Genomic DNA, 230686 nt, shown 5'->3' with positions numbered 1-230686 from the left:
GCTTACCGACGGGCGCTCCGGCCGCATCTTCACAGCTGGCTCTTTTCGACCGATTTCAGGGCCAGTTCCATAACCTCAAATCGGGGCGAAGCCGCGACCAGGCCGCCCAACCGACACCCACCAGAATGCGCACGCCCCAGTAGGCAGCCTAGACAGCCAATCCCGCGACTGCCCTTCCCCGCAGCGTAAAAGCAGTCGCGACCACAGTCGTTAGCGGCATCAAATAAGCCCCGTTGCTGGCGGCGGCTTTCTCAATCGCTCGGGGCGGACTCTCCATGCACCTCGAAAAACCACAAGGACCGAGCGCCCGCTTCCACCACGATGGAGCGCTCTTCGCCGTCTCCGACGATGTCATCGCAAACAGTCTCCCAACTCAGCAAGTCACCAGACCCTCGAAGCGTATAAATAATGCCTTCGCTGGTCAGAAACGAGAGGAAGAGCAATTCCGGCTCGCTGGTCCAAGCGAGCGCTACGTCCAGCCCGATCGAATCATCTACGAGGTGTAGTTGAGTTTCCACGACACCGCTATCCGCGTATCCATCCTTCAACGCCATCACCTTTAGCGACGTCACGCCAGTGATTTCAATCGGCTCGATATATACATTGCTGGAGGCAGTGGGTTCGCTGCCATCCAATGTATAATAAATCGCCGCGCCATCGGTTGGATTTGAAAGGGCGACTCTTTTATTCTTCAAATAAACGTTCCGACCTAGCGATGCAACGGGGAGCTCGACTTGGGCGAGTTCATAGTCGCTCGTCGTAGTTTCGCTATCGGGAAAGCGCGTGCCGGTAGCGATCGCTCGTATGGTGGCCGTCTCGCCGGATACGATCGGATCCTTATACGGCGCCTTGTGAACGTAGCCGCGGCTCGAATCATAGCTTAGATCGAGCGGCAGGTCCTCCGCACCGGTAGGCAGTCGCACCGCGCTGTGGGATCCATCCGCCGCGATCGCAACGGCTGCCCCCTACTCGCTCGGGACGAAAGACTGACCAAAAAAGTCCAGCCCCCAAATCCTAAGGTTCGGCTCAGCGGTCGCTGGCAAGACTAGGATGGATACAAAAGCGATGCAGCTCGTCAGATCCGAAAACAGGGTGCGAGAACGGAGAAAACGATACACAAGAAGAGTGCAAACGCAGCACGCAGGCACGACAATGAAAATCGGGTTGTCCCGTAGCATCGAATTCTTAAATTCGTGATGCGAAAACGCTCCTCATCGCGCTGACCAAACAATTGGCCGCGAGCGAGCTGAGCGGGCATTTAAAATTGCGCGAGTCGGCTGCATCATTTCTCATCGGATCAAATGGTCCCCCTCCTCCACCTCCCGCCCGTCCGGCCCCTCGCGACGGTTATCCCCTGTCTTCTTATCCTGCTGCAAGGGTGCTCTCCCCCTTCGGAAAACGAACCCCTCGCCCTGCCCCCGGTAGCGGCCCACGCCAAGGCGGTGGACGATCTGGACCTCCTTTCCCAACAACGGATCGGAGCCCCAATCAAAGGACGTCCGTGGATCGCCCACGTCACCCCGGTGGACCTCGACCAGGATGATCGCATGGACGCCGTCTTCTGCGAAGCCCAGGAGAACCGGATCTATTGGCTTCGACAAGTTTCCGACGGGACGTTCCAGGAACTCGTCTTGGCCGAGAAAATGCAAGCGCCCGTGCACGTGGAGGCGGTCGATATCGATGGCGACGACGACCTCGATCTGCTCGTATCAAACATGGGCCAGGTCTTCCCAAACAACGACCGGATCGGGTCGATCGTTATCCTGGAAAACGACGGGAAACAATCCTTCACGCCGCACTGGGTTCTGCGAAACGTCGCTCGCGTCAACGATGTTAGAGCAGCCGACCTCAATCGGGATGGCGAACTCGACCTAGCTGTAGGACAATTTGGATACGACCAAGGAGAAATCCGTTGGATGGAGCGAACCGGGCCCTGGGAATTCAAGAGCCACAATCTCCTGGACCTATCGGGCACCATAAACGTGTCTGTAGCAGACTTCAATGGTGACAGTTTTCCCGACATCGTAGCGCTGGTTTCCCAGGAATGGGAACAGGTTTGGTACTTTGAAAACGATGGTATGGGGAACTTTTCCAAGAAAGCGATCTGGAGCTCCACCAACGAGGACTTCTCCTCCAGCGGAATGACGGTCGGGGATCTCAACCGTGACGGACTGCCGGACGTTCTGTTTTCCAACGGAGACGGATTCGGCCCAGTCGGCATCCCTGGCCCCCGCCCCTGGCACGGCGTGCAGTGGCTGGAAAACAAGGGAAACGGATACTTTCGCTTTCATCGCATCGGGGACCTTGGCGGCGCTTACTCACCCATCGAAGCCGATCTGGATGGAGACGGCAATATGGACGTCGTCGCCGTGGCGGCGTTCAACGACTGGTCGAAGTCGGACTCCCAGTCGTTGGTTTGGTTTCGCAACGATGGCCGCTTGAACTTCACTCCCCACGTGCTTGCCTACTCGCCCATCCAGCTGTTAACCATCGCTGCCGGAGATTTCGACGGCACGGGTCGCACTTCCCTAATCACCGGAGGCTTTCACGCGTATCCACCTTTCAACGACCGAATGAGCAGAATTCTGCTCTGGAAGCAGGAGGAGCAGCAGCGATGAACAGAGCAACGAAGTGGATCATCGCCAGCGCTATCCTAGCCGCCTTGGCGATCGGCGGCATCATCGCCTACCTGCCCCACGCCCGTGAAGCTCGACTTCACGAAGAAGCCATAGCAGCCCTGCCGACACGACCAACCGATATCGTTTATCCAGAATTTATCGAGCGCATCGAAACAGCGGAAAATCAGGTCCGGTCTGGCAAAAACTGGCGAGAGGGGCTCGGTGCGCTCGCCGCCATGTACCACGCGAACGGATACACCCAAGAAGCCGCTACCCTCTACGGAGCGCTCGTGGATTCGGACCCACAAAACGGCCGCTGGACCAATCGGCTGGCATCCATCTACGCCCTCTACGGACAACTCGATCAGGCCATGCTTCTGTGGCAGCGTACCGCGCGGATCGCCCCCGACTACCTGCCAGCCCAGCTGAACCTGGCAGACGCGATGATAAAGACCAACCGCGCCGCCGAGGCCGTGCCGCTCTACGAGGCCGCGCTGAAATCCGACCCCCAAAACCCCTACGCCATCGCCGGTCTGGCCCAGGCTGACATCGCCGCTGGAAATTGGGAGCAGGCAAAAACGCGGCTGGAAGATGCCGGGCTAGCGAGCGATGTGGGCATTGGAGAAAACATACTCGTCTCCGTGTACGAGCGCCTCGGCGAGACCGAGAACGCCCGGGCCATCCGCAGCCGGGCGAAAAGCACCGACTCATACATCGAAATTCCGGACCCCTGGCTCGACGAAGTGAGCGAGGATTGCTACGACCCGTTTCGACTCACCCTCGACGCAGGCGCGGCGCGACGCAAAGGGGAGCAGCAACGAGCCCTTCGCCTACTTGAAAAAGCCATCCAAGTCGACTCCGCCTACGCCCACGCCCACTTCCAACTGGGCCTCCTACGGATCGAACTTCGCGACCTACCGGCAGCCAAAGAATCCCTCCGGAGATCGGTCGAGCTCGACCCTCGATACGGCGACGGCTGGGCGACGCTGATCGAGCTCAGCCAGTCGCAGCGTGAAGCCGAGCGCCTGCTTGAAGAAGGCCTGCGCAAGTGTCCGGACTCTCCCACCTTGCACTCCCTAAACGGAAAGCGGCTCAAGGCCATGGGCCGATTGGACGAAGCGCTCGAAGCGTTTAAAACTGTCGCCGCTTTGCGTCCGGCGGAGATCCTGGGCCTCATCGAATGCTCGCTGATATATTTTCAACAGGGCAAAAACGAGCTCGCCGTGCAAACACTGCAGGAAGCGCTCGAAATCGTTCCCGAAGATCCCATGGTACTATCCACGCTCGCCATCCACTGGATCAATGCCGGAGACGAGTCGAAAGCCCACGACTTCGCCCTACGCTGCCGAGATCAGCCTCGACTGCCCAAGCCCCACCTCATGCAAGTGAAGCGTTCCTATCAAGACGCTTTCGGACAGTCTCCTTGGTGAGGAGCGACAAGCAAGGACGCACATCTCGAAGGGCATCGACTATTCGTATCCTATCCTTGGATACTATAAAATCGCGACATCCCGCTCACGAGAGCTAGCAACCGTTCCGACACGTCCCCGCTTCGTCCCTACCTCGCCCCCTTTGCGAAAGCCGCTGCGCGCGGAATACAGGCTTCGCGTCTCACCAAACGTAAAACGCTCTAGTGTTGCGCCCCAAGGTCCGACCGCCTACGGTCCTTCTTCGAATCCAAACTGCTCAAAGCCTAGCCTAATCCTGTGCATCTGTGGGCTGTGACTTCGTATGTTCGCAGTCGTTCGGCTGGGCGATTGGCTCAATCCTAACCGCCACCTTCGATGACTCAAACGAACTCCATCCGGAGTGCATCGCGCCGGGCCGCATTTTCGCTGCTTGTCGCGACCGCCTTCTCTTTCGCCTTCTCGCTTCAAGCAGCCCCCTCCTTCACTCGCACCCTTTCCGTAGACGACCCCAGCATTCCAGACTTCGCTTTCGCCCAACTCCTCGCATGGCCTTACGACGAAGCCCTCGCTCCGGCGGACATCACCGTCCCCAATGGTGCGTTCATGGTCGCCTGGCTGGAAAACGAGGGAAATCCCCAATTTCAACTCGGCCCCGCGACAGCGGCCTTCGAAGACGATGGGACGTTGCTTTGGTCCGCGTATATCCACCCCGAGGATTTGGAAGACACCAGCCAATCGCTCATTCTTCCCGAAGCCTTGGACAATGAGCGAATCGTGGCCGGCGTCATTTACGAGGACGATAAAATTCGTTTGGCTAACTATAACGGATCCGACCTGAGCCCTTATTACTCGTTCGAAATCGATGAGGCGAACGCTCGCGACTACCAGCTTCAAGGATACGTAGCTTTCGACAGCACCTGGGGCACACAATGGGAGGAGGACGATTCCCTCGCCTTGCTGCTCGTCGATAGCTCCGGAGATCCCGTCATCGACAAGCGCTATTCAAGCTCCGTTTTGATCGACGAGACGAGCGTGGAAAACAAGACGCAAAGCTTCACCGTCATTCATGATCCGGTATCCGGAAACCACTACCTCCAAGCGGAGGTGATTGAAGGTTCCATCGTCGCTGCGACCTCCAACACCCACCTAATCGCGAAACTCGACGCGGACGGGAATCCTCTTTGGGCAAAATCCTTCCAGCGCGCCGTAGGCGAAACCTCCGCCGCCGCCTCGGCCCAAGACCTCTACCTTTCACCAGACGGAGATCTCTTCGTCTCGTTTACCTACACCGACCTCAGCACCTTCTCAAACGCCACCGTTCTTGCGAAAATCAGTTCATCAGGTGAACTGCTCTGGTCGAAGAAAGTCGCCGGCACGAGCCTCGCCCTCTACAATCTCCTCAGCCCGACTGCCACCATCGATAGGATCTGGGCCTCCGGATCCTTGATCGACCTCGAAGCGGAAGCCCTCGTTCCCTTCGTAACCGCCATCGATATCGAGACCGGCGAGTTCACAAACTCCATCAATATCGCAGGAAGCACCAGCCTCACCGTACTAGGCGTCACTTCGCAAAAGGTCTATCTTTCCACGACAAGCGGCGAAACGGAGTCCGACCAAACGATCAGCATCGTCAAAGCGAGCCACGACCTCGCGATCGAAAGCGCTTCGTACACCCGCGACTCCACCCCCGCGGCATTCAGGGTCACCCCCGCCAGCGACGAGCACTTCCTGGGCATGGAGTTTTTCCCAGACACCAACGAGCTGCTAGCGGTCAGCCTGGACGAGAACCTGCAAGCGGTCGAAGACGACTGTATCGATTTTTCAAGCACAACCGCAAGCTCCGCTCCCGTCACCCTCGAAGTGACGGACTACTCGCTGACGCTGGACACGGTCGATCTCGCCGCCTCGGAAGGCAACACCACTCTAACTCCCACCACGATCCCTGTGGCGAGTCTGCCACTCTCCTTAGCAGACTGCGCGGGCGAGCCCATTGGCGGTGGAGGCGGCAATGATGGAGGCGGCGACGGAGGAGGAGGCGATGGCGGTGGAAACGGCGATGGCGGTGGAAACGGCGATGGCGGACCGACGGGCGAACTGGTCGAACGCGTGGAAACGAGCACGGTCCTGACCCTCGAATCCGGATTGACCATCGAGTTCCCGACCTCGACAGGAGCTACGTACCAGCTAATGTATTCACCCGATCTCGTAACACCCTTCATAGAGGTCGAAACGCTGACGGGCGACGGCGATGACGCGTCGTTCACCATCGCAGACCTTCCTGAAACGATGGGTTTCTACAAAATCGCCGAAACCCCAGCGCCCTAGTCGCCTCGCTAACCGACAGCCGTTATGATCCGCTCATTCCTACTAGCAATCCTGCTCGCATCCACGGTTTTCCTTACGTCCTGCGGCGGAGAAAAGCCATTCTCCCCCGAGGGTTTAGGTCCGCTCGAAGACGTCATCCAAACCGGCGATGACGGAGCCTGGTCCGTCACTCGAACGGATGGAATTCACTGGCTCGAAAACCGACAGGATTCGGGATCCATCCAGTACTACTTTTCCAACTACGTCGAAGATCAGGCCGGCAAGCGAACCGTCATGGCGCTGGTGAATCCCGCCGAAGCCGACTCGAACGCTAGAGCCGGCATTCTCTACGGATATCAAGATTCGCCCAAAAGCTACTACGCCATCGTAGTCGGTCCCGACAGTGTACTGGAAATCTACCGACGCGATCAGGACGGCTTCGGGCTGACGCAATCCAGCTCCTTCGAACCGGCCGAGAGCGGATTCCAAAAGATCACCGTAAGCGAAAACGATTCAACCATCCGCGTATCAGTGAATGGTCGCGACCTCGCAAGCATGCAGTCAGACCAGCTCGGCCGCGGCGCACTCGGCATCGTCGCCATGGGAACCGGTCGCTTCGGTTTCACCAACTACCGTGAAACCGGTACGAACAACCTGTCGAGCGTTTCACCGAAGAAAGTCGACTCTGTCGAAGAAACAAGAACCTCCGTATCCACTCCTCAATCACCTGCAATGCGATTCAAGGATCAGCCTGTTCTCGACGTCAGCAGGAACCGGGTGCCAGCCTACTTCGTCTTCGTACCCGATGGTTGGAAACAGGAGGGCAAGTTCGAACAGTTTCAAGCGTATCACAACGTTCCCTACTTTGGCTCCATAGATGTCAAGGCTCCCGACGGCCGGGCCTTTTCCTACCTCCCTCTTCTGGAGTTTATCTACACCGACTTCGCCCAGCTCCCGTTCATGCAGCCATACGAGGGCCGTCCCGCCTTTCGCCAGCCCACTTCGCTCGGCGAGATCATGCTCTCGATCGTGCAGGCAAATCCGCAAAGTCCGATCTCAAACGTTCAGATCGTCTCAGAAGAGCCGGCCCCCGAACTCATCGAAATGGCGCGACGCAACGCGCGCCCGATCCTTCAGCAAATCGAGATCGACAATCGTCAGGCCGGGCAGTTTGGGGAACGCCAAACCTACCAAATCGACGCCCGCAAACTTGTCCTTCGTTATGAAGAAAACGGCAAGCAAATCGAGTCCACTAACTTCGCCACAATTACTAACTACGCGTTCGTACAGCCAAACGGCGCCACCCGTATCGCCAAATGGAACATTCTCAACGCGATCGCCCTCGCCGGGCCGGTCGGTAGCGACTACCTCAACGACCCTCAGCTTGCAGCTGTCGCCCGCTCCGTGCGGATGAACCCCGATTGGGCCTACGCCATCGACCAATGGAACCAAGGCGTGCGTCAGCTTGCTATCCAAGAGGGAATGGCCAAAGCGGCCGCCGCGCGGCAGGGCTGGCAAAACACTGCCGCCACTCAGGGCGAAGACGTCTTGGATATAAGCTTCAATGGATGGAAGTCCCGCAACGCTTCGAGCGATCGGATGCAGAGCCTGGAGGTCAACAGTATCCACGAACGCACTACCTATTCCACACCTTCTGGAAGTACCGTGAATCTGCCTTCGTATTACCAGAACGCCTACACCGACGGCCAAGGAAACTACGTTCTACACAACGACGCCCTCTACGATATCAACACCGACCCCAACTTCAACTCGCGCGATTGGTCCCGCATCGAGGAGGTCCAGTAGCCTTCCACTCTACACCCCAACCGTCGCTATACGAAATTCGCATCAACCCTCTCAGACTCCAGGCGCTCCGCCATCTGCCGCACGAAGGCCCGAGGCAAGTGCATCAGACGTGCCCATTATCTCGATGCCTGCTCGCGTATCGATCTAAACTTGCGTTGCGACCCGCTTCGCCTTGGTCTGGTCATCGCTAGGCGACGATTCCCTAACCTCCGAATTTTGGCCCGCCGGGCGCAGCGGCACAACACAACAGGCACCGCAACACAGCGATCCGCGTAAAGCGAGTGCGCTGAGTTTAGCGCGAAACCCCACCTCGTCTTTGCGAGAGCGGCCATGTCCGAATAAATTGCCCGCTCACAACCGGTTTGCCATCCCTCGCAAAAAGCGACTATTCTACGCCCAGTTTTTTCCATTCATGCTCAAAGCAAGCGCCAGCTCCATCCAAGACCACAAGTTGACCACCTCCAGCGGTGAGCAGTACGAGTTTTCCGAGATCGCTACTCCCAGCCCACCCTTGATTCAGGAAGCGAAATTCTCTGATTCGGAGCGAAACGCTCTGCACGGCCTCCTCAACGTCCATCAGGACTTCGTCTACTCGTTCGATGAGGACCTGCGACTCACCTTCGTCAACCAGGCATTGCTATCGCTTTGGGGTCTGACGAAAGAGGACGCCGTCGGAAAAAACTTCGCTGAGCTGGGCTATCCGCAATCCCTCGTGGAACTGCACGAGGCCCAGCTAAAGCTGGCGTTTCTGGGGAAAACGATTCGCGGAGAAAACGAATACAACAACCCTGATGGCAAGTATGGGTACTATGAATACATTTTCGCTCCCATAAGAAAGCAGGACGGTTCGGTCAATTCGGTGGTCGGAGTGACGCGAGACATCACCCATCGCAAATTGCTGGAGGAAGAACGAGAGCGTTTGCTCTACGCGATCGCCCACGACATGAGGTCCCCCTTAGGCGTCATTGCCGCAGGCAGCGATCTGCTCGAACTGGATAACAGCAAAGACGTGCTCCAGCTCATCAAGGGAAATGCCAGAAGAGCCATCCGACTATTGGAGGACCTGCTCGACTCAGCCCGAATTCGGGCCGGAGAATCAGTGCTGCTGCGACAGCAATCCATCGACTTAAGAACGCTTTGCATGGAAACGATCGAAGAGTTCAAGATCTTGCACGGCGACCGATTCGCCATAGATGTCCCGGATACCGAATCCCCCTGCCTTGCCCACGTCGACCCCCACGCGATTCAGAGAGTCCTAGCCAACCTGGTCTCCAACGCGGTCAAATACGGCGTTCAAGGCGCTCCGATCACGATCGCACTACGAAAGGGAGACGAGCAACGCTATGAGCTCTCTGTGCGAAACGTATGCGACAAGCCCATCCCCGAAAAGCAATTGAAGGAATTCTTCGAACTCTTTCGGCGCGGCGCCATTGAAGGCAAAGCCCATGCCTCCCGGGGCTGGGGCATTGGACTTCCGACCTCCGCCCGGCTCGTAAAAGAGCACGGAGGAGAGCTTGAAGCACGTAGCGACGAAAACGCCGGCACGACTTTCACCGCCATCATCCCCGCGAAAACCGAACGTTCTCCATAGCCTCCCGCTCGCCTTCACCTTCTGCATCGGCAGTCGTTGAACGAGTGCCTAAGAGCTGCTGATGGACAACCCCAGGAAACGGCTTCCCGAAGTCGGAAAAGGAGAAAGGAGCGAGTGCCCCAACGCCCGATTCTCCATCATTTTTAGATACAAAAAGCGCGACGTAGAGACGAGGCGCACCAGGACGCCTTCGCTCTGGTCTATCTAGTTTCGCCCAGGGGCGAAGAGATCCTTGTTGGTAGATTTCATGTAAGCCTCATCACGGGAAATAAGACCACCTTGCAGACACTTCATGATGCTCGTATCCATGGTGACCATACCACGACTCTGACTACTCTCGATCAGTCCCCGCACGTTGCTGATCTTGCCGGTGCGGATGCAATTTGGCAGAGCTTCATGTTTGAGAAGAATCTCATGCACCGCCACTCGCCCCTTGGGCTCTCGCTTGCAGAGCAACTGTGAAACGACCGCTGAGAGGCAACTCGCCAACATGGTCCGAACCTGGTTCTGCTCCGCGGCAGGAAACGCGTCGATGATGCGATCGATGGTCTTCGGGGCGTTGTTGGTATGCAAGGTGCCGAAAACCAGCATGCCCATCGAGGCGCAGCTGAGGGCGAGCTTGATGGTCTCCAGCTCACGCATCTCACCCACCAGCACCACGTCCGGGTCGGCCCGCATCGCACCTTTGAGAGCGTTGGCGAAGGATTGGCTGTGCTCGCCCACTTCGCGGTGGACGATGACGCTGCGTTTGCACGGATGCACGAATTCGATCGGGTCCTCGATGGTGATAATATGCTTGTCCTGCGTCTCGTTGATGTAGTCGATCATCGCAGCCAGCGTAGTCGATTTTCCACTACCTGTCGGTCCCGTCACGAGAACGAGACCCTCATTTAGATTGCAGATATCCTTCAGTTGAGCGGGAAGCTTCAGATCGTCGAAGGAGAGAATCTTGGCCGGGATCTGACGAAACACCGCCCCAGGTCCCCAGTAGTTGTTGAGAAAACTTCCCCGAAATCGGGCGACGCCTGGAATCTCATGCGCGAGATCCAGATCGCCTGTATCCATAAACTTCTGCCATTGTTCCTCGTGGCAGATTTCGCGCAGCAAGGCTTGCATTTCGCTTTCGCTGATTGGCGAGGCGCAAAGGTCGCGAATCGATCCCGAAGCGCGGATTTTGGCAGGCTGGCCAACCGTCAAGTGGAGGTCGGAGCCATCGTTGCTGAGCATTTCCTTTAGGAGGGCGTCGATTTGGGCCATGAGAGAATTGGGTTATGCGGGGATTTGGGCCTTGAGCATTTCGCTAACAAGATTCGCCCGAGCCACGGAGCCGGAGATGGCCCCGCTCTGCCAGAGCTTCATGATGGACTTGTCCATGAGGATCATGCCTTGGCTGGCTCCGGTTTCGATCACGTTGGACAGCCCCTCGATCTTGCTTTCGCGAATCAGGTTTTTCACCGCCACGTTGCTGATCAGGAGCTCCGCAGCCAAATGAGTGCCGCCGTTCCTGCCCGGAAGCAGTCGCTGGCAGATGATGCCGCGCAGCGACTCGGAAACCATCGCTCGGATCTGCTGTTGCTGAGCGGCCGGGAAAACGTCAAGGAGGCGGTTCAAGGTGGTCGAGGCATCGCTGGTGTGCATGGTGCCGATGACGAGGTGACCGGTCTCCGAAGCGCTGATCGCCATCTCGATGGTCTGCAGGTCGCGCATCTCGCCAATGACGATGATGTCCGGATCCTGACGCAGGGCCCCCTTCAAGGCGCTGTGAAAGGTCTGGGTGTGGCTGCCGACCTCGCGTTGGGTGATCTGGCATTGGCGGGAGCGATGAACGAACTCGATCGGCTGCTCCACGCTGATGATATGGTCGGTTCGGTGCTCGTTCATGTAGTCCACGAGCGCCGCCAATGTGGTCGATTTTCCCGATCCGGCAGGTCCTGTCAGCAGCACTAGCCCATTGTGGTAGTCCAGCAGCTTCTCGATTTGGCCGGTCGCCTCGAACCCCAGCTCGGCAAGGCTTCGTATCCGTTCCGTGACGACACGATAGGTGCCCGCGACGCCATCCTTGTGCTGCATGACATTGATTCGGAAGCGAGCCCCCGGTCCAAGCTCAAGAGCGTAGTCGAGGTCCCTGCTTTCCTCGAAGGCTTGCCGTTTGCGGGGCGACAGAAAGGATTTGTTCAACAGGTCAGCTTTCGCCGCAGACAAAGGAGCGGAGCCGAGGTAGGCGATTTGCCGATCCTTGCGCCCAAAGGGCCGAGAACCTGCCGAAAGGTGCAGGTCGCTGATCCCCTGCCTCTGACAAGCGAGCAACGCCTGAGCGAGCAGGTTTCTTGCCGCGGGCTCGGAGTCGATCGTCGCGGCGTCGAATGACGGCATCGCAGCGGCGTGCGGTCGATCGAAGGCGGGGGTGGCGTCAGAGAGGGCTGATGGCGAAGACCCCACGGAGCGAACATCAGCCGGCGGATTCCGAACCGTCTGTCGGGCGGGTTCGGACTTTGGCTGCATGGCAGGACGCTTCGTCTCCAGCGGAGTAGATGGGCGCGCCACGGGAGCCGGCTTAGCGACGGTCTCGTTCTCGAAACGCGGCGTAGTCGCCACCGCCCGGCTGGCATCCGAACTCGGCTGTGTTTGAGTGGCAGTCTGCACGGCGGCCGCTCGCTCTTCTTCCGTGGCAAATGGGTTGCAAGGCGGCTTCACACCGGCTCGGTCCTGTTGCAGCGCCTGCTCCAACAGACTTTTCAGCAACTCCTTGTCCGGGCAGAGATCGTAGTCCTGAAGGATTTCGCTGAACTCTCGGGCATCGATGTCCTTGGGAAGTCTCGACCTCAGGATCTGACAGTGTTTCGGGTTCAGGATGCTAGACTCCACCAGTAGGTGGGTCAGCCATTGCACGTCGTTGGTCATAATGGATTAGTGAAATGCTGGTGGTGAGGTCAGTCGTCGCTCGCTCGAAGAGTCATAGCGCGGCCCCATCTCTGTCGGCGCGAACGCCTGTCAGCGCATGGAAAGAATCCCATCCACCCTCGATTTTACCGATTGATTACGCCGACTGAGCTCCCTCCTCTAGGGCAGCGAAAGCGTTTCGCGAGGTATCGCGTATCGCACTTTTAGCTCCAAACGGGTCCAAAGATGTCGATTCAATCAAGCGACTCCTATGAAAAGCACACATACCCTTCTCAGTTCTCTTCTGCTTCTTGTATTCACCCTGAGCGGTGGATGCGCTCGTCATGATAAAATAGATACAGTCGATCGATCCACAAAAATACTGGCGTTTGGCGATAGTCTTACCTCAGGCGTTGGGGCTGAATCGGAGTACAGTTATCCATCCATCCTTTCTGAGCTGCTGAATTGCGAGATCGAGAACTATGGAATCAGCGGCGAAGATACCACAGCAGGTCTTGCGAGGCTGCCGAAGGCCCTTGAAGAAACGCGCCCTGACCTCGTTTTGCTCTGCTACGGAGGGAATGATATGCTGCGCAAACAGCCCACGGAACAGACAAAATCCAATCTAGAGAAGATGATCACGCTCATAAAGGCCCAAGGCGCGGACATCGTTCTGATCGGTGTCCCCAAGCCGGGATTAACCCTTAGCGTGCCAGATCTCTACCAGGACCTCGCCGACCAATACAGTCTGCCTCTGGAGAAGGATTCGATCCGACGTATCATTCAGACGCCGTCGCTAAAAAGCGACAAGGTTCATCCTAACGCTGCTGGCTACAAGGTCATGGCGGAAAGCATCCATCAGCTCATTATCGAATCATCGTCTCGAGACTGATCTCAAAGTCGAAAACGCTAACAGACTTGCCAATCTCATGGCATTTCCCAACCTCTGCTGCAGGGGGAAATGGATACAGACTCGAAAGCTAAACTGACTGCTTCGTCGCCTATTCTGTTGGTAAAGGATGTAGTCGCTGCCGCTAACCACTATCGAGACGCGATGGGGTTTCACTATGATCGCTTTTGGGGAGAGCCGCCGAACTTTGTTATTCTGAAACGTGATGGGCTGTTTGTCATGTTGCGTCAGGCTGACGACCCGAAACATGTCGTTCCTCATTGGACGGTTGCCGATAAGCTTTGGAACATCTACTTCTGGGTGTCGGATGTTGAGATGCTCTACTCGGAGTTCTTAGCGAGAGGAGCGAAGATCGACTACGGGCTATGCGATCAGCCTTACGGTTGCCGCGAGTTCGGAACTCAGGACTTGGACGGCTACGACATCGCGTTCGGACAGCATATCGACCAGACTCGTTGAAACGAAAAGCCGACGGAGCTCAGACTGTTAGACGTTAGAGCTCCCAAGCCCTTGCGTCAGCGCAAATCCCCAGATAGGAGAACTGCATCAAATGAAGCGGCTCCCCATTTTCCAGAACGCAAGGGCCAGTTTGCCTCGAAAGCATGAAACAGGATTCTACCACCAGCAAGCGCCTGCGGGTTCGAGACGGCACCGAACTCCACTGCGAATGGATACGAGGCAGCTCAACGGCGTGGCTCGTTTGCGTCCATGGGATCGGAGAGCACATTGGTCGAGAAGCTCACTTGTCGCGACTCTTCGCTGATCGTTTCAACATATTTCGATACGACCTCCGCGGCCACGGGAAAAGCGATGGGCTGCGCGGCTACATCGATTCGTTCGACACCTACTTTCGCGACCTGGAAGACATCGTCGCCCAACTCTCCAGCACGCATCCAAATTTTAGATACACGCTTTTCGGACACTCTATGGGCGCTCTTATCGCCGCTGGGTTCGCGCAATCCTGCCCTGAACAAGCCCCCGCACCCGAGCGCCTTTTTCTTGCCTCTCCCCCGATCGGACTCGGAGGACGCGGCGGAGCGATGGTCAACTCCCTTCCTCGCGGCCTCGTCAACGCGCTCTGTAAAACGCCTTTCTCCATCCCCATCGGATCGACGCTCAACCGTCACAATCTTTCGCACGACAAAGCGATCGCCCGGAATCTCGAAACGGACTCCCTAAGCCTCAAGCGTCTCCATACCAAACTCCTCTTCGGCCTCGTGCAGGCCTCAAGAGAGGTGTTCAGTCGCCCGATCGCCGCCCCCTGCCCTATCTTCGGGGCCATTGGCGGCGATGACCGAATCGTCTCCTGTTCCGAAGCCCTAGAGTACTTCGACACCCATGAACCGGGGGCTGACTTTCGGGTTTTCGAGGGAGCCTACCATGAATTGCACAACGAGACCGACGAATACCGACAGCCTTATTTCGATTTTCTGAAAACGGTCCTCACGGGTTGAAAACTCAGCCCCCAGAATTGATCTACAACAAACCCCGGGCCTACAGCCAGCCGGCCAACTCGAAGGCCCGCTTGCAGCGATCATAAGCGTCGTCGCGAATCGGCTCGCCATGACCCACGACCACTTTATCGAACGGCCACTCCATCACCTTTCGGACGGATGCCCGAAACGCTTGCTCATCCTTGATCGCAAGTTTCAACCGTCGCGAAGTGCCTGGAGCGCGCTCGGGGCCCAGACCGATGCGGAGCAAGGCCGACGACCAAAGCGAATCGACCTTGGGAAAATTCATAAGCAAATCGCAAACGATCAAGGTACGGCTCGACAGATGGAAGAACACGTGCTCGTTGAAACTGCTGGCGCCCTCGAGCCGCACGACCTCCACCTCCTGTAACCACTCATTGGGTACAGGCATCAAAGGCTTTCGATTGAGGTCATCGATTTCCGGAAACCCTTCCGACACCAGAAACGCTGCGCTCGGAAACGCTGTCTGACCTTGCCTCGAATAAGTGTCGTGGTCGACCATCGGGTCCGTGATCCAACGAACCTCTCCGCGCGATCGGATCTCCCCCATCTGACTTTGAGAAAACGGAGCGGTCGAATGAAGCAACAACTCGCCGGAAGACAGTCGAATCACCGTAACGTTTCTCCCGACATTCACGCCCAGAGCCTTCAACTCGAACGGCATCACCCAAATGTCTTCAGCTAGCTTCTCCATAACTTGATCCTACAGCGCTTTAGAAATCGCACAAACATCGACGCGCAGACGGGATCGACAAACCCCATAAACAGGCCTTGAGAAGCATCACGGATACCGCTCGTCCTTCTCTCTCGCCGGTCTTTCGTCCTTCGAGTCATCAACGTCACCCACGTCCGATACGTTGTCCTGAATCAACACATGGATAAGCAAACCTCCAAGGCAGAGAAAACTCACCAGCAGCCCGATAATCAGCAGAGCCAGATCACTCATGACGCCCCCTCGCTAGTAGCAATGCCCCGGCCGAGCAGATCGAAGGTACCCAGATTCCAACGAAGATCCCCTGCTCCCGATGTCCAGAAAACCAAAGGTAGTTGGCAAGGAGGAAGGAGATGAATGCGGCGGCGAAGAACATGACTTTGACGCGCCTTGTGGAACTCATTTTACGTTTCATGATATCAAAAAAACAAATTACTCGAAAATTCGCGAACATGAACTGAAAGCGTGGTGCGTTCCTCCAGCGTTCATTGCCCTCTCTGTACAGGCTTACGATTCGCCTCGCTGTTCTATTGAAGGAATATCTTCGATAGGGCAGATCGCGGATCGATCCATCGAACCGCCGCTCAACGCGAAAGGTGGGATGCAAGATGCCTTTTGACCGGATGAACGTTACGATTTCGCGTCACCGCGGAATAGCGCTTTCGCTCCCGCGGCGACTAAATACCGTCGGCGCGTGCTTTGGAAAAACCTATTCATTCTCATCAAATTTGCGATCATTGCCCTTGCCGCATCCACCTATGCGGAGCCCGCGTGGCGCATTCGACAGGACATAACGGAGCCGCTCAACTCCAACGCAGGCTGGGCAGCGAAAGCGAACGAGCCCCTCTCGGTCGTTTGCGATCTACCGTTTCGCTTACGCCTCGAATGGGAGACACCCGAACACGAGCAAGCTGGCATGCCAGGCCTGATTCTACAGTATCGAAGAAATGGAGACGAGGATTGGATCGAGATAGGCGCCTACGATTTCCCCTACCCTAAAGGCGAGGAACCACGCTCGCCAAGGGTTAGCGTGGTAGCCACTTCCGCCTATTCCCATGGCCAGCCGACGCGTGACCTGCTCGATGGCTCTCGGCGTCCTTTCGCTGGCGGAAGCGGCGTCAACCTCGCTGCCGCAGCCCCGGTCTGGTCCAGAAAAAAGGGTCACATGGAATTCGAGTGGCCTTTAGTGATTCGCCGCTGGATAGACGGCGCGGAAACCAACGAAGCGGGCGATCGTTTCGACTTTCGTCTCGCGTTCGCCACAGGCGAACCCGTGGAAGGGGCGCCTATCGCCAGCGTCGAACTCGCTGTGCCAGCCGGTCACGTAGGCGGCACCTTCGTGGAGACGCCCGGACGCATCGGTCCCTGGCAAGCGCGCAACGGCGACCTCTATTTCATCATGGAACCCGCGGAAAGCAGCAACCTGTTCATGATGATCAAATCGAGCGATGGCGGGAAGAGCTGGAGCGAGGTCGACGGGGAGAATCGTCCGGCGACGGATGACCTGGAATCCGTGGACGGCCGCATGACAAACGGCGCCATACAAATCGTTCACCAAGTCACCAAGGCAGCGTATCGCCATGTTTTTCGCACCTCGGATCACCCGACTCATCCCGACACCTGGGAACTGACTGACGAGCCCATCGCTCGAGAGCGGTCCATCGCCCAAGCCGCTTCACTGGTGGTTCGTCCCGATGGCAGCAAGGTCGCTTTCTACGTCGGCGAAACGCTTCGCTACAGCGTTTGCCCGGCAAACGGCACCTGGGGTCCGAGCCAAATCATCGATCCAGAAGCCGCCCCTTTCCTTGCTGGCCCACAAGCAACGCTCGGCGCCGATTCGACGATCCACTTGGCCTATTTCGGGGGCGATGGCACGATTTGGTACCGAAAACTAAATGGCGAAAACGAACTCAGCTTCGCTCAGCGAATCGCCAGTGGCGTTGGCACGGAGCGAGACGCCTTTGGCTCGGTCCTTCCCCTGGTGTATTTGCCCAGCAATGACACTGTGGTCGTCGCCTACCAGCTAGCCGATCTGAAACTTCGAGAGCGGCGCATCGACTCGCGTGGCGAAATCAGCCCTGCGGTACTGATCACGGATCGCGCCGTAGTGCGAGAGGCAGCTGATTCCCAGCAGCCAGGCGCCGATCTCATTCGATTTGGAGAAAACGTTTGCCTGCTGTTCATCGATGACGCATCCGGCGAGATTTTTAGCGCGACGGACCGCGATGGCTGGGGGGAAGCGACACTGAGGGTTCCCAACGTCTCTGGAAATTGGATACGGTCGTCGGCAAGTCGAACGAACGAAGGCGATTTCATCGTTCGCTACATCTACGATGCAGGCTCAGGAGGCGGGGCTGGCATGAACCGCTACGGAGAGTTTCTCATCGAATCGACGCCAACCAAAAACGAATACTAGACATGGCAAGACACGACGCGCATCGCCTCATCGCACTGCTCTTCTCGGTCTCACTGGCGGTTTGCGAACCAAGCCAAGCGGAAGAATGCGAAAAGCCGCTTTTCCAATTCGGGGCGATCGCGGACTGTCAGTATCGGAATGGAACCTCCGAAAGAAGAAAGTACGATCTTTCTCCGCAGAAGCTCGCTTCGTGCATCGAGGATTTCAACCAGCAGTCCCTCGCTCACGTCGTTCACCTGGGCGACTTTATCGACACCGGCTGGGAAAGCTACGATGTCGTGCTTCCGATCACCGAGCGATCGATTGCCCCGTTCTACCACGTTCTCGGCAACCATGACTTCTCGGTCGAAGAAAGGTTCAAACCCCAAGTCCCTGCTAGACTCGGCCTAAGGGATCGCTACTACGATTTCGCCATCGGGAAATGGCGCTTCCTCATTTTGGATACAAACGATCTCAGTCTGTACGCTTATCCGAAAGGAAGCCCTGAGCACGAGGCCTCGCTTGCCTACTATGAGGGCCTCAAAGGAAGTCCCCCTTCCTACAATGGCGGCATCGGCAAGCGGCAGCTCGACTGGATCGAAGCGAAGCTTAAGGCGGCTCAAGGAGCGGGGGAACAGGTCATCCTCCACAGTCACCACCCCGTGTATCCAATCGAAAGGCACGCCGCTTGGAACGCGAAGGAAATCGTAACGCTGCTCGAACGCTACTCCTGCGTCGTCGCATACATAAACGGCCACAGGCACGACGGCGCGTATGGCTTCAAAAGTGGCATTCACTTCATCACGCTGAAGGGCATGGTGGACACCGAAGAAACCGCCTACGCGACGGTGTCGGTATTCGAAAACCACATCGAAGTGAAGGGAGTAGGACGGCAGGACGACTACGTGCTGGAGATCCCCGCTCGATAGCTCGTCCCGCCTTCGGAAACCGCGAAACGAACGCTCGCCCTACTCTGGTAGGATGCGATAGATGCCGCGGCCTTCCAGAGAAACGTATAGGTAGCCGTCAGGTCCCTGGCGAACATCCCGCAAACGTCCTTGTCCGTCCAAAAGCTTCTCACGTTTTACCACCTCGCCGTCTTCGATCTCCAGCCGTTCCAGATAGGCGAACCTCAACGCTCCCACCAGCAAGCTGCCTTTCCACTGCGGATACCTGTCGGAGGTCACAAAGGCCATGCCGCTCGGGGCGATCGAGGGTACCCAAAAGAAAAAGGGCGCCTCCATGCCGGGCATCGACGTCTTATCGGTGATCGACGTGCCGCTGTAGTTGATTCCATAGGTCACCACCGGCCATCCGTAGTTCGCACCCTTCTTGACGATATTTATCTCATCGCCGCCGCGAGGGCCGTGCTCGTGTATCCAAACTTCGCCCGTCTCCGGATGGATCGCCATTCCTTGCGGATTGCGATGGCCATAACTAAAGATCGCCTTCTTCGCCCCATCTTCGTCGACGAACGGATTGTCCTCCGGAATCGTACCATCATCGTGAATACGGTAGATTTTACCCCCGTCTCGAGTGATATCCTGAGGATTGACGTCGCGATCTCCACGATCCCCGATCGAAAAGTACAGCATGCCCTCCTCGTCAAAGGCCATGCGCGATCCGAAGTGATGCCCCCGCTCGGAATTGGGCGTCGCCTTGTAAACCGTTTCCTGCTCCACGAGGCGACCGTCTTCCAACTTCGCTCGCATGATCGCGGTGTTGCTGCCGGGCTGGGCGCCTTCGGGCGATGAGTAGGAGAAATAGATCCAACCCGTTTCCTCATAGTTCGGATGAAGGATCACGTCCAACAACCCGCCTTGCCCGCCGGCCCTTATTTCCGGCAGACCCGCGACCTTTGACCCCTTGCCCTCCTTCACATGGAACAGCTCGCCGGATCGTTCCGTCACAAGCAAGCTCCCGTCAGGCAGAAACGCCATTCCCCATCCGACGACAACGTCTGACGTGACGAGCTCCATTTCGACATCGGAGCCCTCAGGGACGGAAAGAGGGACTTCGGTTTCGATCTGCTCGGCGCAACCTGTGATGCAAATAAAAGCGGCTGAAAACGTTGATAGAAAATACTTCATGTCGTTCGAATACATAAGCGGGTTGAAGGCGTGCGAACGCAGCGGCAGAGCTACGCCCAGAGGGGGAACGTACCAAGATCGAAAGCTAAGGCAAAAAAAGTGATTGTCTTCGATCTCGTTTCACTTCGCCGGGCGCGCTTCCCGCTTGGTCGAGCGAAAGCAACGTTGCGAAATGCCGCTCCGCTCGATGTTTCGATCCGTCCTCGCTAGCGGGTAGTCAAACAGAGCACCCGCAGGTCTTCTTGCAGAAGCATGGAGGCGAAGCGGTCCCTACTTTCCAAACACATGCCCAGCGCCTCCCAAAATCACCGCACTGCCCCATGGCCCTTCACCGGCATCGCTCTGTCTTGGGCCCTCGCCGGCGGGATCCACCTGCTAACCTTCGCATGGATTCTGCCCATTAGCTGGGAGGGCATTCTCTACGGAGCGACGCTGGCGCTTTTGCTGACTCGGCCCAACTCCCTTTCACGCTTCTTAGCCTTTCTCGCATCGACAGCGCTCGTTCTCGCCCTTAACTACGATAAAGCGTCGAACCATCTTGTATTGGAGTTTTGGATAGCGGTTTCGGTTCTCGTCGCTCTTCTGATGTCCTGCATCCACCCTGCACGTCGAGCATCCTGCCAGCTGTCCGCATTCGAACGCATCGCCCCTCTGGTCCGAGGCCAATACCTGCTCGCCTTCAGCTTCGCCGCGTTTTCGAAGCTGAACACGGATTTCCTCGATCCGGAATGGAGCTGCGCCGCTTTATTCGCGGAGCAAGCCGCGCGTTTCCTTCGGCTGGATTCGAAGAGTTTCGGGCTGTTTGCTCTGGATCGGCCCAGCCTGCAGTACGCTGTCATCTACCTGACCCTTGCATGCGAGTTCGCCATCCCACTCCTGCTCTTGCTTCGAACGACGCGTCGCGACGGCATCTACCTCGCCCTGGGCTTCCACTTCGCTCTCGGATTCGTGCCAATACTCGGCATCGGCAGCTACTCCGCCCTATCGTTCACCCTGCTGCTGTTCTTTTTCCCAAAAGAAGCGCTCACTCGCCTCGATGCGAACCTCCGCAAAATCTTCCGCTTCATTGCCAGAAGCTCGGCGAGCGCCCGGCTGCTGCCATTCGCCTTCGTCCTACTACTCGCCTCCCTCGTGTACGCGCAGCATCGATCCTTCCACCCGGCGGCCTCTCCAGTGGCCTTGCTGGCATGGCTTCTCGTGTTCCTGCCCCTACTCGGCATCGCAATCGTATCCTTGCATAAAGCGCCACTGCCAAAAGCCAAATCTCTGAAAGGCTCGATTGGCGACTTGATCCCGCGCCCCAAACGTCTGCTCGCGCTGCACTTGCCTATCTTCGCGCTCGGAATCCTTCCCTACCTCGGCCTGCAAACGCAAGGCTCGTTCACCATGTTCAGCAACCTCCGAGTCCTCGGCGATCGTCCGAATCATCTCGTCGCGAGCTCGGCTATGCACATCTCTCCCCCGATTCTCATAGACGTGCTTTCCTCCAACCATCCCGATCTCTCCTCGTATCCAAATTCCGATAGACGAATCACGAGCCACGAGCTTCGAAGGAAGGTCGCTTCGACTGAAAAGGACTTCTATGTCCTGTGCGAGTTCGATGGTCGGATCGAACTGATCGGCCGCTTCGAGGGCGAGCTCACGCCACACCCGTTTCTTGAGCCGCTTCCGATCTTCCCCAATCGATGGATACGGTTTCGCGACGTATCCACATCGGACTCTTGCCCCTGCGTTTGGTAGGATTCTTTCGGAAGATCCACGAGACTGCATCGGCTCGGCGTCGAATGGCTGGCCGGGGCCTCAATCATCATGCCGGACATCCTCTGGACCAGCCGGGATCGACAGCGTCAAACAATGGATCGCCCCGGAGCGCTGCGCCATGAAATCGCAGTCCACCCAGTGCAGCTTGGCGTTGGGCAGCGCTTCGCGGTAGGCTGCCTCCACGGATTGCTCCAGCTGGACGAACAGCTCCACAGGCTCGTGCGACTTGGGTTTGTACCGCGGTAAAATCACCGCTTCCGCGCCGTTTCGATTTTTAATCAGAAGGGAGTTGGTGTAGCTGCGGTAGCCGATGGACGAGGGCACGTAGTCGGATCGCAACTGCTCGACCGACTCGCCTAGCACAGCCTTCGCAAGCAGCGTTCGTCCTTCGTGGCTTTCCGTCTCTACATCGGGTCCAACCAGGGCTCTGATGTGGGCGTCGATTCGCCGCTGGTTTTCCGCATCCTTCAACCCAGTCCGCGCGTCCTTGAGGTAGGATTCGAAGTCAATCCCTAGCCGCTCGCAGACCGACTCCACGATTCGCACGGTCAGCCACTGGCTGAAAACCTCATCTGAAACGGCGAGCAATGGTGGACTCGGAACGAGAATAACGCGTTTCTCCGGGAACCTGCTTCTTAGATACTGGATATTCGTATTGAAATTGTGAGCACACGTTCGAGCAATATATTCGAGGTAGGGAGTCGCGTCTTTCGTGGCGACTGGAGGCTCGGATATCAGAATCGTGTCAGAGGAGGTGAACTTCATCGTCATGTCGAGATGCTTGGCGGCTGCTCCGGGCGGAGCTTCCAGCACATGCAGGGACTTAGCCCTGAAATATTTCTCGAATACGCTCAGCATGCGCAGACGCTGCCCTCCGTTGCGCAAAAAGGTGTCCTCGCTGATGAAGATGTTTCCCAATCCATCGGTCAGAAAATCACCGCCTTGCAAATGAAGAGCGGGCTTACTCAACTCGCACTCCATCTCCAAGGTCTGCCGAAGGAAGCGAGCAATATGCACGGGTGCGAGATCATCCTTCCTACTGGAGTTGCGAAAGTTCTGAAATCGGCCGAAGGGACGGGTTCGCTCACGTCGTTCCAAGGAGCTTGGGAGGTTGGCGAACGCCTCCATCTCCGGCTCCAAAAGCCTGCTGACGGGATCGATCGAGACCAGGTATCCATCATCCGTATACGCAAAGATTGGAGCGTAGTCCCTGATCCAACTGGAGCGCGTATAGGTGGGCATGAAGAGCAAGCCGCCCGGGCCTAGGTCTTCTCCCAACCGTTCCCGCAACCGTTCTCTGAATCTGCCCAGCGATCCTTCTTCTACCGGATCGTAGCCAACGAGAAGCGGGACATAAGGAGTCACAGCCGTAGCCAGGTCCAAGTAAAGCTGCAAAATCTCCTCTACCTCCAGCGTTTCGCGAATGGATACGTTGACCGCTACGGCGCGGGCGGTTTCCCACTCCGTCGCGATTCGCCCTACAGGCACCGCTGGGGTTGGCTCGCTAACCGGCGAAAAGAAGCCCGGGCCGAGGTGGTTCAGCAGCCGAAGCTCTCCGTCCAGACGCGGTTCCTGCCTGATCTGCTGGCTCAAGCCGACAGAGCAGAAACCGAGAAGGAGAAGCGCGAGGGCTCCTGTTCCAAGAACCGCTTTCAAGAACCGCTCTGCAGAAAGACGTGCGACCCCCATCTCGTTTTTCTCCTCAACTGTCCTTTGACTCCGCTACCATCGGGATGGGCAGCGCGATGTCACGCAGGGTCCCGCCCCGGCGTCCAATCGCCTCCGCTTCGATCCAATGCAGTTCGGCGCCGGGCAGTTCGCGTTTCAAGAGCTGCTCGACGGTCAGCTCGACCTGTCGAATTCCTTCTTCCGACTCGCCCGCCAAAGCCCGGTATCGGGGCAGAACGATATTCGGTTGCGAATTGACGCCCTGAAAACGCAGATAGTTTCCGTAGCCCCGAAAGTTCACCGAACGCATCGATTCCCGAAAGAGCAGCGTCTCCAGCGACTCGCCAAACAAGGCCTGATTTGCCAAATCCAAGTCCCCTTCCACCGCTAGATCGACCGGCTTTCCCAGTCGCTCCGTGAGCTTGTTCGCGATCATGCGCTCAACCAGCTTCCGGTTCTCGTCGCCCGGAGCCAGCGCCTGATACACGGCGTAGTTCACTCCGACAAGCTGGCAGATCTCCTGCACGACCCTTGCGCGCACCCGACTCACGCTCTCCGCGGCATCCGCTTCCTGGATAGCGAGAGTGGGCAAGTCCACAACGCGGCTTCGAGGCAGGCTTCGCCGCAAGGTATTGAGATTCGCCTGCCTGATTTCCGTGAAGCTTTCCACCAATCGATTCGCGGCTGGACTCGCGTTCGCGACGCTCGGTGGAGGAAGCGGAAGCATGAACACGCTCGATCCCAAGGGTCGAAAATGCGTCGCCAAATCGATGGTCTTCACGTGAGACAGGCTCTCGAGGATGGTCACGCGCTCGACTCCGAAATATTCCCTGACCCGTTCACGCACGAACCGCGGCGAGCCTCCATTGGCGGTCACCACATTCTCCGAAACAAAGGCCCCACCATCGCCATCCACCATAAAATCTCCGCCCCGCAGGAAGAGAGGCGGCCGAGAAACCTCAGCCTGCTGCTGCAAATAGCTTCGAATCAATCTGCCAATCTGGAGGGGAACCTTCTCGTTCTTCCGCTCCTGCTTGTGGTATCCAAGAAATCGATTCAAACTCTCCTGCGTTTCCGCAAAGGCCTCTTCGTCTTCGTCCTCCTGGTCTACCGTTCGATAGATGGGGTCGATAGCGACCAGCTGGCTCTCGTGATCGAGAGCGAAGATCGGCCCGAAATCTCGGACGAAAAAAGATCGGCTGCCCGTTTCCAGATACCGGACGGAGAAAGGCGTCTCGACTGAGCCAATATCGTTTTCCAAGGTACGAAAAAGCTTAGGCAGCAAATAGGCTTCCTCCTCGTCGTATCCAATCCATACCGACACGTTCCGAGTGAGGGTTCCGATCAGTTCCCTGTAGAACAGGGCCAGCCCAGGATCAGCTGTCGTTTCCCTTATCGATACGTTCAGCAGCACGGCCGCTGCAGGATGCGCTTCATCGAGGGTCCGCTTGATTGGGATCGGCTTGGTGGGAAACGTCTGAGCGTTGAAAAACCCTGGCGGAAGCGTCGGAGCCTCATCGCTCGCGAACGCGGATTCTAAACGGTCCGCCAAAGCGGGCTCCGTTTGCCCGAAGAGACCGGGAGCGAAACCGACGGCGACAAACGCTACGGGTCGAACGACTTTCTTAATAGCGGACAAAGCTGCAGACCCCATTCGTTTTCCCTCCTATCGAGCATTTGATGATGATAGCTCTAATGCGATCGCGAATCGAATTGGCAACCACTAAAGGCGAGGCCGGGCAAATCGCTCACCAGCGCTCGAGAGACGAGTTGCAAGGGCACTTTCTCGATCAATCGCTCCTGGCGCGAAGCCTCGCCGCTTCCGATCTCGCCAAAGGCCTGCGACTCGCCCACTCTCGTGCCGACGATTGGAAGCGTCTCCGCCAAACGAACTGCCAACCTTAATCCAACGAACCCGTCTCTCCATGCCTACCCAGCCTTGTCCCGACTGCAGCCAACCCTTGTCCGACAAGGCCGAAGCGTGCCCGCATTGCGGATATCCATGCCGATCCAACAGTTCGAAGCCTACCAGCGGCTGGCGGGCCGCGATGAAAGCGAAGACTCCGATCAACGTGTTCGCCCTCGCTATGATGGCCTGCGCCTCCATCTTCGGCGCCAGCGCCACGCAGCTTGGCGGTGATTCGTTGATCGCGTTCACCTACGCTTTGCACATTTTCCTAGCGATATCCGGCATGTTCTTCGTCTGCCTTCTATTCTGTCGCTCCAGCATATACCATCCGGACGAGCTCGCCAAAGCCAAGCGGGCCGGCTTGGACTTGCCACCGGATAGACCTGGGCTGGCAGCCGCATTGATCGCTGTCATGATTTGTGGATACACGCTTTATCAAGCGTTCAACTAGTTTCCAACCACTAGCGCTTCGCTTCGTGCACCCGATCCAGCTAAACGCGTTTCCTAGCAGAACAGTCGAAATCGACGGAGATCCATGGCTGTACTTCGGAGGCACCGCCTACCTCGGACTGCAGGCGAACGCCAACTATCAGGAAATCCTGATTCGAAACATCCGTCGTTTCGGCGCCTCTTACGGAGCGTCCCGACTTTCCAACGTCAGGTTCCCGCTATTCGATGAGGCCGAATCCGTCCTGTCTCAATGGACTGGATACGAATCCGCGCTCACGCTGTCGTCCGGCTATCTCGCCTGCCAGCTGCTTTGCCAAACGCTGGAGGGATCGGGACACCCGCTATTCGCCCTTCCCAATTCCCATGTCGCCCTCCGAACGCTAAACACTCGCTCCGATTTCAATGGTATTCACCATCTCGCGACAACTCTAGAATCCTCGATCCGGTCCGGGTCAACGCCCGTACTTCTTGTCGACAGCATCGATTTCCACGGAGAGCTCTATCCGGACTTCAAGATGCTAGATGAATTGCCCATGGAGGATCTGATTCTTGTTGTGGACGACTCGCACGGACTCGGCGTGGTCGGCCCCGGCGGGCGCGGCTCTCTGCAGGCCCTTAAGCATCTCCATCCGCGCGAGCTTATCGCATGCGCTTCTCTCAACAAGGGACTCGCTCTACAAGCAGGCGTGATTCTCGGCCAGGAACATCGCACCTCTCAACTCCGCCAAACCCCCTTCTTCGCCGGAGCGTCCCCTTGCTCACCTGCCACTTTGGGGACCTTCCTCGAAGCGCTCGATCTCTACGAGACGCAAGCGGCCGTTCTTCAGCAACGCCTCGCATCATTCTCCGCAAAGGTAGATTTGAACCGATATTTCGAATACAATCCGGGCCACGCCGCTTTCTCCATCCGGCACGCGAGGGACATCGAGACGCTATCCCGCCATCGCATCCTAGCCACCCAGTTCGACTACCCCGCCCAGAAAAGGGCCAATCTCAGCCGAATCGTCATCAGCGCCGCTCACGGCGAAGAGGACATCGAAGCCCTCGCCCACTCCCTGGAAGACCCGTCCGACTAAGCTGGAAACTCGAGAGGCCGCGGACGAAGCCTTTGCATTTCTCAGGCCAACCGAAGGGAATTTACAAAGATTTTCCCAAATAAGTTTCTTGATGAAAGATTGGCTGTACCCAAAATCTCGACACATAAGCGCTACTGTGCGCTTCTTAGAAAAGAAATCGTATGAATAAGTCCATTGCGACCGCGTGTGCGGTTGCTGCAAGCTCGATCTGGTCGCCAGCGAGCGCTGAATATTCAGCTGAGGTCACTCTCGGCTACGAAAATCTCGACTCGAATTTTTCGGGTGAGGATCTTTACCTTGGAGGCGTCACGGTTTACACACGAACCCTCGACTACCTCGGTAAGACGCCTTACGACGAAGCTCCCTTCTTCAACCAAGTGGGGCACGTGGACCTGGTGTATGGCCTCGCCACGGGATTCGGCGATGATTTAGATTCCTATGGTCTCGCCTACACGCACCAGAACGCTGAAAGCCCGCACGGCTTCACCGCGGCCTACTTCACGACCGACGCGATCGACTCGTTCGACAGCTATCTGGTGGGCTACAACTACTTCCTCAAACAGGGATTCTCGGTGGGAGCGGAAGTTTCCATGGCCGACATCGCCGACGACAGAGCCTGGTCCTACGGACTGAACTCCAAGCGCATGTTCAGCCTGCAGAATGATCGCTGGCTCGTTCTCGACGGCGGCTTCGGCTGGTCCAACGATGGCGACGACGGCGACTGGACGCTCAACGCGCTGGCCACCTACTACCACACCGCTCGCACCGGTCTCGGTATCGGAACAACCACTACGGACAGGTTCGCCGACTACGACACGGTCCTGAGCGCCACCCACTACGTGAGGCCAAACCTAGCCCTGAACGTTTCGTACAACCACAGCTTCATCAAGAACGCCAACGACTCGGACGGAATCAGTCTCGGCGGCAAGTTTAGGTTCTAATCGTCCACAGCAGCTTTCTCACTTCAGCGGCAGAGTCTATCGCGACTCTGTCGCTTTTTCGTTTTCGCGGGCGCTTTCCGCGGGACGAGGCGATCCTCCGACCTTGAGAAGCTCAATCGATATCCAGACTTAGGATACGCCAACGCAGATCCCGAAACACCAATCGCGCGGAGAACTCAGAGGTGAAACCTTCCGCGGTCTCGATCCTGCCCTCCACCTCAATGTTCGGCCCGCGAAACGCGTTTTCCTTGATCTCATACCCATAGATATCGTTCGCGATCGAGATGTAGTTGGCGAAAACGTCCACTCGATCTTCAAAGAAGCCGCCAATCTCCTTTTCCGCTTTGCGTGGACTGGATTCATACATGTCCAACAGGCGCGCTCCCCTCTCGGCGTCTCCTTCCTTGCCCGCCATCATAAAGCGGTCGAGAGTATTGATCGCTCCGCTCAACTCCTGCGACACGGTCTCCTGATAGACCTCGAGATCGACCAGCGCCGCTTCCTCCTGAGCTGCCAAACGGAAACCGTTGGCGACAAGCAAGACGAAGAGCAGCGGTGCGTAGCTTGAAAACGGACGCTTCATGACAGGCAACAGGACGGGAGAGCTATACACAGGGATTCCCAAGCGCTGGTCAAACCGGAATAATGGCAGCCCCCATTTTTCATCCCGACGCGGAGGGGTATTCCCTAGCGAATGAACCTCCCACCTTCTAAAAGACTCGGCGATAGCCCTCGCAGCCGGAACGCTTCGACGCGAATCTCTCGATTCAAGCACTGCCGCGCGACCGAACAAACCAAGTTTGAGCAAGCTCCTCCACCTAGCGCGAATCCTGCGTGCCTGGCCTCAAGCGACCGAACCCTCGACACCCTAACGCCACTGATCATGCCTCTCGACGCACCGCCCGAACCCGCTTCCTCCTATCAGATCGCGCGCCTTCCCGCCTCATTCGCTCGAGACGTGGTCCTCACTGCGTTGGCCGCCGATGCGTATTGCCTGGGTCCGCACTGGATCTACGACCTGGACCGTATGGAGGAGCTCTATCCAAACGGCTTGCAAGGTCTCGACTCCCCCCGCTCGGAGTACCACCCCGGCAAGCAGCAAGGAGACTTCACCCACTACGGGGACCAGACGCTGGTCCTTCTCGAATCGGTCTCGGGCGAAGAAACCTGGAACAAGGACGCCTGGATGAGAGACTGGCTGACCTTTTGGCGAAGCGAACCGCAAAGCTACCTCGACAGCGCCACGCGGGATGTGCTCGACGCATGGGAGGAAACGGGTGAAGCAACCCCCTCCGAGAGTCACGATCTGGCAGGCGCCTCCCGCATCGCTCCGATCCTTTCGCTGCTATCGCAAGCGCCTCTGCCGACTGTCATCCAAGCTGCTCGAGAACAGACCGCAGCCACTCATTGCGACCCGACAGTGGTCGACGCAGCAGAGTTTTTCACACGCGCCACATGGAGGATCCGCAATGGGCAGGGCTTTTCGCAGGCGTTTGCCGCTGCAGCGACTTCGACCGACTACGACTCGGATATCGCGGACCTCTACGAGCAGGCAACGGCAGCGAACTACGCGACGCCCGAGCAGGCCGCGCTGGGCTTCGGGCAAAGCTGCGACGTGTCCAAAGCCCTCCCCTTGACCATCTGGCTCGCCCTCGCCTTCGAGCGCGATGCGGAGAAAATGATGAAAGAAAACGCCCTGGTCGGCGGCGACAGTTCCGCCCGCGGCATGCTGCTCGCCCTGCTCATCGCAGCCAACGGCGACTACCCCGACCTGCCCTCGCAGTGGACCAGCGGCATCAACCAAGTTCCCAAAATCGCCGCCTGCCTCGACCAGATCGCCACCGAGTAGCGAAAGCTGACGAAAAGTGAAATCGCCTTCGATCGTGGGCTGCGCCCTGGCACTGCGAGACGCTCTTCGTTTCAGCGACTGACGAATCGCGAGACGCGGATCGACCAGCTATGCTACGGGATACCCCCCAGAAGAGTGCGGATCGATTGCCTTCGAGAAGCGTCCGTTCCTAATCTACGCCTTCAGCTTAACTAATACCCAAGCCGGCAGTTCAATCGATTCCCATCGTCGGACCGTATGCCCTAGGAACACTCAAAGCCAACAGCCAATGAAATACTTCAACAGACTCCTAACCTTACTTTGTATTCTCGCTTCAACTACATTTGCCTATGCGGCCAAAGAGGTTACCGTGAACGCCGACGACACCATGCGCTTCGACGTTTCGCAAATCGAAGCGAGCGCCGGCGAGCCGCTGACCATCGTGCTGCACAACGTCGGCAAGCTGCCTAAAGCGGCCATGGGTCACAATCTGGTGATTCTCAAGCCCGGTACCGACGTGGCAGCGTTCGGCAATGCAGCGGTGGGGGCTGCGGGAAACGAATACATCCCCCAGGAAGCACCCCACGCATCCAGCGTGCTCGCCCACACCAAGCTTCTAGGTCCGGGCGAAACCGATACCGTGACCTACACTTTCGACAGCCCTGGCGAATACCCATTCATCTGCTCCTTTCCCGGTCATTGGGCCCTCATGAAAGGAACCATCGTCGTCAAATAGACGCCCGAGCAACTGCTTTCTGAACAATGAACGCGGCGAGTCGATAGCTTTGAATGAATCCTAGCCACTCGCCGCTTTTCATCGTTTCCTATGCAGTCGACTTCGGCCTGTGCGTGCTAATCTGGCTGGTGCAACTTGTGGTTTATCCATCTTTTCGATACATCGAAAAAACGAACTTCGCAGCTTGGCACGCGAGGTACACCAACGCCCAAGGCTTCATCGCCGGGCCGCTCATGGTCGCCCAACTCGCCCTCGCCCTGATCTCGCTCGGCCTGACGAAAAGCGTCCACTCGACCAGCTATGTCGCTCTGGTGGCGGCGACTTGGGTGGTCACCTTCTCTCGATTCGTTCCCCTGCATCGCGCGCTACAGCGAAGCGGAAAGCGCAGCGAAACCATCGAAAGTCTCCTGCGCCTAAACTGGCTTCGAGTCGGTCTTTGGAGCGTCATCGCCTTGCGCCTGCTCTTCGCGCTCTAGCCTTCCATGCCTTCGATGCATCCCGCCCTTCGCGAACGAAACCACCGCCCCTGGCCCGTACCCAACGGCCCCTGGATGCTCGAGCAGAGATGGCGCAACCTGCTCTTTCTACACTGGGAAGTATCCATCAGCTCGATACGCGAACGCATACCCAAAAGCCTCGAGATCGACACCTTCGACGGTTCCGCCTGGATCGCGATCGTTCCTTTCGAAATGACCGGCGTCGGGCCACGCGGCATGCCAAAGCCCAAAGGCATCAGCGACTTCCCCGAGATCAACGTGCGCACTTACGTGCGCCACGGCGGCAAGCCCGGCGTTTGGTTCTTCTCGCTCGACGTGCCTCATCGTCTGCCGGTCTGGCTCGCCCGCGCCTTCTTTCATCTGCCCTACTTTCGAGCCACCATGCAGGTTTCCTCCACCAGTTCGGGCCAAACCCGCTACCAGTCGACGCGCCCGGACCGCGTCTTCGACGGAGGCTACGGTCCGAGCTCCCCCTTCGAGGCCCGAGCGGACAGCTTCGAACGCTGGGCGACCGAGCGCTACTGCTTCTATGCGGCCAGCCGAAACGGAAATCTGTTTCGAGCCGAAGTCCAACATCCGCCGTGGCCCCTGCATATCGGGGAATTTGAGATCGAACGCAACACCATGCTGGCGCCCTTCGAAATCGGAGGGCAGCACCCTAGCGTCCTCTTCGCGCAGGACCTTCCTGTGGTGGCCTGGCTGCCGCGACGCTGCGACTGATCCACATGGAGACCTCACAGACACCCCGTTTGAAAACCAAATTCCTCCTCTCGCGCCATCAAGGCGCGTTTCATTGCCGGCGAGACCGACAAGCGCGTTGCAATCCGCTCCTTTCAAGCCATGCTTCCGAGCTCAGTTGTAAATCCTCCCCACATTCCCTCGCCACCCTCCACCCACCCTTTCCAGTCCAACGCTCGCTAGCGCGCCTTCGCGCCGACGCTCCGGTCTTTCCGACTCGCGCTGCGAGAAACGAGCAAGCCCCATCGGCCCTTTTGCCGCCCAGACGATCCGGACCGATCGAACCACCCACCTTTACTTCATACCAACCATCAGAAAGGAACCCAAGCCCATGAGCACAGAAAGCAAATGCCCCTTCCACCATTCCGCCGGCGGCGGCACCACCAACCACGACTGGTGGCCCAACCAGCTCAAGATCGAACTCCTCCGCCAGCACTCGTCTCTCTCCGATCCCATGGGCGAGACGTTCAGCTACAAGGAAGCCTTCGAAAGCCTCGACCTCGAAGCGGTCAAAAAGGACCTGCACGCCTTGATGACCGACTCCCAAGACTGGTGGCCCGCCGACTTCGGACACTACGGACCGCTCTTCATTCGCATGGCCTGGCACAGCGCCGGCACCTACCGGACGGGTGACGGACGTGGCGGCGGCGGGCGAGGTCAGCAGCGATTTGCCCCGCTCAACAGCTGGCCGGACAACGTCAGCCTGGACAAGGCCCGACGCCTCCTTTGGCCCATCAAACAGAAGTACGGACGCAAGATCTCCTGGGCGGACCTGATGATCCTCACCGGAAACGTGGCTCTGGAATCCATGGGCTTCAAAACCTTCGGCTTCGCCGGCGGTCGCCAGGACACCTGGGAGCCGGACAAGGACGTCTACTGGGGCCGCGAAACGACCTGGCTCGGCGGCGACGAACGCTATGCCCACGGCTCGGAAGGCGTGGACAAGGAACACAGCGCCCTCGTTTCCGACGACGATGCCGACGGCGACATCCATAGCCGAAATCTCGAGAACCCGCTCGCCGCAGTGCAGATGGGCCTCATCTACGTCAATCCGGAAGGACCGGACGGAAACCCGGACCCGCTGAAAGCCGCTCACGACATCCGCGAAACCTTCGCCCGCATGGCCATGAACGACGAGGAAACGGTGGCCCTGATCGCCGGCGGACATACCTTCGGTAAAACCCACGGAGCCGGTCCCGCCGACGCGGTCGGTCCGGACGTGGAAGCCGCCCCCATCCACCAGCAGGGCCTCGGCTGGCAGAGCAGCCACGGCTCAGGAAAAGGCGCCGACACCATCACCAGCGGACTGGAGGTCACTTGGACCACCACCCCGACAAAATGGAGCAACGGCTTCTTCAAAAACCTTTTCGAATACGAATGGGAGCTCACGAAAAGTCCCGCCGGGGCCCATCAATGGACTCCGAAAAACGGCGCCGGAGCGGGCACCGTGCCACACGCCCACGATCCGTCGCAAAAGATCGCGCCTGCGATGCTCACTACCGACCTCTCCCTGCGCTACGATCCTGAATACGAAAAGATATCCCGCCGCTTCTACGAAAATCCGGACGAGTTCGCGGACGCCTTCGCCAGAGCCTGGTTCAAGCTGACCCATCGCGACATGGGCCCGCGCGCCCGCTACCTGGGTCCGGAAGTTCCCAAAGAGGAGCTGCTCTGGCAGGATCCCATCCCAGCCGTCGATCACGAGCTGATCGACGACGACGATGTCGCGGCCCTGAAAAAGAAGATCCTCGCCTCGGGACTCACCGTATCCGAACTCGTATCCACCGCTTGGGCCTCCGCCTCCACCTACCGGGGATCCGACATGCGCGGCGGGGCCAATGGAGCCCGCATCCGACTGGCTCCGCAAAAGGACTGGCAGGTCAATCAACCGGAAACGTTGGCCAGGGTCCTGCGAACCCTCGAGGGCATTCAAAAGGAATTCGAAAAAACCGTTTCGCTGGCCGATCTCATCGTGCTGGGAGGCTGCGCAGGGATCGAACAAGCCGCCAAGGCCGCCGGCAGCGAAATCACCGCGCCCTTCGCCCCTGGCCGCATGGACGCCTCCCAAGAGCAAACCGACGTCGAAGCCTTCGACGTTCTCGAACCAGTGGCCGATGGATTCCGCAACTACTTGAAGACGCGGTTTTCCGTATCAGCGGAGGAACTACTCGTCGACAAGGCTCAACTACTCGGTCTCACCGCCCCGGAACTGACTGTACTGATTGGCGGTATGCGCGCCATGGATACGAACTGGGACGGATCCAAGCATGGCGTTTTCACCGACAAGCCAGGCGCCCTCAGCAACGACTTCTTCCGAAATCTGCTGGACATGAGCATCGCTTGGCTCCCGCAAGATCGAGAGGAGCAGGTCTTCGACGGACGCGATCGCAAGACAGGAGAAGTCAAATGGACCGCCACCCGAGTCGACCTGGTCTTCGGTTCCAACTCCGAACTCCGGGCCCTGGCGGAAGTCTACGGCAGCAGCGACGCGCAAGAGAAGTTTCTCCACGACTTCGTGGCCGCCTGGAGCAAGGTGATGAACGCGGACCGCTTCGACCTGAAGTAGCCCGCGGCCGCCGCCTAGCGATCGCACGACGCAATGCCTCGGAGCTCCCAGCCCCGAGGCATTTTCATGCCCGCCCCCCACCAAAGAAGGGCGTCCCGACACAACGACCCAGGATGAGTTTTTCTTATACCATGCATCTTTTCCCCTAAAGCCCCGTGAGTAACGTCCGTAGTAAATGCCCTGTCGAACCCAACCAGCTAAGGGATACACCTGCATTTCCCTCGGCCGGCCACCGACAACGCCTAATCGCCAACACGGACGTTGGCCCCTTTTTCACGGACGGAAATGCCAATCACAATCAACACCAATTCGGCAGCGACCAGCGCTGCGATCAACCTCTCGCGGTCCAACCAGCTTCTCAACCAAAGCCTCAATCGGCTCTCCAGCGGTTCGAAGATCGTCAACCCCTCCGACGACGCGGGCGGCCTGGCCGTCTCCATGAAAATGAAGGCCGCGACACACCGCCAAGCCCAGGCCCGAACCAACGTCGGAAACGCCATCTCGTATTTGCAAACCCAGGACGGGGCTTTGGAAAGCGCCAGCAAGATCCTCAATCGCATGAGCGAGCTCAAAACGCTCTACGGGGACCAGACCAAGAACGCCACCGACCTAGCCAACTACGACCGAGAGTTCAGCGAGCTGCAAACTCAGCTGAGCAGCCTGGCGGACGAGACGTTCAACGGGATCTCCCTCTTCAGCTCCAGCTCCATGAGCATCGGAGTCGGCGGCGAGAATCTGGAAAACAAGGTGTCCTTGGGCGGAGCGGAGCTGTTCGGCACGACGACGACCACCTCCACCAGCGCCACCACGCTGCTGAGCGACAACTTTTCTGATCTGAGCAACTGGACCGACGCCAGCACAGGCAACCACACCGCATCGGCCTCTGGCGGCCAGCTCACTCTGATCGGCGACGCCGGACCGGACGATGCCCTGGTGGAAAGCAATCAAACCTTCAGCGGTGCCTTCGAAGTCACCTTCAATTCCCAATCTCCCAACAACAGCGAAATCGAACTGGAAATGGGTGGCGTTTCCGTTTTCGAATACGATTTCTCCGATACCAACGCGCACTCGTTTAGAGTCGTTTTCGACGGAAACGGCGGGACTGAAACCTATGTAGATGGCTCATCCACCGCCTTCGCCACCACCAGCGGCGTTCCCACATCCGGAAAGATTGGACTGCTCAACGACTACTTCACGACCACCTACGTCTCGAACTTCAACGCGACCAGCGAAACCACTACCACCACCTCGACCTCGAACACCTCCTCGGTGCGGGACGCCAGCGGTCTTGCCAACGTCTCCATCGACGAGATCAAAGGGGCCATCCAGGACGTCGCCACGCTTCGAGCCGACAACGGGGCCCAGCAATCGCGCCTGCAGTTCGCCGACGAAATGCTAACCATAAACATGAGCAACCTGGAGGCTGCCAACAGTCGCATCACCGACGTCGATGTCGCCCAGGAGTCGACCGCTCTCGCCCGTGCCAACATTCTGGTTCAAGCCGGAGCTTCGATGCTCAGCCAAGCGAATCAGTCCTCGCAAATCGCCCTCCGACTTCTCGGCTAGGGCAGGATCCAGGCGGCGGCGAAGGCTCCACGATGAGCGAGTTCTCGACTCTCGCTCCCCAGCTGGCTGAAATCCTGCTGCTCCCAGCCCATGCTCACGCCGTCCCTCTGCCTTTATCCGCTTCGATTGAAACGCCCTTGGGCCATCGCCAGTCGCCTTGGGCCAAACGGAAACGGCATCTCTCAGAAAGGGGTCTGGCTGCTGAAGCTGACGGACGAGACCGGAGTCATAGGATTCGGCGAAGCGTCCCCAGTGAGCACCTACGGCGAATCCCTGCTGAGCGTATTGGCATTTCTGCGACAGATCGACTGGAGCCGCCTTTCGTTTCGCTCCATCGGGCAAAGCCTCGACTACCTGCATTCCCATTCGGGCAATTTCGCCGCTCGCTCCATGGTCGACCTGGCGCTGCACGACGGAGCCGACAAAGCGGTAGGGTCCGCTGCCCAGCCCATGCTTCAGCGAGGAGCTTCGCCCTCAATCACGACCCTGCAACCTAGCTCGTTTAGTATCGGCATTTCGGATCCGCGCGAGCTGATCTGCGCAGCGGAGGACGCCTCGCGATTTCCTATCATAAAACTCAAAGCCGGCAAAACGGATCTCGCGGAGGCCTTGAGAGCCTTTCGCTCCGTAAGTCCGGAAGCCCTCGTCCGCATCGACGGAAACGAAGCGTGGGCCGACAAGGAGCGAGCCCTCAGGCAAATCGAAACCGCCCTTTCGTTTGGTCCCATCGAATTCATCGAGCAACCGATGCCGCGCGATACGCCGCCGGAAGATCTGGTTTGGCTTAAGGAACGCAGCCCGCTGCCATTGGTCGCCGATGAATCCTTCCAAGGCGTTGAGGATCTGGCTCGATGCGCCAGCGGCTTTCACGGCATCAACCTGAAACTGGTCAAAACAGGAGGGCTGGCCCCGGCTCGCGAGCTGCTCGAAGAAGCCCGCAAACACGAATTGAAGATCCTGCTCGGCTGCATGATCGAAAGCAGCCTCGGCATCGCGGCGGCCCTTCACCTCGCGCCGGATGTCGATTGGCTCGATCTGGACGGAGCTCTCTTGACTTCAAACGACCCATTCACCGGCGTATCGGAAAAACGAGGACAGCTTTCGTTCTCAAATTCCGACAACCCACGAGGGCTGGGCGCCACTCCCTTGATCGACTACTGGAACTCACCCGCAACGGTTGAACGCCCGATGGATCGACGCGGCACCATCCCCTTCCTCTCCGAAATCTACGGCTATTCGTTGAATAAGATTCCCCTCGAAGTGTTTCTGCCGTCCAGCGGACAGTGCGACGTCCTTATCTTCGCCTCCATCCACGGAGAGGAATCAGAGACTACCGCCTTGCTCTCCAAAGCCCTTCGCAGCCTGGAGTCGCCACCTCAGCGCTGCGCCGTAGCGCTCTGCGCCAACCCGGACGGCACCTTGCTCGGCACACGTGGAAACGCCCGCGGCGTGGAGCTGAACAGGAACTTTCCAAGCTCCAACTGGAGACCCGGCGCCGTTTCCGCGAAATGGGCACCCGACGGGGGACGCGTCTCCTTTTCCACCGGCAGCGAACCTGCCTCCGAGCCGGAAACCAAAGCCTTGATCCAGCTGGTCGAAACGCTTGATCCGAAATGCGTGATCGCTTTGCACGCGCCTCTGGCTTGCATCGACGATCCCGAATACAGTCCGTTGGGCTATCGGCTCGCCAAGACCGCGAAACTGCCCCTTGTGGGAGATATTGGATACGAAACGCCCGGATCCTTCGGCAGCTGGGCCAAGGAGAACGGCTACCACGTCATCACCTACGAGCTCCCACCCGTTTCCGTCTCCGCCACCCATGACAGCCACTTGAAAAGCCTCATCGAAGTGCTGCAGTACGGACTCGAGGAACCGGATAGCATCTCGGCGGCGGGCTGACCCGCAGTCCTCCTTCAGCTGGCGATTCGAGAGCCGCATCCAACTTTCGAATACTTTTCGCGGAGAAACGCGCTTGCGGGGCGAGCGAATCCGTCCCAGGGTCGGCATTCGTTTTCTACCCCCGATACTCCATGAAACGAAGAGACTTCCTAGCTGCCGCCACCGCCAGCGGCGCCCTCACCGCCTTGGGCAAGACCGCCCTCGCTCAGCAGAAACCGCCCGCTTCGCAGACTCAGGACGACTACGCCTACTTCTCCTCCCTGCTGCAAAAGATCTCCGGCCCGGTCCTGGAGCTCTTCGCCAGCGAGCGCTTCCACAGCGACTTCCCGATCGAGGTCAATACCAACACCGACGGCCGCGACAACCGCATCGTGCATCTGGAATGCTTCGGCCGGACCATCGCCGGCGCCGCCCCATGGCTCGCCAACACAGCGCCTGGACCGGACCTAGCGGCCCGAGACGCGCTGCGCGAAATGGCCCTGCTCGCCTACGAACACTCGGTTGATCCGCAGAGCTCCGACTACTTCAACTGGGAGCTGGATCACGGCCAGCTCCTGGTGGACTCCGCCTACTACACCCAAGCCATGCTGCGCGCTCCATTCCTCTGGGAACAGCAAAGCAGGAAGACCCAGCAACGCATCGTCGCAGCGATAAAATCCCTGCGGCGCGTCAGTCCGCCCTACACCAACTGGCTGCTCTTCGCCGCTATGAACGAGGCTTTTCTCATGCAGGTCGGCGAGCAGTACGACCCGATCCGCCTGGAGCTCACGCTTCGCAAGTTTCAGGAGTGGTACGTGGGAGACGGCTGGTTCGCCGACGGCCAGCATTTCGCTTTCGACTACTACAACTCCTATGTCATCCACCCCATGCTTCTCGACATCCTCGAGGTCATGACCGCCCACGACACCTACTACTGGCACGGCGACATTCAGGACGTGTACGATCTTCAGCTGAAGCGCAGCCAACGCTTCGCCGAACACCTGGAGCGCCTCATTTCCCCGAGCGGCACCTACCCGCCGATCGGACGTTCCCTCACCTACCGCACCACCGCCTTCCAGCTGCTGGCCCAGCTGGCCCTGAAGAAGCAGCTGCCGGAAACGCTGCCTAGCGGCCGCGTGCGCTCCGCCCTCCGGGCCGTGCACGAAGCCATCTTCTCCCACCCCAGCAACTTCACCGAAGACGGCTACCTGCGCATCGGTTTCGCCGGAGGCGACCTCGCTCTCGGCGACTGGTACTCGAACTCCGGCAGCATGTACATCACCACCGCCAGCTTTCTGCCGCTCGGTCTGCCGGCGGACGACGCCTACTGGACCGAGCCAAGTCAGGATTGGACGCAGAAATTGGCCTTCTCCGGACGCCCCTTCCGCAAGGACTATTCGGTGGAGTACTAGAACCGTCACGCTCGGCGCAAACAGCAGCCATCCCCGCAGTCGCGTTTCCCGTTTACCCGGTCAAGGGAGAGGTCAGCCCCAAAAGGCGACGCCACCCTTGCAGGCTGCAAGGGACCGGGCTGCAATCTGCAGGATACCCTACCGCCGCACAGGGGGCGCAGTGTTGGCGCGCGCTCTGCACTCCCCGGGGCATGATTGCTACCACTGAAACACTACGCGCCCCATTGTTCACGAAGCGCATCCGCGGTGAGGACGTGCCCACGCTCGGATTCGGCACCTACGAGCTGGAAGACGAAACCTGCTCGACCTCGGTGAAGACCGCCTTGGAAACCGGCTACCGGCACATCGATACCGCCCGCGTCTACGGAAACGAGCAAGAGGTTGGCTGGGGTATCCGGCGTTCCTCCGTCGACCGAGATCAAATCTTCCTCACCAGCAAAGTCTGGTGGGAGGACCTCGAACCGGAGCTGCTGGTCAGCGAGATCGAAAAAAGTCTGGTCGAGCTTCAGGTCGACTACCTCGACCTGGCCTTGATCCACTGGCCGAACAAGCAAATCCCTCTGCCGCAATGCCTGGATACCCTGCACAACCTACAGGAGGCGGAAAAGATCCGGCACTTCGGCGTGAGCAACTTTCCGCCGAGCCTGTTCGAGGAGGCCGTGAAACGTTCGGAGGTCTTCTGCAACCAAGTGGAATACCATCCACTGCTCGACCAGGAAGACCTGCTGCAGCTGGCTCGAGAGAACGATACCGCGCTCACCGCCTACTCGCCACTGGCTCAAGGCAACGTGATGGACGAACCCGAGCTTGAGCAAATCGCGGATAAGCACGGCAAGTCGCCTGGCCAAGTGGCCCTGCGCTGGCTGATCGAACAGGACAACGTTCTCGCCATCCCACGCTCGTCCTCACCTGAGCACATCGAAGGCAACTTCGACATCTTCGACTTCGAGCTCGATGAAGCGGATCAGCGCCGCATCGCCAACCTGCCCAAGGATCGACGACAGGTCGATCCGGACTTCGCTCCGGATTGGGAGGAGAAGGGAGATTCGTCATGAGCAAGCAGAATGTATCAGATTTCATCATACAGCGACTGATCGACTGGAAGGTCGAGCGGGTGTATGGATACTCCGGAGACGGAATCAACGGAGCCATGGCAGCCTTGCGACGCAAGCGCGAGTTCATGGAGTTCATTCAAACCCGACACGAGGAATCCGCCGCCTTCATGGCCTGCGCCCATTCCAAGTTCACAGGAAATCCGGGAGTCTGCATCGCCACCGGGGGCCCCGGCGCCATCCATTTGCTGAACGGGCTCTACGACGCCAAACTGGACCATCAGCCGGTGGTGGCGATCGTCGGACAAAAGCCGCGCCACGCCATGGGCAGCAACTCCCTGCAGGAAGTCAACCTATCCGGACTCTTCGCCGACGTCAGCGAATACGTGGAGACGATCAACGTGCCGGAACAGGCGCCGGTGGTTATGGACCGCGCCCTGCGCATCGCTCAGGACCGCCGAGGCGTGTGCACTGTGATCTTGCCGAGCGACGTGCAAACCCTCGATATGCCGAGCGAGATCGAACCCGCGCACGACGTGGCCCGATCGGCCACCGGCTACGCTCGGCCCAAGGTGATTCCGCAAAAGTCGGACCTGGCCATCGCCGCGGAGATCCTCAACTCCGGCAAGCGCGTCGCCATTCTCGCCGGCGCGGGCTGCTTGGAAGCGAGCAAAGAGCTCGAGCAGGTCGCGGAAAAACTGCAAGCCGGCGTCGCCAAAGCCCTGCTGGGCAAGGCGGTTCTGCCGGACGATCGCCCTTTCGTGACCGGTTGTATCGGCCTATTGGGTACGGAACCTAGCGCCAAGATGATGAAGGAGTGCGACACCTTGCTCATGGTCGGCACCTCGTTTCCTTACACGGAGTTTCTGCCAGATAACGGGCAGGCGCGCGGGGTGCAGATCGACATCCAAGGAAAGTCGCAATCCGTCTTCTACCCGATGGAGAAGAACCTCACCGGCGATGCGAAAAGCACGCTCGCCGAGCTGCTGCCCCTGCTGGAAACAAAGAAACGCGACGAGTGGCGAGAAGGCATCGAAGCCAACGTGGCTGATTGGTGGAAGAAACTGGAGGAGCGGGCCCACCAGAAAGCCAATCCGATCAATCCGCAGCGCGTTTTCTGGGAGCTCTCCTCCCGTCTGCCCGACAAGGCGATTCTCTGCGCTGACTCCGGCACCGCCGCCAACTGGTTCGCTCGCGATATCAAGATTCGCGAGGGGATGAAGGCGTCCCTATCAGGCAAGCTGGCATCCATGTGCCCCGCCGTTCCCTACGCTATCGCAGCGAAGATGGCATACCCGGACCGCGTGCCCTTCGCCCTGATCGGAGACGGAGCCATGCAAATGCTCGGTATCACAAATCTCATTACGATTTCCAAGTACTGGCAAAGCTGGGACGATCCTCGGCTGGTCATCCTGGTCTTGAACAATCAGGACCTCGCCCAAGTGACATGGGAGATGCGAGCCATGGAGGGCGACCCGAAATTCGAAGCTTCGCAAAAGATCCCCGATATGGACTACGCGAAGTTCGCCCGCGACCTTGGTCTCGCGGGCCGTCGTACCGACAACCCGGACCAAATAGGCGAGATCTGGGACGAGGCGCTGCAGGCGGATCGTCCGTTCGTTATCGACGCCCTCACCGATCCCGAGGTTCCCACCATTCCTCCGCACATCACCTTCGAGCAGACCAAGAACTACCTCTCCGCAACACTCAAAGGCGACGCTGGCAGACTGGGGTTTCTCCGCCAATCCATTCGAGATTTCCTAGCCCGCTAGCTCAGCCGCGGAAACCGCTCGAAGTAAGAATCAACGAAAACGGGGTCGTCTTGTTCGCCAAGGCGACCCTACGCGCGCCGCCCCTCAATGCCGCCACTTTCAGCTCCATCGAGGCGCGCCGCTCCCTGCAATCCCGAGCCTAAACAGCTGCATTTTGCAACCTCCAGCAAACCCGCTAAAACGCTGCCCCATAGAGAGCTTTCCATCCTAAGCCTCTTGCCAATCGTCACTTGCATCCAAGGTGGAAACCGAGGCCATTAGCATGGCGCATGCCCTGCATTAGAGCTTTCATGAAAGAGCAGACCAACATGGAACAATCAGAAGCAACGGATCAAAGGAACAGATCTTCGCGCGGGTACCTCGCGGTGGCGGGCTGCACGCTCATCTACGTGGGCGCCATGTACGTGCTGATGAGCGCGTTCTCCGCGTTCGTCGCAGCCAGCCATGAAAATCAAATGAATCCTCAGGCCGAAGGCTTCGCGTCCTTTGGATGGCTAGCGGACGTCTTCGAGTTCTCGCCTCGCGGTCTAGTAGCGATCGGATTGCTCACCCAGGTAGTCCTTGGCTGGATACTGGGCATTTTCACCATCGTCGCTGGATTCAAAGCCTTGAAAGGCAAAAGCCTGTCCTTCGTGCGCAAGGTGTCGATCGCGAACCTGTTCTACTTCCCCATCGGCAGCACGATCGGCGTCATGGCTTTGCTGGGTCTGAAACGCCCCAGCGTAAAGGCACAGTTCAGAAGCTAGCTGCTAAGCCATTCATTCTCCCTTACCCATCAGTCCGTGGTGATGCGTGGCCCGCGCACGCCTCCCGTTTTACGCCTTCAAAACCCGACGCCATGAATCGCCTGAACCGATTGCGCAAACCCAACATCATTAGCCCACTTGCCTGCGTTCTACTCGCCCTCGGCGCGACCGCTTTGGCTCACGCTCAAGGAATTAGGCTCGAAGGCTATCCGTATCCATTTCCCGAGCGCGTATTCGTGTTCGAAAGCCAACGCCAGCAGCTGGAAATGGTCTACATGGACCAGGAACCAGACGCGAGGGAACGGGGAGAGAGCGTGCTGCTCCTGCACGGAAAGAACTTCTCCGGATCCTACTTCGAAGAGACCGCCAAGGCCCTCGTCGAGCAGGGCTATCGCGTGGTGATGCCCGATCAGGTCGGCTTCGGAAAATCCAGCAAACCGCAGAACTACGCTTACAGTTTTCACCAGCTCGCTCTCAACACCAAGCGATTGCTGGAGGAGCTGAAAATCGAGTCCGTTCACGTACTCGGCCACTCCATGGGTGGAATGATCGCCAGGCGCTTCGCACTGATGTATCCGGAGTCCACTGACACGCTCACCTTGCTAAACCCAATCGGTCTAGAGGACTGGAAAGCCGATGGCGTCCCCTACCGTCCTATCGACGAGTGGTACGAGAGAGAGCTAGGTAAGACCAAGGAAAAGATAAAGGAGTATCAGCTTTCTTCATACTACGACGGAAAATGGAAAGATGCCTACGACCCATGGGTTGAACAGCTTGCGGCATACCTCGACAGTCCGAACTACCCTCGCATGGCTTGGAATCAGGCCCTTACCTACGACATGATTTACGCCCAGCCTGTCGTCTACGAGTTTCCCAAGATCGAGGTTCCAACTCTGCTCATCATCGGGCAACGAGACCGCACCGCCCTCGGCAAGGACATGGTGGACCCGAAGACCAAGGCTCGACTCGGCAACTATCCCGAACTCGGGCAGGCGACCCACGAGGCCATCCGCAACTCGGAACTAGTGGAGCTCGAGGGCATCGGTCACCTGCCGCACATCGAGGCCTTCGAGCGCTTCGTTTCCCCCTACCTGAGCTTTCTCAAGTCCAATAGCTGATCGCAGCCAAGCGCGGCTCGTCGTGCGAAGCGGTCGCGACGGGACGGAAAATCCCGTTTTCAGAGGAATGATAAAATCGACAATCGTCGCGGAGTGATGTCGATTGAGCGGCTTCCATCATGCTGCACGCTCTCGACATCTTCGGCACCATCGTCTTCGCCCTCACCGGAGTCTTCGCCGCGGGGCGAAACAACCTCGATCTCTTCGGAGCGCTCGTCCTCGCCTTCGTCACTGCGGTGGGCGGCGGCACCCTGCGCGATCTCATCCTCGGCGTGCCCGTTTTCTGGCTTCCGAACCCGCTCTACCTGTACCTGATACTCGGCACCTGGGCAGGCGCTCTGATCGCCGCTCGCATCACACGCCACATCCCGCGCGGCACCATCCTATGGTCCGACGCCCTGGGATTGTCCGCCTTCACGGTGATGGGGACGGCCAAGGCCTTGGAAAACGGCCAGACTGCCGCGGTGGCCATCCTCATGGGCACGCTCACCAGCGTGGCGGGCGGATTGATCCGCGACCTTCTCGCTGGACGCCAACCGATGGTGCTCAACCAGCAACGCCTCTACGCCACCGCCTCCATCGCAGGCTGCGCGGTGTTCGTGACCCTGCAGCCCTGGAGCCAGCAATGGGCCACTCTCGCCGCCATGGCAGCCACCTTCACGCTTCGCGCCGGAGCCTTGCTCTGGGACTGGAAGCTACCGATCTATCCCACGAACGCGGAGCACGGGGACTAGCCAGTCCTCCGCCAGCCGCCGCTACCGAGCTTGCAGCCATTTCCTAGCCATGCGCAGCATGGATTCCTCGCGGGTGTAGGCGGAGATCCCTTCAACCTCCACCCAGGCCAGCTCCAGCGACTCCGCGCTGACCTGAAACGCTTCCGAGCCTGTCGATCGGACCACGAAGCGAAGGTCGTAGTGGTAGTGCGACGGCACTCCTTTTCGCTCCGGGATGAGGTGGATGTCGAGATCGAAGACACGCCCGTTCTCGAGCTGCAAGTCCGGCAATCCGGACTCCTCCCGAGCCTCGCTCAACGCCACCTGGGTCACATCCGCTTCGCCATCCGCATGACCGCCCAGCTGGAACCACTGCCCAAGTTTGCGGTGATGCGTAAGCAAAACATGGGTACCGGCCCCGTTGACAAGCCAGGCCGACCCCGTGACATGCCCCTCAAGGCAGCTGCGCTCGAAACAGTCCTCCCGCCGCCGGACGAATTCCAGAAACCGCTCGCAAGTCGCGCTCTCCTCGCTCCATCGCGAACGGTATTCCTCCAGCAGTCGAATCAAAGGCTCTCTTTTCACAACAGGGCCATAGCTCAGAGCACCCTTTCGCCCAAGCGTTTTCTCGCCCCAGGGATCCGATCGCGGCGGCCGCTCGATCGAACCGGACGCCCGCCCCACTGATCGCTCTCCGGGGTCAGGGATTCAGGACTCCTTCTCGGTATCCACGATCTGGCGACTTTTTCCCACGCTTCCGGCCTGATAGTTCACCTGCGAAGGACGTCCCAGGTGAATGCCTTCCTGGTCGAAGCGCCGCTTCACTTCGCGCTGCACCTCCCAAGTCATGCGCATCGCAGTCGGCAGGTCCCTGGCCCACAACGGCACGCGATAGTTGACCATGCTGCCATTGAAATCGAGCAGCTGCACGTCAACCAGCGGGACCCCTTCCGCCACTTCCTCGTCCGTACGGAGATCGAGCAAGTCCTTGTGGGCGCGCGACACCTCGACGATGATTTTCTCCGCTCGCTCCAGATCCGACTCGAAGTCGATGCTGATGAACATGAACTTCTGAGCCTTCTCGTCGCGAATGGACCAGTTGATGATCGCTTCGGTATCGATCACCGAATTCGGGTAGATCAAGCGCTTGTTCTCCAGGGCTCGAATCACCGTGTGCCGCAAGGTGATGTCCTCGATGGTACCGATCTCCCCGCCGATCTTGATGATGTCGTCCACTCGAAAGGGCTTGAAGAGCACGATGAAAATGCCGCTCACGATGTTGGAAAACGCTTTTTGCGAGGCGAAGCCGATGATCGCCGCCAAGATGCTGGCGCCCGCGAAGAAGCCCACCGCGAGCGACCGAACCGCAGGGATGCTGTACACCACCGCCACCGTGGCCAAAACGAAAATGGTGGCCGTCACCGCGTTGCGCAGGAAGGCGATGCCGGTGCGCCGTTCGCTGTTCATGGCCTTCCTCAAGTTGCGCTCGAACAAACGACGCGCCACCAGGTTCAGAACCGCCGCAGCAACCACCACAACCAAGATGTTGATGAGGATGTTGTACGGGATCCTCTCGAGCCACTGCTCCCAATTCATCGCTTCTCCGCCAGCCGGTTTCGCGCCAAGCGTCGACGCCAGTGCCTGTCCTGGGCCATGCCCCTCGTTTCCCTCCGCCACCGCATGACTATTCCAAGTATTTGCCAGTCCAGTTTCCCACTGCCGGAAGCTCTTCCAGCAGCTCCTTAAGATCGAGGCGGAGGAAGAACACGGCGTTGTTGAGGGTGGAAAAGACCGCCACCGACTGCGTCGCGGAAACGTCAGAGGCCACCTTCTGCGAACCCGCTGTGGCCCCGACTCCTCTGGTGACGATTGCAACCCGCGTCCCGTTGTACTCGGGAAGCTCCTTCATCAGGCGCTCGCTGAAGCGCTTCATGCCTTGAGTATCCAGGAGGAGGTTCGCCTCCACGATGGCCAGAACACGCGTCCGGGCGTTCACCCAGCCACGGCGGACCGACGCGGCTTTGTTCTCAAAAATGTCCTCACCCGAGGCGTCTCCCGTTATCTCCTCGAAAATAAGGTTAAGCTTCTCGGAATAGCTCGCTGTGGCGCTCATGTCTTGGATACGACAAAACCGTCGTTTACTTGATCACCCTCGCCCACAGTCCGCCGATCGTCAACCGACAGCGCAACGTCGGCGGCCCGAAGAGGAACGCTCGAATCGGGCCCATCGAAAAAACCGAACTTTCCGCTAGACCTGACTACGGCCTCATAGCGCACAGTGGCCGGATCGACGTCGGACACGAAAGCGTCGAAACACTGAACCGAAAACAGCTATGAGCAAACCAATGAGTAAAGACGACTTCGTCGAAATCCTGCAGAACTGCGGCATCACCGAGCAGCAGATGGAATCGCTTCATCGACAGATGGAGCAACGGTTTCCTGACTCCCATCTGGGATTCTTGAAGTTCCTCCGAATCGAGGACAAAGAGATCGAGCGCATACGCCGACTCTAGAAACCGCCACCTCGGGATTGCTCCGGGCGCCCTCCGGAGCAATCCTATTCAACTCCATCCTCCTCCAGCCATGTACACCATTCGCGAACTCGCCCTGCGCCACCGCCTGTCTCGTAGCGCCTTGCTCTACTACGACGAGATCGATCTCCTTCCCCCAAGCGCCCGCACAGCGGCAAACTATCGTCTATACGACCAATCAGCAGCCGAACGACTGGAGCGCATCTGCGACTACCGTCAGGCCGGGCTCTCGCTTGAACGAATCAAGGAACTGCTCAGCGATCCGCCCAGCCGCGTCACGCGGGCCCTAAACGCCCGACTCACCGAAATCAATCGCGAGATCAAAGACCTGCGCCAGCAACAGGCGAAAATCGTATCCATGCTCAAAAGCTCGTCGCGCTTTCGAGCGACGCGCTACATGGACAAGGAACGTTGGGTCGAGCTGATGGGCGCGTCCGGTCTTAGCGAAGACGATATGCGTCGCTGGCACCAAACCTTCGAAGCGGCCTCTCCCGAAGCGCACCAGGACTTTCTCGAGTCCATCGGCATCCCAGCCGACGAGATCGTCTCCATCAGAAACGCCTCCCGAGAGACCGGATTCGAGAAGCGACAGGAGCCTTGCTGAGCCGAGCTCACCGCTCGCCCTTGCGAGCCAAGGCTTGGAAAACGACGAGGGCCGCTTCGTCCACCCCGTCGCTATAGCGTTCCCAGCTCGGCTCGATCACCAGGTCCGGCTGCACGAATTCGGTATCGTCGAGCTGAAGTCGGAACAGCCGCTTCGAGTAGCAGACCCCCAGCTTGGAGTTCGGCAAATAGATCTGCCCCATGTCCTGATAGCCCACCGGACGCGCCCCCGAGGGTTCGCCCACTATCCGAGCGTTGAGAATCTGCCGAAACTGCACCGCGTTCACCATGGAGGCGGAAAAGGTCTGACGATCGGTAAGAACGTAAACGCCTGACAGCCAATCGATGGTGTCGATGTAGTTGAGGTATTGAGCAATCTTCAATCCCGCGAAAAGGTCGCCACCGTAGTTGCCTCTCAAGTCGATCACCACATTCTGGATACCGCCATCGGAGACATGCATGTACAAGCGGCGCGAAAACGATTCCATCTCCTCCATCGATCGATATCGATGGAATCGCAGGTAAACCGTGCGCCCATCTTCCATGGTCTTGAACCAAAGATCCCGATCCTTCGTACCTTCTGGGGGCGTCAGATCCGGAGAGGCGAGCCGATAGGCCACGTACTCGCTTTCTTCATTCGCATCCGCCTGAAGGACGATCGTTCGAAGCGCGCCGCCTTCGAGCTCAAACACGAAGCGAGCCCGCGTCGCCTGCTCGCAAATGCCGAGTCCCTGCAGCAGCTCGCTGCTTGTCAAATAACTCGCCACGCGACTCCGTCGAGACTGGGCGTTATCGGCGAATGGCACGATATCCGCGAACAGCTCAGCCGCTTCGGCGATATCCGTTTCCTCGATACGCAATAGCTTCGCCCCCAGTAGCGACTCGTAGCGTTTGTCCACCCGAGTTATTCGAAACTCGCCCTCGAACTCGTATAGATCAAACGGATACCGATCGAGCGAAATCTCCCACAATGGGAGGGCGGTATGGCTGTCGCCGATGTCGCTCGTCAGTCGCATCAGTTCCACGATGACCTCGAAGCGACTGAGCTCCGGGAGCCGCTCGCGAATCGCTTCGACGCGCTGAACGAAGGCTTCCTCGCTCAGCCTGTGGTAGAGGTCGATGTGATTCGATTCGAGCTGGCCGCGATAAACGTCGAGATCTTCGCTCCAGCTGGCGACAAATCGATCCGTCGACGCCCAGCAGGGAAACGCGACGGAAACCGCGAGAGCGATCCCCAGAAGGGAGACTACGTTGACCATTGGCACCGCGCTATCGCGACAGGACTCGTTTCGATTGCAAGCCTTCCGTCATGAGAAGAGCCTAGCTCAAATAGCGGACCTGAAATTCCTTCGCCCCTTCCTCGCTCACCAGCTCGTACTTGCCTTCGTTGGCGATAGTGAACTTGCGCTCGGAAGCGGCCTGACGGAGCTTGATCTCCAGCTGCGTGGCGGTCTCCTCCTCGCATTCCACGTTGAAGAACAGCTTCAGGTTGGAAAGGTTGTCATCATCGAACTGCACGATGAAGGGATTGTGCTCCACGAACAGCAGGTCGTCGTAGGCGTAGGTGACCTCCAGGCCGGTGTTGTCGATGATTTCTCTGGCGATTCCCAAGGGACGTAAACTCATTGTATTAGATCGATTTATGTAGGTTAAAAAAGCGGCTTTCGCTCCTCGCTCGCCCCACAAATTTGAGAAGTGAAAGTCGACAGAGAGCAGCATGGGCCATGCCCACGCCCCCCGATCCCAACGCTTCGATCCGTTTTGATCACCCTTGCGCCTCAATTTCTGCCAGATGCCTGCCAGAAATTGACAGCTCGTTACCCTTGCGGGAATCGGCGCCACAGCTACCGTCTTCTATCGTGTCACCTCTAAAACCCTTCTTTGCAATCGCTGCCATCGCCCTCACAGCCCCCCTCCTTCTCGAGGCCCAAACCATTCGCGACGACCAAGCTGCCGTCGAGTGGACAGACGCCTATCCGGTCGGGAACGGACGCCTCGGGGCCATGCCGTTCAGCCAGTTCCCCACCGAGAAGATCCTGCTCAACGAGGAGACCATCTGGCACCGCGGTCCGGACCTGCGCATGCCGAAGGATAGCTTCAAGCACCTGGAGACCATTCGCGAGCTGGAGGCCGCCGGCAAGTACGCCGAAGCGGACCGGGTCTTCGAAACCAAACTGCAAAAACCCGCCGATCCCTATAGCTATCAATACCTCGGCTGGCTGCAGCTCGACTACCTGACCGACGCCTCCCTCGAATCCACAAACCGCCAGCTCGAGCTTCAGACCGGCATCGCTTCCACGACCCACACGCTCAGCGACGGAAACCAAGTCACCCAACGCGTCTACGCCTCCGCCCCGCTCGACCTGCTCGTGGTCGAGATCACAGCGACCTCCCCGATCGGACTCCGCCTCAGTATCGAAGACGGACGGGTCGAGGACGGCGACCTTGTCCTAGACGGCATCAGCGACGGCGAGCACCCGGATCGCACCCGCTACCAGGGACGCTTCCGCTTCGCGGAGTCGGCAAACGCCGAAAACGACACCCTGCTCGCTCCCGCCCGTCGATCCCACACCCTTCTCCTTTCCGCCGCCACAAACTTCGACCTTCACCGAAGCGGCACGATGCTCTCCGATGGCTGGCAATCCGCCAACATCCAAAAACTCGATACAGCGGAAAACAGCCTGGCCACGCTTCGTCAAACCGCCATCGCCGACCACAGAACCTACTTCGATCGCGTCACTATCGACCTCGGGGAAACCGCTCCCGAAATCGCGAGTCTCACCACGCCCGAACGCCTCAAACGTATCCAAGACGGAAATACCGACGATCCCGACTTGATCGAAACCTACTTCCAGTTCGGACGCTACCTGCTCATCGCATCCTCTCGTCCCGGCACCTTCCCGGCTAACCTGCAAGGCATCTGGAATCCCCACGAATGGGCCCCTTGGAGTTCCGATTTCCATCTGAACATCAACATCCAGATGAACTACTGGCACGCGGAGACCACCAATCTCTCCGAACTGCACCAGCCGTTCTTCGACCTCATCCGCTACTACCAGCCCAAAGGACGCGAAATGGCGAAACGCCTCGGCATGAAAGGCTGGGGCATGGGCCACGCCTCCGACATCTGGGCCAACGCTCACATGATGTCCAGCCGCAGCTACTGGGGCGGCTCCTTCTTCGGCGGACAATGGATGACGCTTCACATCCTCGAGCAGTTTCGCTTCACCCAGGACACCGACTTTCTCGCCGAGCACTGGGACCTGCTCACCGCCTCCGTGGAGTTCGTCGATTCCTGGCTGATCCCCGGCCCCGAGGACGGACAGCTCATGGCCCGCCCCGCCTGCTCGCCCGAAAACTCCTTTCTCTACACCGACGAAAACGGCGAGGCCCAATCCGCCGCCTTTTCCGCTGGCAACAGCTTCGACCAATACATGGTTCTGCAAGTGTTCAGCGACTACCTCGAAGCCGCCGAAGCTCTCGGCAAACAGGACGATGCCTTCGCTCAAGAAATCGCGTCGAAACTACCAAAGGTCTATCGTCCTCGCATCGCAAACGACGGACGTCTCATGGAATGGCGCCTGCCCTTCGAGGAAAAAGAGCCAGCCCATCGCCACATATCCCACGTGCTCGGAGCCTACCCAGGCAATCAGATAAATTTGGATACAGATCCCGAAATGCGCAGCGCCGTCGAAAAGGTAATCGAGGAACGCATCGCCAAAGGCGGAGCCGCCACCGGCTGGAGTCGAGCCTGGACCATCGGCATGTACGCTCGCCTCTCGGAAGCGGAAACCGCCTACCATCACCTCATCGAAATCCTCCGACAATCCACTGTCGGCAATCTCTTCGACATGCACCCGCCCTTCCAGATCGATGGCAACTTCGGCGCCACCGCCGCCATTGCGGAAATGCTGCTGCACAGCCACAACGACGAGATCAGGCTCCTACCCGCTCTGCCAGAAGCTTGGGCGACCGGTTCCGTATCCGGACTTCGGGCACGGGGAGATTTCACCATCACCATGAACTGGAAGGATGGGGAGCTCGCGTCAGCGGAAATCGTCTTCGGAGACAACAGCCCCCCAAGCATCGTCGTTCGCTACGCTGGCCAAACCATCGAACTGCGCGGCCAACCCGGCAGTATTCAAACAATCGATTCAGCGAACTTCTAAAACAGCTCCCAGGTAGGGCGTGACCGCCGGGCACGCCGCATCAGCTTTGGAGCAGCCCCTCCAGGTAGGGCGTGACCGCCGGGCACGCCGCATCTACGGCCTCGCCGCAGGATAGCGCAGGCGCGACCCGGCGCGCTCAATCGACTAAAATCGCGACATTTCCCTTCTTGCGACCTCTCTCGACGTACTCGTGAGCCTCTACCATTTCTTCCAGCCGATAGCTTCGATCGATTACCGGCAACAGAAGCCCCCTCGAAAGAAATCCAAGCAGATACTCTAAATCATCCTTTTTCTCCGTCGCCACACCGCCGCTCACTTTTCGACCGCTGGTCATGGTTTTCCAAAGGATTCGAAAAAGGTCTGGCACGCCAGCTACCGCGAAAAGACACACCCCGCCGCGGCGGGTCAACCGAATGCCATTCGCCAAACCAAGCATGCCCACCGTGTCGAATACGACGTCGAATTCCCGCTCGAGCTGCGACATATCCTGTACTCGATAATCCAATACAGCATCGGCGCCAAGCGACGCTACCAACCCCTGATTCGCCGAGCTGCAGACACCCGTCACCCTCGCTCCCATCTGTTTCGCCAGCTGCACCGACGCGGCCCCGACCGCCCCAGAAGCTCCATAGATCAGGATCGACTGACTCGGCTGCAATTTCGCTTTATCTCTGAGAAACGACAACGCCGTCATTGCCCCAAACGGAAACACGGCCGCTTCCTCGAAGCTCACCGATTTCGGCTTTTTAGCCACCGCCATCTCCACTGGCACGCTGACATACTCCGCGTAGCAGCCCATGCGCATTTCAGTCGACCCGAACACTTCGTCTCCGACCTCGAATGCGCGCGCGCCTTGCCCTAACGCCTCCACGACTCCCGAAAAATTCAACCCAAGAATGGGCTGCCGCGGGCCTCGAAATCCCAGCATCAATCGCATCATCATCCCGAATCCCGACGGCACATTCAAACCACGGATACGGCAGTCGCCCGATGTCGCGGAAGTCGCTTTCAGTTTCACCAAAACCTCGCCCGCTTTCGGCTGAGGTTTCTCCATTTCCGCCACCTTCAGCGCTTCTGCCGCAGGTCCGTACTTGTCGCATCTCACCACCCTCATGAGTGCGGACGCTAGGGTCGCGTGTTCACAAAAACAAGACCATATAGGCTACATATTTTCAATGAACAAAGCCCACGGGCCAGCCGAATCAAAGCTAGATTTCCCGAACCGACCGCAATTCAAACTTGCCGATCGATGCGCAATTCCAAACTTTCGCGGCATGGATTGGAACAACATCGAACGTATGGATCCGGACCTTCTGGTTGGGGTAGTGAACACCGCCCTTCGCAACGAATACGGCTCGCTGGAAGAGCTCTGCAAAAGCCACTCCATCGACAAGGAAAGCCTCTGCCAACGACTTGCGGAAAACGACTACGAGTACATGGAATCGGTCGGCCAGTTCCGCTGAACCCGCTCGCAGCGCCCCCCCGAAACTCAGGCTCGCCGCTAGCCGCCCCCGCCCCATAAACCAAGCGACCAGGCTTTCCGCATTGACAGTGAACTCTATGTTAACAGTGTTCACATCGCAATGGCCGCTTATCATCATGGAAACCTGAAGGAAACGCTGATCGCCACAGGGCTGGAGATCCTACGTGATGGCGGCTTGGCTGCGCTGACCTTGCGGGCGGTGGCCCGAAAAGCTGGCGTCAGTCCAGCCGCTCCGTATCGACATTTCAACGACACCTTCGACTTGATCTGCTCCATCGCGGAACAGGGCTTCCACACCTTGAACCGGGAGTTGGACCGAGCGCTGCGCGAGCTCGGCGAAACGCCTCCACTTCTAGGCCTCGGCCAAGGCTACCTGCGCTTCGCTACGACTCACCCAGACCACCTTCGTCTCATGTTCTCCGGACACATTCCTGCGGACAAGCGCGGCCCGTCGCTGCAGAGCGCTGGCGACGCCGCATTCGAGAGACTCGTCGACAGCATCGAGCGAGCGAAGCTGGGCAAGCTGATCGATCCTAAAAAGCCCACCCGCCCCCTGGCCCTGGCGGCGTGGTCCTTTGTGCACGGTTTTTCTACCCTGCTCATCGAGGGGCTTATAAAGGAAGAGGACTTGGATTCGATCGATCCCGAGGAGCTCTTCGCCACCTGCTACATGGCTTTTACAAACTAGGAAACCAACTCGACATGGACTACCAAACTCTGAAGCTCCTGCACATTCTAGGGGCTTGTCTCTTTATCGGAAACAATCTCGTCACGCCGTTCTGGCGAGCCTTCGCGGAACGCACGCGCCATCCGGCCATCGTGGCCTGGTCACAGAAGCTGATCACGCGGACCGATGTGGTCTTCACTGGCGGTGGCATCACCCTTCTCCTAGCAACGGGACACGCCATGGCAGCCCAACTTCCCGGCCTTTGGCAGGAAAACTGGTTTCTCTGGGCCTACATTCTTTTCGCTCTTTCCGGCGTCATCTGGCTTGTAGCGCTTCTACCACTACAGATGAAACAAGCGCGACTAGCGAAGGCGTTTCATGACGAAGCCACCATTCCCGACGAGTTTTGGCGGCTTGCCCGTCGCTGGTCCATCGCTGGTGCCGCAGCGAGCATCCTTCCCTTGGCAAGCCTTGCCCTCATGGTGCTGAAGTGAAACAGAGTCTCTAACGAAGGTCCCACGCATCTACGATCTCGTAGCGAGAACCGATCGGACTGGGTCGACTTTCGAAAAGCGAGAACGTTTTGACCGCAAACACTGGAGAGTCGGCGGATTCTACCCGTTTCTTTAGATCTCGTAACGATGCTCTGGATACAGACGAGCAACGGCCCAGCGTCACATGGGGGACGAAGTCGCGCATTTCGCAATCGATTCCAGCCTTCAGGACCGCGTCGTCGATGCGCTGTCTAAGCTGAAAGAGCAATGGATGAGCCGAGCCAACGCCGATCCAAAGGACCTTGGGATCGCCTTTGCCGGGAAAAGTGCCGAACCCGCCAATTGGCAGGGTGAAACGGGAAACGGACACCGAGCTCAGCTCCGCCCGCAAGCGCTTTTCCGCTTCCTCGTCGATGTCCCCGAGAAAACGCATGGTCAGGTGCTGATTCTCGGGGCGCACCCAACGGATCCCCTTCAGCCCATCATCTCTGAGCTGCGTCAGGAACGCCTTCACGGACTCAGGCAAATCGATCGCTACAAACATGCGCCTCATGTCTCTAGCATTCACATTTTTCGCAATTTGTCAGGAGTCGAAAATGGCATCTCCAGCACTCCCCCAAAAAAGAAGCGGCGCCTGGCTCGTCTCCAAGCATCAGGCGCCGCTGCCCCAATCAACGCGAAAACGAGCATTTCGCCGTATTCGCGGATCAACTACCTAAAAATCACTCGAACGCATCGACCGTCAGCTCGAGGAAGACCTGCCCTTCGGAGCCGGCTGGCACATCGACCTCTACTTGGGCGTCGCCTTCGAGGTTCGCGCTTCCCATGCTTGACCAGATCACTTCCGATTCGGCCCCGACGAGGGACGAACGCGCCCTCACCTCAAACTGCAGGGCGGGATCCGCTGTGCGGCTGAAGGTCCAAACCAGTTTGTCGCCCACCAGCTCAACGTCGGACGCGGTATCGACATCCGGCGCCATGGGATCCGTTCCCAGCGCGTACTCCACGAGATTCGGGCGTCCATCCTGGTCCGGATCGTCACCGTTGCCCGCCACGCCCTCCGCCGGATTTTCTCCGAAGTTTTCCGTACGCCAATCGTCGATCGGCGAGCTGCCTTGGGAGTCGGAAACGTAGACGTAGAAGGCAACCTCGTCTGACAGATTCGGTTCATAAAAGTCGTAGATCTGAATGCGCACCTCGAAAACGTTACCCGCTTGAGACGCGATCGGCTGCCAAGAGACTTGCCCCGTTTCGCTATCGACAGTCAACCCTTCCGGGCCTTGCTCCACTTCGTAGGAGAGCTCGAGGTCCCCCACGGGAGCCAGGTTCGTCAAGGTCAGGGAAAGCGATTCGCTCACATCCACGACCCGGTTTCCGACCGCTTCCAGCTCGGGAGACGGCACATCGCCAGTCCGAGCCGCGACCGCGACTTCGCTGCCCCAAAGCGACTCGCCGTTCTGCGAAATCGCGGTGAACGCGTTTACCCATCGCTGATTTTCGTTGTCCCACATCTCGCTGACCACGCCCTTGAAGAGCGTGCCGTTCATGCTGATGCGGATGTTTTTGTCATCCACCATTTCCCAGCTTCCATCGGCGCCTGCGAGGGATCCGCTTTCCTGCAGACCGACGACCTCGGAAGTCTTCATGGTTCCAGTGATGTCCTTTCCGTGGTTGAGCACCTTGTAGGCTCCCGAAATCTCCGCCGCGGTGTAGCTGCCTTGCGTTTCGCCCGCGAAGCGGTGCGGAGCCATCACCGGCCATCCGTCCTCGTTGAAAAACATCTGATGGACGCGGATCTCATGCAGCTCGCCGCGTCCCTCGAAGCGGGAGTGGAAAATGTTAAACCACTTGCCGGTGGCCGGATCCTTGATCACCGAGTTGTGTCCCGGCGAGCGGTAGCCTGTCACCGTCTGAGCAGGTTCGCCTTCTACGGGCGTGAACCGCCAGTTTCCAGCAAGCTTAAGACCGTAATCCGCGAACGGGCCCGTCACTTGCGACATGTCATTGCCAGCCGGGTCGTAGAAAGGGCCATCGGGATTGTCCGAGCGGAAGGCGCGCATGTTGTAGCCATCGTTCGCTCCCAATCCGCCGTAGGATAGAAAGAGGTAGTATTTTTCGGTCTCCGCATTGTAGTCGATGAACGGGCCCTCGATCTGGTCGTGCCCTCCGCCGAGCAGGTAGGTCCCCCAGCCTTGATTCGGCTTCTGAAAGCCCGTCTGGTCGTCCATCTCCATGGTGAAGATGCCGCCGGAATAAGAGCCGTAGACCATCCAGAGATTGTCCTCCGTGTCGCGATAGAGCGTGGGATCGATGGTATTGGGGTCGACGCTCGGATCGAAACCGCTCACCCCAGTCCCGCCCCTTAAAATCTCGCCCAAGTCCTCGTAGGGACCTTCGATTTCGTCCGAAACCGCCAGACCCATGTAGCTACGGTAGCCCTGATGGTTCGTCCAGACATTGTAGTAATAGTAGTATTTCCCATCCTCGAGTTGATAGACGTCCGCAGCCCAAAGGCTGGTGGCGTTCGTCCACTGGATCAGTTCAGACAACTCGCTCTGAAACGTGTCGAAATGCCGAGGATTTCCCTGATTCACGCTGGAAGCCACTTGAGTCCAGTTCATCAGGTCGGTGGACCACGCGGACGCTCCGTGCGAGCCGAAGACGTAGAAGCGGTCGCCCACCTTGATCACCGACGGATCGTGCACGGAAGCGGTTTGAGTGAAGCTCGGCGTTTGGGCGCTGGACAAGGCGCCGACTGAGATTGCGGTGAAAAGAGCGAAGATCGCTGGTAGACGAAGCGTCATCATTTCTCGATGTTAGTAGTTTGGGTATCTCTGGGGTGTTCGGGGCTGAAACCGTGAACGGACTCTCGAAGCGCTCCTTCGATACGAGCGGGAGGCAACTAAAGGCCGCGTTTCGACAGCTTCAGCTAAGCTCCCATGCGCCGTCCACAGGCGGAAGCCGCCAATCAAGCCCTTGCTTTCAGTGACCTTCCGAGCAAGCGACGGTTCCTGACGCAAGCCCGCCTCGCAGCTCTCTATCGCAAGTCTCTGAGCGATCGAGATTTCCCGCCTGAACCTGTTCAATCAGCTGTCCTTCCGATCCGCACAGCTCATTTTATGATCAAAAAGCCATTCGAAGGCACGCGCCCCGTTTTAAGCCTAACTCCCCGCTTGCATACACCAAGTCAACCTGCAGCATCTACTTAGCTCGATCGTTCTCTCTGTTCCAAGCGCCAGCACCACGCCGACCTTGGAACCTCACAACGCGAGCGTCCCCCCGAGCCGAGGCCGCAGCTAGGCCGGCCGAAGCCCTCCTCAACCCTCCTCCAGACCATCAAAATGAAGAAACGCCTCAAGAGAGTCGCCCCCATGCAACTGGCCAAAATCCTCGCCATCATCTACGCCATCCTCCCTCTGGTGATGGCCCCCTTTTTCCTTCTGTTTTCGTTCATCGCCAGCAGCGCCGCTCCCGCGGGACAGAGCGCCGCCCCTTTGCCGATGCTGCTCGGCATGGGAGTCGGATTCTTCATCTTTGCGCCAATGCTCTATGGCGTGATCGGTTTCGTCTGCGGCCTAATCGGAGCCTTTCTGTACAACCTGGTTGCCAGCTGGGTGGGTGGCATCGAAGTTGAGGTCGAATAGATATCCAAAAAACAACGACAGCTTAGGTCTGCAACAACGGCCTTTTCTGATATCGGAGACAAACGGATCGCGCTATCGACGCCAAAACCAGACACGATTCCCACATGATGCAGCGAGCGAAGGAGAAGATACTCGTATTCACAGGAGCAGGCGTCAGCGCCGAAAGCGGTTTGAAAACCTTTCGCGACTCCGGCGGACTCTGGGAAAGCATGCGTATCGAGGAAGTCGCTACGCCGGAAGCATGGGAAAGAGACCCAGCCAAGGTGCTGGATTTCTACAACATGCGAAGGAAAGCAGCGGCGCAGGCGAAACCCAATCCGGCTCACCTCGCGATCGCCCAGCTGGAAACCGCCTTTGACGTGGCGATCGTTACGCAGAACGTCGACGACCTTCACGAGAGGGCTGGCTCATCTCGAGTCATTCGCCTTCACGGAAATCTGAGCGAAGCCAAAAGCGAACTCGATCCTTCCTATCGAATCCCTTACCCCCTCGAAGGACTAAGCCTCGACGACCGCTGTCCGCGAGGCGGCCGACTCCGCCCTCATATCGTCTGGTTCGGAGAAGCCGTGGAAAACTACGAGCTCGCTCTGGAGGAAGTCTCCACCGCGGGCCGCATGCTGGTGGTCGGCACCTCCCTGAGCGTCTACCCGGCAGCGGGGCTCGTGAGCTACGCACGCCCGGACGCGGAAAAGGTTCTGGTCGCCATGGATATCGACGCCTGCCCGGAAGGCTTCGAATTCTTCAAGGGGAGAGCTGGCGAGATCCTGCCGAAGCTCGCTCAGAAATGGCTGTCTGAGAAGAATCGCTAAGACCTCTGAACTGAGGAAACCACCCGCCAACGGACGCGAGTGATTCACCTCACCTGCCCTACGTATTCGCTCGCGAGATACGGAGACTTGCGGGAAAAGCGTTCACTTCCCCGCCTCGGCAGCTCAATTCATAGGCTGCATCGACTCAAGTCATCGCCGACAAAGTCGTGACAAAGACGACCCACTTAACGCCATGAGCGCCCACTTGCTCATCATCGATCACGAGCTCGAACATCTCGAACGCTACCGAAACGCCCTTTCCTCCAAGAACTCCACTTGGACCATGGCTTTCTGCAGCTCGGAAGAGGACGCTCTGGAAAGCTGCGAGACGAGCGCACCCGATATCATCGTCGCGTCACTTGGCTTCCAAGGCGGAAACGGTCTGCAGCTCCTATCCCGTCTCGTCGATCGAGCTCCCATGGCGCATGCCTTCATCGCCGCAAGCGAATCCGAAAAGGAACAGCTGACCTCGGCGCTCGAAGGCGGGTGCCGCTACCTTCCCAGACCATGTCCGCAGGATCGCCTCCACTTCGAATTCCAGAAATGCTTAGCGATCGACTCGTGGCTGGAAAACCCAGTGGTGAAAGAGGTGGTCAGCAGTCGAACCGCCTTCGAGACGCTTCCGCCTCTCTACCTCAAGGTGGTGGCCGCTCTCAACGCTCCTCACGCCGACACGTCGTCAATCGCGGATTCGATCAGCAGCAATCTCGCCCTTTCCTCCAAAATCCTCGAAACGGTCAACTCCTCTCACTTCGGCTTCGACCAGAAAGTTTCGGACATCCCGCACGCCATATCTATCCTGGGATTCGAAACCGTGAAGACCATCGTGCTGGCCGCTCAGGTCTTCGACCGGCAAGCTCATTCCCCTCGCCACAAGGCGCTGCTCAACGAGCTCTGGCACCATAGCATAGAAGTGGCCACCGCCGCCCGGCGTATCAGTCTTTTCGAGACAGACAATCCTGCCTCCGCGGAGGAAGCCTACACTGCCGGGCTCCTGCACGACATTGGCAAGCTTGTTCTGCTGGATTTGGATACCGAAGCGTTCGACGAAGCGCAGCGACTGGCTCGGGAGGAATCGATCCCGCCTTGGCAGGCCGAAGCGCGAGCCATCGGATGCGACCACGCAGAGGTAGGCGCCTACCTGCTCGCCCGTTGGGGACTGTCGGAATCGCTGTGCGAAACCGCCGCCTTGCACCACCGTCCAGCCAATAGCTGCAGAGAGAGCTTCTCGTCTCTGGCAGCAGTCCACGCGGCCAACGCGATCGTTCGCAAACGGCGCAACCCGCATCATGTCGACGCCGCGCCCAACCAGGGATTCCTTGAGGAAATCGGAAAAGTCGGCCGCTGGGAAGCGTGGCAAGCGGTCGCCATCGGGGAGCCACCGCCGCGCCCCAAGGCGAAACTCGTTCGTCAGCCACCTGATCAAGCCGTGGAACCTAAGCCAGCAGCCACCCACCTCACTCCGCCCGCTCCCGATCCGGTGACCCATGCAGCTCACGCGGCGCTCTCGGAAGCCGTGGCACGGGCCGCCCTGAGGAAAGTGGAAGAGGAACGGTTGGAATCAGCCCAAAGCTATGGGAAGAACATCCTGTTCGCCTTCGCAGCAGGGGTTTTGGTAAGTCTGATTTGTATCTATTTTATAAATACATTTTCCAAAACCGACCAGCGGGACGCTTCTCAAGCTCTGGCCGGCTCTGAATCTTCGGACCCCGAAGAAACGGCTGGCCTGGCCAAATCCGTTTCCCGCGGCAAGCTTGTGGAAGAGATTCTCGAAATGGGACAATCGCTGGACGCCGAAGCGATCGAGGAACCGCCCCCGCCGGTGGAACCTCCACCCCCGCCACCGCCGCCATTCCCGGAGATCAGGCTGGGGGCGATCTTCTTCCGCGCCAACGATCCCAAAGCTCAGGTGAACAATCGCATCGTCGGCATCGGAGACCGTTTGGATGAGGCTCGAATCGTCGGCATCGAGCGCACCAGCATCAGCGTGGAGCACTACGGGCGCGTTCGCGTGATCGATCTCGACTAAGCCGCCCGTTCACGCTCGCGGGTCCGGCTCCGCATTTCCCCGCCCCCGATGGAGCGCCGCTCAGAGCTCCACCGTCACCGAGGACGAAGCAGCGACAGCCTTGGCTCGGGCCGCTTCCACGGAGTCGGCGCGAGCGAGGCAAACCCCCATGCGGCGCTTTCCCGAAACGCCCGGCTTTCCAAAGAGGCGAAGCTGAGTGTCCGGCTCTCGAAGGGCTTCTTCCAGGTTTCCATAGCTTGGTTTGCCCGACTTCCCTTCCACTAGGATTACGGAGGAGGCGCTGGGACCGAGCTGGCGTATCGCCGGAACCGGCAAACCGAGAATCGCCCGGACGTGCAATGCGAACTGGGACAGATCCTGGGAAATCATCGTCACCATGCCAGTGTCATGAGGCCGTGGAGACACTTCGCTGAAGTAGACCTGATCTCCCTTGACGAACAGCTCGACTCCGAAAATCCCATATCCACCGAGGGCTTCGGTCACCGCGCCGGCGATGTTCCTGGCGTTTTCCAAGGCCTTCGGGCTCATGGGCTGCGGCTGCCAGGATTCGCGGTAGTCGCCATCTTTTTGCACGTGCCCGATAGGATCGCAGAAATGAGCGCCCCCGCAGTGACGCAGGGTCAGCAGGGTGATTTCATAGTCGAAGTCGACGAAGCCCTCCACGATCACCTTTCCCTTGCCCGCGCGCCCTCCTTCCTGGGCGTAGGTCCATGCCGCTTGCATTTCCTCCTGGGTCCGCAAAACGCTCTGCCCTTTTCCCGAAGAGCTCATGATCGGCTTGACCACGCAGGGGAAGCCGATCTCCGCAACGGCAGCCGCAAACTGGTCGAAGCTGGCGGCAAATCGATAGGGCGAGGTCTTCAGCCCCAGCTCCTCCGCCGCCAAGCGACGGATCCCTTCGCGATTCATGGTGAGCTGAGTGGCCAGGGCGGTAGGCGCCACCTGAGTCACCCCTTTGGCTTCCATTTCCACCAACACCTCCGTGGCGATGGCCTCGACTTCGGGAATCACCCAATCCGGACGCTCCTCCTCGATCACCTGTCTCAAGGCTTCGGCATCGAGCATGGAAAACACCCGGGACCGGGTCGCCACCTGCATGGCAGGGGCGTTTTCGTAGGCGTCCGCCGCGATCACTTCCACGCCATAGCGTTGCAGCTCGAGAGCGATTTCCTTGCCGAGCTCTCCCGAGCCGCAGAGCAGAGCCTTCTTGGCGGTTGATGAAAATGGGGTGCCGATGCTTACCATTTCGGCAGTCAAATCGCTCGTGCCCGCAATTCAACCTAAACCAACGCCCTAGCGAACGATGGGCGCCTAACGGGAGAAGAGGCCTCGCAGCTCGCGGCGGATCGCGAGACACTCTTTGTGGGCCTGCTTCTCGAATCTCTTCAGATCGAAGTTCAGGTAGACGCGGTTCTTGAGAACCTGCCATTCGGAGGTCTCCTCCAGCGGCGTGGCATCATCCTCCGGCGTATCCCCGTTGAAGCCCACCTCGTTGCGCCGGCAGAGGTCACGGGCCAGCGAGACCACCGCCACGAGATCGGAGTCCACTGGAGCTTCCTCCGGTTTCTCCATCCAGCGGAACACGTTCACATACTGCCTGGGCAAGTCCTGCTTCTCCGCGAAGTAAGCCGCCATTTCGTAAGTGCTGACCTCCAAAAAATGGCGTTCCGCCTTGGCCAGGGTCAGGCCTTCGCGGATGGCGTGCTCGTGGATCGCGGGGAAGGCGAACGGGTGCAGACGCATCAACAGCAGCTTGCCCAGATCGTGGATCATGCCGGCGGTGTAGGCGGAAACCGAAAAGGAAGCCATTTCCAGGTGCTCGCAGACGAAACGGGCCATGTGAGCCGTTCCCAGCTGGAAGAGTCGAAAGTTGGGCCAGTTGAACAGTGGCGGGACACGGATCAGGCGCTCCTCCACCGTCACCAGATTTCCGCCAAGAGCCGCCAAGCGGTTTTCCCCCAGCCAGCCGATGGCCATGCGCGGCTCCTCCAAGATGCCCGGATCGCCATCATCTTCGGAACGCTTCATGCGGTTCGCCGAAGCCAGGATCTCCGCGGTCAGCCCAGGATCCTTGCGCACCAGATCGAGCAAAGGGCTGAGGGAGGTGGGATGCCCGTTGGCCGCCATCTGATACGCCGCCGCGATGGAGTCTACGATCGGACAGCTGGTTAGCTTGTCGAGCTCGCGCTTGAGCTGATCCCAGCCGACCATCGGACAGCGTCCTTCCCGGTGGGCCGTTGCCCAACGCTCTCGCGCCTCGCCTTCCTTTTCGCTGTTGATTTCCTCTTCGGTGAGAAACGCCTCCGGAATGCTATCGGGGTTGAGATTCAACTCCGTCAATCTCGCCCCCAACGAGAGCAGGTCCAAAGCCTTTTCAAAATCCCCCCAATCCCCTGCGAGGGCCTTTGTATCCAAAATCTTGAGCGCCCGCAGCAAGCCGCGGGCTCCCAGCAGCGACGCCCGCCCGCCCAGCTTGTGCAGCACTTCGCTCGCTTCCTTGCTCTTCTCGCGCTTCGCCAAGTCCGCCAGCATCTCCTTGACCTTGCCGAGCAGCGAGACCAACTCCTCCTTTTTGGCGCGAACTCGATCGATCCCCACATTGTGCTTGGCGCAAATCTCCTTGTCCGAAACGAAAAGCTGGTCGATCCACGGATCCGCCACGGCCTTTCCGATCTCCGGCAGCAACGCCTCCTCCCGATAGGGCTTCAGCAGAAAATTCTGTACGCGAAGACTCAATACCTGCTTCACGCTCTCCTTGTCCGCGTGAGCGGTGTAGACGATCACCGGCAAGGCCCGGAAAAAGGGGTCGTTCTTCAAGCGCTGAATGAGCGTCAAACCATCATCCCCTTTCAAACGCAGCTCGCAAATCACCGCGTCGACCTTCACCACCTGACGAATGAACTCCCACGCTTCATGGGCCGAACTCGCAGCCGCGAAACGATGATCGCCACGCAGCAGGAAGCCTTTCATCGCGCGCTGGGCGACCTCGTCGGAGTCGACTAGAAGAACGTTAGCCATAAAAAGTCAGCCGGGGAGCGTCCGGACGAAACAAACGGCGGGAGAAGCTTGCTTCGGACCTACGCCGCAGCTGAGCGGAGGGGGAAGGGGGATACGTCGAATTACGGAAATAAACGGTATTTAAGTACGATATTAGCCTTCAGTTCAACCACCAATGCTAGGCGATTGCTCGACCGGATGGGGAGAACGAAACCGTACCTGGCTCGAGTTGAAAGTCAACGTATCCAGTCCGCGAGCGTATGCGAGGTCGACCGGCCTCCTTCTTTCGTAGCGAAAGAGCCACTACATTCGTCCGAGAGCGGTGGACCGAGACGACGCTCGGCCGACGACTCACAGCTGCCCGCAGAAGTCGGCGAGGATCTCGCGCGTGCGCTGAGCGATCTCGTAGGCTTCTCTATCCGCCATTTCGGAAAGCTCGGGATCAGGCGGTTCGGAGAAGCGAAAGGACTCGTCCGGCAAGGCGCGCCGGTTTCCCGTCAGCACATCCCACTCGGCGCTCCAGACGGCAGCGACTTCGAGCGAGCGCTCCAGCAGCGTCTCCTGGGTCCCGCTATGGAAAACGCGAACCACGACGGGACAGCTAGCGGCCAGCTCCTTGCGTCGGGTGAAAACGGTGGCGGAGATTTCCCGCTTCGAGTCATGCTCCTGGCCCTCCGCCTTTTCGAGAGCGCGTCGGAAGTCCCGCTGCCCGGCTTCGCTTTCGCTGCGGTGCAGCGAAAGGTCGCCAATCTCCACCTGCGCGAAGTGAGCGACCTGAGCGGCCTCCGCTTGGGCCGCGGGCAGGAAGCGCACGAACAGGCGCGCGGGGCGATCCATCAGCTTCTCCAGCAGCAGCGTATCCAGTTTTTCAGGATTGATGCCGTGTCCCTGCGCCAGCGAGGGGTCGATCCCCACCAGCAGAGTCCCCGCTTCGCGAGCGATGTCCTGCCTCTCGAGAAGATCCTCGCGCTGGCCAGCGTAGCGCAGGGCCACACCGAAATGATCGTAGGCTTCTCGGGCCGCGTAGCGGTCGTTTAGATCCAGGAGGGATTCCGCATGCGAGACGCGAGCCTCCACCAGGTGTCGACGAGCGCTCTCGATGTCATCCAGATGAAAATCAACGACGATTTCGGAGCGCGCCGCGAACGGCGTCAGCGAAGCGCGGTTCGCCAGATCGCGCAGGACCTGATAGGCCTCGTAGACGCGTTCCCAGCGAAAGGGGTCCGACTCCACCGCGCGAGCCGATCGGATCTTCTGCAGCCAAAGCTCTCTCGCTTGCGGGTAAGCTTGGAGAAACACCTCTCCCGCCTTTCGATTGTTCGGATTTCGCGATAGCCGATCGGCGGAGACTCGGGCCGCTTCCGTGTAGTCTCCTTGCCGAAAGGCCGCCGTGCCGGTGGCGCATCCGGATAGGATCCAACTCAAGCCCGCTATGGCAGCGACGAAAAGGACTGCCCGCGCAAACGAACCCTGCGCTCGGGGAAAGGAGGGGCGAGGAGAGGTGAGCGTTTTCATCTTTCAACTAATACGACGGGAAACTGGTCCCCTTGAGACGGCTCGACTGGGCCAGCTATTCACTCTTTTCGCGGCGCGTCGGAGCGAAAGGCGAGGCTTGGGCCAGAAAGCGATCCGGGCGACTTGCGAGCGGACCGGTTTGCGATTACCTTTCGCGGAGGGAAACGCCGGACTCTCGGAGCGTTTTCCGATCACCTACCCTAAACGCGAACCGCCGAGAGCAGGGAGGAAAATGTTATGCTACGCAGCGTCAAAGACTTGATTGGTTACACTCTGATCGCGACGGACGGCAAGGTCGGCAAGGTGAAGGACATCTTGTTCGGCGACCGAAGCTGGGCCATTCGCCAGCTCGTCATCGATGTCCACCGCGGATTCAACATAAACATGCGCTACCTCAGCGAGCCGACGCAGGAGGACGAGGCGGGCGATTGCGTGCTGATGAGGCCCGAACAGTTCGAAGCCCCTGGAATCGGGGCGGATCGACGCAGCCTCCCCACCGGACTCACCCAAGAGGAGGTGCGAAACTGCCCCAAGGCCTTCGAGCGCCCTTCGGTGGAGGAGGAGTACGAAACCGAGTTTCAGCATTACTTTCGCCACGGCATCTACGACGAACGGCCAAAAGTGATCCCCCAAACCGACCAGGTCGTGGGCTACCGACCACCGCCTTCCGCATACGAGCACAGCGTGGAGGAGCTGCGGGAGCACGTGCGCCACATCAAGGACATCGCCACGCATCACCTGCATTCAGCGAGCAAGGTCATGAATTATTCGATACGAAACCAAAACGGAGCCATCGGCGTCGTGGACGACATCATCGTCGACCTGCAGGATTGGGAAATCGTTCACCTCGTGCTGCACAACGGCAACCAGCTGCTTCCCAAGCGCTACCTGATCCCTATCGACAAGATCAAGCGCATCGATTGGAGCAAAGCGGCATTCCTCACCGACATGGGGCGCAAAGAGCTCTCTCAGCTACGTCGCTACGTGCCCAACGCCCGCAGCGTCAGCACCGCCACCGACTAGCCGATCGGGTCCGACCGACCGCGGGCCTCGCCGCCAAAACCGTTTTCGCTCTTTCGACCCGCGCTGAAACGCGCCCATAGATAATCGGAAATCCCCGGGGCTTCGCCCCGGGGATTTTTCCTGCGCCTGCCGCGGCGCGGCGAGCGGGCTTCCAAAGGCAAAGTCTCGCTGGCTACGCCAACCCGCGACTGCCACGACGAGCGGGCCTCATCGACTGAGCAGCAGCTCGAGCAGCTCCTGGGGATGCGTGCGGTGGGCGTTGTGGTCCCAATCGGGCAGGGCCACCGCCTTCCACTCATATTCCTTCGCTCGGCGAAAGAAGGGATAGAACGCGTCCTCCTGCTCGCTCATCCCCGGATCGATGTAGTAGAGGTAAGTCGTGGGCACATCGAATCGGGCTTCGTTTCGCAGCGTCAGGGCTTCGGAGAAACATTTGAGGGAGTGCGGCACATCGTGCGGGATCGGCGCTCCCTCCGATACCCACGGGGGGATGGAAAACCCGTTTTCCTCGATCCCCGGTCCCGCGTTTTCCTCGCCGTCTCGACCGAAGGCGGAATTCACGCTCTCACCATGCTCGGGCACGATCGCATCGAGGTAGATCAGGCGATTCAGACGCTCCGGCACCCGGTCCGCCACCCCGGTGATCACCATGCCACCGTAGCTATGGCCGACTAGCGACACGTCCTGCAGCTGCTCCCATTCGATCAGGGCGATCACATCCTCGATGTGCAAACTCAGATCGATCTCCGGACTCGCCAGATGGGCCCGCTGTCCGTGACCGGTCAAATGCGCTCGGTACACCCTATGTCCCTCCGCCTCGAGCAAACGCTCCATCCCCTGCCAGTCCCAGCCTCCGCCCCAAGCGCCGTGCACCAAGACAAAGGTTTCAGGCGATTCCGAAGCGGCTTTTTTGAGATCGCCTCCCCATGACAAGGGAGACAAAGACACTACCATAGAAAGGAGGATCAAAGGGACGGGGTAAGGGTTCATGACCGCTAGCTCTAACGCTCGCCACCGCGCTTGGCTAGCCGATTCTAGACGCCGCGTCCGCGCCTTTCGATCCATCCGCGATTCGCGCTCCGCAGCGCCCCTCTTCGCGGAGCGAGGAGCCTTTTTTTCCTCACCTTTTTGTTGCGCTTTTTCGCATCTTAACAAAAACAACGAATCCATGTCTCGCTACCCCTTCTCCCCTCCTCGCACGCGCTTGCCCGCCCTCGCTCTGCTTACCCTGCTCACCCTGCCGGCTGCCCTCTCGCTCGGCCACGGCGCGTTGGCGGAGGACTGGCTGCTGGTCTGGAGCGACGAGTTCGAGACCGAAGGTCTGCCGAACGCCCAATGGTGGGATTGGGAAGAGGGATACATCCGCAACGACGAGGCCCAGTACTACACCCGCAAGCGCTCCGAGAACGCTCGAATCGAAAACGGCCATCTGATCATCGAAGCCCGAAAAGGCGACCTGCCCGGACACGACTACAGCTCCGCCTCCCTCACCTCGCGACGCTCCGCCAGCTGGACCTACGGTCGGGTGGAGGTCCGCGCAAAAGTCCCCGCCGGCACCGGCACCTGGCCCGCGATCTGGATGCTGGGCGACAATATCGGCGAGGTGGGATGGCCCGCCTGCGGCGAAATCGACATCATGGAGTACGTCGGCTATCTGCCGGGCGTCATCCACGGCACCGTGCACACCACCGCTTACAATCACGCAATCAACACCAGCCGCGGGGACACCGTCGAACGCGATGATCTGGAAAGCGCCATGCGCGTCTACGCGGTGGAGTGGGACGAAAGCAAAATCGATTTCTTCGTGGACGATCAAAAATACTTCACCTTCTACAACGACGAGCGCAGCGATGACGCCACCTGGCCTTTCCACCGGCCGCAGCACCTCAAGCTGAACCTCGCGATCGGCGGAACCTGGGGCGGACAACAGGGCATCGACGAGAGCATTTTCCCCTGCCAGTTTCTGGTGGACTACGTTAGAGTGTACCAACGAGCGCAGCCCGGTCCCTACTCCATCCTGCTGCAATCGACTGGTCCAGGCCTGACCAGCATCAGCCCCCAGAAGGATAGCTATCAAGCTGGCGAACGTGTCACCCTGTCGGCGGATCCTGACGTAGGCATGCGTTTCTTCAAATGGAAGAACCTTCAGGTCGAGCGCGGACTGCGGGCCACCATCGAGGTGAATCGCGATCTCGACCTCACCGCCCAGTTCGTCGATCCAAGCGCTCTGAACCTCAACACCGACTTCTCGAATGGCCTGGAAAACTGGTACAGTTGGGTGAGCGAAGCCGCCGCAGCCAACGTTTCCGTCGAAGACGGGGCAGCGCGGATCCACATCACGCAAGCGGGCCCTAACATCTGGGAAGCGCAGTTCGGACAAGGCGGAATCTCTCTCCAATCAGGCGATCGGTATCAGCTTTCCTTTGACGCCTGGAGCGAAGTCGACGGTCACGAAATGAAAGCCACCCTGACCATGAACGCCGAACCGTTTCAGGCCTATGCAGAGCGTAGTATAAATCTGACGACGGAGCCGCAGACCTATCTGCTGGAACACGTTCACTCGCTTGCTACCGACGCGAACAGCCGCATCGAGTTCGACCTCTCCTCGGGCAACGGAAGCGTGCGCCTCGACAACGTGCGTCTGGTCAACCTCGATCTGAACCCTCTCGGTCCCTACGAGTCATGGAAACAAGAACATGGCATTCGGCCCGCTGACGACGCGGCGGACAGTGATCAGGATGGCCGACCGACAATCGTGGAGTACTTCCTTGCAAGCGATCCCCATTCCAAGGATCCGAAAGTCCCGCTCGCCCGTATCGCTGGCCATGGCTCCGCTCTGCGCATCGCCCCAGTCCTCTCGCCGCGCTCGGAAGAGGAATTGAGCGACGTGACTGTATCCGTTTATCAATCACAGAGCTTAGAGGCGTGGACCCCCTCCAGCTCGGACCAGCTCACCGACGAACAGTCGTCGCCCCGCTTCGCTCGGCTGCTCTTCGAAGCGGTTCCGCCGATTCAGGACTAGCCGCGATCCGGGCCCAGCTCCGTCACGATCTGATCGCAGAGCTTTTTCAAACAGCTTACATGGGCCGCCACGAGGGCCGGATACCCGTCCGCCTGCAAGGAGCTCTCGATCGAAAAACGACGCCAGTCCCCCAACTCGCCGCCGATCGGGTCCACTTTCCAGCTACCTTCAAAGGCGACGCTTCCCTCTTGCGTGCCGTGAAAACGCTCCACCTGCAATCGCACCACGCCAGCGTCGCGCGCCAGACCGCCCTTCGCATCGAGCAGCTTGCCGAGCACCCGTCGCATGCCCGCTTCGAGCGGCTCGCCCCACAGGTGGTAACGCCCCGCATGCATTCGCAGGCCATCCAACTGAAGGACGATTCCCGAGCGATCCAAGTAAGCCGGCATCTCGATGCTCCCCACTTCGAGAGAGCCTTCCCACAGGGCCTTTCCGTCGTAGAGCAGCACATAGCTGGACGTCTCCAGCTGGGGTTTCGCCGACCGGCACCCCAGACTCGCTCCAGCGAAAACCGCGAGGGCGACACAGCCTCCGAAGTAGAGCTTCACGCGATGGGCTAAACGTTTTCTCATGGCTGCGGCGCTCGGGGTTCTGGATCCTCTTCCGCCGGACTGGAAAAGATCAGCTCGCTCGGCCGATTCTCCAGCTTGATCAAAAGCCGTCGAAGATCGTTTGTAGACGTATTCAGATTCTGGATCAATCGATCCAGCTTCTGGTGAAATGGCGACTGAGGGCCAAGCCCTTCCATAGCTGCTTGCACCGCTTCAAGGCTCGCGTCGAGCTGCCCCGGCAAGTCCCGAACGGACTCCGCGTCGAGCAGCGTCTCAAGCTTCGATAGCATTTCCTTGGCGTGCTGCATCATCTCGCTGGCGTGCAAGGCGGCGCCACCGATGTTTTCCGACAGGTCTTCCAAAGGCAGGGACTCGATCGTGGTCAAAATGTCGGTCACCTTTCGCTGGATCTGCTTCAACCCGACCGACCGAGTCGGAAAAACCGTATGACCGCCCTGACGACGAATCGATTGCGGCTCTTCGTTCGGATAAAAGTCCATTTCCACAAAGAGACTGCCGGTTAGCAAATTTCCGTGCTGAAGACTCGCTTTCAGACCGCGTTCCGCCTGCTGCTCTATCAAAGCGCTCACTCGCTCGACCGATTCAGGCGAATCGCTTAGCTCGATGTACCCTGGGTAGATGCGAGCAAGGGCAGGCACGGGAATCTGCTCGTCGGAGAACAAGTCCTCGCTGTCCAGATACCCGAAGGACACGTCGACGACATGACCGATCGGGATTCCTCGATACTCCACGGGAGCGCCGTTATTCAACCCGCGCACCGAATCGTTGAAAAGAAAGAGGTATTCTACGTAGTGCTTGTACGGATACCGATTTATCTCTTCGTAGGAACGATAGAGTCGAAAGCGTTGATTCTCTCTCGGCTGCTCTCCGGGCTCGAGCCCCTCAGGCAGGTCGAAGGCGACGCCTCCGCTTAAAATGGACTCCAAGGAATCCGCGCTCACAGAAAACCCGTTGGTGTTCGCATCGATGCTGATGGCGCTGGCCTTCCAGAAGCGGGTCGCAGTCGTCACATGGGCGTCGTAGGGCCAGGCGATGAAGATATCATAGAGGAACACGTCGTCCTGCGGACTGAAGCGAGCGGAATCCACCTGCCCCGCACGAGTGCCTCGAAACAAGATCGGGTCCCCCACCTTCACCGAACCGATAGCGTCGCTCTCCAACTGCACCCGCAGACCGCGGGCCGTGGAAGGAGTGGCAGGGATCTCCTCCAGCCCCACGAACGCTCGCTCGCTCTCCGACGACGATCCAGGCTCCAGTTCGATATATGCGCCGGAAAGCAGGGTACCGACTCCAGACACGCCTCCCAAGCCGATGCGTGGCCTCACCACCCAGAAAGAGGAATCCTTTCGCAGCAAATGCGCCGCTTCCCGCTGCACGCTTGCCTCCACCACTACCGACTGCGAATCCTCGCTCAAACGAACGTTCTCCACCAGGCCGACTTCCACGTTGCGAGCCCGTATCTCCGTTCGCCCCGCTTCGATTCCCCGGGCCGTTTCGAAACGGATTTCGATCTTAGCGTCCGCTCTTAGAAGCGCCTGCGCGATCATCCACGCGCCGATCGCCAGAGCTACCGCAGGAATGATCCAGATGGAGGAAACACGCCGCTGCTTGCTCACTCTCGCGACTTCAGACATGCCTAGGCCGCTCCTTTCCTCGCTGCTCGATCGCATCCCAAAGCAACCGCGGATCAAAGCTGCGCGCCGCTAACATGGTCGAAAGCACCACTCCTGCGAACGCCAAACCAGCCGGTCCAGCTTTCACGGATACAAAACCTCCTAGCTGTACCAGTGAAACCAATACAGCCACTACGAACACGTCGATCATGGACCAGCGGCCCACTAGCTCGGTCAACTCGTAGAGTCTCGAGTGCTGCGGCCGGCACCCTTTCGCCCCCATGGGAGAAACGAGCCAGCAGAGCCAGAGGAGGGAAAAGATCTTGGCCATCGGCACCAGCACACTGGCGAAAAAAATGATGCCCGCAACCAAATAGGAGCCATGGCCCCACAGCTCGATCACCCCACTGATGATCGTACTGTCCATGACGCGGCCCAACCGCTCGGTGCGCATGATCGGCAAGACGTTGGCCGGTACGTAAAGGATCATCGCGGTCACGAGCCAAGCGAGGGTACGCTGAGCGCTGTCAGCCTTGCGGCTGCCCAAACCCGCCCCGCACACCGCGCACCGCGACGAGCCCTCGAGGTCCGTCACCGAACCGCATCGCTGGCATCCGCCCCGCCCCAGCGAACGCGCCGAAACGCTCCTCATCGCCTCGACCTCGCCCTTCATCGCTCCGCTCCCTCCAGTTCAGCGACCGCTCCCTTGGCATCGAAACTGGCATAAGCGCCAGCTAAGCATAGCGAGAATCCGATGAACGCCCAAAAGGACAAGCCGTAGCCGACCTGGGCCAAGGAGAGAATCTTGATCAGACTCACCAAAATGCCCACCACGAAAACATCCGCCATGCTCCAAGGCTGCAGCCACTTCACCGAACGAACGATCCACGTCCATCTCGCGCTCTGAGCCCCGAGCAGGAACGCCGTCGCCAGGGCCAGGAGCCCCACCGCTTGCCCCGCCGGAGCGCCGATGCAGAAAAATGCCACAATGCCAGCCAGCAGAGGGCGCTCCAAAGCTAGCGATATCGGAAAACCGATCAAAGTGGAGCTCTGGTCGCCGCCCGCGCTACGCAGTTCCATAAAAAGCCCGCTCAACGCCATGGCCAAAGAAATGCAGGCCGCCAATGCCAACGCCCCCACCCGCTGCCAATCGCCCCGGCAACGCTTGGCCAGCTCGGCCCCGCAGCGCGGGCAACTCGCTCTCTCGCCCTGCTGCAAAGCCGGCACCCGCGCCAGCAAGTCGCAATGAGGGCAAGCGGTGTCGCGTTCTGGCAATAGCGAAGACATGGATAGGAAGGAAAGGACAAGCAACACCATGCCGTCAATCAAGCGCGGGTCAAGGCCCGCGAAAGCCTTGCAGGAAACCGCCGCAAGCGGGCCATTCATAACGAATAGTGACGTATCCCCTTTACCCCTACGCCGCCGCATGGTTCAATCCGCCAGACCTTGAATAAACGCGCCCTTTGAACTACGTTTCGTAAACCACCCCACCCCGCGCCACCATGAGCTACCCCTCGATCCACCGCAGAGAATTCATTCGCAAAACCGGTCTCGGCATCGCCGCCGGGATCGGGCTGTCCACCTCCCGCACCCTCAACGCCAACGCAATGACGCCAGCCCCGCAGAAGCTCCCCAAATGGAAAGGCTTCAATTTCCTGGATTTCTTCAACCCCAATCCGGCCAACGCTCGGCCCGCCACTCCCGAGGAGTTCTTCAAATGGATGGGCGATTGGGGCTTCGATTTCGTGCGCGTCCCCATGGCCTACCCATCCTACCTCGATATCGACTACTCGCAGGACATCACCCCCGAACAGGTCTACCGCATCGATGAAGCGAAGGTGGCAAAGGTAGACGCGCTGGTCGAGTCGGCCCACAAGTACGGACTGCACGTCAGCCTCAACCTGCATCGAGCGCCCGGATACTGCATCAACGCAGGTTTCCACGAGCCCTACAACCTCTGGACCGACCAGGAGGCCCTCGACGCCTTCTGCTTCCATTGGGAAACGTGGGCCAAACGCTACCAAGGCGTATCCAGCGAACGGATAAGCTTCGATCTGGTCAACGAACCCAGCATGCGCGAAGACATGAACGACCAACACGGGGAGAGAAAACCACTCCAGCCCGAGGTCTACCATCGCGTCGCCAAAGCCGCCTGCGACGCCATCCGCGGCGTCAAGCCCGACGCCCTCATCGTCGCCGACGGAAACAATGGAGGACATGAGGCCGTGCCGGCTCTCGCCGATCTCGGCATCGCCCAAAGCTGCCGAGGATACGTGCCCTTCAACATTTCGCACCACAAGGCCCCCTGGGTGTACAAGGATCCCAGCGCCCTCCCCACTCCCCAATGGCCAGACGGACCCGGCGCCAACCGAGCTTTCCTCGAGGAATTCTACCAGCCATGGTTCGATCTGCAGGACATGGGCGTAGGCGTACACTGCGGGGAATGCGGCTGCTACAACCAAACCCCGCACGACGTCTTCCTCGCCTGGTTCGGCGATGTGCTCAGCGTGCTCTCCGAGCGCGGCATCGGCTTCGCCCTGTGGGAAATGCGGGGCGACTTCGGCATCCTCAACTCCGGCCGCGACGACGTCGACTACGAGGACTGGCACGGCTACCAGCTCGACCGCAAACTGCTCACCCTTCTCCAAAAGGCCTGACGATAATCTAGATCGTGTTTTCGAACGCGCCCGGAGGTCGCGCTCCACCATTGCGCTGCAAGCCGATGGTGGAGCGGGACCTCCGGGCGCGCGCTTTCACCGTTTCCCCCCTTCAATGAAAATCGTAACTCGCCGAGGCCGGCATTTCTCCCGCCAGCAGCGGTTCGATTCGATCCGCCTTCACGCACACCACGCCTTTCATATTCTGCAACACGCCGGATATTCTAAGAAACTTCTCCTGCGTAATGGTTAAACGACTACGCTCGAAAAGCGTGGGCACCACGATAGCGTTGCTGATTCCCGTTTCATCTTCCAGCGAGATGAACACAAACCCCTTCGCCGTACCCGGTCGCTGGCGACAAATCACCTGCCCCGCCACCGTCACACGCGCGTTCGGAGGGGTGCTCGCCAGATCGCAAGCTCTCCAAACCTGCGGCAAGCTCGATCGCAGCGAAGCCATCGGATGCCCTCCGACTGTCACCCCGACGCCTTGATAATCCGCCTGCAGCCGCTCCAGATGCGTCATCATCTCCAGCGGGCTGAGCTCCTCTTCCGGCTCGTCCACGAACGCGAACAAATCGTCTTCGTCTAACAGCGTCTCCACCTCCCACAGCGCCTTGCGCCGATCGCCGCAAAAGCAGTTCAGAGCCCCGATCGAGGCCAGCTGCCGCAGCTCCTCCTTGTTCAGGCGGGTGCGAAACCGGAAATCCTTGAGCGAGGAAAACGCACGTCGCTCGCGCTCCAAAACCAAAGCCTTGCCTCGCGTCGACGAAAGCCCCTTCACCATCACCAGACCAAGCCGGATCTCCTCCCCATCGGCAGCCTCCGCCGTGCCGGCAGACACGCTCCCCCCCCATTTCGCCACGCATTTCCAGTCCGATTTCATCACGCACACAGGGCGCACGCGAACGCCGTGTCGCTTGGCATCCTGAATCAAAGTCGCCGGCGCATAGAAGCCCATGGGCTGGTTATTGAGCAGTCCGGCGTAAAATTCCGCCCCGTAGTGACACTTCAGATACGTGCTCGCATAAGCGAGCAAACCGAAGGAGATAGCATGGCTTTCCGGGAATCCATAGTGGGCGAAACTCGAAACCGCCTGCACCACCTGCTCCACCTTGTCCTCGCTCACGCCGCGATTTCGCATGGCGTTCACCAGCTTCCCCAGCACCTTGTTCATTCGCCTTTCATTGGTGCTAAAGGTGCTCACCGCTCGACGAAGCTCTTCTGCCTGAGCTCCTGAAAAACCAGCCATCACCATGGCCACCTTCAAGATCTGCTCCTGGAACAAGGGCACGCCTAGCGTACGTTTCAGCGTATCCACCAAACGGGGATCGATATAGGAGACCTTGCTCGAATCCTCGCGACGCTCCAGATAGGGATGCACCATCTTGCCCTGAATCGGGCCCGGGCGAATAATACCCACCTCTACCACCACATCGTAAAAGGTCTTCGGCTTCATGCGCGGCAGGGTCGCGATCTGAGCTCGGCTCTCGATCTGGAAGACCCCGATGGTGTCCGCGCGCTGCATCATCTCGAAGGTCGCCCTGTCGTCCTTGGGTATCGAAGCCAAGTCGATCGGCACGCCTTTCGCATTGAGCGACTCCATGGTATCCTGCATCACCGCCATCATACCAAGCCCCAACAAGTCCACCTTCACGATGCCCAGATCCTCGCAGTCGTTCTTGTCCCATTGGCAAACGGATCGTCCCGGCATGGAAGCTGGCTCCAGCGGCACCACCGTATCCAGCGATCCCTGACAAATAACCATGCCTCCGGAGTGCTGCCCCAAATGCCGAGGCATGCCCAATATCTGCTGGCAAAGCTTCGACAACGCCCGCGCTCGAGGATGCTGTTTCGAAATGCCGGACTTCTCCAATTGTTCCTCCAGCCCCACTCCATGCTCGTAGTTGTGGCTGCCGAACAGCGACGAAAATCGCCCCAGCGCCTCCTCCGGAAACCCGAGAACCTTGCCCACCTCCCGAGCCACGCTCTTGCGTCGGTAGGTGATCACGTTCGCCGTCATAGCCGCTCCATGGCGTCCGTAGCGACGGTACACTTCCTGAATCACCTGCTCGCGCCGATCCCCGCTGGGCAAGTCGATGTCGATATCCGGCCAGCTCTTTCGTTCCTCGTTCAGAAACCGCTCAAACAACAGCCCCGCCTCCACCGGGTCCACCGGCGTGATCTCCAAGCAAAAGCACACCACGCTATTGGCGGCGCTGCCACGCCCTTGGGCCAAGATGGAATGATCCCGGCAGAAGTTCACCAGATCCCACACGATCAAGAAGTATCCAGAAAATCCTAACTTAGCGATCACCGCCAGTTCGTACTCCATCTGCCGCCGGGCCTTCTGGCTCGGTTCCCCTCCGTAGCGCTTGCGGGCCCCCTTCCAAACGACTTCCCTCAGGTAGCTGTTCATGGAATGCCCCGCCGGCACGTCATAGGAAGGGAATTCGTATCCAAGATTCTCCAACGAAAACTCCACCTGCTCGGCCACCCGCAACGTATTGTCCACCGCCTCCGGCATATCGCGAAACAGATACCGCATTTCCTCAGGCGCTTTCACGAAGCGTTGGCCATTTCGACTCAGCAACGAGCCCGCCTCGTCCAGCGTCACCTTCTCACGCAAGCAGGTAAAGACATCCATCAAGGCCCGCCCCATAGGCCGAGCGTAGCTCACCCCATTCGTGGCCACCCATGACAAGCGCCTTGCCTCCGCCAAATCCCGCATGGCCCGCACCCAGCGCTGCTCGCCACGTTCGTGCCTGCGCTGCAACTCCACATAAACATTCTCGTCGCCAAAGCCCTTGATCAGCGCATCCAAGCGACTCTCCACCTGCTCTCGATCCCCTCGCTGCCAAGCCTCATAAAGCGGCCCTTCCTCATCTCCCGTCAACGCCAGCAAACCGCCGACTCGTCCCTCCAGCTCGCTCCACTTCACCCTACCCTCGCCTTTCGCCCCTCGCAAATGCGTATCCGTCAGCAAACGACAAAGATTCCGGTACCCGGCCCGAGTCTTCACGACAACCGGCAAGGCCGAACCATCCTCCATCGGCAGCTCGCAGCCTACGATGGCCTTCACCCCACGCTCGCTAGCTTCCGCATGAAAACGGGCCGAGCCATACACGCCGCCGCGATCGCACACCGCCATGCCCAGCACCCCTCGATCCGAGCACGCCTCCGCCAACTCATCCGGCTGCGACGCCCCGCGCAGAAACGAAAACGCCGACCGGCCATGCAACTCTACATATCCACTCAAACCCATCTATTCTCCATCTCAATCCAATCCTATTGCCATCAAGCCATCAGTGCCCATCTGAGCAATCTGTGGGCGAAAAAGCATACGCAGACCTTCATCCCATTCGTGGTTCCAAAAGCCATCTAGTACGCGCCTTCCACCTTCCATCCCTCCTCGTCCTTGCAAATTCGATACACACCACCCTTGTTGAGCTCCACATCCCATTCCACGCGATTCCAGTTCCCTGTCTCCTCCCACCAATGCCCCGAGTGCAGCCAAGGGCCACGCACCGCCTTCACGAAGCCCGAAACGCCTTCCGCCTGAACCCAAACAGGGAAACGCCCTTGCAGCTCCACCGCCGCGGCGCGTGCCGGACGAAAACGTCGCAACGGCATTCCGTAACAGCTTTTCAATGACAATTCCTCCCGCAGCGGCGGCACCGACGATGGCAAAGCTCCCAGTTCGAATCCGTCCGGCCGCCCATCCGCATCCAGGGAAGGCCGCCCCACGCGATCCGCACCGATGATGCCCGCCACTCGCGACAAGGTTTGCGTGAAGCGATGCGGGTTCTTCAAACTGCTCTCGAAAAGTCCAAGCTGCCGCTCCTTGAAGTCCGCCACCTCCAGCCGCAGCTCCATACGCGCCACCGGCGACTCCGCCTCAAGCTCCTCCAACCGTGCCGACAGCAAGCGAAAGAGCGCCTCCGCATCGCTCGTCTGCTCCGGCACCTTCTGGACCACCGATAGCGGTTCCCCGTAAGCCAGCCCGAGCTCCATCCGCATCGCGACCGCCACCTTGTGAGCCACCCGCATGCGCGCCGACAGAGCATCGAGAAAACGGCGGGCGAGAAACAGCAACGGCTCCACGGAATCCACATCGTATTCAAATTCCCACGACTCGATAAAATCATCAGGCACCTCCGCCACCGACACCACGCGCTGCTCACGCCCCGTCAAACGGTCCCACAGCAAAACGCCTTCCACCCCCAGCCGAGCTCCCACCGCCGAACGCTTCAGCTTTGCGAAGGCCCCCACCGTGCGAATCCCCCATTTTTCCAACACCGCTCGCAAGCCATCGTCCATGGCCACCTTCGACAAAGGCAGCGCATCCATAAACCGGCCTAAGGCAGCGTCCGCTGTCCCAGCGCGCTCCGAAGGCGGAGCATCGACCCCCACCACCAACACCTTTCCCTCCACTTCACACGACGCCAGCGACGCCACCACGCAGCTTTCCGCCACGCCGACTCCCAACGTCACTCCCATCACGGCCAGCTCTTGGGCAATCTCCGAACAACGCCCCAGCGCTTCGCTAAGCCTAACCCCGCGCAGATCCACCAACACATTGCCTGGCCCGTCGATTTCCACACGCGGCGAGACCGTACAAGCCAGCGTAAACAGCAAGCCCTCCAACCAGCGTTCCGCTCGCTCAGAACGATAACGCGCCACCAGCCCCTCGCAACGAGCCAAAGCCTGAGGTATCGACATTCCGCTTACAACTCCCTCTCGGCGAGCTGGCTCCGTCACTTCCAGCACCACCGGCTTCTTGACCGTCGGGTCGACCACAGCGACAGGCAAGACCGATCCATCATCAATGCAGGGTTCGGACGCCGCCTCGAATCTCCCTCCCACCGACAAGACCGCCTGCAACGCCAAACGAGGAATCTGTAGAACCGCATACATTTATCAAAATCCAAAATTCGAATACACTTCCTTGCCACTCGCTATCACAGCGTGCCATCCCTAGCCCACACGCTGCACCAGCCGAGGAAAAGCTTCCCGTTCCCGCGTACGCTTTCTTAGCACGTCGATCTCCAGCGATCGGCCCAAATCGTCGATCGACGCATCCAGTTTATCGATACACATTTGACCAAGCAGCGACACTCGAACCTGAGCGCTGGGAATCATCGGCTCTGGCGTAAAAACGCACACGAAGGAGCTCGAACGCTCCGCCAGACGCTGCAAACGATACCAATCCGCCGACTTCACCGAACGGCGCAGCTCGCGCTGCTCCATGTCGCGCAAATCCACCAGCACCATGCCGAGGTTTTCGTCACGCAGCAAGGCGTCCGCCACCTTCATGGCCTCGCTCGCGGACCGGCAACGGGCCCATAGCAAATGCTCCAGCAAAGGCTTCGGCGTAGTCTGCGGGTCGAAAGAATCCGTGCCGTCCACCAACGCCGCAAAGCGCTGAGCTCGACGCATCGCCGCTAGCAGATGCAGCAACAGCGCCTGACCGCCTCCACTCGCCCGAGCTTCGGCGATCTCCGTAAGCAGCCCCGAGCGCAGCCCTCCCTCGAGAGCCTCGTCCAAACCGTCGACACCCGTCCTGAGAGCTTCCGATTCCGCGGGTCGCGCGCGCTCGACTCCGAGCTCGCCAAACATCTCCTCCAGACGGGTCGACGCGCTGCCTGTTCGAGCCGTCGCCACGCCCCCATTGCAGAGCGCCCGAGAGCCCCCGTCAACGCCCCCGCGCCCCGCAAAACGTAAAGCCTTCGCAGGCGCCTCAGCCCCAAGAATTTGCCCCTCGAAAAAAATTGTCTCGTCTGCCTCGCCCCTCACCCGCCCACCCTAGCGCAAGCCCTTGGACATCCGCCGTCCGAGGGCCGGGACATTCGGTTCCTACAGACTAGCAGGCCTGGCGAATTTCTCCGAACTCGTTTCGCCAGCCCAGGACCCGACCTCGGTAGGTTCGCTTCCGAATGGTAAGGCTATTTTCCGATCCGTATCGGCGACGCCACATCACTGCACTGCTTCAGAATTCCCTTGTCTCGCGTTCGCAAGCTTAGCCCCATCTCGCGAGCCGCTGCCACATGAGTCGCATCATAAAACGTCAGACCACTGGCTATCGACTCTCTCAAGATTTCACTCGCCCCGACCTCGTCAACCAACTCCACCATCGAAAGACCCTCTGCCAAAAAGTCACTCGCCCTCTCCTCCGAAATGCGTCCCGCCCTCTGGTAAGTCCGCAGCACATTGCCAAACTCACTCACAATCAGCGGGTGCGCCAGCCAGCGCGGAAACCGTCGACGCAGGGCCTCCGCGTCAGTTTGCAGACTCTCTGTACCGACAAACAAATCTGCCAACGCGCAGGAATCGACAGCTACAGCTTCACTATCAGCGCCCAAAGCAAAGTCCTATCTTTTCAGGTGCGAAAACATTACGCCCGCCCCTCTCGCCGAGCAGCATCAATTTCATTGGCCGTAAGCGGCTCGATGCCCTCCCGCAATGCTCTGATCCGGCTCAACTGCTCCTCCACATCGGCACTCGCAGATTCCTGGCGCATGGCCTCCTCTAGCAACACCAGAGCCTCTTGGTTCAAGCTTCTGCGATTGCGCCGAGCGGAGCGAACCAGCTTCTCCTTCAACCCCTCCGGAACCCGTCGTATCGTCAAACTCCCCATGATGCTGTTTAGCATGCAGAACGGTGCCAAAACGCAATCACTTTATCCCGTTAGCAAGAATGCGCCATCTCAGCCAACATCAGAGCCTGAGACCGCGCTTGTCCTACTCCGAGAGATAAGATTCCCAGCAAACCTACCCATCACTGACTTTTTGCTTAAAATAAAAACGATAATTCCTTAGGAAATAATACTAATCCCTCTGCACCTTGTTCCCACCTCAATTCTACGCCCACACCGCCGAAGGTCCAACCGGTGCACCGCTACCCAAAAACAGCTGGCAGCCGCTATCGGTCCATCTGCAAAACGTTGCGAAACTGGCAGCCGGTTTCGCGGCACCATTCGGAGCCCGTTACGAGGCCTACATCTGCGGCCTTCTGCATGACCTAGGTAAGTACCAGCCTGATTTCCAAACATACCTGGAACACGGGACACCCCGGACGCCTCATGCGATTCACGGAGCGGCGCTACTTCAGCAGTTTCCGACTCTATCGAACGTCATCGCGAGCCACCACGCGGGACTGCACGACTTCTCAGATGAGTTCGAAGCGAAACTAATCGAGGTCCGCGAAGCTGGCATATTGCCGAAACTCCAAGAGGCCTACTTGAACGACGGCTTACCCAAACCGCCTAAGCCCCAAGCGACCTTGAGAGACAAAATCGGCTCACCATCACTCGATCTCCATCTTCGCCTCCTCCTCTCAGCACTAGCTGATGCTGACTTTTTGGATACAGATCAGCACTTCCGCGAAACGAAGGACAACTCGCGACCAGAGCCCAAACACGACGGCATTGATCGTCTACTCGAAAAGCTAAATCAGCAGATTGTCTCGTTTGCGGAAGCGCCAGACCCCTCCTCGCTCAACCAACTTCGCACCCGCATCGCCAAACGCTGCCTCGCAGCAGGGGAAGAAAACTCACCCGGAATCTTCTCCCTCACCGTGCCAACGGGCGGAGGAAAGACGATCGCCTCCGCAGCATTCGCCTTGGCGCACGCTGCCAGGCACGGTTTCAAACGAGTGATCTATGTCATCCCTTTCACCTCGATCATCGAACAAAACGCTCGCGTATTCGCCAAGCTATTCGGATCGCACAATGTGCTCGAGCACCACAGTTTAGCCGACTGGCAGAAAGACGACGACCAAGACGAACCTACTAGTTCAGTAGCGACTCGAGCCAGGCTCGCCGCGGAAAATTGGGACGCTCCTTTCATCGTCACGACGAACGTGCAGTTTTTCGAAAGCCTCCACGGATATCGACCTTCCGCACTACGCAAGCTGCATCGGCTGATGAATTCCGTGGTGCTCTTCGACGAGTGCCAAACCTTTCCCCCGGAGCTCCTCGACCCCTCGCTCAAGACGCTGAACGCTCTAACAGACTACGGAAAAACATCCCTCGTTTTCTGCACTGCTACTCAACCCGCATTTCAGCGGAGAAAATTTTTCGACGCCGGACTTCCGGAAATAACCGAAATCATCCCCGATGATAAAAGCTGGCGCCTGCACGAGCGTTCTGAATTCAAACGCACACGCATCCGATTCTCGGATCAGGAAATAGGAATGCCAGATTTCGCCCGTCGCGTCTCACAGACGAATCGCGCCCTTGCCATCGTCAACACTCGTCGTTCCGCACGAGAGCTCTTCGAAGCGATTAAAGCCGAATCCGCAGATAGTGGTTTGTATCACCTTTCCACATACATGTGCCCCGCTCATCGACAGGATGTTTTAGATGTCATTCGCATTCGATTGAGCGACAACGACACTGCCTGCCTCGTTGTATCTACCCAGCTGATCGAGGCTGGCGTGGACCTCGATTTCCCCAAAGTTTTCCGAGCGCTTGGACCGCTCGACGCCATCCTTCAGGCTGCGGGACGCTGCAACCGCGAAGGCAAGCTCACCGACAGTTTTGGCAATCCCAAGCTTGGCGAGGTGGAAGTCGTCAACCTGGCCGGAGCTACCTTGCCGCCGGGCGTCTACCGACAGGCCACAGCCCTTGCTAAGAAATACCTGCCTCAGGGCGGCGGAGGTGAAATCACCCCCAAAGCCATCCGCTCCTACTTTCGCGACCTCTATCACGATACCGATCGCGACACAAAGAACATCGTGGGCATGAGCGCCAGCCGTCTGCACCGAACGATTGGACAAAGCTACAAGTGGATAGACGAAGACGAGCCAACCGAGTCCGTGCTGACCGACTACAATGAGGAAGCCAAAGCTTGGATCGGCGAACTCGAATCCCGCGAATACGAGCCGCTCACGCGCTACGAACGACGTTCAATTGCGCCGCTCTGCATCAACCTTCGCGCCTCAGAAGCCGCCAAAGGCATCGATAAAGGCAAGCTCCGCAAACTCTCCAACGGGCTCCATATCACCCAAAGCTACCACCCCCGATTCGGCTACAACCCCGACGGTGTCCTGCTCGATGAGCATTCGATTTTGTAGAAAGAAAGGCCGCCCGAAAAAAATTCGGGCGGCGATTAATCAGCGAAATGCTGGACCAACTTAAGTTTCAATCCGCACAAAACCAATAACTTAGGCTCTATGAAAGCGCTTCCTGCTCGCCTTAATGCAATCTTCCACACCGACACACTCAATCAAAAAGAATTGCCAAAAATCAATTTTTCCCGTCTTAAGTTGGTCCATGCTTTCAAACCACCTAATTGTGATGGTGTCCTACCATGAAGACTTCGGTTACTTCGCAAATTGTTCTCTTCATCCGGGAGCAGTCGGAACTGGCAACACCCCGGACTCCGCGTGCGAAAATCTGATGCAATCCATTTCTACGGTCATGGGTGACATACCAGCTCAAGTAGACCCTGAATACGAGCCCGTTTCCCTACACCAATCCACCCTTCGCTTTTCTCCTTTCGAAAAAATCTGATCTCTCCGTACCCATGCCAGCAACCATCCCAATCTCCCTCAAAGTCTGGGGCGACTACGCCTGCTTCACCAGCCCTGAAACGCGGGTCGAGCGCGTTTCCTATCCAGTCATGACCCCTTCCGCAGCTCGCGGCACCCTCGAGGCTGTCTTCTGGAAACCTCAAATCATGTACGAGATCGAGCGTATCCAGGTACTAAATCCCATCCGCTTCACCTCGATTCGCAGAAACGAGATACAGGGCACTGTGACCGTCAAAGGGAAAAGCGGGGTGAACGCCTGGATGAAGGACCCGAGCGGATACCAGCCCTACCTTGTCGATTCCGCAGGGCGCGACGACGTGCAAGGCGAAAACCGGACCCAGCGAAATAGCGTCATCCTCAAGGACGTGGCCTATATCATCGAGGCTAGCTTGATTGTGAAAAAGCCAACGCCAAACGACACACCCGCAAAATACCGTGAGATGTTTACCCGACGCGCGGACCGCGGCCAATGCGTGCGGCAACCTTGCCTGGGTATCCGCGAATTCGCTGCCTACTTCGCGATTCCCGATGGATCGGAAGCCCCCATCAGAGAAAGCCGCGACCTTGGTATCATGCTCTACGACCTCGATTTCCCTGCTAGCAAAACACCCGGACTCCACGCTCCCGAATACGCACTCTTCGCTCCGGCCAAACTCGAGAACGGAATCCTCAACGTCTCTGACATGAGACAAAACCTCTATCGCCGCGCCTAGCCATGATATTTCCCGCACTCTATCGCTTCGCTCAGGCCAAAGGCCTGCTCGAGGAACTCGATTTCACCGAACAAACCCTCCGAGCCGTCATCGATCTCAAACCCGATGGCTCCTACATCGGCACCTTCCCGGTCGGAACGAAAAACGACCCGATCAAAAAGCCTGTTTCGAAAATCCCTGCTCGCAATTCTGCGGCGATCGCCTGTCTCGGAGCCGATACCGCAAACCGCGTCGTTCCTAACCTTGACCCAGAGGCCAACAAGTTCGCAATCGCGACCCAAAACTTGTTTCTCGAACAACTGAAAAGCCTGGCGGCAGACAAGCCCCATTCGGGTATCCAGGCCGTAGTCAATTTCCTAGCACAGCTCGCCAAAGATACGGACATACAGCAGGCGATCAAAGACGCATTTGAAAGCGAGAAGCTCAAGCCATCCGACTGGATTACGTTTCGCGTGGAAGGATTTCCTGGGTACCTTATCGAATGGGACGAGCTAAAGGACTGGTGGAAAGAAAAGTCGAAACACGCTGAAGAAGAACGTCACGCATCAAAAAAAGACGAGTTCGTCCCGTGCATGGTGACAGGCAAGCTCTGTTCACCGCTTCTTACCCACGGCACAAGAATAAAAGTCGCTCCCGGCGGACTCGCTGGTGGAGTGGCTTTGGTCTCAAGCGACAAGCCAGCTTTCGGTTCTTATGGGTTTTCCAAAGCGCTGGTGAGCCCAATGTCCGAAGAGGCCGTGGAAGGATATGTCCGAGCCATCAACTACCTCGGCGACAAGAAAAACAAGGATCGCCACTACCGCACCTCCGATACGATTTACCTCTTCTGGTGCGATCAAGCAGAGGTAGAACTCAATCCTGCAAAAGCCATCGAAGAGGGCGATTCCTCAAAAGCAGAATCCGACGAGGAATGGTTCATCTCAGCGGCTGAAGCTCAGCCTAAGATTGAGAACCTCTCAGACTCGGCGAAGACCGCAGTCGGAGTATTCAACAGCCCAAATTCAGGCATGGAGAAAAAGGGAGCCGAGCTAGCCGCAGCCCGCTTCTATTGCCTTGCCCTCAGTGGCAGCTCCGCCCGCGGCGTCATCCGAAACTGGATCGACCAGCCTCTACAAGAGGCCGTCAGGAATACACGTCATTGGTTCGAAGACATAGAGATTCAGCTCGACCGAAACCTCTACGATCCGCGCGACAAAAAGAAGGACGTCAAAAAGAGACCGATCGTCGCCGCGGTCGGAGACCGCAAATCGAATTGGCCGCTCTGGCAACTGGTCTCGACTCTAGAGGGTAAAGGCGAGAGTTCACCCGAACTCGCTCGATACCGGACACAGCTCTTCACCTGCGCCTTGCGAGGACGGGGCCACCCGGTCCCCATCGAGCTACTTATGACAGCGTGTCGCCGCATTTCAACTACAGGCGACTGCACCCCAGCTAGAGCCGCTCTCATCAAATTACTCCTTACCCGAAACCATTACCAAAAATCCAAAATAAAACCCACTATGCCAGAAATAAACAACAGACTACAAAAAAGCCCGGCATTCCTTTCCGGCCGCCTCCTCAGGGTACTCGATGGCATCCAACGAAAGGCGCTCGGAGAACGGAATGCGTCAGTCATCGACAAGTACTATAGTTCAGCTTCCGCAACCCCGTCAGCAGTCCTCGGAGGACTTGTGGCAAAGGCGCAACCTCACCTCTCGAAAATACGAAAAGACCAAGGCGGACTTGCCCACTGGTTCGAATCCCAACTCGCAGAAATCGTAGATGGGATCGTCGAAAACGAAGGGCTCAAAGCGACGCATTCGCCAGACGAACAAGGCGAGTTTGCTCTCGGTTTTTACTACCAGCGTGTCCTCGCTATGAAACAAAAGCCTGAGGTCGACGTAACCGATCTACAAGAAGACTAACAGAATCCACAACCCTCTAATCCTCACAAATCCATGAGCCAAACCATCACCAATCGCTTCGATTTTATCTACCTATTCGACGTCCAAGACGGTAACCCCAATGGCGATCCCGACGCAGGCAATCTTCCCCGGGTCGACCCCGAAACCTACCGCGGGCTGGTCACCGATGGAGCCATCAAACGTAAGATCCGAGACTACGTCACCATCGCCAAAGCAAAGAACGAATCGTCATCAGAACCTGGATACGAAATCTATTTTCAAACAAAAGGCGGGCCAGAGAAACGTGTACTCAACACCATCCACGAAAAAGCGTATTCGGAAATCGGAGCGAAATCCTCCGACAAGAAATACGAGGACCAGGTCAAAGCCCGCAAATGGATGTGCGACAATTTCTGGGATGTTCGCACCTTCGGAGCCGTCATGAGCATGAAAGAGAACAACTGCGGCCAGGTACGTGGTCCCGTCCAGCTAACGTTCGCTCGGTCTCTCGACAGGATCTTCCAGCAGGAAGTCACCATCACCCGCAAGTCCGTCACAACTCAAAAGGATGCGGAAGAGCAGATCAAAAAGGATGGCAACATCACCGGCACCATCGGACGTAAGTCAATCGTACCCTACGGCCTCTACATGGCGCATGGTTTCGTTTCCGCCCATGAGGCTCAAAGCACCGGTTTCGGCGAAGATGATCTAGAACTGCTATGGCAAGCGCTGCTCGGCATGTTTGACCACGATCGCTCGGCGTCTCGTGGCATGATGACACCTCGCAAGCTCATCGTCTTCAAGCATCAGTCGAAGCTCGGCAACGCCCCCGCACACAAGCTTTTCGATCTGTTGAAAATCGAACTCAGCGACGCTTGCCAAGCCAACGGCGGGATTCCTCGCAGCTACAACGATTACAAAGTCGAGTTCTCCACGGACGAGGTCCCGCAAAATGTCGAGGTTCTAAAGGAACTACTGGAAGCTCTCTAAACGTATGACAACCGTCCCGCTCTCCGCGATCAACCATTTCCTCTACTGCCCGCGGAGGGCGGCTCTGATTCATGTAGAGCGAGTCTTCTCCGAGAACGAGCACACGCTCACCGGCACTGCAGCTCACGAGCACGTCGATTTTCCGGGTTTCGAAACGCGACGAGGCACCAGATTGCTGCGTGCCTTGCCGCTGTTCAGTGACAACTATCAACTCAGCGGAAAAGCGGATCTCGTGGAGGAATCGACAAATGACGACGGAACAAAATCGTATCGCCCCGTCGAATACAAGAAAGGCCCCAAACGGCGCTGGTCCAACAACGAAGCCCAGCTTTGCGCCCAGGCAATCTGCCTTGAAGAAATGTTTGCCTGCGAGATATCCGAAGGCGCGATATTTTACGCTCAGTCTCAAACCCGCGAGAACGTCTCCTTTACCAGCGAGCTTAGGCGACTCGTCCTTGAATCAATCGCTTCGATTCGAGAACAACTAGAGCGGTCTCTAATCCCTCTTCCCGTTCTCAAGCCTCAGTGTGACGGTTGCTCTCTCCACGAGTATTGCTTTCCCGAAACAGATCGTAGCCTACACCACATAAAGAAGCTTCACAGAGCGCTGTTCGATCCAGAGCTTCACCAATAGCGTCCCCATCCTTCTACCAAGCTGAACACCGTGGCTCAAGTCATCAAAAACACCCTCTACCTCATGACACAAGGTCTCTACCTCCACCGAGACCACCTAAGCCTTCGGATCAAAGAGAATAAAGAAACACGCCTTTCAGTCCCCATCCACAACCTCGAATCCGTATGCATATTCGGACACAGCTCCGTTTCCCCTTCTGCCATGCGCCTATGCTGGCAGAACAATGTATCCATATCCTTCTTATCTGAAAACGGCCACTTCGAGGCCCGTGTTGAAGGCATCCCCAACAGTTCGGTCGTCCTGAAACGTCATCAGTTTAAAAAAAGCTCCAGCCCGGAGCACGCCCTCGCTATCGCTCAAAATGTAGTTGCCGGTAAGATACAGAATACTCGCTGGCTACTCCGCCGCAGCGCTCGGGAGCAAACAAATACTGAATCACGCTCGCTCGGCGATGCCGCCGACGCCATGGCCCACCTGCTGAGGGAAACGCAATGCGCAGAATCGCTAGACGCGCTACGCGGCACCGAAGGCCGTGCCGCCGCCATCGCGTTCGACGTTTGGCCACTTCATCTCAAACCAAACGTTCGAGAGAGATTCCACATGAAAGGGCGCAACCGTCGCCCACCGCGCGATCCCGTCAATGCGCTGCTATCCTATGCCTACGCTCTGCTCCGACACGACTGCATTGCAGCTCTTAGCGCCGTTGGCCTTGATCCTTTCCTCGGCTTCCTACATGCCGACCGACCGGCGCGCGAATCCCTCGCCCTCGATCTCATGGAAGAGTTCCGCCCGTGGGCTGAACGCATGATCATCACGATTCTCAATCGCGGTGAAATAAGCAAAAGCGACTTAGTCGAACGAGAAGGCGGCTCTTGGGAGATTTCTTCAAAAGGCCGCAAACAAGTGGTGCAAAGCTGGCAAACCCGCAAGAAACAGGAAACCAAGCATACTTTGCTCAAACAAAAGGTCCGATTCGCTCAACTGCCTCTGATTCAAGCCCGACTCATGGCCAAAACGATCCGCGAAGAAGTCCACACTTACACCCCCTACCTCTACACGTAAACATGCTCGTAATCGTCACCTACGATGTCAGCACCGTTGATCCCAAGCCCGGCGCAAGACGACTCCGACGCGTCGCCAAAATCTGCGAATCCTACGGAATCCGCGTCCAGAAATCCGTATTCGAGTGCCAAGTCGGAAACAAGGAACTCGCGGAAATGAAGATAAAACTCGCCGACGTGATAGACAAAAACAAAGATTCCCTCCGCTTCTACTTGATAGATCAAGCCATGAAAGCCCGTATCGAACATATCGGTACAAACCTTCCGATAGATGTCTCGGAAGACACGCTCATGATATGAAGCTCTCGCGAACCGTAAGCGTCGCTTCAAATCGCACTCTTTCGCAGAAATCCTAATCTACTGATAAGCATAGGATTAATAGTTCTGCTTCGTTCTTTGACAGCTTCATAATTGCGTTCGTCCGACACTTCGCGAAACTGCATCCCTAACCGCCTCGCTGGTAGCGACCTACCCGCGAAGCGTCCTGTCCGGCCTCCCGCCGGACAGCGGATTGAAACGATAGCCCACCCAACAACCCTGAATCAGGGGACTACGTCCTGTCCGGCCTCCCGCCGGACAGCGGATTGAAACTCGCGAATCCGCCGATCGGAGCTACACGAGAGCCGTCCTGTCCGGCCTCCCGCCGGACAGCGGATTGAAACTCGCTCGCCGAAAACGATGCCCGCACCGGCGCCAGTCCTGTCCGGCCTCCCGCCGGACAGCGGATTGAAACTTATCTGCTCCCTTCGTATTGGAGTCGACGACGAGTCCTGTCCGGCCTCCCGCCGGACAGCGGATTGAAACAGGAGCATAACCAACCTTGCACCCGCTGGAATCGATGTCCTGTCCGGCCTCCCGCCGGACAGCGGATTGAAACACGTGTGGGAAAGCATCGACCACCGCGGCTCGGCCGTCCTGTCCGGCCTCCCGCCGGACAGCGGATTGAAACATGCGTTTTGTCGTCCTGTTTATCACCGAACCAGTCCTGTCCGGCCTCCCGCCGGACAGCGGATTGAAACCTTTGGCGCCCTTGACAGGTCTCACAATTCGGTGGTCCTGTCCGGCCTCCCGCCGGACAGCGGATTGAAACTCCACCGCAGCCCCCACCGCTCCCGCGACCAGCCTGTCCTGTCCGGCCTCCCGCCGGACAGCGGATTGAAACAACGGGATCATCGCCCTCTACAACAAGATCCCTGTCCTGTCCGGCCTCCCGCCGGACAGCGGATTGAAACCGTGGTCCTTCACGGTGGCCTTTTCGAGGGAGAGTCCTGTCCGGCCTCCCGCCGGACAGCGGATTGAAACAACGAATGCCAGGTCGCCGCCCGAGCTCTCCCACGCGTCCTGTCCGGCCTCCCGCCGGACAGCGGATTGAAACAACAAAAACGGATCCACCATCCTCGCCACCCGTGTCCTGTCCGGCCTCCCGCCGGACAGCGGATTGAAACTCTCAAGCGGTCGCCTATCTCGATATCGAGATGCGTCCTGTCCGGCCTCCCGCCGGACAGCGGATTGAAACTTTTCCCACGCGGGCGATTTCCTCCCACGTAACGGTCCTGTCCGGCCTCCCGCCGGACAGCGGATTGAAACAACAACGGCGGCCACAACTCCAAGCACCGGAGCGAGTCCTGTCCGGCCTCCCGCCGGACAGCGGATTGAAACTTCGATGGCGAGATGTATGGCCTCGGTGGTGTGGGTCCTGTCCGGCCTCCCGCCGGACAGCGGATTGAAACCATTGTCTCGCATCGCAATAGTCGATGTAGCCTTGTCCTGTCCGGCCTCCCGCCGGACAGCGGATTGAAACGATGAGGTTGTTGTCGAGCTGGCCGGCGGCATTGAGTCCTGTCCGGCCTCCCGCCGGACAGCGGATTGAAACGACTCCACATGCGGGCGTGTAGACTGCGGCGTTGCAGTCCTGTCCGGCCTCCCGCCGGACAGCGGATTGAAACCGGAAACTCGAAGGCGGTCGTGCGTTTGTCGACGGTCCTGTCCGGCCTCCCGCCGGACAGCGGATTGAAACTGCTATCATTTCGGCGAAGCCTTCTAGCACCTTGGTCCTGTCCGGCCTCCCGCCGGACAGCGGATTGAAACCAACTCTAGCTGCTCGATTTCCTTAATGTCTTGGGGTCCTGTCCGGCCTCCCGCCGGACAGCGGATTGAAACCAGCGCAGGCAGCGGCGGATGAGCTCGGCCACAGTGTCCTGTCCGGCCTCCCGCCGGACAGCGGATTGAAACATACGCTATGGGAAGCATTTCGCAGGATAAAACGTCCTGTCCGGCCTCCCGCCGGACAGCGGATTGAAACCTAGGAGGAGTTGTTAGCCACTTGGAGGGAACTAGTCCTGTCCGGCCTCCCGCCGGACAGCGGATTGAAACACGATTGCCGGGGCGAATTCTCCTAGCTCGCTCGTCCTGTCCGGCCTCCCGCCGGACAGCGGATTGAAACCGACAATCACAGCGCCACCATCGAGAACACGGGGTCCTGTCCGGCCTCCCGCCGGACAGCGGATTGAAACATGAGGTCATGGACGACCGGAACAAGCGCTTCAGGTCCTGTCCGGCCTCCCGCCGGACAGCGGATTGAAACTATGGATAGGGCTCCACCCTGAACGTCGAAACCAGTCCTGTCCGGCCTCCCGCCGGACAGCGGATTGAAACAAAGTGGAGGTTCCGCTTTCAAGCGGCGGCACCGTGTCCTGTCCGGCCTCCCGCCGGACAGCGGATTGAAACTTTTCGTCGTAGGCATTTCCATTCACCTCACACCGTCCTGTCCGGCCTCCCGCCGGACAGCGGATTGAAACCGGAAAACGCCGATTGTATTCTCCCACTCCTACCGTCCTGTCCGGCCTCCCGCCGGACAGCGGATTGAAACTCCTGCGTGTCTCCGGTCGAGCCCGAGGCCTCCACGTCCTGTCCGGCCTCCCGCCGGACAGCGGATTGAAACAAGGGCATGTTCGCCGGTCAGGGCAAGGGAAACTGTCCTGTCCGGCCTCCCGCCGGACAGCGGATTGAAACTTCTAAACGCTCGAATCACCGCCGTGTATACGCGTCCTGTCCGGCCTCCCGCCGGACAACGGATTGAAACAACAAAAACGGATCCACCATCCTCGCCACCCGTGTCCTGTCCGGCCGCCCGCCGGACAGCGGATTGTAACGCTAAGCTGCAAGTTTCGCCATGATGAAATGTCTCGCTCTCCCGCCAATAAGCCGCTTTCCCTTCACAGAAGGCCCTTTCTCCGCCATGCTCCCAAGCATGCCCCTAATACGCTCCCCTCGCCGCGCTTCATCCGCCGTCGCCCTGTTCGCCCTGCTCGTCTGCGCCCTCTCCCAGGCAGCCGATTCGGCTTCATTCCAGTGGCAGCCCATCACGCTTCGCTTCGAAGGCCCGCAAACCTCTGAGACCGCCGAGCCAAACCCCTTCACCAGCACCCGGCTCCTCGCCACCTTCACTCACCAACGTACCGGACGAGACCTCACCGTACGAGGATTCTACGCCGCCGACGGAAACGCCGCCCACACCTCCGCTGAAATGGGAAACGTCTGGCTGCTTCACTTCACTCCCGACCTACCAGGCCGCTGGACCTACAACGCTTCTCTCCGAACAGGGCCGCTTATCGCCATCAGCGACGACCCCGAAGAAGGATCGCCCCTTGCCCTCGACTCCCCCAGCGGGGCGTTCGACGTCCTGCCCGCCTCCGAAAATCCCCATCACCTCAGCGACTTCACTCGCTATGGACGACTCACGGTCGAGCGCGAAACCGGCTATTTTCAGCACCGGGGCAACCACCGCTACTTCCTCAAAGGCGGAGCCGACAGCCCGGAGAACTTCCTCGCCTACGTCGACTTCGACGGTACCTACCGCCACAGCGACGAGCATCGCGAGGGCGAGTCCCAACCGACCGCCTCCCTTCACCGCTACCAGCCACACCTGCAGGACTGGCAAGCGGGCGATCCCACCTGGAAAGACGGAAACGGCAAGGGCATCATCGGCGCCCTCAACTACCTGGCCTCCACCGGCATGAACGCCGTCTATATGCTGACCATGAACATCGGGGGCGACGGGAAGGACGTCTGGCCCTACCTCGACCATCAGACCTTCGACCGTTTCGACTGCTCGAAACTCGCCCAATGGGAAATCGTCTTCCGCCACGCCCAGTCGAAAGGCATCCTGCTCCATCTCGTCACCCAAGAAACCGAAAACGAACGCTTGCTCGACGATGGCGAAACGGGAACGTATCGAAAACTCTATTACAAGGAACTCGTATCCCGTTTCGCTCACCACAACGCCGTGGTCTGGAATCTAGGCGAAGAAAACGGGCCTGCCGACTTCTCCCCGCATGGGCAGACCTCCGCCCAGCAGCTGGCCATGGCCAGCTACCTCAAAGCGGCCGATCCCTATAGAAACCCCGTCGTCATCCACACCCACGCCCACCACTCGGTCAAGGACGAGCTTCTCCCGCCTCTCCTCGGATTCCAGCCGCTCGATGGGCTCTCCTTTCAAGTCGACGATCCGCTGCAAGTCCATTCCGAAACCATAAAGTGGATACAGCGCTCACGCGAAGCCGGACACCGCTGGCTCATCTCCATGGACGAAATCGGCCCCTGGCAGGTCGGCGTGCCTGCCGACGTCGACGATCCGGGGCATGACACCCTTCGCCGCCACGTTCTCTGGGGCAGCCTCATGGCTGGAGCAGCCGGCGTGGAGTGGTACTTCGGAGCCCACCAGAAAGGCAACGACCTCGACACCGAGGACTGGCGCTCCCGAGCAGAAATGTGGCGACAAACCGACCACGCGCTCGAGTTCTTTCGCGAGCATGTTCCCTTCTGGAACATGGAGCCAGCCGACCACCTGACCCCCGATCCCCACGACTACTGCTTGGCCCTTGTCGGGGAAACCTACCTCGTCTATACGCCCACCGGCGACAACGCGACCATCGAACTTGGCGACGATGCCAACGCCTACCGTATCGACTGGTACGACCCGGAAAACGGAGGCTCCTTGACGCAAGGCTCGCTGACGGAGGTCTCCGGCCCAGGTCTGCGCTCGCTGGGCGAAAAGCCGCATCGAAAGGGCGCGGGCGATTGGGTCATCCTCCTGCGAAAGCAGCCTTGAAACGACGCCATTTCAGCGCCGATTTCAGGCACAGGGAGGACCTCCGACAGCCCAAAGCGCAAGCGTCCAAGATGTTTCCAGTCTGTAGTTAGCTGAGCGCGAACCACCGCCCGCGGCTCGCTCGGCCGCCTACATCTTCATCTTCTGCATCTTGTAGCCTTTGGGAGCCTTGAACTCCGATCCAGCGATGGCCCTTTCTTCGATGTCGGACAACAGCGTCTCGGAAACCAGCTCGCCCGCTTGGTCGTAGACCTTCGCCATCACCGGAAACCCTTCCAGACTCTGGAGCTTGCCGAGCCAACCGGACTTCAGCTTTCCGTCCACAAACCCCGCCATCGGCCCCTGAGAGAGCGCTCCCATCAAGTCGTCGAACAGCGAGGACATACCCGTGAAGGCCTGCGAAATATCCTCCGCCCCGCCAAGCTTCGACCAAGGGACCACCCAAAGCTCCTGCGACGAGCCGTCCGTGGAGCTCACCTCGACCTTCTCGGCCTCGTACCCTGCCACTGTATCCGTTTCTCCCGTACGATTAACCGTCGTCTCGATCTCAGGTTCGTCCATGGCAGGCATTTTGCCCTTCATCATGCGCTCCATCATCTTGCGCTGAGCCGGAGGCACGTTCGCCAGCTGCCGCTCCATCTCCTCCATGGCTTGGGAAAGCTTCGCGGAGAGCTCCTCGATCGATTCCTTGTCCATCTTCAAGTAGGACTTCTCCGCGTGGTTGACCATGATCAACGTATTGCTCGAACCGTCGAAAATCACTTCGCTGTCCTCGTCCAGGCCAGACATCTTGACCTTCGCCCCGTCGACGAGAATCGTGGCGCTCTCCGCCTCGCCGCCTCCTTCGGAATCCGAATGCGTCAGATTGTAAACATGGCCCGCGAACGCGTTCGAAACCAAAAACACCGACGCCAGCAACACGCTGCGCCCCAACTTCTGTAGGCAAGAGTGGATAGACATGGCAACAGCCTGCAACCCCAGCCCAACCCTTGCACGGCTAAAGCTAAGAAGTACGTAAGCTCCGCGCCTTTCAGCAGCCTCGCGGCGCCTCGCAAACGTCCCCGAAGCCTTGCGCCGATCCCCCTCGACTCAGATTTTGCTAGACGCCGGCCCCCTTTTCCCCCAGCTCTACTGGCTTTTCAATCCGCGAGCGCCTTCTGATCGGCGATCGCCGCGCGGCAAAAGCGGAACCTCTTTCCGCCGTCGCGACACAATCGGCCCAACAGGGCCAGACTGTCATCAGATCGGAGCCGACGCGGATCGCGTTTGGCCATGGCCGTCTCACTCAACTATTACATGCCATTCGCAACGCTCGGGCTACGCCCGGAAATCGCTGACGCTGTCGCCGCCAAAGGCTACACCACACCCTCCCCAATCCAGGCCAAAGCCATCCCTGCCATCCTCGCCGGACACGACGTGCTCGGCGGCGCCCAGACCGGCACCGGCAAGACCGCCGCCTTCAGCCTCCCGCTGCTGCACCGACTCTCCCAGGACAGCTTCAAGCACAAACGCCCACGGGCCCTGGTGCTCGCTCCCACTCGCGAGCTGGCCGCTCAGGTGCACCAGAGCATCCTCGACTACGGCAACCAGCTCAACCTGCGCTCGGGCTGCTTCTTCGGCGGGGTGAACATCAACCCGCAGATAACCGCCCTGCGCCGTGGCATCGACATCCTCGTGGCCACGCCCGGCCGCCTGCTCGACCTTTGCCAGCGCGGCGAAGCCCAGCTCGGCGCCGTCGAAACCTTGGTCCTCGACGAAGCCGACCGCATGCTCGACATGGGCTTCATCCACGATATCCGCAAGATCCTCAAGCTCCTGCCAACCGAGCGGCAAAACCTCTTCTTCTCCGCCACCTACGCCGCGGAAGTGAAGAAGCTGGCCGATTCCATCCTGCGCAATCCGGTCGAAGTGGAAGTCGCCCCGCGCAACTCCACCGCCGATCAGGTCCACCAGGAGGCCTACTCCGTGGGACAGAAAAACAAGCGCTCCGCCCTCGCCGCCCTCATCAAAGACGGCGACTGGCAGCAGACCCTGGTCTTCACCCGCACCAAGCACGGGGCCAACCGCTTGGCCAAACAGCTCGAATCCGACGGCATCACCGCCGCCGCCATCCACGGAAACAAGAGCCAATCAGCTCGCGAGCGGGCTCTGGAAGACTTCAAGACCAACTACATTCGCGTGCTGGTCGCCACCGACATCGCCGCCCGTGGCATCGACATCGTCAACCTGCCGCACGTGGTCAACTACGAGCTGCCCAACGTTCCCGAAGACTACGTGCACCGCATCGGCCGCACCGGTCGGGCCGGCAAGCAGGGCACCGCCATTTCCCTCGTCTCCAGCGAGGAGGAAGCCTACCTCGTGGACATCGAGAGACTGCTCAAGCGAGAAATCTCCCTGCGCGAGCTCAGCCCCAAAGGCGTCATTGGAAAGCAAGTGCACCGCATCGCCAATCCGCCCAAGCCCAAGAAGACCCAGCAAAGCAACCACCCGCGCCCCAAGCCCAACCGCGGGCAGCCGGCCGGCCAAGGCGGCGAGCAAGCAGGCGGCGGCGCCAACAAACGACGTCGCAGCAGACGTCCACGCGGCAGCAAACCGGCCTCCAGCGGACCGCGCAGCGAGCCTCACGGCAAGCCGCAAAACGCCACCTCCAGCGCAAGCCAGGCCGCCCCCGCCCGTCCCACGCGACGCAATCGCCGCCCAAGAGCCCACAGCCTCTAAGCCGCGAAATCGCGATCTCAGAACGCGATTCCCACAGTAGCGGCCGCCGTCATGGCGGCCACTCTCCCGCTGCCGCGCACCCGCGTTCCTCACGTGCCCGCGGAACGCGCCTCTCTCCTCCCGCTTCCCTAAAAACGCGCAAACCAGCGTTGCCCATGGCTAGCCGTTTGCCTAAGCGGAGTGAATCAAAGCAAAAACTTCCCACACCCCCTCAGTCCCTACCGCCATGTCGGATACCATAGAAAGAGCCGGACGAACGCTGGAGCGCATCAAAAGCCAAAGCCCTCTAGTGCATTGCCTTACCAATAGCGTGGTCAAGAACGTCACCGCCAACGCGCTGCTCGCCCTGGGAGCCGCGCCCGCCATGGTCGAGGATCCCGTGGAGGCCAGCGAGTTCGCCTCCATCGCCAGCGCCTTGCTGATCAATGTCGGCACGCTGGACACGTTTCAAGCGAGCAGCATGCAGGAAGCGGTGGTCGCGGCCAACAAAGCCGGCACGCCCTGGGCCCTTGATCCCGTGGCGGTCGGTCCCCTGTCCGTGCGCACCCAGTTCGCCCAAGGACTGCTCAGCCAGAAGCCAACCCTCATACGAGGAAACGCCTCCGAAATCATCGCCCTGAGCGGTCGAAAATCCCAAGGACGCGGCACCGATAGCGGCGACAGCTCCGAAGCCGCCATCGAAGCGGCGGTCAGCCTGATCTCCAAAACCGGCGGGGCTGTCCTGGCGACAGGTCCAGTCGACTGCGCGGTCGATAAAAACCAGCGCATCGCCTGTTCGAACGGGCACCCGTTGCTCACCCGCGTCACCGGCATAGGCTGCGCCCAAGGCGCCATCGCCGCGGCCTGCCTAGCCTGCGCCGATTCTCCTTTCGATGCCGCCATCGCCGCCGCCCTCATCGTAGCCATCGCAGGCGAAATCGCCGCCGAACGCGCCGAGCGCCCCGGCTCTTTTCAGATCGCTTTCCTCGACGCCCTCGACGAACTCACCCCGGAGGTCATCGCCAAGCGGGCGAAGCTCTCATGAATCGGCAGCTGCTCCGCCTCTACCTCGTCACCGATTTTCCAGATCGCTACCCAAATGGTCTGCTGGCTGGCGTGGAGGCCGCCCTCGATGGAGGCGCGACCATGGTCCAGTACCGAGCCGAAACCGGCAGCGGCCGAGAGCTCTATGAAACCGCTCTCGCTCTGCGAAACCTCCTGAGCGAACGCGGCGTCCCGCTGATCATCAACAACCGTCTCGACCTCGCTCTGGCGGTCGACGCGGATGGCTTGCACCTTGGACAGCTCGATCTGCCCGCCTTCGTCGCCCGACGCCTGCTTGGCCTGGAAAAGATCCTCGGACTATCCATCACCGCTCGCGAACAGCTGGCGGAGGTCGATGCGAACGCGATCGACTACCTCGGCGTAGGACCGGTGTTTCCGACTGTCTCAAAAGACGATGCCGCCCCAGCGCTCGGACTGGAAGGGCTTCGCGAAATCGCCAAAATCATCGACCTGCCCATTGTCGCTATCGGCGGTATCCACGAGGACAATACCTCTCAGATCATGCAAGCCGGAGCTGACGGCATCGCGGTGGTATCGGTGTTTTCCAGAAACAACGATCCCGCCGCAGTGGCCCGGCGACTGCGGCAGCGACTGGACTAGGCCGCGCCCGTTCGAGTCAACGCTTCGACCGACCTGAGAAAGCCACTGTAGGTCGCCGCGCCGAGGCGACCCCTCTCACCTCGCCTACTCCGTCGGTATCACCGGCAGCACGATGTGGCTCGGTCGCTCCGCATCGAGGTAGATGATTTGTTCAGCAGAAATCATCTCCGTGGTCTCGCCGAAGGGGGCTCCCGTGTTAGGATTGCGATTCAAACGCGGGAAATTGCTGCTGGTGATATCTACCCGCAAACGCTCTCCCGGCTGCACCACGTAACTCGTCGCCCAGACGTCGATCTCGTAATGAAGGATCGCTCCGGGCTCGACCAATTTCGGGGTCTCGAAGCCTTCGCGATAGCGGGCTCGGATAACGCCATCAGCTAGATTGAAACTAAATCCATCCGGTCGCACCACCACTAGCTTCGCCATGAAGTCCGTATCCGGAGCGGAACTACTAGCGTAGAGATTAACCGTCAGCGGACCGGTGATTTCCATCCTCTCTTCGAATGCCTTGGTAGTAAAGCGCACGATGTCCTGCCGCCCATCCAAAGGACGCTGATCGCGCGGACCGCGCACCTGAGCCCGCATGATGTTTCCGCCCAGGGTTGGCACCGGATCTAATGGATCGTAAGCATAGCGCCTCGGCATCGCTTCCGCCTCTGGCGGCTGAGCGTCCATGGTGCCATCCTCATGAAAATAGTACGGAGTGTAGACCGCGCGAGCGAGCGGCCACTCGTATTCGTCACGCCATACGTTTTCGCCCATCACGAAAATCTTCACCGGAGCGACCTCCTCCAACTCTTCCCCCTTCAGCCATGCGTCGAACCAGTCGAGGTGCAGCGAATCCCAGTCAAGCAAAGCGTTCGGCCCGAAGTCGACGTCTCCCGTCGTCGTTTTCTGATTCCAGGCATGCGGCCACGGACCGATCACCAGCCGCTGATTTTCGCGGGCCCGTTCGGACTTCGCCTCCTTTGTCATGGTCACATAACTACCAATCGTGCTCCGCAGAAACGCGTCGTACCAACCGCCGATATTGAGAGCCGGCACCGACATTTCGCTGGCACGTTCCTCCAAGTTGAGCGGTCGCCAGTAGCTGTCGTAGCTCGGATGATCGAGCCAGTCCTGAAAATGCCGGATGTTAAACCCTAGCGATCGATCGAGCGTCTTTAGCGGCAGGTGATCGACTGACGTTTCCCAAGAAATTGGATACGTCATGTTGGTGCGACTGCCCGCGAGCCCGATTCCCCAACTGGCGCGGCTGAGCAGCGAAAACGCCCCGCCGGGATACGCCACGTCCCGATAGTAGTTTCCCGGGCTAACCGAGGGGGCGATCGCCACCAAGGCGGGATTGTCGTTCAAGGCCGCCAGCCATTGCACGGACGCTAAGTAGCTGCTGCCGAACATGCCGACCTTTCCATCGGACCAGTCCTGTTTCGCGATCCAGCTGATAGCGTCGTCGCCATCGTTGATCTCCTGGAAATAAGGGTACCAATGCCCCTCGGAATCGTAACGGCCGCGACAGACTTGGTACACGAAAGCGTAGCCGTTCGCAGTGGCCAAGCGGGCGTAGCGCTGGCGAACGGGCTGGCTTCCGTTGCCATACATGTCGCGCACGAACAATGCGGGAAACGGGCCGCCCGAACCGTCCGGCAGATACACGTCGGTAGCCAACGCCACCCCGTCACGCATTTTCACCGGAAGGTGGTAGAGGATCTGGACCTCCTCTGGAAACTGCGGCTCCTGCTCGCTTTGAGCGGCGATGCCTTGACAGAGCAGCGTGAGCGCGAGCGAAAGCAAAGCGCGAGCAGGAATTCGAAAGACGTTCGAACGATCGATAGACAGGACCATTCGGACGAAAAGCAAATCCCATGCCTCCGATCGCTCGACTCGAGCGGTAGCGCGATGGCGCAATCTTGCGACGCTTCCGACGCATCCACCTCCCCACCAACGACCTCTGAAAGTCAGGGCAAATACCCTTCGAATAACATCGTATCTGGCCGGACACTCAGGCACTGTCCCTCGCCCTGACGGAAACCGAGAGAAGGCGCGGACCGCATCTCATTCGAACGCCCGCTTCTCCATCGAACCCAAACCAACCGCCAGCTATCCAACTCGCTTATGCAAAACCTAACCGAATTCGGTCGTAACGCCATCAACGAAATCGCCCAACGCTACGGACTCTCCAACGACGCCGTCACTCACATGCTCATCGCCGTCAGCAACGGCGGCGGAACCATGGCTCAATTCAACTGCCCCGAGCTCGGAGGCGGTGGCCAGTGGATGCAAGGCGGCATGACCATGGTGGGCGACATGTTTAACAACGGTCTTCGAAACACCGTCGACAACCTTTGCGGCGAACTCTCGAACCTGCTCTACAACCAAGGCTCCTCGGTTTTCGCCCCGGTAAAACGCCAAGCTCAATCAAGTCATCACAGCAGCCAGCAGCAAAGCCAAGGCAACAGCCCTTTCGGACAGAACAGCCTCTACATCTCCGGATCCAACTTCGGCAACTGGTGGCCAGATGAACTGAACCTCGGAGCCCCCTCCTCCACCGGAGGACAGAACAACATCCGCTACGCGGTCTTTCCTCAGAGCAATCGCCTGGCGATCGAAGTAAACGGGCAAGTCACCGTCTACGATACGCTCGACCATCAGATCGGCGGCGTCTCCCAGCAGCAAAGCGGAGACGCGTCCATGTCGTTCAGCAGCCAATACGGAACCGTATTCATCTCTCAACTACCTGTCGTCTACGGAAAAGGATCCTCCACACCAGCTCGGCAGCCCGCGCCGGAGCAGCCGGAAGCCACTCCCCAGCCCAACGCTTCAGGCAGCCCCCAGTCGCCAGCGCCAGCGCCCAAAACCGAATCATCGCTGGAAGAGGACATCTTCGAAAAGATCGAACGCCTGGCCAGCCTACATGAAAAGGGCGCCCTGACCGACGAGGAGTTCTCCAGCAAGAAATCCGAACTGCTGCAGCGTCTCTAAAAGCGCCCCTTGGCGCGGATGAATCGCTGCCGGACGCCGTTCAGCTCAAGAAGCGAAACCAAAAGAAGAGCAGCGAAAAGCCCGCCAAATACGCGAAGCCCAGCCAGCTGAGACCTTGCTGCCAAGCACGCGGCCGGCTTTCCTGCGGCAGATGACGCGACGAAACCAAGCGAAGGTTTAGGTAAGCGAACACCGGCGCCGTCAAAAAAGCGGCGGTAGTGATCAGGTCGATCAAAGTGGTGAGATTCTGCGAAGAATAGGCGATGATCAGCCAGCCGCCCACACAGCCGAGAATCATCATGGCGAGGTGCCACGTCCGCTCACTGCCTTGTAGTGACGGTTTGGCGACACGCGCCGCGGCCGCCAAAGATCGAGGATAGGCGTCCACCACCGTGATGGTGGTGGATAGCAGTGTGGTGAAAGCCGCAGCCGAGATGATCGGAGCCGTCCACGCTCCGAGCTTGCTGGTGTAGAGAGAAACGAACTGCTGGGTGAAACCGACGCTGGAGACCGCGTACTCCTGCCCGCTTCCATACATCACCCACGCTCCAAGAGCGACGAACATCAGCGCCAGCAGGGTGGTCATGACGTAGCCGATGTGAAAGTCGATCCTCGCCTCGCGAGCGTCCGTGCGTTCGCTGTTCTCCTTTTCGCAGGCTTGTATCCACAGCGATTGCCAAACCGACAGTTCGATAGGAGCCGGCATCCAGCCCATCAAGGCGATGAGAAACGGCAGCGAGGCCGCGGACCACAACTCAGGCGGGACAAAGCCTGCCACAGGCTCCGCCCCTGTTCCTATCGATCTGAAAAAGGCCGCCACGGTGGCGAAGAAAAGCACCACCATCATGACTTTGATGATGCGGCTCAGCCACTTGTATTGCCCCAAACTGACCAGAGCGATGATCAAAACCAGCAAGGCGCCGCTCATCTGGGTGGGCCCCAGTCCCTCCAGGCCCGGAATCTCAGGCATCACTATCGCCGTCACGAAACAGGTCCCAGCGATGCTGATCACCGCGGTGAAGGCGTTGAGCGCGATAAAAGCGTAGAGAAACGCGGGGCCCAGGCGCCGGTAGCCGTGCAGGAGCGATTCACCTGTCGCTACCGTGTAGCGATGCCCGGCTTCAAAAAATGGATACTTCAGCACGTTCACCGCCAGCACCAGCCACAGCAGCTCCATGCCATAGGTCGCCCCGGCTCGGGTGGATTGCACGATGTGGGAAACGCCAATGGCGGCGCCTGCCATCAATATGCCAGGACCGATCTTTCGAAGAAGGCCGAGCCGAGCTGCAGGGCGGGAGGAATCGGACGGTTGGGCGAGGAACTCGGAGGACATGGGGCCCTAGGCTTGTTCGCTCGGGCTCTCTTGTCGATTTATTCTTACGTAGGGCGTTAGGCGCCCTAATCCTGGCCCGTCCGGCTCAGGCTGCTCCGCCGCGGCAAATTGAGATTTACAGGGGCGCTCGCTGCCATTTGCCTTTCCGCCGTGACCCAAGTTCTCCTTTCAGTCCCGCCAGCCGCCTCTTCGTCCTTTCTTGATTTAGCGAAAAAGCAGGCCCATCGCTTTTTCGCCTGCCACGATCCGGTCGGCAAAAAGCTTGGCTCGGGAGCGGGTTCCGCCCACCTCATCCACGCGGCCTGGCAGGCCGAGGGAAACGGCAAGCCCTTCGCCGATTGGGCCGCGGAGGAAAAGCGCGTTCTCCTCCACGCCGGAGGCCAAAGCCGGCGCCTGCCTGCCTACGCGGCGGCGGGCAAGGCCCTCATCCCGGTTCCCATCTTCCGCTGGATGAAAGGACAGCGGCTCGATCAAACCCTGCTCGACCTGCAACTGCCCCTTCTGGAAAAGCTGCTCGATCGGGCCCCGAGCAAACTGCGCTGGCTCATCGCTAGCGGAGACGTGCTGATCTGGAACGAAGACGAAATCGGCCCGCTGCCAGAAGTGGACGTCTTGTGCGTGGGCCTTTGGAACACGCCCGAACGCGCCTCGAAGCACGGCGTCTTCTTCTCCAAGCGCGAGACCCCCGACCAGCTCGACTACATCCTGCAAAAGCCTAGCGTGCAGGAGATCCAAGCCCGGACCGAGGGCAGCCTGTTCCTACTCGACATCGGAATCTGGCTCTTCAGCGACCGAGCTATCGAGCTGCTGATGAAGCGCTCGGGCTACTGGAAAAACGGGCAGCCCTGCGCGCCGTCACAATGCGATGGATACGACCTCTACGGAGACTTCGCTCTCAACCTCGGAAGCAATCCGACCACCCGAGACGAGGAAATCAGCTCCCTGAGCTGCGGACTGGTCGACTTGCCGAACGGCGAGTTCTACCACTTCGGCACCAACGACGATATCATCGCCTCGTCGCTCGCCCTGCAGAACAGGGTCAACGACCAGCGACGCATTCGATCGCCTCTCGTAAAGCCGCATCCCTCGATCTTTATCCAAAATGCGAATACAGATGTTTCCCTGAGCTCCGAAAACCGCTGCGTGTGGATCGAAAACGCATTCATCGGCTCCGGCTGGAGACTGAACGCGAACCACATCCTCACCGGCATTCCGGAAAACCAGTGGCAGTTGGAGCTGCCGCGGGGGGCATGCCTGGACTTCGCGGCGATAGGCGACTCGGACGCCTTCGTTGTCCGCTTCTATGGATACAGCGACGTCTTCAAAGGGCGGGTGGACGATCGAGCGACACAATTCTGCGAAGAGCCATTCGCTGACTGGCTTGGGCGCCGCGGCCTCTCCCTCCGGGACCTCGGCATCGCTCCCGAAACCGACCTGCAGTCCGCCGCCCTGTTCCCTAGCCTGAAGCGCCAAGAGATCTCATCGGACCTGCTCACTTGGCTGATCTCACGATCGCCACAAGACGACCCCTCCCTGCGCCAGAGCTACCTCGCCGCCCCACGACTTTCCGCGGAGGAGATCGGAGCGAAGGCCAATCTCAAGCGCTCCTTCCAGCAACGCGAATCGTTGCTGATCGATTCCTTGCCGCTTCTGGCCAAGCATGCCCAGCGCAGCGTCTTCCACCAGATCGATCTAGCCCATGCCGCGGAGCGGTTCGCGTCCAGCCCGCACGAGCTGCCCACGGAGACGCCGGATCCAGAGCGCTCCTTGCTGCCCTTCGTGCACGACCAGATGTTTCGAGCCACCGTTTCTCGACTGAGAAAAGAGAACGTTCAAGCCTACGAAACGGCCGCCTTCGAAGCCCTCAGCCAAGCCATCATAAGCCCGTTTCACGGAAACGCCCAGACGCCGCGCAACACCTCCATGGTGGACCAAGTCATCTGGGGACGCTCCCCAGCTCGCCTCGACCTCGCAGGCGGCTGGAGCGACACTCCGCCCTACTGCTTCCTCTCCGGCGGAAACGTGGTCAATGTGGCGGTCGATCTCAACGGCCAGCCTCCTATTCAGGTCTTCGCTCGCGTTTGCCAAAGTCCGCATATCGTAATCCATTCCATCGACCTCGGCGTATCCATTGCCCTGAACACCTATCAGGATATCGCCGCCTACGCGCAATTGGAGTCGGGGTTCGCCATTCCGCGGGCCGCCCTCGCTCTGGCAGGATTCCACCCGGACTTTCTCTCCAAGCCGCAATTCGTTTCGCTTGAAGAACAGTTGAACGCCTTCGGAGGCGGCATCGAAATCTCGTTGCTCTGCGCCGTGCCCAAAGGCTCCGGACTCGGCACCAGCAGCATTCTCGCCGCCACCTTGCTGGGCGTGCTTTCCGACCTCTGCGGCCTGGGCTGGTCCCTCACCGACATCGGTCGCAGAGCGCTCGCCCTGGAACAGATGCTGACTTCGGGAGGTGGCTGGCAAGACCAGTTTGGCGGCATCCACCGGGGGCTGAAGCTGCTCCAGACCAGGCCCGGACTCGAGCAGACTCCAGAAGTCCGCTGGCTTCCAGAGCATACCCTCAGCGATCCGCAAAACGCCGGTTGCTGCTTGCTCTACTACACCGGCGTGACCCGGGTGGCCCGCAACATCCTCGCCGACATCGTACGCGGCATGTTTCTCAACAAGAGCGACGTGCTCGGCATTTTGGATACAATCAGCCAACATGCCGTCCATACCGCTCGGGTCGCTCAAAGAGGTTCCTACCAGCAGCTGGCCGATTGCGTGCGGCAATCATGGATACTCAACCAGGCCCTCGACGCTGGAACGAATCCCTCGGCGATTCAGTCCGTGCTGGAGTCCATCTCCGACTGGGTCGCCGGCATGAAACTACTCGGCGCGGGCGGCGGCGGCTACCTACTTATCATGGCCAAGGACCCGCACGCCGCAGCCCTCATACGCCAGCGGCTGGAAAACGATCGTCCAAACGCTGGAGCCCGCTTCGTCGACCTGTCGATCTCTCAAACCGGTCTTCGCATCACCCGCAGCTAAGACCGGACAGAGCGCTTGCGAAACGCCCCTGGAGCCGAGCCGATCACGCGCTTAAAGGCGCGACTGAACGCAGCTTCGCTTTCGTATCCAAAATCCTCCGCCAACTGGGCGATGGTCTCCTTGCCCGTGCTCAATCGCTCCAACGCCATTTGCATGCGCCAATCCCTCAAGTAGCGCATGGGAGGTTCGCCGATCAGCTCCTGAAAACGCGCTGCAAACGCGGAGCGCGACATGCCTGCTTCGCTCGCCAGCTCGCCTAAGCTCCACATAGCGTTGGGGCGCCGGTGGATCGCTTGCAAGGCCTTGCCGACCTGGCCATCCTTCAGGGCCGCAAGCCAGCCCGCGCTGCTCGCACCCTCCGTCTCCAGCCAGTGACGCAGAATCTGAATCACCAAGATGTCGGACAATCGGGTGACCAAGGTTTCTCCGCCAACCCCCCAAGCATCCATTTCCGCGATCAGCAGCGAAATCGAACTGCAGATCGGACCGCCCTGCTCCATCGCCGCCTTCCATCGTATGCAGTTTGGCAATACATCCACGATTCGCTTCGCCACGGGATGTCCCAGTTGCACCGCGCCGCAGATCATACGCGTCGCTTCGCCTCCACCGCCCAAGCTGAGCCATTCGTATCGATCGGTGATCAGCTGACGCTCGGTTTCGAACAGCGGAACCGCTTGGTCCTCTGGCTCGCCCCGCAAGGTGTGTCCTGTCCCATGCGGCACCAGAACGACGTCTCCCTCAGCCAATCGCACCATCTCTCCGTCCACCTCGAGAGAGCAGTTGCCCTTGGTCAGAACGTGAAACATCAAGTGCTCCGGCATCGCGGGCAGCTCCACGCCCCACGGAGCGGATAAGTCGGAGCGGCAGTAGAAGGCTCCCGACATGCGCAAGGCATGCAGCGCCTCGCCGATAGGATCGAACGCGAGGGGCGGAATGCGGCTGGTTGCGACCTCAGTCATGGCACGAAATCGAGCTTGGTGGACGAACGGGCATAAAACGAGGCAAAAGCGCCATAGAGCGCTCCGCCTCGTTCAGCTATTCTGTAGCCGAAACCCGAGAGCTTCCTCTCGAAAACGAAACCATCAAAGAAAATCGAAACAATGAACGTATCACCAACACTCGTCATTGGCGGATCGGGAAAAACCGGCCGCCGCATTGTAGAAGGCCTCAAAGCGCGTGGAATTCCCGTGCGGATCGGCTCGCGCTCCGCAGCAATCCCCTTCGACTGGGATCGCCCGGAGACCTGGGAAAACGCCATGCAGGGCTGCGAACGAATCTACGTCGCCTACAGTCCCGACCTCGCGGTTCCGCAAGCCAAGCCAGCCATCGAGCGCCTATGCCAGATCGCTCGCCACCAGAACGTGAAGAAGATCGTGCTGCTCTCCGGACGCGGCGAGCCCGAAGCCCAGGCCTGCGAGCAAATCGTCATGGGCGCCGGCATGGACTGGACCGTGCTTCGCTGCAGCTGGTTCAATCAGAACTTCAATGAAAGCTTTCTGCTCGACTACGTCCGCTTGGGCACGCTCGCCTTGCCGGTGGGCGACTTGAAAGAGCCGTTTGTGGACGCCGACGACATCGCGGAGGCCGCCGTCGCCGCCCTCACCGAAAGCGCTCACAGCAACCGCCTCTACGAGCTCACCGGACCGGAGCTCCTCACCTTCGCCGATCTAGCGAAGATTCTGTCAGAAGAAACCGGATACAAAATCAAGTTCAAAAACGTTTCCCACGAATCATTTCTCGAATCCCTCTCGAAATCCGGCGTACCGGAACCTTTGATACAACTGCTCGACTATCTATTCGCTCATATTCTAGACGGCCGAAACGCTCACCTGTCCGACGGCGTGCAGCAAGCCCTCGGGCGCCCTCCGAAGTCATTTAGAGACTTCGCCAAAGAAGCCGCTGCCACAGGCGTCTGGAGTCCTATCGACATCGCAACCTGAACCCCATTCGCGAAATGCAGACCTTCGAAACGATTACGCTCGCTCTGACCGTATGCTTGACCGGCATCTGCGCCGGCATCCTATTCATCTTCTCGAACACCGTCATGGGCAGTCTTCGCTCGCTCTCCGGGCATCAAGGAGCCCTAACGATGCAGCGCATAAACGAGAAGATCCTCAACCCGACATTCCTCTTCGTCTTCGTCTGTCCGGTAGGCCTTCATCTCCTAAGCGTTGGATTATCGATCATCGGAGAAGCTTCCTCGCCCGCTCCGTTCGTTCGCATGGTCGCTGCCGCTCTCTACATCTTCGGCGTGTTCGGCATCACCGCGGCCTGCAACGTACCGCTGAACGACGAGCTCGCAGCGGCTGGTTCGGACCGCTCCGCTCTCGCGTCGACCTGGCAGCGCTATCTGCGCCGCTGGGTTCCATGGAACCACTTGCGAACGGGCGCCTGCATCCTTTCCACAGTCGCCTCATCCCTGGCTGCTTCCCTTGCGTGACCCAAGAAACCGAATACGCAATGGAGCCGGGCAGACTGCTCTATCAGGCGTGGTCTGCCCGGCGTTCCCTGAATTTCTCCAGCAGGTAGCTGCCAGCCATGGCCGCCACCCAAATCACCGTACAAGCCACGGCGAAGTCGATACAGAAGCCGAGGGCGTGGAAAATCGCCATGAGGCTAAGGTTCGCGCTCAGAGCGATGCTCATGGTCAACGGGGTGAGTTTCTTCGTTTTCATAGCTGTAGTCCTAGGTGTTTCGTTGCGTTGGGGACCGAGACTCGCCCAAGGCGCGCTCTTTCTCAGCCGTTTTTCGGCGAACGGTCGATCGGCCTGCCCATACGGCAGCTGAGAGGAATAATTGGCTTAACAGGGCAAGAGAGAACTGCTGCTCTTTCACACCTATGCCATCTCCCGCCAACCGCCTCGCCCAGTTCACCGAATCCGTGATCCGCGGCATGACCCGCCTAGCCAATCGGCACGACGCCATCAACCTAGCCCAAGGGTTTCCCGATTTCGATCCGCCCGAGGAACTGCTCGCGGCCTTGGAAACGGCGACCCGCGGCCCGCACCACCAATACGCGGTCACCTGGGGAGCTCCCCGCTTCCGTCAAGCCCTGGCGAAGAAGATCTCTCGCGACACCGGGCTTGCCGTCGATCCCGACCAGCACCTCGTCGTCACCTGCGGAAGCACCGAAGCCATGATGGTCGCCATGATGACCGCCTGCAATCCGGGCGACAAGGTCATCGTCTTCTCGCCGTTTTACGAAAACTACGCAGCGGATGCCATTCTTTCCGGAGCGGAGCCCATCTACGTGCCGCTGCACGCTCCAGATTTTGGATACGACAGGGAGGAGCTGCGCAAAGCCTTCGAGCTAAAGCCCAAGGCCATCATCGTGTGCAACCCTTCCAACCCGACTGGAAAAGTCTTCACCCGCGAGGAACTCGCGGAAATCCTCGCCCTTGCGGAACAGGCCGACGCCTGGGTCATCACCGACGAACCATACGAGCACATCGTCTACGCCCCGCATACGCACACCTATGCGGCGGCCCTTCCAGGAGCGTTTCGACGGGTGATCACCTGCAACTCGCTCTCCAAGACCTACTCCATCACCGGCTGGCGACTTGGCTACGTGCTCGCTTCCGCCGAAGTCATCGCCCAAGCCCGAAAGGTGCACGACTTTCTCACTGTGGGCGCCGCCGCCCCGCTGCAGGAAGCCGCCGTGGCCGGACTCGAGCTTCCCGAGTCCTACTATGCCGAGCTCCAGGCCCTCTACACGCGCAAGCGCGATGTATTCATAGACTACCTACGCCGTACCGGCCTACCGTTCACCGAACCTCAAGGCGCGTACTACGTCATGCTCGACATCTCTTCGCTTGGCTTCGCAACCGATACCGAAGCCGCGGAGTGGTTGGTCAGGAAGATCGGGGTGGCCGGCGTGCCGGGCTCCAGTTTCTTCCGAGAGCCCGAGCGCCGCTTCATCCGCTTCCATTTCGCGAAGAAGGAGGAAACGCTGCGCGCCGCAGGCGAGCGACTCCTCCGACTAGCCGACAAGGACTGGCTCGCCCGTGCCAAGTAGTCGGTAGGCGAGCTCCGCACGCCCTCGGCGGCGCGTATCCTGCACCTCACCCCACAACAAGGGATCTCGTCGATCTTCACTGCGCCGCGCAGTGAGGCACCATGCATCGCGCAATATTCTCGAACGAGGCGGATGCGGACGGCGGGCCTTTCCTGGCAAACACCGAACTCCAACCGAAACAAAACATGAGCACAACCACCATCGTAACACGCAAATCGGACGCCTCCTGGAAGGGCGACTTCAAGAACGGCTACGGCGAGCTCTCAACCGAAAGCGGAACCCTGCAAAAGTCCCGGTTTTCACTGAAGAACCGTATGGGAGAAGAGGGTCCCGGCCAAACCAACCCGGAGGAACTGCTCGCCGCCGCCGCCGCCTCCTGTTTCAGCATGGCCTTGAGCAAGCAGTTGACCGAAGCCGAAACCGTGCCCAGCCAGCTCGTGGTCACCGCCTCGCTCGACACGGAGATCGACGACGGCATTTCCATGTCCAAACTGACCATCGACGCGGAGGGCATCGTGCCTGCCAGCGACGAAAAGGCGTTCTCCGAGGCGGTGGAGGAAACCGCTCACACCTGCCCGGTCATGAAAACGTTGGCACCGGCCTTCAAGGAGGTCATCGTCAACGCCAAGCTGCGCCAGTAGCCAAACCATCCCAACGCTTTCACGAAGCCTCGTCCCCTGCGGGCGAGGCTTTCCTTTAGGCTTTACCTTACACGTGTTAGCGTTTCTCATTTCGTCCATGACGCCTCGACCCCGCTCTTGCTTCCTCGCCTGCCCCCTTTTCGCCGCGGCCCTGCTGGTCGGCCTCGCCACGGCCGCGCCCTGGCAGCCTGATCTGGGAGACGGCACCTACCGGAACCCCGTCATCTACGCCGACTATTCCGATCCGGACGTGGTCAAGGTCGGCGAGGACTTCTACATGACGGCCTCCTCCTTCAACTGCGTGCCGGGCTTGCCGATCCTCCATTCCAAGGACCTGGTGAACTGGGAGCTGGTCAACTACGCCATCCCGCGCTTCCCCGACGCCTACTTCGACGTTCCTCAGCACGGAAATGGCGTCTGGGCCCCGTCGTTTCGCTACCACGAGGGCGTTTTCCACATCTACTGGGGAGATCCCGATCGCGGCATCTTCCGCGTCTCCGCCACCGACCCGCGCGGCGAATGGAGCGCTCCGATTCTGGTCAAAGACGCCCGCGGAAACATCGACGCCTGCCCGCTCTGGGACGACGACGGGCGGGTCTATCTGGTGCACGCCTTCGCGAATTCTCGAGCCGGCCTAGGGGACGTGCTGCAGGTGCAGGAGATGACTCCCGAAGGCGATGAGGTCATTCGAAATCGCAAGATCGTCTTCAACGGCCACGGCATCCATCCGACCCTCGAAGGACCGAAGTTCTACAAGCGAAACGGCTACTACTACATCTTCGCTCCGGGAGGCGGCGTCGCCACGGGTTGGCAGGTGGTGCTCAGATCCAAAAACGTGTTTGGTCCCTACGAGGACCGCATCGCGCTCTCCACCGGCGAAACCGAGATCAACGGTCCCCATCAGGGCGGCTACGTGGAACTGGACAACGGCGAGGGCTGGTTCGTCCACTTCCAGGAGGTGCAGCCGTACGGACGCATCGTTCATCTCCAACCGGTTCACTGGGTGGACGACTGGCCGGTCATGGGCGAGGATCCAGATGGCGACGGAAACGGACAGCCCATCGCCCGCCACGCAAAACCATCCACGCCAACCGCCTCAGCTCCGACCCAACCTCAAGTGGGCGACGAGTTCGATGAGCAAGAGCTGTCCCTCGCTTGGCAATGGCACGCCAACTGGCGACGCCACTGGTGGTCCCTATCGGATGAGCCCGGCTCCCTCTCGCTGCGCTCGCAGTGGATCCCCGCGCTTCCCGCCAATCTCTGGAACGCGCCGCACCTGCTCCTGCAAAAGCTCCCGGCGCCGGCCTTCACCGCCACCGCCAAGATCGACGCCTCCGGACTGCTGGACGGAGAACGTTCCGGGCTCGTCATGATGGGCATGGACTACGCTCTTCTGGCTGTGGAGCGAGATGGCGACGCCTTCCAACTGGTCTACTCCACCTGCGAAGACGCCCGCAGACAAAACCCGGAAACGCGCGACGCCTCGGCCCCGCTCGTCTCGGCCCGGGCGTTCCTCCAGGTCGAGATGATGCCCGGCGGTCTCTGCCAGTTTCGCTACAGCGAAGACGGCGAAACCTTTGTCGACATCGGGGCGCCGTTCCAAGCCGTGGAAGGGCGGTGGATCGGAGCAAAAGTGGGGCTGGTTTCTCTCAAGCCTTCGCAGGTCGGAGCCTACGGTCAGGCGAACTACGACTACTTCCGCATCGAATGACATGAGTCCAGGCGCGACGATGAGCGTGGCCCAATCAGGGATAAGCCTGCGTCAGCTTGCGCCATTTCGAACACCGGCTATTCTTGAGTGTCCGCCTGTCCTCACATGTCTCCCTGTCGAAACGCCGCCCGCTCATCTCGTCTTCTCAAAGGCGCTCTCGCAGCAAGCTTCCTGTGGGCTTTGACGGCTACGGCGGCGGCCCAGGACCTCTTCGACCTCAGCCTGGAGGAACTGCTTGAGGTCAAGATCACCGGAGCGACGCTCACCGACAAGACGCTCAACACGGCGCCAGCCTCGACCACCCTCTTCACACGCCAGGAGATCAGCCAGCTCCCCGTTTCCACGCTCGAAGAGCTGCTGGCCTTCGCGCCCGGCTATCAAAGCTATCGCCAAGGAAACCTGCCGATGAGCTTGTCCTACTCCAGCCGCGGACGAAAGCTGGGCGCGGACTCTCGAGAAATCCTCCTGCTCATCGACGGGCAAAACGTCGTCAACCGCAGCACTGCCAGCTCGCCTTTGCCACGGTTCTCGATCGAAGGAATCGATTCGATCGAAATCGTTCGCGGCCCCACCTCCTCCATCTACGGAACCAACGCCTTCACCGGGGTCATCAACATCAAGACCATCAGGGACGCGAACCGCCTCACCCTATCGCTAGGCGAGCACGGCCAATACGCTGCGCACGTCCAAGGGGCTCACGCGCTGACCGCCGACCTCAACCTCTCGATCCAGGCCAACTACCACATCGACGAGAACGGGCAGAACTACCTCGTTCAGGACACCTTCAGCCCCGAGATGGTGGAAACCAGCGACCCCTTTCGGCTCGCAGACATACGGCTCGGTCTCGACAGCGAAAACAGCCAGATCACCTTTTTCCATAGCGAGCGCAAAAACACGGGCTTCTACGCCCGCGACCGCCTGTCCAACGCCCACAACAAATCCAAACGCATCAACACCCAGCTGTCCGCCCTCCATTCCTTCGAGATGGGTCACGACACGCGAATCGTCATTCAAGGCAATCTGAGGGACTTCTACAATCTCAGGAAACTCCAAGCCACCGCCCCGGGCGCCTTCCGGGATATCAGCGTTCCTCCCAGCGACGCGCCAAACGTCGGATTGGGCGAAACCGAGGAACGCGAAATCAACCTCTCCGTCCGCTCGGAGACCGCCTTCGCCAACGACGACATCCTTACCCTCGGCCTCGACGTGAGCTACCTCGACATCGTCAAGGACGAGGCCTACTCCAACTACAACCGATTCACCTTTCCCTTCCGCTACCAGCCCGAAAACCTGCACTCCTACAAGCTCTTCTCCGCCCACGACGAAGCGCTGGCTGGCCTTTTCGCCCAATACCAATGCTTGATCGACGACGATTCCGAACTGACCCTCGGCTTTCGCTACGACGACTTCTCCCGCTCCGGGAGCAAATTCAGCCCCCGCATCGCGTACGTGCGAAACTTCGCCTCCCAAACCTTCGTCAAAGCGATCTACGGGGAAGCCTTTCGAGCATCCAACTTCACCGAGCGCTTTCTCCGACCGGACAATGTAGTGTCGGGGAACCCCGACCTGAAAGCGGAATCCGTCCAGACCTTCGAGATCGTCGCAGGCGCCCATACCAAAACCGTCTACGCCGCGGCAACGCTCTACCAGAATTCGTTTCGCGACTCGATCCGTCAGGTCGTGCAGGGCGACACCATCCTCTTCACCAACTCCGACAGCGTCACCAGCAAGGGACTCGAGGCGGAGCTCATCTATCATCCCACCAAAAACTGGCGAATCCGAGCCAGCCTGGGCCGTCTGCTCGACAAGCCCGACGAATTCTTTCGCGAAGCCTCCACCACCGGCTCCTTGCTCCTGTATCGAAATATCGGCGACTGGAGCCTTAGTTTCGGGACGGTCTACAACGGAGAACGGCAAGCCCTCTCCAGCGGGCCCGAAGCGCGAACCACGCTGCCGGACTACTGGCTAGCCCACGCTAAGGTCCAGTACCAGATCGGCGATCATCAAACGCTCCGTCTACGAGTGAACAATCTCTTCGACAAAGACTACCGCACGCCTCCATTGACTGTAGTGCCTGGACAGATACCGAATCGCGACCAGGAGCTCACCCTATCCTACTCGCTGACCTGGTGAAGCGGCGTTTGGAAAGATTGGACCCTCCTAGGAACCCCTCCGATACACTCCACTTCAGTATCCAAAATCCCACTCCGCTGTAGCATAAGTCGCCTTCTCGTATTGGCGCAAAAACCTATAGCAAAGGCTTGGCTCCACGTGAACTCCCCCACCTGGATCCCACTAGGAGCTTTTTTTGTCGCTTTCCAGTCGTAAGCCACTACCCCAATCGCCTGTTCCCTTGCCTTTCCTAAAAACAGTCTCTCCTACTTCGTCTCTTGGCTTCTCCTCAAGTCACTTCCATCCCGCGTTCCCGGACGCGTCAGGCTATCCTATCTCTCCTGCTAGCCATCGGACTTGCCCCTAGCCTCTGCCTCGCCACCGAGCTCAGCTGGACCGACAACTCGGACAACGAAGACGGTTTTCGTATCGAACGCTCCACTACAGGCGGCCCGTTCACACTCCTCGCCACGGTAGCAAGAAACATCACTCGATATCGCGACGATACGGTGGAGGAAGGAGTGCTCTACCGCTACCGCGTGGTGGCTTTCAACCAGTTTGGATCGTCCGGCCCAACGAACATCGCGGAGAGCTTTCTGCCTCCGGTCGAAACGTACCAGCAATGGCTTGCCCGCGTGATCGCCAGGTCGTCGAACACGCCTTCCACCTTGCGGGCGTTCGCATCCGACAGCCGACTCGACGCAATGGAATTCCAGATCCCGCTGCTGCTGTGCTACGTCCATGGACTCGACCCCTTTCATCCCGACCGTTCGCTGCTGCCTCGAACGCGTCTGGCTCTCTTCGACGGAAGCATGCGGCCAGCCATCGAGATCGCAGTCAGCAAATACACCACCGGCATTTCGCGGGCGCTCCTCGTATCCAACGATCTAGAGACCTGGAACGAACGATCGTTTCGAACCCGCGTCGTTCGAGAGACCGAAGACCATCGATGGGAGCTGATAGAACTGCCTCAGCTCGGCAACCCTTGCTACTACCGTATCAAGACAAGCCTGACAGCTGCAACGACGCGCTGACCTTCTTTCGGCCACACGGAAAGCCGCTTCACTGGGAGCGCATCTGAGCCACGAAGGCGTTGGCTTCTTCGATGGACGCTTCCATTTGTTGTATCAGGATTTCAATTTCGTCGCGCAAGGCAATGGTCGTCTTGTTCAAGGCGGCGATGGCCTGAGCGTTCAGATTATGTTTCAAGAACAACACCTGATCGCGAAAGGCGTTCAGCACCGGATCCATCTTGCTGGCCGCTTGATTCATGGCGGAGATCAGGTCCACCGAGAGATCGCGGGTGGTGTCGAGCTGGTCCTCGCTCAGCCTACGCAGCTCGGGACTGGTGAACAGATCGAGCTCCTCCTCCCACTCCTCGAACAAGGCTTCGGCCACCTCTTCGATTGCTTTGACCCGCTTGCGAACCGACTCCGCCTTCTCCTCGCTTCGCTCGAAGGCCGCGTTCAAGCGATCGTAAACCGATTTGAGCTCTCCCAGCTCCACTTCGGAAACCGCTAGAAACTCCTCGAAAGCGCTCTCGAACTGCTCCTTGGCGTCCTCCTGAGCCTCGCGGGCGTCCTCCACGCGATCCACCAGAATGTCCCGCTTATGCACTCCGAACTTCTCCATGGTGCCGTAGTAGGCGCTTTGGCAGGAGCACAGAAACAGGCTGGCGAGTAGGAGTGGAATCAATCGGCTTTTCATCAATTGCTAGGCTATGCGTCGCCCCTAGGACCACAAACGCAAAAACTCGTTCCCCAGCCCCAAAGCGCCAGCTCATGGCGGGATTCGTTTGGAATCGAACAGCGCTAGCTAACCACTGGCGGAGCGAGGCGGGCTCGGCTCTCAGCGATGGCTCGATGGTAGATCGCTTCCAGGCGATCCCCCACATGCTCGATGTCATGGGTGGCGGCGATGTCCAGCGACGCCTGGCGCATGCGCTGGTGGAGCTGCTGGTCCTTCATCAGACGCACCATGGCGCTGGCCATATTGTAGACGTCATCCGGGTTGAAAATCAGCCCATTGCGCCCGTGCTCGATCAGCTCCGGGATGCCTTTGGCTCGCGGACCGATCAATGGCAGCCCGAAAACCATGGCTTCAAGGATGCTCACTGGCTGGTTTTCGGTCTTGCTGGCCGTCACGAAAGCGTCTCCGAGCAAGGGATAGTTTTCCGACATCAGCCGGTCGCGCTCGATGCGTCCCGTGCGAACCACCGCGTCCTGGATCCCTAGCTGGCGGATCTGAGCGTCCACCGCCGAATCGGAAGGACCGTTGCCCACCAGCACGAACTTGGCCTTGGGATTGACTTCCAAAACCTGCTTGAAGGCCTCCAAGGCCACGTCGAGCGATTTCTCAGGAGACACGCGGCCGATGTAGATGAAGGCGAAGTCCTCGATGCCGAGCGACTTGCGGAAGCCGGCGATCTCGCGCTCCGGGCGAATGCGGATGCGCTCGATGCCGTTGCTCAGCACCGTCGCCTCGCGCTCGAGACCGCGGGCCACCAAATGATCCCGCACCGACTGCGACGGGCTCACGATGTGCGAGCAGCGATTGAAGAACCCCACGGAGTACTTCCACATGGCCTTGCGCGTGAACTCGAAGTTCGGGATGTGAAACTGCTTCAGGTAGGTCGGCTCGGCGAAAAAGGTGTGGAAGGTTCCGATGACGGGCACTTTTTTCCAGCGTCCGAGCAACATGCCTTCCAGTCCGCAGCCGAACTCGGTGTGCACGTGGATGAGATCAGGCGGGGCCTGTCTCAGCCGACGGTAGGTGTACAGGAACAGCGGCACCGAAAACCTCAGTTTCGGAATATTGAAGGTGGGCACCGAAAACGGCAGTCCGTGCACGCTCACCCCTCGGTCCAGCCCCGGCACCGTCTCGAAACTGTCGTGACGGCTGGGACGCGGATGAAAAATGCTCACGCTATGGCCGCGACGCGACAGCTCGTTGGCCTGGTTGAACACTGCCGAGCTGACCCCGGAGATGTAGGGCAGGAAGCTATCTGTGAATAGGCAAACTCTCATGCGACTGGCGACCGAAGCGCCGCAGGGCGTTTCTCGATCAGGGTTTCGGACACTGCCAAGGCCGTTAAGTTCGGGCAAGACAGAAACCTACGTAACTCTCCCAGATAGACGTAACTCCCTGCATTTCGTTCATTTACGCAGCTAGGCAGCGAATCGCCATGGCCCGCAAGGCCTCTTCCTGTTCGTTGGGACGCTCCACGATTTCCTCGAAGGCGGTGATGAAATCGAGCTGATGGTCGATCAGGGCCTTCAAAGTGGGAAGCCGCCCGGTTCCGGCCAGTTTGCCCATGTACCAAAGGTTCTGGGTGAAGACGTTATAGTTGCTCTTCCCGCTCAGCCCATCGTAGTAGCTGGCGTACTTGGCCGCGGCTTTCTCGAACTCCGGCTTGCTAAACCCGCGCCCGCCCAAGCGAATTTCCCCGCCGTCGATCAGCGACCGCAGCTGGATCAGCAGCCGATTGCGGTTCTGCAGCGAAGCGATCACCGGGCGCGCGTCGTTTCCCGCGAAAAAATGCCGACGCAGCGCAGCCAGCGTCCAGTCGATGTCGCGGGAGAAAAACGCCTCCGTGGACTCGAAGAAATCCCCTTCGCCAAAGTTCGGGGTGAGCTCCTCGATCAGCTTGCTGGTGATCTCGCCGCCCTCCGGCCCGAGATAGGTCCCAAGCTTGCGCACCTCCTCCAGCAGCAGTCGCGAGTTGCCATTGACCTTGCTGATCAGCACCTCCACCGCGTCGCGGGCGATGGAAACGCCCATCGACTGGCACTCCTGCGTCATGGCGGCGACCAAGGTCTCCACTCCGCCGCCTTTGGAGTCCATGCCGCCAGCGGGGCGAAAGTCGCCTGTCTTTTCCAGGAACTTGGGGAAACGCTTGCGACGGTCCACCGGCGAGGCGGAAATCAGCACCCCGACCTCGTCCGGATTGATCGCCTCGAGGATCTCCTGCAGGTCTTGGCAAAGGGTCTGAGTCCCCTCCGCCCGACCCGTCTGGTTGTCCGCCAGAAAGCTCACGTCCTTGAGCCAAACCACGCGACGTCCGCCAAACAGGCCAAGCGTCTGCGTCGCTTCGCGGAAACGGTTCACCGCGTCCGCCACTTCGTCCACCTTTCCCGCGTGACCGTTGATGATTTCCACCGAGAAATCGTCCGTCACCTCCTGCTTCATTTCCGTCCAGATCTCTTTGGCGAGGCGGCTGGCCAGAAAATCGTCGGGTCCGGACACGTAGATGAAAGGGGCTTGAGACATGGCCCAAGAGCAAAGCCCAGCCCCCGTCGCAAGAAAAGCCCAAAACACGCCATGGCGAAACGTCTAGGCTTCGACGCCCGCCAAGCCGAAGCCCCGCAAAATTCTCGCCATGGTCGAAGAATAAAGTAAATCCATGCCCCAAGAATCCCCGAAACAGCTAACGCCCACCGTTCTCCCACTCTTCATGCCCTCGGACCGCACCAACGACTACGTCCCTCCGAAAAGCTGGCTGCGGCGCAACTGGCTCTGGTTTCTCCCGGTCGGCTGCTTGAGTTCGCTGCTGCTCTTCGCCGGAACCATCGCCCTGATCGCCCACTTGGTCTTCTCCACTCTCAAGCAATCCGACCCCTACCAAACCGCTCTGGCCAGCGCCCAAGCCTCCCCGGAACTGGCCGCCAAGATCGGCTCCCCCGTCGAAGCCAGCTACTTCGCCACCGGCAGCATCCATCTGGAAAACAGCGACGGCGACGCTTCCCTCGCCATTCCCGTTTCCGGACCGGAGGGAGGAGCCATCATCTACGTCGAAGCGACGAAATCCTCCGGCGAATGGACCTACGAATACCTTTCGGCGGAGCTCAACGACACCCGAGAGCGCATCGCGCTGGACCCATCCCGCGGAGAATAGCCGCGGCGCCACCAGAGGCTATTGACGCGGCGGCCCGCGCAAGATGTCGAAGGCCACATACAGTCCCAGGAGAAACGAGAGCACGAAACCCGCGATCCCAAGTATCGGAAAACCGAATACGATTGGCGGCGTATTGGAAGTCACGATCAGCGACGAGCCGACCAGCAAACAGCCGATAATGATGCCGAGCGTGATCTTGTTGCTGGCGTCGCTAATCGCATCGTCGAGATCCTCCAGCCCTTTGTGCTGCAAATTGATCTTCAGGTTGTCCTTCTCGATCTTCTTCAGAATTCGCAGCGCTTCCTCCGGCACGTTCTGCAGCTGATCGATCCCAAAAAGCACGCTATCGCGAAAATCCCGAATCATGCGCTTCGGGTTGCGTCGCTTGCGAATAAGCTCAGTCAAGACCGGTTCGAACTCGGTCTTGATGTTGTAGGTCTCATCCAAATACGTCCCCGTTTCCTCCACGCATAAGATCGCCTTGGCCATCAGCGAATAGTCGCGAGCCAGATCGACCCCGTTCTGTCCGAACACGTAGAGGAGTTTCAACACCGCCCTGCCCACGTCGCCCTCGCCTGTATCCGGATTGTAATGCTCTCGGATAGCGAGATTCACATCGCGCTCCATGCGACGACGGTCGATCGATTCGCCCGTGTCCTCCAGGGAAATCGCCAGCCGCGTGACCTGCTCTGGGTCGCCCTTCACGAAGGCCACGAAGAGATCGACCAGGCCGAATCGCATGCGCTCGGTCAACTGCCCCGTCATGCCCCAGTCCAGCAAACAGACTCGCCCGTCCGGCATCACGCGCACGTTTCCCGCGTGCGGATCCGCATGGAAAAACCCGTTCATCAGAATCTGGTGGAACAAGGAGCGAGACCCGACGCGGGCGATGCGCTTGGCCTCGTCGCTATTCGGCTCGATGTCCGAAAGCTTGCGTCCCTCGATCCACTCCATGACCAGCACGCGACGCGTGCAATACTCGCTGAACACCTTGGGCGCTGCGATCTCCTTGGGATGGGCGTTTCGAAGCTCGAAAAACGCCAGGCTCTTGGCTTCGCGCCGAAAATCCAGCTCGCGCTCCAAACTCTCCCGCAAGGCCTCGATCACATCCGGCAGATTCAGCGGCTGCAGGTCCTCCACCCGATCGTGAGCCTGCTTGGCGAACCAGCTCAGGATGTCGAAGTCCGCGTCGATCACCTTCTGCAGATTGGGGCGCTGCACCTTCACCGCCACGCGGCGTCCATTCGCCACCAGAACTGCTCGATGCACTTGGGCCATGGAAGCGGCCCCTACCGCCTCCTCCTCGAAGTGGGTGAAAATGCTGTCCAGACTCTGCCCGAGCTCCTCTTCGACGATCGGACGTATCGAATCGAAGGATACAGGCGGCACTGTCTCCTGCAGCTTCTTTAGTTCTACGATCAAGGCCTCCGGCACCAAGTCCGGTCGCATGCTGAGCAGCTGCCCCACCTTCACGAAGGTCGGCCCCAACTGCTCCATCACCATGCGCAAGCGCTCCCACTGGCTGCGCTTTTGCGGCACCTGAGAGCCGAAGGCTTTCATCAAGCGCGGCGGGAGATCCAGTTTTTGCAGGAGGTCCGCAAAGCCATTGCGGGCAAGAACGGTCACGATCTCCTTGGCCCGTACTGCGTTGGAAAGAAACTCGAAAGGTTTGAGAGCCATAGGGTCGCCTAAGGCGAGGTCAGAAGGAGGAGGAAAATCAAAAAAGACAAAAGGCCACGCGAATCAGCGTCCCGCGCGGTCTCGATAAAACGAATGCGAACGGAGGCTATTCGTCCGAAGCAGGTACCGACTTTTCAGCTTCGATGGCGGCCAGTCTCGTTTCCAGATCGGCGACCTTCGTCTCCAGAGCCTTGATACGTTCCTCCTGTCCGCGACCGAGCTTCTTGAGCATGCCGTTCAAGCGATCTTCCAGCGACTTGGTCGCCTCCTCAAACTCGCGCTTTCCCTCGTCCGAGATCTTCCTGGCGGCATCCTTCGCGTCGTTGGCTGAAAGCTTGCCCTTCTCGACAAGCTCGTTAAGCGCCTTCTCCGCCTTTTCGGTGGTGATCGCGGCAGCGCCGACTCCTGCTAACACAGCTTTCTTTATGGCATCGATCATGGGAAGCAGCCTAGAAGCGCCCGAGAGGCATCGCAACCACTATTTCGGTAAAAACATTTTGCCGAACCCGTTCCCGCCTCTACAGTCCCACCCAATCCATGAGCACGCAACCCACCTCCATTTCCTCCATTCTCTTCGTCTGCATGGGAAACATCTGTCGTTCTCCCGCAGGGGAAAACGTGATGCGAAAACTCCTACAAGACGCGGGACTGCAAGATCAGGTCGAATGCGACTCAGCCGGCACCATCGGCTACCACACCGGCAACAGCCCGGACGCTCGCATGTCGGCCGCTGGACGCAAACGCGGTTTGCCCATGACCGGCAGAGCTCGCCAAGTGGTCGCGGAGGATCTCGATCGCTTCGATCTGGTGCTCGCCATGGACAACGACAACTACGCAGACTTGATGCAGCTGGCGACCGACGAAAACCGCGCCAAAGTGAAACGATTCTGCGACTTCTGCATCGAATATTCGGATACGCAAGTTCCCGATCCCTACTACGGCGGGGCCCAAGGCTTCGAGCACGTGCTCGACTTGCTGGAAGATGGCTGCCAACAGATCCTCGAAGCCGTGCAAGACTCGCGCTCCTGACGCTATTTCTCTGTGGACGATCGGGCTCTGATAGAAAACGCGCTTTACGAGGCCACGGGAAAACCGTTTTCCATCGCCTCCCAACAGGCCATCGGGGGCGGCTGCATCAACGACGCATTTCGCCTGCAAGGCGAGGATCGTTCCTACTTTCTCAAATCGAACCGGCCTCACTTCGCGGACGCCTACGCAGCGGAAGCTCTCGCCCTGCGTCAGTTGGGTGAATGCGATGGCGTGCGCGTGCCAAAGGTCATCGTCGAGCTGCAAAGCGACACCCAAGCATATTTGATTCTCGAATACATCCCCACCCGAGCCTCACGCTCCGGAGACTGGGAATCGCTGGGACGCGGCCTCGCCGAGCTGCATGCCGTAGAGCAGCCGTTTTTCGGCTGGGAACGCGACAACCTCATCGGAGCCACGCCGCAGCCCAACGAGCGCAGCGACGACTGGATCGCCTTCTTTCGCGAGCGCCGGCTAGAGCATCAGCTCCGCCTCTGCCATTCGCGCGGCTTCACGCCACGCGGAGCCGACACGCTGCTGGAGCGCCTGGAGGATTTCTTCGAGGATCATCGCCCCCATCCCTCGCTGCTTCATGGTGACCTCTGGTCGGGCAACGTGGCGTTCGACGCGGACGGGCAACCATTCATCTTCGATCCCGGCAGCTACTACGGCGATCGCGAAGCGGACATCGCCTTCACCGAATTCTTCGGCGGTTTCTCACGCGAGTTCTACGAGGCCTATAACGACTCCCTGTCATTATCTGCTGGATACTCAGTGAGAAAAACGCTCTACAATCTCTACCATTGTCTCAACCATGTCTACCTCTTCGGCTCCGGCTACACCAGCCAGGCCGAAGAAATGGTCCGCCAATTGCTGAGCGAGGTCTAGAAAAGCCATCGCTCCCGCCAGCCGTTTCCATCCAACACAGATCACTGATTCACCTGCCTCATGTCGCTCCTCGAATCCATCATCCTCGGCATCATCCAAGGCCTCACCGAATTTCTTCCTGTCAGCAGCAGCGGGCACCTCGAGCTGGGCAAGGTCATCCTGGGCATCGAAACCACCGAAGACGTCAGCTTCACCGTGGTGGTGCATGGGGCCACCGTGCTCTCCACCATCGCCATCTTCTGGAGAGACATTCTCGGCCTTTTCCGCGGTCTCTTCTCTAGCGACTGGAACGAGTCGAAGCGCTACATCGCGATGCTGCTGTTTTCGTCCCTTCCGGTTATCTTCATCGGTCTCTTCTTCAAGGAGGAAGTGGAAAGCCTCTTCAACGGAAACGTGCTGCTGGTGGGCAGCATGCTGCTGCTCACGGGATGCCTGCTCTCGTTCACCTACTACACGCCTAAGGAAGGCGGTCCGGTGACCTTCAAGTCCGCCCTGATCATCGGCATTTCCCAAGCCATCGCGGTCATGCCCGGCATCTCGCGCTCAGGCTCCACCATCGCCACCGCCTTGCTGCTAGGAGTGGACAAGGCCAAAGCCGCCCGCTTCTCCTTTCTCATGGTGCTGATCCCCATCATCGGGGCCAACTGCAAGGATATCCTCGATGGCGGCATGGCGGAGAGCACGGTTGGGGCCGTCCCACTCATCGCCGGCTTCATCGCCGCTTTCATCTCCGGAGTGCTCGCCTGCAGGTGGATGATCTCCATCGTGACCCGCGGCAAGCTCATCTACTTCGCCATCTATTGCTTCATCGTTGGCACCATCGCCATCGGCGCCCATTTCCTCGCCTAGAAGCAAGCTCGAGCGAGCCCGTTTCCCCGCAAAATCTATCGCCCGCCCCGCGCCGCGATGCGCTCCAGGTAAACCAGTTTCGCTTCGTCGCGACAACGCAGACGTCGGGCCTCTCTGAGCAGTCGCAGCTGCTCTCCGTCCCGCTCGAGGCAGCCCCAGCCGATCGGAATCTCATGCTCGCCGCGCAGCACGTTCGGCTCCACCACGAGGTAGCAGAAGCTGGCCGAGGCGTAGCGAACGATGCGGGAAAACTTCACCCCATCCTGCAAGCGCCGCTCCAGCAGGTCGCAGCGAGCGACCAGGCGACGCCACCGATCATGCCGCAAATCGGAAAAATCGTATTCGTCAAACTCCCCGAAAAGCGAAACGCCCTGGGCGCAATCCGGCAAATGCGTGGCCAGCAGGGCCGTGAGTCGCCGCCGCTCCTCCGCTAGTTTCCTCGATTCCGCCCGCGCCGCCTCCTCCAGCCCCGCGTCTCGGGAGAAGTCGGCCCGGCTGGCCTTGCATTCCAAGGCGAAGGTATCGCCCCAGACGCCCATGGTCGGGACCGCCCGATAGCCCGCCACATCCACCCGGTAGGGCGACAGCGGCAAGCGCACCTCGGTCGCCGTGGCCCGACAGCCCCGCTCTTTCAGCCAGGCCCGACCGAGCCGCTTCAGCTCGCGATGGGCCGCCGATTCTCCAGCTCCCTTCCTGGCGCCGCCCTTATCTTCGGTAACCGTTCGCATCCCGCCACCTTATCGCTTACCCTAGGACAATCAGAGCCCTACGCTCGTGGCGAATTTCGCTATTTACCATTCAACACTCACCCTTCAGCCTCGCACCCCTATGAGACTCGGATTCCTGGCATCCCACGGCGGAAGCAACATGCAAGCGATCCTCGACGCTTGCGCTAGCGGCGCCATCGCCGCCACCCCAACCATCCTGATCTGCAACAATCCCGGCGCTCCGGCTCTGGAGCGGGCGACGAAAGCCGGCCTGACCGCAGAGGTGCTCAACAACACGACCCACCCGCTTTTCGAGGAGCTCGACGACGCCATCACGCAAGCACTCTCCATCTCCCGCGTCGACCTGGTGATCCTCGCCGGCTACATGAAACACGTGGGCCCCCGCGTGCTCAGCGCGTTCCAGAACCGCATTCTCAACGTGCATCCGGCCCTGCTGCCGAAATACGGCGGCCAAGGCATGTTCGGCATGAACGTGCATCGAGCGGTGATCGAAAACGGAGAAAAGGAGTCCGGCGCCACCGTGCATCTGGTCAACGAGATCTACGACGAAGGTCCGATCCTGGCCCAAGCGAAAGTGCCGGTTTTCCCCGTCGACACCCCCGAGACCCTGCGCAAGCGGGTGCTGGAGCAGGAGCATCGGCTCTATCCCGAGACCATCGCCAAGATCGTAAACGGCGAAATCAAGCTCCCCTAGCCGCGGTCGCCTCTCGCCGGTCCCTAGACCGTGGGCATCACGTTTCCACCGCACACCGGCACCAGGGCGCCAGTGACGAAACTCGCCAGATCCGAGGCCAGAAACGCCACCACGTTGGCCACTTCCTGGTCCGTGCCGCGACGGCGCAACGGCACCGTTTTGGAATAGCTTTCGTTTTCCTCCGTGCCCGCGGCACGATCCTGCTCGCTGATGGTCCAGCCCGGCGCCACCTGATTCACCGTCACCCCGGCCGGGCCGACTTCACGGGCCAGCACCCGCAAGAGTCCATCCATGCCGCGCTTGCCGGACACGTAGGCCGACATGGTCTCGCCCATCTGCATCAGACATTCCGTGTTGATCCCCACGTAGCGCCCCCAGCCGCGTTCCTTCATCGCCGGCAGAAACGTTTTTGCCAAGTGCACGTTTTGCATCACGCAGCTGCGAAACTGGTCCTCGTAATCCGCCGGGTCCTCTTCCAGCACCGTGGACCACGGCCAAACCTGTGAAACCGCGCACGCCACCACGATATCCGGAGCGCCGAGGGTCGCCTGCGCCGTTTCGCCCAGCGAGCGCACGCTTTGCAGATCCGCCACGTCCGCTCGGACCGCTACCGCTCGACGCCCCAAGCCCTCGATCGCTCCCACCAGCTCCGCGGCCTTGGCTTCGTTCCCATGAAAGTGCACCGCCACGTCCGCTCCCGCTCGCGCTAGAGTGGTCGCGATGACGCGACCCAGTTGACCCGTGGCGCCGGTGACCAAAGCGACCCGATTCGAAAGATCCACAACGATTGACATAGCTCCCACGCTGCCCGCCACGGAGCGACCCGCGACACAAAAAGTCATCAATCCGTCCGCCGCCACGTTCGTTGCATCCTACATGTCTACCGAAACGAAAAACAAAGTCGCCGCCCTTGCCAAAGACCTGAGCAAGGACTTTCCCCGCAGCCCGCGTACCACGCTTGGAGGATACGTAGTGGCCGCTCGCGCCCTCGACAAGTGCCGCGCCGTGCTAGCGGGAACCAATGACGAGTACCACTTCAATTGCCCGCTGGACAACTTCTTCTTCGACTTCACCGGCATCGACGGCGAGGTCTTCAAGGAGTTCGTAGCCACCGGGGCCGACGACGATGCGGTCGCCGCATGGATACAGGAAAACTCCAAAGTGGAGGACAAGCGCGAGATCATCGCCTGGAACAACAAGATGCGCGGTCTCCGCCCCAGCGAGATGCCGATCGAGCTGCAGGAGTTTCTCGAAGGCTACATCCCCGAGTTCATCCCTGCCAACAAGATCGTCTACGTCTGGTTCGACGTCTACGATATCGAAGAAAAGCGCATCTAAGGCAAACGGGCTCGGGGCGTTGCGTTTCAGTCGACGCCTCGCTCTGTCGATAGATGCGCTATGCAAAAGCTCTGCATCTTCGTCGGCATGACGCTCTTCAGCTACCTGGGCTGGTACGTGGGCGAAACCTTCGGCGATTTCATGACCGCCTTTTTCACAAGCGGATCGTTCTCGCTGGTCGGCGTATGGGTCGGCTGGAAAAGCTACCACCGCTTCTTCGCCTAAAGGCTTGCCAGGCGGTCCTCGATCACCGCTGGTTTCGCGTTGCATAGTAAGAGCAGGGAATCGCCCGTGATCCCTTGCAATGGGACTCGGCCTCTCCACGTTTCGTTACCCCACAAACCGAGACCCCCCACCCACACCTATCGCCTATGCCAAGCAAACGTATCATCGTCACCGGAGGTTCCGGCAAAGCCGGACACTGGATCGTCAAACACCTGATCGAAGAGGGCTACGAAGTGGTAAACGTGGACTCGCGCCAGCCCAGCGAGCCGCTCTGCCGCACCATCATCGCCGACCTCACCGACATGGGTCAGGTCATCACTTCCTTCTCCGCCTTCAACACCGGGAGCCGAGAGCCCTACGCTGGCGTCATACACATGGCGGCCATCCCCCGAGCCCACGAAACGCCAAACAACGAGGTCTTCCGGGTGAACTCCATGAGCACCTACAACGTGCTGGAAGGCTGCGCCATCTTGGGAATCCAGAAAGCGGTCATCGCCTCCAGCGAATCCTCTTACGGCATCTGTTTCGCCACCGACTTCTTCGAGCCGCAGTACCTGCCGGTGGACGAAGCCCACCCGCAACTCCCGGAAGACAGCTACGGTCTCTCGAAGATCGTCAACGAAGCCACGGCCGCCACTTTCCATCGCCGCACCGGCATGCAGGTGGTTTCCTTGCGCATCGGCAACATTCTCTGCCCGGAGGACCACGCCGGAGTCATCGCCAGCTTCGACCATCCGGAATATCGTCAGCGGGTGCTTTGGTCCTACATCGACTCGCGGGATCTGGCGATCGCCTGCCGCCTAGGCATCGAAAAGGACGACCTCGGCTGCGAGGCGGTCATCCTCGCCGCAGACGACATTTCCAACGATCGCGACACCATGGACCTGGTGAAGGAATACCTGCCTGGCGTGAGCGAGTTCAAACGCGAGATCACTGGACGCCAAACGCTCATGGCCAACGATCGAGCCAAGGAGCTGCTTGGTTGGCGACAGCGACACTTTCTCGAGTTCTAGCCCAAGCTATCGAGCCCTCCCCGAGACGACATCGACTTGCTTACGATCGAAGCGGGGCTTGTTCGCGACGCTCCGCTAGTCGCCCTTCGCCGAGCGCATCTGCTTTTTCAGCACGAACAGGATGGCAAGCCCCAGCCCGAGCATCGCCCCGGTGAGCCCCGTATCGGGAACGCTGACTTCGCCATGAGCGACCAGCTTGGCCTCCTTGAAAAAGAAGTCGCCATTCGTAGCCACCACGGAATAGCCGATGCTGCCATCCTGCAGGTCGGCCAGCAGCTCGCCGTCGAGCGTCGCCGAATACCAATCGTACCCGACGATGGGAAACAGCCACAAGCCGTCGACTTCCTGCTTTCTCCAAAGCGTTTTGCCGCCGACTTCGATGGTCGCCTTTTCCGCACCATCGTGAAACCAGTCGTCCGCGAAGGCAAAAAAGACCGTCGCCCTGACGAGCTCCATCTTCAGCGGGTCGTACCCGGCAGCGAGCAGATCGAAGGTCGAGCTCCAGGTGGACTGCTTCTGCCCTCGTTTCTCCACGTAGAGATAGTCGGGCTCGCCGTCGCGGCCATCGAGATCGACATCGGTAAACGTCAGACCGCTGGCGGAAACCATGGCGGAAAGAAAGAAGGCGAGAGTGGCAAGCGGTTTTAACGTGTTCATTGCGAACCAGGAGAGCGATGCGCGTATGCGATGAAGCGTAGAGATGCGCTTCCTTCATCGTCCGAATCACGCCCTCCCTGAAGCGGCAATGCGCCCTGGTCCTTTCCTGACGGATCAGCCCCTAAGGATTCCCTGATTCCATAAGCGCCTCTACCCACCTTTTCTCTACTGCTAGCCCATTCGGGCCGCCCGGAAAACGCCTCCCGCCTTTGCGCTTGCCGCTTGGCAACTCAGTCAGGACAGTGGATTTGCCTAATCGATTAATCGTTCAATCACTTCGCTCATTGTCCCCTCTCGGGACCGCCTACATGAACTCGTTCACACGCCACGCCTACGCCTTTTTCTCAATTCTCGTCCTGCCCGCGATGCAAAGCTTCGCCCAGGCCAGCCTGGACTACCTCGAGCCTACCGAGGGCTGGCAAACCGCCGCCGCCATCGAGCTCTCGTCCGATGGAGAGCATCTCGTGGGAAGTGGATCCGGAGACATCCTCTATACCAATGGAGAACATGGCGACGCAGGCTGGCTGGCCACCCGCCACCACTATGGAGACGCCATTGTCAGCCTGGATTTCATGGTTCCCAAAGGCTCGAAAGCGGGCCTCTACCTGCTGGGACGCTACGAGATCAAGCTGTCTAGCAGCGAGAGCGACGAGCCGGGCGACGCCACCGCAGGAGCCATCGGAGGCGGCTTCGATCGCAACCGCGATCAAGCCTTCGCAGCGGTTCCGCCACTTGTAAACGCCTCCCGTCCGGATGGCGAATGGCAAACGCTTTCCTTGCGCTTTCGCACCCTGCGGTTCGACGAGGCGCAAAACAAGATCGACCCGGCCTTTCTCATCGACGCGACCCTCAACGGCGAGCTCGTGCAGCAGTATCAAACGATCCCATACTACACCGAAGGATCGATGCAAAACTGGGAACAAGCCAGCTATCCGTACGCGATCCGAGGAGCAAACGGTCCCATCGCCATTCGCAACTTCCAGATTCATCACGCGGACTTCGAAACCGTCTCCGTGCCGAACGAGACCGCGGGCGAAACCAATGTCTCCCAATTGGTCGACCACGTAGCGACGGGCGAAAAGACCTTTAAGGAGCTTGGCTGCATCGAGTGCCACACGACGAAGAAATTCGATTCCTCGCTGAAAACCGGGCCCAATCTCTACGGGCTTTTCAAGCGCGCCCCACGCAAGCGCGAAGTCGAGGAATCAGGCAGCGGCAACCGCTACTTTATCGACGCCGACCTCACCTACCTGATTCACAGCATCCGCAACCCCGCAAGCGAGCTCGCAGTCGCCGAATCCGAACCGAAGACGGGTCAGACCTACCTGCCGGTCATGCCGCCCTATAGCGAAGAGCTCCTTGGACCGACCAAAGCGAGCGCCATCTACAGCTATCTTGCCACGCTCAACGACCCCGGAGAAGAAGGCCCAGCTCAGCTTCTGGTCACGCAGACCGGTCCGGCCCAGTACGACCCCCTGCTCGATCCGATGCTGATCCTGGTCGACCAGCGAACCCGCATCCAGCGCGGTTCGATGCCGGGGCTTTCTGGCAGATCCATTCACGTGGCCTTGCCAAACGCCGTCAACTTCAGCTTCGACCCCCGCACCCTCGGCATCGAGAGAATCTGGCAAGGCGGATTCCTCAACGCGGAGGGAGAATGGAAAAACCGTGGCGGCGACGGCTTCGAGCCCGGATTTCAAAGCAAGGAAATCGAGTTGGGCGACGCCGGGGCCCTCATCGCTCCCTTGCTTCCCAGCGGAAAACCGGCCGACTTTTCCTTCAAGGAGGCCGTCTTCCATGATTGGGAAACCATCGACGCCTCCCTGCGCAGCGAAGAGGACCACCTCGACAACGTGGCCAGCGTAGACGCTCAGTTTCTTGGATACACCCTGGATTCCACGACGCCTTCCGCGTCTCCGACTTTCAACTACAGAGTCGGAAGCAACAGAATCTCCCTTCGCTTCGAAGTCGATTCCGAGGGAACCACCACCATCGAAGTTTCGGGCAATCTGCCCGACGAACAGCGCTTCGCTCTCAACACCGAAGCTTTGAAGGATATCAAAGCGGAAACGGGACGCCTCGACGACAATGCCACCTGGATCGTGCCGCCTTTGTCCGATTCCCAAGCGATCCTTCGAGCAAGCCTTGCCCTTTCCTCTTCCGCGTGGAAGCCCGAACCCAGCGCCTTCGACCACTTGACGCAAGACCTCGAAATCGAGCCGACCGAGGCCGAGCTGCCTCCTGGATATCGCTCCGAACAATACCTTCCGCCTAAAGATCCCTTCGGTCGCGATCTGCTTTTCGAGGCTACCGGCATCGATGTGGCTCCGGATGGCACCATCGTGGTCGCCACCCGGACCTCTGGCATCTGGCGCATCGTGAACGGGAAGTGGCGCCTCTTCGCCGAAGGGCTTTTCGACAGCCTCGGCGTGGTGGTGGAAGATCAAAGCGGACTGCAGCTCGTGGTGGGACAGAAACCGGAACTGACCCGCGTGACCGATCTGGACGGAGATGGCCTCGCCGACCGGTTCGAGACGCTCGCCGACCAGTTCAGCTATCACAGCAACTACCATTCGTACATGCATGGCCCCGCGCAGGACAAGGAAGGGAACTACTACTTCAACCTGAACCTGCTGCACGCCGACGATGCCATCTACAAGGCTCGCGGCTTGTACATGGGGACCAGTGGGGGATTCAGCGGTTGGACCATCAAAGTGACGCCCGAGGGCGAGTTCATCCCTTGGGCAAACGGCTTGCGCAGTCCCGCGGGCTTGGCCTTCGCCCCAGATGGTCGCTTGTGGTATTCAGAAAACCAGGGCGAATTCGTGGGAACCTCCAAACTCTTCGTTTTGAACGAAGGAGAATTCTATGGTCACCCCTCCGGTCTGGTCGACCTTCCCGGCATGCAGCCCGACTCTCCGCAAATCCAATGGGAAGCCGTAGCGAAAGATCGGATACCAGCAGTGGTCCTTTTCCCGCACAATCACGTGGCGAACTCGCCTGGAAATCCGGCGTGGGACACCACAGGTGGCGGCTTCGGCCCCTTCGCGGGCCAACTTTTCATCGGAGACCAGACTCAGTCCAAGCTCTTCCGCGTCGTCACCGAAACAGTGAACAACAGCGAAGTCGGCGCCGTCATTCCTTTCGCTGCCGAGCTCCAGTCCGGCATCATGCGTCCCGTCTTTCTACCTGACGGCAGCTTGCTAATCGGACAAACGGGCCGAGGTTGGCAGGCCCGCGGCGGAAAGGTCGCTAGCTTGCAACGCATCGTTTGGGACGGAGAAACGACGCCAATCGATATTCAGACCGTCTCCCAAGCCGACGAGGCTTTCTCCATCGCCTTCACCAAACCGATCTCATCCAGCGTATCAGAGGAGTCGATACGCGATTCGATAGCGATCAATTCATGGACCTACCGTGACGCCCCGGACTACGGCTCGCCAGAGCTGGATCCGGTGCAGGAGCAAATCGCATCGCTCGAAATCAGCGAAGATCGGAAAACCATTCGAATCGAACTGACCCCGCAATCCTACCAGAGCATCGAAAACCAGACGGCGCGGGTCTACCATGTGGAAATTCGGTCCGACACCCTCTTCGAGAGCGCTTCGCCCGACACGCTGGAGTGCTGGATCACCGCCGACTGACTCCGAAACCCCCGAGACTACGACTTTCGAAAAAACGCCGAAACCGCCGACGCCAGAAAGCTCGATCGATCACTCCGCTCGGCTCCAGTGGTAGCGGCGAAAGAGCGGAGCCCAAGAGGGATGCAGGCTATCCAGGTCCAGGGTCCACACTAGCTTGTGGGCCCGCAGGAGGGCTTTGGAATCCGACATGAACAGCTTGCGCTCGAGATGCCCCAAGGCTTCCGGCCCGCGGTGAAGCAGCTCCATGCCCAGCTTGTTCGTATCGGCAACCATCTGGCTGCGAGACTCCTCCTCTCGGGCAAGCGTCACTCGGATCGCATTGATGTAGGGATCCACCACCGCGTTCATCAAACCATCCGCATCCGGGTCCTCGCTAAACAGCCGATTGCTCCTGCGCAGACGCTGCTCGATCTCTCGCAGGGAGATGAGCTCCTCGCTCGGATTCAGCTCCTCAGGCGTCGCCAAAATATTGATACCGCGAAGATTTCTGCCCCACTTCGGACTGCTCAGAATGCGCGATACGATGGGAGAAATGATCATCGCGCCCGTCACTGGCAGCGTCCAAAGCAGAAACGACATGTTCACCCGCGAAGCAAGGACGGTGGCGACGACGCCGATCAACGCATGCATCTTGTGGGCGGCGAAAGCATCGCGAAACGTGAGCCCTTCGCCAGCGTTGCGATTCTGCGTCGACCAGCCCACCCCTTTTCCAAACGCGGTGGAGAGCACGAACTGGGCGTGGTACAGCATCATCACCGGCGCGATCACCGCCGAGGCCAGCAGCTCCAGCAAGACGCCGCCGACGCAGGCCAGACGCCCCCCGAAGGCTCGACATCGGCCCTTGCTTAAAAAGGCGTCGAGCAGCGCCAGCACTTTCGGCAGAAACAGGAAGCTGAAGGTGATCGACGCCACCAGGATCGAGTGCTCGTGCAAAGGGATGTCAAAGAACTGGCCGATGCCACGTGTGGGCAAGATGGACAGTTGGCTGCGGAAGCGGTTGAAGACCAGGATGCCACCGAATAGCATGAACAAGCCCCACAGCAGCGAAGAAGCGTAGCCCATGATGCCGTTTCCTAGATGCATGCGGGAGGCCATGGTCAGACCGCGCGAAAAGAGCAGCCAGAAATGCTGCATGTTTCCCTGACACCAGCGACGGTCGCGCTTGGCGTGCTCGATCACATCCTGCGGACACTCCTCGTAGGTGCCTTCAAGGTCCTCCGCCAGGCAGACATCGAAACCGGCCCGCTGCATCAGGGCGGCCTCCACGAAGTCGTGGCTGAGGATCTTGCCCCCAAACGGCTCGCGGCCGGGCAGATCCGGCAAGGCGCAATGCTCCATGAACGGAGACATGCGAATGATGGCGTTGTGGCCCCAGTAGTTGCCCTCGTTGCCCTGCCAGAAGTTCAGCCCGGAGGTGAAGATCGGCCCGTAGAAGTGATTGGAAAACTGCTGCAGCCGTCCCCAGAACGACTCGGAGTAAACGATCTTGGGAGCGGTCTGCAGAATCCCCATGCGCGGGTTCTCCTCCATGCGCTTGTATAGCTCCACGATGGTCTCCCCGCTCAGAACGCTGTCCGCATCCAGCGTCAGCATGTAGCGATAGCGAGCGCCCCAGCTCTCGCAAAACTCCAGCAGGTTTCCCGCTTTCTTGTCCGTATTCACGGAACGGCGACGGTAGTTGATGCGCCCGAAGGCTCCCAGCTCCCGACAGAGCGACGCCCAGCGATGCTCTTCCTCCACCCACCGCTCCGGCCGCGTCGAATCGCTCAGAATGAAGAAGTCGAACCGATCCGCGAAATCCGTTTTCTGCAGCGACTCGTACATGGCCTGCAGACCGGCGAAGACGCGCACCGGATCCTCGTTGTAGACCGGCAGCACGATGGCCACGCTGCCCGGATGCTCCAAATCCACGAAACGCTGCTCGCGTTTGCGACGCTTCATGCGACGCTTGAAGAACCCGATCAGGGAGTGCGTCGCTCCCCAGGCGATATTCCAATTCAGAATGGCGAAGAGGATGGTCAGGCTGACGAGGCCTTGATCGATGCCGGCTCTCCAGAGCAGATTGGCGAAGAGCGTTGTCGGAAACGCGGCAAAGGACAGCGTGAGCAGGAAGAAGAAAAACCGCTGCCAATCCAGAAACTGCCTGATGCTTTTAAATCCCATGTCCCGATTCGTACTAGTGAAGCAAATACACCAACAGACCGATGGCGCCGAGGTAGATCGTCCATACCAGCATGGCTCCTAGAATCGGCCAACGATCGATGACGCGCCAGGTCTCGTCCGCCACCGCTGACACCGGACCGAGGTCGATATCGCGGGGAATCATGCGGGCCTTGTGGAAGTCCGGACCAGTCCTCAAGTAGGTCGAGCGGATGGCTTGCAGAAACTCGTCCGGCCAAGGTCCCGGATGCAGAAACTCGTTTTGCCAGCGAGTGGGCACGTCCGCCAAAAACAAAGCCAAGCGTCCCTGGGCGCCGAGCTCGTTTGGTTCCAGATTCGCTGCCTTCAGCACTTCGCCGAACCAGTCCTCCACCACCTTGTGAGCCTCCTCCATGGCCAGCACAGCGGGCGGCGTATCCGTTTTTTCGACACGTTCGGCGGCGCTGGTGAGAATATGAGCCACCAGTTGGCTAAGGAGCAGCCGATTCTGGATACGCAGCGAGCAGAAGTAGTTTTCCACCCGCTCATAGGCCTCGCTCCAGTCGATAAAGGTTTCGGAGCGGGGCGTGATGAACCTTAAAGTGTCCATTGATAGGCCCAGACTTCCGACTCCGCGCCAATGGGAAAGAGCAGCTGGCTGCGCAGCTCGATCACGCCTTCCTCAGCAGTTTGCTCGAGACGCAAGATGACTCGCCACGTTTCCAAGTAAGGATTCCAGACGACCTGCTTGTCCATGAGCGTCGCAGCTCCGTCTACCGCCGTGACCAGCTCCGGCTGGCCCGCATCCTCGCCTGCTCCCTCGAAGTCGATCACGAAGACGTGAGACCCGGGATAGGACTGATCCTCCCCCACTCTGGTGGAGCGCACGGTGCACTGCGGGTAGGTCTCCGGAGCGGGCTCGCCGAACCAGTGGATGTCGTATTCGTAGTCCAAGGCGCTCCCCTTCTCCGGCAGCACCGCAGGTTCCCAGAAGGCCACTACGTTGTCCTCGAACTCGTTGCTGGTCGGCAGCTCGACCAGCTTGATGTAGCCCTTTCCCCAGTCCCCTCGGGTATCGATCCAGACCGATGGGCGACGGTGGTAGTGGGCCTCGAGGTCCTGGTAGTTCTCGAACTCTCGATCGCGCTGAAACAAACCGAATCCGCTTAGCCGGCTCACGCTGAAATAGGACAGACGGGTCTTGTCCGCCAGATCGAGGGCTCGCCAGATGGGAGCCGCATCGGTTTCCTTCACGATCAAGCCATCGGCGTCATGCACCTCCGGACGATAGTCGCTCTCCGGCGATTTCCGGTTTTCGCCCCTCCAAAACATGCTGGTCAGCGGAGCCACCCCGAAGCTCTCGACGCTTTCGCGCAGAAACAGCCGAGCCTTCACGTTCATCACCGTGTCTTCGCCGGGATGGATGACGAATTGGTAGGCGCCCGTCACGCTCGGCCCGTCAAGCAAGGCGTAGAGCGTGAGCTCGCGAGCGTTGGGCTTGGGCTTGCCCAGCCAAACCTCCACGAAGCGCGGAAACTCCTCCGGCTCCCCTAGCCCCGAGTTGATGGCGATACCGCGCGACGAGGTCCCGTAGTTGATGTCGTAGCCGGTGCCGCGAAAGTAGCTCGCCCCCAGGAAGGAAGCGACCTCCCGATAGTCGTTTTCGTTGCCGACGCTTGACGAGATGCGGAATCCCGCGAAGTCGAGCGACTTGGGCAAGGCCTTCTCCAGCTCCTTGTCCTGGAACTCGAAGAAGGTGCTCAAATAGGGAATGCGCTGGGCATGGGTGGCGGTGAACTCGTTCACCGCGACGCGGTTTCCATGAAGGAATCCGGGGTGGAAGAATCCCAGAGCGAACGGAAGCCCCTCGTTTTTCCACAGATAGCTGTCGTTGTTGTAGCTGATCTTGCGGTACTCGTCGTAGTCCAGGTCCATCAGGGCCTCTGGCACCGGGGTCGGAGCCTGATACGCCCGTTCGGATCGCTCCGCCGCGATCTCGGAGACGTACTCGAAATCGACCTCGACTCGCCGCATGGCATCGAGTGAGGCGCAGGACGAAAGCAGGACGCTGGCCAGCCCGGCAGTCAAAAGCCTTTGAGTCCGGCGCAGACAAGGATAGCCCCTAAGGGAGCTTCGAATGGAAAGGAAAGGCATGCTCTTACAAGATGGTGTTGGATCAGGAAATGAAGTCAGACTAAACCCTCACACAACCGTATCCAGTCCGAAATGTTCCCTTTCGCAACTAGCTTACTCGGCGCCATCCAAATAATATACCGCAAGCCTTACGTAAGCCTCCTTATCCAATTCGTCTTCCTCGAGCAGGTAGGCGAGCGTGGCGTGGCGCGAGTCCCCGTCCCCGCTTTCCGCGAAGCGGGCACGCAACGGGTACCAGCGGCGAAGGTCGCGACTGATCTCCAGCCCGACCGAAACGTCGTCGGCCACTGGGTTCAAGGTGAAGTCGACCATCGCGCTCCATCGCCCGTCCTGCATGCGCATTGCCACCTTGGGTAGGGCGTTTCTCTCCAAAGGATCCGTGCCGAAGGCGTATTCGGCGAAATTGGCGACGCCATCCTGGTCGGCGTCCGCCTCGGCAGCCGTTAGTCCTTGCTCGCCGCTCCAGCCGGCAAAGGCGTCCCCTCGCCAGTCCGCGTATCCCTGCGCTCCCGGACGCTCGAAGCGCACCGCGTCGAGCCAGGCCCGACCGATTCGCTGCGTTTCTTCGCCGGACGTCGAGAGCGCCACTTCAGCGAGATAGAACGCGTCGCCCACATCGACTTCATACCCGCGCCAGTCCGAGCTCTGGTAGAGGCCGCTCACCTGGAATCCGTTTACGAAAAAGAGCAAGCGATCCTTCTGACTGGGCGAGTCGAGCTTCCAGTCGAAGGAAAGCGTACCCGGACCGCGAACCCACCAGAAGACCGAGCTTTCCTGGCGCGGGCCGAGATCCCCGACCGTCAGGCCAGCCTCGCCTACCGAACGCTCCTCCGGACTGATTTCCCAAAGCCGGTTTCCCTCCGACCACACTGTCGTCCCCGGCGCCCCCACCGCGGCGCTGAAGCGGTTTTCGAGGAGAGCGACATCGACCCGCTCGCTGATGGCCGTACCGACTTGATTGGCCGCCTCGACCTGATAGGCGCCCGCGGATCCGTCCCAAAGCCGATCCAAAGACACTGTCAACGCGCCGTCAGGAGAGCTCGAATCCCCGGTCGATCCGTTCGAATCATGAACCCACCGATAGGTAAGCGGTGTCGCCCCCGTCGCTTCCGCAGTCAGTTCCACTTCATCGCCCCAGTACCGGGCGATGGAGATCGGCTGCTCGTAGAAGACGGGCGCTTCCACCAGCTCGAACCCGTCTAACCAAACGCCAAGATCGTCCCGCTGCAAACCGGTGCTCTTGTTCACGCTGAACGTCACGCGATTCGGGCCGTCTTTGGCCAGGGGAAGCACCACACGCTTCCAGTCGAAGTTCTCTCTGAAGCGAAACTCCTTTCCTCCGCTCTCGCTCACACGCGCCGAAGCGTTTTCAGACAGGCCTTGAATGCGTATCCAAAACGCCAGGGCTCGACGCTCTCCATCAGGCACCTCGATATCGAAAGCGAACAGGCTGAACGAGCTCGCTTCGGATGCGATGAACGCGACCGCGTCGTCCCCCGAGATGGTCTGCTCGCTCTGCCTCTCCCATTCCCGTCCTCCGGAAACGAGCTTTCCGAAATCGAGGTCCAGCGCTTGAGCGAGCCCGGTCACCACGGTCAGGTTCGCGGCATCGGAGCGAGCGTTCACCCCCAGAGCATTGGTCACGACACAGCGATAAGCGCCTTCCTGCTCGGCGCCCACGGTCACAAGGCGCAGCCGGGCCGCTGTGGCGCCAGCGATTGGCTGATCTTCCCGGTACCACTGAAAGCTCATGCCTTCCACGTTCGCAAGCTCGACCGATAGCGTCACCGTGGCGCCTTCCACCACTCGTCGCGACACCGGATGCTTCGTGAAAACAGGATCGCTGGTCAGCCGAATGGAATCGAGAAACGCGGCGCGAGCGTTCGGCGGAGCATTGTTTCCGTATCTAAAAACCCATGACACCAGGTGAACGCCTTCCTCCAGCCAAACTTGCCGCTGGGTCAATGCAGGGGCGCCCTCCCCTTCGAAACCATCCGAATAGAGGGCTCGCTGCTCATCGTCGACCAGCAAGCGCACCGAGGCGCAGCAGCCAGAGCTCTCAATCCCAAGATCGAAAACCAAGGAGCCCGGACCTTGCACGATGGCTTCCAAACGGTTTTCCTCGCCCGAGGAATTCGCGGTCGATACGAGCGCGACCTCCCCCTCTCCATCCACGGTGGCGATCCAACCATCGCTTTCCTGAAAAGCGAGGTCGACGCTTTCATCGGCAACTTCCGGCGCCACTCGCGTTAGAACTTTCACGGCAACCGGCTCGCTCTGAGCGCTACCATATTCGTTCTCCACCAACACATGATACATGCCTTCCGTCTCTGTATCCAAATTCTCAAGATCCAAAACGGAACGATCTTCTCCAACCAGAGGCACATTGTCCTTAAACCATTGATACGTAAGCGAGCCCGCTCCAAACGCGTCAACCCAAAGCTGAGCCGTATCGCCTACCTCGACCGCGACAGGTCGAACGATCGCATGAATCGCGGGACGCTCGAATACTTCGACCTCGTCAATCCACAAGGTGCTGCCGGATTCGATCAAGCTCTGTACGCGCAAGGTGTGCACGCCAGCAGGCGCTTTCGCGAGAACCCGATTCCAATCTCGGGCTCGGCTCATCCGGCCGACCAGCTCGTCATCCACGAAAAGGGCGATTTCCGATGGTGTCCAGGCCACATCCTGCTTCCAGTACAGCGAAACGTTCGCCGGACCCGCGACCTCAGTTTCAATAACCGAAAGCTTCCCAAAGAAACTGGATTCGCTGGACGATTGCAACGCGTCGACTCCATCGTGGGTCACCTCGCTTTGGGCGAAGAAGTAGCCTCCCCCTTCCAGCTGCCACGCCCTCTCGGGAGTGTCCAAGGCTTCAGCGACATTCCCGATGATGACGGCCTCCGCGACCTGGCTCGTCGCTTCACCAAGGGCGTTGCTCGCCTTCAAGCGATAGTTTCCCGCGTCTTCCTGCTGCGCCGACGATCTTTCCAGAAAACGATCCGTCTCCCCCTCGAGAGCTTCGCCGTCCTTAAACCATTGATACGTGATAGGGAGCCCTCCCTCCACCGCGGCCGAGAGCCGAAAAGGAGAGCCTAGCTGCCAGTAGCCGGAACTGGGCTGCTTGACGAAACGCGGAGCGAGATCGACGTCGCTCACTGCGAGCTGGGCTTCTTCCGAATAAACGATTCCACTGGTAAACGCGTTGGAAACGCCAAGCCGATAGCGCCCCGCATCCTCGAGACGAACCGATTCGATTTCCAAAACCTCTCCGGTCTCGCCAGCCAAACTCACTCCGTCGCGGTACCACTGCAGACGCAAGGGCAATGATCCTGCCACCTCGGCTTCGAACCGAACGCGCTCCCCTACGGTCGCAGTCACGTCATCCGGATCCGCCTGAATCGTAGCTGCTATATCCGCGATCTGGATACGCACTTCCGCGCTAGCGGTCTGACCATTCTCATTGAAAACCACCACATGATAGACGCCCTCCTTCTCTGGAGAATCAGCTACCACTCGAAGCGTTCTCTGAATGGCTCCTTCGATTTCCGCATCGTCTTTGTACCATTGATACGTCCCACCCTCTGCCAGAGCTGCGACAGCGAGATAATACTCCGCATCCGTTCCGAGAACCGCGGACTCCGGCTGCCGCACGATGATCGGCGGCCCCTCGCCGCTCGGGTAAAATCGAACCGCGTCCACGAAAAGAGCATCCTGCCCCATGGCTCCGAACTGATCCTTCACGTAGCGCCACTCCAATCGATACGTTTTCGCTTCTTCCAGCTCGACCGACACTTCACTCCATTCGCCTACGGAGCGAACGCTGGAACGACGCTGCCCATCGAGAAGAACTTCCCCGTAGTCCCAGTTCGTTTCAGCCGAAAGCCGCCAGAAGAACGTCACGAGTCCCGGGCCTTGCAGGTCTACGAAAAGTCCGGATTCCTCACCATCAAGGATCGGGCCCGAACGGGCGCTGCTTCCTCCCTCGACCGAGTCGTAAGGATACTCCTCCCACGCTTCATCTCCGTAACTATAAAATGCATACAAACCAGCGTCGACCGCGCTGGCGAGGGTCGCATCCTCCGCCACGACCTCCACGCGAGCAATCGATTGGACCACTCCGTCATCATTCGATGCCACGAATCGATAGGCGCCAGCGTCGGCCTGCGTGACCCCTTTCACGACGAGGGAGGGATCGGTGGCCCCATCGATGAGCGCGCCTTCGAAATACCATTGCGCCGACAGCGGAAGTTCGCTCTGAACCTGAGCCTCAAGCAGAAGGTCGCCTCCCTCGATCGCAATGGTGTTTGCGGCGGGGCGCTTCACAAAGACTGGCGGCTCAGGCGCCTCGACCATAGCCAGCGAACGGGCCAGATTGAGCCAACCCCCGAAAGCGGTTTTTTCCCACAGAGCCTCTCTCGTATCCACACCATAATACAGACGGCGAAGGTTCTCCCGCAACGGAGCTTGCGGATACTCCGCCAGCAACAAGGCCAAGGCACCGCTCACATGAGGAGTCGCCATGGAGGTTCCGCTTATGCTTTTGTACTCGTCCGCTCCCCCGATCCACGTCGAATGGATCTCCGATCCTGGAGCGGCGAGATCAACTCTCTCAACTCCGTAGTTGGAAAATCCGGACAATTCGCCGGAACGGTCAATCGCGGCGACGGAGACGACATTGTCGAGATCGTAGCCCGCCGGATAGGACGGGGCCGCATCCGCGTCTCGGCCGGAGTTTCCCGCTGCGGCCACAAACGCCACCCCAGCCTGTTCGGCAAAATCGATGGCATCGTACAACGCCTGTGAGTACGGACCGCCCCCCCAGCTGTTGCTCATCACATCGGCGCCCATGGCGAGGGCGTAGTCGATGCACAAAATGGCGTCCGCGGTGGTCCCACTGCCGGATGCCGAGAGAAACTTGCACCCCATGAGCTGCGCCTGCCAAGCCACTCCGACAACTCCCTGCCCGTCATCTCCCCGAGCTGCGATAGTGCCAGAGCAATGCGTGCCATGTCCATTGTCATCCATCGGATCGCCGGTCATCCGAATGACGTTTATCCCGTGCACGTCATCGATAAATCCATTGCCATCGTCGTCGACCCCGTTGTCAGGGATCTCTCCTTCGTTTACCCAAAGATTGGATACGAGATCCAGGTGCTCGGTATTTATCCCGGTATCGATCACTGCGACTACGATTTGCGAAGCGTCGCTGCGAACAGCCCACGCTTCGGACGCATCGATATCGACATCCGCCACGCCGCCGTTTTGCCCTTGATTGTCCAGCCCCCAAAGAGTGCCGTCCTGCAGTTTGGGATCATTCGGAAGGGAAGCGGCGTGCACGATGTAGTTGGGCTCCGCATACAGCCCCTTGACGGATTCTGCGTTTTCGTAGACCTTCGCGATTCCTTCCGGCACGGCCCTCAGATCCGCCTCGGCAAGTCTCAGCTCGTACCAAGGCATCGAGCCAAGTCGCTTGACCTCGCCCACTCCCACCTCCTCAGCCAATCGCTCGAGGGCGCGGATTCCGGCGGATTCGCTCACTCGCACCAGGATACGGTCCGCCGCCATCTCGCTCACGCTGAGCACGATGCGCTCGCCCGTCGTCGCATCGCGTTCATAGCCATAATCGATGCGCACGGGAAATGGGAAATCCGGCACCGAAAGCAATCGAGAGCGCTTGCCGCGACGCGTCGCGTCATCGTAGGTCACGCTTTCCTCGATCAATTCGCCACGCCGGTCCAGCTCGGAAAAAGGAAACCCCGGCCAGCGGGCGGGTTCGGTGGCGAAGACGGCCGTCGCTAGAGGAAGATCGTCCTCGCGGCCTAGGACGTTCGCAACCCACTCGTTTTCAGCATCTTGCACCACCTCAGGAGATCCTTGCTTCCCTTGCGGACCGGTAGCGAGACGGCGCGTTGACAGGTAGAGGGCCAGCAGGGCCGCTACGAACGCCACGAGATACGCTACTCCTTTTCTTGTCACCACAGCTACCTATCGGCAAAAACACCCCTCGACACAAGCCAGCTTGCCTAGGCCCCTTCCCGGAGTTTTTCGTCCCCAAGGCCACTTAGATGCGTCGAGCCGGCAATTCGCTCCGTCCCGCGCTTGCCATCACGAGCATTGCGCACTCAATTCCCCCGCTCAGCGAACCGCCTACCATGCCGAAACTCATTCCCAAGCGCCTCTCGCAACGAGAGGAAAACACCCGCCAAGTCTCCAAACCCGAGCTGCTCTGCCCTGCGGGAAACTGGGACTGCGCCCGGGCGGCAGTGGAAAACGGGGCCGACGCCATCTATTTCGGACTGGAGCGCTTCAACGCCCGCATGCGGGGCAAGAACTTCACCGTGGCCGACCTGCCCGAGCTCATGGCCTTCCTGCACTCCAGAGGGGTCAAGGGCTACGTGACCTTCAATATTCTCGTTTTTTCCGACGAGATGCCGGATGCGGAGTCCTTTCTCCGCTCCATCATCGCTGCCGGCGTCGATGCCGCCATCGTGCAAGACGTTGGCATCTGCCGCCTTATCCGTCGCCTTTCGCCCGACTTCCCCATCCACGCGTCGACTCAGATGTCGGTCACCAGCGAAGCGGGCATCGCGTTCGCCCGCGATCTGGGCTCTAGCGTGGTGGTGCTGGCACGAGAAACCTCGCTCAGGGAGGTCGGCGCCATCCGAGAGAAAACCATCGCCTCGGGCACCGAGGTTCCCATCGAGCTCTTCGTGCACGGCGCCCTGTGCGTCGCCTACTCCGGACAGTGCCTCACTTCCGAATCCCTCGGCGGCCGCTCGGCCAACCGAGGCGAGTGCGCCCAAGCCTGCCGCCTCCCCTACGAGCTTCACGCCGACGGCAAACAAGTCCAGCTCGGCGACCGCCGCTACCTGCTCAGCCCCCAGGACCTGACCGGTCTCGACGCTATGCCGGAAATCATCGAAGCAGGCGTCGCCACCCTGAAAATCGAAGGCCGCCTGAAATCCCCCGAGTACGTGGCCGCAGTGACTCAGGTCTATCGCAAAGCGCTCGACGAAGCCTGGAGCGCCTACATCGGGGAAACCGAAAAGAATCTCTCAGAGGACGACTCGCATTCAGAGTCTCGATACAAACTAGAAATGACCTTCAGCCGCGGGCTTTCGGATGGCTGGCTTCGCGGCATCGACAACCAGCGCCTCGTCCACGCTCGCTTCGGCAAAAAGCGGGGCCTGCGGCTCGGCCGAGTGCAAAGCGTCGAGCGCGATGGCGTGGCCCTAAACCTGGAAGCGCCGCTAAAAGCGGGCGACGGGGTCGTTTTCGACCGCGGCAGGCCGGACGAGCGAGAAGAAGGTGGCCGTATCATCTCCGTCGATACGAAAGGCGATCGCGCCTTCATCAGGTTTCTCAGCAGATCCATCGATTGGAATCGCGTGAAGCCGGGCGACACCCTTTTCAAAACCTCCGATCCCGCCCTCGACAAGGAGCTGCGTCAAAGCTACGAGGTGGAGCAACCGAATTTCACCCGGCCTATCGACGTGGCCGTGCACGGATGCCCAGGCCATCCCCTCGCCATCGAGCTTCGCGACGAAGCCGGACGCGTCGCTCGAGCCGAATCGGCCGACCTTCTTCAAACCGCGACCAACCGCGGTCTGGACGAAACGACCTTGCGCAAGCAGCTCGGTCGCCTCGGAGGCTCCCCGTTTCACCTAAACCAGCTGAGCAATCACCTTGAAGGCGACTGCCATTTCCCCGTGTCGAAGCTCAACCAGCTCCGTCGCGACGCCGTGGATACGCTGATAGCCCTGCGAAAGCAGCCTCTGCGCTGGCAGCTCGAGGTAGGGCTCGACCGCCGGGCGAGCCTGCCAGAGCCCAGACCTCAGAGCCCAGAAGCAAGTGATTCGAGCACGCCCCAAATCATCCCCTACCTGCGCTCCTTCGAGCAGCTCGAGACAGCCCTCACCCTCCCCTACCACGAACTCTACCTCGAACTCGAAGACCCCAAGCAATACAAGCGAGCCGTCGAGCTCGTTCACGCAGCACCCGGTGAAAAGAAAATCTGGGTCGCTCCGCCGCGCATGTTCAAAACCGGCGAGGACTGGCTGGTCAAGCAGCTCACCACCTGCGGAGCCGACGGCTTCCTGGCCCGCAACCACGAGCACCTGAAGTCCTTATCCAACTTTCCACTACGCGGCGACTTTTCGCTGAATGTCGCCAACCACCTCACCGCTGAATACCTGATCGAGCGCTACCAGCTGCAACGGCTCACCGCTTCCTACGATCTCAACGCGACCCAGCTCGCGGCTCTGCTCGAAAACGCTCCGCCGCAGTGGTTCGAAATCACCCTGCACCAGCACATGCCCATGTTTCACATGGAGCACTGCGTTTTCTGCGCCTTCCTCTCCGACGGCAAGGACTTCCGCGACTGCGGCCGTCCCTGCGACACCCATCAGGTCAGCCTGAAAGACCGCACTGGCATGCTGCATCCGCTCAAAGCCGACGCCGGCTGCCGCAACACCGTCTTCAACGCCAAAGCCCAAACCGGGGCCGAGTTCGCCCAAGACCTGCTCGCCCTCGGCGTTCGCGCCTTCCGCGTGGAGTTTCTCAACGAAAGCCCGCAGGAAGTGATCGAAACCCTCGACCGCTACGAGCGCCTGCTGGCTGGCAAGCTTTCCGGCCAAGCCCTCTGGCGTGAGCTCAAGCTGATCAATCAGCTCGGCGTCACCCGCGGCACCCTGCGCGAACGCTAACGACCTGCTCCCAACAGCCACCTTCCCATCTCCCAGCGGTCCGAGTTTTCTCCACTACCTTGCTAAGAAAACCCAGCATCCCGGCCTTTCCCACGTTCCACATCGCGAAAACCTTGCCCCAACACGTGGAGGGTCGCAGAGTGAAGTCGATTTTCGCCTCGCTGGCGAACGTATCCCCTCCAAAGCATTCAAAACTCACTCTTCATCACCCATCGTTTCGAAAAATGATTCCTGATTCCCTCAAAACCACCGTTTCCGATTCCGGTATCGTGGCCGTTCTCGTGATCGACCACGCGGCCAACGCCGTTCCATTGGCCAAGGCCCTGCTCGCTGGCGGGGTCAACGTGATGGAGCTCACCCTGCGCACCGACGCCGCCATCGACAGCCTGAAAGCCATCAAGGCCGAAGTTCCGGAAATGATCGCCGGCATCGGCACCGTGCTGACTCCCGGACAGGTCAAAGAGGCCAACGACGCCGGAGCCGCCTTCGCCGTCGCCCCTGGCTTCAACCCACGCGTGGTGGGAGCGGCCAAGGAAGCGGGCCTCCCCTTCGCCCCTGGCATCTGCACCCCGTCGGACATCGAAGGCGCCCTGGAGTTCGGCTGCAACGTGCTCAAGTTCTTCCCCGCCGGCTCCACCGGAGGGCTCGGCCACTTGAAGAACATCGCGGCCCCCTACCAGCACCTCGGTCTGAGCTACATCCCGCTGGGCGGAGTGAACGCCGACAACCTCGGCTCCTACATGGGCTCTCCGCTCGTGGCAGCCGTCGGCGGCTCCTGGCTCGCCAAGCGCGACGTCATTGCGGCTCAGGACTGGGCCACCATCACCGCCAATGCCAAGGAGGCCCGGGAAATCATCCAAAAAGCCCGCAGCTAGACGGGCTCGGCCCTAAAACCTCCCTGCGCCAATTCTCGGGCGGGTTGCGAATCGCGGCTCGCCCTTTTCCGTTTCCCTTCCGAGCAAGCCTACAGCCCCTTGCGCTTCTTGCGGTAGGCGCTGGGCGTGATCCTCGTCAAGCGCTTGAAGACCACCGACATGTACTCGGGGTGCTCGAAGCCGGTCATCTCGGCGATCTGGGCCAAGGAATGCTCCGTCTCGGCCAGCAGCTCCTTTATGCGATAGACCTGGGCGTGACGGATTTCCACCTGAGGCGAGCGGCCCACGTACTGGCGAAAGCGTTTCTCCAACAGGCTGCGAGAAATGTGCACGCTCTTCGCGACCTGCTCCACCGTGATGCCCTTGCAAGCGCTCTCACGGATGAGATTGAGAGCCTGGGCCACGGATTGATCCTCCACCGCAAGTATGCTGGTCGAGCGACGGACCACCACATCAAGCGGGTCGATCAGAGTCTGGCGCTTGATCAGGTCGAGCTCCTCATTGCGCATCAAGCGCTGCAGGGCCTCCCCTGCCGTCCGAGCGTACTCCGACACGTCTACCGGTATGCTGGAAAGCGACGGGGCGCAAAGCTCGCACCGGGCGACATCGTTGTTGGAGCCCAGGATCGCCACCTCCTCGGGCACCCGCAAATCGGCCTGGTGACAGGCGTTCACCAAGTGAACCGCCCGCAAGTCGTTGCATGCCATGATGGCCACCGGCTTCGGCAAGGTGTCCAGCCAACGGGCCATCTCCCCCTCCTCCGCGAACTCCCAAGCCGGCATGCTCACGCCCGGATAGTCCGTCTCGAAGAGCTCGCAATCCTTGCCCGCGAGCTCCAAGGCCTCCACGAACCCATCGCGGCGCTCGTTGGACCACCGCTCGTTTCCAAATCCGCAGAAGGCGTAATGCTTGAAGCCCTTCTCCACGAAATGCTCCGCCCCCAAGTGCCCAATGGAAGGATTGTTGGGTCGAATCTTCGGGCAGCCTTCGCGAAGCGTCCCGTCATCCGACAGGTCCACGCACGCGATGCCGCGCTCGCGGGCCTTGCGATACAATTCGTCGGACGACTCCTTGCAGATGATTCCATCCCAGCCCTGATCCAGCAGCCAGTCCGGGTCCTCCGCCCCGCGAGCCTGATCGTCCACAAATACGTGCCACTGGGCGTTGTAGCGTTTGAACTTCGCCAGGCTGTGAAGAAAATGGAGATTCTCCTCCAACCAGGCGCGCAAAACCAAAGCTACTTTAGGCCGTTCGATCATCATTTTAAACGTCTACTCGATTTTTCCGGCCACTGACAAAACGACTTTTCGTGAACAGAGCAAAGGAAATTTACTCTATTTCTCATAATAAATTAGATTTTTTCCTATATACTGCAGCCCTGATCTGAGAATCCCTTGGAGGGTCGGCCTTTCCGAGCTCTCAAAAACCCTCTCCCTGCATCATCGCCCTATGAGCACACTCTCACTCGAGAACCTGAAGAGCAGCTTTCGAAACGAGCTGTTCGGAAACATTCTGCCCTACTGGTTTCGCCTCCAGACCGAGCACAGCTTCCTCCCATGCCTCGATCAGCGCAACCAGCCTATCGCCGGCGCTCCCCTAGGACTCATCATGGTTTCGCGCTTGCTCTGGACCTACAGTCGAGCCTTCCACTTGTATGGAAAATCGGAATACAGGGAGCTAGCCGACCACGCCAAACGAACGCTGGTCAGCAAGTTCGAGGACAAGGAAAACGGCGGATTCTTCTGGACGCTCGACGCTGAAGGCCAGCCCTACGAGCGAAAGAAGCAATGCTACGGCCAGGCCTTTTGCGTCTACGCGTTTTCCGAGCACTACCAGGCGACAAAGGAGCAGGACAGCCTGGAGCGAGCCATGGCCCTTTTCCACCTGATCGAAGAAAAGGCGTGGGAACCGAAATCTGGCGGCTACCTCGAAACCTTCGAAGCGGACTGGACTCCGCTAGAGAAAATGCGATTGGGCGAGGAGGACCTCGACGCGCCCAAGACCATGAACAACCATCTTCACCTTATCGAGGCCTTCGCGAACTTGCAGAAGATCGCCCCCTCGGACCAGGTGAAGTCGAGCTGCGTCAAGACGCTTCGCGTGATCGCGGATCGTATCATCCTTCCCGATACACCTCGATTCGGATTATTCTACGACATGGACTGGAACCTGATCGATCCAGTCGTCTCGCCTGGTCACGATATCGAGGGCAGCTGGCTGCTCTGGGAAGCAGCGGAAATCGTTGGCCACCATGATCTCGAAGAGGAATTCAAGAAACGGGCCATCGAAATGGCGGAGCTCGTCTATCACACGGGACTCGATCCGAAAGACGGCGGCGTTTACGACGAGTTCCACCTCGAGCATCCTCAAAGCGAAACCAAATGCTGGTGGCCCCAGGCCGAAGGCGTGGTCGGATTCTTCAACGCGTATCAGCTTACCGGCGACAAGCGCTTCCTCAACGCCTCCGTTAAGATCTGGGAATATATCCAATCCGTTTTCGTCGACAGGGAATTCGGCGAATGGATCTGGGGCGTCAAAGCGGACGGCTCCCGCATCGCCAAGGAAAAAGCTGGTCCCTGGAAGTCCGCCTACCACAACGGTCGTGCGTGCTTCGAGATGCTGGCGCGCCTCGAGCAGGCCTAATTTCTCCCTACGTCAACCCTCGTAACCAAATTCGCACTACCATGAGCACCTATCAAACGCGTCTCACCCAACTCGTCGAAGCGCAGGAAGCCTTGCTTTCCCGCCCTAACCCGCCCGTCGAGCCCGGCAACGGCATCTTCAATCGACACAAGCACCCCGTGCTCACCGAAAAGCACGCCCCCCTATTCTGGTCCTACGACTTGAATCCGGAAACCAATCCACACCTCATGGAGCGCATCGGCGTGCATTGCGCCTTCAATTCCGGAGCGATCTATCTCGACGGAAAGTACTACCTCTGCGCCCGTGTGGAGGGAAACGATCGCAAGTCGTTTTTCGCCATCGCCGAGAGTCCCAACGGGATCGACAACTTCCGCTTCTGGGACCACCCGGTGACCATGCCGGAAACGGAAAATCCTGACACCAACGTCTACGACATGCGCATGGTGAAGCACGAGGACGGCTGGATCTACGGCCTTTTCTGCACCGAGCGCAAGGATCCCAAAGCAGCCGCGTTCGACCTTTCCTCCGCCGTCGCCCAGTGCGGCATCGCGCGCACCAAGGACCTGAAAACCTGGGAACGCCTTCCCGATCTGAAAACGCCCTCGCTCCAGCAGCGCAACGTGGTGCTGCATCCGGAATTCGTCGATGGCAAGTACGCCCTCTACACCCGTCCACAGGACGGCTTCATCTCCACCGGCTCAGGCGGAGGCATCGGATGGGGTCTCTGCTCCGACATGACCAACGCGGTTATCGAAAAGGAATTCATCATCGACCAGCGGGCCTACCATACCATCAAGGAAACCAAAAACGGCCAAGGCGACGCCCCGATCAAAACCGACAAGGGCTGGCTGCACATCGCCCACGGCGTTCGCGGCTGCGCCTCCGGCCTGCGCTACGTGCTCTACGTCTTCATGACCTCGCTCGAGGACCCCACCAAGGAGATCTACACTCCTGGCGGTTTCTTCATCGCCCCGGAAGGCGAGGAGCTGGTGGGCGACGTCATGAATGTGGCCTTCACCAATGGCACGATCGTCAACGAGAAGAACGAAGTCTTCGTCTACTACGCATCCAGCGATACGCGTCTCCACGTCGCCACTACGACAGTGGACAAGCTGGTCGACTACGCCATGAACACACCATCCGACCCGCTCCGCAGCGCCGCCTGCGTGGCCCAGCGAAACGAGCTCATCGACAGGAACCTCGCATTCATGTCCAAGAGCGACAATCCGCTGATAGAGCGTATCAAAAAGCTTCAAGCCTAGTAGCAAGAGGCCAAAATTGATTCTAACCACGGGCGTCGGCATGAAGCTGACGCCCGTTTCGTGCCCAAAACAAAAGCCCGGTTCGGAAAGAACCGGGCTTGTTTCAAATTTTCTAGTTGAGAAACACGTTAAGTGTCGAGCGACCCTTCGGCAGCCTTTCGTTCCGAAAGCTCAAGCTCAATCCGTCGTTCCAGCTTCAGATTGATGCCATAGGTCATGACCAAGGCTGCGGCTACCAATGCAAGCCCAGATGGAATCAACGACATCATCATTCGCAGACCTTCAATCGTGCGTGCTGATTGAGCAACGTTGTCGACGTAGCCGTAGTAGTTAAGCAAATACCCCGCGAAAGCTGGTCCGAGCGCCCAGCCAAGCTTTTGAGAGAAGGTACCTGCGGAAAAGGTCAATCCAGTGAAACGACGGCCGAACTTCCATTCGGAATAATCAGCGGTGTCTGCGATCATAGACCAGAACAGCGGCATCAAGGGACCCATCAGAAACGAAGTGATCGCCTGGATACAGAAAACCAAAGTAACATCGCCTGGACCTGAAAAGTAGTAGCAGGCTGCGACAAACGACACAATGATCGTTAGAAACAGGTAGGCGTTCTTCTTGCCTTTGAAGATATCGGTAAACCACTTCGTGCAAGCCACCCCTAGGAGGGTTCCAATCGTGCCAATGACATTGAACCAAGTAGCGAGCGCGGCAAAGCGTCCTCCGTCTTCTACCTGCCCAACCACGTAATACTTGAAGTAATACAGAATCGCGGCATCGCGCATAGCGATCCACATGATCGTCGTGATGCCAATGATAATGATAGCGACCCAAGGCTTGTTTTTAAACAGCTGAGCAAGGTCCTTCGTGATATTGGTCTCCTGCCCTTTCGGAGGCTGAACTCGCTCCTTGGTCGCAGAAAAGGTGAAAAAGAAAAGCAGTCCGGCGCAAATCGCGTAGAGAATCATTGTATTCACATATCCGGACTGAGTCGCTGTATTGCCATCTTCACTACCACCCAGCTTCACGACCAGGATCAAAATGGTGGCCTGAACGATCAGGTTCGCGGCATAGGCGCCATAGAAACGAAACGAGGAAAGCACGGTTCGTTCCGAAGAATGCGGAGTCATCACTCCCATCAGAGCTCCATACGGAATGTTAATACCCGTGTAGGTCAGCATAGCTAGCGAATAGGTCGCGTACACATATACGATGGTCATCGTTTCGCTCAGGTCCGGGACCGTGAAAATGAGCACACCGCTTATCGCATAGGGAAGGACCATCCAGCGCAGCCAAGGGCGAAACTTGCCGTGGGGCGACTTCGTCCGGTCACAAATCATGCCCATGACGGGGTCTGTGAACGCATCGAAAATGCGGGTAACCCAAAGCATAGTGGCGATAATCGCTGCCTCAATCCCGATGATATCCGTGTAGAAGAACATCAAGAAAGAGGAGAACACTTTGAAGAAGAGAACGGACGCCATGTCGCCAGAGGCGTATCCAATCTTTTCCTTGAAACCGATTATCTTGTCCGGAAGCGCCGCATGGACGCCACTCGATTTATTCGAATCTGAGTTCATAATAATTGGCAACTAGAGCCGTCGTCCGGGGTTCGACTTGGGCTAAGTAGGGAGTATTTTTTTGATGATGGGATTGTTATAGACTGCGGGTGGTAAAGGAGAGGGCCAGCAAGCTGATTTATGCCTAAACCAACTCGCTGGATCCTGCAGAGTCCTCCGGATCAGGCAAACAGGAAAGCCTCTGAAAGGCTAAAAACCTTAACTGTTATGTAAGAGTCAGCTCTTCCGGCGGATTTTGAGCAGGCGCCTGGAGACCTACGGGATGGTCCGCATACGAGCTGGCGCCCCATTTTGGATCTAGGAGGCATGAAGCGGACTCCTTCCACCGACGTCTCGACGCGGCGACTGCAGCGTTTCTTTTTTGGTTCTGTATTCAATATTCAAGCACTTGGGTTCGGGAAATGGAGTCAGGCCTCATGCGGAATGAAAAACGGCGCCCGTGAAGGCGCCGTTCGAATAAATACACGAGTCTAAACCTCAGAGCCTTAGAACGAGAGCGTGTTCGCAATGGTCCACGTCCTTTGTGGAGCGATGCGAGAGGTGGCCGGAGTTCCGTCGACGTTTACGGTGACAGGGATCAATTCGTCCTCAGCTGTCACATTGCTGACATTGACCTGGATCTTCCATTTCACCCTTTCGGAGAGGTCGAAGGTATAGTTCGCCCACAGGTCGAGCGAGGTCTCCGAAGGTCCCATGTAAGGGTTGGTGACGTCATACATTTCATCACCCACTTCGAGGCCAAACTCTTCGACCGGCTCGGTAGCGAGCACGCCAGGGTAGCCGATGGCGACTTCATCTTGCCAGCGAAGGGCGCCGCCAATGTTGAGTCCTGCCAGGCGGCCGTCCCTGAATCCGTAGTTGGTGATCAGGTTCGCTCGCCACTCGCGCAGTTCGGGAACCTGAGAGCGGTTGATGAGAACGCCCGCGAGGTAGTTCGCGTAGAACTCAGTTCCGTACTTCCAACGAAGGGTTTCCGGGTCAGAGGATTCGCCGTTGTACAGCTTCAAGTCGCCATAGGGACCTTTGTAGAGTTCCCAGCGCTCTCTCACGTAGTCAGCGTAAGAGCTCGCGATATTGAAGCGCTGCGCTTTGACCTTAGCCGCGTTGAGCACGATGTTCCAGTTCTCTGTGGGCTGGAAAAAGAGCTCGTACTCGGTCCCCTTCGACTTGAAGTCGCTGGTGACTGCGAAGTTGGCCGGTTCGCCTGCCCATGCGTTCGCCTGGTCGGGGCCACCCCAGGTGTCGTCGCCTGTGATCGCATCCCAATCCTGTCTCCAGAATTCCTCGATGGCCTTGCTCGGACGGTTCGCCGGATCGAAGACCGCGGCAAGAGCGGCTTCCTGGCGGTTGTAAGCGGCTTCAACCGCAGCCATGCGTTGAGCTTCGTCTAAGCCCGCGAAGGCAGTCTCCCAAGTGGCGGCGTCTGGAGAAGTAGGAAACTCGCCGGGGTTTGGCTCATAGCGGAGAACCTCGATCTCGGGATTGATCAACGGATTCGTAGTGGCGTCGAATGGTTCGTCCGGATTCACCAAAGCGTAGTTTTCAGTGAAGCCGTGAACGCCTTTTATGGTTTGCTTGCCACCCCAGCGGACCAAACCTTCGCCAAACCCGATCATGTACGAGTTGCCAAAGGATGAATCGGACAGGGTCGCGTTCTTCACGTTGGTTTCGTAGCGGTTGATCTTGAAGTGCAGCTTGTCCTTGAGCGCGGAAATGGTCAGACCGAATTCTTCCGTGTCACCCACTTGGTTTGGCACCGCTACCCCATCGATACCGCGACGGCTGGCGTCGGGAGAGAAGTTCTCCGAGTTCGCGTAGGACAAGCTCAACCGAGTGCCTCCCAGGGCGTCGGTGACAGCTTGCGGCATGTGCCACACGAGGCTGTAGGTCGAGGTGGTCTCGCTGACGGAGTTGTAGGTCGCGCCGTTGGAGCTGCTCTCGGCATCCGCAACGCTGCCTGGAAGATTCCAGTCAGAGGCGTAGGGCAGCACCGAACCAGCTCTCTCGCCCGCCGGTGGAGAGCCGGCGTTCGCCGCGTCCGCAGCATCCCTGCGAACCGCGAACATCGGCACCAGGCTGTCGTTGAACAACCAGCTTTGCCAGATGAGTGCGGATGACTCGATTTCGTCTCTCGACTTGTCCGCTCGCTTGTAGAGCGAATCGATATCGCCGTTGTCGTAGCTGATGATCGAGAAGGGAGTCTGTCCATCAGTAGTGACGATCGACTGCTGCGTATCATGCGGGATGAGACGGTAGTTGATCGGCGAGATGTTCGCTCCGGATGCGGAATTCATTCCAGAGAGATCGGGGGAGAGGTAGACGACATTCGCCAAGTAGCGGGCAGCTCCATCGATGGAGCCGGTACCGATGCCGTCGGCGACGCTGCGAACCCAGGTCGTATCGAGCCGGTTGATCTCCTGCTTGGAAAAGAGACCGGTGAACAAGTGGCGACCGAGGAAGGACAGGGATTCGTTTCCTGAATCCCGGAAGTCGTGCTCGAAGAATCCGGTCAGGCGCAAGGTCTCTCTATCCGTGCTGTCGTTGAAGTTGTTTTGGGTTTCGCCGCCGGCGATCGCTCTTCCGACATTCGGATTTGGCGTACCATCCGGAAACTCGGACACGATATCGACCGATATGGATTGTCCCCAGTTATCCAGGATATTCACCTGTCCGTCGACGTACTCCTGATTGTCGAAACCAAGCTCCAGGCCGAGGGCGTCGTCCATCCAGGTGTGCGCGTAGGTGATGTTGTACGCTTCCCACTCCTGCCACTCGCGCTTGTTGTCGCCATCAAGCATGTTGTCGTAGAAGTTGAAAATGGTAGGGTCGGCCAAGGTTCTGCTCTTGTAGCCACCGATGCTCGAAAACGGAAGTCCCGCCTTGGCAGCGGCGTCCTTCGCATCGTCGATGCCGAGGTAGTTGAAGTTATCCACGGATGCCATCTTGTAGTAGGATGGCGTGCCCGAACCGTCATAGAAGGCCACTGGACCGTTGAAGATACGGCCGAGCACTTCGTTTCCGATGTATTCGGCTCCAGCCGCTCCAGACTGGGAGAACTCCAGCAGCGTTTCCGTTTCGGGACCAGTATCGCGGGTAACGAAGGTACCCTTGTAGAGATCGCCGTTGTCAGGGTCGAACCAGGGGGTGATACGGTCGATCGGAGGCAGGACGCGCGGGCGATTCGCCATGATGTCTCCATCCTCGAAGTTGGCCGTGAACATGCCCCGAGAGCTATCCGATTGCAGGAATTCTGGCGTCCACTGGGCGGACAGGTAGATTCGAGTGTTTTCCTCGAAGGCCTGCTTTTGCTGGAAGCCTTGGTCAGATTCGAGCGCAGCGAAACGCACCGCCAGCTGGTCCTCGATGAGGACCTTATTGTAGTCGAGCGTCGCGCGCCAGGTTCCGTCGTTGCCGAAATCGAGCCCGACTTCTCCTTCGTCGGTGAAATGAGCCGTTTTGAGGCCGGCGTTGATGACGCCTGCGGGGCTGCCCAAACCGAAGAGAATGGAGTTCGGACCGCGCTGGATATCAATGCGGTTAACATTGTAGGAATCCCATGGGATATCCGTAGCGTAGAAGCCTCGCGTGCTATCCGCGGCAGCTAGACCACGCACGCGGTTGGCTGCGCTGGGGTTCCGACGCTGGCTGTCGGTGTCGACGCGACCGCCGTCACCGCCGCCGGCGAAGTTGCCCTGGGCGCCGCCTACTTCAGTGCCGAGAGTGTAGAGCAGCAGCGATTCGTTATCGGTCGATCCGGTATCCTCGAGGAACTGCTCGGTCACCACGGAGATTGCGGTTCCGACGTCCTTGAGGTCAGTCCGGATACGCGTACCAGCCAGAGTGGAGGTCGCTCGATAGCCGGTGTTTTCATCTCCTTCGACCGTGAAGGGAGAGAGTTCGTAAACGTCGTCCGCTTCGTCCTGGGCAAAGCCGAGCGGAGCAACTAGAAGCGCCGCTCCGAGAGCCATCGCTCCCGAAGTGCCTCTAGGCCAAGCATATCTGTTTATCAGTTTGATCGATTTATTCATTGGGTAGTGTGAATGCCAATTCACGATTGGGTTTGTGTTTTGTTACCCCAGGTAGCGGGGTGGACAAAGGGGTATGCCATGCGGCTGCTTCATGCGGATACAGCGGGGGCGCGCGTGTTGCAGTGAGGGGGCAGCATCGGATAGCTTTGGGTTAGCGATGGGTATGGGGACTGGCCGAAGGGATGAGGAATTCGCGGCGCACGGAGCGGTCCTCGCGGGGAGGAAAGCCAAGGGCGGCCACTGGACTCGCGAGGCTATGGTTGGTCGCCGTCAGGACAGGCGAAGGGCTGGAGGTGGCAGGTGGATGGGTGGTCACAACGGGCGATTGGAATCGGCTGCTTCAGGGAGGTTTGGGGCGTCGGCAACTGGGCAAGACACCGGGACCTCCAAGACGCCCTTCACTTTTTTCACCGCTTTCTTACGTTTTCTCCGCAAGGGCGCCTCGGCGCCCTTGTCGGGAGTGGCGATAGCTGGGGCCGAGCAAGCTCCGATCGTCCAGTTCCGCTAAACCTGCCAGAAGTTGACGTTAACCTTTTGCGAAACGTCGCGACAGATGTATGCTGTTCGAATTCAAGGGGAACCAAGCGCCCGAAAGGGCGATCTCCATGCTTTACGTAACTAAAAAGCCAGTCTAACTTTCTGCGCTTCACATCTCTCTATCCGTCAAAAGCCACCCAATGGTCATGAACAAAACCTCCACAATCGCTATCGCCACCACACTTTCCCTGATCGGACTCTTCGGCTGCTCCAAAGGCCCCAGCGAAGAGGAACTCCAGCTCCGCGAAGAGCTCCAATCTCAAATCGAGCAAAAGGAAGCCGAGGCCGCCCGCGCAGCCGAGCGCGCCGCAGCCTTAGAGGAAGCGAAGCGTCTCGCTGAAGAAGCCGCGGAAAAGGCCGCGGAAGCGGAACAGGCTCGTCTCGAGGAGCTCGCCGCCCAGGTCGAGCGAGAGAAGGCGGAAAAAGCCCGCCTCGAGGGTATGGTCCAGGAGTTGAACTCGAAATCGCAGTCCATCGCCCAGGACAAGGCCGCGCTCGAGCAGCAGCTCGCCGCCGCCCAAGCGGAACGCGAAGCCAGGGCTCGCGAGATCCAGCGCAAGCTCGAGGAAGCCAAGGCTCAACTCGCCGCCGCGGAAGCCCAGAAACAGGCCGAAATCGAAGCCGCTCGCAAAGCGGCGATCGAAGAGGCCACCGCCCGTATGGAAGCCCGCGCCCAGCAAGGCGGCTACACCTCCGCCACCGACGTGGTCACCAACCGCCGCAAGGAAGACGTCAGCGCCTTCCTTGAAGTGGAGATCGCCGAGCGCAACTACCACAACAACACCCGCAGGCTTCTGCAGCGCCGAGAGGCAGGCGAGTAGCGGATTCGCTCTTCGGTATCGATTTTTACAGGACGCGCCTTGGCGCGTCCTGTTTTGTTTTGCTCTGTCGGAGCAAGCACGCTTTCTCTTCGTTGCTCAACTGGACAATCGCCAATTCGATGAGATCTCCGCTTTCCCTTCGTTCGCCCTGGAATAGTGTTTTTCCCAATACGCTCGCCATGGCTGGGCTCCTCTTCGCGGTCCTCGCCGCGTTGAGCTTCTACGCCTGCTGCGGCGAAAGCGGCATAGACGGTCGTCTGCTGACGATCGTCTACGTAGCGATGTGGCTGCCTCCCTTTCTCTTTCTCAGCACGGAATCGCGACGAGCCATGGGGTTTCATCTGCCACAAGTCTGGCTCGGGCTTCCCATCTCGCTGATCGCCGGAGCCGTCCTCGCCTTCATCTGCTACTTTGTCGGAGACGCACTATACGGACATGGCGAAGAGAATTGGTTCATGAGCGTCGGATACCGCTACCTTTCCGACCAGCGGATCGTGGACCTGCCTCAGCACCTCGCCTTCATCGCCTTCACCGTGCCAGCCCTCATCGCAAGTCCAGTGGGTGAGGAGCTCTTCTTCCGAGGCGTGATCCACCACGCCATCGAGGAAAGGACCGGACTGAAAATCGCCACCGTCGCCACCTCGGCCCTATTCGCGTTCACCCAGCTCGCACACCACGGAATCCATCGCACGAACAACGGATTGGAAATCCTGCCCGTATCCGGTTTCCTATGGTTCCTTTTGATGTTCGTAGCCGGCGTCGTATTCACAATCGCCCGACACCGATACGGCTCGATTCTTGCCAGCGTTTTCGCCCACGCGGGCTTCAACCTAGCGATGAACACCACCATCTTCTACGCCCTTTTCGTGCAGTAGCGAAAGAGCGATGTATCAAATCAGTCAATACGCTTCCACGACGTATCGCTGCAGAAGCAGAGCCGCCTCCGCCACCACGTTGAGTCGATCGATCGCTCCGCTTCCGGGTATGCCCACCAGCAAGTCGCAGGCTTCCTTGGTTCCTTCCCCAAGCCCTGTCTCCTCGTTTCCGATCACGATGGCTACCGGCTTGCCCTCCTGCTCCTCGGGGCAGATCGCGGCCAGTTCCGGCAAGGGCAGGCCCTCGATGTCCAGCCCGATGGTGAGGTGGGACGTTCGCACCGCCTTGAGAAAACTCGGCACGTTGTCCACCAGGCGCAGGTCCACCAGATCCAGCCCGCCACGAGCCACTCGGTAGGCGGATTCGCTAGGGCGGGCCTGGCGCTTGCTGTCAGCGATGAGAAGTTTCTCCACCCCGTAGAACGCGGCGGTTCGCGCCAGTCCGCCAAAGTTGTGGGTATTGGCCACGCCGTCGAGGATCAGCAGCGGCATGCCCTCCTTTGCCCAGAATTCCGCCGCTTTGGGCGTGGCCACTTCCGGCAAACGACGGCGGGCGATGGCAACCACGCCTCCATGGTGCCGGGTTCCGGAGACCTTGGCCAACTCCACCGCGTCGACCTGACGATAGGGTTTCTTCTCCTTGGCGAGAAACTTGCAGATGTCGCCCAGCATGGGCGCCGACTCGGCGTCGAAAAACAGCCGCTCCACGATGAACGGCTTGGCGTAGAACAAACTGCCTACCGCGTGAAAGCCGCACACCGGCTCCAACCATTGATCGCCCTCCCGACGGATGACCGGCCGCTTTTTCGGCGCATCCTCGAATCCACCCTGGCGCGGAGAGCCATCCGGCCCATCGTCGCGACGAAAGCGGCGATCATCGCGACCGGATCCACGAGGACCTCGCGGACGGCGCGGGGAGCGAGGGTTGCGGTAGCCGCCTTCGCTCTTCGAATCGCGCCCGGCGGAGGATTTCCAAGGATTGCCTTTCTGATCGTCTTTCAAGCCCGCCAAAACACACGAGCATGCCCGCGCTTAGCAAGGCGAAACAAGCAAGCTCCACCGTCGCAGCTTGTTCTTCCTTCCTTCACATCCCCTCGCTTGCTATCTTCGCCGCTCCCGACTCTACTTACACTTGGAAATGAAAACCTTCTTTCTCGCATTCATTCTCGGCATCTTCGTAGGGGCCCTTGTGACCGCCTACCTGAACTCGCCGGACGCCTACCAAACCCTCAAGGAGGCCAAAGCCCGGCTGCTTCAAAGCGAGCCGCTACCGGAGGCGTCCACGGCGCCGACTCCCGAACTCGGACCGGACGAGCTTCCCATGCCCACCCCGGAACTCTCCCGACCAGATCCGCAACCCGCCTCCCCTCCCGAGGAAGTGAAAACCGAACCGGAAACGCCTGCGGAGACGCCAGCCCTTCCCGCTCCGCCTCCAGCCGCGCCGGAAGAAGCGGAGACCGAAAGCGTCGAACCCGCTCGTCCGGAGCCGGTGGAGCCGCCCAAGTCGGAAACAGATCGCCCCACGGAGGAGCCAGAAAAGCCGATCGCCACGCCCCAGACCGAAGAGCCGAAGGAGTCGCCTCAGACCGCCAGCCCCGAGACGCCCTCACCTCCTCCGGCAACCGAAGAGGAGAAGGAGGAAACCTCCCCCGAGCCCGCTCCCACGCCCGTGCCGGAGCCGCAAGAGGATCAATCCCCTCCCGCCAGCGATCAAGACGAGGAGCCAGCCCCCGACTCGCCTCCAGCAAGCGAAGAGCAGGAGCCCGTCAAAACCCTGAAGGAGAAAACCGAGCAAGCCATCGACGAAGGGGTGAAAAAAGCTGCCGAAATCGCCCAGGATGTGCAGAAGAAAGCCGCCGAGCTGAGCGATCAGGCCGAGAGCCAGATGGTTCAACTCAAGAAAAGCAGCCAGCCCTTCGTCGACCAAAGCGTCGACCTGGCCATAGCCACCGCCATTCGGGCCCAGTTCAAGCTCGACCGCCGCATCGATTCCGAGGCCATCGAGATACAGGTCGCCAGCCGCGAAGTCGTGCTCTCCGGCACCGTCCCCTCCGGCAGCGCAAAACAGTTGGCCATCGAAACCGCGGTGGGCACCAAAGGCGTTTCCCTGGTTCGCTCCGAGCTCCAAGTGACGGAGTGATCAAATCCCCGCGAGGCTACAAATAAGCGCCTTTCGGGCAAAGCGCCGCGGTGGAACGTTCCTTGCTCGGATTCCCAGCGAAACACCAGCCCGAGCTCCCGCCAAACCCTTTCACGATCCGCCAACATGAGAAACGTCCTCATCGCCTTCGACAAATTCAAAGACGCCCTCACCGCGGTCGAAGCCTGCCAGACCGCCGCCGTAGCGCTGCATGACGTCCAGCCGGACTGGCAAGTGTCCGTCGCTCCCATCGCCGACGGCGGCGACGGGTTTTGCCACACCTTGACCAGCGTGGCGGAGGGACAGTTCTTCCACACCTCGGTCCACGGTCCGCAAGGCGCGGAGACCACCGCCACGTTCGGCATGGTGGACACTGGCGACATCGACCCCGCCGCTCGCTTGCTGCTCGATTTCTCTCCCAACGCCAAGCGCCTGGCCATCATCGAGTTCGCCCAGAGCAGCGGCATCGCTCTGGTACCCCCGGAGGAGCGCTCCCCATGGACCAGCACCAGCTACGGGCTCGGCCAGACCATCCAAGCGGCCCTCGAGCAGGGAGCCGACTCGCTCTTGATCGGCCTGGGCGGCAGCGCCACCCACGACCTGGCCCTCGGAGCTTTGCAGGCCCTAGGCTTCACCTTCTTCACCCGACACGGGGAACCGATCGATTCCTACCCCACTCCCGACAAATGGGACGAGATCGGCATCATCGAGCCACCGGACGACTTGCCGAAGGTCGAGCTGCGCATCGCTTGCGACGTGGAGAATCCGCTCCTCGGAGAAAGCGGAGCCGCCTCCGTCTTCGGTCCGCAAAAAGGGCTGCAGCCCGGCGATCTCGGGCTCCTGGAGAGCGAAACCGCCCGCATCGCCATCATCCTTTGCCACGCCTGCGACGCTGGCATCCAAACAATGGATACACCGGGAGCCGGAGCGGCGGGCGGGGCCGCCTTCGGACTGATGAACGCCCTCGACGGACGACTCGTTCCTGGCGCGGAGCTCGTTTTCGCGTGGGCGGGGCTGGGCGACAAGCTGGCGGCAGCGGATCTGGTCATCACCGGCGAGGGTCGCTTCGACGCCTCTTCGCTGCAGGGCAAGGGACCGGGCGAGCTGGCAATCAAGGTCTTGAAGCAAAAGAAGGAGCTGCGCATCCTGGCGGGCAGCGTGGGCGAAATCGAAAACGAAGCCATCGCCAAGGCGACGCTCGCCATCACTCCGCCCGGCACCTCGCTGTCGGAGGCCATCCCCGCCACCGCTAAAAACCTGAAACGATGCATTGCGCAGCTGTTTTCCGAGCGATCTGCCGCGACATCGTCAATTTTGCACGAAAGCTCCACTGCTCCGTTAAGATCGAGCGGGTCATCGTCGAAGAGGAAGCTCTGAAAACCGGAACCAAGCGGTCGCTTCGTTCGTCTACCTAAAGAGGCGGCGGGCGCACGGTTTTCCTTGAGCGCGCTCCCCTCTTGACGCAGACCTAGCCCGACCATGTTTAAAATCACAGATCCAGAGCATCGACAGGCGCAGGAGCAGCGCGCCCGCCTGCACTCTCGGATCCGCCGGGCCAAGCAGTTTCTCCGTCCCTTGCCGCGCCGCACCAACCTGCACCGCTGGCCCGTGCTGAAATGGTTCGCCAAGACGGCCCGCAAATCCCCTTTCCTATGGCGTTTCAGCGAGCGCGAAGTGCGTCTGGCCATCTACCTCGGCAGCATCATCGCCTTCCTGCCAATCTTCGGAGCTCAGTTCATCGTGGCCTTTTTCGTGGCCCTCGCAGTCCGGGCGAATCTGCTGGTCATCATGTCGGTCCAGCTGGTGACCAACGTCATCACCGCAGCCCCCATCTACATCTTCACCGCCAAGGTCGGCGCCTGGCTGGTCGATCTTTGGCACCTGCCCTCCATGCACCAAGGCATCGTGCGCGTGACCTACAACACGGTGATCGGAGGCATCATCGTCGGGCTCATCTTCGGCTTTATCGTGGATATGATCGTGCGCTTCGTGATTTTTCGCCGCCTCAGCAAAGGGGTCGACGTCAAGCGCATGCTTAAAAGTTAGGTTTGCCCCGGAGGGATCAAGCAGCCAATTTCTCCCCTTATTCATGTGGAGATTCCCTCATCACACGCCTAGCGCCCTGCGCCGCCTCATCCATCTCGCCCTCGCCTTCGCAGGCATTCTCGCCGCCGCCCCCACTCACGGGCAGTATATCCAGCGATCGAATACAACCACGCCGATTCTCCTGGGCATCGACGTCTTGGAATCGGAAAACTTCCAGCTGATCCGCGGCAAACGGGTCGGTCTGCTCACTCACCCAGCGGGAGTGAACCGCCACGGGGTCAGCACCATCCAGGTGCTGCGCAGCGCTCGCGGCGTGCAGCTCGTGGCGCTTTTCGGTCCGGAGCACGGCATCTACGGAGACGAAAAAGCCGATGTGCCGGTGCTGGACAAAGTCGACCAGCGCACCGGGCTGCCGGTCTACTCCCTCTACGGCAAATACCGCAAGCCCACGCCGGAGATGCTACAGACCATCGACACCCTGATCATCGATCTGCAGGATGTCGGCACCCGCAGCTACACCTTCGTCAGCTGCATGAAACTGGCCATCGAAGCCTGCTTCGAAAACGGCAAGGAGGTCGTGGTGCTGGATCGGCCCAATCCGCTAGGCGGCCTGAAGGTCGACGGCCCGCCGCTGGAAACGAAGTGGATGAGCTACGTTGGCTCTTTCCAAGTTCCCTACGTTCACGGCCTGACCATCGGAGAGCTGGCGCGCATGGCCGTGTCCAAGCCGGGCGTACTCGACGTCAGCGAGCAACAGCGCCTGCAAGGCGTTCTCCACGTGGTACAGATGGACGGCTGGAAACGCTACATGAGCTGGCCGCAGACCGGTCTCCGCTGGGTGCCGACCTCGCCTTTCATCCCGGACTTCGAAGCGGCAGTCGGCTATCCCATGACCGGACTCGGAGCGCAGATCGGCGGCTTCAAGCACGGCATCGGCAGCGAGTACCCATTCCGGTGTCTGCGCTACGGGGATATGGATATCGACAAGCTCAAAGCCGAGCTGGAGGCCAAGAACATTCCGGGCATCGACTTCGTGAAACGAAAGACCAACCAAGGCACCGGGCTCTACATCAAGGTGACCGACTGGAACAGTTGGCGACCGACCGAGCTGAGCTTTCACATGATGCAGCTCACCGCGAAATTCGAAAACGGCAACCCCTTCGCCACCGCCCCGGAATCCACCGCCAACCTCTTCAACAAGCACGTCGGCTCCAGCAGCTGGTGGGACCACCTCGCCACAAAAGGCGAGTGGGCCAACGTGGAAGGCTACGTCATGCTCTGGCAACGACAGGCCAAGCAGTTCCAGATCGATAGCCGACGCTACTGGTTCTACGATTGAGCCATCGCCCCCGCGCAGCGACGCCGCGTATCCAGTTTTTCAATTCATCGCCCCATGCCGTTTCGATTCCTATGCAAGCCAGCAGAAGATCGCCTTTCTCATTGCCTCCCGCCTTTCGCGGGCTTTAATCCCTCTTTCATTGATTTAACCCTAAACCAGCTCGCTCGCTGCGAGCCGAATCATCCCCAAAACCGATAGCCAAAGCATAGCTATGCCGAGACCCGTCACACTATTCACCGGCCAATGGGCCGATCTGCCAATCGCTGAACTAGCCCCGCTCGCTAAGAAAATGGGCTACGACGGCATCGAGCTCGCCTGCTGGGGCGACCACTTCGACGTGGCCCAAGCCGCCAAGAGCAAGAAATACTGCCAGGAGCTCTGGGAACTGCTCGAGGAAAACGGCCTCACTTGCTACGCCGTTTCCAACCACCTCGTCGGCCAAGCGGTCTGCGACAACATCGACGAGCGCCACAAGGCCATTCTTTCCCCCGAGATCTGGGGCGACGGCGATCCCGAAGGCGTTCGCAAACGCGCCGCGAAAAACCTCATCCTTACCGCCAAAGCCGCTCGCAAGTTCTTCGACTGCAAGCCGGGCCGAGGCAAGACCGACGACTTTCCCGCGGTGGTCAACGGCTTCACCGGCTCCTCCATCTGGCACGCCCTCTACGCCTTCCCACCCACCGATCAGGCCTTCCTGGACAAAGGCTTCGCCGACTTCGCCAAGCGTTTCATCCCTATCCTGGACGCCTTCGACAAGGTGAACGTGAATTTCGCTCTCGAGGTTCACCCCACCGAAATCGCCTTCGACACCGCCTCGGCGCGCCGCGCCATCAAAGCGGTCAAGGGACACAAGCGTTTCGGCTTCAACTACGACCCATCCCACCTCGGATACCAGGGCGTGGACTACGTGCGCTTCATTCGCGAATTCTCGGATCGCATTTACCACGTGCACATGAAGGACGTCTGGTGGGGCCACGGCGACGGCTCGGTAGGCGTTTTCGGCGGACACACCAATTTCGGCGATCCCAAGCGCTACTGGGACTTCCGCTCCCTCGGCCACGGCGATATCAACTTCGAGGAAATCATCGTCGCCCTCAACGACATCGGCTACGCGGGTCCGCTCTCCGTGGAATGGGAAGACATCCGCATGGACCGCGTACACGGCGCCAGCGAAGCATCGGATTTCGTGCGCGCCTGCGACTTCCCCAGCAGCAACGTGGCCTTCGACGCCGCCTTCGACAAGGAAAAGCAATAGCAACGGTGGCGCGTGACGTCCCCGGCACGCGCTCTCCCCATCACCCAAAACCAAACACCCAGTACCCAAAGATTTTGTAATGAAAAGAAAACTACGCATGGGCATGGTCGGCGGCGGACAAGGCGCTTTCATCGGCGCCGTTCACCGCGCGGCCGCAAACCTCGACGGACAGATCGAACTGGTCGCCGGAGCCTTCTCCTCCGATGCCAAACGCTCCAAAGCCTCCGGTAAGGAGCTCTACATCGATCCCGCACGCTGCTACGGCAGCTACAAGGAAATGGCGGAAACGGAAGCCGCCCTCCCAGCCGACGAGCGCATCGACTTCGTTTCCATCGTCACCCCGAACTTCATGCACTTCGACGTGGCCAAGACCTTCCTCGAAGCGGGCTTCAACGTCATCTGCGACAAGCCCATGACCCTGACCCTCGCCGAGGCCAAAAAGCTGCGCGCCATCGTCAAGAAGTCCGGAAAAGTCTTCGCCCTCACCCACAACTACACCGGCTATCCGATGGTGAAGGAAGCCCGCGAATTGGTGAAGAAGAACAAGCTGGGCAAGATTCTCAAGATCGTGGTCGAGTACCCGCAGGGCTGGCTTCTTTCCGCCCTCGAAAAGGAAGACCAGAAGCAAGCCGCCTGGCGTACCGATCCCAAGCGGGCCGGCTCGTCCTGCTGTATTGGAGATATCGGTACACACGCCGAAAACCTTGCTCGCTACATCACCGACTTGAAGATCACCGAACTCTGCGCCGACTTCACCACCTTCGTTCCCGGCCGCTTGCTGGAAGACGATGGCAACATCCTCGTGCACTACGACAATGGAGCCCGCGGCATCCTGCACGCTTCGCAAATTTCCGGCGGCGAGGAAAACAACCTGAACATCCGCATCTACGGCGAAAAGGCATCCCTCGAATGGCATCAGGAGCATCCGAACGAGCTTGTAGTGAAATATCCTGACAAGCCTCGCCAGATCCTCCGCCGCGGAAACGACTACCTCTCCAAGGCCGCCCAGGACAACACCCGCCTACCCTTCGGCCATCCCGAAGCCTTCATCGAAGCCTTCGCCAATATCTACATGGCGGCCGCCAAGGCCATCGACGCGGAAGTGCACGGCAAAAAGATGCCCAAGAACCTCGACTTCCCCAACATCGAAGACGGCGTGGAAGGCATGGCGTTTATCGAAACGGCGGTGAAGTCCTCCAAGGCGAAGGCCAAATGGACCAAATTCGTCAAAGCGTAAGCCACCCCCTGTAGGGCGGGGCGCCGACCCGCCAGAAACAGTCGCCTCAACGCGGCGACCTACAGAACCTTTTCAAGCGACGGTTTCACCACCGTCGCTTTTTCTTTGCCTACTTCCCCCGATCGTACGCCACCTCGCGTACCAGATCGATGAATACACGCGCCCCTGGACTCAGATAGCGTCGAGCATGGGTCAGGGCGAAGAGCAAGCGGCTCATGCGGGCCGATACCAGCGAGCGGTAGACGATGTTGAACGGCTGCGTCTCATCGATCGCCATTTCCGGGAGGATCGCCACCCCGATTCCCAAGTTCACCAATTCCTTCAAGGAACGCACCTGCGAGCAGAGCGCCACCACCTTGGGCTCGATCTTCATTCTATCGAAGAAGTCGAAAACCTTGTCGCCCAGCGTAGCCGACTCACCGAGCAGCACCAATGGCTCGTCCTTGAAATCGTTGATGGAAATCGCTTCCTTCTGCGAGGCCAGCGGGTGCTTGGCCGAAACCGCTAGCACCAAAGCCTCCTGCAAGAGCGGCTCCGCATCGATGATCGGCGTGTCTCCCGTATAGGAACTGATCGCCACCTCGAGATGCCCCTGCACCACTTCGTCGATCAGCCGCCGTCGCAAGTTCTCCTGAATGTGGATCTGAAGCTTCGGATAGCGCTCTCGACAGATCGATAAGGCAGGCGGGATCAGATAGGGCGTCACCGAAGGCGTCACCCCCACTTTCACCACTCCAGTGATCTCCTCGGCGCTCTCCTTGATCTGACGCTGGGCGTTCTCCACCTCCATCAGAATGGTGCGGGCCCGCGACTCCAGAAAGCGGCCCGCCTGCGTCAGCTCCGCCTTTCGACCGAGCCGATTGAAAAGCTTCTGCCCCAGCTCGCCCTCCAGCTTGATGATCTGAGCGCTCAACGAGGGCTGGGAAACGAAACACTTCTCCGCCGCTCGCGTGAAGTTTCCCTCCTCCGCCACCGCTAGAAAGTACTTTAGCTGATGCAATTCCATAGTCGTTTCCTATGGTTTGCATAAGTATTAAGTATTTCAACTTATAAATGCCTTATGATAGTATTCTCACGTCAGCAACACTGACAGACAAAATGAACCTACACTACACCAGAAACATAATGATAGCTGCCGTCATCGCCCTTTTCGCGTTGCTCGGCCTCTTGGCTCTCTACACGGGATCCAAGATCTTGACCGCTAGCTTCGCGGTCGTCGCTGCGCTGGCCTTCATGGCGAAGCTTGAACAAGGCGCAGGGAGCATCGCTTCGAAGCGAGGCTCGCAAGGGAAACGCTCACACGCGTAAGGGATCGGTGAGGTAGACTTAAAAAAGAAAATAACCGGGACTAACATCCCAATTGAAACCAGAGCCGTCGGGTCCGCCCGGCGGCTCTGCAATTTTACAGCCCTCCCCCTCCATCGCTCCTCTCTCGCGCCCGCCTCTGGCGCAACCAATATCTGCAACGTTACAAATAATAGTTGCGCAGCGTGGCGTTGGAGCGGTTTTCGGGGCGCAAATTTAAGGTTTTCGCGGGGATGCCGATCTTTGAGATGGAACGCTAACGCTTCCTCGCACCATGATCGCATCCGTCTCCAACGCTTCCGTCGCCCATTTCGGGACGAACGGCCGCTACGGCCAAGGGTCTTCGCAGACCTTGGACCCGCGGCAGGAAAAGGGTCGCGCCCAAACGGGGCTCTACGGGGAGAAGGAAAAAGACGCCCAAGGAGCCGCCTCCGAATCAAAGGGAGCCGGCGCCAAGAAACTCACGCCGGACGAGCAGAAGCAGGTCGAGGATTTGAAAGCTCGCGATGCCGAGGTCCGCGCCCATGAGCAGGCCCACATGGCGGCCGCTGGCAGTCTCGCCATGGGCGGTCCGAACTACGTCTACCAGCTTGGCCCGGATGGAAAGAACTACGCCATCGGGGGAAACGTAAAAATCGACACCTCTCCCGGACGCACTCCGGAGGAAACCATTCGCAAGGCCCAAGCCATCCGATCCGCGGCCCTGGCTCCTGCCGATCCTTCAGGTCAGGATTTGAAGGTGGCTTCCGCCGCTTCGTCAATGGAGCAGCAGGCGACGCAGAAGAAAAACGCCAAGGCTAGCGAGCAAGGCGAGCAGCAGCCCGCTGGAGCTGCCGCGTCCTTTGACAGCGAAAGCGATATAAGCGACATTCGCCAGCTCGGCGCCGCGACGAGCGCCGGTCAAGCCAACCCGACTGGCGGGCCTGGCGCCGGCATCGCCAAGCGGATCGCTTCGGCCTACCAGATCAGCGGCGCCCTCGCCAGCTAAGGCAAGCTAGCGCCGTCCCGTTTCTCTAAGCTGGCAGCATGCCTTTTTTCAGCAGCTCCGAACGGAAGGCTGAACGATAGAAGCGGTGATTGATAAATGCCATCAGAGGCACTGCCGCCGCTCCGACTACCGGCACGAACTGCAGAATCACCAGCAAGATGAAAACCAAGCGGATCAGCCACCTGACCACGAAGCCCCTCTTCCACGGAAGGTAGCGGCGATACGGAGCGACGAGTTGGAAACGGTAGTAGATGACGCCAATGATCAGCCCCAAACCGGGTATCAGGCTGAACAGGGCTCCGAACAGCATGACCGGGAACAGCCGAGCGTCGACCCTCTCCAAGTACTTGCCGGTTAGCTCCTTGTCGCCAAGAAGCGTCACGCCATCCGTCTCGCATTTGGCATCGACACCTTTTTCTTCCGCTCGATCGCCGGACAGCGGGGATCGACGCAATTCGAGCAGCCTGACCTTCTGGGCGACCGGATCGCTTTCCGTTTCCTCCTGAATGCCCCCAAGGAAACTCAGCTTCTTCGGACGTTCCTGAACATGGCCACAGGAATAGCACGCCGTAGCAAAGGGATGGATACGGGTCTGGCAGGAGGGGCATTCGATCTTGGCCGCTTCCATCTTGCTCTCGTGACGCTTGCGGATCATCCAAAGCACGCCGTAGACGAAACCGAGCAAGGCCACCACCACCACCGGCAGGGCGATAAGAATCCAGACGCCGAACAAGGCCCAAAACTCCTCGCACCAGCTGATGAAGCCGCGGATTCCCAAGGTGTCGTCCTCGTCCGCATCGTTGAGAATCTCCACCACTCCCTGACGCGTGCTCGCCAGAAAATAGGTGGCTCCCGCCGATATCAAAGCGGGGATCGTATCGAGGATCCCGGCGTGAGAGATCACTTCGTTGACCGCCTCCACGTCCGTGGCGCTGAGAAGCCCGAAACTGGTGGCGGCGGACAGGGCCGGTTTTACGTAGGTCATGCCCTCGTCCATGATCTGCCGCACGTCGGGCGACTTCTCGCCAATCAGCTCGACGGCAGCTAGGATGCCCAATCCCCAGACTACCATGGGGTTGGTGAACCAATGCGGAGCGTCGGACATTTTCTGCAGAAACTCGATGTCGCCTAAAAACGGCAGCGAGCTTCCGTACTTGGCCACCAGAGCCGAGGCGAATGCGGGGAGAAAGGCGCGGGAGGCGAAAAAACCAGACAGGCCCAGAGAATAGAGCAGGCTATTGATATCCATGAGGAAAAGGGAGATTTCGCCGTGAACTCAAAACGACTCGCCCTACGAGCACAAACTCAAACATCCCGCGCCCTCGGGAAGAAACAGGGCCCGTTTTTCGCTTCGAGCAAGGATGCGAATCCCCCCGCTCGCCATGTCCTCACGCTCTGGCGGAGAACTGGGAACCGGCGGGCAGCCGGCTTTCGATGGCTCCTTGCTGGTTGTAGGCCAGCTTGCGCGTCATGGCTCGCGCGAGCTTCGAGCGGGCCAGACGCATCATGGTTTCCTCCGAAATGTTCACCGACTGCCGCGGCGAAGCGGAAACGCGGTTTGACTTGGGCGGTTGCGACGCGGCCACGCTTTCGCCTCCGCTGGACTGCGGATAGGCAAATCGATTCAAGGGGACGGCGCTCTCAAAGGACATTCGCTCAGCATCATAGCGAATTCCCGCAACTTAACAATAGAGGAAATCGCTCATTTTGAGAGCTTTTTGACGTTTCGCCGCCCGCCTCCAGGCAGCCGTCTAGCGCTTGCGACGCAGCTCCGGGCTGCAGCTCCGGGCTACGACCGGACACGCTCGCGCCTCAGCTTTGACGAGAGCCGCACAAAAAAAACGCCCGACTCCATGCAAGGAAAGCCGGACGCAGCGAACGGTGAGGACGAGAGGAGTTTCAGTTTAAACCGCTCACATCGGCATCGTTAAGAGAGGGACTCTCCAGCACGAAACCTCTGCTTCTGGCCCAATTTCGGGCGGCTTTCCGGTTGTTGAACTCGATATCGGAAACGAGATCCTGGGGATTCTCGGCATTGAGCAAACGATAGTGCCCGTTGCTCAGCTCTTCGAGGAGAGCGGGTTTCAATAGGCTTTGATGAGGTGTCATTTTGACTTCAAAGGTCTCTCAAGGCATCGACAGAAACCCTAGGCTTCTTAACCTTTTTCGACCTAGTCCAGATCGCAAAACGAGCGCAGCTTCTGGGCTACGGTTTCCGCGATGAAATCGCTGGCGCGCTCGTCGAAACAAATGCCCGCCGGGCGCCAGGAGTCCGCTCGCGAGGCCGCTTTGACGATGCCGTAGAGGTCCAGCACCTCCACGCCCAGACGCCGGGCCACCGCCTTGGCCTCCTCGTTGTAGAGCGAGATGGTCTCGTTGTCGTAGCCGAACTCCTCCTGCGATTCCACCCGGCGCACGTCCACTGGCGTGGTGGTCACCCAGATCGGCACCGAGGTGCTGCGCTCCAGGATGACGCGCAGGATGGCGCTGACGTTTCGCTCGAAGGACTTCAGCGGAAGCACGCGCTCCTTGTCACCGAAGCAGATCTGCCGCGTATCGAGAATGCCCGTCTGGATGAGCACGTAGTCCGGCTGCCACTTGAGCACCCACTCGCGCAAGCCAGCAAGGGCTCCCACCGTGGAGCCCACCGCTAGATCCGTGCCCCAAAGCTCGACTTTCCCATTGAGGATATTTCGCAACACCAGGGTGTAGTCCGAACACACCTGATCACCTATCAGTACGATCTTCTTCATGATCCGTTTCAACTAGAGAGGCCGCCCTCCACAATGCAGGAAAAGCGGAAAATCAAGACTCTAGCGCGACAAGCTCATCGCTGCAAACACCTAACTTGCAATATCATACCCAGAAGTTGCTTAAGGTGAAACGCAGTTCCCAGTCTCTAGAGCGGTTTCAGATCCTCCACCTCGCCCTCGACCACCAGGCGCAGCGAATCCAGACGGAGTCGGGCTTCCTCAATAGCGCCCAGCACGCCTGACAGCTCTTTCGCAGCGGTCTGCACTTCCTCCAGACGCACGTTGTCGTTGATCTTCTGCAAATCGCGCAGGCGCTGCAGCTCGTCGCCGAGCCGTTTCTTGGCGGCGGCCTTAGCGGCGGCTTTCAGGCGCTTGGCGTGCTTTTCCGCGATCTCCTCCGCTCCGCCGACCATGGCCTCGAGGAACTCTCGATTGAAACCCGGCCGTTCCAGAAAACGATTGATGTCCCCGTCTTCAAGATGGGCCTCGGCCCAAGCCATGTCGCGCTCGCCGGTCAGATCATCGCCCCGAATGCCGACCACCACACGCACTGGCGTGGGAGAAAGAAACCGGTCCACATGCAGCTTCGAAAGGGCCACCGTTTCCAGCACGAAGATCAGCTCCAGACTCAAGCCTGGCGTATAGCTTTCGTAGATACAAAACGAGCTCACGCCCTTCTCCGAATTCGTCAGCAAGTCGATCGCGTCGAAAACCAGCGAATGATCGGGAGAAACGAACATCATGTCCTCGCGGGCGATGGCTCGGCTCCGATCGAAGGTAGCAAGAGCCCCGTCGGCCGGGAGCGAGGGAAACGCCTCCACGAAGGCGTGCGAGGGATCAAGAGCGACATCCCCCCCTTCCTGCTCGTCGACACGCACGCCGTAAAACTCCAGCAGCTCGTAGAGAAACTCCTTCAGGTTCGAATCGCTCTCAGCTTTGCGTATCCGAGAAATCACGTCACTCGCCACGTTCTTGTCGAAGGAGTTCAGCTCTAGCAATCGATCGCGACCTTTCCTCAATCGAGCCGAGAGCTTTTCGCGAAACGCTTCCGTCTCCTCGATGAAGGCTTCCAGCTTGTCGCGATTCTTCTTCCTTGTCCTTCCGTATTCGATAGCCAACGACACCACCCGTTCGCCAAACGCCTGCAAGTACTCGCTCCCCCCGTGCACGCAGGTTTCGAAGCCATCAAGCCCTTGGTGGATCCACTCCGCGACCCATTCCTGCGCCGAACCTACCACGTAGGGAACATGGATCTGAATCGTACTGGTTTGACCAATACGATCTAGGCGGCCGATTCGCTGCTCCAGCAGGCCGGGGTTGATCGGCAGGTCGAAAAGCACCAGGTGATGGGCGAACTGGAAGTTGCGGCCCTCGCTACCGATCTCCGAGCAGATGAGGATCTGAGCCCCATCCGGCTCGGCGAACCAAGCCGCGTTGCGGTCGCGCTGCACCAGCTGCAGCTCCTCGTGAAAGAGGGCGATCTTCACATTGAGCGACTCGCGCAGGGCCGATTCCACCGCCATGGCCTTCAGTCGCGTCTTGCAGATCAGCAGGACCTTCACGTCCTTGCGCGCCCGCAAAAAGGATACAAGCCACTCGATGCGGGGATCGCCTTTGAAGTTGTAGCGTATGCCGCTCTCGTCGCCGCTGGCTTCCACCGCCAGCTCCTTGGCGAGATGCTCGAGCAGCGCTTGATTTTCACCCGACTCCAAAGGAGCCGGACAATACTGACGCTTCGGAAAACCGGTCATGGCGGCGCGCGTGTTTCGAAAGACCACCCGACCGGTGCCATGCTCGTCGAGCAGGGCCTTCAGCAGCGACTCCCGAGAGCCCCGCTTGCCGGCCTTCAAGTCGGACAAGCGCTTCGCCAATCCGGCCGGATCGCGCCGGAAGATCTCCTGCAATGCCGCGGCGTCCTCCTTGTCGAGCTTCTCCTGGTCGATGACCTTGCCGGCGATCGTGGCGACCGTTTCAAACCCCGCCATCTCCTGTTCGAAGGACGCCAGATCCGAATAGCGATCCGGATCGAGCAGACGCAGCCGGGCGAAGTGGCCAGCCAAGCCGAGCTGGGTTGGCGTGGCCGTCAACAGCAGCAGGCCTTGGCTGCGGCTGCCCAGCGATTCGACGAGCGCGTATTCCGGGCTCGCCTGCTCGGGACTCCACTCCAGGTGGTGGGCCTCGTCGACGATCACCATATCCCAGCCGGCCTCGATAGCCTGCTCGGAGCGCACCTCGCTATCGGCGAGGAACTCCACGCTGCACAGAGCCAGCTGCTCATCGAGAAACGGGTTTCCCCCTTCGTTGCTGGCCTCGAGCGCCTGGCAACGCGTTTCGTCGAAAATGCTAAACCACAGGTTGAAGCGGCGCAGCAGCTCCACGAACCACTGGTGCACCAAGGGTTCCGGAACCAGGATGAGAACCCGGCTGGCCCGACCGACCGAGCGCAGACGCTGCAGGATCAAGCAGGCTTCGATGGTCTTGCCCAGGCCGACTTCGTCCGACAGCAGCACCCTCGGCAGCTGCCGCTCCGACACTTCCTTGAGGATATAGTACTGATGGGGGATCAAATCCACGCGACCCCCGAAAAAGCCGCGCAAATCGGAGCTGCGCAGCGCGTTTTGCGTCTTCAGGGCTCGATACCGCAGTTCGAACACCTCGCGCCCGTCGACCTGCCCTCCCATCAGACGATCCTGAGGGTGACTGAAGCCGCCCGCCTCCGAGAGCTGGTCCTCCCTAGCGGATCCGTTTTCGCCGGTGTAAACGAGCAGCCCATCGACTTCCTGCACCGTCTCCACGGTGAAACTCGCTCCATCACGGGTGTTGACCCGCTCGCCAGCTCGGTAGACGACACGTTTGAGCACGGGAGTCCCGGCAGCGTAGATCCTCTGCTCGCCCGAGGAGGGAAAACTGATGGAAACCCGATAGCCATCCACTTCGCTCACCATGCCCAAGCCCAGCTCCGGCTCCGGTTCGCTCACAAAACGCTGTCCTACTGTGTATTTGTCCATTCGTGCTGGCGTAACTTGTGCAGCCTTTGCGGAAAATCGACCCCGAAACGGTCTTCCAAGTGTCTTTCCTAAGGGATCCGAGGGCGAATCCTCGCTCATGCAAGGATTTTTCCTAAACGCCCAGGGCAAGCATCCGATAGAAGAATCCCCGAATCGCGCCTTGCCCCGTTCCCATCCCCGACCTTCGCGACACTAGAAATGAACGCTCCCGCTACCTCTCGAGACGCCATCTTGCTGGAATCCGGAACCAACGAGGTGGAATTTATAGAATTCTTCCTCGGCGACATCAGCTACGGCATCAACGTCTCCAAGGTGCAACGCGTTCTGTCCCGAGCCAGCGTGGAGGTCACCAAGGTGGCCCAGGCCCCGCACGCGACCTTGGGCATGATCCATATCCACCAGAAGCCCGTCATGCTGATGGACCTCAAAGCGGCCCTGGGCGTCCCTTACGACGAAAACGCCGTCAACCCGGACCGACAGCTCATTCTCGTCACCACCTTCAACAAGCAAACCACAGCCTTCCTCATCGACGGCATCTCCAAGATCCACCGAACCTCATGGGAAGATTTCGAGCCGCTGGGAGAAAAGGTGAACGGCGAATCGGCTGGAGGATTCTCCACCGGCACAGTGACCCTGGACGACAACATCATCATCATCCTGGATCTGGAAAGACTGATGCTGACCTACTTCCCCAGCGCCCACCGCCCCGTCAAGCCTCTGGATCCGCTCGAAGGGCCTCTGGAAGGCCGCGACAGCGTCCGCATCCTCTACGCGGAGGATTCCAAGATGGTGCGCAACATCACCACCGACATCGTGCGCAATGCCGGCTACCTGCAAATCGACGCCTTCGAAAACGGGCTCGAGGCCTTTCGACACCTCTCCATGATGATCGAAGCTCAGGACGACCCCAGCGAATGCCCCTACGACCTGGTGTTGACCGACATCGAAATGCCGCAGATGGACGGACTCACACTCTGCCGACGTATCAAGGCCGAACTTTGCAAGAAAGACCCTCCCAAGGTCATCGTCTACTCCTCCCTCATCAACAAGGAGATGAGCGCCAAGTGCGCCTCGGTCGGAGCGGACGCCCAGCTGGCGAAACCCGACGTGGAACAGATCGTCGCCTTGATCGACCAGATCTGCCTGAAAGCGGCGTCGGCCTAGCCAAATCTCGAAAAGACCTAGGCTGTCGGGACTGTCGGACGACGTTGCGAAACCACCGCCCGCGTCGCGTAATCCCAAAAACGGCGCGACTCCTCGGAAATGCGCACTCCGCCCAGCCAGCGTTCCACGACCTCGCCATCCATCAAATGGCCCCTGCCATCCAGCAGGGCGCGTCCACGCTCGGTCAACTCCAGCTTCTGATCGTGAAACGGGATCCACGCCAAAGCTCGAGGGGGACAAAGAAACGGCCTCCCGCCGGCCACCGCCAGCAGCGGATCCTGGCCCGAACACAGGTGATCGAGCAACTGCCAGAACTCCCAATTGGTTCGAAAGCTCGCCGCTTCGGTCTGATCCACCGCTTCGAAAAGCTCCTGCGGAAACCCGATACCCAAACGCACCGCGTCCAGAATCTGGCATTGAGAGATGGAAAGCCCGTTTTCCGAGCTGGGCAGCTCCTGCAGCCAACGCTCCAAGGCGGCGCATAGCGACGACCACGGACCGCTTTGCAGCCGGCGATACGCGAACTCGACATGGGAAACATCTGGAGCCGTCACTGCCATCCAAGCGCTTCGATAAGCGTCCAGCATCGGAAAATCGAGCGCCTCCCCTTCCCGGGCCACCTCGAGCAACGCCCCCTCCTCGAAAACGCAAAGCGGTCCATCGATGACCATCACGCGAACCTGCTTGAGAGCCCGTTCCGAATGAAAGGAGAGCCAAAACAGAATCTGGGAAAGCTGCAGCTGGTCCAGCAAGGAGCCGCCAAACAGCAGGTAAATGTCTTCCCCCGACTCCAATGCCTCCTTCAGCGCCTCATTGCGCAGCATCAGATCCGCTTCCGCCACGCCATCCTCGTCCCATCCCGCCGCGGAAAAGACCTGAGCTCGAGAGGTCGCGTACGCGTCCAGGTCGAGAGCGGAAAACAAACGGCCGAAGGCCAGCGGATCGTCCCACGACTCGACCAGCAAACGCTCGTCAGCTCGCCTTAGGGCGTTCACTGTGGCAGCCTCATTTGTAAAAACCCGCATCGGAAGTGCAATAGGTGAGACGCTTTGCAGGCAGCGTCAAATCCCATTTGAAAGCTTACAAAAAGCTTAAACTTGGCCAAGCCAACAACTTGAAAATGCCGCGCAGCGAACCGCCCTCGGCCTTCGCAGCTTAGGCAAGGCGCTCGCCATCCCAACGGATGCCTACTCCAGGCAGAAGTCGATCATCAGCTTGGTGCCGAATCCCTCGAACAGGTACTGGCGACGAATGCTCAGTTTCGAGTTGTCCACCTTCAATCGCTTGTTAGTCAGAACCTTAGGAGTTTTAAGCATCAACTTTGGATAGGTGTGGGTGAGCCCTCCCTTCACCAGACCGGCGAGCATGTTGCCAATCTCGCCCATGGTATCCAGCAGCGTTTCCTCCGAATCCCCCTCGATCCAGTCCAGGCTCTTGGCCTCGTAGAGATCCAGGGTGATGCGCTCCGCGACCGCGTGCGGCAGGATGAGCATCACTTTTCCATCGACGTCGCCAAAGAAGCCTACCGCGATGGCATAGACCCCTTTTTCCAAAGGCAGGCGGCGCAGAAAATCGCCTTTGCTGCCGGTCAGCAGGCAGCTGTAGTCGAGGTAGGTGACGCTCTCCCCCGCCATCGCGTCGAAAACCTTCACCACCGCGTTGCGGGCGAGCTTGTCGAAATGATCTACTGGAGCGTCGGTGTCGGGCATAGTCGTGATGAACTGAGGCAGCGGCTGAGAATCCCGCAGTGACACGGGAATGCTTTTCAATCGTCCCTAATTCGTCCCACTGAAACCCGAGAGGCGCTCACAAATGATTAAGAAATGTAAACCTCGCCGCTAAGCCGCTGGACCCGATTGCCTTAGCCTAGGAATTAGGTTAACACCCTCTAGGCTTCGATGGTGTTTTTTACTTAATCCAAACCAAGTTCGCGCCGAAACGGAATAGAACCGACCACCTCCAAGCCAGAAAACCGATACACCGACTCTCCTCCTCACGAGTACGCCGCTCGCATGTCGACCAACCCACACGAAACCGACTCCTACTCCCCTAAGCAGATCGTCGCCAACGCGATCATCGAGGGCATTCGCAGCGGCAAGCTAGAGCTGCCAGTCATTCCACAGGTCGCCAGCAAGATCTTCAGCCTGACCAACGACCCGAACGCCGACATGAAGGAGCTCTCCAAGCTGATTCACGGCGACCAGTCCATCGCCTCCCATGTCCTGCGCATCGCCAACTCCGCATCCTACACCAGCGGCGAACCGATCGTCTCCCTCCAGCAAGCGGTCACTCGACTGGGAATGAAGCTGCTGGGGGAAATCGCCATCGCGGTCTCCATTCAGAGCGACATCTTCAAGGCGCCCGGTTTCGAAGCCCATATCAAAGGCCTGCTCAAGCACGCCCTCGCCTCGGCTGCCTACGGCCGCGAAATCGCACGCAAACGACGCCGCAACGTCGAAGGCCAATTTCTCTGCGGGCTGCTCCACTCCGTGGGCAAGCCCATCTGTCTCCAACTCATCTCGACTGTTCAAAAACGGAAGGAGATCACGCTCGCCGATCGGGAAGTCGCCCAGATCGTAGGCATGCTCCATTCCAAGATAGCCACCAAAGTTGCCATCGACTGGAAACTGCCCAAGCAGCTTCAGGTCACCACCGTCTTCTTCAGCAAATACGAAGGCGCCCCAAACTTCAAAGACGAATCCGCAGCGACCTACCTGTCTCAACTCCTCGCCAGCTGGCTCATCAGTCCCGCCAAGCTCAACGCCATCGAACTAGCGAAGGATCCCGTTCTGGAATTCCTCAATCTCTATCCGGACGACTTCCAGGACCTGCTGCAAAAGAAGGACGACGTGAAAAGCGTCGTCGCCGCAATGGAGCTATGAACATCGACCAAACCTTCGACCTTATCGTAATCGGATCCGGCCCCGGAGGCCAAAAAGCGGCCACCGAAGCGACCAAGCGCGGCCTCAAAGTAGCTATCGTCGAACGCGAACGCGCCGTGGGCGGCACCTGCGTGCACCTCGGCACCATCCCCAGCAAAACCCTGCGCGAAGCGGCCCTCACCATCGCCACCCTTCGCCGCAACGCCGACTTCTTCGACTTCAAGCTCAAAGAGGATATGGAAGTATCCACTTTGATGAGACGGCTCGATACCGTGCTCCAGTCCTACACCGGCTTCATCTCCGAATACCTCGGAATCAACAGCGGAAAACTCTTTCAGGGGAGGGCCTGTTTCGTGGACCCGCACACGGTCCTCGTCACCACCGTAAAAGGGAAAAAGATCACCCTGCGAGCCCGCAACACCGTCATCGCCACCGGTTCGCGTCCCCGCACCCCGCAGCAGATCCCGGTCGATCACGAGCACATCCTCGATAGCGATTCCATCCTCAGCATGATCTACCTGCCGCGATCGCTCACCGTCATCGGCGCCGGAGTCATCGCCTCGGAGTACGCATCCATTTTTTCACTACTCGGCGTTCAGGTCACCATGATCGACCGTACGCCGAGACCGCTCATGTTCATGGAGCCCGAGCTCACTAGCAAGTTCCTCGACCATTTCACGCGAAACGGCGGCACCTACATCGGCAACGCTCGCGTGGACGAAGTCGAGTGGAACGGCTTTCAAACCGTCACTCGACTGGACAACGGCAAGGAAATCGCAAGCGACAAGCTCCTGGTGGCTCAAGGTCGACTGGCCAACACCGAAACGCTAAACCTCGAGGCGCTTGGCATGAAAACCGGCCGCAACGGGACCATTGAGGTCGACGAAACCTACCAGACCAGCGTGCCCGGCATCTACGCCGTGGGCGACGTCATCGGACCGCCCTCCTTGGCATCCGTATCCATGGAACAAGGACGCCGTGCCGCCTGCGCGATCGCTGGCGAGAACATCTCCCATCAGATCAACATCGTGCCCATCGGCATCTACGCCGTGCCAGAGCTCTCATCGGTGGGACTCTCCGAGGAAGAGGCCCGAGAGCAGTACGGAGACGACATCATCATTGGCAGAGCAGACTTCGACGAAGTCGCCCGCGGACAGATCGCCGGCATCCAGGACGGGATGCTGAAGATCATTTCCGACCCGGAAGGCAAAAAGATCCTCGGCGTCCACATCGTCTCGGAAGGGGCGACCGACCTCATCCACGTCGGCGAGATGGCCATCATCAACGGAAACGAGGTCGATACCTATCTGGAGAACATTATGAATTTCCCCACTCTCGGCGAAGCCTACCGCATCGCCGCCCTGAGCATCGTGAACAAGCGCGCCCAGCGGGCCAAGAAGCGAGCTAGCTCCCCTATTCACAAGCTGATACCGGAAACCGAGCTGGACTAGCCAGGTCCCGCCGCCAGACCCGGCCGCGAACCGCGCATCGGCAGTCGTTTTTGAGCAATTCCAACGTTGTAAAAAAGGGAGCGTGCGCCCACTGTTCCTACCAACTATGTGCGGCCGATACACCCTACGAAAAGGCTTGACCCAAGTTGTCGCGAAAAACGGCAGCTACGCCCTTTCGCAAACGGACGTCGACTGCCTGGCTCAAAGCGCTCGCTACAACATCGCCCCCACTCAGACCACTCCGGTGCTGCGCAAGCGCTACGACGCTTCCTACGAGCTGGAGGTCTGCCAGATGCGCTGGGGACTGATCCCGAGCTGGGCCAAAACCGCTCGGACCCTCTCCCCCATGATCAACGCCAGATCGGAGACCGTAGCGGAAAAGCCCGCCTATCGAGCCGCCTACCAGCGCCGGCGCTGCCTGATCCCCGCCGACGGCTTCTACGAATGGCGAAAATCGCGCGGACAGAACCTTCCGTTCTTCTTCAGCATGAAAGACGATTCCGTTTTTCTCATGGCTGGCATCTGGGAGGCCTGGATCAGCGAGGGCGGGGAGACGATCGACAGCTACACCATTCTCACCACCCACGCCAACGCCTTGCTGGCGAAGTATCACGACCGCATGCCGGTGATCCTCGACCCGGAGCGCATCGAACTCTGGCTGGAGAGCGACGTCGCCCGCCTCGGGCTGGAGGAGCGCAACCACCTGTTCGCCCCGCTCGACGCCAGCCTGATGAGCTGCCAAGCCGCCAACCCCATGGTGAACAACAACCGCAGCGAGGGTCCGGACTGCCTCGCCGCTCCAGCCGCCGCGCCCAAGTCGCAGCTGGACCTGGGCATCTAGGCAGAAGGCTTTCCCAACAGAAAATCCAGAGCCACCCGCTCGTGCCAAGCCTCGCCCCGCACCCTCCGGCCCGGGAAGCCGAGATGCCCTCCCTGGCGCGGAAAACATGCGTGCAGAAACGAGCTCCTCGAGGCGGTTTCCTCGGGAAAGCAACCCTCCGAAAGAAACGGGTCGTCGAGGGCGTTCAGCAGCAAGGCCGGCACCCGAATGTCCGCCAGCCAATTGAGGGCGCTGCACTTTCTCCAGTAGTCCTCGGCGCTCGCGAAGCCGCAAAGCGGCGCCGTGTACGTTCCGTCGAACTCCACGAAACTGGCCATCTGGCGACAGCCTTCAGCGTCTATGACATCTGGATACAGCTCGGCTTTGGCTTCGATCTTTTCGCTCAGTAGGCGAATAAAGCGCTTCATGTAGAAGCCGTTCGACCGCTCGCCTATTCGCTTGGCCGAACCTTGCAGGTCCACAGGGGCCGACACGGCTGCCGCCGCTCTCACCTTGCGGGAAACTCCATCCGGAAATTCGCCCACGTATTTCAAAACCACATTGCCCCCCAAGCTGAAGCCAAGCAGGTAGATCGTTTCGTATCTGTTTTCCAGATACAGAACCACCTCCGCCAAATCTCCGGATTCGCCGCTGTGATAAAAGCGGGCTTTCCGGTTCAGCTCGCCGCTGCAGCCTCTCATGTTCATGGCGACAGCGTCGAGCGAAGGCAGGCGCCTGACCGCGGACTGCGCCATGCTCTTCACGTAGGGAGCTGTGGACGATCCCTCCAGCCCATGCAGCATCAGCAGGCAGCTCTCGGCGCTTCCGTCTCTACCAGAACACGTGTCCAAGTCCACGAAGTCCCCGTCGCTCAGCTCCAATCGTTCGCGCCTGTAGGCGATCCGGATCCGACGCCGAGACACGTTGGGAACGATGGTCGCCAAGTGCGGCCCCTTCAAGGGCCAAGGACATCGATAGGAGCTAGCGTCAAGGTGTGGCATGCCATTTCGGATACAGGATCATGGCAAGCGTTCCCGCATCGCCTGGCAAGGACAAGCTCCAGGAATCGCAGGCGAACTAATCGGGATTTTTACCATCGGGCTAAATCGCTGACTTGCTGCCAGCGCCGCATTTTGTATTAACAAGCTCCATGCAGGAGAGCGAAGAAACAACTCAGCAGCAAGTGAGCGACGCCTTCGCACGACGCATGACTCGACTCAGAGACATGCACCCAAGCGACATCGCGGAGGAGATCGAGGACCTCGAGCTCGGCGACATCCGAAAGGTCCTGCGAGAGCTGCCGGACGATCGCGTGGCGGAGATCCTCACCGAGCTTCCTCAGGAGGTGCAAACCAACCTGCTGGAAAACATGCGCCTGGAGCGGGTTTCGGAAATCATCCCCGAGATGTTTTCCGACGATGCGGCGGACGCCTTGGGAAACGTCTCTCCCGAGCGCCTGCAGGACATCATGGACCAGCTCCCGGCGGAGGACGTCTCGGAGATCACCGACCTGCTGGACTATCCGGAGGATACCGCTGGCGGTATCATGCGCAAGGAGGTCAACGCGGTGCTCACCTCCATGACCCTGGCCGCCGCCCGCGAGGCCGTGCGCAAGGACGAGGATCACGACCAGGACAACGCGATCTACGTCTACGCGGTGGACGAAAACCAGCGCCTGCAAGGCGTGCTGCGCCTGCGCGACCTGCTGTTTCGCGACCTTCGCCTCAGCGTCAGCGACGTGATGATCCAGGAGGTACGCTCGGTCAGCGTGCACGCCGACCAGGAGGAGATCGCCAACATCTTCCAAAAGTACAACTACCTCGCCCTCCCCGTTGTGGACGATTTCGGCAAGCTGGTCGGACTGGTGACCTCGGACGACGTCATCGACGTCATCCAGGAGGAAGCCACCGAGGACATGCAGCGCATGGTGGGCTTGAGCGGAGAGGAAATGGTGACCACTCCATGGACGCGATCCGCCAAGAATCGCGTGCCTTGGCTGCTGGTCAACCTAGGCACCGCCTTTCTGGCCGCCTGGGTGGTTTCCATGTTCGAGGACACCTTGGTCAAGTACGCCATGCTGGCGGCCTTTTTGCCGATCATCGGCGGCATGGGCGGAAACGCCGGTTCCCAGACGCTCACCATCGTGGTCCGCTCGCTCGCTCTCGGAGAGATCGAAGACAACGAATGGCGACGCGTCCTCGGCAAGGAGATCATCGTAGGCCTGGTAGCCGGAATAGTGGTCGGGGCTTCGGTGGGCCTGGTCTCCTGGCTCTGGCGAGGCGATCTGATCATCGGCGCGGTGGTGGCCTTGGCCATGATGCTGAACATGATCGCGGCGGCTATGGCAGGGGTGCTGGTCCCCATCGGGCTGCGCAGCGTGAAAGTCGATCCAGCGCTTGCGTCTTCAATCATGGTCACCACAGTGACCGACGTCGTTGGCTTTTTCATCTTCCTCAGCTTGGCCAGCGTCGCCCTCAACTTCCTGACCATTTAGCGCCCGCAACGACCAAGGCGAATCTTGACCGTAAATATTCAGTCAATCAGGCTCGCAAACCTCTCAGTTAGAAGCGATTGTTCCGATACTTCGACAAATCAGCCACCTCCTCCTAAATCTAAATCCCGCGCATCCCACCGCACCGTGACCACAGCCGACCGCCAACGCCTACTCCCCTAGCCCAAACGGCCGCTGATCAACGCCTTCCATTCAACCATGTCCGTCTCAGTTCCCGTAGAGAAAATACACGAATTTCTCAGCTCATCCCTCGTCAAGGTGATCGATACGATGATGAGCGTGGAATGCAAATACCTCGGACACCAAGCCTACTCAGGCACCCAGGCCTTCAGCCCGAAAATCGATCCCGCCAAGGATGATTCCAAGCGCATGTTCGCGTCCTCGGTCGGGTTCGCGGGAGAGATCAGCGGCGTCTGCTACCTGTTCATGTCGGAAAACTTCGGCTATCAGGCCGCCCAAAAGATCACCGGTCTCGATCGCGAGGACTTGGACGACGACGTGGTGCGCGACGTTTGCGGCGAATTGACCAACATGTTCGCCGGCACCTTCAAGAATCGTCTCGCCGATCTCGGCCTGCCATCCACCTTGACCATCCCCACCGTGGTGCAGGGCAAGCGCATGGCCATCAGCACCGCAGGCACCGCGCAGCAGTACCGCTTCAGCTTCGAGTGCATCGGCTTCCCGATCTACGCCGACCTGTTGCTATCGTCCCGCAACTAGCGCCTCCAAGCTTCGCAGGAGCATAGAACAGCCCCTCGCGAACTCACGCCATCTAGGCGTTATGCTGCGCCACTCGATAGGCGCAGCGTCGCCCGTCGCTGAGCAGATGCTCCACTCGCTCGATGCGGCATCGCTCGCCTAGCACGCTTCGAAAGACCTGCAGCTCGCGATCGCAAAGGCCGGAGCAGGAGCGGGCCGCGGCGCAGATGGGACAGTGGTTTTCCACCAGAAGAAACGCTCCTTCCTCCTCCATGACCTCCGCCATGTAGCCTTCCTCCGATCGGAGCTTGGCCAAGCCTTCGATGCGCTGCTTGAGGTCGGAGATCCCCGCGAGCTTCTCGCGATAGCACGAAGCCTGATGCTGGCCGCGCTCGTCCAGCACCTTGTCCAAAGCATCCGGGCCGAGCACGGCCTTCACATTGCCCAGCAAATCCACCATCAGATCGCGATGCCGATCGGGAAAATGGCGATTGGCCCGCTCGGTGAGCTTCCAGAACTTGGTCGGTCGCCCCTTGCCTTGGGAACGGTTTTCCGAGGCGACTTCGCCCGCCTGCTCCAGCTCCTGCATGTGCTGGCGGATCGCCATGGAAGACACCCCCAATACCTCAGCCATATCCTGGCTGGATAACGGGCCCCGGCGCTTGAGCATTTCGATCAACGACGTTCGAGTGGCCCAATTCGCTCCTTTGTAACTTCCGTCCTTGAGGGGCATCACTTTCTAAAGCATTTTCTTTCGAAAGAAAGTCGAGCCTATTCTGAGCGAGACACGTAAGGCGAAAAAGCGAGAAGACCCCGCTTCCGCACTCATACGCTGAAATGATCGGGGTCTTCTCTGACTTCAGGCCACCACACACAACACGCGGCCCAAGGCTCCTACATTTGTAGTCTACTTAGAGGTTTCCGCAAGTCCTTTGAGCGAAAACTTATCGCCGCGAGGGCGTGGCCTCCCGCTCCAGCGCCGCAAGCTTCCCCCAGAGCGCGGCTAGTTCACCCCCTGATCGACAAATCCTAAATCGGCGCTAGAGTAAAAAGGACGTAAAGGAAGCATGGACGACCTATTGATAGTCAGACTCTCCGACCGGTCGCGCGACCGCTATCGAGCGCGCCGCCGGCCCACGCCGATCGGCATCAACCTCGGCATGCTTCTGGGACTCGCCCTAGGATTCCTCATCAGCTTTCGAACGGAATCCGCCTTGCCCCTGCATCCCACTCTCGGCGTGGCCTTTGGACTGGCTTCCGGCATGGCCATCGGTCTCGCTCTGGGCGGGCTCCTATCCTACGCCCTTAAGCCCCAGAACGCTCGAAAGCGACGCCGCGAAAGACCGGAGCGTCTGTACGACGGCCTGCCCTTCCAGGCGCCCGAGGAGTCGCAGGACGAAGCCAAATGACGCCGCCCCCCCCAGCGCTGAACGCAGTCTGACCGATGCTCCTTCGGAGATAGCGCCACGCGCGGCGGAACGTCCCTAGCGAAGAGCCGCCGCTTCGTCCGGTCTACTTGAGCTGCATGCTGACCGGGCAATGGTCCGACCCAAGCACCTCCGCGTGGATCTTCGATGCAGCCACCTGGTCCTTCAGCGATTGGGAAACCAGAAAGTAGTCGATGCGCCACCCGACGTTTCGCGCCCGCGCTCCTGCTCGGTAGCTCCACCAGGAGTAGTGCCCCTTGCCGCTGGTGAATTGGCGAAACGTGTCCACGAATCCAGCGTCAAGGACCTCGTCGAAGCCAGCCCGCTCCTCGTCGGTGAAACCGGCGTTCTTGCGATTCGACTTCGGATTCGCCAAATCATCCTCGGTGTGGGCCACGTTCAGATCGCCGCAGAAGACAACCGGCTTGCGCGTTTCGAGCCCTTTGACGTAGGCCAGGAAATCGCGGTCCCAGCGCTGGCGGTAGTCGAGGCGCCGGAGCTCGTTCTGCGAATTCGGCGTATAGACGGTGACCAGATAAAAGTCCGGATACTCCGCCGTGATGACTCGCCCCTCTCTATCGTGGTCCTCGATTCCCAATCCGAAAGTCACCGCGTCCGGCTCCTTTCTGGCTATGATCGCGGTGCCCGAGTAGCCTTTCTTTTCCGCCTCGTGGGCGATCACCGTGACCCCCGAGCCCCACTCCAGCCCCTGCACGATCGCCTCGGTGGCCTTCGTTTCCTGCAGACAAATGAAGTCCGCCCCGCACGCGTCGAAGTAGTCCATAGCGCCCTTCTTCGTCGCGGCGCGAATCCCGTTCACATTCCAAGAAACGAATCTCATCTCACCGGTCATAGAAGGCCTCGAGCGGGCATCAACGGGAAAGCGCGTTTTTCTTTCCGAGCGGAGATTTCCCTCGAATCCCGCTCTGGACAAGCAGCGCCCTCCTCCTAGAGTGACCCGCCTGTCCAATCCTATGAGCTTCGGTCAACAACTCCCTCTGGGGCAGCGTATCCCCGCATCCATACACGCCGTATCCGTCAGCATCCCCACCATGGACGACGTGATCGGCTACGAGGAAAAGCGCCCGAGCACCATGGCCGAGCTGCAGTCCGGCTATCCACGCTTCGTGGTGCATCGGTACCTAAAAACCATTTCGGAACACTGGAAGGACCTGTTCTCCTCGCCGCGAAGCGCGATCTGGCTCACCGCCTCCGACCGCATGGCGAAGCGACTGCAGGCACACCTCGCGCCGCTCGAAACGACCTACCTGAAACACGACGGCGTATCGGGACTGCGGATACCTGACGACGATGACGCCAACACCCGAGCGAAACTCTTCCTGCAGCACATCGGCGGCTTTCTCTCCAGCCGGGCCGCGGAAGACTACCTGATCCGCCAGGGCCTGCTGGAGACGGCCCAGCCCGAAGCGACGTACGCCGGCGACGCCGAGGCCAGCGCCCGCGAGCAGCTCGCTCCGCTTTTCAGTTGCTCGCCCGACGACCTCATCCTGGCGAACAATGGCATGAACGCCTTCTTCTCAGCCTTCGAGGCGGTTCGCCACCTGCAAGCTCGGCATGGCAAAAACGCGTGGGTGAAGCTCGGCTGGCTCTACACCGACACCATGCACATTCTCGACAAGCTCAGCGGCGAGCATGCCGAGAACTTCGAACTGCTCGACATTTTCGACCTGGATCAACTGGAAACAGCCCTGCAGGAACGCGGACACGAGATAGCGGGCATCGTCACCGAAGCTCCGACCAACCCGATGATCCAAACCATGGATCTCGAGCGTATCAGCGATCTGGCGACAAAGCATCAAATCTACCTGATCGTCGATCCAACGGTCTGTTCCCCGCGCAACATCGATGTGGCTCCCTACGCGGATATCATCGTGAACAGTCTGACCAAATACGCCGGGCACGAGGGAGATGTCATGCTCGGGGCTATCGCCGCTACCAGCCGCTGCCCGCTGCGAGAGGATTTCCTGCGCCTGGCTCGCGAAACCGCCGAGCCGGCCTACGCTCGCGACCTATCTCGAATCGCGTATCAGCTGCCTCACTACGAGAGCATTGTAGAGCAGATCAACCAGTCCACGAAGAAGATCGTCGCCTACCTGGAAGCGCATCCCGCTATCAAAAAGGTCTACTGGTCGGGAGAGGAGAAGTCCCGAGCCAGCTACCAGAAGCTTGCCCGCCGCGAGGACGCGATCGGCGGACTGCTTTCCTTCGAGTTGACGGGACCGCTCGCTGCTTTCTACGACGCCGTGCCGCTGCCGAAAGGGCCCAGCTTCGGCATGCGCGACACCCTGCTCTGTCCCTACATCTACCTGGCCCACTACGCCCTCGTCACCAGCGAGAGCGGCCGAGCCCTGCTCGCCAAGGCCGGCATCAGCCCGGAACTGATACGCCTGAGCATCGGCCTGGAACCGGCTGACCAGATCATCCAAGCGCTTGACGCCGCCCTGCCGGGCAGTTCAGCTCACTGACCTTCCCTCAACGAAACGCACTATGAGTCGACCAGATACCGGCGTTGTCCACCACGACCTGCCATCACCCTACATCCCGCACTCCTGCGGGCTGCTGCACCTGCCGCGCTTCATCGCGAAGGCGAAAAAGGCAGTCAAGGGAGAGCTCGGCAAGTCCTACCAACGCAACTACAAGAAGGGCTTCGACCGCTTCCTCTGCCTTCATCTGGGCATTGATCCCGACGCGGTGGAAAACATCGTTCGCGAGAGCGACAACGACGAGGAGATCGACCGCAAGCTGGCGGAGCTTTTCCCACAGGACCTACGAGTCGCGAAGTGGAATCGCGAACTGGTGCAAAAGGGCATGAGCGAGATGGGACGACAAGCCCTTGAAGACGCGAAGCGAAAAATGGGCATCGAGGATCGTACCGATCTTCTCTCCTTCGCTGACATGATCGAGTTTGACGAGCAGCGCATCGACTGACATTCCTGAGCCTCTCTCTCTTGTACTGGGCGGCCTTCCTCCGCCTGCGGAATCCAATTCCCCCCCTCAAACCAACATATGTCCAGCTCCACCGATCAAGACATCATCAGCGACGGAAGCGAGACCGCTCTCCGAGGCGGATGTCACGAGCTCACCTTCTCCAGCGAACACGTCGTCACCGCGAAAATCCCCTCGCTGCCCATCCAGCTCACCTACTCCCTCCCGTCGGGAGTGAAAATCTCCGCCCGCGGCTACGCGGTGGGAGATGGCCACGCCAAGGCCCGCTGCTACGTGCCGGAGGCTGGAGAATGGTCGTGGGAGGCGAAAAACGCTTTCGGCAAGGGCATCGCCAGCGGGCGATTCTTCGCCGACGAGTCCAAGCTTCCCGGGAAGCTGCAGGTCGCTCCGGCCGATCAACGGCAGTTTCGCTACGCCAGCGGAGATCCGTTTCTCCACATGGGCGACACCGCTTGGCGCCTATTCTCACCAGAAGAAAAGAACTGGAAGGCCTATATCGATCAAGCTGGGCAAGCGGGCATCACCAAGGTGCGGGCCTGGCTCTCGGGCAACGGCAGCTCCGTCGCCAGCTATTTCCACCCGCAGCGCAAGCAGCTCGATCTGGCGTTTTGGGACGAGGTGGAGCATCGCCTGCGCTACGCCCTGACTCGTTTTCCTCATATCCAGTTCCAGCTGAACCTCTTCGGAAACGATCGCGAGGAGCTCGTTCGCTACGAGGAAGGTGACCCGCTCACCCATCTCGCGATCATCTACTGTCTGGAGCGCTTGAGCTCCTTGCCCAACGTCCATTGGTCGCTCGCCTGCGAAATCGATCCCACCAAGGACAACGCCGTAGTGCTGCAAGCCCTCTCCCGCTTGGGCAAGACGGTCTTCGAACAGGCCCCTTGGCACTCGCTCATCACGTGCGGGCAGCCGCGCTTCGCCAACTTTCTTTTCGACCGGGAGAAGTGGTGCGGGATGACCTCGCTGAGCTCCTTGGGTCAAGTCACCGGCGAAATCGCCCAGACCCAGCGACCACTCACCGGAAAGCCGATCGTGCTGGAAGAGGATCGGGCGGAATACGCCAGCCCCCCGCTGCAGCCGCGCTACTATTTCCGCAGGCTCTTTTGGGGCCTGCTTCTCTCGGGGGCCCACCCTAGCTACCAAGGCTTGGACACGGCCCGGGAGACCGCTGGGCATCGCTCCGGCATCTACGGCTACTACGACGCCTGCCACGCCGGACGCCTCCACCACGGGGCCCATGACCTCCTGCACATTCACGGCTTCTTCCGCGAGACCGGCATCTCCCTGCAAGGTTGGGTTTCCGACGACTCTCTCGGCGGCTCCAATCCCTTGCTTGTCAAGTCCATGCGCTCGCAGCAAAGCGACCAATGCATCATCTACGTCGCCAACCCCGACGCCCATGAAGGCCACAGCGGAAAAGACGGAAAAGGCTTCTATTCCGATCTGAACGCCTCCCCAAGCGACATCTTCACCACCTTCAGTCTCGACCTGCCTTTCGGTTCCGGCGCCGCTCGCTGGTACAGCCCCTCGACCGGTCAGTGGCGCGGCGAAGTCGCCATCACCAAACCCTCCACCATCTTCCTCACTCCCGAGCCTGGTGACTGGATCCTCTGGATCCAAAAGAGCTGAGGCGCCAGCGATCCGCGCCCGCTTTACAGGCCTGATGCGCGTGAAATCGCATCCAGGGCTTCGCGTGCCTAAAGAGAGCGCAGTCAAAGTGTTAGGAAAGCATAAAAGAACGCCGCCGGTTCGACATACGCAGTCCCCTGCGCCACCGTTTTGGCGAATGGAAATACCCTTAAAACGCGTAGAGGAATTCCTAAACCAGCGAATTCCCCTCTCCAAAGCTCTCAACTGCCAAGTGGTCGAAGCTACGGACAAAACCCTACGCATCTGCGTGCCCAAGTTCGTGAACACCGTGGCGGACGAAACCTTTTCCGACACCGCCAGCATCGACCTCTGCCAGCTCACCACCTGGACTTTCCTGCAGATCTCGCTACAGCGACTCAACTACAAGCCGCTCACCACCTTGTGCGCCGCCCAATGGGCTAAAGGCCGCGAGATCGACAGCAACTCGAAGACCATCACCGCCTCCTGCTCGCTGCCGCCCGATCGCGAATGGCAGCAGTTTCTTCGCATGCTGTCCCGCAAGGCTCGGGCCCGGGTGACCGTCGTAGCGACCTTGAGCGACGAACTGAGCGAAACCGCTACATTTACTTGCGAATACGATACGCGCGATTTGGATCCCGCGTAGCCCGAGCCGATTTGGCCCCATCCCGGGATGCCTCCGCTCGCGCCTGTCTTTCGCCAAGTCCCGTACACACATGCACAAGCGCCACATCGTCGAGCAAATCGTTTCCATCGTCGAAAAAGAGCTGAAAGCCGCCAAGCAAGCCGCCCTCGAAAGCGCCGAGGAAGCGACCGACGAGGAGTCGCGAGCCGAAAACAAGTACGATACGCACGCCTTGGAAACCTCCTACGTGGCAAGCGCTCAAGCTCACTATGCCAAGGACCTCACCCAAGCTCTGCAAGCCTACCGAAACCTCTCGCTTGCCGACGGCGCCTCGGGCCCGGTCGCGATCGGCTCGCTGGTCACCACCTTAGGCCCCAACGGACGCGAACAGTTCTTCATGGGACCCGCCAGAGGAGGACTGGAGCTGGATACCGAGCAAGGCCCGGTGACCGTGCTCACGCCCAAGTCGCCCCTCGGCAGTCAACTCGTCGGCAAGACGCTGGGCATGAACGCTGGTCCTCGCAAGATCCTGCGCATCGAATAGCGTCGTCTCCTCCGCGGGAGAAGATCATAAAGACGCCGCTTAAGGGATGCGGATCTCGGTGCCGACCTTGAGGTTGGTCTCGTCCGGGATGAGATCCCGATTCGCTTCCAGGATGTCGCGCCAGCGGTTGGCATCGCCGTACATACGACGAGCGATGCGGTAGAGCGAGTCCCCCGATTGGATGGTGTAGACCCGACCTGTCGGCTCCGGCGCCTGCGGAGTGAAGCGCGGGCTGGCCTGAGCTTGCAGCGTGGTCTGCGGAGCGGACGGCGCGTCGTCCTCCTCCTGCGAGGCGTAGCTCACATTGGCCGCTCGATTGTCGTTCAACCGCGATCGGGCATCCGCCAGCTGCTGCTTGAGCAGCTCGTTCTCCGATCGCAGCATCTCGATCGTATCCAATAGCTTGAGACGCTCCAGCGGATCCTGGTAAACCTTGGCGTCGAAGGTGGTCGCGAACTCCTTGGTGGCGCTCTTGATCAGATCGCGCACCAGACTGATCCGGGTCTGCGCATCCGGTTCGTCACTACGCCTCATCAAGGCCTCGTACTTCTTGAAGTGATAGATGGCGGAAATGGGATCGTGCAAGTGCTTGAGGTAGATGTTTCCCGCATCGAGGTGCGACTCCGGAGCGTTGCCGTTTCGCTTCTGAATCAGCTTGAGAAAGTTCTCCAAGGCCTCGTTCTCCATCCCACGAGCGTACAGGTCTCTCGCGCGTCGAAACACCGGATCCTCCTCTTCGCTCAAGGTCTCGAAAGTCGGACGCTCGGAACACCCCGCCAGAAGCAGCAGTCCGCAACAGGTCAAAAAGATTAGTCTGGAAGCCTTGATAAAGAGAGTCATTTAGTAGCTGTTCCTAATGGCATAAGACAGCATCCCACGCTCGCTTTCCAAGACATAAATCCACATTCCCCCAATTTGCCTCCCGAGAATGGATAAGGAACAAATCATTGCCAAAGGCCGCCGCTGCCTCGAGATCGAAATCGCCGCTTTGCAGGCCACGCGCGACCACTTGGGAGACGGATTCGCGGACGTGGTTCTCATCCTGAAAAACGCCCTCGTCGACGGCAAGAAGCTCATCCTCAGCGGCGTGGGAAAAAACGCCCACATCTGCCAGAAGCTGGTCGGAACGCTCAACAGCATCGGAGCGCCCTCCTGCTTCCTCGACCCGGTGCAGGCGCTGCACGGCGACATGGGCCTATGCCGCGAAGGCGACGCCCTGCTGGCGTTCAGCAACAGCGGAGAAACCGCGGAGCTGCTTCGCTTTCTGCCCATGGTGCAACGCTTCGACGTGAAGACCATCGGCGTGACCGCCGCCAGCGCATCCACGCTTTGCGAACTGTGCGACGCCTCCCTGATCTACTCGGTCGAGCGCGAAGCCTGTCCGCTGGATCTGGCCCCCACCGCCAGCACCACCGCCAGCATGGCCATCGGAGACGCCGTGGCCATGGTCCTGCTCGAGCTCAACGCGTTCAGCCGCGAAGACTTCGCGAAGTTTCACCCGGGCGGAAACCTAGGACGCGTCCTGGCGCCCAAGGTCGACGAAATCATGCGCGGCGGAGATCGCCTCGCCTGCCTCCCACTCACCGCCAGCTGCAAGGACTGCCTGGCCGAGATGTCCGCCAAGAGCTGCGGCTGCATCGCCTTGGTCAATCAGGACCGCAGCCTCGCCGGCATCATGACCGACGGGGACATTCGCCGCTTCGTTCTAAGCCACCCCGACTTCCTGCAAATCCAGGCGAGTGAAGTCATGACAAGAAACCCCATCACCATCGCTTCCGGCTCCTACGCGGCCGAAGCCCTCAAGACCTTCGAGTCCCACAGCATCGACGATCTGCTGGTGGTCGATGGGCAAAATCGGCCTATCGGCATCATCGACGGCCAGGACCTCACCAAACTGCGCATCGTCTAGCCAGGCGAAGCGCTCCGCTCGACTCGATCCACAACCCGCTCGGCCCGCGCATTCAGGTTTGCAATGGAAGCGTGTTCTGCGATGCATAGACGCTTTCTCCCTAAGAAGATGCAAAACCCGCCCGAAACGCCAAGCGCCTCGACAGCCAAGCAGCTCCCCGAGCTGTTCGAGATCCTGCAGCCGCACCTAAAGGCCCTGGACAGCTTCCTGCTGGAGCAAGTTTCCCAATTCGAGCCAGAGATTCGCGAGCACGCGGAATACAGCATCGATACCGGAGGGAAACGCATCCGCCCGTCCCTCATCTTCTTCAGCGGCTGGCAGGCCGACGGCCAGGTCGACGAAAATCTGGTACGGCTCGCCGCAGTCGTGGAGACCGTACACCTGGCCACCCTCGTGCACGACGACATCATGGACGAAGCGGACATCCGCCGCAATCGAGCCACCGTGGCCCGCAAGTACAACAACGCCACCGCCGTGCTGCTGGGCGACGCCCTCTTCTCGCACGCCGTCTACCTCGCCACCCTCTTTCCGACCAACGAGGTCTGCCGCAACGTCGCCGAATCCACCCGCAAGGTGTGCACCGGAGAAATCCTGCAAACCATGCAGCGAGGCGATCCGGACCTCGACATGGCCACCTACCTTCGCGTCATCGACCTGAAGACGGCCGAACTCTTTCGCGTGGCCTGCTTCCTAGGGGCTCGCCTAGGAGGCTACAGCGACGCCTACGTGCGCGCCAGCGGCGCCTTCGGCCGACATCTGGGCATCGCCTACCAGATTTACGACGACATGACCGACCTGTTCGGCTCGCAGGAAAAGATCGGCAAAACGCTCGGCACCGACATCGCTACCGGCAAACCGACCATGCCACTGATCCTCATGCGCGACCGACTACCGGCCGAAGAAGCTCGGGCCCTTCGAGACACCCTATCGGGCAAACGGGAGGCAGATATTCCCTACTGGCTGGAAAAGCTGCGCCAAATGGGCATCTTCGAAGAAGTCCGTCAGGCGATTTTTCAGGAAATCGAAAAGGCCCGCGACGCCGTCGCTCCCTACCAGAACCAAACCGCCGCCAACTACTTGCACACCATCAGCCAGTTGCTCTGGAACCAAGTCGCCGCCCTGTAGTCGACCGCGAGGGGCCAGATGCGAAAGTGGCCAAGTTCCTGCTTCTCATTTTCCCGGTTTTCCGCTAGCACTTTTTACCGATCAAACTGCAACCCTAGATGAGCGTCAGCAAGGCCATGTCCAAGACCTTGGTTTCTTCGCCCGAAAGGCAGAAAGAGGCCGACGAAGACCTCGCCATCGTACAGAAAGTACAGGCCGGGGACGTGGACGCGTTCGACGACCTCATCGTCAAATACCGGGAGCGGATATACGCGGTTATCTACAACTTGACCTCCAACCGGGAAGACGCCTCCGACCTCGCTCAGGACACCTTTATCAAGGCCTTCCAATCCGTCGGACGCTTCAAGGGCAAGTCCAGCTTCTTCACCTGGCTCTACCGCATCGCCCTCAACACCACCCTCACCCACCTTCGCAAGCACAAGCTCAGACGTTTCTTCAGCTTCGAGAAGATGAGCGAGGAAGACCACTCGGCCGGCTTCATCGATCAGCTCAAGACCGACTCGGACTCCGACAAGAGCGCCTTGATGAACGAACTGCAGGAGAAGCTCAACGACGCCTTCCAAAAGCTCTCCGTGAAGCACCGAACCGTGATCACGCTCTACGAAATCGACGGATTGAGCCACAAGGAGATCGCCGAGATCGTCGGCACCTCGGTCGGCACGGTCCGTTCCCGCCTCCACTACGCCAAGCAATTTCTTCAAGCCGAACTCAAGGACTACGTGCGCTAGCCTGAATGCCCATCCACCCGCAACACAGACTAACCGCTGAAACGGACGCTCGACTCAGCCAACTGATCCAGCTCAAGAAGCTGGAGCGCCCTGACGCCGCATTTTGGCAACGCTTCGAGCAGGAGTTTCGCAGCAAGCAGCTCTCCTCGTTGGTCCGCGTGCAGCCCTGGCGCACGCGGCTCTACCGACTGGCCCTCGTCGCCGCCCGCAGAGCCGCTCCGCCAACGACCGCGCTCGGCGCCATCGCCCTCTCCCTAGTCGCCCTGACCAATACCAGCTTCCTCGTTCAAGACGACCGCGAGGACCCGAGCGAAACAAAGCTTCACGACGACCCGAAGACTCCGAACAAGCCCCAGTTCGTCGTCGGCTCGGAAACCACGCCGAACGACCCCCTCGCTCCCGCCTTCCATCAGCCTCTGGAGTTCGAAACGCATCCCGTCTACCAAATGAACGTGATGCAGAACCCGTTGCCGCAGGCTGAAGCCTATCGCCTAAACGCAATGCCCGTCACCTTCTCGAGCGGCTACGACGAAACCGCCGAGCGCCCCGATCTGCACGCTCCACTCGGGGCAAAAGTCATTCGCGCTCAGAAACAGTTCTAGGCAATGAACCCCTTGGCAAGGGCAAGCTTTATCGCGTTCCTCTCGACGTGCGTGGCGGTAGGAATCGGCTTCCAAGCGCAAGGCAGAGCCAGGGCGATCGACGAAATCGAATCGCAACTCATCGATCTGTATCAGAAAAACCGCGACGCGGTCGCGCGAGTGAAGGTCGCGACTCGAACCAAGGACGCTTCCGGAGCCGACAGCACGGCGCTCACCGTGCTATCTGGCTTCTTCATCGATCCGAACGGCCACGTTCTCACCAACGCGCTGCCTTCGACCGACAATTCCCGCATCTGGATCGAAAAAGGCGGAAAGCAATACCTAGCCGTACTCGTTGGCACCGACACCACCTGCAACCTGAGCCTGCTGCAGCTCGCCAAACCTCCGGAAACGCTTACACACATCCCCTTGGAGACCACGCCGGACGCGACGCCCATCGGCTCGCTCGCCATCGCCATCACGTGCCCTCTCGAATTCGAGCCCACTCCCAAATGGGGACTCGTGAGCGGCAGAGAAAGCAAGTTTTCCGACATCCGCTTTCCGTTCGCCTACACGCGAGTCAGCATCCCATCGGGTCCCGCTGAAGGAGGCTCGCCTGTATTCGACAAACGAGGACGGCTAATCGGTATCAGCGTCGCAACGCTGCCCGAAGTTTCTTCGAGCTACATCGTACCGACAGCAGCCTTGAAACGAGTCGCCGACTACCTCCGCCAAGGTCGGGCCTTCCCACATCTAGAGCTCGGAGCCGATCTGCTGGAGTCGGAGATCAGCTACTCAAACGAAGCTCGAAAAAGCGTAGTGGTTCAAAACCTACACAACAACGGGCTAGCGAAAAACAGCGGACTGAGAAAGGGTGACACCATCTTGCGAATCAACGGCGAGGAAATCAGCTCACTCAATCAGCTAAGCGACCTGCTTTTCTTCAGCGAACGGGATGCCTTTCTGCAGGTGACTGTTCTACGAGGCGACGAGGAAATCGAGCTGGCGATACTGGCGCCTGGCGACTAGGCGCTGCTCCCAAAAACCAGTTCAGCGTTGAACCGCTCGCCCATCCGCGCATGTACAAAGCCTATGGGCGTCTATCATTCAGAAGTGAGCATTCGCACGAGCGGACAAGGAACGCTCGAAATCACCGACAAAGCGCGCAACGCAGTGCGTGAGAGCGGATTCAAGGAAGGCTTGGTAACCGTATTCTGCCGCCATACCAGCTGCAGTCTCGTGCTGATGGAAAACGCGGACCCATCCGCCCGTCGAGACCTGGAAGACTACCTGAACCGATTGGTGCCGGAAAACGATCCGCATTTCACCCACACCTACGAAGGTCCGGACGACATGCCGTCCCACATCAAGATGGCCCTGACTCGAAGCTCGGAGACGATCCCATTCTCCAGCGGATCCTTGCGCCTCGGGACCTGGCAAGGCGTTTTCCTGTGGGAACACCGCGCCGCGCCGCATTCGCGATCCATCGTGCTCACGGTGGTCGGCGAGTAAAATGAAAGCGCCCCCCGCAGAGCGAGAGGCGCCTTCTTCGAATAAGTAAAGCGTGTTTGTTCGGTGGACCTAGCGGTTCTTAAGAGAGACCGGATCGACACCTGTGTTCATCATCATCTCCTGTGAGAAAACGTCTTCGAAATCAGCTTCCTCGCTTGGCAGGATTTTGGCGGTGATGAAGATGAGCAGATTGAGCTTGGTTTCCCGAGTCGACTCATGACGGAACAGGCGACCGAGCCCCGGAACCTTTCCGAGCACCGGAACCTTGTTCTTGTTCTCTGAGCTATCGTTTTTCATCAGGCCACCAATGCCCATGGTGAAACCGTCCTTGAGGGCGATCTGGGTGACAGTGCTGCGGTTCGAGAGAATGGGAATCTCAGCAGAGCCGAAGTTCGCTACCCCCGCTAGGTCCGTCACCGACGGGACAACCTTCAGAGTGATCAACCCAGTGTGGTTGACGGATGGCGTCACCTTCAGATTGATTCCGATATCTTCCCAATCGAAGCCATCGACTTCGAAACGTCCAGTCTCTTCGTTGTATGCGTAGTTAGGTATTGGATACCGATCGCCCACTGAAATATTCGCTTCCTGGTTGTTGAGGGTCACAACCGTGGGATTGGATACGAGACGGCTGCCGCCTTGCTCCTTGAGGGCGCTGATGACCACGCCAAACTGATCGGCGCTGAAAACGGCGGAGGTCGACTTGCCGTTCGCGATGCTGCGCAAAGAGTTGAAAGCAGCGGAGGCGTTTCTCTGAGATCCGATCGCGGTCGAGTCCATAATGGTTTCGCCAGTCAGGTTGTCTCTGAAAATGCCTCGCGTGGTACCAATCGACTTAACATCCGCCTGATTGCTGATGTCGGCCTCCTCCGTGTTGTACTCGTCGCCATATTCCTTTCCTCGCTCGCCCGAAGACTGACGATTGTAGGTTTGGGTGAAAGGACCGGCTCCGACTCCATATTCTCGCAACGTCGCCCAGTTGACACCGATGTTCTTCACATCCGTGTCGGTGACTTCGATAAAACGAGTCTCGATGAAGACCTGCTGAGTGGGACGGTCGAGACGCTCGATGACGCTGCGAATGTCATCCATCTTGGATGAGCGTTCGGAAACGATCAACGCGTTGCTGCGCTTGTCGACCTGCACGCGGCCTCCTTTGTCAGCCTCCACGAGGTTGCCCACCGTCTTAGCGATCTGGTCCGCTTCCGCATAGTTGATCATGAAGATTTCCGTGATTGGCGGCTCGAAGTTCAACGAGTCCTTGCTCACGACCTTTATGATCGATCCCTCTTCGATAAAAGTGAAACCTACCGGATCGAGAACGACCGAGTAGATCTGCCGCCAAGTGACATCGCGCAGCTTTATAGAAGTCGTTCCCTGTAGGGAATCCGGCACTACGAGATTGAGAGAATACAGGTCCGCTACATTCCTCAACACGGTCCGAATCTCCTCATTCGGGTAGTCAACTGAGATTAGGTCCGTAGCATCCAGGGATATGCCCTGGTCCAGAGGAGATGCCACTTCATTCGCGAGAGCGTTCAGGCTCTCGTTTTGAGCAGCTGCCTGCTCGCGCTCCGCGATCTCGTCCGCCGTCAAATCACCATAGAGCCGATCGATATCGCTCGGACTTGGGGCTGTCGAAGGAACCGAGATAGGAGCTTGTCGTTCTTCTACCATACCATCCGCTACCCTTTCGGCAGGGACGCTCTCTTGGGCCATGGCATAAGTCAGGCCACCGACGCACAATAGCGTCGTCAATGCTAGTTGCATATTCTTTTTCATATCACGCATTTACTTTAGTTTGAGTTGTAATTCCGCTTCTCCGTAACGGACGGAATAGCTGGAGCTATTTATCTCCGTCACCGTCACAGCGTATTGATTCCCTTTATACAGGACATTGAATCTGGTCCCTACATTCATTTTTCGCTCCTTGAAGATGAGATAGAACTCGCCTCCAAAAAGAAAAATTCCGGTTGGATTAATATATTGAGACAGAGCCTGAAGCAGATCTTTGTCGGACAAGTCAACCGCCACCTCAGCTTCGACTTCCTCCTCAACAAGACCCGTCTGCTCAGAATTGAACGGATTCACCGCATAGCCAAGCGCATCAGCTTCGACAGGAACAACCGTTTTCCCCAATAGAGCTTTCATCGTATCCAACTTTTCCTGACGCGATTCGATCGATAGGATCTGACCATGTAGAGAACCGCTAAAAAGCGCCAAGAAACAAACGACCGATATATTTCTAGAAATACGTTTCATTATATTTTCCTCCCGAGAACCTCTACCGTTAGTCGCATTGTCACAGAGGAGTCCGCTTCGCCTTTGCCGCCGGACATCGCGAATGAGTCAATCGTAGCGAAGGCTCTTCCTCCTTCGATTTCCCTCAGAAACCCGAGCACATCCATGTAGGTGCCCGTCACGCTCATATCATACAGGATAGGCTTGAATGTCGCCTTCATGGCTTTCTTGCGCTCCTGCTTGCTATTCTTGCCCGTCGGGATCGGCTTTATGATTTGCTGAAGGTTGGAAATAGTCACTCCGGAGGCCCGCTCGATTTGATAGAAGTAGCGTTGATTGCCCGCTAGGTCATCCGGTAGAAAGAGCCGAGACTCCGCCTCCTTCATCATCGACTTGACCTCCTCAAGGTCATCTTTCAGTCCGACCCCGTACTTCATATTCTTCAAAATTCGAGTCCTACGGATGTCCAGATCGTCATAGTCCGCAGAGCGTCGGCGTATTTGATCGTCTCTGATGAAAAACACGACCGAACAAAGGACGACCACCGCGCCGCTGATCGCGATCACGTAGTTCTTTTTCAAATACTTTAAGACAGTCATCAAGCTCATCGTTTCTTCCCTTTCTTTTCCTCTTGAGGAAGCACTTCGATGCGGAAGCGGATCTTTTCGCCGCTCTTGTCACGTTCCATCGAAGTCAACTTGTACTCCGTTAGCAGTCCCTGGGCGACGTCAGCCTCCTCAAGCGCCTTCATGAATGCATCCACAATTCGCGACGCTTCTTCCGCTGGCACATTCAGACTGCCTTCGATGGAAACTTTGGACTCACCGTATTCGATACGCGTCAAATACATGTCCTCCGGGAGGAGCGATGTGATGGAGATCAGAAAGGCGCTACCAACCAGCTTGCCGGACATGAACTCGTCGATCTCATCGAGATCGCGAACAATTTTCATGAAATCGGAATTGAGCGAAACGATGACGTCGTGCTCGGCCTGGTAGCTAGCGATTTCGCTTTCCAGATTCGCGATGCTCTTTTCCGTATTCATCGCGCCGTACTCCCGGAAAAGGATGAAAACGCAAAAGACCGCCGCGATAGTGATGAATATGACCGGCAGGAAGACTTTCGTGCGCACGGTCTGCACGTCTGGCAACGCCTCGTAATCACGAAAGTTCGGGCGCCAGCGATAGCTGGCCTTATCGGCCGTTTTCTTTTTGAGGGAAATCATTTGGACTGTCCCCCTTTTCCGTAATCCATCACCAGCGATAGAGCCCCGACCCAAGTCGCGTCTATCCTGCCGGAAAGCTCCTCCGAGGAGAAGGTCACGCCGCGGGCATCCAGCCACTTCCGGTAGTCCACGTTCAGCTGAACGAGATTGAGCAGGTCTGAGATGCTGGTCTCCAGCCATGGAAGCGTCGCTCCCTGCTTGAGACAGAACAGCTGAGAGACCGAGTTGCCGGTCTGCACCTCGAAAAACCCGATCGAGCTCTGCAGCTCGCGAAGCAGCTTGCGCAAGAGCTTTGGCGCCATCGGACCGAGATCGAAGTCGCGCGACTGCAGAATCTTCTCAGCCGCCGATTCGTCCTTCAAGCTCATCTCCTCCTTAAGGGCCGAAGCGATGTGCGAGGCTCCAAAATCGATGCGACGGGCCATTTCGACGCCATTCGCTCCGACGATGACCGCGTTGGTCGAGGCGTCGTCGATTTCGAGGAAGAGGATTGGGGAAGTGTTGTCGGAGCTGGCGAGGTATTCCTTCAAGAAGCCGATAGTCCCCACCGTTCCGATTTCCAGCCGTCGCGGATAGAGTCCTACCTCCACCATGTCCTTCTGGATCTCCGAAATCTCCGAACTTGGCGCCCCGCAGAGCAAAATGCTCTTCTTGTTGAAGGCGCTCAAATCGGCATCGGAACCGTCCACCGCCGAAAGGCAGTAGACTGAAAAGGTATCAGGATCGACGCCTGCGGAGTTCTTCAAGTAGTCGATCACGAAGCCCGACTCCTTGCCGCGCCCGCAATCGAGCACGAGCTGGCGCACCAGACGCTGGGAAGGATAGACAACGGCCGACGCATGCATGTACCCGCTCCCTTTGGCCCCGGAAAACTTGCGCAGTTCGCCTGCAACGTCACCTCCTGATGCGAGATCGATCTCCAACAAATCCTCGATCACGACAGGGGCTGCTTCCGAGCTCGTGCGGGCGGCTCGGATCGTAGACGGGCGAAATTCTACGATGAAATTGTTCTTTTTAGCTGAGATCATTGTGAGTCTGCATCCCCTAGGCGCCATCCGCCTCTGGGTGCTTATCACGCTATCGACTCAGCCATTAGGATATTGAGGCTAATAGAGGGATCTAATTTGCAGGCGACAGCATCCGCCATTGGCCCCTGCGCATTTTCCACCCTAAGAGAAACTTGATCCATGAGTAGCGCACCCCACGGCGAATCGCGGAGAGCCTCCAATCGATCCTACAAACCAGCGCTTAAGCCTTCCCCCACCAGCGACTTGCAAACCCCGCCCGTTCTTAGCGTCGACAATCCGTGACCCTTGGGACAAGGGATAGAGAACCCCGTGAACCCCCTTATTTGTAAGGGTTCCGCTAAAAGCGACCCTGGAAATCGCAAGGCTCAGTCGGATTAAGGGAATGCCCGTACCGAGCGTCGACAGCAAATCGAGCGGCCCTGAGCTTCCGCGAGAACGGAGCAGAAAAAAAGCCCGAACTGTCTCAGTTCGGGCTTGGAATTGTTAGAAGACTGGGCGCCTGTGAAAAGGGAGCGCAAGTGGTCGACGTCGATCGGAGTCTCGCGTTCGGAGAACTCTGACGAAACGCGTCGAGGGGGGCGCCTCTTAACCGCAGGCGAGACTACCAGGCCTTTTTCTTGTGACGATTCGACTTCAAGCGCTTGCGACGCTTGTGCTTCGACATCTTCAATCTGCGTTTCTTCTTAAGATTACCCATAGGAATTGTCCCTTGAAATTTGGAAAAGTCCGAGAACCTGCGCGCTCTGCCAATACCTGTAAAGCAGAAATTGCAGAAAGTCTCGACTAGCCACGCGATCCCCGGTGCTCGTCCAGCCGCTTGAGCAGCGTCTCGAAACGACTTGGCAGCGGAGCCATTACCGGCTCGAGATCCAAGCCCGGCAACGAGAAGCCCACCTCAACCAGGTGAACGCATAGATGCGGGTAGATCGGCCGCTCCCGTCCTTTGCTCGGCAGGTAGCCGCGCTTGAGCCGTGAAAGGTACACCTGGCCTCCGTCGCTGTACAACTCCTCACCGACCACCATCAGCCCGCATTCTGCGGCGTGCAGGCGCACCTGGTGCAAGCGCATTTCCGTACACTCCGCCTCCCAGAGCTGGTATTGTCCAAAGGGGCGCAGGAATCGGAACCGCGTTTCGCTCCTCTTCCCGGTCTTGTGCGAAACCAGCATCCGCCTGTCATGGAAATGGCGAGCGATCGGCAGATCGCAGGCGAACTCCCGCTCTTCGGTCTCCGCTCGGGCCAGCAAGTGAAAACGAAACCTCAACTGGTCCGAGCCAGCGGCGTTCTTCAACAGCCCCTCGTTCTCCTCGTCCTTGGCGAAGACCAGAGCCCCGCTCAGCTCGGCGTCGAGGTTGTAGACGCGAAAAACCCCTTTCACGCCCAGGCGCTCCAGCTGGGGCTTCCCATTGAGAAGCTCGCGCCGCAGAGCCATGGAGAAGTCCGGTTTGCCCAATGTCCATTCATGCTGGTAGCAGGAGACGCCAGCGGGCTTGCTGACGGCAAACAAGCGCTCGTCGTTCGCCAACAAGGGAAACTTCATGGGCTGACTCCCCAAGTAGCCTGGAGGGAAGGAGATAAAGGCCGATTTCTGGCTCATAGTGAGATTGATCTGAGTGACTCGGGCCAAGGAGGGCCACGACGCCGGACTGCGCGGATCGGACGACAGCGGGCATCTAGGAAATAAAGAGCCCCCATCGTCGAAACGCATGGGGGCTCTTAGATGGGAGGAGGAAAAAACGTTTAACCAAGAATGTACTTGGCAACCGACGCCTTGGCGCGGTTCGCCTTGTTGGCGTGAATCAAATTGGTCTTCGCTGCCCGATCCATTGCGGATACGAACTCGATAGCGGCGCTCTTGAGCGCTTCCTTGTCGGATCCTTCAGCGGCTAGCAACTGCACTTTCTTGGCCAGCGTCTTGATGCGTGACTTGCGCGAACGGTTGTGCAGGGTACGCGCGACCGTCTTGCGATGGTTTTTGATAGCTGACTTGGTATTTGCCATAAGAGGGGCGGATATTCCGAGCGAACGGGCCTTTGTCAATACAATTGCCCGACCGCTCGCAGATTAATTCGATTCGATGGATCAGAAGTAGGCGTTGAGATTGGTGACGTTGTCAAACGGCAAGCGTTCGGCATCGGTCTTCAGCTCCCGCCAATGCTCGATGGCCATGGTGCCGCCACCGCCCAGATCCGCGAGGGCCTCGTCGTAGTGGAACGCGTAGCCACCGCTGAGCGTGATCTCCCAGCCGACCATCGATCCGTGCACCGTGCCGCTCGAACCGCCGCCCTGCAGGTGGATGTTCGAGTTCGGAGCGTACACAACCGCGTAGACCTTGCCGTTACCCGCCACGTCAACGCTCGTGCCGCCTTCGGTGGGCGTGGTGTTGTAGATCATGAACTTCTCGGGCTTTTTGGTCTCGTTCTGCATGCCGTCTAGAGAACCGTTTCCGGTTATGCTGAGCGACTCCTGGGAGTAGAGCGTCAACGAGCCATTTTCGGTCACGCGGATGGCCCCGTTCCCCGAAACGCTCACATTGCGACGCACGAAGAGCGTCACCGGACCGTTGATGGTCAGCACATCGCCCGCTCCCGATAGAGAAATGCGCTCCGCCTGATATTCCGCAGGCGTGGTGTCGGAGGGATCCCCAAGCGTCAGCGGTCCGTTGATATCGGAGGCTCCGCCGTTGAGGTCCCTTACATCGTCCCAACTTCCGTAGGACGGCACCTCCACCGGCGGCAAATCGGCATAGAAATCCTCCGTCACGCGATCCGGATCCTGAAACCTCTCCGGCGAGCCCAAGGGGCCTAGAATCCCTTTCTTGTGAAACGACTTCTCGAAGTCGAACTCTCCAGCGACTGAAATATATCCATAGATATTCGCCTGATTCAGCAGAGGGTCCTCATTGTGCAGCATCATCGAGCCGACGTTGCCATTGGCGAAGCGGTTCGCCTCCGAAGGAGCCGGCGTGTAGTCACCCAAGCGCGAGTCGTAGCTATCGACGGTCACGCCGGTACCGTTCATGATGATCTGGCGACGCGACAGCAAGCCGTTGGAGAAGAGACTGCTGCGCTTGAACTTCACGAGAATCTGCTTGGAAACGGTAGTGCCGTTGGTGCTCGTCACCGTGCCCTCGGCCGCCAGCTGAGGGCTGCTCGATCCCTTGGTGATGAAAATCTTGATGGTGCCCTCGAGCCCCCAATCCTGGGCTACCACGGACTCCTCCTTGTAGTAGCCGTTCGAATGCGAGTTCCACCCGGTCCAATTGCTCGCCTTGTAGGCGCGTATGCCCTCCTCCAAACCGGACTCCGCTAGATTCAAGGCCTTCTGCATGTCCAAGTAACGAAGCGAGAGCTTGTACTCGGTGAGCGACGACTGAATCGCCGAGGCCACCCAAAGCCCCACCACAAGAGCAATGATCACGGACGCCAGCAATGCCGACCCCCGCTTGTCCGACAACATACTTTTCTTCATACTACACCTCTCCATATTGCTTTCAAAGTTTCACTCTAGCCGCTGCTGACCGGTCGATTGCGCATCAGGAAGCGAGCGGAAATGATCTCGTTGGTATTGGTCGTCGTGAGCACATCGCGCTGCATGACCGCCTCCAACTGGATTTCCTTCACTTCAAGCCGATCCAAAGTAGTCGCTCGCCGCAGCGTGTAGCCGGTCAGCTGCAGCGTTTCCACATCATTGAGCAGCACCTTCTCCACCCCGCCCACCACGCGCACGAACACATTGCGATCAGGCACGAACTGGTAGAGAACGGTCGTGGTGCCGCCGGCGGCGTTGTAGACTTCCAACGAAACCGCGGAGGAGGAAATCGAGTTAACATCCTCGGTCATGCGAGCATCGGAAGCGAACGACTCCAAAGCGAATCGGCTCTGCGTGTTCATGTCCTGATAGTTCCAGGCGCCTTGCGAAGTGCGGGCCAAAAACACCAGACTACCGATCGAAAACCCTAGAATCATCCCGGCCAGCGAAATCGCCACTAGAACCTCCACCAAGGTGAAGCCCTTTCTGGCCCGTTCAGAAGCGAAAACCGACTTAGAAGGAGCGGTAGTAGTAGTCATGCAATCCTCCTTCCGTATACCAGCAAGCCGCCGATTTCGTGTTCACCTTGCCGTCGTTGCTCTGCCAAGTGACCTTGACCACGATCTCCTTCTGGCCCGAAACGGTCAGACCGTTCTCGTCCTTGCGGTCCCTCACCTGGCGTTCGCAGGTGTAACGCGATCCAAATGCGTCCATAAACTCCCCATCGAGCGTCACCACCTGCATGTTTCCGCCCGTTTCCGCCTGAAAGGTTTCGAGGTCGCTCCAATTCCAGGTACGAATATCCTCAAGCTGGCTCTGAAGAATCTGGGCGACGCGGGTGTAATCCCGAGACACCTCCTGCATGCGAAGCGTCTGGGTGGCGGAGGCGAACGCCGCAGTGAGCACGATCCCTACGCACACCAGGCCCACCATCATTTCCACAAGCGTGAAGCCGCGCCGACGGGACGTCAGTGGGGGGCGGCCAAGCCATGTTCGTTTTCTTCGTGAATCGCTGGTCATGCTGCCAACGTTCTTCGGCGCTCAGCAGCCCCAGATTACGCAAATAGGGAAGCCACCTAGCCTAGGTCCGGCGAATCGACGAGACACTCACGGCCCCCTAGGCGCTACTCCCCGGAAGCGACCGGCGGAACCATCCCAAGCCCCCTAGCGAGCACCTCGAAGCGAAGCCAAACAGGCCACGACCCAGCGCCTTATCCCTCCAATCGACCGTCCACGGTCCGGCGGCGCCGCCCCCAACAAAAGGAGCCTAGTTTCGGAGCCTGTAAGCCGGATTCTGTACTTCGCCGAAGCGAAGCCACGTTCATTTATCTGTCTCCCGCCGAAGCGAGAGCCCCTTCCGAAGAAGTGGTGCGACATACCCGGGACCCAAATGGACGAGCAGCCCAGGTCCCCTATTTTGTCTTGCGCCGGATTGGGTTTACCCTGCCGGTCCAGTTGCCTGAACCGCGGTGAGCCCTTACCCCACCTTTTCACCCTTACCCGCCTTCGGATCTCAAATTTGAGATTTCAAATTTCAAATCATCCGGCAGGCGGTATCTTTTCTGTGGCACTGGCCGTCGAGCCGCCTTTAAGCGACCCTCCCCCGCTTTCGCGAGGAATCCCGCTCTGCGGCGTCCGGACTTTCCTCCCCACTGAACTTGAAAGAACAACGGAGCGAACGCGCGGCTCCGAAACTAGGAAGCGGAGTAGAGGATGCGCCCGCAATTGTCGCAAGTCGTAATTTCCCTAGCCGCGCGAACATCCGAGTCGATGGCGTTGGAGACCCTCATGTGACAGCCTCCACACTTGTGGGCGGACATCTCCACGACGATGGGAAAGGCGAGTCCACGGGCGACCTGCAGGTACTTGGAACGCGTAGGATTGTCCAGCTCCGCGTCGGCCGCCTCGCGAGCGGAAACCGCCGCCGCGCGCTCGCCCTTGACCCGCTCTTCCTTCTCGCGAAGAACCGCTAGCTCGCGCTGCTCCATTTCGATCTGCCCCAAGAGCCGCTTCTCCTCCTCGGCATGGGTCTTGCGAGCCTCGTCCAGCTCGTAAAGCACCTCCAGCTCTTCGGACTCCAGATCGGAGATCTTCCTTCCCGCGGTCTCGATCTCGTGCGTCAAGGCCTGGTACTCCTCGTTCTTCTTCACTTGAAGCTGCTGGTTCTTGTACTTGACGATCTGCGTCTCCACCGAAGCCATCTCGGTCTCGATCGACTTCCCCTTGGTCTCCAGCTCACGGATCCTCTGTCGACCCGCCTCGATAGCGGCCTTCAGCGTCTCGATCCTCGCTTGGCAGTCCCGCTGCTCCACCGGCAGGTTTTTCAGCGCGTCCTCGACTTGCTGAAGCTTCATGTCGCGATCCTGCAGGATCAGCATTTTAGTAAGGGCGTCAGAGACCATAAGGGGACCTGGATTCAGCTTCGCCAACGCCAATTGGTCAAACCCAGATTAGCGAAACCGCAACTCCGCCGCCGCCAGGCCGCTAAATATAATACATGCCCTCGGAGTCGTCCTCCACGAAGTCCTTCAGGCTCAGCTCCTCCGCCTTGCCCTCGAAACACTCCTGCAAGGTCTTCCAGGTCCGAGCCACCCCAGGACCCGAAGCCCCAGCAGTGTCGGCCACCGCAGCGAAAAGGTCCCCCTGCACCAATGCGATCACCTCGCGCAGCGAAATCGACTCCGGCGGACGAGCCAGCAAGTATCCGCCCTGCTTGCCGCGCCGGCTCTCGATCAGCCCGCCATTGCGCAGCTCCCCGAGGATCTGCACCAGATAGTTCGCCGGGATCGCCTCCAGCTCCGCCAATTCCTCGATGCGCGACAGCTCGCTGTTCGGGAAACGCGCCGCCATGCGGGCCAAGGCCCGGCAGGCGTAGTCAAGTTTTACGGACATCTTCATGTAAAAGCGGCCTCAATCGACATCGTTTTGGAGAGCAAAGTCAATACGGCACCCTACGCCGCTTCGCAAACGGCCCCTAGAAACGCCCTAGAACGCCTCTTTTCGACCCATCCGATAAAAGGCCTTGCACGCGCGTGCGCGACGCGTTTCATTCAGCTCTTTTCGCAGTCCGGGCGCACCCGATCACGCGGCGTTCGCGACGCTCCCTATTCAACGCAATTTCACTCCATGGATTCCCCTAACGAATCTGAAAACACACCTGTCAACTACGACGGCGACGCTAACTACGACGCTTCCAAGATCCAGAAGCTCGAGGGACTCGAGGGCGTGCGCAAGCGCCCCGACATGTACATCGGCGACACCAACGAGCGCGGACTGCACCACTGCGTTTTCGAAGTGGTGGACAACTCCATCGACGAGGCCCTCGCCGGATACTGCAAAAACATAAAGGTCTCCATCCATCTCGACGGCTCCTGCTCCATCGAAGACGACGGCCGCGGCATCCCAGTCGACATCCATCCGACCTACAACATCCCAGCCCTCGAGCTGGTGCTCACCAACCTGCACGCCGGAGGCAAGTTCGGCAAGGGCGCCTACCAGGTTTCCGGCGGACTGCACGGCGTGGGAGCCAAGTGCGTGAACGCGGTCTCCGAATGGTTCGAGGCCGAAGTCCGACGCGACGGCAAGATCCATCAGATGCAGTTCTCCCGCGGACTCACCACCAAGGAGCTCACCATCATCGGAGACACCCACAAGACCGGCACCAAGATCTCCTTCAAGCCCGACACCGAGATCTTCCAGACCACCACCACCTTCCAGTACGAGATCCTCGCCAAGCGCCTTCGGGAGCTGGCCTTCCTCAACCCCGGCATCTCCATCACCCTGGTCGACGAACGCGTCAGCAAGGAGGAAAACTTCCTCTTCGTGGACGGCATCGCCGAATACATCCGATTCCTCAACCGCTCCAAGTCCATCCTGCACGAGGAGCCCATCTCCTTCTCCGACTCGGTCAAGGAAAGCGAGGACGCCCCGCCCATCGCGGTCGACGTGGCCCTGCAGTACAACGATTCGTACAACGACCAGATCTTCGCCTACGCCAACTCCATCTTCAACATCGAGGGCGGCACCCACCTCACCGGCTTCCGCACCGCCCTCACCCGCGTGATCAACCAGTTCGCCCGGGCCAACAACCTGCTCAAGGACAAGGACCCCGCCATCACCGGCGAGGACGCCCGCGAAGGCTTGGTGGCAGTCATTTCGGTCAAGGTCCCCGAACCGCGCTTCGAAGGCCAGACCAAGACCAAGCTCTCCAACGGCGAGGTCGACGGCATCGTGCAGAAGATCGTAGGCGAGCGCCTCAAGTACGCCTTCGAAACCGATCCCAAGCTGGCCAAACGCCTCATCGACAAATGCGTCAACGCCGCTCGAGCCCGCGAAGCCGCTCGCAAGGCTCGCGAAACCGTGCGCAAGTCCGCCCTCTCCGGCGGCGGCCTGCCCGGCAAGCTGGCAGACTGCTCCTCGCGCAAGCCGGAAGAATCCGAGATCTACATCGTGGAGGGCGACTCCGCGGGCGGCTCCGCCAAACAGGGCCGCGACCGCCGCACCCAAGCCATCCTCCCCCTGCGCGGCAAGCTGATCAATTCCGAGAAGGCGCGCATCGACAAGGTGCTCTCCAACGCCGAAATCCGCACCATGATCACCGCCATCGGCACCGGCATAGGCGATCAGGAGGACGGATCCGGCTTCAACATCGAGAAAGCCCGCTACCACAAGATCATCATCATGACCGACGCGGACGTCGATGGCTCGCACATCTCGACCCTTCTGCTCACCTTCCTCTACCGCCACATGCGCGGCCTTATCGAGAAAGGCTACGTCTACATGGCCCAGCCTCCGCTCTACAAGATCAAGCGAAAGCGCCGCGAGCAGTACGTGGACAACGACGAGCAGATGAACCGCATCCTGCTCGAGCTCGGCACCGACGAAGCCCAGCTGGTGCGACTCGACGACGGACACGTCTTCGATTCCCAGCAGCTCGACCAGATCGTGGAAGTCTTCGCCCAGCTCGAGCGTATCGGCGGATCGGTTACACGCCACGGCGCGTCTCTCGCTCAATACCTGGAACAGTACTCCGAAACGGACCACACCCTGCCGCGCCACCTCGCCCGAGTCCGCGAGGGAAACAACGAAACCTACTACTTCCTTCGCGGCGAACAAGAGCGCGCCGCCTTCGTGCAAGAGCAGGGCATGGGCGCCGAAGGCCTCAACGACGAGAACGCCACCGCTACCATTTTCGACGAGTCCGCAGGCATTTCCAAACGCATCTCCATCTTCGAAGTCTTCGAGGCCACCGAGATGTCGAAGCTGCTTCACGAAATCCAGGAGATCGGACTGGACCTGGCGCACTTCCAGACATCCGAGCAGCCCGTCTACACCTTCACCGAAAACATGGGCTCCAAAAGCGAGAACACCATCGAGATCTTCTCCAACCTCTCCATCATCGACGAAATCCGCAAATCGGGACGCAAGGGGCTTTCCATCCAACGCTACAAGGGACTGGGCGAGATGAACCCCAAGCAGCTCTACGAGACCACCATGGACGTATCCAAACGTCGACTACTCAAGGTCAACATCAACGACGCCGCCAAAGCGGACGAGCTCTTCACTATCCTCATGGGCGAAGAAGTCGCCCCACGCCGCGAGTTCATCGAAGACAACGCCCTAAACGTCTCCTACCTCGACGTCTAAGAAACGAAAACGTCAAATCGAAGAATTAAGAATTTGGATACAGCCAACTTCTTTCCCTTCTCGAAAACGTCCTAATTCTTAACTCCTACCTTTTACTTTAGACAATGGACCCGATTTCCACCGAACGCATCACTCCCGCCAGCATTACCGACATCATGCAGACCGCCTACATCGACTATTCGATGTCGGTCATCGTCTCGCGCGCCCTGCCCGACGCTCGGGACGGTCTCAAGCCGGTCCAGCGCCGCATCCTCTACGCCATGCTACGCGAGGGCTTGCTGCACAACCGCCCCTTCGACAAGTGCGCCGGGGTCGTGGGCGAAGTGCTCAAAAACTACCACCCGCACGGCGACTCCTCAGTCTACGACACGCTCGTTCGCATGGCACAAAGCTGGGTCATGCGCTACCCGCTCATCGACCCGCAAGGAAACTTCGGATCCGTTGATGGCGACTCGCCCGCAGCCTATCGCTACACCGAGTGTCGCCTCACCTCCCTCGCCGAGGACCTGCTGCGCAACATCGACGAAGACACCGTTGAGTTCGTGGCGAACTACAAGGAGTCGACCACCGAGCCATCCGTATTGCCGGCGGGACTGCCGAACCTTCTCATGAACGGCTCCACCGGCATCGCCGTCGGCATGGCCACCAACATCCCGCCGCACAACCTCGACGAGCTCATCGACGGCATCTGCGCCCAGATCGACAACCCCAACATCACCATCGCGGAACTCGGGGAGTTCATCCAGGGCCCCGACTTCCCCACCGGCGGACGAATCATCGGACGCAAAGGCATCGATGAGTACATGAACACCGGCCGCGGCATCGTGCGCACCCGAGGCAAGGTCACCAGCGAACAGATGGAAGGCGGCGATCGCGAACGCGTCATCATCACCGAAATCCCCTACAACGTCAACCGGGCCACCCTGGTCACCAAGATCGCCGAACTGGTCTCCTCCAAGGAAATCGAAGGCATCTCCGACCTGCGCGACGAATCCGACGAAAACACCCGCATCGTCATCGAGCTCAAGCGCGGCGAGTTCCCGGAAGTCATCATCTCCAAGCTTTACAAGAAGACCGCCCTCGAATCCTCCTTCGGCGTCAACCTGCTGGCCCTCGACAACCGTCGCCCCAAGCAGATGAACATCAAGGAGCTGATCAACTGCTACATCGATCACCGCCGCGAGGTCATCTACCGCCGCACCCAGTTCCGCCTCAGGAAAGCCGAAGACCGAGCCCACATCCTCGAAGGCTACAAGATCGCCCTCGACAACCTCGACGACTTCATCCGCATCATTCGCTCCTCCGCCAACCGCGACGAAGCCAAGCAGCGCCTGCAGGAGAAGTACCCGCTCTCCGATCGCCAAGTCGCCGCCATCCTCGACCTGCGTCTCTACCAGCTCACCGGCATGGAGCGCGACAAGATCGAAGAGGAGTACGCCGAGCTGATCAAACTCATCGAAGAGCTCCGCTCCATTCTGGAAAACGAGTACAAGCTGCTGGGCATCATCAAGGAGGAGCTGCGCGAGCTGCAGACCAAGTACTCCAGTCCCCGAAAGTCCGAAATCGTCCCCTACGAAGGCGAAATCTCCAAGGCGGACATGACCCCCAAGGAAGGCTGCTTCATCACCGTCTCCCACAAGGGCTTCATCAAGCGCGTCTCTGACTCCGAGTTCCGCACCCAGAAGCGCGGCGGCAAAGGCGTGCAGGGCGGCAACACCTACGACGAAGACTTCATCGAACACATCTTCACCGCCAACACGCACGACTACATCATGTTCTTCATGAACAACGGACGCGTCTACGTGGAGAAGGTTTACGAAATCCCCGAAGGCTCGCGCACCTCCAAAGGGCGCAGCATCAACAACGTGCTTCAGCTTCAGGAAGGCGAGCAGATCGCCGCCATGATCTGCGTGAAGGAAATCTCCGAGGACTACAACCTCGTGATGTGCACCCGAAACGGCACGGTTAAGAAAACCAACCTCGCCGGCTACAAGAACTTCCGCAAAGGCGGCATCATCGGCATCAACATCGACGATGGCGATACGCTCATCACGGTTAAACTGACCAATCGCGAGAGCGACCTTTCCATCGTCACCCGCCAGGGCAAGTCCATCCGCTTCCACGAGTCCGACCTGCGCGAACAGGGACGCGCCACCCGCGGAGTGCGTGGCGTCAAGCTGGCCCCCGGCGACTACGTGCAAGCCATGGAAGTCGTGGACGAAAGCATGACCTTGCTCATTTGCGGCATGAACGGCCAAGGCAAACGGACCAGCTTCAGCGAGTTCCCCGTCCAGAAACGAGGCGGCAGCGGCGTCATCGCCGCCAAGACCGCTGGCGTGGCCGGCGCCCTCGCCGTGAAGGAAACCGACGAGATCATGATGCTCACCAAAAACGGCCAAGCCGTGCGCACCAGCGTCAAAGACATCAACGTGATCGGCCGCATCACCAAGGGCGTTCGCTGCATCAACCTCAACGATGGGGACCAGCTGCTCGGCATCGCGCGCATCGTGGAGGCCGAAGAGGAAGTCACCAAGTTGGATAGCGAGGAAACCCCTAGCGAAAGCGCTGAGGAGTAGGTTTTACGCCTCCTCTCCCATAAGAAAGGCGGAAATGCGGGCCCGCATTTCCGCTATTCGATCGAAAGCACTTGAATATCAAACGCTTTCGCCCTAATTTCCGTGCCCGCAGAGCAAAATTGCCTGTAAATATCCCTTATAAAATGCATGTTTTTGAGCAGTATTATTCATGCAGGAAATTATTTCGCAAAAATTTAGCTTTCCATCCCATTGGCAACCAACCTGCTTGGAACCTGCCTGCATGTTGGGATTCCTGGCAGGTTCCCTTGATTCCCAGCAAGTTCTATACTCTCCTCGCTAGTAGCTAGCTACAAGCGTCACTACCTAAAAACTCAGATCAATGAACAAACTACTAAGTCTAACCGCAGCAGGAGCGCTGCTATCCACTTCTGCCCTATACGGACAGATCGAAATCAACGACAACCTGTCGATCACAGGCTTCCTCGACATGTCTCTGTATCATGCCGATGACAACGGTGAAGACAGCACGTCCTTCGACCTCGACCAGATGGAGATCGACTTCATCTATTCGTTCGACCAAGTCACCGGACAGGTCGACATCGACTACCAACGCGGCGAGACCAACGAACTCGATCTCGAGCAAGCGTTCATCACCTACGACCTCGGCGAAGGCACGTCCCTCACCGCTGGTAAGTTCCTCAGCTACCACGGCTGGGAAACGGCAGAGCCAACCGGCCTCTACCAGTACTCCTACGCCTACGGCACCACCATCCCAGGCTACCACAATGGTGTATCGCTCGACTATGATGGCGGCGACTGGGGCGGCATGGGCATCGCGATCCTGGACTCCGTCTACGACGACGACGGCAGCCTCAGCGACAGCGACGACTACGATATGGGCCTCGAGACCAAGCTCATCCTCACTCCAGCTGACGGATGGACCGTTTACCTCGGCTACGGCCTCGACGCCGCCAACGCTGGCCTCGAAGATCGCGAACTGATCAACTTCTGGGCTTCCTACGAGTTCGGAGCGACCACTCTCGCTTTCGAGTACAACGACTACTCGGACACCTACCGCGACATCAACCAGTGGCTCGTCATGTACAGCGTAGCTGTTAGCGACGCCGGTACCTTCACCGCTCGTATCAGCGACGACCAGCGCGACTACACCAGCCTCGAGGCTTCCTCCATGGTTGGTTCGGGACAGTGGGAAGACGAAGACTTCAAGTACACCGCTGCTTACATCCACGCCTTCACCGACAATCTCGCAGTCGTGACCGAAGTGAGCCTCACCGACCGCGGCGAATGGCGCGGCGACCTCACCGAGTTCGCAGTCGAAGCTCTCTTCACTTTCTAAGGTTCGGCCTTAGAAAACGAGAAGACCCTAACATTTCCTCAAAGCCCTGCTCCCGCGAGCAGGGCTTTTTTGCGTCCACCCTCAGCGGCATGCTACTCCACAGCCCACCCCTGTCTCGCGCCGCGATGCCTGCTCGCCTCTCGCAGCGAGAAAAGCGCAGCCCGACCGTCCAACCCCCAGCTTTGCCCGAAAGGCGCCTCATCCAATCGGCATGAGAGCGTAAAAACGAAAACGGAGCGCAAATCGCGCTCCGCCTGGTGCAAATCCCTCTTACCGGAACAGCCTAGACCGTCAAATAGCGCTCCACTAAGCCGTCGTCGAGACGGGCGATCGGTCCCTTCTCCACCACCGAACCTCTTTCCAGAATGTAGAAGGAGTCACAGGCGTTCCGGGCGAAGTCGATATACTGCTCGACCAGAATCACGCTCATCTCGCCCTTCTTGCGAATGGAGTAGATCGCGTCCTCGATCTGGTCGATGATCGATGGCTGAATGCCTTCCGTCGGCTCGTCCAAAATGAGGATCTTGGGCTTGAGCAGCAGAGCTCGACCGATGGCCAACTGCTGCTGCTGGCCTCCGCTCAACACGCCCCCTTTGCGTTTGAGCATGTCTTTCAAGACGGGAAACAGGTCGTAAACGGAATCCAGCCGCTTCTCCGCCTCGATGCCGCGCGAGCCCGAAACACGCAGGCTCACATTCAGATTCTCCCACACCGTCAGCCCAGGAAAAATGTCGCGCCCCTGCGGCACGTAGCCGATTCCCATACGGGCCCGGCGATCCGCGGCCATGCTGTGGATCTGCTGACCATCGAATTCGATCGATCCCGACTTCGTGGGCACTGTGCCTAAAATGGTGTTCAGGAGGGTCGTTTTGCCCACGCCGTTTCGCCCGAGCAACGCGACGGCTTTGCGCTCCGGCACTTCGATGGACACCCCCTTCAAGATGAGCGACTCGTCGTAGCCCGCGCATACATCCTTCACCGAAAGCAGCTTGGCTGCGCTGGAGGACTCAGGACTATCTTTCGTCAGTGTTTTCGTATCCATAATCTGAATTTCTCAATGCTTGCGAGTCTGCCTGCCGAGGTAAACCTCTATCACCTGCGGGTCGCTCTTGACGAAATCGAAGCTGCCCTCCTTGAGCACGTGTCCTTGGTGAAGCACCGTGACGCGACGCGCGATCTGTCGCACGAACTCCATGTCATGCTCGATAACGATCAAGCTGTGCTTGCCTTCCAAACTCAACAAGAGCTCGCCGGTACGCTCGGTTTCCTCGTCGCTCATTCCCGCAGCGGGTTCGTCCACTAGCATGATGCGCGGATCCTGAGCCAGCAACATGCCGATCTCCAGCCATTGCTTCTGCCCATGCGACAAAGCCCCCGCCACGACGTCCGCATGCTCCTCGAGCCGGATCGTCTTCATCACATCGTAGATCTTCTCCCGATCCTCCTTGGATTCGCGATAGAACAGCGAATGCAGCAGTCCGCGCTCCCCCGCGAGCGAGAGCTTGAGATTGTCGTAAACGGTGTGCGAGCGATAGACCGTGGGGTTCTGAAACTTGCGGCCGATGCCCAGCTGGCTGATCTTGTGCTCCCGGACTCGGGTCAAATCCACGTCTTCGTTGTTTTCCTTGTGAAAGAGAATCCTGCCTTTGTCGGGCTTCGTTCGGGCCGTGATGAGATCCATGAAGGTGCTCTTTCCGGCTCCGTTCGGACCGATAACCGTGCGCAGCTCCCCTTCGGCAAGGTAGAAGTTCAGATCGTTGATCGCCTTGAATCCGTCGAATGACTTGTCAACGCCCTCGACCGACAGAACGAGGGATGTGGATTTCTTGTCAGGTATGTGAATCATGAGGATGCGGAGGAGGTTGCAGGATCAGCTGGCGGCGTATTCTTCTTTCGCATACGGTCGATATAAGGAGCGAGCTGCTTGGGCAGCCCCGCCAGTCCATTCGGCATGAACAGCACCACGAACATGAAGATCGCCCCGAGTATGATGAGCCAGGAATTCGGGAACTCCACTTGGGCGTAGCTCTTGATGACGCTTACCACGATCGCTCCGATGACCGGACCGAACTTGGTGCCGCGACCGCCGAGAGCGACCCAGACGACCACGTCCAGCGATTTCGCAGGCACCATCTCGTTCGCGTTGATCCCGCCCACCTGCGGCACGTAAAACGCCCCTGCGATGCCAGCGACCATAGCCGCGCCCACGAATATCAGCAGCTTGTAGTGCGTCGTCGAATACCCGGAAAACCGCACTCGGTTTTCGCTATCTCGAATCGCTTGCTGAACCATGCCCAGCTTCGTCTTGATCAGCCAGGCGATCAAAACGTAAACCGCCAAAAGCAGCAAAGCACTTCCCACGAACACCGCGCGCTTGGTCGACGCCGCATTGATCCCAAAGCCAAAGATCTCTCCGAAATTGTTCAGACCGTTGTTGCCGCCGAACAAGATGAAGCTCTTCCCGAAGAGAGTCGCCGTATTCATGAAGAAAAACAACGACAGGGCATAGGTCAGGGCTTGAGTCAAAATGGAGAAATACACGCCCTTGATCCGCGAGCTGAAGGCGAGGTAGCCGAACACCAAAGCGAGCAAACCGGGCAACACCATGGAAGCGATCACCGCGAAGGTCCCGCTCTCAAACGGCACCCAATACCAAGGCAACGAGGTGTAGCCTTGGAAATCCATGAAGTCCGGCAACGCCGTGTTGTAGACGGGGTCCACGCCAGCGTGCAGCATCAGGTACATGCCGAACGAATACGCCCCCAAGGCGAAGAACAAGGCCTGACAGAGACAAAGCAGCCCCGTGTATCCCCAAAGCAGATTCAGGCTCATGGCCAAAACCGCCCAGGTGATGTACTTCCCCCAAAGCCCGATGTGGTATTCGGAAAAGTGAAACGCGCTCCCCTCCGGCACGTAGGCATTCAAAAACGGCAAAATGAAAACAAGGACCACCCCTGCAATCAGAAAACCTCCGAGTTCTATCTTACTATCAAAAAGCTTCACAGCGACTTTCCTTTCTAGTCTTCCATGCTACGAGACTTCGTGGGAAACAGCCCGCCGGGCTTCCACTGAAGAAACAGGATGATGATGAACAATACCGCGATGGTGCCCATGATCGGTCCGATCAAAGGCTGCAGCAGTTGGTCTACGACTCCGATGCCTAGAGCGGAAAGACCGGCCCCCAGCAAGTTGCCAACGCCTCCGACAACGACGACCATAAAGCTCTGCACGATGTACGCCTGCCCCATCTCGGGCCCCACGTTTCCGATTTGCGAAAGCACCGCGCCAGCCATCGCCGCCAGCCCGCAACCAAACGCGAAGGTGAGCGAATTCACCCGCTTGACCGGAATTCCGAGACTGGAAGCCATGTTCCGGTTCTGCATCACGGCTCGGATGTAGAGACCGAGATTCGTCTGCGTCAAAAGCGCCCAGGTCAGCAGGGCCACGAAGCCCGCGAAGCCGATGGCGAAGATCCGCGCCTCGCTCATGGCCAGCCCCCAGAACTCGACATTGCCCGACAGCACCTCCGGGTTTCCCACCTGCACGTTGGCAGCTCCGAAGATGAGTCGGAACATCTGACGCATGACCATCGACAGGCCCCAAGTCGCCAGCAGCGACTCCAAAGGGCGCTTGTAGAGAAAACGGAAAAAGCTCTTCTCCAGGACCCAGCCCAAGGCTCCGGCCACCAGAAAGCTTAGCGGAATCGAGCACCAGAAAAACCATTGGTAGGCGTCCGACTGAGTTCCGTAGCGATCGCCGAAGAACTCGTTCATCACATAGCAGGTGTAGCCGCCGATGGCCACAAACTCCCCGTGAGCCATGTTGATAATGCCCATCAAGCCGAAGGTGATCGCCAGGCCGAAAGCGACGATAAGCAGGATGCTGCCGGTGCTGATCCCACGAAAGACACTGCCCGCGTGACGGAGAACCGCTTCGTGATCCTCGATCTGCCTCACAGAGAAAGCGGCCGCCGCGGCGAGGGTTTCGTTCCCCTCCTCCAAGGCTTTGTCCCGTAACGCTTCAATCTTACTCTTAGCGGCGATGGAGCGGAACTCGCCGAGCTGGACGACCGCTTCATGAAGCTCCTCCGGATTAGAATGATTGGCCAGCAAGCTTATGGCGATGGCCTCACGCAGCGCTTTCGTCGCGGAATCGTTTTCCTCCTTCTCCAAACGGGCTCGGAGAACCGGTAGGTATTCCTCGCGCTGGCTTTGGCCAAGCTTCAAGGCCGCGTCGATGCGCTTGCGCACCTCCTTCGAGGCCAAGTCCACGGTGTCCGTTATCTGAGAGAGCGTGCGGCGCAGGCTTCGGGAAGGACGATTCTTGTTATCCTCCACCTCTTCGATCTGGGCGGGCGTCAGGTCGAGCTCCTCCCAGGTGGTCAGCTGTATGTATTCCTCGGATACCTTGATCACGATGATCGGTTCCGCGCCTTCCGGCGTGTAGTTGAAAACCTCGCCCGTGCGCCAGGCGTCGACAAAGCGCGTCACGAACGAATCGCCCGAATCGGCGAGCTCGCTAAGCAGCGCGTCCTGATCCGTCGCCTTTTCCAAGGCTAGATCCGAAAGGAGCTGCCTTACTCGGGGATCGTCCTGTCCCCAAAGGCTTGATACGAAAAACAATGCGAAGACAAAAAACGACTTCTTCATAAGAGGGAGTTCAGTTGGACTGAATTGAGGAGTGAGGGAAGAAAGGCCCGCTCTGGAGGTCAGGGGAAACCAGAGCGAGCCCGAAGTGTTTCAAGAGACTTGGCGACCTATTCGAAGGTGCCCTTCAGGAAGGGCTCGCCATAAACATCCTCATAGGACTCGAGGATCTCGAACTGCCCGTTTTCAAGCGTCTCGCCGATGTAAACGTTTTTGGTCAGGTGGTGGTTCTCCTGCGTGGTGACCGTACCGCCTGGACCATCGAAGGAGATCCCCTTCTCAAGCTCGGCGATCACCGCGTCCACATCGAAGGTCCCGGCCTTCTCGACCGCGGCCTTCCAGAGATAAACGCCATTGTAGGAAAGCACCATGGGAGAGCAGGTCACGCGATTCTCCTTCTCCACGCTGCTTGGAGCGTCCTCCTTAAGCCATTTCTGGAAGTTCGCCACGAACTCCTCGTTTTCCGGCGTATCCAGGGACATGAAATAGGTCCAGCAACCGAGGTGACCCACCAGGTCATCCGTTGGAAGAGCCCGGAACTCGTCTTCAGAAAGGCTGAAAGAAACGATTGGAGTCGTATCGGAAGTGATGCCGGAGGCCGCGATTTCCTTGAAGAAGGAAACGTTGGAATCGCCATTGATGGTGTTGATCACCGCCGCGTCGCCGCCCGCTGCGAAGTTCTTAATTTCAGCAACGATCTGCTGGTAGTCGGTATGGCTGAAAGGCGTGTACTTGCCCGCAGAGATCACTTCGCCGTTCTCCTTGCGAAGTCCGCCGCCGATATTCTCCTCAGGAATGCCCTTCGACTTCAAGTACTCGAAAAGAACCAAGTTGGTGGTCTGCGGGTAGACGTAGTCGGTTCCGATGAGATAAAACTTCTCGTACCCCTCGTCCAAAAGGAAATCCACCGCAGGGATGGCCTGCTGGTTGACCGCTTCCGCCGTGTAGAAGATGTTTGGAGACATCTCTTCGCCTTCGTACTGCACCGGGTAGAAGAGCAAACCGTTGTACTTCTCGTAAACCGGCAGCACGAACTTGCGGCTCACCGACGTCCAGCAGCCAAAGGTGACCGCGACTTCGTCCTGGGCCAGCAACTGCTCCGCCTTCTCGGCGAAGGTCGGCCAATCGGACGCCCCGTCGACCACGACCGGCTCGATCTGCTTGCCGAGAACGCCACCATTCGCGTTGATCTCGTCAAAGGCGAAAAGAAGGATGTCGCGCAGCGAGGTCTCGCTGATGGCCATGGTGCCCGACAAGGAATGCAGGACTCCGACCTTCACGGTTTCCTCGGCGACGAGCGAGGAGCTGATAAACGCTGCCGCAGAGACAACGCCAAGGGTTAATTTCTTAGCTAACTTCATAGGTTTACAATAGGAGGGTTGGTTGAATAGTAATGAGGTTCGCCCTGAGCTCATCGAACTGACGAAAACGGGGGCTTGGGGACAGCTAGCATCTGTTGGGCCAACTCATAAAAAATGCTAAAAAATACACGATTCCATGAATTTCTCGCATGTGAAAACCTAGGGTGATTAAAATAGATCACTCATCGGCTCAGCCTCCATGCCTACCCTTAGACGCATTGCCGGGCGTGGTTCCACCAAGGGGTCGGAACGTTTCATAACATCAGAATGGACCCCGCCATCTCTTGAGGCTTGAAAACCGGGCCGTGGCCTAGATCCTGCTCCTCAGACCCTTCGCCGAGCGCCCCAAGACGCTGGCCATCAACAACCGCCACTCTCTTCTCGACTATGCACCTCTCCCCACGCGAACAAGAAAAGCTCATGGTCGTCGTCGCCGCCGATCTAGCGCGCAGACGACAAGCCAGAGGACTGAAGCTCAACTACCCGGAAGCTGTATCCATAATCACATACGAGATCTTCGAGGGCGCGCGGGACGGCAAATCGGTTTCCGAACTGATGGCCTACGGAGCTACCCTTCTCAAAAGAGATGACGTCATGGAAGGCGTCGCCGAAATGATCCATGAGGTCCAGGTGGAAGCAACCTTTCCCGACGGCACCAAACTCGTAACCGTGCACAATCCGATCCAATGATACCTGGAGAAATCATACCTGCATCCGGAAAGCCACTACAAGCCAACGTCGGTCTCGAAACCAGGACGTTAGAGGTGAGCAACACCGGAGATCGCCCCATTCAGGTGGGCAGCCATTTCCACTTCTACGAAGTGAACTCCGCCCTTTCCTTCGACCGAGAAACGACGCGCGGCTTCCGTCTCAATATCGCCGCGGGCACCGCCATCCGCTTCGAGCCGGGCGACACCAAGGAGATCGAGCTGGTAGCCCTCGCCGGATCCCGCGAAGTCTACGGCCTGAACGGCCGCGTCAACGGCAAGCTCTAGTCCCACCTCGCAAACCCATTCAGAAACTTCCCCATGAGCCTAGAATTCGATAGACGCCAATACGCCGAGATGTTCGGACCAACCGTCGGAGACCAAGTCCGGCTAGGAGACACGGAGCTCTTCATCGAGGTCGAGCGCGACCTCATCGCCGAAAACGGCGGGTATGGAAACGAAGTGAAATTCGGAGGAGGAAAGGTCATCCGCGACGGCATGGGGCAGTCTCCCCAAGCCACCGACGCGGAGGTTCTCGATCTGGTCATCACAAATGCCACCATCCTCGATGCGGTCCAAGGTATCATAAAAGCGGATATTGGGATCAAGAACGGCCGCATCTCAGGAATCGGTCACGCTGGCAATCCGCTTATTCAAGACGGTATCAGCGAAGGCATGACAGTCGGAGCCGGCACCGAAGTGATCGCAGGCGAAGGGCACCTTATCACCACGGGCGGATTCGACTCCCATATCCACTTCATCTGTCCGCAGCAAATCGACGAAGCCCTCGCATCCGGCGTCACCTCCATGACCGGTGGAGGCACCGGACCCGCTACCGGCACCAACGCCACCACCTGCACGCCTGGCATCTGGAACATCCACCGCATGCTGGAAGCGGCTGAGGAATACCCCATGAACCTCGGATTCATGGGCAAAGGCAACTCGTCCAACCCGGACGCTCTACGCGAGCAGGTCGCGGCTGGAGCGATGGGCTTGAAACTGCACGAGGACTGGGGCACCACGCCGGCCGCCATCGACACTTGCTTGAGCGTAGCGGACGAGATGGATGTCCAGGTCGCCATTCACACCGACACCCTCAACGAAGCCGGCTTCGTGGAGGACACCATCGCCGCCTTCAAGAACCGCGTCATCCACACCTTCCACTCCGAGGGAGCCGGTGGCGGCCATGCCCCGGATATCATAAAGGTCTGCGGCGAGCTAAACGTGCTTCCCTCTTCCACGAATCCGACCCGTCCTTACACGGTGAATACGATCGACGAGCACCTCGACATGCTCATGGTCTGCCACCATCTCGACTCCAAGATTCCCGAGGACGTGGCGTTCGCCGAATCTCGCATCCGCCCGCAAACCATCGCCGCAGAGGACATCCTGCACGATCTCGGAGCCTTCTCCATCATGTCGAGCGATTCCCAAGCTATGGGCCGCGTCGGCGAGGTGATCTGCCGCACTTGGCAAACCGCCCACAAGATGAAGCAGCAGCGCGGCAAGCTCCCATCCGAGCAGCACCCAGCCGCCGACAACTTCCGCGTGCTTCGCTACTTGGCCAAATACACCATCAATCCGGCGATCGCCTGCGGAGTCGCTCACGAAGTGGGCTCCATCGAAGTGGGCAAGCTGGCGGATATCGTGGTATGGAAGCCCGCCTTCTTCGGGGTGAAACCCGAGCTCGTGCTCAAAGGCGGCATGATCGCCCTGGCCAACATGGGTGACCCGAACGCGTCCATACCCACGCCACAGCCCACCTTCTACCGCAAGCAGTTCGCCGCTCATGGACGGGCCAAGCGCAGCACCTGCGTCACCTTCGTGAGCAAGGAATTCCTCAAAGAGGGCCACAACAACCAGCTAGGGCTCGAAAAGCGCCTGGTCGCGGTCAAGGGCACCCGCAAGCTATCGAAGAAGGATCTCATCCACAACGACGCCACGCCAAAGATCGAGGTTGATCCCGAAACCTACGAAGTGAAAGCCGATGGAGAAATCCTAACCTGCGAGCCGGCAAAGGAAGTCCCCCTCGCCCAGCGCTACTTCCTATTCTGACCGCGTCCACTGCGGACAGCTCACCTCATCAGATCAGCGTCGCTCGCGGGCGCCACGCCCCTCGCAATACGCCTATCCCGTCAGCGAAACTCCCATGCAGCTCATCACCTCCCATTTCCACGAAATACCTGAATCCAAAAAACGAATACCACTTAAGATCGATCGTCTCAAACTCGCCAAGCGCCGCTTCAGGGCCACCGCCAGCGACGGCGCCGATTTCGGTTTCGACCTCTCGCACCCCCTGACGCACGCCACGCCTTTTTTCGAAACGGAGGACAGCGTCTACCTCATCGAGCAAGAGCCGGAGCCGGTTCTCAAGGTTCCGTTCGCAAACGCCGAACAGGCCGCCTTGTATGGCTGGATGATTGGCAATATGCATTTCCCCGCAGCCTTCGAAGCGCAGGCAATCCTGGCTCAGGATGATCCAGCGGTGCGGCAGATGCTGGAGCGAGCGGAAATCGCGTACAGCGAAGAACGAGCCATTTTCCAACCGCCCTCCAACGCCGGAGCGCATCACCATCATCACTAGGAGCTGGGCGATCGCCTCAGCGCCTCTTTCACCTCCGATGGACATATCCTGGCTCAAGTCGATGCTGCAAACGACAGATCCGCTCTTTCCGATCGGGTCCTACGCACACTCCTATGGCATGGAAGAACTCTGCGCCCAAGGCGTGGTCCACGATCAGTCGACGCTCCTGAAGTACATCGAGACCTCCCTCCACCTCAACCTCCGAACCTTCGAGCTTCCGTATTTGCGATTCGCATACGATGCGAATCTCGCTGACGACTTCACCCTGCTCAGCGAGCTCGACCAGGAGATCGGAGCCGCTAAGCCGAGCCGAGAGATTCGCCAAGCCAGCGCCTCTCAAGGCAAGCAGCGACTGCGCCTCATCAGCAAGCTGCGGCCCACGCCACGCTTCGCTCGCCTCGCTGAACTCCAAGAGCGAAAGCAGATCACGCCCCACCACCTGAGCATCTTCGCGGCGGAAAACGTCGATCTGGAAACGCCGTTGTCTGCGACGCTCACCGCCTGGGCCTATCAAGCGATCGCCGCCCCTTGCGCCGCTTCGCTAAAGCTCATCCGCATCGGTCAGGAAGGCGCCCAGCTCGTACTCACGCAAGCCCTAGAAAACCTCCAAAGCTTGATCGACGATTCCATGTCAGTAGATCGTGAATACGCCGGAGCGTTTCTTCCTACCATCGACATCGCCTCCGATCGCCACGAACGGGCCTTCGCCCGACTTTTCATTTCCTAAGCGAACCCTTTCTCTTTCATGACCCAAGACACCAACATATCTCGCCCCGTACGAATCGGAATCGGCGGCCCTGTCGGTTCCGGCAAGACCATGCTGCTGCTGCGCCTTTGCGAAACGCTGCGCGAAGAGCTCAGCCTGGTGGCCATCACCAACGACATCTACACCCGCGAGGACGCGGAGTTTCTCGTGCGCCACAACGCCCTGCCGGCGGACCGCGTCATGGGCGTGGAGACCGGCGGCTGTCCGCACACCGCCATTCGCGACGATACCAGCATGAACATGGCCGCCATCAACGAGCTGGTAGAGCGACACCCGGATACCAAGGTGGTGCTGATCGAATCAGGCGGCGACAACCTTTCCGCCACCTTTTCGCCCGAACTGGTAGATGCGTTCATCTATGTGATCGATGTGGCCGAAGGAGACAAGATCCCGCGCAAGGGCGGTCCAGCCATCCAGCACTCCGATCTGATGATCATCAACAAGATCGACATCGCTCCCTACGTCGGGGCGGACCTAGGCGTCATGGATCGCGACTCGAAGAAGATGCGCGGCGAGCGGCCGTTTCTTTTTTGCGACCTCAAGACCAGAAAAGGTCTGGACGAAGTGGTGGACTGGCTGAAACGCGAATACCTTTTCTAGGATTGCAAGCCGCCAGCCCAACCGAACAGCCCAAGCGACAGCGCGTCGCGGGCTACCTCAGACTGTCCGTGGAGGCCGCGCCCAGCCAGCCGCACCGATTCGCCCGCAAGGAGTTCAAGTCGCCCATACACATCAGCAAACCCTATTGGGACGGCCACAGCTTGCTCCTGAACCTGATGTGCCCCACCGCTGGCATGCTCGGGGGCGACGAAGTCGAGCTCGACGTCCGCGTCGACGAGGGAGCGGCCCTCGTCCTGTCCAACCCATCCTCCCTGCGCATCCACAAAATGGACGCGCAGGAAGGGGCCCAGTGGCAGCAGCGCTTCCGGGTCGGGCCCAGAGCCCTTCTGGAGTCGAATCCCGAATGGCTCATCCTGCAGGCGGAAAGCTCCTTCGTCCAGCGAACCTCCATCGATCTCTCCACCGGAGCGGAGCTCTTTTTCGTGGAAACCATCGCCCCCGGCCGCGTGGCCCATGGCGAGCAGTTCGGCTTCCGCAGCTTCCGCAATCGACTTCAGCTTCGCTACGAGGGTCAGCTCGCGCTGGACGAGAAGTTTCATATCCGCCCATCGCAGCAAACGGATCTGGGGTGGATCGAGCCCGCCCACGGCAAGCGCCCCTTCTACGCTTCGCTTCTGCTCTGCTCGCAAACCCTGCAGGACGACTCCCCGCTGTGGCAGCGGATCTACGAAATGCAGGACGAGCAGACTTTGATCGGCTCGAGTCGCCTGGCGCATGGCCCCGTATGGAGCGTCAAACTGCTCTCATCCAGTTCGCCCGCCATCCGAGCCAGAGTGGAAAGCATACGCCAGCTCTTCTACCAGCAAATGGGGCGCCCCGCCCAGAAGCTGCGTCGCCAATAGCTCTGGCAGCGAACTGGCAGCATCCAGAATCCGCTCCGAAACGAAGAAGTAGACAGGGCCCGACTTGGCCCCCCAAGGATCGCTCGACTCCGCCCGGGACTCCGATCGAACTTTATCCATTTACCTGCGTCGCTTTTTGAACAAATTCAGCCGCAGGGTTTCTCCTTAATCTGTCACATCATTCCTCTCGCCATGAACCCTCCATCCCCCTCCCAATAGCGCCGCGGGCAGTTGCGTCTCCGCTATTTGACTACAACCTCTCTTCAAGTGTCCTTCGGCCTCCTCAACCGCAACCCGAACGCCCTCGCGAGACTGCTGCTCGCCCTGAGCGGCCTCCTACTAAGCTCCTGCGCCCAGGTGAAGGTGGCGAACCCGAAGACCAATCTGGAGCTAGCCCCGGCCCCTTACTTCCACACCGAAACCGGCATCTACTTTCCCGGAGCTCTCGACGAGCTCTTTCGCCAGCCCATCGTGCTGCTCGAAGAGCGCTCCCCTGGCCTCGGGGTGGCCATCTCCTACCGCAACAACCACGCTCGGCTGGATGTATTCGTTTACGACCTACAGGCGAGCGTGATCCCCGTCGGCATCGATAGCGAAGTGATCGAGGACAGCTTCCAAAACGCCATCGACGATATTCGCAAAGCCACCAAGAGGCGCATCTACTCGAACTTCGTGCTGCGCGAGACCGGCACCCGGACGCTTGCCGGCACCGACTTTCTGTACGCGGATTTCACCTACGGCGAAGATCTGTTCCAAAAGGACGGACACCTGCTCGTGGCCGGCGTGAACGGCCAGATCATCAAGATTCGCTCCTCCATCACCATTCCCTCCGACCACGATGTATGGAGAGCCATCGGCTACCTCGCTCGGGCCATCGAGCAGAGTCGAAGACGCGGCTACGGGGGGCTCACCTTGGCCGAATTCGAATCCATCCGCGAGTCGCTCGCTCGCATCGATCTGAGCGACGGCTTGCAAGAGCAGGAGGCGATCTCCATCGCCCAGATGGAACTGGTCAACCGAAAGCGGCACCATCGCTTCGATCCGAAAACCGCCACGCTGCTGGAAACGGACGACTCCTCGGAGCAGCGCGTGCAGTTTTCCCAGTACCCCAGCGCCCACGACACGCCCATGCCGTCGCTGGTAACGGTCGAGATCAGCCCAGATGGCAGGGCCTCGCTGAGCGAGTCGCCCTAGAATCCGGCGACGCGAGAGGACCGCCGAGCGCGGATTTTGTAAAAAAAAGCGGCGCGAGCATTTGCAAAGCCGCTTCATTTTCATCTTATGGATAGCGAGTCGCCCCGCCAACCAAAGAACTGACGCACCAGCAACCTCAACCCAAACGACCTTCGATCAAGCGCCCGAGATCCGAGCGCTCGAACTGAGCCTCCTCGCTCCTCCACCCAAGTGAATCGCTCAGCTTGCCCTAGAAAGTCTTCCGATCCCTAAACATGTCAGCCGCGACAAACGACATCGACCTCGCCTCCCTGCAAAACCGCTCGATTCTCCTCATCGACGACAACCACGCCATCCATCGAGACTACAAGGCGGTGCTCTGCCCCGAACAATACGATAGCGCCGGGCAGAAGCTCGACGAGCTCGAGGACATGCTCTTCGACGATCAGCCAAAGAAGCAGCGCCGCCGCATCCGCAATTTCGTACTCCAGTCAGCCTTCCAGGGCGAGGAGGCCTTCGAGATGGTGAAGAAGCACCTGGCCAAGGGCGTGCGCTATCCGCTGGCCTACGTCGACATGCGCATGCCCCCAGGATGGGATGGACTGGAGACCATCGAAAACCTGCGCCAGGTCGATCCTCAGATGAACTTCATCATCGTGACCGCTTATTCGGACCACACCTACGATACGATCGTCGATCGACTTGGTCCCTCCACCCCGGCGCGAATCCTCTACAAGCCCTTCGATCCGAGCGAGATCTACGAGATGTCCTACAAGATCCTGCGCGAGTGGAACGACCGCAACCACGGCGGTTGAGCAAGCTCCCCCTCCGAGGAGCTTCCGAAAAGGAAACCGGTTCTTCCGCGAACGACTATCCGCGGCGCAGCCGACTGCGAGCCCCGCCCGCTGCCGCCTTCTCCTGGGCGTTGAACAGGGCGGAGTACATGTAGTTGAACCCGTCCAACTTTTTGCGCTCCACCTTCTTGCCGATGAAATGCTCGATGGCGGCGGCGTTTTTCACCTCGTCCTCGGTGAGCAAAGTGAACGCGTCCCCTTCCTTCGAAGCGCGACCCGTGCGGCCGATGCGGTGCACGTAGTCCTCCGCATGCAGCGGCACGTCGTAGTTGATCACATGGGTGACGCCGGCGATGTCCAAGCCGCGAGCCGCGATATCAGTCGCTACCAATACTTCGAACTTGCCATCCTTGAAGCCCTTGAGGGCCTCGGTGCGTTCGCGCTGAGTCCGGTCCGAATGCAGCACGGCGACGCTGTGGTTCAATCGCTCCAGGCGGCGGCTGATCATGTCCGCGTTGAACTTGGTGCGGCAGAAGATGAGCACGCTTTCGAAATGGGTGCGCTGCAGCAGCTCGATGAGCAGCTTGTACTTCTGGCGCTCCACCACCGGGTAGAAGGCATGGCTGACCGTTTCCGCTGCGGAACGCGACTGGCCGATCTCCACGATCTTCGGATTGTTGAGCACCCAGTTGGTTAGGGTCTTGATGGCTGGCGGAAGCGTAGCGGTGAAGAGCAGTGTCTGACGATCCTTGCTGCAGCGTTCCACGATGCGCTTCACGTCAGGCAAAAAGCCCATGTCCAGCATGCGGTCCACCTCGTCCAGCACCAGATAGTCCAAGTCCTTGAGCTGCAAGGCTCCCTGCTGCAAGTGATCGAGCAAGCGCCCGGGCGTGGCGACGATGATTTCCGCCCCGCGCTTAATCATATCGAGCTGCCCGCCGTACTTCACGCCGCCGTAGATGAGGCCGATTTCGATGTTGAGGTGCTTGGCGAAGGTGCCGAGCGATTCCTCCACCTGAGCCGCGAGCTCGCGAGTGGGCTCCAGAATCAGGCACTGGAACGGTTTACCCGGCTGAATGCGCTGCAGGATCGGCAGGCCGAAGGCAGCGGTCTTGCCAGTGCCAGTCTGGGCCGAGCCGATGAGGTCGTGCCCCTCCAAAATCAACGGGATCGCCTGCTCCTGAATTGGGGTCGGCTGAGTGAAGCCAAGGTCGCTGAGAGCGCTATTGATTTTGTCTGATAGACCAAGTCCTGAAAATGGCATTGGGGCTATATGGGAGCCCTTCCCCCGAGAGGCAAGTTCCGAGTCACGTCAAGATGATCAGCGAAACGTATCCCTAAAACGCCCAGCAGGGCCGCTTCGGCAGCGCCATTTTATTGGACAGCGCCTCGTTGACTGGTATAGCTCCAAGACCAAGCTACCATGTCAAACGCAGCCAAACAGATCACGCCTCCCGCTATTCCGGACGCCTTGCAGTCGGTCCGAAGCGACTTTCCGATCCTGCAGCGACAGGTGCACGGAAAGCCGCTCGTCTACCTGGACAACGCCGCATCGACCCAGAAGCCGCAACAGGTCATCGACGCCATCACCCGCTACTACTCGCAGGAGAACGCAAACATCCACCGAGGGGTGCACCTGCTCTCCACCGAGGCCACCGGAGCCTACGAAAACGCTCGCGGCAAAATCGCCCGCTTCCTCAACGCGGAGAGCGATTCCGAAATCGTTTTCACCCGCGGGGCCACCGAGTCCGTAAATCTGGTCGCCCACTCCTTCGTGGAGCCCATGCTGAAAAAAGGGGACGAGATCCTCATCTCCGCCATGGAACACCACGCCAACATCGTGCCCTGGCAGCTGCTTTGCGAACGCGTCGGCGCCACCTTGAAGGTTATACCCGTCACCGACGACGCCGATCTAGACCTCTCCAACATCGACGAGCTGCTCACCGAGCGTACCAAATTTTTCAGCATCGTCTGGGTCTCCAACGCCATCGGCACCGTGAACGACATCCAGCCCTTGCTGAACAAAGCGAAAGCTCTGGGCGTCCCGACATTGGTTGACGCCGCCCAAGCCGTGCAGCATCAGCCAGTCGACCTGCAGGCCTTGGGCTGCGATTTCCTCATTTTTTCCGGCCACAAGGTTTACGGGCCCACCGGTATCGGCGCTCTCTATGGGAAGGCCGAGCGACTAGCCGCCATGCGCCCGTACCAAGGCGGCGGAGACATGATCTCGCACGTATCCTTCGAGGGCACCACCTTCAAGGAGCCGCCTTCCCGCTTCGAGGCGGGAACCCCGCATATCGAAGGGGCCATCGGGCTGGGCGTGGCCATCGACTACCTTTCGGCAGTCGGACTCGAAACCATTCACGCCTACGAAACGGACCTGGTGGAACACGCCGTCGCTCGCCTCTCCGAAATCCCAGGGGTGCGAATCATCGGCCATCCAAAAGTCCGCTCGGGCGCCATCTCCTTCACCATGGGCGAGGCCCATCCCCACGACATCGGGACCGTGCTCGACACGGAGGGGGTAGCCATCCGCACCGGACACCATTGCTGCGAGCCGCTCATGCATCGGCTCGGCGTCCCCGCCACAGCTCGAGCATCCTTCTCGCTCTACAACACCCCCGCGGATGTGGATGCTCTCGTCGCGGCTCTGAAAAAGGTCTCCATCCTGTTCGCGTAAGCGCGCGTCCAGTCGCCTCGCATCTCCGCCGGTGAACCCGCAACTGCAACAGCTCTACAAGGAAACGCTGCTCGCGCACAGCAAGAGCCCACACGGCAACCACGAGCTCGAAGACGCTCGCAACGCCACGCTTAGAAATCCCTTGTGCGGGGACGAGATCACCGTGTACCTAAAAACTGGAGACAACGAGCACCTGCACGTCTCCTTCACCGCCCAGGCCTGCTCCATCTGCGTGGCATCGGCATCCATGATGGCGAAGGAGCTCAACGACCAGACAGCGGCCCAAGCTGGCGAACTGGCAAAGCGCTTCGTATCCAATTTCAAGGACGACATCGAATCGCTCAAGCTCGAAGGCGACCTTGCGGCTCTCTCTGGCGTGCACGCCTTTCCCAGTCGCATCCGCTGCGCCACCCTTCCGTGGGAGGCGGCCAAATCCTTGCTCGAATGAACCTCCTTCATCCTCCGCACGCCCCATGCGACTCCTACCCTATTTCATCTTTGCG

Annotated in this window: 198 protein-coding genes, 1 other RNA gene and 1 CRISPR repeat array (1 of these 200 running past the window's edge); of the genes, 117 read left to right on the top strand and 82 right to left on the bottom strand. The window is 59.2% G+C overall.

The features are described from left to right. Positions 1 to 251: 251 nt before the first annotated feature. The gene (locus QEH54_RS02315; protein ID WP_309017003.1) at positions 252 to 923 is read right to left on the bottom strand and encodes a chitobiase/beta-hexosaminidase C-terminal domain-containing protein; all 672 of its coding nucleotides are present in this window, start codon (positions 921 to 923) and stop codon (positions 252 to 254) included. Positions 924 to 1301: 378 nt separating this feature from the next. Between QEH54_RS02315 and QEH54_RS02310 the strand changes: the two genes are divergently transcribed. From QEH54_RS02310 to QEH54_RS02290, 5 genes are all read left to right on the top strand, one after another. Next, entirely contained in the window at positions 1302 to 2618 is a 1317-nt protein-coding gene (locus tag QEH54_RS02310; protein ID WP_309017002.1) for a VCBS repeat-containing protein, read from the top strand. Continuing rightward, the gene (locus tag QEH54_RS02305) at positions 2615 to 4048 is read left to right on the top strand and encodes a tetratricopeptide repeat protein (protein WP_309017001.1); all 1434 of its coding nucleotides are present in this window, start codon (positions 2615 to 2617) and stop codon (positions 4046 to 4048) included. The genes QEH54_RS02310 and QEH54_RS02305 overlap by 4 nt, the downstream gene beginning before the upstream one ends. Positions 4049 to 4402: 354 nt before the next feature. Then, positions 4403 to 6352, top strand: a complete 1950-nt coding sequence (locus tag QEH54_RS02300) for a hypothetical protein (RefSeq protein WP_309017000.1) — start codon at positions 4403 to 4405, stop codon at positions 6350 to 6352. Positions 6353 to 6376: 24 nt separating this feature from the next. Beyond that, positions 6377 to 8137 (top strand): hypothetical protein, encoded by a 1761-nt coding sequence (locus tag QEH54_RS02295; protein WP_309016999.1) that lies wholly within the window; start codon positions 6377 to 6379, stop codon positions 8135 to 8137. Positions 8138 to 8549: 412 nt separating this feature from the next. After that, complete coding sequence (locus QEH54_RS02290) at positions 8550 to 9728, top strand: PAS domain-containing sensor histidine kinase (protein WP_309016998.1); 1179 nt, start codon at positions 8550 to 8552, stop codon at positions 9726 to 9728. 204 nt (positions 9729 to 9932) lie between these two features. Here the strand turns inward: QEH54_RS02290 and QEH54_RS02285 are convergent, their stop codons facing one another. Both QEH54_RS02285 and QEH54_RS02280 read right to left on the bottom strand, forming a co-directional pair. Beyond that, on the bottom strand, positions 9933 to 10985 hold the full coding sequence (locus QEH54_RS02285; RefSeq protein ID WP_309016997.1) for a PilT/PilU family type 4a pilus ATPase: 1053 nt from the start codon (positions 10983 to 10985) through the stop codon (positions 9933 to 9935). 12 nt (positions 10986 to 10997) lie between these two features. Beyond that, the gene (locus tag QEH54_RS02280) at positions 10998 to 12629 is read right to left on the bottom strand and encodes a PilT/PilU family type 4a pilus ATPase (protein WP_309016996.1); all 1632 of its coding nucleotides are present in this window, start codon (positions 12627 to 12629) and stop codon (positions 10998 to 11000) included. Between the two features lie 250 nt (positions 12630 to 12879). Between QEH54_RS02280 and QEH54_RS02275 the strand changes: the two genes are divergently transcribed. The 3 genes from QEH54_RS02275 to QEH54_RS02265 all read left to right on the top strand — a co-directional run bounded on the left by QEH54_RS02275 (position 12880) and on the right by QEH54_RS02265 (position 14972). Beyond that, on the top strand, positions 12880 to 13500 hold the full coding sequence (locus QEH54_RS02275; RefSeq protein ID WP_309016995.1) for an arylesterase: 621 nt from the start codon (positions 12880 to 12882) through the stop codon (positions 13498 to 13500). A gap of 69 nt (positions 13501 to 13569) precedes the next feature. Continuing rightward, complete coding sequence (locus QEH54_RS02270) at positions 13570 to 13977, top strand: VOC family protein (protein ID WP_309016994.1); 408 nt, start codon at positions 13570 to 13572, stop codon at positions 13975 to 13977. A 143-nt stretch (positions 13978 to 14120) separates the two neighbouring features. Then, positions 14121 to 14972 (top strand): alpha/beta fold hydrolase, encoded by an 852-nt coding sequence (locus QEH54_RS02265; protein ID WP_309016993.1) that lies wholly within the window; start codon positions 14121 to 14123, stop codon positions 14970 to 14972. A 40-nt stretch (positions 14973 to 15012) separates the two neighbouring features. Here the strand turns inward: QEH54_RS02265 and QEH54_RS02260 are convergent, their stop codons facing one another. Both QEH54_RS02260 and QEH54_RS02255 read right to left on the bottom strand, forming a co-directional pair. Next, positions 15013 to 15687, bottom strand: coding sequence for a hypothetical protein (locus QEH54_RS02260; protein WP_309016992.1), 675 nt, complete (start codon positions 15685 to 15687; stop codon positions 15013 to 15015). A gap of 87 nt (positions 15688 to 15774) precedes the next feature. Further along, complete coding sequence (locus tag QEH54_RS02255) at positions 15775 to 15939, bottom strand: hypothetical protein (RefSeq protein ID WP_309016991.1); 165 nt, start codon at positions 15937 to 15939, stop codon at positions 15775 to 15777. 79 nt (positions 15940 to 16018) lie between these two features. On the opposite strand from QEH54_RS02255, the gene QEH54_RS02250 reads away from it, so the two are divergent. The 3 genes from QEH54_RS02250 to QEH54_RS02240 all read left to right on the top strand — a co-directional run bounded on the left by QEH54_RS02250 (position 16019) and on the right by QEH54_RS02240 (position 19029). Beyond that, positions 16019 to 16324, top strand: a complete 306-nt coding sequence (locus QEH54_RS02250; RefSeq protein WP_309016990.1) for a hypothetical protein — start codon at positions 16019 to 16021, stop codon at positions 16322 to 16324. Positions 16325 to 16399: 75 nt separating this feature from the next. After that, entirely contained in the window at positions 16400 to 18121 is a 1722-nt protein-coding gene (locus tag QEH54_RS02245; protein WP_309016989.1) for a sialidase family protein, read from the top strand. 2 nt (positions 18122 to 18123) lie between these two features. Then, a complete protein-coding gene (locus tag QEH54_RS02240) occupies positions 18124 to 19029 on the top strand; it encodes a metallophosphoesterase (RefSeq protein ID WP_309016988.1) in 906 nt (301 codons plus the stop codon). A gap of 39 nt (positions 19030 to 19068) precedes the next feature. Here QEH54_RS02240 and QEH54_RS02235 read toward each other — a convergent pair whose 3' ends face one another. Then, positions 19069 to 20190: a PQQ-dependent sugar dehydrogenase gene (locus tag QEH54_RS02235; protein ID WP_309016987.1), complete on the bottom strand. Its 1122-nt coding sequence runs from the start codon at positions 20188 to 20190 to the stop codon at positions 19069 to 19071. A 285-nt stretch (positions 20191 to 20475) separates the two neighbouring features. Here QEH54_RS02235 and QEH54_RS02230 point away from each other — a divergent pair, with 285 nt between their 5' ends. After that, on the top strand, positions 20476 to 21930 hold the full coding sequence (locus tag QEH54_RS02230) for a hypothetical protein (protein WP_309016986.1): 1455 nt from the start codon (positions 20476 to 20478) through the stop codon (positions 21928 to 21930). 60 nt (positions 21931 to 21990) lie between these two features. On the opposite strand, the gene QEH54_RS02225 is transcribed toward QEH54_RS02230, so the two are convergent. Beyond that, on the bottom strand, positions 21991 to 23607 hold the full coding sequence (locus QEH54_RS02225; RefSeq protein ID WP_309016985.1) for an agmatine deiminase family protein: 1617 nt from the start codon (positions 23605 to 23607) through the stop codon (positions 21991 to 21993). 46 nt (positions 23608 to 23653) lie between these two features. After that, a complete protein-coding gene (locus tag QEH54_RS02220) occupies positions 23654 to 25273 on the bottom strand; it encodes an agmatine deiminase family protein (RefSeq protein WP_309016984.1) in 1620 nt (539 codons plus the stop codon). Between the two features lie 26 nt (positions 25274 to 25299). On the opposite strand from QEH54_RS02220, the gene QEH54_RS02215 reads away from it, so the two are divergent. The 4 genes from QEH54_RS02215 to QEH54_RS02200 all read left to right on the top strand — a co-directional run bounded on the left by QEH54_RS02215 (position 25300) and on the right by QEH54_RS02200 (position 27995). After that, the gene (locus QEH54_RS02215) at positions 25300 to 25524 is read left to right on the top strand and encodes a hypothetical protein (protein ID WP_309016983.1); all 225 of its coding nucleotides are present in this window, start codon (positions 25300 to 25302) and stop codon (positions 25522 to 25524) included. Between the two features lie 20 nt (positions 25525 to 25544). Continuing rightward, positions 25545 to 25979, top strand: a complete 435-nt coding sequence (locus tag QEH54_RS02210) for a hypothetical protein (RefSeq protein ID WP_309016982.1) — start codon at positions 25545 to 25547, stop codon at positions 25977 to 25979. 25 nt (positions 25980 to 26004) lie between these two features. Beyond that, positions 26005 to 27054 carry a hypothetical protein gene (locus tag QEH54_RS02205; protein ID WP_309016981.1) on the top strand — a complete coding sequence of 350 codons (1050 nt, stop codon included), beginning with the start codon at positions 26005 to 26007 and terminating at the stop codon, positions 27052 to 27054. A gap of 161 nt (positions 27055 to 27215) precedes the next feature. Continuing rightward, positions 27216 to 27995, top strand: a complete 780-nt coding sequence (locus tag QEH54_RS02200) for a hypothetical protein (protein ID WP_309016980.1) — start codon at positions 27216 to 27218, stop codon at positions 27993 to 27995. Positions 27996 to 28107: 112 nt separating this feature from the next. On the opposite strand, the gene QEH54_RS02195 is transcribed toward QEH54_RS02200, so the two are convergent. Beyond that, positions 28108 to 28578, bottom strand: a complete 471-nt coding sequence (locus QEH54_RS02195) for a hypothetical protein (RefSeq protein ID WP_309016979.1) — start codon at positions 28576 to 28578, stop codon at positions 28108 to 28110. Between the two features lie 300 nt (positions 28579 to 28878). On the opposite strand from QEH54_RS02195, the gene QEH54_RS02190 reads away from it, so the two are divergent. From QEH54_RS02190 to QEH54_RS02130, 13 genes are all read left to right on the top strand, one after another. Then, positions 28879 to 29844, top strand: a complete 966-nt coding sequence (locus QEH54_RS02190; RefSeq protein ID WP_309016978.1) for an ADP-ribosylglycohydrolase family protein — start codon at positions 28879 to 28881, stop codon at positions 29842 to 29844. Positions 29845 to 30112: 268 nt separating this feature from the next. Further along, a complete protein-coding gene (locus QEH54_RS02185; protein WP_309016977.1) occupies positions 30113 to 30559 on the top strand; it encodes an azurin in 447 nt (148 codons plus the stop codon). 53 nt (positions 30560 to 30612) lie between these two features. Then, complete coding sequence (locus QEH54_RS02180) at positions 30613 to 31035, top strand: hypothetical protein (protein ID WP_309016976.1); 423 nt, start codon at positions 30613 to 30615, stop codon at positions 31033 to 31035. 15 nt (positions 31036 to 31050) lie between these two features. After that, complete coding sequence (locus QEH54_RS02175) at positions 31051 to 31776, top strand: DUF2071 domain-containing protein (protein ID WP_309016975.1); 726 nt, start codon at positions 31051 to 31053, stop codon at positions 31774 to 31776. Between the two features lie 349 nt (positions 31777 to 32125). Continuing rightward, positions 32126 to 34360 (top strand): catalase/peroxidase HPI, encoded by a 2235-nt coding sequence (gene katG / locus QEH54_RS02170; protein ID WP_309016974.1) that lies wholly within the window; start codon positions 32126 to 32128, stop codon positions 34358 to 34360. 285 nt (positions 34361 to 34645) lie between these two features. Beyond that, a complete protein-coding gene (locus QEH54_RS02165; protein WP_309016973.1) occupies positions 34646 to 35926 on the top strand; it encodes a flagellin in 1281 nt (426 codons plus the stop codon). A gap of 90 nt (positions 35927 to 36016) precedes the next feature. Next, positions 36017 to 37825, top strand: coding sequence for a murein tripeptide amidase MpaA (gene mpaA / locus QEH54_RS02160; protein WP_309016972.1), 1809 nt, complete (start codon positions 36017 to 36019; stop codon positions 37823 to 37825). A 131-nt stretch (positions 37826 to 37956) separates the two neighbouring features. Further along, positions 37957 to 39216, top strand: a complete 1260-nt coding sequence (locus tag QEH54_RS02155; RefSeq protein WP_309016971.1) for a DUF2264 domain-containing protein — start codon at positions 37957 to 37959, stop codon at positions 39214 to 39216. A 191-nt stretch (positions 39217 to 39407) separates the two neighbouring features. Further along, positions 39408 to 40271 (top strand): aldo/keto reductase, encoded by an 864-nt coding sequence (locus QEH54_RS02150; protein ID WP_309016970.1) that lies wholly within the window; start codon positions 39408 to 39410, stop codon positions 40269 to 40271. Continuing rightward, positions 40268 to 42040: a thiamine pyrophosphate-requiring protein gene (locus tag QEH54_RS02145; protein WP_309016969.1), complete on the top strand. Its 1773-nt coding sequence runs from the start codon at positions 40268 to 40270 to the stop codon at positions 42038 to 42040. Before QEH54_RS02150 ends, QEH54_RS02145 begins: the two co-directional genes overlap by 4 nt. 308 nt (positions 42041 to 42348) lie before the next feature. Next, complete coding sequence (locus QEH54_RS02140) at positions 42349 to 42786, top strand: hypothetical protein (RefSeq protein WP_309016968.1); 438 nt, start codon at positions 42349 to 42351, stop codon at positions 42784 to 42786. Positions 42787 to 42878: 92 nt separating this feature from the next. Next, the gene (locus tag QEH54_RS02135) at positions 42879 to 43904 is read left to right on the top strand and encodes an alpha/beta hydrolase (protein WP_309016967.1); all 1026 of its coding nucleotides are present in this window, start codon (positions 42879 to 42881) and stop codon (positions 43902 to 43904) included. A 119-nt stretch (positions 43905 to 44023) separates the two neighbouring features. Beyond that, positions 44024 to 44638: a trimeric intracellular cation channel family protein gene (locus QEH54_RS02130; protein WP_309016966.1), complete on the top strand. Its 615-nt coding sequence runs from the start codon at positions 44024 to 44026 to the stop codon at positions 44636 to 44638. A gap of 21 nt (positions 44639 to 44659) precedes the next feature. Here QEH54_RS02130 and QEH54_RS02125 read toward each other — a convergent pair whose 3' ends face one another. From QEH54_RS02125 to QEH54_RS02115, 3 genes are all read right to left on the bottom strand, one after another. Continuing rightward, entirely contained in the window at positions 44660 to 45202 is a 543-nt protein-coding gene (locus QEH54_RS02125) for an NUDIX hydrolase (RefSeq protein WP_309016965.1), read from the bottom strand. Positions 45203 to 45325: 123 nt separating this feature from the next. Next, positions 45326 to 46294, bottom strand: a complete 969-nt coding sequence (locus QEH54_RS02120) for a mechanosensitive ion channel family protein (protein WP_309016964.1) — start codon at positions 46292 to 46294, stop codon at positions 45326 to 45328. A 7-nt stretch (positions 46295 to 46301) separates the two neighbouring features. Continuing rightward, entirely contained in the window at positions 46302 to 46730 is a 429-nt protein-coding gene (locus QEH54_RS02115) for a hypothetical protein (RefSeq protein WP_309016963.1), read from the bottom strand. Between the two features lie 232 nt (positions 46731 to 46962). On the opposite strand from QEH54_RS02115, the gene QEH54_RS02110 reads away from it, so the two are divergent. Both QEH54_RS02110 and QEH54_RS02105 read left to right on the top strand, forming a co-directional pair. Beyond that, positions 46963 to 47130, top strand: coding sequence for a hypothetical protein (locus QEH54_RS02110; protein ID WP_309016962.1), 168 nt, complete (start codon positions 46963 to 46965; stop codon positions 47128 to 47130). Positions 47131 to 47200: 70 nt separating this feature from the next. Continuing rightward, positions 47201 to 47752: a MerR family transcriptional regulator gene (locus QEH54_RS02105; protein ID WP_309016961.1), complete on the top strand. Its 552-nt coding sequence runs from the start codon at positions 47201 to 47203 to the stop codon at positions 47750 to 47752. A 7-nt stretch (positions 47753 to 47759) separates the two neighbouring features. Here QEH54_RS02105 and QEH54_RS02100 read toward each other — a convergent pair whose 3' ends face one another. Beyond that, positions 47760 to 49010, bottom strand: a complete 1251-nt coding sequence (locus tag QEH54_RS02100; RefSeq protein WP_309016960.1) for a S41 family peptidase — start codon at positions 49008 to 49010, stop codon at positions 47760 to 47762. Positions 49011 to 49071: 61 nt separating this feature from the next. Continuing rightward, positions 49072 to 49377: a hypothetical protein gene (locus QEH54_RS02095; RefSeq protein WP_309016959.1), complete on the bottom strand. Its 306-nt coding sequence runs from the start codon at positions 49375 to 49377 to the stop codon at positions 49072 to 49074. Positions 49378 to 49610: 233 nt separating this feature from the next. On the opposite strand from QEH54_RS02095, the gene QEH54_RS02090 reads away from it, so the two are divergent. Continuing rightward, positions 49611 to 51920 (top strand): glycoside hydrolase family 95 protein, encoded by a 2310-nt coding sequence (locus QEH54_RS02090; RefSeq protein ID WP_309016958.1) that lies wholly within the window; start codon positions 49611 to 49613, stop codon positions 51918 to 51920. A gap of 136 nt (positions 51921 to 52056) precedes the next feature. On the opposite strand, the gene QEH54_RS02085 is transcribed toward QEH54_RS02090, so the two are convergent. Next, complete coding sequence (locus QEH54_RS02085) at positions 52057 to 53034, bottom strand: NAD(P)-dependent alcohol dehydrogenase (protein WP_309016957.1); 978 nt, start codon at positions 53032 to 53034, stop codon at positions 52057 to 52059. Between the two features lie 160 nt (positions 53035 to 53194). Between QEH54_RS02085 and QEH54_RS02080 the strand changes: the two genes are divergently transcribed. The 3 genes from QEH54_RS02080 (at position 53195) to QEH54_RS02070 (ending at position 54564) form a co-directional block, all read left to right on the top strand. Next, positions 53195 to 53383, top strand: coding sequence for a DUF4250 domain-containing protein (locus QEH54_RS02080; RefSeq protein ID WP_309016956.1), 189 nt, complete (start codon positions 53195 to 53197; stop codon positions 53381 to 53383). A 120-nt stretch (positions 53384 to 53503) separates the two neighbouring features. Further along, positions 53504 to 54091, top strand: a complete 588-nt coding sequence (locus QEH54_RS02075; protein ID WP_309016955.1) for a TetR/AcrR family transcriptional regulator — start codon at positions 53504 to 53506, stop codon at positions 54089 to 54091. Between the two features lie 14 nt (positions 54092 to 54105). Continuing rightward, complete coding sequence (locus tag QEH54_RS02070; protein WP_309016954.1) at positions 54106 to 54564, top strand: DUF2269 domain-containing protein; 459 nt, start codon at positions 54106 to 54108, stop codon at positions 54562 to 54564. Positions 54565 to 54574: 10 nt separating this feature from the next. Here the strand turns inward: QEH54_RS02070 and thpR are convergent, their stop codons facing one another. Together thpR and QEH54_RS02060 are read right to left on the bottom strand one after the other, a co-directional pair. Next, on the bottom strand, positions 54575 to 55117 hold the full coding sequence (thpR, locus tag QEH54_RS02065; RefSeq protein WP_309016953.1) for an RNA 2',3'-cyclic phosphodiesterase: 543 nt from the start codon (positions 55115 to 55117) through the stop codon (positions 54575 to 54577). A gap of 169 nt (positions 55118 to 55286) precedes the next feature. After that, the gene (locus QEH54_RS02060; RefSeq protein ID WP_309016952.1) at positions 55287 to 57371 is read right to left on the bottom strand and encodes a glycoside hydrolase family 43 protein; all 2085 of its coding nucleotides are present in this window, start codon (positions 57369 to 57371) and stop codon (positions 55287 to 55289) included. Between the two features lie 534 nt (positions 57372 to 57905). Between QEH54_RS02060 and QEH54_RS02055 the strand changes: the two genes are divergently transcribed. From QEH54_RS02055 to QEH54_RS02045, 3 genes are all read left to right on the top strand, one after another. After that, positions 57906 to 58208, top strand: coding sequence for a hypothetical protein (locus QEH54_RS02055; protein WP_309016951.1), 303 nt, complete (start codon positions 57906 to 57908; stop codon positions 58206 to 58208). A gap of 104 nt (positions 58209 to 58312) precedes the next feature. After that, positions 58313 to 59017 (top strand): NAD-dependent deacylase, encoded by a 705-nt coding sequence (locus QEH54_RS02050; RefSeq protein ID WP_309016950.1) that lies wholly within the window; start codon positions 58313 to 58315, stop codon positions 59015 to 59017. 193 nt (positions 59018 to 59210) lie between these two features. Further along, entirely contained in the window at positions 59211 to 61046 is a 1836-nt protein-coding gene (locus QEH54_RS02045) for an HDOD domain-containing protein (RefSeq protein WP_309016949.1), read from the top strand. A gap of 60 nt (positions 61047 to 61106) precedes the next feature. On the opposite strand, the gene purT is transcribed toward QEH54_RS02045, so the two are convergent. The 3 genes from purT to QEH54_RS02030 form a co-directional block, all read right to left on the bottom strand. Next, positions 61107 to 62291 (bottom strand): formate-dependent phosphoribosylglycinamide formyltransferase, encoded by a 1185-nt coding sequence (gene purT, locus QEH54_RS02040; RefSeq protein ID WP_309016948.1) that lies wholly within the window; start codon positions 62289 to 62291, stop codon positions 61107 to 61109. A gap of 66 nt (positions 62292 to 62357) precedes the next feature. Then, a complete protein-coding gene (locus QEH54_RS02035; RefSeq protein WP_309016947.1) occupies positions 62358 to 64064 on the bottom strand; it encodes a response regulator in 1707 nt (568 codons plus the stop codon). 330 nt (positions 64065 to 64394) lie between these two features. Continuing rightward, complete coding sequence (locus tag QEH54_RS02030; protein WP_309016946.1) at positions 64395 to 65468, bottom strand: hypothetical protein; 1074 nt, start codon at positions 65466 to 65468, stop codon at positions 64395 to 64397. Between the two features lie 327 nt (positions 65469 to 65795). On the opposite strand from QEH54_RS02030, the gene QEH54_RS02025 reads away from it, so the two are divergent. After that, entirely contained in the window at positions 65796 to 66581 is a 786-nt protein-coding gene (locus tag QEH54_RS02025; protein ID WP_309016945.1) for a PRC-barrel domain-containing protein, read from the top strand. Positions 66582 to 66788: 207 nt separating this feature from the next. On the opposite strand, the gene QEH54_RS02020 is transcribed toward QEH54_RS02025, so the two are convergent. Continuing rightward, positions 66789 to 67535: an alpha/beta hydrolase gene (locus QEH54_RS02020; protein ID WP_309016944.1), complete on the bottom strand. Its 747-nt coding sequence runs from the start codon at positions 67533 to 67535 to the stop codon at positions 66789 to 66791. Between the two features lie 214 nt (positions 67536 to 67749). Here QEH54_RS02020 and QEH54_RS02015 point away from each other — a divergent pair, with 214 nt between their 5' ends. Then, on the top strand, positions 67750 to 69603 hold the full coding sequence (locus QEH54_RS02015) for a family 16 glycosylhydrolase (RefSeq protein ID WP_309016943.1): 1854 nt from the start codon (positions 67750 to 67752) through the stop codon (positions 69601 to 69603). On the opposite strand, the gene QEH54_RS02010 is transcribed toward QEH54_RS02015, so the two are convergent. The 4 genes from QEH54_RS02010 to QEH54_RS01995 are packed head-to-tail and all read right to left on the bottom strand — an operon-like array spanning position 69600 to position 73174. Next, a complete protein-coding gene (locus QEH54_RS02010) occupies positions 69600 to 70175 on the bottom strand; it encodes a PqiC family protein (RefSeq protein ID WP_309016942.1) in 576 nt (191 codons plus the stop codon). The genes QEH54_RS02015 and QEH54_RS02010 overlap by 4 nt on opposite strands. Then, complete coding sequence (gene pqiB, locus QEH54_RS02005; RefSeq protein ID WP_309016941.1) at positions 70172 to 71809, bottom strand: intermembrane transport protein PqiB; 1638 nt, start codon at positions 71807 to 71809, stop codon at positions 70172 to 70174. Before pqiB ends, QEH54_RS02010 begins: the two co-directional genes overlap by 4 nt. Beyond that, on the bottom strand, positions 71802 to 72461 hold the full coding sequence (locus tag QEH54_RS02000) for a paraquat-inducible protein A (RefSeq protein ID WP_309016940.1): 660 nt from the start codon (positions 72459 to 72461) through the stop codon (positions 71802 to 71804). Before QEH54_RS02000 ends, pqiB begins: the two co-directional genes overlap by 8 nt. Next, complete coding sequence (locus tag QEH54_RS01995) at positions 72458 to 73174, bottom strand: paraquat-inducible protein A (protein WP_309016939.1); 717 nt, start codon at positions 73172 to 73174, stop codon at positions 72458 to 72460. Before QEH54_RS01995 ends, QEH54_RS02000 begins: the two co-directional genes overlap by 4 nt. Before the next feature lie 116 nt (positions 73175 to 73290). Here QEH54_RS01995 and QEH54_RS01990 point away from each other — a divergent pair, with 116 nt between their 5' ends. Further along, positions 73291 to 74445: a cellulase family glycosylhydrolase gene (locus QEH54_RS01990; RefSeq protein WP_309016938.1), complete on the top strand. Its 1155-nt coding sequence runs from the start codon at positions 73291 to 73293 to the stop codon at positions 74443 to 74445. 112 nt (positions 74446 to 74557) lie between these two features. On the opposite strand, the gene QEH54_RS01985 is transcribed toward QEH54_RS01990, so the two are convergent. The 4 genes from QEH54_RS01985 to QEH54_RS01970 all read right to left on the bottom strand — a co-directional run bounded on the left by QEH54_RS01985 (position 74558) and on the right by QEH54_RS01970 (position 81097). Continuing rightward, positions 74558 to 77710 (bottom strand): error-prone DNA polymerase, encoded by a 3153-nt coding sequence (locus QEH54_RS01985; RefSeq protein ID WP_345785628.1) that lies wholly within the window; start codon positions 77708 to 77710, stop codon positions 74558 to 74560. A 116-nt stretch (positions 77711 to 77826) separates the two neighbouring features. Further along, complete coding sequence (locus tag QEH54_RS01980; RefSeq protein WP_309016936.1) at positions 77827 to 79362, bottom strand: DNA polymerase Y family protein; 1536 nt, start codon at positions 79360 to 79362, stop codon at positions 77827 to 77829. 60 nt (positions 79363 to 79422) lie between these two features. Then, the gene (locus QEH54_RS01975) at positions 79423 to 80109 is read right to left on the bottom strand and encodes a hypothetical protein (protein WP_309016935.1); all 687 of its coding nucleotides are present in this window, start codon (positions 80107 to 80109) and stop codon (positions 79423 to 79425) included. A 730-nt stretch (positions 80110 to 80839) separates the two neighbouring features. Further along, complete coding sequence (locus QEH54_RS01970) at positions 80840 to 81097, bottom strand: Arc family DNA-binding protein (protein WP_309016934.1); 258 nt, start codon at positions 81095 to 81097, stop codon at positions 80840 to 80842. A 191-nt stretch (positions 81098 to 81288) separates the two neighbouring features. On the opposite strand from QEH54_RS01970, the gene cas3 reads away from it, so the two are divergent. The 8 genes from cas3 (at position 81289) to QEH54_RS01930 (ending at position 94370) form a co-directional block, all read left to right on the top strand. Beyond that, positions 81289 to 83520 carry a CRISPR-associated helicase Cas3' gene (cas3, locus tag QEH54_RS01965; RefSeq protein WP_309016933.1) on the top strand — a complete coding sequence of 744 codons (2232 nt, stop codon included), beginning with the start codon at positions 81289 to 81291 and terminating at the stop codon, positions 83518 to 83520. A gap of 452 nt (positions 83521 to 83972) precedes the next feature. Then, the gene (cas5c, locus tag QEH54_RS01960; RefSeq protein WP_309016932.1) at positions 83973 to 84692 is read left to right on the top strand and encodes a type I-C CRISPR-associated protein Cas5c; all 720 of its coding nucleotides are present in this window, start codon (positions 83973 to 83975) and stop codon (positions 84690 to 84692) included. 2 nt (positions 84693 to 84694) lie between these two features. After that, on the top strand, positions 84695 to 86596 hold the full coding sequence (cas8c, locus tag QEH54_RS01955) for a type I-C CRISPR-associated protein Cas8c/Csd1 (protein ID WP_309016931.1): 1902 nt from the start codon (positions 84695 to 84697) through the stop codon (positions 86594 to 86596). 33 nt (positions 86597 to 86629) lie between these two features. Further along, positions 86630 to 87565: a type I-C CRISPR-associated protein Cas7/Csd2 gene (gene cas7c, locus QEH54_RS01950; protein ID WP_309016930.1), complete on the top strand. Its 936-nt coding sequence runs from the start codon at positions 86630 to 86632 to the stop codon at positions 87563 to 87565. 4 nt (positions 87566 to 87569) lie between these two features. After that, complete coding sequence (gene cas4 / locus QEH54_RS01945) at positions 87570 to 88199, top strand: CRISPR-associated protein Cas4 (RefSeq protein WP_309016929.1); 630 nt, start codon at positions 87570 to 87572, stop codon at positions 88197 to 88199. Between the two features lie 30 nt (positions 88200 to 88229). Continuing rightward, positions 88230 to 89261: a type I-C CRISPR-associated endonuclease Cas1c gene (cas1c, locus tag QEH54_RS01940; protein WP_309016928.1), complete on the top strand. Its 1032-nt coding sequence runs from the start codon at positions 88230 to 88232 to the stop codon at positions 89259 to 89261. 2 nt (positions 89262 to 89263) lie between these two features. Next, positions 89264 to 89560: a CRISPR-associated endonuclease Cas2 gene (gene cas2 / locus QEH54_RS01935; protein WP_309016927.1), complete on the top strand. Its 297-nt coding sequence runs from the start codon at positions 89264 to 89266 to the stop codon at positions 89558 to 89560. A 181-nt stretch (positions 89561 to 89741) separates the two neighbouring features. Next, positions 89742 to 92412: a CRISPR direct-repeat array (repeat unit 37 nt; unit sequence GTCCTGTCCGGCCTCCCGCCGGACAGCGGATTGAAAC). A 98-nt stretch (positions 92413 to 92510) separates the two neighbouring features. Beyond that, positions 92511 to 94370, top strand: a complete 1860-nt coding sequence (locus tag QEH54_RS01930; RefSeq protein ID WP_309016926.1) for a DUF5060 domain-containing protein — start codon at positions 92511 to 92513, stop codon at positions 94368 to 94370. Between the two features lie 129 nt (positions 94371 to 94499). Here the strand turns inward: QEH54_RS01930 and QEH54_RS01925 are convergent, their stop codons facing one another. Further along, a complete protein-coding gene (locus QEH54_RS01925) occupies positions 94500 to 95330 on the bottom strand; it encodes a DUF4412 domain-containing protein (protein WP_309016925.1) in 831 nt (276 codons plus the stop codon). Positions 95331 to 95666: 336 nt separating this feature from the next. Here QEH54_RS01925 and QEH54_RS01920 point away from each other — a divergent pair, with 336 nt between their 5' ends. From QEH54_RS01920 to thiE, 3 genes are all read left to right on the top strand, one after another. Then, entirely contained in the window at positions 95667 to 97088 is a 1422-nt protein-coding gene (locus QEH54_RS01920) for a DEAD/DEAH box helicase (RefSeq protein WP_309016924.1), read from the top strand. Between the two features lie 226 nt (positions 97089 to 97314). After that, positions 97315 to 98112 (top strand): hydroxyethylthiazole kinase, encoded by a 798-nt coding sequence (gene thiM, locus QEH54_RS01915; protein WP_309016923.1) that lies wholly within the window; start codon positions 97315 to 97317, stop codon positions 98110 to 98112. Further along, positions 98109 to 98732, top strand: coding sequence for a thiamine phosphate synthase (gene thiE / locus QEH54_RS01910; RefSeq protein ID WP_309016922.1), 624 nt, complete (start codon positions 98109 to 98111; stop codon positions 98730 to 98732). Before thiM ends, thiE begins: the two co-directional genes overlap by 4 nt. 84 nt (positions 98733 to 98816) lie before the next feature. Here thiE and QEH54_RS01905 read toward each other — a convergent pair whose 3' ends face one another. After that, positions 98817 to 100577 carry a CocE/NonD family hydrolase gene (locus tag QEH54_RS01905; protein ID WP_309016921.1) on the bottom strand — a complete coding sequence of 587 codons (1761 nt, stop codon included), beginning with the start codon at positions 100575 to 100577 and terminating at the stop codon, positions 98817 to 98819. Positions 100578 to 100847: 270 nt separating this feature from the next. Here QEH54_RS01905 and QEH54_RS01900 point away from each other — a divergent pair, with 270 nt between their 5' ends. Beyond that, positions 100848 to 101714 carry an SHOCT domain-containing protein gene (locus QEH54_RS01900; protein WP_309016920.1) on the top strand — a complete coding sequence of 289 codons (867 nt, stop codon included), beginning with the start codon at positions 100848 to 100850 and terminating at the stop codon, positions 101712 to 101714. A 40-nt stretch (positions 101715 to 101754) separates the two neighbouring features. On the opposite strand, the gene QEH54_RS01895 is transcribed toward QEH54_RS01900, so the two are convergent. Next, the gene (locus QEH54_RS01895) at positions 101755 to 103047 is read right to left on the bottom strand and encodes an Nramp family divalent metal transporter (protein ID WP_309016919.1); all 1293 of its coding nucleotides are present in this window, start codon (positions 103045 to 103047) and stop codon (positions 101755 to 101757) included. Between the two features lie 150 nt (positions 103048 to 103197). On the opposite strand from QEH54_RS01895, the gene QEH54_RS01890 reads away from it, so the two are divergent. After that, the gene (locus tag QEH54_RS01890) at positions 103198 to 106086 is read left to right on the top strand and encodes a bifunctional fucokinase/fucose-1-phosphate guanylyltransferase (RefSeq protein WP_309016918.1); all 2889 of its coding nucleotides are present in this window, start codon (positions 103198 to 103200) and stop codon (positions 106084 to 106086) included. On the opposite strand, the gene QEH54_RS01885 is transcribed toward QEH54_RS01890, so the two are convergent. Next, on the bottom strand, positions 106083 to 107045 hold the full coding sequence (locus QEH54_RS01885; RefSeq protein WP_309016917.1) for an AraC family transcriptional regulator: 963 nt from the start codon (positions 107043 to 107045) through the stop codon (positions 106083 to 106085). The genes QEH54_RS01890 and QEH54_RS01885 overlap by 4 nt on opposite strands. Before the next feature lie 141 nt (positions 107046 to 107186). Between QEH54_RS01885 and QEH54_RS01880 the strand changes: the two genes are divergently transcribed. After that, the gene (locus tag QEH54_RS01880; RefSeq protein ID WP_309016916.1) at positions 107187 to 108026 is read left to right on the top strand and encodes an NAD(P)H-binding protein; all 840 of its coding nucleotides are present in this window, start codon (positions 107187 to 107189) and stop codon (positions 108024 to 108026) included. Between the two features lie 14 nt (positions 108027 to 108040). Beyond that, a complete protein-coding gene (locus QEH54_RS01875) occupies positions 108041 to 108526 on the top strand; it encodes an anthrone oxygenase family protein (RefSeq protein WP_309016915.1) in 486 nt (161 codons plus the stop codon). Between the two features lie 43 nt (positions 108527 to 108569). Here QEH54_RS01875 and QEH54_RS01870 read toward each other — a convergent pair whose 3' ends face one another. Beyond that, a complete protein-coding gene (locus QEH54_RS01870) occupies positions 108570 to 108761 on the bottom strand; it encodes a hypothetical protein (RefSeq protein WP_309016914.1) in 192 nt (63 codons plus the stop codon). Positions 108762 to 108925: 164 nt separating this feature from the next. On the opposite strand from QEH54_RS01870, the gene QEH54_RS01865 reads away from it, so the two are divergent. The 5 genes from QEH54_RS01865 to QEH54_RS01845 all read left to right on the top strand — a co-directional run bounded on the left by QEH54_RS01865 (position 108926) and on the right by QEH54_RS01845 (position 115599). Further along, on the top strand, positions 108926 to 110101 hold the full coding sequence (locus tag QEH54_RS01865; protein ID WP_309016913.1) for an aminotransferase class I/II-fold pyridoxal phosphate-dependent enzyme: 1176 nt from the start codon (positions 108926 to 108928) through the stop codon (positions 110099 to 110101). Between the two features lie 185 nt (positions 110102 to 110286). Then, the gene (locus QEH54_RS01860) at positions 110287 to 110742 is read left to right on the top strand and encodes an OsmC family peroxiredoxin (protein ID WP_309016912.1); all 456 of its coding nucleotides are present in this window, start codon (positions 110287 to 110289) and stop codon (positions 110740 to 110742) included. Between the two features lie 97 nt (positions 110743 to 110839). Continuing rightward, complete coding sequence (locus tag QEH54_RS01855) at positions 110840 to 112453, top strand: glycoside hydrolase 43 family protein (RefSeq protein WP_309016911.1); 1614 nt, start codon at positions 110840 to 110842, stop codon at positions 112451 to 112453. 105 nt (positions 112454 to 112558) lie between these two features. After that, positions 112559 to 114586: a TonB-dependent receptor gene (locus QEH54_RS01850; RefSeq protein ID WP_309016910.1), complete on the top strand. Its 2028-nt coding sequence runs from the start codon at positions 112559 to 112561 to the stop codon at positions 114584 to 114586. A gap of 257 nt (positions 114587 to 114843) precedes the next feature. Then, positions 114844 to 115599, top strand: coding sequence for a fibronectin type III domain-containing protein (locus QEH54_RS01845; protein WP_309016909.1), 756 nt, complete (start codon positions 114844 to 114846; stop codon positions 115597 to 115599). Between the two features lie 28 nt (positions 115600 to 115627). Here QEH54_RS01845 and QEH54_RS01840 read toward each other — a convergent pair whose 3' ends face one another. The 3 genes from QEH54_RS01840 to holA form a co-directional block, all read right to left on the bottom strand. Further along, positions 115628 to 116272: a DUF2959 family protein gene (locus QEH54_RS01840; protein WP_309016908.1), complete on the bottom strand. Its 645-nt coding sequence runs from the start codon at positions 116270 to 116272 to the stop codon at positions 115628 to 115630. A gap of 104 nt (positions 116273 to 116376) precedes the next feature. Further along, entirely contained in the window at positions 116377 to 117591 is a 1215-nt protein-coding gene (locus tag QEH54_RS01835) for a glycosyltransferase (RefSeq protein WP_309016907.1), read from the bottom strand. A gap of 133 nt (positions 117592 to 117724) precedes the next feature. Then, positions 117725 to 118834 (bottom strand): DNA polymerase III subunit delta, encoded by a 1110-nt coding sequence (holA, locus tag QEH54_RS01830; protein WP_309016906.1) that lies wholly within the window; start codon positions 118832 to 118834, stop codon positions 117725 to 117727. A gap of 133 nt (positions 118835 to 118967) precedes the next feature. Here holA and QEH54_RS01825 point away from each other — a divergent pair, with 133 nt between their 5' ends. Continuing rightward, the gene (locus QEH54_RS01825) at positions 118968 to 119459 is read left to right on the top strand and encodes a cytochrome c oxidase assembly factor Coa1 family protein (RefSeq protein ID WP_309016905.1); all 492 of its coding nucleotides are present in this window, start codon (positions 118968 to 118970) and stop codon (positions 119457 to 119459) included. Between the two features lie 18 nt (positions 119460 to 119477). Here QEH54_RS01825 and QEH54_RS01820 read toward each other — a convergent pair whose 3' ends face one another. Both QEH54_RS01820 and QEH54_RS01815 read right to left on the bottom strand, forming a co-directional pair. Continuing rightward, a complete protein-coding gene (locus QEH54_RS01820) occupies positions 119478 to 121139 on the bottom strand; it encodes an AarF/UbiB family protein (protein WP_309016904.1) in 1662 nt (553 codons plus the stop codon). Between the two features lie 106 nt (positions 121140 to 121245). Then, the gene (locus tag QEH54_RS01815) at positions 121246 to 121578 is read right to left on the bottom strand and encodes a hypothetical protein (protein WP_309016903.1); all 333 of its coding nucleotides are present in this window, start codon (positions 121576 to 121578) and stop codon (positions 121246 to 121248) included. A gap of 98 nt (positions 121579 to 121676) precedes the next feature. Between QEH54_RS01815 and QEH54_RS01810 the strand changes: the two genes are divergently transcribed. From QEH54_RS01810 to QEH54_RS01800, 3 genes are read left to right on the top strand one after another with little or no spacing between them, the layout of a single operon-like run. Further along, the gene (locus tag QEH54_RS01810) at positions 121677 to 122168 is read left to right on the top strand and encodes a low molecular weight protein-tyrosine-phosphatase (protein ID WP_309016902.1); all 492 of its coding nucleotides are present in this window, start codon (positions 121677 to 121679) and stop codon (positions 122166 to 122168) included. Between the two features lie 12 nt (positions 122169 to 122180). Continuing rightward, complete coding sequence (locus QEH54_RS01805) at positions 122181 to 123053, top strand: fructosamine kinase family protein (RefSeq protein ID WP_309016901.1); 873 nt, start codon at positions 122181 to 122183, stop codon at positions 123051 to 123053. Between the two features lie 60 nt (positions 123054 to 123113). Next, complete coding sequence (locus QEH54_RS01800) at positions 123114 to 123902, top strand: undecaprenyl-diphosphate phosphatase (protein ID WP_309016900.1); 789 nt, start codon at positions 123114 to 123116, stop codon at positions 123900 to 123902. A 35-nt stretch (positions 123903 to 123937) separates the two neighbouring features. Here the strand turns inward: QEH54_RS01800 and QEH54_RS01795 are convergent, their stop codons facing one another. After that, the gene (locus QEH54_RS01795) at positions 123938 to 124630 is read right to left on the bottom strand and encodes a hypothetical protein (protein ID WP_309016899.1); all 693 of its coding nucleotides are present in this window, start codon (positions 124628 to 124630) and stop codon (positions 123938 to 123940) included. A gap of 100 nt (positions 124631 to 124730) precedes the next feature. Between QEH54_RS01795 and purN the strand changes: the two genes are divergently transcribed. Continuing rightward, positions 124731 to 125324 carry a phosphoribosylglycinamide formyltransferase gene (gene purN, locus QEH54_RS01790; RefSeq protein WP_309016898.1) on the top strand — a complete coding sequence of 198 codons (594 nt, stop codon included), beginning with the start codon at positions 124731 to 124733 and terminating at the stop codon, positions 125322 to 125324. Positions 125325 to 125347: 23 nt separating this feature from the next. Here the strand turns inward: purN and QEH54_RS01785 are convergent, their stop codons facing one another. Further along, positions 125348 to 126118 carry an SDR family oxidoreductase gene (locus QEH54_RS01785; protein WP_309016897.1) on the bottom strand — a complete coding sequence of 257 codons (771 nt, stop codon included), beginning with the start codon at positions 126116 to 126118 and terminating at the stop codon, positions 125348 to 125350. A gap of 82 nt (positions 126119 to 126200) precedes the next feature. Between QEH54_RS01785 and QEH54_RS01780 the strand changes: the two genes are divergently transcribed. The 3 genes from QEH54_RS01780 to QEH54_RS01770 all read left to right on the top strand — a co-directional run bounded on the left by QEH54_RS01780 (position 126201) and on the right by QEH54_RS01770 (position 127900). Further along, positions 126201 to 126662, top strand: coding sequence for a DUF5069 domain-containing protein (locus QEH54_RS01780; protein ID WP_309016896.1), 462 nt, complete (start codon positions 126201 to 126203; stop codon positions 126660 to 126662). Between the two features lie 60 nt (positions 126663 to 126722). Next, positions 126723 to 126887: a hypothetical protein gene (locus tag QEH54_RS01775; protein ID WP_309016895.1), complete on the top strand. Its 165-nt coding sequence runs from the start codon at positions 126723 to 126725 to the stop codon at positions 126885 to 126887. A gap of 146 nt (positions 126888 to 127033) precedes the next feature. After that, positions 127034 to 127900, top strand: coding sequence for an NAD(P)-dependent oxidoreductase (locus QEH54_RS01770; RefSeq protein ID WP_309016894.1), 867 nt, complete (start codon positions 127034 to 127036; stop codon positions 127898 to 127900). Positions 127901 to 127975: 75 nt separating this feature from the next. On the opposite strand, the gene QEH54_RS01765 is transcribed toward QEH54_RS01770, so the two are convergent. Further along, positions 127976 to 128557, bottom strand: a complete 582-nt coding sequence (locus tag QEH54_RS01765; protein ID WP_309016893.1) for a VPDSG-CTERM sorting domain-containing protein — start codon at positions 128555 to 128557, stop codon at positions 127976 to 127978. A 308-nt stretch (positions 128558 to 128865) separates the two neighbouring features. Between QEH54_RS01765 and QEH54_RS01760 the strand changes: the two genes are divergently transcribed. Continuing rightward, positions 128866 to 132201 carry a family 16 glycoside hydrolase gene (locus tag QEH54_RS01760; RefSeq protein ID WP_309016892.1) on the top strand — a complete coding sequence of 1112 codons (3336 nt, stop codon included), beginning with the start codon at positions 128866 to 128868 and terminating at the stop codon, positions 132199 to 132201. Between the two features lie 69 nt (positions 132202 to 132270). Here QEH54_RS01760 and mdoH read toward each other — a convergent pair whose 3' ends face one another. From mdoH to QEH54_RS01740, 4 genes are all read right to left on the bottom strand, one after another. Further along, entirely contained in the window at positions 132271 to 134364 is a 2094-nt protein-coding gene (gene mdoH / locus QEH54_RS01755) for a glucans biosynthesis glucosyltransferase MdoH (RefSeq protein ID WP_309016891.1), read from the bottom strand. 13 nt (positions 134365 to 134377) lie between these two features. Beyond that, positions 134378 to 134950 carry a hypothetical protein gene (locus QEH54_RS01750; RefSeq protein ID WP_309016890.1) on the bottom strand — a complete coding sequence of 191 codons (573 nt, stop codon included), beginning with the start codon at positions 134948 to 134950 and terminating at the stop codon, positions 134378 to 134380. After that, a complete protein-coding gene (locus tag QEH54_RS01745) occupies positions 134938 to 136494 on the bottom strand; it encodes a glucan biosynthesis protein G (protein WP_309016889.1) in 1557 nt (518 codons plus the stop codon). The genes QEH54_RS01750 and QEH54_RS01745 overlap by 13 nt, the downstream gene beginning before the upstream one ends. A 93-nt stretch (positions 136495 to 136587) precedes the next feature. Continuing rightward, entirely contained in the window at positions 136588 to 142473 is a 5886-nt protein-coding gene (locus QEH54_RS01740; RefSeq protein WP_309016888.1) for a S8 family serine peptidase, read from the bottom strand. 176 nt (positions 142474 to 142649) lie between these two features. Here QEH54_RS01740 and QEH54_RS01735 point away from each other — a divergent pair, with 176 nt between their 5' ends. After that, positions 142650 to 145202, top strand: a complete 2553-nt coding sequence (locus tag QEH54_RS01735; protein WP_309016887.1) for a DUF3656 domain-containing protein — start codon at positions 142650 to 142652, stop codon at positions 145200 to 145202. Positions 145203 to 145426: 224 nt separating this feature from the next. Then, positions 145427 to 146077: a bifunctional 4-hydroxy-2-oxoglutarate aldolase/2-dehydro-3-deoxy-phosphogluconate aldolase gene (eda, locus tag QEH54_RS01730; RefSeq protein ID WP_309016886.1), complete on the top strand. Its 651-nt coding sequence runs from the start codon at positions 145427 to 145429 to the stop codon at positions 146075 to 146077. A gap of 89 nt (positions 146078 to 146166) precedes the next feature. On the opposite strand, the gene QEH54_RS01725 is transcribed toward eda, so the two are convergent. After that, positions 146167 to 147339 (bottom strand): XylR family transcriptional regulator, encoded by a 1173-nt coding sequence (locus tag QEH54_RS01725; protein WP_309016885.1) that lies wholly within the window; start codon positions 147337 to 147339, stop codon positions 146167 to 146169. A 187-nt stretch (positions 147340 to 147526) separates the two neighbouring features. On the opposite strand from QEH54_RS01725, the gene QEH54_RS01720 reads away from it, so the two are divergent. Continuing rightward, positions 147527 to 148720 carry an AGE family epimerase/isomerase gene (locus tag QEH54_RS01720; protein WP_309016884.1) on the top strand — a complete coding sequence of 398 codons (1194 nt, stop codon included), beginning with the start codon at positions 147527 to 147529 and terminating at the stop codon, positions 148718 to 148720. A 41-nt stretch (positions 148721 to 148761) separates the two neighbouring features. After that, positions 148762 to 149982 carry a glycosidase gene (locus QEH54_RS01715; protein ID WP_309016883.1) on the top strand — a complete coding sequence of 407 codons (1221 nt, stop codon included), beginning with the start codon at positions 148762 to 148764 and terminating at the stop codon, positions 149980 to 149982. Positions 149983 to 150110: 128 nt separating this feature from the next. Here the strand turns inward: QEH54_RS01715 and QEH54_RS01710 are convergent, their stop codons facing one another. Both QEH54_RS01710 and QEH54_RS01705 read right to left on the bottom strand, forming a co-directional pair. Then, complete coding sequence (locus QEH54_RS01710) at positions 150111 to 151556, bottom strand: MFS transporter (RefSeq protein WP_309016882.1); 1446 nt, start codon at positions 151554 to 151556, stop codon at positions 150111 to 150113. 485 nt (positions 151557 to 152041) lie between these two features. Beyond that, positions 152042 to 155584 carry a TonB-dependent receptor plug domain-containing protein gene (locus QEH54_RS01705; protein WP_309016881.1) on the bottom strand — a complete coding sequence of 1181 codons (3543 nt, stop codon included), beginning with the start codon at positions 155582 to 155584 and terminating at the stop codon, positions 152042 to 152044. A 683-nt stretch (positions 155585 to 156267) separates the two neighbouring features. Between QEH54_RS01705 and QEH54_RS01700 the strand changes: the two genes are divergently transcribed. Both QEH54_RS01700 and QEH54_RS01695 read left to right on the top strand, forming a co-directional pair. Further along, entirely contained in the window at positions 156268 to 156942 is a 675-nt protein-coding gene (locus QEH54_RS01700; RefSeq protein ID WP_309016880.1) for a hypothetical protein, read from the top strand. 179 nt (positions 156943 to 157121) lie between these two features. Beyond that, positions 157122 to 157817 carry a CPBP family intramembrane glutamic endopeptidase gene (locus QEH54_RS01695; protein WP_309016879.1) on the top strand — a complete coding sequence of 232 codons (696 nt, stop codon included), beginning with the start codon at positions 157122 to 157124 and terminating at the stop codon, positions 157815 to 157817. Between the two features lie 24 nt (positions 157818 to 157841). Here QEH54_RS01695 and QEH54_RS01690 read toward each other — a convergent pair whose 3' ends face one another. Beyond that, the gene (locus QEH54_RS01690; protein ID WP_309016878.1) at positions 157842 to 158819 is read right to left on the bottom strand and encodes an RNA methyltransferase; all 978 of its coding nucleotides are present in this window, start codon (positions 158817 to 158819) and stop codon (positions 157842 to 157844) included. A gap of 136 nt (positions 158820 to 158955) precedes the next feature. On the opposite strand from QEH54_RS01690, the gene QEH54_RS01685 reads away from it, so the two are divergent. The 6 genes from QEH54_RS01685 to QEH54_RS01660 all read left to right on the top strand — a co-directional run bounded on the left by QEH54_RS01685 (position 158956) and on the right by QEH54_RS01660 (position 165834). Beyond that, positions 158956 to 159957, top strand: a complete 1002-nt coding sequence (locus QEH54_RS01685) for a BON domain-containing protein (protein WP_309016877.1) — start codon at positions 158956 to 158958, stop codon at positions 159955 to 159957. A 126-nt stretch (positions 159958 to 160083) separates the two neighbouring features. Further along, entirely contained in the window at positions 160084 to 161334 is a 1251-nt protein-coding gene (locus tag QEH54_RS01680) for a glycerate kinase (protein WP_309016876.1), read from the top strand. 102 nt (positions 161335 to 161436) lie between these two features. Beyond that, complete coding sequence (locus tag QEH54_RS01675) at positions 161437 to 162003, top strand: DUF2062 domain-containing protein (protein WP_309016875.1); 567 nt, start codon at positions 161437 to 161439, stop codon at positions 162001 to 162003. Positions 162004 to 162046: 43 nt separating this feature from the next. Beyond that, positions 162047 to 163342 carry a DUF1343 domain-containing protein gene (locus QEH54_RS01670; RefSeq protein WP_309016874.1) on the top strand — a complete coding sequence of 432 codons (1296 nt, stop codon included), beginning with the start codon at positions 162047 to 162049 and terminating at the stop codon, positions 163340 to 163342. A gap of 211 nt (positions 163343 to 163553) precedes the next feature. Next, positions 163554 to 164597 carry a sugar phosphate isomerase/epimerase gene (locus QEH54_RS01665; protein ID WP_309016873.1) on the top strand — a complete coding sequence of 348 codons (1044 nt, stop codon included), beginning with the start codon at positions 163554 to 163556 and terminating at the stop codon, positions 164595 to 164597. A 79-nt stretch (positions 164598 to 164676) separates the two neighbouring features. Continuing rightward, entirely contained in the window at positions 164677 to 165834 is a 1158-nt protein-coding gene (locus QEH54_RS01660) for a Gfo/Idh/MocA family oxidoreductase (RefSeq protein ID WP_309016872.1), read from the top strand. Positions 165835 to 165943: 109 nt separating this feature from the next. On the opposite strand, the gene QEH54_RS01655 is transcribed toward QEH54_RS01660, so the two are convergent. After that, entirely contained in the window at positions 165944 to 166840 is an 897-nt protein-coding gene (locus tag QEH54_RS01655; RefSeq protein ID WP_309016871.1) for a LysR family transcriptional regulator, read from the bottom strand. A gap of 119 nt (positions 166841 to 166959) precedes the next feature. Between QEH54_RS01655 and QEH54_RS01650 the strand changes: the two genes are divergently transcribed. Next, complete coding sequence (locus QEH54_RS01650; protein WP_309016870.1) at positions 166960 to 167142, top strand: hypothetical protein; 183 nt, start codon at positions 166960 to 166962, stop codon at positions 167140 to 167142. 271 nt (positions 167143 to 167413) lie between these two features. Then, a complete protein-coding gene (locus tag QEH54_RS01645) occupies positions 167414 to 168127 on the top strand; it encodes a putative metalloprotease CJM1_0395 family protein (protein WP_309016869.1) in 714 nt (237 codons plus the stop codon). 25 nt (positions 168128 to 168152) lie between these two features. On the opposite strand, the gene QEH54_RS01640 is transcribed toward QEH54_RS01645, so the two are convergent. From QEH54_RS01640 to rapA, 5 genes are all read right to left on the bottom strand, one after another. Continuing rightward, positions 168153 to 169376 carry a DUF4126 family protein gene (locus QEH54_RS01640; RefSeq protein WP_309016868.1) on the bottom strand — a complete coding sequence of 408 codons (1224 nt, stop codon included), beginning with the start codon at positions 169374 to 169376 and terminating at the stop codon, positions 168153 to 168155. 139 nt (positions 169377 to 169515) lie between these two features. Further along, complete coding sequence (locus QEH54_RS01635) at positions 169516 to 169755, bottom strand: hypothetical protein (RefSeq protein ID WP_309016867.1); 240 nt, start codon at positions 169753 to 169755, stop codon at positions 169516 to 169518. A gap of 271 nt (positions 169756 to 170026) precedes the next feature. Continuing rightward, positions 170027 to 170236: a hypothetical protein gene (locus QEH54_RS01630; RefSeq protein ID WP_309016866.1), complete on the bottom strand. Its 210-nt coding sequence runs from the start codon at positions 170234 to 170236 to the stop codon at positions 170027 to 170029. Between the two features lie 62 nt (positions 170237 to 170298). Next, positions 170299 to 170880: an SGNH/GDSL hydrolase family protein gene (locus QEH54_RS01625; protein WP_309016865.1), complete on the bottom strand. Its 582-nt coding sequence runs from the start codon at positions 170878 to 170880 to the stop codon at positions 170299 to 170301. Positions 170881 to 171026: 146 nt separating this feature from the next. Beyond that, positions 171027 to 173888 (bottom strand): RNA polymerase-associated protein RapA, encoded by a 2862-nt coding sequence (gene rapA / locus QEH54_RS01620; RefSeq protein WP_309016864.1) that lies wholly within the window; start codon positions 173886 to 173888, stop codon positions 171027 to 171029. A gap of 198 nt (positions 173889 to 174086) precedes the next feature. Here rapA and QEH54_RS01615 point away from each other — a divergent pair, with 198 nt between their 5' ends. Continuing rightward, a complete protein-coding gene (locus QEH54_RS01615; RefSeq protein ID WP_309016863.1) occupies positions 174087 to 175052 on the top strand; it encodes a chemotaxis protein CheW in 966 nt (321 codons plus the stop codon). Between the two features lie 17 nt (positions 175053 to 175069). On the opposite strand, the gene QEH54_RS01610 is transcribed toward QEH54_RS01615, so the two are convergent. After that, complete coding sequence (locus tag QEH54_RS01610; protein ID WP_309016862.1) at positions 175070 to 176077, bottom strand: hypothetical protein; 1008 nt, start codon at positions 176075 to 176077, stop codon at positions 175070 to 175072. A 162-nt stretch (positions 176078 to 176239) separates the two neighbouring features. Next, positions 176240 to 176761 carry a chemotaxis protein CheX gene (locus QEH54_RS01605; RefSeq protein WP_309016861.1) on the bottom strand — a complete coding sequence of 174 codons (522 nt, stop codon included), beginning with the start codon at positions 176759 to 176761 and terminating at the stop codon, positions 176240 to 176242. A gap of 303 nt (positions 176762 to 177064) precedes the next feature. Here QEH54_RS01605 and QEH54_RS01600 point away from each other — a divergent pair, with 303 nt between their 5' ends. The 3 genes from QEH54_RS01600 (at position 177065) to QEH54_RS01590 (ending at position 180226) form a co-directional block, all read left to right on the top strand. After that, positions 177065 to 177934, top strand: a complete 870-nt coding sequence (locus tag QEH54_RS01600) for an HDOD domain-containing protein (RefSeq protein WP_309016860.1) — start codon at positions 177065 to 177067, stop codon at positions 177932 to 177934. Next, positions 177931 to 179385 (top strand): Si-specific NAD(P)(+) transhydrogenase, encoded by a 1455-nt coding sequence (gene sthA / locus QEH54_RS01595; protein ID WP_309016859.1) that lies wholly within the window; start codon positions 177931 to 177933, stop codon positions 179383 to 179385. The genes QEH54_RS01600 and sthA overlap by 4 nt, the downstream gene beginning before the upstream one ends. Before the next feature lie 106 nt (positions 179386 to 179491). Next, complete coding sequence (locus tag QEH54_RS01590) at positions 179492 to 180226, top strand: SOS response-associated peptidase (RefSeq protein WP_309016858.1); 735 nt, start codon at positions 179492 to 179494, stop codon at positions 180224 to 180226. Here the strand turns inward: QEH54_RS01590 and QEH54_RS01585 are convergent. Continuing rightward, a complete protein-coding gene (locus tag QEH54_RS01585; RefSeq protein ID WP_309016857.1) occupies positions 180223 to 181206 on the bottom strand; it encodes an alpha/beta fold hydrolase in 984 nt (327 codons plus the stop codon). The genes QEH54_RS01590 and QEH54_RS01585 overlap by 4 nt on opposite strands. Before the next feature lie 149 nt (positions 181207 to 181355). Between QEH54_RS01585 and mgtE the strand changes: the two genes are divergently transcribed. Together mgtE and QEH54_RS01575 are read left to right on the top strand one after the other, a co-directional pair. Further along, positions 181356 to 182699 carry a magnesium transporter gene (gene mgtE / locus QEH54_RS01580; protein ID WP_309016856.1) on the top strand — a complete coding sequence of 448 codons (1344 nt, stop codon included), beginning with the start codon at positions 181356 to 181358 and terminating at the stop codon, positions 182697 to 182699. Positions 182700 to 182915: 216 nt separating this feature from the next. Further along, positions 182916 to 183437 (top strand): chemotaxis protein CheX, encoded by a 522-nt coding sequence (locus tag QEH54_RS01575; protein WP_309016855.1) that lies wholly within the window; start codon positions 182916 to 182918, stop codon positions 183435 to 183437. Between the two features lie 52 nt (positions 183438 to 183489). On the opposite strand, the gene QEH54_RS01570 is transcribed toward QEH54_RS01575, so the two are convergent. Beyond that, entirely contained in the window at positions 183490 to 184149 is a 660-nt protein-coding gene (locus QEH54_RS01570; RefSeq protein ID WP_309017008.1) for a transcriptional regulator, read from the bottom strand. Between the two features lie 334 nt (positions 184150 to 184483). Between QEH54_RS01570 and QEH54_RS01565 the strand changes: the two genes are divergently transcribed. Continuing rightward, a complete protein-coding gene (locus tag QEH54_RS01565) occupies positions 184484 to 184825 on the top strand; it encodes a hypothetical protein (protein ID WP_309016854.1) in 342 nt (113 codons plus the stop codon). A 103-nt stretch (positions 184826 to 184928) separates the two neighbouring features. On the opposite strand, the gene QEH54_RS01560 is transcribed toward QEH54_RS01565, so the two are convergent. Further along, complete coding sequence (locus tag QEH54_RS01560) at positions 184929 to 185684, bottom strand: exodeoxyribonuclease III (RefSeq protein ID WP_309016853.1); 756 nt, start codon at positions 185682 to 185684, stop codon at positions 184929 to 184931. 133 nt (positions 185685 to 185817) lie between these two features. Between QEH54_RS01560 and QEH54_RS01555 the strand changes: the two genes are divergently transcribed. The 5 genes from QEH54_RS01555 to QEH54_RS01535 all read left to right on the top strand — a co-directional run bounded on the left by QEH54_RS01555 (position 185818) and on the right by QEH54_RS01535 (position 190590). Continuing rightward, complete coding sequence (locus QEH54_RS01555; RefSeq protein WP_309016852.1) at positions 185818 to 187329, top strand: aminotransferase class I/II-fold pyridoxal phosphate-dependent enzyme; 1512 nt, start codon at positions 185818 to 185820, stop codon at positions 187327 to 187329. A 22-nt stretch (positions 187330 to 187351) separates the two neighbouring features. Beyond that, complete coding sequence (locus tag QEH54_RS01550) at positions 187352 to 187792, top strand: DUF5069 domain-containing protein (RefSeq protein ID WP_309016851.1); 441 nt, start codon at positions 187352 to 187354, stop codon at positions 187790 to 187792. 78 nt (positions 187793 to 187870) lie between these two features. After that, the gene (locus QEH54_RS01545; protein WP_309016850.1) at positions 187871 to 189442 is read left to right on the top strand and encodes a DUF4038 domain-containing protein; all 1572 of its coding nucleotides are present in this window, start codon (positions 187871 to 187873) and stop codon (positions 189440 to 189442) included. A 157-nt stretch (positions 189443 to 189599) separates the two neighbouring features. Then, positions 189600 to 190067: a YiiD C-terminal domain-containing protein gene (locus tag QEH54_RS01540; RefSeq protein WP_309016849.1), complete on the top strand. Its 468-nt coding sequence runs from the start codon at positions 189600 to 189602 to the stop codon at positions 190065 to 190067. A gap of 70 nt (positions 190068 to 190137) precedes the next feature. Then, positions 190138 to 190590, top strand: coding sequence for a hypothetical protein (locus tag QEH54_RS01535; RefSeq protein WP_309016848.1), 453 nt, complete (start codon positions 190138 to 190140; stop codon positions 190588 to 190590). Positions 190591 to 190629: 39 nt separating this feature from the next. Here QEH54_RS01535 and QEH54_RS01530 read toward each other — a convergent pair whose 3' ends face one another. Beyond that, entirely contained in the window at positions 190630 to 191430 is an 801-nt protein-coding gene (locus QEH54_RS01530) for a LysM peptidoglycan-binding domain-containing protein (protein ID WP_309016847.1), read from the bottom strand. A gap of 88 nt (positions 191431 to 191518) precedes the next feature. Here QEH54_RS01530 and QEH54_RS01525 point away from each other — a divergent pair, with 88 nt between their 5' ends. From QEH54_RS01525 to QEH54_RS01500, 6 genes are all read left to right on the top strand, one after another. Beyond that, positions 191519 to 192499: a KpsF/GutQ family sugar-phosphate isomerase gene (locus tag QEH54_RS01525; protein WP_309016846.1), complete on the top strand. Its 981-nt coding sequence runs from the start codon at positions 191519 to 191521 to the stop codon at positions 192497 to 192499. A 108-nt stretch (positions 192500 to 192607) separates the two neighbouring features. Beyond that, the gene (locus tag QEH54_RS01520; protein WP_309016845.1) at positions 192608 to 193624 is read left to right on the top strand and encodes a polyprenyl synthetase family protein; all 1017 of its coding nucleotides are present in this window, start codon (positions 192608 to 192610) and stop codon (positions 193622 to 193624) included. 98 nt (positions 193625 to 193722) lie between these two features. After that, positions 193723 to 194352, top strand: coding sequence for a sigma-70 family RNA polymerase sigma factor (locus tag QEH54_RS01515; protein WP_309016844.1), 630 nt, complete (start codon positions 193723 to 193725; stop codon positions 194350 to 194352). Between the two features lie 5 nt (positions 194353 to 194357). Next, positions 194358 to 194954, top strand: coding sequence for a hypothetical protein (locus tag QEH54_RS01510; protein WP_309016843.1), 597 nt, complete (start codon positions 194358 to 194360; stop codon positions 194952 to 194954). A 3-nt stretch (positions 194955 to 194957) separates the two neighbouring features. Next, positions 194958 to 195962, top strand: coding sequence for a trypsin-like peptidase domain-containing protein (locus QEH54_RS01505; protein ID WP_309016842.1), 1005 nt, complete (start codon positions 194958 to 194960; stop codon positions 195960 to 195962). 63 nt (positions 195963 to 196025) lie between these two features. Continuing rightward, complete coding sequence (locus tag QEH54_RS01500) at positions 196026 to 196445, top strand: secondary thiamine-phosphate synthase enzyme YjbQ (RefSeq protein WP_345785627.1); 420 nt, start codon at positions 196026 to 196028, stop codon at positions 196443 to 196445. 69 nt (positions 196446 to 196514) lie between these two features. Here QEH54_RS01500 and QEH54_RS01495 read toward each other — a convergent pair whose 3' ends face one another. From QEH54_RS01495 to QEH54_RS01435, 14 genes are all read right to left on the bottom strand, one after another. Beyond that, a complete protein-coding gene (locus QEH54_RS01495; protein ID WP_309016840.1) occupies positions 196515 to 198227 on the bottom strand; it encodes a secretin N-terminal domain-containing protein in 1713 nt (570 codons plus the stop codon). Positions 198228 to 198236: 9 nt separating this feature from the next. After that, entirely contained in the window at positions 198237 to 198707 is a 471-nt protein-coding gene (locus tag QEH54_RS01490; RefSeq protein WP_309016839.1) for a hypothetical protein, read from the bottom strand. Next, complete coding sequence (locus QEH54_RS01485; protein ID WP_309016838.1) at positions 198707 to 199285, bottom strand: hypothetical protein; 579 nt, start codon at positions 199283 to 199285, stop codon at positions 198707 to 198709. Before QEH54_RS01485 ends, QEH54_RS01490 begins: the two co-directional genes overlap by 1 nt. Before the next feature lie 5 nt (positions 199286 to 199290). Next, positions 199291 to 199911: a PilN domain-containing protein gene (locus QEH54_RS01480; RefSeq protein WP_309016837.1), complete on the bottom strand. Its 621-nt coding sequence runs from the start codon at positions 199909 to 199911 to the stop codon at positions 199291 to 199293. Further along, positions 199908 to 200939, bottom strand: a complete 1032-nt coding sequence (locus tag QEH54_RS01475; RefSeq protein WP_309016836.1) for a hypothetical protein — start codon at positions 200937 to 200939, stop codon at positions 199908 to 199910. The genes QEH54_RS01480 and QEH54_RS01475 overlap by 4 nt, the downstream gene beginning before the upstream one ends. Before the next feature lie 601 nt (positions 200940 to 201540). Further along, complete coding sequence (locus QEH54_RS22900; RefSeq protein ID WP_083794420.1) at positions 201541 to 201636, bottom strand: AURKAIP1/COX24 domain-containing protein; 96 nt, start codon at positions 201634 to 201636, stop codon at positions 201541 to 201543. A gap of 86 nt (positions 201637 to 201722) precedes the next feature. Continuing rightward, the gene (locus tag QEH54_RS01470) at positions 201723 to 202535 is read right to left on the bottom strand and encodes a pseudouridine synthase (protein WP_309016835.1); all 813 of its coding nucleotides are present in this window, start codon (positions 202533 to 202535) and stop codon (positions 201723 to 201725) included. A gap of 143 nt (positions 202536 to 202678) precedes the next feature. Further along, entirely contained in the window at positions 202679 to 202939 is a 261-nt protein-coding gene (rpsT, locus tag QEH54_RS01465; RefSeq protein ID WP_309016834.1) for a 30S ribosomal protein S20, read from the bottom strand. 81 nt (positions 202940 to 203020) lie between these two features. Next, the gene (locus QEH54_RS01460; RefSeq protein WP_309016833.1) at positions 203021 to 204409 is read right to left on the bottom strand and encodes a hypothetical protein; all 1389 of its coding nucleotides are present in this window, start codon (positions 204407 to 204409) and stop codon (positions 203021 to 203023) included. A 35-nt stretch (positions 204410 to 204444) separates the two neighbouring features. After that, positions 204445 to 205008 carry a prepilin-type N-terminal cleavage/methylation domain-containing protein gene (locus tag QEH54_RS01455; RefSeq protein WP_309016832.1) on the bottom strand — a complete coding sequence of 188 codons (564 nt, stop codon included), beginning with the start codon at positions 205006 to 205008 and terminating at the stop codon, positions 204445 to 204447. Then, positions 204983 to 205489: a type II secretion system protein gene (locus QEH54_RS01450; protein ID WP_309016831.1), complete on the bottom strand. Its 507-nt coding sequence runs from the start codon at positions 205487 to 205489 to the stop codon at positions 204983 to 204985. The genes QEH54_RS01455 and QEH54_RS01450 overlap by 26 nt, the downstream gene beginning before the upstream one ends. A gap of 247 nt (positions 205490 to 205736) precedes the next feature. Beyond that, positions 205737 to 206163, bottom strand: an RNA gene (rnpB, locus tag QEH54_RS01445) — RNase P RNA component class A. Continuing rightward, entirely contained in the window at positions 206164 to 206871 is a 708-nt protein-coding gene (locus tag QEH54_RS01440) for a C4-type zinc ribbon domain-containing protein (RefSeq protein WP_309016830.1), read from the bottom strand. 82 nt (positions 206872 to 206953) lie between these two features. Further along, positions 206954 to 207361: an Rrf2 family transcriptional regulator gene (locus QEH54_RS01435; protein WP_309016829.1), complete on the bottom strand. Its 408-nt coding sequence runs from the start codon at positions 207359 to 207361 to the stop codon at positions 206954 to 206956. 234 nt (positions 207362 to 207595) lie between these two features. On the opposite strand from QEH54_RS01435, the gene gyrB reads away from it, so the two are divergent. The 3 genes from gyrB to QEH54_RS01420 all read left to right on the top strand — a co-directional run bounded on the left by gyrB (position 207596) and on the right by QEH54_RS01420 (position 214009). Beyond that, the gene (gene gyrB / locus QEH54_RS01430) at positions 207596 to 210115 is read left to right on the top strand and encodes a DNA topoisomerase (ATP-hydrolyzing) subunit B (RefSeq protein WP_309016828.1); all 2520 of its coding nucleotides are present in this window, start codon (positions 207596 to 207598) and stop codon (positions 210113 to 210115) included. Between the two features lie 104 nt (positions 210116 to 210219). Next, positions 210220 to 212691, top strand: a complete 2472-nt coding sequence (gene gyrA / locus QEH54_RS01425; protein WP_309016827.1) for a DNA gyrase subunit A — start codon at positions 210220 to 210222, stop codon at positions 212689 to 212691. 340 nt (positions 212692 to 213031) lie between these two features. Continuing rightward, entirely contained in the window at positions 213032 to 214009 is a 978-nt protein-coding gene (locus tag QEH54_RS01420; protein WP_309016826.1) for a porin, read from the top strand. Between the two features lie 283 nt (positions 214010 to 214292). Here QEH54_RS01420 and urtE read toward each other — a convergent pair whose 3' ends face one another. The 5 genes from urtE to urtA form a co-directional block, all read right to left on the bottom strand. Next, the gene (urtE, locus tag QEH54_RS01415) at positions 214293 to 215051 is read right to left on the bottom strand and encodes an urea ABC transporter ATP-binding subunit UrtE (protein WP_309016825.1); all 759 of its coding nucleotides are present in this window, start codon (positions 215049 to 215051) and stop codon (positions 214293 to 214295) included. 12 nt (positions 215052 to 215063) lie between these two features. After that, positions 215064 to 215855, bottom strand: a complete 792-nt coding sequence (gene urtD / locus QEH54_RS01410; protein WP_309016824.1) for an urea ABC transporter ATP-binding protein UrtD — start codon at positions 215853 to 215855, stop codon at positions 215064 to 215066. Then, complete coding sequence (gene urtC, locus QEH54_RS01405; RefSeq protein ID WP_309016823.1) at positions 215852 to 217012, bottom strand: urea ABC transporter permease subunit UrtC; 1161 nt, start codon at positions 217010 to 217012, stop codon at positions 215852 to 215854. The genes urtD and urtC overlap by 4 nt, the downstream gene beginning before the upstream one ends. Before the next feature lie 14 nt (positions 217013 to 217026). Then, positions 217027 to 218658: an urea ABC transporter permease subunit UrtB gene (gene urtB / locus QEH54_RS01400; RefSeq protein ID WP_309016822.1), complete on the bottom strand. Its 1632-nt coding sequence runs from the start codon at positions 218656 to 218658 to the stop codon at positions 217027 to 217029. 107 nt (positions 218659 to 218765) lie between these two features. Further along, positions 218766 to 220016 carry an urea ABC transporter substrate-binding protein gene (urtA, locus tag QEH54_RS01395; protein WP_309016821.1) on the bottom strand — a complete coding sequence of 417 codons (1251 nt, stop codon included), beginning with the start codon at positions 220014 to 220016 and terminating at the stop codon, positions 218766 to 218768. A gap of 387 nt (positions 220017 to 220403) precedes the next feature. On the opposite strand from urtA, the gene QEH54_RS01390 reads away from it, so the two are divergent. The 9 genes from QEH54_RS01390 to QEH54_RS01355 all read left to right on the top strand — a co-directional run bounded on the left by QEH54_RS01390 (position 220404) and on the right by QEH54_RS01355 (position 227524). Then, on the top strand, positions 220404 to 220706 hold the full coding sequence (locus QEH54_RS01390; protein WP_309016820.1) for an urease subunit gamma: 303 nt from the start codon (positions 220404 to 220406) through the stop codon (positions 220704 to 220706). After that, positions 220703 to 221011, top strand: coding sequence for an urease subunit beta (locus tag QEH54_RS22895; RefSeq protein ID WP_345785626.1), 309 nt, complete (start codon positions 220703 to 220705; stop codon positions 221009 to 221011). The genes QEH54_RS01390 and QEH54_RS22895 overlap by 4 nt, the downstream gene beginning before the upstream one ends. A gap of 33 nt (positions 221012 to 221044) precedes the next feature. Next, positions 221045 to 222778, top strand: a complete 1734-nt coding sequence (ureC, locus tag QEH54_RS01385; RefSeq protein ID WP_345785625.1) for an urease subunit alpha — start codon at positions 221045 to 221047, stop codon at positions 222776 to 222778. 94 nt (positions 222779 to 222872) lie between these two features. Then, positions 222873 to 223307 (top strand): hypothetical protein, encoded by a 435-nt coding sequence (locus QEH54_RS01380; RefSeq protein WP_309016819.1) that lies wholly within the window; start codon positions 222873 to 222875, stop codon positions 223305 to 223307. 37 nt (positions 223308 to 223344) lie between these two features. Continuing rightward, a complete protein-coding gene (locus QEH54_RS01375; RefSeq protein WP_309016818.1) occupies positions 223345 to 224034 on the top strand; it encodes an urease accessory UreF family protein in 690 nt (229 codons plus the stop codon). Positions 224035 to 224052: 18 nt separating this feature from the next. Then, positions 224053 to 224673, top strand: a complete 621-nt coding sequence (gene ureG, locus QEH54_RS01370) for an urease accessory protein UreG (RefSeq protein WP_309016817.1) — start codon at positions 224053 to 224055, stop codon at positions 224671 to 224673. Between the two features lie 2 nt (positions 224674 to 224675). After that, positions 224676 to 225536, top strand: a complete 861-nt coding sequence (locus tag QEH54_RS01365; protein ID WP_309016816.1) for an urease accessory protein UreD — start codon at positions 224676 to 224678, stop codon at positions 225534 to 225536. A gap of 267 nt (positions 225537 to 225803) precedes the next feature. Then, positions 225804 to 226730, top strand: a complete 927-nt coding sequence (locus QEH54_RS01360; RefSeq protein ID WP_309016815.1) for a hypothetical protein — start codon at positions 225804 to 225806, stop codon at positions 226728 to 226730. Positions 226731 to 226984: 254 nt separating this feature from the next. Further along, a complete protein-coding gene (locus QEH54_RS01355) occupies positions 226985 to 227524 on the top strand; it encodes a response regulator (RefSeq protein ID WP_309016814.1) in 540 nt (179 codons plus the stop codon). 55 nt (positions 227525 to 227579) lie between these two features. Here QEH54_RS01355 and QEH54_RS01350 read toward each other — a convergent pair whose 3' ends face one another. After that, complete coding sequence (locus QEH54_RS01350; protein ID WP_309016813.1) at positions 227580 to 228767, bottom strand: DEAD/DEAH box helicase; 1188 nt, start codon at positions 228765 to 228767, stop codon at positions 227580 to 227582. Positions 228768 to 228926: 159 nt separating this feature from the next. Here QEH54_RS01350 and QEH54_RS01345 point away from each other — a divergent pair, with 159 nt between their 5' ends. The 3 genes in view from QEH54_RS01345 to pelA are tightly spaced (at most 31 nt apart) and all read left to right on the top strand, a layout consistent with a single transcriptional unit that may run on beyond the window. Then, positions 228927 to 230183: a cysteine desulfurase gene (locus QEH54_RS01345; RefSeq protein WP_309016812.1), complete on the top strand. Its 1257-nt coding sequence runs from the start codon at positions 228927 to 228929 to the stop codon at positions 230181 to 230183. Positions 230184 to 230214: 31 nt separating this feature from the next. Then, positions 230215 to 230631 carry a Fe-S cluster assembly sulfur transfer protein SufU gene (gene sufU / locus QEH54_RS01340; protein ID WP_309016811.1) on the top strand — a complete coding sequence of 139 codons (417 nt, stop codon included), beginning with the start codon at positions 230215 to 230217 and terminating at the stop codon, positions 230629 to 230631. A gap of 25 nt (positions 230632 to 230656) precedes the next feature. After that, positions 230657 to 230686, top strand: partial view of a pectate lyase gene (gene pelA / locus QEH54_RS01335; RefSeq protein ID WP_309016810.1) — the start only. It continues 1086 nt past the right edge of the window; the window shows 30 of its 1116 coding nt (coding positions 1–30); it begins with the start codon at positions 230657 to 230659; its stop codon lies beyond the right edge, outside the window.

Source organism: Pelagicoccus sp. SDUM812003 (assembly GCF_031127815.1).
In the GTDB taxonomy this organism is placed as follows: Bacteria; Verrucomicrobiota; Verrucomicrobiia; order Opitutales; family Opitutaceae; genus Pelagicoccus.
This window is presented reverse-complemented; position numbering and strand designations above follow the sequence as displayed.

Coding starts and splice junctions, on each gene's coding strand:
- QEH54_RS01545 (WP_309016850.1), top strand. CDS start 187,871: ATGTCCAGCTCCACCGATCAAGACATCATCAGCGACGGAAGCGAGACC.
- QEH54_RS01835 (WP_309016907.1), bottom strand. CDS start 117,591: ATGAGAGTTTGCCTATTCACAGATAGCTTCCTGCCCTACATCTCCGGG.
- cas5c (WP_309016932.1), top strand. CDS start 83,973: ATGCCAGCAACCATCCCAATCTCCCTCAAAGTCTGGGGCGACTACGCC.
- QEH54_RS01650 (WP_309016870.1), top strand. CDS start 166,960: ATGATAGCTGCCGTCATCGCCCTTTTCGCGTTGCTCGGCCTCTTGGCT.
- QEH54_RS01985 (WP_345785628.1), bottom strand. CDS start 77,710: ATGGGTTTGAGTGGATATGTAGAGTTGCATGGCCGGTCGGCGTTTTCG.
- QEH54_RS02045 (WP_309016949.1), top strand. CDS start 59,211: ATGAGCGCCCACTTGCTCATCATCGATCACGAGCTCGAACATCTCGAA.
- QEH54_RS02130 (WP_309016966.1), top strand. CDS start 44,024: ATGCTGCACGCTCTCGACATCTTCGGCACCATCGTCTTCGCCCTCACC.
- QEH54_RS02210 (WP_309016982.1), top strand. CDS start 25,545: ATGCCTACCCAGCCTTGTCCCGACTGCAGCCAACCCTTGTCCGACAAG.
- QEH54_RS01380 (WP_309016819.1), top strand. CDS start 222,873: ATGCAGCTCATCACCTCCCATTTCCACGAAATACCTGAATCCAAAAAA.
- QEH54_RS01900 (WP_309016920.1), top strand. CDS start 100,848: ATGCAAAACCTAACCGAATTCGGTCGTAACGCCATCAACGAAATCGCC.
- QEH54_RS02070 (WP_309016954.1), top strand. CDS start 54,106: ATGGACTACCAAACTCTGAAGCTCCTGCACATTCTAGGGGCTTGTCTC.
- QEH54_RS01695 (WP_309016879.1), top strand. CDS start 157,122: ATGGCTGGGCTCCTCTTCGCGGTCCTCGCCGCGTTGAGCTTCTACGCC.
- urtB (WP_309016822.1), bottom strand. CDS start 218,658: ATGAAGAAGTCGTTTTTTGTCTTCGCATTGTTTTTCGTATCAAGCCTT.
- QEH54_RS01705 (WP_309016881.1), bottom strand. CDS start 155,584: ATGAATAAATCGATCAAACTGATAAACAGATATGCTTGGCCTAGAGGC.
- QEH54_RS01645 (WP_309016869.1), top strand. CDS start 167,414: ATGATCGCATCCGTCTCCAACGCTTCCGTCGCCCATTTCGGGACGAAC.
- QEH54_RS01640 (WP_309016868.1), bottom strand. CDS start 169,376: ATGGATATCAATAGCCTGCTCTATTCTCTGGGCCTGTCTGGTTTTTTC.
- QEH54_RS01925 (WP_309016925.1), bottom strand. CDS start 95,330: ATGTCTATCCACTCTTGCCTACAGAAGTTGGGGCGCAGCGTGTTGCTG.
- QEH54_RS02015 (WP_309016943.1), top strand. CDS start 67,750: ATGTCTCGCTACCCCTTCTCCCCTCCTCGCACGCGCTTGCCCGCCCTC.
- QEH54_RS01460 (WP_309016833.1), bottom strand. CDS start 204,409: ATGAAGAAAAGTATGTTGTCGGACAAGCGGGGGTCGGCATTGCTGGCG.
- QEH54_RS02305 (WP_309017001.1), top strand. CDS start 2,615: ATGAACAGAGCAACGAAGTGGATCATCGCCAGCGCTATCCTAGCCGCC.
- QEH54_RS01700 (WP_309016880.1), top strand. CDS start 156,268: ATGAACAAAACCTCCACAATCGCTATCGCCACCACACTTTCCCTGATC.
- QEH54_RS01745 (WP_309016889.1), bottom strand. CDS start 136,494: ATGCCTTTCCTTTCCATTCGAAGCTCCCTTAGGGGCTATCCTTGTCTG.
- QEH54_RS01815 (WP_309016903.1), bottom strand. CDS start 121,578: ATGATCGATGCCATAAAGAAAGCTGTGTTAGCAGGAGTCGGCGCTGCC.
- QEH54_RS01350 (WP_309016813.1), bottom strand. CDS start 228,767: ATGCCATTTTCAGGACTTGGTCTATCAGACAAAATCAATAGCGCTCTC.
- QEH54_RS02300 (WP_309017000.1), top strand. CDS start 4,403: ATGACTCAAACGAACTCCATCCGGAGTGCATCGCGCCGGGCCGCATTT.
- QEH54_RS01675 (WP_309016875.1), top strand. CDS start 161,437: ATGTTTAAAATCACAGATCCAGAGCATCGACAGGCGCAGGAGCAGCGC.
- QEH54_RS01760 (WP_309016892.1), top strand. CDS start 128,866: ATGAACTCGTTCACACGCCACGCCTACGCCTTTTTCTCAATTCTCGTC.
- QEH54_RS02180 (WP_309016976.1), top strand. CDS start 30,613: ATGAATCCTAGCCACTCGCCGCTTTTCATCGTTTCCTATGCAGTCGAC.
- QEH54_RS02295 (WP_309016999.1), top strand. CDS start 6,377: ATGATCCGCTCATTCCTACTAGCAATCCTGCTCGCATCCACGGTTTTC.
- QEH54_RS02150 (WP_309016970.1), top strand. CDS start 39,408: ATGATTGCTACCACTGAAACACTACGCGCCCCATTGTTCACGAAGCGC.
- QEH54_RS02060 (WP_309016952.1), bottom strand. CDS start 57,371: ATGATGACGCTTCGTCTACCAGCGATCTTCGCTCTTTTCACCGCAATC.
- QEH54_RS01455 (WP_309016832.1), bottom strand. CDS start 205,008: ATGACTACTACTACCGCTCCTTCTAAGTCGGTTTTCGCTTCTGAACGG.
- QEH54_RS01980 (WP_309016936.1), bottom strand. CDS start 79,362: ATGTATGCGGTTCTACAGATTCCTCGTTTGGCGTTGCAGGCGGTCTTG.
- QEH54_RS01530 (WP_309016847.1), bottom strand. CDS start 191,430: ATGACTCTCTTTATCAAGGCTTCCAGACTAATCTTTTTGACCTGTTGC.
- QEH54_RS01510 (WP_309016843.1), top strand. CDS start 194,358: ATGCCCATCCACCCGCAACACAGACTAACCGCTGAAACGGACGCTCGA.
- cas2 (WP_309016927.1), top strand. CDS start 89,264: ATGCTCGTAATCGTCACCTACGATGTCAGCACCGTTGATCCCAAGCCC.
- QEH54_RS01480 (WP_309016837.1), bottom strand. CDS start 199,911: ATGATTTCCCTCAAAAAGAAAACGGCCGATAAGGCCAGCTATCGCTGG.
- QEH54_RS02035 (WP_309016947.1), bottom strand. CDS start 64,064: ATGGCTAACGTTCTTCTAGTCGACTCCGACGAGGTCGCCCAGCGCGCG.
- QEH54_RS01495 (WP_309016840.1), bottom strand. CDS start 198,227: ATGAAAAAGAATATGCAACTAGCATTGACGACGCTATTGTGCGTCGGT.
- urtE (WP_309016825.1), bottom strand. CDS start 215,051: ATGGATACGAAAACACTGACGAAAGATAGTCCTGAGTCCTCCAGCGCA.
- QEH54_RS01770 (WP_309016894.1), top strand. CDS start 127,034: ATGCCAAGCAAACGTATCATCGTCACCGGAGGTTCCGGCAAAGCCGGA.
- QEH54_RS01870 (WP_309016914.1), bottom strand. CDS start 108,761: ATGAAAACGAAGAAACTCACCCCGTTGACCATGAGCATCGCTCTGAGC.
- QEH54_RS02020 (WP_309016944.1), bottom strand. CDS start 67,535: ATGGTAGTGTCTTTGTCTCCCTTGTCATGGGGAGGCGATCTCAAAAAA.
- QEH54_RS01585 (WP_309016857.1), bottom strand. CDS start 181,206: ATGCCACACCTTGACGCTAGCTCCTATCGATGTCCTTGGCCCTTGAAG.
- QEH54_RS02240 (WP_309016988.1), top strand. CDS start 18,124: ATGGCAAGACACGACGCGCATCGCCTCATCGCACTGCTCTTCTCGGTC.
- QEH54_RS02115 (WP_309016963.1), bottom strand. CDS start 46,730: ATGAGCGCCACAGCGAGCTATTCCGAGAAGCTTAACCTTATTTTCGAG.
- QEH54_RS01625 (WP_309016865.1), bottom strand. CDS start 170,880: ATGAAGAAGATCGTACTGATAGGTGATCAGGTGTGTTCGGACTACACC.
- QEH54_RS01515 (WP_309016844.1), top strand. CDS start 193,723: ATGAGCGTCAGCAAGGCCATGTCCAAGACCTTGGTTTCTTCGCCCGAA.
- QEH54_RS01850 (WP_309016910.1), top strand. CDS start 112,559: ATGTCTCCCTGTCGAAACGCCGCCCGCTCATCTCGTCTTCTCAAAGGC.
- QEH54_RS01375 (WP_309016818.1), top strand. CDS start 223,345: ATGGACATATCCTGGCTCAAGTCGATGCTGCAAACGACAGATCCGCTC.
- QEH54_RS02255 (WP_309016991.1), bottom strand. CDS start 15,939: ATGAGTGATCTGGCTCTGCTGATTATCGGGCTGCTGGTGAGTTTTCTC.
- QEH54_RS01735 (WP_309016887.1), top strand. CDS start 142,650: ATGCCGAAACTCATTCCCAAGCGCCTCTCGCAACGAGAGGAAAACACC.
- QEH54_RS01875 (WP_309016915.1), top strand. CDS start 108,041: ATGCAGACCTTCGAAACGATTACGCTCGCTCTGACCGTATGCTTGACC.
- QEH54_RS01685 (WP_309016877.1), top strand. CDS start 158,956: ATGAAAACCTTCTTTCTCGCATTCATTCTCGGCATCTTCGTAGGGGCC.
- QEH54_RS01990 (WP_309016938.1), top strand. CDS start 73,291: ATGAGCTACCCCTCGATCCACCGCAGAGAATTCATTCGCAAAACCGGT.
- QEH54_RS02310 (WP_309017002.1), top strand. CDS start 1,302: ATGGTCCCCCTCCTCCACCTCCCGCCCGTCCGGCCCCTCGCGACGGTT.
- QEH54_RS02135 (WP_309016967.1), top strand. CDS start 42,879: ATGAATCGCCTGAACCGATTGCGCAAACCCAACATCATTAGCCCACTT.
- QEH54_RS22900 (WP_083794420.1), bottom strand. CDS start 201,636: ATGGGTAATCTTAAGAAGAAACGCAGATTGAAGATGTCGAAGCACAAG.
- QEH54_RS02000 (WP_309016940.1), bottom strand. CDS start 72,461: ATGAAGGGCGAGGTCGAGGCGATGAGGAGCGTTTCGGCGCGTTCGCTG.
- QEH54_RS01725 (WP_309016885.1), bottom strand. CDS start 147,339: ATGATGATCGAACGGCCTAAAGTAGCTTTGGTTTTGCGCGCCTGGTTG.
- QEH54_RS02155 (WP_309016971.1), top strand. CDS start 37,957: ATGAAACGAAGAGACTTCCTAGCTGCCGCCACCGCCAGCGGCGCCCTC.
- QEH54_RS02055 (WP_309016951.1), top strand. CDS start 57,906: ATGAAGAAACGCCTCAAGAGAGTCGCCCCCATGCAACTGGCCAAAATC.
- urtD (WP_309016824.1), bottom strand. CDS start 215,855: ATGATTCACATACCTGACAAGAAATCCACATCCCTCGTTCTGTCGGTC.
- QEH54_RS02095 (WP_309016959.1), bottom strand. CDS start 49,377: ATGAGTTTACGTCCCTTGGGAATCGCCAGAGAAATCATCGACAACACC.
- QEH54_RS01840 (WP_309016908.1), bottom strand. CDS start 116,272: ATGAAAAGCCGATTGATTCCACTCCTACTCGCCAGCCTGTTTCTGTGC.
- QEH54_RS02050 (WP_309016950.1), top strand. CDS start 58,313: ATGATGCAGCGAGCGAAGGAGAAGATACTCGTATTCACAGGAGCAGGC.
- QEH54_RS01535 (WP_309016848.1), top strand. CDS start 190,138: ATGCACAAGCGCCACATCGTCGAGCAAATCGTTTCCATCGTCGAAAAA.
- QEH54_RS02195 (WP_309016979.1), bottom strand. CDS start 28,578: ATGAAGCGTCCGTTTTCAAGCTACGCACCGCTGCTCTTCGTCTTGCTT.
- purT (WP_309016948.1), bottom strand. CDS start 62,291: ATGGTAAGCATCGGCACCCCATTTTCATCAACCGCCAAGAAGGCTCTG.
- QEH54_RS02280 (WP_309016996.1), bottom strand. CDS start 12,629: ATGACCAACGACGTGCAATGGCTGACCCACCTACTGGTGGAGTCTAGC.
- QEH54_RS02275 (WP_309016995.1), top strand. CDS start 12,880: ATGAAAAGCACACATACCCTTCTCAGTTCTCTTCTGCTTCTTGTATTC.
- QEH54_RS02080 (WP_309016956.1), top strand. CDS start 53,195: ATGGATTGGAACAACATCGAACGTATGGATCCGGACCTTCTGGTTGGG.
- QEH54_RS01825 (WP_309016905.1), top strand. CDS start 118,968: ATGCCCCAAGAATCCCCGAAACAGCTAACGCCCACCGTTCTCCCACTC.
- QEH54_RS01590 (WP_309016858.1), top strand. CDS start 179,492: ATGTGCGGCCGATACACCCTACGAAAAGGCTTGACCCAAGTTGTCGCG.
- QEH54_RS01355 (WP_309016814.1), top strand. CDS start 226,985: ATGTCAGCCGCGACAAACGACATCGACCTCGCCTCCCTGCAAAACCGC.
- QEH54_RS01660 (WP_309016872.1), top strand. CDS start 164,677: ATGAAAAGAAAACTACGCATGGGCATGGTCGGCGGCGGACAAGGCGCT.
- QEH54_RS01520 (WP_309016845.1), top strand. CDS start 192,608: ATGCAAAACCCGCCCGAAACGCCAAGCGCCTCGACAGCCAAGCAGCTC.
- QEH54_RS01655 (WP_309016871.1), bottom strand. CDS start 166,840: ATGGAATTGCATCAGCTAAAGTACTTTCTAGCGGTGGCGGAGGAGGGA.
- QEH54_RS01750 (WP_309016890.1), bottom strand. CDS start 134,950: ATGGACACTTTAAGGTTCATCACGCCCCGCTCCGAAACCTTTATCGAC.
- QEH54_RS02105 (WP_309016961.1), top strand. CDS start 47,201: ATGTACACCATTCGCGAACTCGCCCTGCGCCACCGCCTGTCTCGTAGC.
- QEH54_RS01720 (WP_309016884.1), top strand. CDS start 147,527: ATGAGCACACTCTCACTCGAGAACCTGAAGAGCAGCTTTCGAAACGAG.
- QEH54_RS02075 (WP_309016955.1), top strand. CDS start 53,504: ATGGCCGCTTATCATCATGGAAACCTGAAGGAAACGCTGATCGCCACA.
- QEH54_RS01575 (WP_309016855.1), top strand. CDS start 182,916: ATGTCCGTCTCAGTTCCCGTAGAGAAAATACACGAATTTCTCAGCTCA.
- QEH54_RS02265 (WP_309016993.1), top strand. CDS start 14,121: ATGAAACAGGATTCTACCACCAGCAAGCGCCTGCGGGTTCGAGACGGC.
- QEH54_RS01475 (WP_309016836.1), bottom strand. CDS start 200,939: ATGATCTCAGCTAAAAAGAACAATTTCATCGTAGAATTTCGCCCGTCT.
- QEH54_RS01450 (WP_309016831.1), bottom strand. CDS start 205,489: ATGACCAGCGATTCACGAAGAAAACGAACATGGCTTGGCCGCCCCCCA.
- QEH54_RS01795 (WP_309016899.1), bottom strand. CDS start 124,630: ATGCGAACGGTTACCGAAGATAAGGGCGGCGCCAGGAAGGGAGCTGGA.
- rapA (WP_309016864.1), bottom strand. CDS start 173,888: ATGGACAAATACACAGTAGGACAGCGTTTTGTGAGCGAACCGGAGCCG.
- QEH54_RS02260 (WP_309016992.1), bottom strand. CDS start 15,687: ATGGAGAAGCTAGCTGAAGACATTTGGGTGATGCCGTTCGAGTTGAAG.
- QEH54_RS01885 (WP_309016917.1), bottom strand. CDS start 107,045: ATGACTGAGGTCGCAACCAGCCGCATTCCGCCCCTCGCGTTCGATCCT.
- QEH54_RS01500 (WP_345785627.1), top strand. CDS start 196,026: ATGGGCGTCTATCATTCAGAAGTGAGCATTCGCACGAGCGGACAAGGA.
- QEH54_RS01880 (WP_309016916.1), top strand. CDS start 107,187: ATGAACGTATCACCAACACTCGTCATTGGCGGATCGGGAAAAACCGGC.
- QEH54_RS01715 (WP_309016883.1), top strand. CDS start 148,762: ATGAGCACCTATCAAACGCGTCTCACCCAACTCGTCGAAGCGCAGGAA.
- QEH54_RS01485 (WP_309016838.1), bottom strand. CDS start 199,285: ATGACTGTCTTAAAGTATTTGAAAAAGAACTACGTGATCGCGATCAGC.
- QEH54_RS01930 (WP_309016926.1), top strand. CDS start 92,511: ATGCCCCTAATACGCTCCCCTCGCCGCGCTTCATCCGCCGTCGCCCTG.
- QEH54_RS02085 (WP_309016957.1), bottom strand. CDS start 53,034: ATGAGGGTGGTGAGATGCGACAAGTACGGACCTGCGGCAGAAGCGCTG.
- QEH54_RS01550 (WP_309016851.1), top strand. CDS start 187,352: ATGAGTCGACCAGATACCGGCGTTGTCCACCACGACCTGCCATCACCC.
- QEH54_RS02185 (WP_309016977.1), top strand. CDS start 30,113: ATGAAATACTTCAACAGACTCCTAACCTTACTTTGTATTCTCGCTTCA.
- QEH54_RS02200 (WP_309016980.1), top strand. CDS start 27,216: ATGAATAAGTCCATTGCGACCGCGTGTGCGGTTGCTGCAAGCTCGATC.
- QEH54_RS01860 (WP_309016912.1), top strand. CDS start 110,287: ATGAGCACAACCACCATCGTAACACGCAAATCGGACGCCTCCTGGAAG.
- QEH54_RS01920 (WP_309016924.1), top strand. CDS start 95,667: ATGCCATTCGCAACGCTCGGGCTACGCCCGGAAATCGCTGACGCTGTC.
- QEH54_RS01390 (WP_309016820.1), top strand. CDS start 220,404: ATGCACCTCTCCCCACGCGAACAAGAAAAGCTCATGGTCGTCGTCGCC.
- QEH54_RS01765 (WP_309016893.1), bottom strand. CDS start 128,557: ATGAACACGTTAAAACCGCTTGCCACTCTCGCCTTCTTTCTTTCCGCC.
- QEH54_RS02025 (WP_309016945.1), top strand. CDS start 65,796: ATGCTACGCAGCGTCAAAGACTTGATTGGTTACACTCTGATCGCGACG.
- mdoH (WP_309016891.1), bottom strand. CDS start 134,364: ATGGGATTTAAAAGCATCAGGCAGTTTCTGGATTGGCAGCGGTTTTTC.
- QEH54_RS02145 (WP_309016969.1), top strand. CDS start 40,268: ATGAGCAAGCAGAATGTATCAGATTTCATCATACAGCGACTGATCGAC.
- QEH54_RS01570 (WP_309017008.1), bottom strand. CDS start 184,149: ATGCCCCTCAAGGACGGAAGTTACAAAGGAGCGAATTGGGCCACTCGA.
- QEH54_RS02110 (WP_309016962.1), top strand. CDS start 46,963: ATGAGTAAAGACGACTTCGTCGAAATCCTGCAGAACTGCGGCATCACC.
- QEH54_RS01560 (WP_309016853.1), bottom strand. CDS start 185,684: ATGAGATTCGTTTCTTGGAATGTGAACGGGATTCGCGCCGCGACGAAG.
- QEH54_RS01970 (WP_309016934.1), bottom strand. CDS start 81,097: ATGCTAAACAGCATCATGGGGAGTTTGACGATACGACGGGTTCCGGAG.
- katG (WP_309016974.1), top strand. CDS start 32,126: ATGAGCACAGAAAGCAAATGCCCCTTCCACCATTCCGCCGGCGGCGGC.
- QEH54_RS01610 (WP_309016862.1), bottom strand. CDS start 176,077: ATGCGGGTTTTTACAAATGAGGCTGCCACAGTGAACGCCCTAAGGCGA.
- cas8c (WP_309016931.1), top strand. CDS start 84,695: ATGATATTTCCCGCACTCTATCGCTTCGCTCAGGCCAAAGGCCTGCTC.
- QEH54_RS01605 (WP_309016861.1), bottom strand. CDS start 176,761: ATGCCCGACACCGACGCTCCAGTAGATCATTTCGACAAGCTCGCCCGC.
- QEH54_RS01780 (WP_309016896.1), top strand. CDS start 126,201: ATGTCTACCGAAACGAAAAACAAAGTCGCCGCCCTTGCCAAAGACCTG.
- QEH54_RS01800 (WP_309016900.1), top strand. CDS start 123,114: ATGTCGCTCCTCGAATCCATCATCCTCGGCATCATCCAAGGCCTCACC.
- purN (WP_309016898.1), top strand. CDS start 124,731: ATGAGACTCGGATTCCTGGCATCCCACGGCGGAAGCAACATGCAAGCG.
- QEH54_RS01865 (WP_309016913.1), top strand. CDS start 108,926: ATGCCATCTCCCGCCAACCGCCTCGCCCAGTTCACCGAATCCGTGATC.
- QEH54_RS01785 (WP_309016897.1), bottom strand. CDS start 126,118: ATGTCAATCGTTGTGGATCTTTCGAATCGGGTCGCTTTGGTCACCGGC.
- QEH54_RS01855 (WP_309016911.1), top strand. CDS start 110,840: ATGACGCCTCGACCCCGCTCTTGCTTCCTCGCCTGCCCCCTTTTCGCC.
- QEH54_RS02270 (WP_309016994.1), top strand. CDS start 13,570: ATGGATACAGACTCGAAAGCTAAACTGACTGCTTCGTCGCCTATTCTG.
- QEH54_RS01630 (WP_309016866.1), bottom strand. CDS start 170,236: ATGACACCTCATCAAAGCCTATTGAAACCCGCTCTCCTCGAAGAGCTG.
- QEH54_RS01540 (WP_309016849.1), top strand. CDS start 189,600: ATGGAAATACCCTTAAAACGCGTAGAGGAATTCCTAAACCAGCGAATT.
- QEH54_RS01345 (WP_309016812.1), top strand. CDS start 228,927: ATGTCAAACGCAGCCAAACAGATCACGCCTCCCGCTATTCCGGACGCC.
- QEH54_RS01820 (WP_309016904.1), bottom strand. CDS start 121,139: ATGGCTCTCAAACCTTTCGAGTTTCTTTCCAACGCAGTACGGGCCAAG.
- QEH54_RS01680 (WP_309016876.1), top strand. CDS start 160,084: ATGAGAAACGTCCTCATCGCCTTCGACAAATTCAAAGACGCCCTCACC.
- QEH54_RS01600 (WP_309016860.1), top strand. CDS start 177,065: ATGTCGACCAACCCACACGAAACCGACTCCTACTCCCCTAAGCAGATC.
- QEH54_RS01420 (WP_309016826.1), top strand. CDS start 213,032: ATGAACAAACTACTAAGTCTAACCGCAGCAGGAGCGCTGCTATCCACT.
- QEH54_RS01905 (WP_309016921.1), bottom strand. CDS start 100,577: ATGGTCCTGTCTATCGATCGTTCGAACGTCTTTCGAATTCCTGCTCGC.
- QEH54_RS01525 (WP_309016846.1), top strand. CDS start 191,519: ATGGATAAGGAACAAATCATTGCCAAAGGCCGCCGCTGCCTCGAGATC.
- gyrA (WP_309016827.1), top strand. CDS start 210,220: ATGGACCCGATTTCCACCGAACGCATCACTCCCGCCAGCATTACCGAC.
- QEH54_RS01710 (WP_309016882.1), bottom strand. CDS start 151,556: ATGAACTCAGATTCGAATAAATCGAGTGGCGTCCATGCGGCGCTTCCG.
- QEH54_RS02100 (WP_309016960.1), bottom strand. CDS start 49,010: ATGGTCAACGTAGTCTCCCTTCTGGGGATCGCTCTCGCGGTTTCCGTC.
- cas4 (WP_309016929.1), top strand. CDS start 87,570: ATGACAACCGTCCCGCTCTCCGCGATCAACCATTTCCTCTACTGCCCG.
- mgtE (WP_309016856.1), top strand. CDS start 181,356: ATGCAGGAGAGCGAAGAAACAACTCAGCAGCAAGTGAGCGACGCCTTC.
- QEH54_RS01470 (WP_309016835.1), bottom strand. CDS start 202,535: ATGAGCCAGAAATCGGCCTTTATCTCCTTCCCTCCAGGCTACTTGGGG.
- urtA (WP_309016821.1), bottom strand. CDS start 220,016: ATGAAGTTAGCTAAGAAATTAACCCTTGGCGTTGTCTCTGCGGCAGCG.
- QEH54_RS22895 (WP_345785626.1), top strand. CDS start 220,703: ATGATACCTGGAGAAATCATACCTGCATCCGGAAAGCCACTACAAGCC.
- cas7c (WP_309016930.1), top strand. CDS start 86,630: ATGAGCCAAACCATCACCAATCGCTTCGATTTTATCTACCTATTCGAC.
- QEH54_RS01670 (WP_309016874.1), top strand. CDS start 162,047: ATGTGGAGATTCCCTCATCACACGCCTAGCGCCCTGCGCCGCCTCATC.
- QEH54_RS02165 (WP_309016973.1), top strand. CDS start 34,646: ATGCCAATCACAATCAACACCAATTCGGCAGCGACCAGCGCTGCGATC.
- thiM (WP_309016923.1), top strand. CDS start 97,315: ATGTCGGATACCATAGAAAGAGCCGGACGAACGCTGGAGCGCATCAAA.
- QEH54_RS02230 (WP_309016986.1), top strand. CDS start 20,476: ATGCCCAGCGCCTCCCAAAATCACCGCACTGCCCCATGGCCCTTCACC.
- holA (WP_309016906.1), bottom strand. CDS start 118,834: ATGTCTCAAGCCCCTTTCATCTACGTGTCCGGACCCGACGATTTTCTG.
- QEH54_RS01810 (WP_309016902.1), top strand. CDS start 121,677: ATGAGCACGCAACCCACCTCCATTTCCTCCATTCTCTTCGTCTGCATG.
- QEH54_RS01435 (WP_309016829.1), bottom strand. CDS start 207,361: ATGTCCGTAAAACTTGACTACGCCTGCCGGGCCTTGGCCCGCATGGCG.
- mpaA (WP_309016972.1), top strand. CDS start 36,017: ATGCTCACGCCGTCCCTCTGCCTTTATCCGCTTCGATTGAAACGCCCT.
- QEH54_RS02235 (WP_309016987.1), bottom strand. CDS start 20,190: ATGAAGTATTTTCTATCAACGTTTTCAGCCGCTTTTATTTGCATCACA.
- rpsT (WP_309016834.1), bottom strand. CDS start 202,939: ATGGCAAATACCAAGTCAGCTATCAAAAACCATCGCAAGACGGTCGCG.
- QEH54_RS01490 (WP_309016839.1), bottom strand. CDS start 198,707: ATGAAACGTATTTCTAGAAATATATCGGTCGTTTGTTTCTTGGCGCTT.
- thpR (WP_309016953.1), bottom strand. CDS start 55,117: ATGAGGCGCATGTTTGTAGCGATCGATTTGCCTGAGTCCGTGAAGGCG.
- QEH54_RS02220 (WP_309016984.1), bottom strand. CDS start 25,273: ATGGGGTCTGCAGCTTTGTCCGCTATTAAGAAAGTCGTTCGACCCGTA.
- QEH54_RS01565 (WP_309016854.1), top strand. CDS start 184,484: ATGGACGACCTATTGATAGTCAGACTCTCCGACCGGTCGCGCGACCGC.
- ureG (WP_309016817.1), top strand. CDS start 224,053: ATGACCCAAGACACCAACATATCTCGCCCCGTACGAATCGGAATCGGC.
- pqiB (WP_309016941.1), bottom strand. CDS start 71,809: ATGTCTGAAGTCGCGAGAGTGAGCAAGCAGCGGCGTGTTTCCTCCATC.
- QEH54_RS01895 (WP_309016919.1), bottom strand. CDS start 103,047: ATGTCCTCCGAGTTCCTCGCCCAACCGTCCGATTCCTCCCGCCCTGCA.
- QEH54_RS01775 (WP_309016895.1), top strand. CDS start 126,723: ATGCAAAAGCTCTGCATCTTCGTCGGCATGACGCTCTTCAGCTACCTG.
- QEH54_RS01505 (WP_309016842.1), top strand. CDS start 194,958: ATGAACCCCTTGGCAAGGGCAAGCTTTATCGCGTTCCTCTCGACGTGC.
- QEH54_RS01665 (WP_309016873.1), top strand. CDS start 163,554: ATGCCGAGACCCGTCACACTATTCACCGGCCAATGGGCCGATCTGCCA.
- QEH54_RS01555 (WP_309016852.1), top strand. CDS start 185,818: ATGAGCTTCGGTCAACAACTCCCTCTGGGGCAGCGTATCCCCGCATCC.
- QEH54_RS02250 (WP_309016990.1), top strand. CDS start 16,019: ATGTCCAGAAAACCAAAGGTAGTTGGCAAGGAGGAAGGAGATGAATGC.
- ureC (WP_345785625.1), top strand. CDS start 221,045: ATGAGCCTAGAATTCGATAGACGCCAATACGCCGAGATGTTCGGACCA.
- QEH54_RS02215 (WP_309016983.1), top strand. CDS start 25,300: ATGATGATAGCTCTAATGCGATCGCGAATCGAATTGGCAACCACTAAA.
- QEH54_RS01440 (WP_309016830.1), bottom strand. CDS start 206,871: ATGGTCTCTGACGCCCTTACTAAAATGCTGATCCTGCAGGATCGCGAC.
- QEH54_RS02190 (WP_309016978.1), top strand. CDS start 28,879: ATGCCTCTCGACGCACCGCCCGAACCCGCTTCCTCCTATCAGATCGCG.
- QEH54_RS02175 (WP_309016975.1), top strand. CDS start 31,051: ATGCATCCCGCCCTTCGCGAACGAAACCACCGCCCCTGGCCCGTACCC.
- QEH54_RS02010 (WP_309016942.1), bottom strand. CDS start 70,175: ATGAGAAAACGTTTAGCCCATCGCGTGAAGCTCTACTTCGGAGGCTGT.
- gyrB (WP_309016828.1), top strand. CDS start 207,596: ATGGATTCCCCTAACGAATCTGAAAACACACCTGTCAACTACGACGGC.
- eda (WP_309016886.1), top strand. CDS start 145,427: ATGATTCCTGATTCCCTCAAAACCACCGTTTCCGATTCCGGTATCGTG.
- sthA (WP_309016859.1), top strand. CDS start 177,931: ATGAACATCGACCAAACCTTCGACCTTATCGTAATCGGATCCGGCCCC.
- QEH54_RS02285 (WP_309016997.1), bottom strand. CDS start 10,985: ATGGCCCAAATCGACGCCCTCCTAAAGGAAATGCTCAGCAACGATGGC.
- QEH54_RS01995 (WP_309016939.1), bottom strand. CDS start 73,174: ATGAATGGCCCGCTTGCGGCGGTTTCCTGCAAGGCTTTCGCGGGCCTT.
- QEH54_RS02290 (WP_309016998.1), top strand. CDS start 8,550: ATGCTCAAAGCAAGCGCCAGCTCCATCCAAGACCACAAGTTGACCACC.
- QEH54_RS02140 (WP_309016968.1), top strand. CDS start 42,349: ATGGAACAATCAGAAGCAACGGATCAAAGGAACAGATCTTCGCGCGGG.
- thiE (WP_309016922.1), top strand. CDS start 98,109: ATGAATCGGCAGCTGCTCCGCCTCTACCTCGTCACCGATTTTCCAGAT.
- QEH54_RS01615 (WP_309016863.1), top strand. CDS start 174,087: ATGAACGCTCCCGCTACCTCTCGAGACGCCATCTTGCTGGAATCCGGA.